This window comes from Bacillus sp. TE8-1 (assembly GCF_008368855.1).
GTDB classification, from domain to species: Bacteria; Bacillota; Bacilli; order Bacillales; family Bacillaceae_G; genus Bacillus_A; species Bacillus_A cereus.
The window spans coordinates 1-230,686 of sequence record NZ_QPET01000012.1 but is presented as its reverse complement, the minus strand read 5'-3'; the positions used below and the strand labels follow the sequence as shown (position 1 = coordinate 230,686).

The window sequence follows — 230,686 nt, the reverse complement described above, 5'->3', positions numbered from 1 at the left end:
CTCGAAAAAACGATTGCTTCTACTTCTATTAATATAGAAATGATCCAAAACATGCTCTTGTCGACGTTTGTATTATTGAAAAACTTATTTACAATCGGCAATTTATTGAATCCTTCCTTTTGGTTATTTTTATTTATCGCCATTTGCATTTCCGCACATATCGCTTTAAGTAAACCAGACATTAAAGGATCAATAGACGGAGTTATCGTCATGTTTATCGTTTTATTTTTATTCAACATCATAGCGGGACTGTTTCAATACGACAGTAACCAGCTAATTGGACAGGTTATGAAATATAATATGTATCTCATTGCGTTTTCTAGTGTAGCACTGCTTTTCTCTTGTATTTCTACACTTGTTAGTTTTTCGTTTTATAAAATAAGAAGAGGACGTTCTTTTTGAACGCCCTCTTCTTATTAATTATTCCTCTTATAATCACAATGTTCAACCGGAACACGAGCATGCCCTTCTTCATCGGTACACCATGACTGTGATTGGAATGCAAGAAAGATACCAATCCATTCTTCTTCCTTTTCAAAGTGAATGAGTATCCCTCCATCTTGCCATATTCCATCATCACCTTGCCATTTTTCTACATTCCCTTGATTCATATGAATATCATGTATACCGTTTCCTGGTTTGAAATGAAAATAGGAATCTGGTGTATTTTCTTCTGGTCCCCATCTTTCGCCAAACGCGTAAATAATTGCTTTTTCTTCTATCGCTCGTTTTATATAACGTTCTATTTTTTCATTTAAATCATTATCTGCTCCTGCTTTTTCGGGAGGTAAAGGAATCATTTGATTTGAGTCAAATAGATTTCCTCTTACATAATCTAAAGCTACTTTCGGTTCATTGTTTTTTATTTCTGTAAAACCGAATGGTAATGTCGGTAAAATATGAATCGCCTCTGACCGAATATTGTCGCTCGCAAAATATAAAACTTCTGATGGATAACTTTGCGACTTTACGTTAATTGCAATGCGATAATCTACTTCTGCTTCATCTTGTAAATGAACTTGATAATGAGGAGTTTTCCCTTTTCCCATCTTTGATTGTATAACTGTACCTTTTAATACACCGTAGTTTTTTAGGGGCATACATTTCATCTCCTATTCATTGAGTAGAAGCTTTTCATATTTAAAACATTATCCATTCATAAAAAAAATCCTCCTATGTTAGGAGGATTTTTAATTTCTCAACATATACCAAACAATAACCTCTACCACTACAAGCAAAACCGCACCAAAGATCATTAACGTCGTCTTCTTTAATAGTTCATTTTCACGGTAAGGGATATTACATAAGTAAGCACCTAGTGTAATCCGTGATGGACAAGCGATTGTCGCTACTGATGATGCGGTGTTTTGAAGTGTTGTGACATATTGCCACGGGAGTGCTACGTTTTGTGCGGTTTGCATTTGTAGTTTTATAAACATTGCATTTGATCCTGCGTTACTACCTGTTAAAAATCCACCAATAGCGCCAATAAACGGCGCAACGAAAACGAAAAATGTTCCAAATGTATCACCAGCTGTCTTTGCGAGTAATGAATGCATGCCTGATGCACCCATTAGTTCTGAAATGGCGATAAACATTGTCGTCGTAATCGCAAAAGGAATCCATTGTTTGATCGTTTGTGAGAGTGATTGTTTAATAATATTAGACGGGATGCGGAAGAAAATAATAGTAAATAAGCAAGTCATACCGAGCCAAAATCCTGGTGAATATAGTAACTCTAGTTTGTAAGAGTATGATTTCAAATCAAGAACCGCATATGATCTGAACAAATCATGTAATGCTGGAACAAGGCGAGAAAGTAAAATACAAACTGTTAGAAATATATAAGGGCTAATAATTTTTATAATGGATACTTCTCTCTCCGTTGCAGCCGCATGCTCTGTTATAAGATTTTGCCCACTTTTTCCTTTTAATTTAATGATAAGAAAGCCAAATGTAATCGTAACGATAGAACTTAATATCCCGGCTAGTTCAACACTTACGTATGCATTAGAAAGATAGATTCCGAGAGAAAATAATAGAAAGAATCCTACTCCTTCTTTCCACTTTTCTATAACCGCTTGCCAGCCGCCAACAACGTGTAAAGAAAGAATAACGAAGTAAGCAAACATCGGAATACTTAGTAGCGCTGTATTTGTGCCAAGTGTTGTAAGAGGCATATTTATTAGCTGCGAACCGATAATCGTACCAGTTGCCATTGCGCCCCATGAACTAGCTAGTAAGCCGATGAATGAGAGTAGTACAGCTTGAAATGGTTTATATCCTAGTGAAAGAAAAATAGGTGCTGCAACCATGAAGCCGATACCGAATCCACTTACTGATTCAATAAGCGGGCAAATGCCAAAACACATAAGCAGCATTTGTAATAAGCGATCTTGCGTCACTGCTTCTAGAAAACGTGCCACTTGATCGATGTACCCCATTTTGTTCATGAGGTGAAATAAAAAAATACCGAAAAATAAAACATACCCGACAATAAAACAAATTAACCATCCTTTAATCGTTGCGTGTACAGTTTCACTTATCCCTAATTGAAACGTTGGCGAGAGTAAAACGATTCCAACACATACAGCATAAGAAATTAACGAAGACCTTAATGACGTTTGTTTAAATAAAAATAAACAAATGAAAATCATCATAATTGGGATAAGTGCCAACAATATGGCCATGTTATCATCTCATTTCGTTTAAAATACAATTTTTAACTATTATATAACAGATGCTATAATTTTCAATTGTTTTTAAAACAGATTCAAAAAAGGAACCAAACGGCTCCTTTTCATTCACTCCCATTTTCTATTATCCTGAAAAACTGTCTGCTTTCCGACTATTTCTTTCAACACAACAAACACAATGTAAGTACATATTGCTTGCAATATAATATTCCAAAATTTCATTAATGTAAATGAATGAATCCGTAGAAATAGTTCGTTTAATAATACAATCGAAACGATACTAAATAATTCTATACTAATCGAAAATAGACATATTTCTAAAATAGACTGTTCTTGAATGCGATTTAAGTTGGAAAAGATGAATACATACCCTAAAAATAGAGCCATTAACTCTATTTTCGTCATGCTAATGAGCCAAGCGTATAACGGTACAGTTAAAAATAGATATAGTAATTTACGTCTTAGCATGCCTTCTCCCCCTCTGAATTATATGTATTTTCTGTATATTTTAACATTTATTACGCAAAACAAAAAGAAGAGACTACGCCTCTTCTTTTTGTTTTGTTGCATATATTAATTCACATATTTCTTCTCGCTTTTCATTTTCTAAAAGCTCAATGACCTTACTTCCAACGACAACTCCGTCGCATATTGTAACCATTTCTTCTACATGTTCTTTTGTTGAGATGCCGAATCCAGCGACTACTGGTAAGTTGACGTGTGATTTTACTTTTTCTAAGTAACTATGAATCTCCTCTTTAAAGTTTTGACGTACTCCCGTTACGCCCGCTACTGTAACAGCATAAACGAACCCTTCTGATTCACTCGTAATTTTTTCAATTCTTTCAATAGGACTCGTTACGGTAACGAGTGGAATAAGCGCAATGTTTACCTCTCGAAGTAACGGCGCAATAATATTTTGTTCTTCATACGGTAAGTCTGGAACGATGATGCCGTCTACACCTGCTTCTATACAGTTCTCAATGAATCTCTCTTTTCCGAATGCAAGTACCGGATTTAAATATGTCATAAGAACAAAAGGTATTTGTACTTCTTTCCTTACCTCTGCTAACGCTTGAAAAATGCCTTTTAATGTTACGCCGCTATCTAGCGCTCGTTTCCCTGCTCTTTGAATCGTTGGGCCATCTGCGACTGGATCCGAAAAAGGAATGCCGATTTCAACGATGCTCGCTCCTGCTTCATCAAGAAAACGAATTCTTTCTTTTAATTTTTCAAAGCCGCCATCTCCGCCCATTACGTACGGAATAAATGCTTTCTTTCCATTTTCAAACGCTGCTTTAATTTTTTCTACTCCCATTTTTTACACCTCTTCCATATAACGTTTTATACTCTCTACATCTTTATCACCGCGGCCAGATAAACAAATGACAAGCCCTTCATCTTTCTTCATTTGCGGCGCTAATTTTAATGCGTATGCGACAGCATGCGAGCTTTCTAACGCCGGGATAATGCCTTCTTTTTTCGTTAATAATTGAAATGCTTCTAATGCTTCTTCGTCTGTTATCGAATGATAAGAAACGCGGCCAATATCTTTTAGCAAGCTATGTTCTGGACCAACACCTGGATAATCAAGTCCTGCTGAAATAGAGTGTGCTTCTTGAATTTGTCCTTCTTCGTTTTGCAGAAGATACATCATTGATCCGTGGAGAACACCAACGCTTCCTTTCGTTAAAGTTGCTGCATGCTTTTCTGTATGAACGCCTTTTCCAGCTGCTTCTACGCCGTAAAGAGCAACTTCTCCATCGTGTACGAACGGATAAAACATCCCCATCGCATTACTGCCACCGCCAATACAAGCAACGACTGCTTCTGGTAACTTTCCTTCTAACGTCTCATATTGTTTTTTCGTTTCATTTCCAATTACACTTTGGAAATCACGGACAATTTGCGGGAATGGATGTGGTCCGAGAACAGATCCCATAATGTAGTGCGTATCATGCACATGTGAAACCCAGTAACGAAGCGCCTCGTTTACCGCATCTTTTAATGTACCGCTACCTGCCGCTACACTTTCTACTTTCGCTCCGAGTAATTCCATTCGGAACACATTTAATTTTTGACGTCTTACATCTTCTTCTCCCATAAAAATGACGCATTCTAATCCGAGAAGAGCACATACAGTAGCTGTTGCAACTCCGTGTTGTCCAGCTCCTGTTTCAGCGACAACTTTTTTCTTGCCCATTCGCACTGCAAGTAGTGCCTGACCGATTGTATTGTTAATTTTATGAGCTCCTGTATGGTTCAAATCTTCACGTTTTAAATAAATTTTTGCCCCACCGCAATACTTCGTCATATTTTCAGCATAATATAGCGGTGTTTCTCTTCCGACGTACGTTTTTAAATAATGATTTAATTCCTTTTGAAATGCTTCATCTTGCATCGCTTCTTTATATGCTTCTTCTAGTTCTAGTACAGATTGCATTAACGTTTCTGGAACGTATCGTCCTCCGTATATACCGTAATGTCCTTTTTCATCTGGATATGCGTAGTTCATTTGGAACACTCCTTTGCTTTTATAATAAATTGTTTTATTTTCTCTACATCTTTCTTTCCTTCTGTCTCTACTCCGCTGCTCACATCGACCATATAAGGCCGAACAGTTCGAATTGCTTCTTCTATATTAAGAGCGTTTAATCCACCAGCTAATATCGTTTTCTTTCGCAATTCTTTTGGCATATGCCCAAGTAGTTCCCATGAAAATGTCTTTCCATTTCCTCCATGAAACTTTTCTTTCGGGCTATCAAATAATATATAATCCGTTTCATACCTTTGAGCGTTTTTCATATCACTCTCTGAAGTTACTCCTAGTGACTTTATAGACGGAATATTCAATCTTCTAATTTGATGATTGTCTTCATCCCCATGTAGTTGTACATGTGTTAACCCACACTCATCTGCAATTTTCCGGATCACTTCTACTGATTCATTTACGAAAACACCAATTTTTAACACGTTGGCTGGAAGCTCCTGAATGATTTCTTTCGCTCTCTTTGGAGTGATTTTCCGTTTACTTTCTGCAAAAACAAATCCGAGTGCATCTGCGCCGTATTCGCACGCACTTTTCGCTGTTTCCACATCAGTGATGCCGCAAATTTTCACTTTCATATATTCACCTTACAATCTTCAAAAAAACTACTAATAGAAGATGATGTCATAAGCGCCTCTCCAACTAATACACCTTTGGCCCCAGCTCTTTTAACACGAATAATATCTTCTTTTGAATGAATGCCACTTTCACTAATCCAAAGTAGTTTCTCCTCATTCAATCTTTTTCCAAGCTTTTCAGTTTGGCTTAAATCTACTTCGAACGTTTTTAAATTACGATTATTAATGCCAATAACGTGCGGATTTAATACAATCGCAGTTTCTAATTCCTGTTCATCATGAACTTCAACAATCGCTTCCAATCCTTTTTCTAACACGTAGCTATACAACTCTTTTAACTTCTCTTTCGTTAACGCTGCTACAATTAGTAAAATAATATCTGCTCCCGCTTCATATGCTCTATCAATTTGAATCTTATCGATTATGAAATCTTTACATAAAAGCGGAATGTTACTTTCTTCTCTTGCTGTTTGTAAATCGTGAAACGACCCTTTAAAAAATTGACCATCTGTTAAAACAGATACTGTTCCTGCACCACATTTCTCATATGTTCCCACTTGTTTTCGTACGTCAACGTGTAAATTGATATCTCCTTTTGATGGTGATGCTCGCTTTACTTCTGCAATGACAGTAAACTGCTGTAACGCTTCTACAAGTGAATGTGTCTTTCTTTTTGTTTTTACTGGTGTATATATTTCATACAACTCCGCAACTTCCTTTTTCTTCTGTTCTACAATTTCATCTAAAATCGTCCCCACTTTAGTTCACCCTTTCTAATTTTTCATTGCTTGCTGCAATTAATAAGTTTAATTTGGTTAATGCTTTTCCAGAGTCAATGCTATGTGCCGCGAGTTTAATTCCTTCTTCAATCGTTTCCGTTTTTCCATTTGCGAAAAGAGCTAGACCTGCATTTAATAAAACTGTATCACGATAAACACTCTTTTCTCCGCTCAATACTTCAAGCGTAATCTTTGCATTTTCTTTTGAATTCCCCCCTCTAATTTCTTCATTTTTCACTCTTGAAAAACCATACTTTTCTGGATCAATACTCATTTCTACTATTTCATTATCTTTTAAAAGGACTACGTGATTTTCCCCTTGTAATGACGCTTCATCTAAAAAACCACTTCCATTTACGACAAGCGCTTGTTTCCGGCCTAACTTTTGTAATACTTCTGCAACTGGTAATAACATATCTCGTTTATAAATACCGACAAATTGTGTTTCTAAATTCACTGGATTTGTTAAAGGACCAATTAAATTAAAGATCGTCGGCACGTTTAACTCTTTTCTTATTTTCATAATGCGCCTTAGTGCTGGATGCATCACTGGTGCAAATAAAAATGCAATGCCCACATGCTCTAGTAAATAATCAATTTCGTTTGGCGTACTACTAATATTTACACCTAGTTCTTCTAATAAGTCTGCACTTCCTGTTTTACTAGAAACAGCACGATTACCATGTTTTGCAACCTTTACACCTGCTCCTGCCAGTACGAATGCTGATGTTGTGCTAATATTAAACGTTTGAGCACCGTCACCACCCGTCCCGCAATTGTCCATTGCTCCTTGTATATGGTTCGAAAACGGCAATGCCTTTTCGCGAAGAGCTCGAACGAGACCGTATATTTCTTCTGCAGTTTCACCTTTCGCTTTCAGTAAGACTAAGAAAGCTGCAATTTCACTTTCTAATATGTTTTCACTTAATAAAAGTAGTCCTGCTTTATACATTTCCTCTTCTGTTAAATGTTGACCCTCCACTAATTTACGAAGATAGTTATTCATACTCTTTCCTCCTCTTTTATTTCTGTTAAAAAGGCACGTATTAACTTTCCGCCTTCTTCTGTTGCGATTGATTCCGGATGAAACTGTAATCCGAAGAGCGGATAATAATTGTGACGGACTGCCATTATCTCTCCGTCGTCCATCGCTGTCGCTAATATGTCAAAACACTCTGGCAAGCTCGTTTGCTCTGCAACAAGGGAATGATAGCGCATTGCCGTTAGCGGCTGTGTAGCGTATGAAAAGATTGACGTTCCGTTATGTTTCACACGCGATGTTTTTCCATGTTTAATACATTCTGCTCTAACAATGTCTCCTCCAAATGCAGCTATGATCGCTTGGTGGCCAAGACAAATCCCTAATATGGGAACGTTCTTATAAAAATGACGGATGACGTCGATACAAATGCCAGCATCCTCTGGTTTTCCTGGTCCTGGTGAAAGTACAATTCCTCTTGGATTCACCTCTTCTAACTGTTCTATCGTTATTTCATCATTTCTTACAACTACAATTTCTTCTTCATGTTCGCCTAACAGTTGATACAAGTTATATGTGAACGAATCGTAATTATCGATAAGTACAATCATTTCATTACCTCCAAAAGCGCTCTCGCTTTATTTAATGTTTCTTCATATTCAGCTACTGGATCTGAATCGTAAACGACTCCTGCTCCTGCCTGAACATATGCTTTTTCATCCTTTACGACCATCGTTCGAATGGCGAGCGCCATATCAAGATTTCCTGAAAAACTAACGTATCCAACTGCACCAGCGTATACATTTCTTTTTTCATTCTCTAGTTCATTTATAATTTCCATCGCTCTAATTTTCGGAGCTCCAGAAACCGTCCCTGCTGGTAAGCAATACGCTAACGCATCAAATCCGCCCATTTGTTTTTGCAATGTTCCGTAAACTTCGGATACAATGTGCATAACGTGAGAATATTTTTCTACTTTCATATATTTATCTATCGTAACCGAGCCGATTTCACTCACTCTACCAATATCGTTTCGCCCAAGATCTACAAGCATCATATGCTCTGCTCGCTCTTTCTCATTGCCTAACAGTTCTTTTGCGATTTCCTCATCTTCCCTCTTCGTTTTCCCCCTCGGCCTTGTACCAGCAATTGGATTCGTCATCACTTTATCCTCCCTTACTGATAGTAAACTTTCCGGCGAGGAACCGAGTACAACATAATCTTGAAAATCGATATAGAACATATATGGTGATGGATTTGCAATTCGAAGTTTTCGATATAACGCGAATGGATCACCAATACATTCACTTTGTAAACGCTGTGACAGTACAACTTGGAATATGTCTCCCGCTCTTATATATTCTTTCGCCATTTCTACCATCTCATAAAACTCTTTTTCCGTTATAGAAGAAGTGAATGATAATGGGGATTGTATTGCATTTACTTCAGCTTCTTCTCCTTGTAGCACTTCCTCTTTGTATACTCGTAGCCTTTCGTATACTTCTTCATAATCTGCTGAATCATCTTGCCTGCATACATATACAAACGACAACTTTTGGCGTAAATGATCGTAAACGATAAACTCACGATATAGTAAAAGGTGTACTTCCGGAATATTTAATGGGTCGTGTAAATCCGCTCCAATGTTTTCATACTGCCGAATGACGTCATATCCAATATAACCAACTGCTCCCCCGCAAAATGGAAATGGACTCTCTACTTGAGCTGACCCGATCACTTCTTCTAATACTTGAAGTACGTTACTTTGCAACTTTTCTGACCGGCCGTAAATCGTTCGTTCCACTTCCGTACCAACGCTTTTCACTTCTCCATAAGGATTACATCCTAAGTAAGAATAACGCCCTTTATCTTGATGAAGCTGTGAACTTTCTAATAAGAATTTCTTCTTCCCTTTCATACGTCTATATAAAGAAATTGGCGTAATGCTATCTCCTTCTTCTTCAGTGATTACTAAAAATGTCTTTCTCTCTCTTTTTTGTTTTATAAATTCTTCTTTCGTCATCATGTCCTTCACCTCGCCCTGAAAAATAAAAAAGTCCTCTACATATCGAAAATATGTAGAGGACGATAAATATACCGCGGTACCACCTCGTGTTGGATGCAAAAGCATCCCGCTTTGTTCAGGTACAAAATTTATACCTTATCCTTGTAACGGCGGAACCCGGGTTGCCTACTGAAAATAATTGTTCAGCATACCTCTCGTAAGCCCATTCCGTATATGGCACCGTACCGGGCTCCCACCTATTCCCGGCTCTCTGTAACGTCTCCAATATACGTACTCTTCTTACTTAAACGATTTCACTTATTTAATTTTTTATACACAAAAAGGGAGTACTCATCCTATAGAAAGGACGGGTACTCCCGTGGTGCCACCTTAATTCGTTACAAATGTAACGCACTTTACCGTATCAAAAACAATACGTGTCTCTTGTATCGATGAGATCATGTCGCCAAAGCCTACTTCTTTCGTTTCGGTTTGGAAGCTCCGAAGCCCATTCCACATCAATTCCATACTGATTCGCACCAACCATCAGCTCTCTGACATGTTCATCATGTGTACTCTTCTTCATCAACGCTTGCATTTTTTTAAGTTGCACTCATTATAGACCTAACTTTTTTCACAAGTCAATACTTTTCCAAAAATTTTATTTTTCTTTCCTTTCAATATTATATTGACAAAACAACCTCTTTTTATGTAAATATAATAAATACTCTATTAAAAATAAGGTTTTTTGTATGAATATTATATATTAAAAAAGTAAAATAACATCAAAAAACGCTTACATTTCTGAAAATTCATATTTCTGTATGGATTTTTCAGAATAATCATGATAGATTATAAATATGCATAACGCATCAAAAGACATGACAAAAGGAAGGGGAACTACATGAGTACGCAGATGTTAACTTTAACTTCTATCTCAATTTACATGCTCGGGATGTTAGTAATTGGCTATTTCGCTTATAAACGAACGTCCAACTTAACAGATTATATGCTTGGCGGGCGTACACTAGGCCCCGCAGTAACAGCATTAAGCGCTGGAGCATCCGATATGAGTGGTTGGCTTTTAATGGGATTACCCGGTGCAATGTTTAGCGTTGGATTAAGTAGTAGTTGGATTGCGATCGGCCTGACACTAGGCGCATACGCAAACTGGCTATATGTCGCTCCTCGCTTACGTACCTACTCAGAAATTGCAAATAACTCTATTACTATCCCAGAATTTTTGGAACACCGTTTCCACGACAAATCTCATATGCTACGTTTAGTATCTGGACTTGTTATTATGATTTTCTTTACTTTCTATGTAGCTTCAGGATTAGTTTCAGGCGCTGTATTATTTGAAAATTCATTTGGCATGAACTATCATGTTGGATTATTCATTGTAGCTGGCGTTGTTGTCGCTTACACATTATTTGGTGGTTTCTTAGCAGTAAGTTGGACAGACTTCGTGCAAGGAATCATTATGGTAGTTGCTCTTATTCTTGTTCCTATCGTAACAATTATGAATTCGAACGGACTTGGACCTGCATTTGATACAATTCGATCTGTAGATCCAACACGTCTAGATATTTTTAAAGGTGCCTCTACTTTAGGAATGATTTCTCTATTCGCATGGGGCCTTGGTTATGTCGGACAACCTCATATTATCGTACGCTTTATGGCAATTTCTTCTGTAAAAGAACTTAAAAGCGCACGAAGAATTGGTATGAGCTGGATGATTTTCTCTGTTGTTGGAGCTATGTTTACTGGTCTTATTGGTATTGCTTACTATTCACAACAAGAGTTAACATTATCTAACCCAGAAACAATTTTCCTTGAACTTGGGAAAATTTTATTCCACCCACTTATTACTGGATTTTTATTAGCCGCAATTTTAGCAGCGATTATGAGTACAATCTCATCTCAGTTACTCGTTACTTCTAGTGCCGTAACGGAAGACTTATATCGTACATTCTTCAAACGTTCTGCATCTGATAAAGAACTTGTATTTGTCGGTCGTATGGCTGTACTTGTTATTGCATTAGTTGGGTGCGCTTTAGCGTTTAAACAAAATGATACGATTTTAGCTCTTGTTGGATACGCTTGGGCTGGTTTTGGTTCTTCATTCGGACCTGCTATTTTATTAAGCTTATATTGGAAACGTATGACGAAATGGGGCGCGCTTGCTGGTATGATTTCTGGTGCCGCTACTGTTATTATCTGGACTCAATTCAAATTCTTAAAAGATTTCTTATATGAAATGATTCCAGGTTTCGCTATTAGTTTACTAGCCATCGTAATTGTTAGTTTACTAACACAACCTTCAAAAGAAGTTGAAGAGCAATTTGAGGATTTCGAAAAACAACATCGTCATAATTTATAAAAAAATCTCTGCTGTTATCGTAACAGCAGAGATTTTTTTACAGTTCGACAATCTTCTTATCAAATTTAACAAATTCTTTATGTTTCGTTAAATTTAACATAACACTACTCCTTTATAGTATGAATATCAGCACTTATACAGAAAGGGGACTCCAACATGTTAGCAGCTTTCCAGCAACAACAAACACGAAAATTTTCACCTATCACAAATACTTCTGCATCTTGTTTAAACATGCAACCTAACCCGCCTAAAATTTCAATTGCTCCTTCTGTTATTTCAGTCATCGGTGTTCATATGGAAAAACATAAATTAAAAATAAAAACGGGACAAAACATTGTGTTAGCAGCTTCCATTTTGCCAATACAAGCAACGAATAAAGAGCTTATTTGGTCAAATATGAATTCTGATATCATCACCATATATCCAAAAGGTGACACCGTGACGATTACTGGAAAAAGTGCAGGTAAAGCAGTCGTAATTGTCACAACTGCTGAAGGCAAATTCCGTGACCTATGTGTCATTCACGTACAACCTTATATGACAAACCCAAAGTAAAAGAGTGGCTTCGTAGCCACTCTTTTACTTTGTTTCAATATTTGAGTTTTTACTTTTTACAAAGTTAATAAATTGTTCTTTATTTCTTGGAGAAATAATTTCTGTTTTTATGTGTATCGTAAACAATTTCAAGTCAGTCAAATGATAATGCATGAGTTGCTATTGGATTTTTCGTATTTGAAATTTGTTTTATATCTCGTATAAATATACGTTTTGTAATGAGACCCGATCTAATCGTAATTGTTTCTTTCCCGGCAATATATTTTGCCAAAAATCAACTCCAACTAAACAACATTGCTAATGGAATTGTAAAAAGCAAAAGAAAATATTCTCTCCCTACAAAAATTGGATATAACCATGTATCTTTTTTTGATGGAAATTCGATTTCCATCCCCCTTCTATGCCCATATTCCTATAAAACAAAAAGAGAAGTATCACAACTTCTCTTTGCTCCCCTAACATTATAATTCCTGTGTATACACCGGCTCGTTTACGACGTTTTTTGCTGTACGTTTTTGTTGCTGCAGTAAGAATACAGATACACCAAACAATACGAGCATGCTACCGATAATTTGCATTGCATTTAATTTTTCTCCAAGTAAGAAGAACGCAAGTATAGATGCTCCAACAGGTTCTCCTAAAATACTCATTGAAATTGTCGTTGCATTTACATAATTTAATAGCCAGTTATTAATTACATGTGACACTGTCGGCACAACCGCAAGTAAAAGAAAAACAGTCCAATCCCACTTCGTATAACCTGTAAAGGGTACTTGTAATATGACATTATAAATCCCCATAAAAAGACCTGCGAACGCAAAGACTGTAAAGCTATAAATCCAGTGCGATACTTTCTTCACTGTCGTTTGCCCGATAAATAAATAACCGACAACCGCTATTACACTTAGAAAGGATAATATGTCACCATAAATTGCTTGCTTACTTAAACCTAAATCTCCCCAACCAATGCACATTACTCCTAAAATAGCGATTCCCATCGTTGCAATGGCTGAATATGTTGTTCTTTCTTTAAATAGAAAAAAACCTCCAACTAAAGATACGATTGGTTGAAGCGCCAAAATAATTGTTGAACTAGCAACTGTTGTATGCTTTAAAGATTCAAACCATAAAAGAAAATGAAGTGCTAAAAAGAAACCAGATCCAATTAAAAAGCCCCAATCTTTCATTTGAATCCTATTAAATTCCTCTCTTTTTTTCCATACGATAGGCAGCATAATAAGTACGATAATCCATAAGCGGTACATACTTAATATTGAAGATGGTGCTGAGGACATCTTTACAAAAACTGCTGCAAAGGAAATGGCAATTATAGAAATAGCCAATGGTAGTGCGATTGATTTTTCTTGTTTCAAATCCTGTCTCCCCTCTCACCTGTCAAAAATCCCACTTCATTATATCCGTTTTCTTTCGTAACTTAAATACTAATTTTTTAGATTCTTCGTACCATTATGGTAAAATAGAAATTAAGGCACCAATTAGTGAATATTTCTTTCCTTTTCACTACAAGCGTCGCTCTTACAATCGTTACAGTAAATTTTTATTTAGGGGGATCTACATGAGTCAAACAATAGGGAGAATTGAAGAAATTTCATTTTATAGCGCATCACTTCAAGAAGATGTTACACTTCTCGTTTATTTACCAGTAAATTACACACCACTGCACAAACATACAGTTGTAATTGCACAAGATGGTAGAGATTATTTTCAGCTCGGTAAAGCGCACCGTGTAATTGAGCGCCTTCGTGAAACCGAAGAAATTGACCGTACAATTATTGTCGGTATTCCATATAAAAATGTACATGATCGTAAAGAAAAATATTTCCCAAATGAAGTGAAAAATGCTGCATATATTCGTTTCCTTGCTCATGAACTTGCACCATATATTGATGAAAATTATCCAACGTATCAAATGGGAAAAGGTCGTGTTTTAATTGGTGATTCTCTTGGCGGAACAGTTTCCTTTATGACTGCAATTATGTATCCGCATACATTCGGTAAAGTCGTTATGCAATCACCATTTGTGGATGAGACAGTGATGAACTTAGCAAAAGAATTCAAAGATCCACAGGCGTTAGAACTGTATCACGTCATCGGTACAGAAGAAACGGCTGTAAAGCGTACTGATGGACAAGTATCTGATTTCGTAGGGCCGAACCGTGAGTTAAATACGCTTCTTACAGATAGAAACTTCATCACGCATTACGAGGAATTTGAAGGCAATCATACTTGGAAATATTGGCAGACTGATTTACCGAAAGCCTTCTCTCATATTCTATCAATGAAATAATAGAGAGCAGTATTCAGAATAATTTGATATAATAGATAAAGAGATTTATTTATCTCAAAATCTAACTAGACTTACAAAGGGAGGAATTGGAACATGAAATTAGGCATTGTAATTTTTCCATCTAAAATGATTCAAGATAAAGCGAACGGATTGCGTAAACGTTATGACCCGCACTACGCATTAGTTCCGCCACATATTACATTGAAAACACCCTTTGAGGCGCAAGATGAACAATTAGAGTCGATTGTAAACGAGTTACATACAATCGCAAGTAAAACGAACCCTTTCACCCTTCATGTTGGGAAAGTTGGTTCTTTCGCACCTGTTAATAACGTCCTTTACTTTAAAGTAGAAAAAACACCTGAACTTACTTTCTTAAATGAAGAAATGCATAGCGGGTTATTCACGCAAGAACGCGAATATGCTTTCGTACCTCATTTAACAATCGGACAAGGCTTATCAGATGCAGAGCATGCTGATGTGTTGGGCCGATTACGTATGAAAGATTTCTATTACGAACAACCAATTGATCGTTTCCATCTTCTATATCAATTAGAAAATGGAACATGGACTGTACACGAAACATTCCGTCTTGGAAAGGGGAACAACTAATTTGCACGCACAGATTGTACAAACGGACGAACAACTAAGAGATGCATTCTCTGTACGTAAACAAGTGTTTGTAAATGAACAACGTGTCTCTGCTGAAGAAGAGTACGATGAGTTTGAAGAAACTTCAACACACGTTGTTATATATGACAATGATGTTCCAGTTGGTGCTGGACGTTTTCGCATCCTTGATGGTATAGGAAAAATGGAACGCATTTGCGTGCTAAATTCCCATCGCAAAAAAGGGATTGGAAAAATTGTTATGGATTCTCTTGAAGCGTATGCAAAAGAAAATTCGCTACCAAAATTGAAACTTCACGCTCAAACACATGCTGAAGATTTCTATAAAAAACTTGGATATGTAACAAGTTCTGATGTATTTATGGAAGCAAATATCCCGCACGTCGTAATGATAAAAAAATTGTAATTTGAAAGCAGGAGGTAACCCCTCCTGTTTTTTTACATTGCTATTTTCTTTTTCTTCCGCTAAAGTTAAATGTTGATGCTATAGTTTTGAAGGTGAACATATGACACAAGAAAAATTTTCACAAAAATCGTTAACACACGCTGATATTCCACGTGCGACATATCATATTCCGAAAACATCTACCCATTTAATTATGGAAGAAGATGTAGATGCGGCTTATTTCCGCGCTCTTGAACAACAAAATGTTTTTTTAAACGAAAAACAATTAGAAGCCGTGCGCACAACAGAAGGTCCTGTTCTTACACTAGCTGGTGCTGGAAGCGGGAAAACATCTGTTTTAACAACTCGCGTTGGTTATTTAGTAAATGTAAAACAAGTTCATCCACGAAATATTTTATTACTTACATTTACACAAAAAGCAGCTGAAGAAATCCGAAGTCGTGTTGCGAAGTTACCAGGTATGAATCATGCAGCAAGTAGCTACGTTGTTGCTGGTACATTCCACTCTGTTTTCTTAAAATTGCTTCGTAGTCAAGGGTATAATCAGCAAATTTTAGCAAATGAAAAACATAAACAAATTATGATAAAGAAAATCTTAAAAGAATTGCGTTTAAAAGACGATTACGATGCTGAAACGATGCTCGCGATGATTTCACTTGAAAAAAACAAATTAAATCGTCCGAAAGATGTAAAAGCGAAAACACCAGTGGAACAAGAATTTAAAGAAGTATATGAACGTTTTGAAGAGGTAAAACAACGCTACAATTATATTGATTTCGATGACATCTTATTGGAAACATATTATATGTTAGAAAATAATGCTCCTTTACTAACTCAATTACAACAACGTTTTCACTACATTGAAGTAGATGAGTTTCAAGATACATCCTATGCACAATATGAAATTGTAAAATTGTTAGCCACGCCAAGAAATAATTTGTTCATCGCAGGTGATGATGATCAAGCAATTTATGGCTGGCGAGGGGCAAGTCACCAAATTATTTTATCTTTTCCAAAAGAATTTGATAACACAACAATCATTGCACTAAATACGAATTATCGATCCAATCCCTTTATCGTCGGGCTTGGAAATGAAGTTATAAAATTAAATCAAGAACGTTTTGATAAAGAGCTATACTCCGTTCGTGAAGAAGGTGTACAACCTTTTTATGCAAGACCTGCTACGACTCTTGACGAAGCAAATCAAATTTTGCAGCTTATTCAAGAAAAAGTAGAGAGTGGTGAACGTAACTTTAAAGATTTTTGTTTACTGTATCGCACACATTCTGTAAGTCGTTCGTTACTTGATCAGCTTACCATTCATAAAGTCCCGTTTATTAAACACGGGGCGAGCCAATCATTTTATGAACATTCTTTAATCAAGCCTGTATTAGATCATTTAAGACTCGTGATTGAGCCGTTTCGACTAGAATCACTTTCAAACATATTGCCGACGATGTATATCGGACGTGATGATTGTATTTCATTTATTGAACGTGAACAATGGAAATATGGTGAGGGGCGCTTCCCTTCTCTTCTTCATTTCTTACTATTAAATCCAAGCTTAAAACCTTTTCAAGTGAAAAAGGTAAATGAGCGCATCGATTTTATTAAATTTATTAAAGAATTAGAACCGAAAAAAGCATTAAAAGAAATCATTCATGGTAAAGGAAAATATTTAGAATACTTACAAAGTAACGATCGTTCTTCCTTTACGATGCATAAAGACATACAAGAAGAAATGTTGGAAGAATTAATGGAGTCTGCAACTCGTTTCACCGATATTCCAGCTTATTTACAATTTATCGACGAGGCGATTCAAGGTCAAAAAGAAATGGAAGCATTAAAAACAATGCCGCAAAAAGATGCCGTTTCACTTATGTCAATTCATAACGCAAAAGGCCTTGAATTTCCATGTGTCTTTTTACTTGGAGCAAGTGATGGAATCCTGCCTCATACTTCTTCTTTAAAAGATGCAAATGATCGTGTTACGGAAACTTCTGAAGCGTTAGAAGAAGAACGCCGATTACTGTATGTCGCCATTACACGTGCGAAAGAAGAACTTTATATTTCTTCTCCGCAATTTTTCAGAGGAAAGAAATTAGATATATCTCGTTTTTTATATACTGTGCGAAAAGATTTACCTGAAAAGACATCCACTAAATAAGGATGTCTTTTTTTATATCACGTTATGTACATCCCTCCTATATAAATTCCTTGTTTTTATCGTGAGAATTAACGTAATATCAGCCATATTCCACTCATATTGTAATAGTGTATGTCAGAACTCACGAGAAGGAGTGAACATAATGAGCTGCAATTGTAATGAAGATCATCAACATGAGTGTGATTTCAACTGTGTATCGAATGTTGTTCGTTTTATACATGAACTACAAGAATGTGCAACGACAACATGTGGATCTGGTTGCGAAGTTCCATTTTTAGGTGCACATAACAATGCATCAGTAGCGAATACACGTCCTTTTATTTTATACACAAAAACTGGAGAACCTTTTGAAGCATTTGCACCATCTTCAAGCCTTACTAGCTGCAGATCTCCCATTTTCCGCGTAGAAAGTATAGATGATGATGACTGTGCTGTATTGCGTGTATTAACTGTAGTTTTAGGTGATGGTACCGCTGTACCACCTGGTGACGACCCAATCTGTACGTTTTTAGCTGTACCAAATGCAAGACTAATATCAACCTCCACTTGCATTACTGTTGATTTAAGTTGCTTCTGCGCTATTCAATGCTTACGCGATGTTTCTATTTAAAACTAAATAATGAGTTAAGCATGGATTGGGTGGCAGATAATTCTGCCACCCAATCCATGCTTAACGAGTATTCTTATGTAAATTTCTTAAAATTGGGAACTTGTCTAGAACATAGAACCTGTCCTTTTCATTAACTGAAAGTAGAAACAGATAAAGGAGTGAAAAACATGTTCTCTTCTGATTGCGAATTTACTAAAATCGATTGCGAGGCGAAGCCAGCTAGTACACTACCTGCCTTTGGTTTTGCTTTCAACGCGTCTGCACCTCAGTTTGCTTCACTATTTACACCACTATTATTACCTAGCGTAAGTCCAAACCCAAATATTACTGTTCCTGTAATAAATGATACAGTAAGTGTCGGAGATGGCATTCGAATTCTACGAGCTGGTATTTATCAAATCAGTTATACATTAACAATTAGTCTTGATAACTCACCTGTTGCACCAGAAGCTGGTCGTTTCTTCTTATCATTAAATACACCAGCTAATATTATTCCTGGATCAGGTACAGCAGTTCGTTCTAACGTTATTGGTACTGGTGAAGTAGACGTATCCAGCGGTGTTATTCTTATTAACTTAAATCCTGGTGACTTAATTCAAATTGTGCCAGTTCAGTTAATTGGAACTGTAGACATTCGTGCTGCAGCATTAACAGTTGCACAAATTAGCTAGTAAAAAGCGGTATTTCTAATACAGAAATACCGCTTTTTATATATAATAAAAAACACTCACAGTAGCATGAGTGTTTCATTCTTCATATTGTTTTATTGTGTTCTTCTTTTTCCCACAATTGCATCCCTTTTTCTTCACAAATCCTTGTTGTTGTAATTGTTCTTGATATGCCTGTTGTTGTGCTTGGTGTTGTTGCTGTATATGATACCACTGCTGCAGGTCATATGAATTTTGCCTTGGATTATTGCTCACAGCAAACATCTCCTCTACTGTCAATTCTGTCTATTTACTATATGAACAACTCTTTATTTCCGTTCCCTCATTCTTTTAAACTCCGCTTTTTCTCTTATTATGAAAATATATTATTCTCCCATAAAATATCCTGTAATCGTTTCAATGATTGCTGCTGCTCCTGCAATGGCTAATAATGCAAGTAACGGTTCTGCAACGATAGGAATCCAATTATATAAGACTAATAAAAAAGCACTAACCCATACACCTGTACACCAATAACAGCTTAACAATTCGCCAATCCACTTTCTTAATCCTTTACCTTTCACTTTTGTAAACGTTGATACACTTCCATCCGGCTCCGTAATCTCTAATTCATCAATAAATGGTCTTCGCAAAAAGGCTGTAATTTTATCATAAACAATTAAACGAGTGAGCCTAAAAGCAGCTAACGCAAAAATAAAAAATAAAAGCCAGCTTGTAAACAGCATGATTCCACCTTCCCTTATCCTCTTTCGCCTATTTAAAAAAAAAGGTCTTGAGATTGTGACCAAATCTCCTCGACTCCAATATCTTATTAATGTAAATACAAACAAGAAGATAAGGAGTGACATTAATGAGTTGTAACGAAAATAAACACCATGGCTCTTCTCATTGTGTAGTTGACGTTGTAAAATTCATCAATGAATTACAAGATTGTTCTACAACAACATGTGGATCTGGTTGTGAAATCCCATTCTTAGGTGCACACAATACTGCATCAGTAGCTAATACACGCCCTTTTATTTTATACACAAAAACTGGAGAACCTTTTGAAGCATTTGCACCATCATCAAGCCTTACTAGCTGCCGTTCTCCAATTTTCCGTGTGGAAAGTGTAGATGACGATAGCTGTGCTGTACTACGTGTATTAACTGTAGTTTTAGGTGACAGTTCTCCGGTACCACCTGGTGACGATCCAATTTGTACGTTTTTAGCTGTACCAAATGCAAGATTAATATCTACAACTACTTGCATTACTGTTGATTTAAGCTGTTTCTGTGCGATTCAATGCTTACGCGACGTTTCTATCGTAAAGTAAACTAAAAAACTATTGGGGTGGTAGAAGCTTTCTACCACCTTTACATATTTAAAAACCGGCCATACTAATCGATTGGATATCATCTATAGACAGCCTAATATCTCTCATACTATTTTGCGGCATAATAGATACAATGCCATTTCGATACGATATGATCGATCCAACATATGAGACTGTAGCTGTTTTTATTCTGCACCTTACTTTCGGAATGTAATGAGGGCGGTTTAGTAAAAAATGAATTTTTTCATCATTATTCATATCCTTAAATGATTTATTATACGGGACAGTTCTTACTGGTTCTGGTTCTTGCTCTTCTTGCTCTTCTTGTTCTGCGTGTTCTTCTTTTTCTTCTATTTTTTCTTCCACTTGCTGCTCTTCTTGTTGTTCTTGTTCTATTACCTCTTCCACAGCACTACTTACAATATTTTCTTGTCTATTACTTTTCTCTTTTTGATCTTCATTTTCAAAGTTTGTCAGGATAATCCTTTTTATTTTCGGTGCAGCAAGTTCTAAACTTACTTGCGTGATATATAACAACGGTTTTCCAACTGTTGAACTTTTATTTTTATTCTTCACACTCGTCCCTCCCACTTCCATACGTAGCTAAATAAATCGTGTACTATTATAGTTATATTCATCACCTGATAAGAACTTTCGTTAAAAATCGTTCTTTCTCAGAACAAATAAAAAGGACAATCTCATCATTTAGAGATTGTCCTTTAAAATTTAATATTATATTTATCCTAGGATATGATACCCTGAATCAACGTGAATGTTTTCTCCTGTTACACCTCGAGCTAAATCACTGAATAGGAATACTGCTGTATCGCCAACTTCTTCTTGCGTTGTTGTGCGACGAAGTGGTGCGCGCTCCTCAATTTCTCTTAAGATTGAGTTGAAATCGCCTACACCTTTTGCAGATAACGTACGAATTGGTCCTGCAGAAATAGCGTTAACACGAATACCGTGTTGACCTAAATCGTTCGCTAAATATTTCACGCTCGCTTCTAATGAAGCTTTCGCAACACCCATAACGTTATAATTTTTCACAACGCGCTCGCCGCCAAGGTATGTTAACGTTAAAATATTTCCGCCTTCTGTCATTACTTTTTTTGCTTCTCTTGCTACAGCTGTTAAAGAGAATGCACTAATATTTTGTGCAAGTAAAAATCCATCGCGAGAAGTATCTACAAATTCACCTTTTAAGTCATCGCGATTTGCAAAAGCAATACAATGTGCTACACCATGAATAGTACCTACTTCTTGTTTAATTGTTTCAAAGCAAGCTGTAAGTTCCTCATCATTCGTTACATCACAAGGTAATACAAGTGATTCTTGTCCTTCTAATGTGTCCGCTAATTCACGAACGTTTCTTTCTAAACGTTCTCCTGCATATGTGAATATTAATTTTGCACCTGCATTATGCAAAGAGCGAGCTATTCCCCATGCAATACTTCTTTGGTTCGCAACGCCCATAACAACAAATGTTTTCCCTTGTAATAGTTCCATGATATATCCTCCCAGAAATACTTATACTTGTTATTAGTACCTGATACTATAATTATAGTACCATAAAACCGCTTAAAGGCAAACAAAAAAGTCATTAACAGAAATTTGTTAATGACTTTTGGTTTCTATAAAAAACCGCTCTAATCCTTCTTCCCAAGACGGCATTTGTGAAAAACCATTTAATCTTAGCATGTTATGTTGAAAAATAGAATATTTGGGCCTCGCAGCCGCAGCCCCGAATTCTTCCGTTGAAACAGGTAATACATGCACTTTCATATTGGCGTACGAAAATATCTTTTGTGCAAATTCAAACCAAGAGCATGAGCCTCTGTTTGATACGTGGTATGTACCGTATAAAGAAGTATGAATGAGCTTATTAATAACCATATTCAAATCCGCCACATACGTAGGAGAGCCAACTTGATCCGCTACAACAGATATTTCATCTCTTTCTTTTCCTAATCGCATCATCGTTTTCACAAAATTATTCCCATATTTACCATATAGCCACGATGTGCGAACGATAAAATATTTATTATGTAACTCTTTGACGAACTGCTCCCCCGCATACTTAGAGGCCCCATATATATTTATCGGTGCTGGACTATGAAATTCGTCGTATCCATCTGGTCTGGCGCCTTGAAATACATAATCAGTACTAATATAAACTAGCTTCGCCCCTACTAATTGTGAAGCAACCGCTACATTTCGAGCTCCGATTGCATTTATTCTATATGCAAGATCCTGTTCTTTCTCCGCATGATCTACTTTCGTATAGGCAGCACAATGAATAATTATATGTGGTTTTATTTCTTGTACCACTTGTTGTATTCGGGATATATTTGTCACATCTAATAACTTTTTATCAAATGGATATATATCATATTCTTCAGAGTCTAACTCTTCAAATAGTTGCTTTCCTAATTGACCGTTTGCTCCTGTTATGATAACCCTCTCTTTCATTTAACATGCCCCTTACTGGTCTTTTAGTGGTTTCCACCATTCCTTATTCTTTTCATACCATTTCACCGTCTCTTGTAATCCTTGTTCAAACGTATATTTCGGTTCCCAATCAAATTCATTCTTCATTTTCTCTGCATCAATCGCATAACGACGATCGTGCCCTAAACGATCTGTAACATATTCAATGTCTTTTTTTGTTTTTCCTAAAAGAGTAATAATTTGTTCCACAACTTCTACATTTGTTTTTTCATTATTTCCACCTATATTATATACTTCTCCGACACGTCCCTTATGCAAAACAACGTCAATCGCACTGCAATGATCCGTTACATGTAACCAATCTCTTACATTTAAACCATCACCATATAACGGTAGTTTTTTTCCTTCTAGTGCATTCGTAACCATTAATGGAATTAATTTTTCAGGATACTGGTACGGTCCATAATTGTTAGAACAACGCGTTACTATAACCGGTAATTGATATGTTTTATAGTAAGATAGAGCTATCATGTCCGCGCTCGCCTTACTTGAAGAATATGGACTATTTGGAGCTAACGGCGTTTTCTCTGTGAACTTCCCTGTTTTTCCTAAAGAGCCATACACTTCATCCGTTGATACTTGCACAAGTTTTATATGCGAATATTTTTTAACTAGTTCTAATAAAGTGACCGTCCCAATTACATTTGTATCATAAAAAGGAATCGGATTTTCAATACTACGGTCCACATGTGATTCAGCTGCAAAATTTACAATCACTTGTACGTCCCGCTCTTTTATAACGTGTTCTAATAGCTCTCCATTTTGAATTTCTCCCTTTACAAAAAAGTAATTCGGGTGATCCTGAAGAGATTTTACGTTATTTAAATTCCCGCTATATGTTAATGCATCGTAATTAATAATTTTATATGTTTCATAACTTTGTAGCATGTAATGAACGAAATTACTTCCAATAAATCCAGCCCCACCTGTTACTAATATATTCATAAACAACGCTCCTACTTAAAAACTATCTTCATATTCCTCTAATAATGGTAATATCTGATCCTTATCGGACAATATAGGATCGGTTACTGGCCAAGGAATTGCTAAATCTTTATCTTCCCAAAGTAATCCTGAGTCATGCTCTGCGCTATAATATTCATCTACTTTATACATAACGATAGTATGCGGAACAAGCGTGCAAAATCCATGCGCAAACCCTTTTGGCACTAGTAATTGCCGATGGTTATCTCCACTTAAAATATATCCTTTCCATTGTTTAAATGTTGGTGATTTTTTTCGTAAATCAACGATAACATCATAAATTGCCCCTTGCATAACTTGAATGAGTTTCGTTTGTGCTTTCGGTTTTTTTTGAAAGTGTAGTCCCCGAATCGTTCCTGCCTTAGCCGAATAAGATACGTTATCCTGTACAAATGAATACGTTATCCCTAATGTTTCTAGCACCTGCTTATTATAACTCTCTGAAAAAAAGCCACGCTCGTCTCCAAACAACCTCGGTTCTAACAATTTTGCATCGGTAAAATTTGTTTCTACAACTTTCATATTCTCACCTATTCTCCGTTAAACTGTTTCCCAAAATTAATATCACGCGCTAACGTATTCGCCTTTTGAAGCGAAGCATGAGTTCCCGCATCAGTCCACCAGCCGTTCATTTCATTATAAGTAAGTACCCCTCGTTTTAAATACCAATTATTTATATCTGTAATTTCAAGTTCTCCCCGTGCAGAAGGTTTTAATTCTTTAATATAAGAAAAGACTTTCGAATCATACAAATAAATTCCCGTAACCGCATAAGAACTTTTCGGCTCTTTCGGCTTTTCTTCAATTTCAACTATTTTTCGGTTTTGAATATGTGCTACGCCAAATCTTTCGGGATCTTCTACAGATTGCAATAGCACTTTCGCACCTTCTTTTTGATTTGCAAACTCTTCAACATACGGAAGAATATCATCTGAAAAAATATTATCACCTAATATAACTACCATACGATCATTCCCGACGAAATCTTCACAAAGCCCTAACGCCTGTGCGATCCCGCCCGCTTTATCTTGCACACGATACGTAAAGGACACTCCAAATTCATGACCACTCCCTAAAAAGCTAACAACATCCCCCATATGCTCTTTACCTGTAATAATCATAATATCTGTAATATCGCATTGTTTTAGCTTATATACCGCATGATAAATCATTGGATACCGACCAACAGGAAGTAAATGTTTATTCGTTACTTTCGTTATTGGATATAATCTCGATCCAGTACCACCTGCTAAAATAATTCCTTTCACTTTGCATCTCTCCTTTATGATGGAGATAATATATCTTTGTAATGTTCTACAAACACTTTCCGGTACTTCTCATATGTATCCGCATCAAACTCATCCCCGTTGTAATGAATACACCATAAATTTGCTTGATTTGGGATACCAATTAAATAACCAGCCCTTTGAAACTCTAAAGACTGTGACACATCATAAAAGTGAAACCCTTGAAACAAATCTTCTCGCCACGGAATATCATACTGCGTTGCCATGAATAAGCCATCAATTGCCTGAACTGACAAAAATGGTTGATTACCATAAAAAACCTGATCTAAACTTAATAATTGATAATTCTGTCTTCTATACTCAATCACTTTCCCTACTAAATTTTTTCCTTCCCACCATATCCCGTTATTCGGTAAAAACTGAGCCCCAGCGACTCCTATTAAACCAAGCTTTTCATTTTCTTTAAAAAGAGATATAAGTGTAGAAAACATGTCTCGATTAATAAGATATGTATCTTGATGTATATACACTTTGTATTTCGCTGGATATGAAAGGGCTCGGTTGTATGCACTTGCCATACTTTGTGCATCTCGTATCGGAAAAATTTGCACGACATAACCTGGGGGAACAAAAATGTTTCTTATTTGGCTCTCACATTGTTTGAAAAGCTCCTCATTATTTACACAGACAACGACTAATATTGTATGATCTTTCATTTTTGTCCCCCCTTTTATTCTTCCTTATTTACATCTGACATATATTGTTCCACAAATATTTTCCGATACTTTTCATAGTTCGTCATATTCACATCAAAATGATAATGGATACACCAAGCATCACGCTGTACAGGTACACCAACTGTATATCCTGCTTTTCTAAATTCAAATGATTGAGATACATCATAAAAATCAAATCCGTCAAATAAGTCTTCTCGCCACGGAACATCATATTGTGTGGCCATTAATAAACCATCAATACATTCTACAGGAATAAATGTTTTTGATTCATGATACGGTTGTTCTAAACTTGCCATATAAAACAAATCATTCATATAACCAATGACCTTTCCTACAATTCCACGCCCTTCGTTCCATACACCAGTCGGAGGAACATATTGCGCTCCAACCATCCCAATCATACCAAGGTGTTCATGTTCCTCAAATAATTGAAGTAATCCGTATAAAAAAGCCCTATTTATAATAAAAACATCTTGATGTAAATACACTTTATACTTCGCTGGATGCGAAATGGCTTGATTGTATCCACTCGTCATACTTTTCGCATTTCGAATCGGCATAAATTGTACAATATACCCTGGCGGTACTAACAATTGCAATATATGTCGAACGCAGTTTGCATACAATTTTCGATCATTTATACATGTAACAAATAATATTGTTTTGTCTGCAGTACTCATAATTGTGATTTTTCAGCTTCAATAATATACTGAAATACAACTGTCTCAGCCATGAAGCCACTTCCAAGACGATATTTTTTACAAATTCCATATAACTCCTCAATAAGCGGCTCATACATTTTATGATCAACATATACACGATCTACTTTACCAATAACATATCCTGCTTTTAAAAACATTCTTAGCATTTCATTAAATGTAAAGAAACGAATATGTGTTTTATCTAATAAACCATATTCTGTATACGTCCAATTTCCGGCAAGTAAGGGAGCTAATACTGAAATATGAGCAACGTTTGGTATACTTGCTAAAATCACACCATTTTTCTTTATATATGGCTTTACTTTTTCTATCACAGCCCACGGATCAAATAAATGCTCTAATACATCTCCAAATAGGATGCAATCAAATTGTCCCTCCTCATAAGGAAGATCTATTTTTTCTATATCCCCTAAAATAACATGATCTAGTCTTTCTTTCGCTTTTTCTGCCGCCTCTGGAAATGCCTCAATTCCTGATACACGTGTACCATTTTCTTTAATAGCCGCTCCCAATGCACCGCTCGAGCAACCAATATCAAGAACTTCTTTCCATTCCTTTTTTATATGCTTTAATAAATTCGGATTCGCTGCATTATAATAATGCTCGGATTTCTCTTCATATAAAGAACTTTTTTCGCGATTCATTTCACACACTCCTTATGCAAATTGAATTAGAAATATAAATCTCATATGAATTCTATAAAGTGCAGATTTTGTTCATCCTCCACTGATTATTAGCCCACAAATAGCAGTATAAAATCTTTTATCTATATTGGTTACGTTACCGATACTCTAATATATAACCAATCTATTAGAGTTAGAATAAAGATACATCATTTCTAAAAAACGAAACCCATTACACTTTATATGGTTTATCAAAAACCCCCCGAAAATATTTACGGTTATATTCAATTGCAGCATTATTCGGAACATAAGAAGCTGCTAATTCATTGTAATAATACGCTTTATCCTGCTCTCCTAACCTGCTATAACAAATACACATTTGTAAATAGGGTAGCCATGTGTAGCTAGCTGGACTATGGAAAGGACTTTCCGTTGCCATTGGTACTTCCGTTGCAAGTTTAAACCAAAATATCGCTTCATTATATTTTTCTTGTTCCATATATATATATCCTATTCTTGTACAATTCTCTCCTCTAGGGACGTCATACCGAAACGACTTCACACAAGATTCGATTGCCTTCTCCCACATTCCGAGCTTCGCATAGCAATCTCCTAGCTTACCACATGCATAAATTTTTTCTTCATACCATCCTTCGTCTTGATTAAGAAATGTTTCATATAGAAGAACTGCATCATCATATTTTTGGTTATCCGTAGATTCATTTGCGTAATAAAATAAATCTCTCGGACTCAATTCTTCACCTGCAGCTACAGTATTTTGAAAAATTTTTAAATTACGATCTGTTACTTTTTTTTCTTTTTTATGTGTAATAGCAACATTACTACTAAAAACCTCACCAGAAATAGCTAAATACTCATGAACCTTTCCAAACCATTGAAATTGTTTTTCACGCTTTACAAGTCGATTTCTTTTTGTACAATATAAAGGTTTCCCGTTAGAATCCATTGCAAGGTGATAAGGCATCGAAACAGCATCAATTTTAGGATCTAATTCTCTTTTTAAAAGTTTCAATGCTTCTTGAGCATCTTCTAATAATACGTCATCTGCATCTAGCCACAATATATACTCTTGCGTCGCTTTTGAAAAAGAAAAATTTCTTGCTGCTGCAAAATCATCAATCCACTGGAAATCATATATGTTAGAAGTGTATTTCTCTACGATTTCTTTCGTTCGATCGACGGAACCTGTATCAACCACTATAATTTCATCCACAATTTTTTCAACTGTGTCTAAACAACGGGCTATTGTCTCCTCCTCATCTCGAACAATCATACATAAACTAATTGTAATTCCTTGCTTGTTCAACATAATCACCCTCTTCCAAATCAATCATATGTTATACATATACTAAACTTTCCATTTTTTTAAATTGTTCAAGTAGTTTAAGATTTCTTTTCAATAATTCAAATGTCCGTGTCATTTTCTTTCGGTTTTGCATCTACTATATAATGAACGCTTTATGGAGGTGAATTTATGTCAAATAATAATTATTCAAATGGATTAAATCCCGATGAATCTTTATCAGCTAGTGCATTTGACCCTAATCTTGTAGGACCTACATTACCACCGATACCACCGTTTACCCTTCCGACTGGGCCGACCGGGCCGACTGGGCCGACTGGACCTACGGGGCCGACTGTACCTACCGGGCCAACTGGACCTACGGGGCCGACTGGGCCGACTGGACCTACGGGGCCAACTGGACCTACGGGACCGACTGGTGACACTGGGCCAACTGGACCTACGGGACCTACTGGTGACACTGGGACTACTGGACCTACTGGACCTACTGGTGACACTGGGGCTACTGGACCTACGGGGCCGACTGGTGACACTGGGACTACTGGACCTACGGGGCCGACTGGTGACACTGGGGCTACTGGACCTACGGGGCCGACTGGTGACACTGGAGCTACTGGAGCTACTGGACCGACTGGGGCTACTGGACCGACTGGACCTACGGGACCATCAGGACTAGGACTTCCAGCAGGACTATACGCATTTAACTCCGGTGGGATTTCTTTAGATCTAGGAATTAATGATCCAGTACCATTTAATACTGTTGGATCTCAGTTTGGTACAGCAATTTCTCAATTAGATGCTGATACTTTCGTAATTAGTGAAACTGGATTCTATAAAATCACTGTTATCGCTAACACTGCAACAGCAAGTCTATTAGGAGGTCTTACAATCCAAGTGAATGGAGTACCTGTACCAGGTACTGGATCGAGTTTAATCTCACTCGGAGCACCTATCGTTATTCAAGCAATTACGCAAATTACGACAACTCCATCATTAGTTGAAGTAATTGTTACAGGGCTTGGGCTATCATTAGCTCTTGGCACGAGTGCATCCATTATTATTGAAAAAGTTGCTTAATTTTTACTTAGCAGTAAAACTGATATCAGTTTTACTGCTTTTTTCAATTTCAAATTCAATCATGAAACATTCGGTACCTACATAATCATATTGTTGTATGACATTTTGCAGGAGGCACAAATATGGAAAGTAAATCTGCTGTTCAGCTTTATCTCGAATTGCTAAAGAAGACAATTTTATTTGAAATATGGTTAGAATATGAGGCATACTTACCCGCATCTCTACATATTTCGAAAGAACTAGAATTCGAACCAGTTACAGTCCCTCTCCCTTTATTCATTAAGCAATATGCCGAAAACCATAACTTAAAAATTGTAAAACCAAATGTCTCAAAAAGTGAACGTCATGATGGAATGGATTGGCCAAGAGCAGCACATAGCATGATTGGTCGAGAACGTATGAACCAATTACAAGAGGCAATGGAAACCGTTGTTCGTGAAAATATAGAAGGTGATTTTATTGAAACAGGCGTATGGCGCGGAGGATCATGCATTTTTATGAATGGTTTTTTACAAGCAAACAACATTACGGACCGTAATGTGTGGGTTGCAGATTCATTTGAAGGTTTGCCAGCACCGAATCTAGAACAATATCCAAAAGATTACGGTGATTATTTACACACATTCGATTACTTACGCGTCTCTTTAGAACAAGTACAAGAGAATTTCAAAAAATATGATTTACTAAATGATCAAGTGAAATTTTTAAAAGGTTGGTTTAAAGATACTTTACCAACAGCACCAATTGAAAAAATAGCAATTGCACGGCTTGATGGTGATATGTATGAATCCACCATGGATGGTCTCGTGAACTTATATGATAAAGTTTCTAAAGGTGGCTATATAATTATCGATGACTACGGGCTACCACCATGCGCTGAGGCTGTGACAGACTTTAGAAATCAACGGAATTTAAAAGCCCCTATTACTAAAATTGATGTATTTGGCGTTTATTGGAGAAAAGAATAAAAAAGATTTAATCTATAGGAGATTCCATTTTCACTCATTCTTCTCTTACTTCTGATCCAATTAAGTATTCTTTTTCGGAATCTCCCTACATATAACAATTGTTTTCCTGTGTTCTCTCACTACAAATTGAAAATTTCATTAATAGAGTTACTGCATATTCTCACATAAGAAAGGGGTATACTCATGAGCGAATTTAACAAAGAAATGACTTTACTCCCCCCTCCTGAACTCGTCCAATATGTAGGTGGCGACTTCAAAAAGGTTGGAAAAGAGTTCCTAAAGCATTTTATTCAAATTGGTGCTTTAAAATCAAATGAAAAAGTATTAGATGTAGGCTGCGGCGTCGGCCGAATGGCTGTACCATTAATGAATTACTTAAATGATGATGGAGCGTATTATGGATTTGATTTGTTTAAAGATGGAATTACTTGGTGTCAAAATAACATTTCAACTATGCGTAATAATTTTCACTTTGAACATGTTGACATATACAATCAATTCTATAATCCGGAAGGAAAAGAAGATGCCTCTCAATATCGTTTTCCCTATGAAGACGGAACATTCGATTTTATCTTTTTAACTTCTGTATTTACGCATCTTCTCCCAAAAGAATTAGAACATTACGTATCTGAAATTGTACGTGTATTAAAAAAAGACGGGAGATGTTTCATTACATTCTTTCTTATAAACCCTGAATCGTCCTATTATTTAAATGCAGGACAAAGTACATTAGGTTTTTATCATCGAATCGAAAATTGCTACGTTGTAAATAAAGATATTCCGAATTTCGCAGTTGCTTATCCTGAGACAGATATTTGCAATCTATTGAATAAGTACGGCCTAGAAATAATCAATAAGCCGCATTACGGTTTATGGTGCGGCAGACATGAATATACAAGTTACCAAGATATTGTTCTTACAAAAAAAAGCTTCTGAAAGGAAGTTATGTATGATGAATGAAAAAAATCCACCTCTCGTTTCCATCCTTATTCCTACTTATAATCGGCCTCATTATTTCAAAATTGCTCTAGAAAGTGCATTGGCACAAACTTATTCAAATATTGAAATCATCATCGGAGATGATAGTACAAATGATGAAACAGCAACTTTAATACGCGAACAATACTTACCAAATTATAAAAATATAACATACATTCGAAATACCCCTACTCTAGGACAATTTCACAATGACCTTATGCTCATAGAAAAATCAAATGGTGAGTATATAAATTTTTTAATGGACGATGACGTGTTTTATAAGCATAAAATACAAAAAATGATGACCTATTTTGAGCAAGATCCCAATAAAAATCTTGCTCTTGTTACTTCTTATCGAGTACGCATTGATGATCATGGAAATCTAATAGGTGATTCCCATCCAACACAAAGGTTATATAGTGAAGACACCCCATTAAATGGGATATTTTTAGGTAATTGGATGTTAAAGGGCGGACACAACATTATCGGTGAGCCTACAACTACTTTGTTCCGAAAGGAATTGCTCACTGAACCTTTTGGCACCCTTAAAGAGCGACAATATTCTTGTAGTGTTGATATGGCCTCATGGATTTCTTTACTTTCTAAAGGAAATGCAATATACATTTCTGAGCCTTTAAGTCAATTTCGCTACCATGCTGGACAACAAATACACAATAAGCTCCTTCAAGGTTGTGAAGATTTCACACACCTTGTTATAACAGCAAAAGAATATGGCTTTTTACAAAATACTACGGACTATAGAGCAGCTCTACTTAGTTCTTACCAATGGTGTAAAAGTTCCTTAAAATACTATCTTCATCAACTAGATATTTTTCCTGACGCACATGTACGTCTCTCTCATTGTTTGGATATAATTATTAAAGAGCTAAACAATTAAACTACTCTGCAAAATTAAAAGTGTATGGACTATATGTGAATCATTCGTATAGTTCATACATTCTTTCTCATACTATAAAGTGAAACTTTAATCAGCTCTCACCAATCGGGCTTTTACGGGCAGTTGATCCCCCACCTAACTTCTTCGCTTTCGCTGAATTTTGAGGTGGGGGTCTTACTGCCCATTAATGCGGGATAAAATCCATTACTATAAAGAGCAGTAGAAAGGAATACCTACATTGAAAGATCCAAATTCTCAATATCAAATAGACTACGTATTACTATTTATTTTATTTGCCATTGGGATTGTTAGTTGTTGTGCTATTGCAAGTGCGCAAGCCTCTTTACCGCCATTTTTACAAAACGTCAATTTTGTACTAAAGCAAATCCAATGGTATTTCATTGGATTTATAGCCATTGGTGTTATTATGATTATCGACTTCGATCGTTATCAAAAAATTGCTTGGTATTTGTACAGCTTTGCAATGGTACTACTTATTGGACTAGAACTTCAAGTACCAGGTGCCGTTACAATTAAAGGCGCTACCGCTTGGTACAGGCTCCCAGGCATCGGAAATTTTCAGCCTTCTGAAATTATGAAATTGTTTTTAATTATCGTCATTGGAAGAATTATAGCAAATCATAATGAGAAATATTTTTCCCAAACGATACATGACGATTTTTTACTACTTGGAAAAATATTTGCGACAAGCTTGCCACCACTACTACTTATTGCAAAAGAACCAGATTTAGGAAACACAATGGTCATTTCAGCGATGCTTGCAGCAATGATACTAGTTTCTGGCATCCGATGGCGTTTTATTTTTGGATTAGTTTCCGGTACTTTCGTTGCTGGATCTACATTAATATATATTTTTTTTACTCACACAGATTTCTTTAAAGCACACATTTTAAAAGAATATCAATTAAATCGCTTCTACGGATGGTTAGCACCTTACAAATATGATGCACAAGGCTATCAATTAAGACAAGCATTCTTAGCGACTGGATCCGGAGAAATGCAAGGAAAAGGGTGGGAAAATGGACAAGTATATTTTCCAGAACCACATACAGATTTTATTTTCACTAATGTCGCTGAACAATTTGGATTTCTAGGCGCAAGTGTCATTATTTCTCTTTTTTTCTTACTCATTTTTCGAATGATTCATATTGCTTTAGAAAGTAATGACCCTTTCGGTAGTTACATTTGCGCTGGTACAATCGGAATGTTTACTTTCCAAGTATTCCAAAATATCGGGATGACAATCGGATTACTTCCCATTACAGGGATAACATTACCTCTTATGAGTTACGGAGGAAGTTCACTGCTTACATACATGATTGCGATTGGATTCATTTTAAATGTTCGCTCAAGAACGAAAATCTTTATGTTTAAATGAACAACACAAAAACGCTATATTTTTATCTCTATCCTTTTTTAGATATACTAATGAAAAATACGATGGAGGTTTAAATATGAAATATGACATTATAGGAGATATTCATGGATGCTTCCAAGAGTTTCAAAATTTAACAGAGAAGCTAGGATATAACTGGAGTAGCGGTCTACCGGTTCACCCTGACCAACGTAAACTTGCATTCGTTGGCGATATTACAGACCGTGGTCCTCATTCATTACGTATGATTGAAATTGTATGGGAACTTGTCATACATAAAAAAGAAGCTTATTACGCTCCTGGAAATCACTGTAATAAACTATATCGATTTTTCCTTGGGCGTAATGTAACAGTCGCTCACGGACTTGAAACAACTGTTGCTGAATATGAGGCACTTCCTTCTCATAAGCAAAACGTTATAAAAGAAAAGTTTATCACTCTTTATGAACAATCACCGCTCTACCACATACTAGATGAAAAAAGAGTAATCGTATGTCACGCTGGGATTCGGCAAGATTACATAGGAAGACGAGATAAAAAAGTACAAACCTTTGTATTATATGGCGATATTACAGGAGAGAAGCATGCCGATGGCTCACCTGTCCGTCGCGATTGGGCGCAAGAGTACAAGGGGCAAGCTTGGATTGTATATGGACATACACCAGTAGCAGAACCTCGATTCGTCAATCAGACAGTCAATATTGATACTGGTGCTGTATTTGGTGGCAAATTAACCGGATTACGTTATCCTGAAATGGAGACTATCTCTGTTCCTTCTTCTTTACCTTTTGTCGCTGAGAAATTCCGTCCAATTTCATAACTACCTTACTTAGCGAAAGATTACCGTATTATTTAGGCAGATCTCATATAAAACTAGGTAAAGTAATTAAAAAAAGATGCAATAAAGTGCATCTTTTTTTAATTACACTACATATAATGTCGCAGGAGGTGACAGAATGAAGAAAAAATCTTCTAAACAAAAAAGAAAATTTCCCCCTTTATATCTGCCCATGTACGGAATTAACAACTGGTGTAGTATTCGGGCTGCAGCGATAGAAGAACTGGAAGAACAAGAGTCATCAAAAAAAAGCAAAGTAAAACCAACATATGTCTCTTTAGAAAATGCTGTGATGAGCCGCATAATCGATCGCAGAAAAATAAAGATGCAACAAAAAAATAAACAGCTCTCAAATCAAGATGAACAGGTAATACATTCTAATCAAACAGAAGAAAAGACGGAAGAAAATATTTCTGTAGCAATAAATAAAAAAGTGGAACCAGAAATTCCAGCTGCTATTATAAACAAAGTAAAAAAAATAAAAGAGGCATTGGCTTCATCGAATGATATACAAACTGAAAAACCACTCATAATTGAGACACCTACACCTGAAAATACAAAAGTTAAAAGGGGCGGCCGATATGCATATGCGGAAGGGCTTCACTCTCATGCGGAGGGCATGGCAGCACATGCGGAAGGCTTATTAACACATGCAAAAGGTTCTTTCTCTCATGCAGAAGGATCAAACTCAAAAGCAACCGGACATAGTTCCCATAGTGAGGGAAGTGAAACGACAGCAGGCGGAGCTTATTCTCATGCAGAGGGTAAACAGACGATTGCTTTAGGCGAAGCAGCACACGCAGAAGGAACCGCAACTATCGCTAACGGATCCTCTTCTCATGCGGAAGGTCATCATACATCAACAGCTCATTTTGCAGGTAGCCATATTATGGGGCGCTTCGGCACTGCAGAAGAAGCTTATTCTTGGTTTATTGCAAATGGTGTAAGCGACACCGACCATAATATCGGGGCTAAATGGCTTGCCCATAATGGAGAAATGTACATTGAGGGTGCGTCTTACAATGCAAGTGGAACGGATTTTGCACAAATGTTTGAAACCGAAGATCATAAACCTATTGATGTCGGTTATTTCGTTACATTTAGTAGCGAAGAAAAAATTCGGATAGCTACTTCACACGACTCGTTCATTTTAGGAATATCTAGTGCAACCCCTGCCCTTATAGGAAATAGCGGGGCTTTAAGTTGGGAAAAACGTTATAAAACAGATAACTTTGGAAAACGCCAATATGTATGGACGGAAACCGAAGAAATACAACCTCTTTTAAATACAGAATGGGATCCAACTCGCAAATATGTAGCAAGAAAAGATCGCGCCGAGTGGCTTCCTGTCGGATTAATTGGACAAATGTTAGTACGTGATGACGGCACTTGCGAAGCACATGGATTTTGTCTTCCAAATGACAATGGCATTGCTACAAAAGCCGAAAGTGGATTTTTCGTTATAAAGCGTACGGGTGAAAACCAAATTTTAATATTATTCCGCTAAGAAAAAGGGAACAAAATTCTTTATAATATAAGAATTTTGTTCCCTTTTTAAGTATGCCGCAACACTTCTTGCATATCGCTTGGAAGCTTTATAGTGAAAGACATCTCTTTCTCTAAAATAGGATGATAAAACGTCAAAGATTTACTATGAAGTGCTTGCCGTTTCATTTCATCCCTTCTCCCTCCATATAAGCTATCACCAAGTAATGGATGTCCTATATGAGCCATATGCACACGAATTTGATGCGTTCTTCCTGTCTCAAGCTCAAGCGCTACATGTGTCTTATGATATGTACTATCAATTACTTTAAAATGAGTAACTGCCCTTTGTCCATCCTCACAAACCGTTCGCTCAATAATGCTATCAGATTTTCGACCAATTGGTGCATCAATCATTCCTTCTCGTTCTACAATCTTTCCGTGAACAATTGCTTCATACGTTCGTTTCACAGCTTTTTGTTGATGCTGCTTCGATAAAAGATGATGCACGAAACGATTTTTTGCAATAAGCATAAGCCCCGAAGTATCACGATCTAAACGTGTTACGATGTGCACTGTACTTGCAAGATGCTGCTTATCATAATGAGATAACAGCGCATTGGCAACACTTCCTGCCGGATGTTCTCTAGACGGAATCGTTGACATATTCGCCTCTTTATTAATGATAAGAACCGCGTCATCTTCATATATAATGCATAAAGGAATATCTTCTGCCATCATCCCTTCACTTCTTTCCTCCACTGGAAAAAAGACACGTAATTCTTCACCAGCACGCAACTGATGACGAACACTCGCATGTTGACCATTTACTTCAATTGCTCCGCCATGAAACTTTATATCCGTTAAAGCGGCTTTAGAAATACCTCTCGTTTTCAAAAATTCCCTAACTAAAGTTCCCTCTTCAGCCGGCCCTATATCCCATTTCAATGTAAATCTGTTCAAATATATAACCCTTTCTATTTATCTGCAACAAACGAGTCACGAACTCGTTTCCAGAACGGGAATGGGCGGAAACGAACAAATCGTACTTTCTCGTTTGCGACGCGATACTGGATTGATTTCACATCTTGATGAACCATCGTTAAGTGATCCACTGTAATTTGTAAGTTCATCCCTGCAGCTGGCTTTAACACACATGTATGATGCTTCGGCAATACGAGTGGTGATCCTACAGTACGAAATACACGATTGTTAATGGACGCCATTTCTGCAATTTGAATCGCTTCAATAGATGGGTGAATAATTGCTCCGCCAAGCGCTTTATTATATGCGGTACTTCCTGAAGGAGTAGAGATACAAAGGCCATCTCCGCGGAATGTTTCAAAATATTCTCCGCGTATTTCTACTTCTGTTACTAATGTACCTTCTGCACTTTTTACAGTCGCCTCATTCATCGCTAAATACTGTGACTCTTTACTTCCATTCACATAGCGAATAATAACTTCTAAAAGCGGATATTCCACCACTTGGAATGGTGTTTTCGCAATCGCAATTACTAATTTCTCTACTTCTGTCGGTAACCAATCTGCATAGAAACCTAGATGTCCTGTATGTACACCAACAAATGCTGTTTCATCCAATCGATTATAATAACGATGAAACGCATATAAAAGCGTTCCATCTCCCCCAACAGAAATTACAATATCGGGTTCCTTTTCATCCATTATAAATCCAAAATCTAGCAAGTACTCTTTCATCGTGCTTGCCAGTGTATCTGATGATTGATCTCCCTTTGACATAATTGTAAATTTCATCGCCCAACACCCTTTAGTTTATGATTCGGAATCTTTCGTTTCTTGCTTTCTTGAAAAAGCCTTTTGCGCTTCTTGAATTTCAAGACGAATAGAAGACATTTCTTCATCTAATAAAAACGCCGCTTCAGCTGCACGTTGCAATCGTATTTTAATATCTTCAGGAAAACGTCCACTATATTTATAATTTAAAGAATGCTCAATTGTTGCCCAAAAGTTCATTGCTAGCGTGCGTATTTGGATTTCTACCAATACTTTTTGTTCACCTTGAATCGTTTGAACAGGATAACTAATGACAACATGATAAGAACGATAACCGCTATCTTTCTTTTGCGTGACATAATCACGTTCTTCCACGATTTCAAAGTCATTTCGTTTTCGAAGATATTCTACAACAGGCTTAATCTCATCAACAAATTGACACATCATTCTAAGCCCAGCAATATCCTGCATATCTTCTCTCAATCGGTCTAGCGGTACATTTCTCTTCTCCGCTTTATCAATAATACTTGCAACCGACTTTACCCTTCCTGTTACAAACTCAATTGGAGAATGCTCTGTTAACATTGCAAATTGAGTACGCATTCCTTTTAGTTTCACTTTTAGCTCTGCCACCGCTTGGTGGTAAGGTGCTAAAAATTCTTCCCAATTTCGATTCATTTCAACCACCACCAAAATCAATCCATTTGCTTATAGAAATACTTTTTCTACAGCAGTTACTAACTCTTCTCCGTAATTTGCATTACCTTCAATATTTTTAACTAAATATTCTACTTCTTCTTTTAATCCTTCTAATTCCATTTCAATGTCATTCACGCGAACGAACATAACCACATCGTTATTCATCGCTTCATGCATTGCTTCCCAGCATGTGTGCGGAATACTTACATAAATGAAAGATGATTCATTTTCTAAGATATATAAAAATGATAAATTGTCTGAGTCTACAAGTACGTGATTACGCGCACTTAACTCCTTTACCTCTATTTCACTATTTTCCGCACAAAAAATAAGAGCATTCTCTCTCTTTTCTACGCTCTTAACTTGGATTTTATTTTGCATGCTCTAACTCCTCCATCTCAACTTCCTGTCTTACTTAACAGTATTATTGTATCATAACATGGACGCAAACAAATAAAACATTGAACCAAATTTATGAAAAAGCGATAATGTGTAAAGAATTATTTTTCAAAAGGAGATTATACAATGACACAAGAAATTGAAATTGAATTCAAAAATATCGTTACAAAAGAAGAATTCGATACATTATGTAAATCGTTTTCTATTGAAGCATTTACAAAACAAGTGAATCACTACTTTGAAACACCTGACTTCTCGTTAAAAGAAGCTGGCTCTGCACTTCGTATTCGTCATAAAGGAGAAACTTATACGTTAACGTTGAAACAACCTGCAGAAATCGGTTTATTAGAAACGCATCAAGTCGTAACAGAAGACGAAGCAAAAATGATGATGGAAACAAACACAATCATTCAAGGAGCAGTAGTAGATCAATTACACAAATTACAAATTCCTGTTTCTGCTTTAACATATATGGGTAGTTTAACAACAGAAAGAGCAGAAACATTATTTAAAGGCGGAACGCTTGTCTTTGATCATAGTTTCTATTACAATCACGATGATTATGAAATTGAATTTGAAGTACAAGATGAAGAAACAGGAAAAGCTGCATTTATTCATTTATTAACGCAACATAACATACCTGTTCGCCATACAAATAACAAAGTAAAACGCTTTTTCCTTGCCAAACAAAAAAAAGCACGCTAAAGTGAAAATTCCACTAGTGAATATGTTTCACTAGTGGATACATCTCACTAAAAAAGTTTACACCCGTAGAATAAGCAAAGAATCTTTGAGAAAGCTGTTTATTTGCCCTCTCGAACATTCCATTGCTACAATAGATATACATTTCATGGAAAAAGGAGTTTATAAAGGATGAGCAAGCAACCGATGACACCATTTGAAGCAATTGGCGGTGAACAATGCATTGCAATATTAGTAGATACATTTTATTCCTATGTCAGTAAACACCCTGACTTATCTCCCATCTTCCCGGAAGATTTAACAGAAACCGCTAGGAAGCAGAAGCAATTTTTAACACAATATTTAGGTGGTCCTAATTTGTACACTGAAGAACATGGTCATCCTATGTTAAGGGCACGCCATCTTCCGTTTGAGATTACTCCAAAACGAGCAGAGGCTTGGCTATCATGTATGGAGCAAGCAATGGATGATACTGGAGTTCATGGTCATATAAGAGAGTTTGTTTTTGAACGTTTAGCATTAACCGCTCAGCATATGGTTAATACTCCAAACGAAACAGGTGAAGTGTAATGGATAAGCAGGAAGCAAAGCATATAAATATGCCATCTCCTTCCGCATGCGAGCATAAGTCTGTAGAAGCATATTTATTTATTGATCCACTTTGTAAAGATTGCTGGGAAATTGAGCCTTTTATTATTAAACTATGGCTTGAATACGGGAAATACTTCTCTATTCGTCATATCGTAACAGGAAAAGTGGATGGAACGAACGCTTCCTCACACAAATGGAATAAACCTGCTAATATTCGATTTGTGTGGGAAAAGACAACCAGTTTACAAGGTTTTTCATGTGATGGAAAGGTACATATGCAAGAAGCATCGTCAACACCATATTTAGTTTCGATGGCAATTAAGGCAGCGGAGTTGCAAGGCCGAAAAGCAGGTTCGAAGTTTTTGCGAAAACTCCAAGAATACATTTTCCTTGAAAATGTATCAAACCCTGACTGCGAACTATTACTTGCATGTGCGAAAGATAGCAATATTGATGTAGAAGAATTTAAAAAAGATCTACATTCTGCTAGTGCAAAAAAAGCTTTCCAATGTGACTTGAAATTCACGAATGAAATGCATATTACAGAAATACCTTCCCTCGTCTTTTTTCATGCGAACTCAGATGAAGAAGGCATTAAAATCTCTGGAAATTATTCCTACGATGTATACGTACAATTATTGAAAGAACTTGTAAAATGTGAAATTGAGCCAGAACCATTACCACCTTTAGAAGTGTTACTAGAAGCAACACAATTTATATCTTCAAAAGAAGTAGCATTTATTTATGATTGTCCGCAACAAGAAATTGAACGCGAACTAAAAAAATTACAACTGAAACGAAAAGTACAAATGATAGAAGTAAAATGCGAACGTTATTGGAAATGGATAGCAAAAGAAGAAGACCTGGTGTAAACACCAGGTCTTCTTCTTTACGGCTTATAAAAATATTAAAGGGGATGGGAGAAATTTTCACGTTCAAACAAAGGGGTATATGTTTGTATGTGAATTCGTTCACGCTTATTATATTACAAGATTCGACGTCAGATGACAACCCCTTTTGTCGAATTTCACACTTTTGTCACATTCTAAACGTTTTCATTTTTGAATAAGCTATAAAAAAGGTCATTTAGGGGGTTTATTTATGAAAAAATCTTATATTGCTCTTCTCTTTCTAGCTGTCATCGTTTCTTTTTTCTTGTACATCCTCTCTCTACTACAAGCTTTTCCTAAAATTATTGCCTTACCTCTTTTATTCGGAATCATCGTTATCACTCTCTCTTATTTCAATTATAAAAAACGATTCAAAGGGTTTTAATTTTAAAAATCAGTCGTAAAACTATCCTTTCAGTTAGAAAAACAAAGAAATTCACCTTTCTCTCCGACAAATATCGACATTGAATCTATTCAACAAAAAGACGAGGATACAATCCCTCGTCTTTTTTCATTACTTTTCTTCAAATAATAATGCTTCTAATTCATTTAATTTCTCTTCAAATACTTGTAGTGCCTCTTTTACTGGTTCAGGAGATGCCATATCTACTCCTGCTTTTTTCAGCACTTCAATTGGATAATCAGAGCTTCCTGCTTTTAAGAACTCGTTAATATAACGTTCTACTGCTGGTTGTCCTTCTTCTAAAATCTGTTTAGATAGAGCTGTCGCTGCACTAAATCCTGTTGCGTATTGATATACGTAATAGTTGTAGTAGAAGTGTGGAATACGAGACCATTCTAAACCAATCTCTTCGTCGATTACTAAAGCGTCACCGAAATATTTCTTATTTAAATCATAGTAAATTTCCGTTAACATGTCTGGCGTAACAGCATGTCCTTCTTGTACTTTCTTATGAATAATATGTTCAAACTCTGCAAACATCGTTTGACGGAATACAGTACCACGGAACCCTTCTAAATAATGATTTAATAAATATAGACGCTCTTTCTTATCTTCTGTCGTTTTTAATAAATAATCATTTAGAAGTGCTTCATTACAAGTAGATGCCACTTCTGCTACGAAGATGGAATAATCACCATATACGTGCGGTTGTGTTTTTCTTGTATAGTAACTATGCACCGAATGACCAAACTCATGAGCAAGTGTAAATAAATTATTTACATTATCATGCCAGTTCATTAAAATATACGGATTTGTTCCATATGCACCAGATGAATATGCCCCGCTTCGTTTTCCTTTATTCTCATACACATCTACCCAGCGATTTTCATATGCCTCTTTCAAAATATCAACATATTCATCACCAAGTACGTTTAAAGATTTTAATAAAAGGTCTTGCGCTTCTTCGTATTTCACATTCATTTTCACTTCTGGTACAAGTGGTGTATATAAATCATACATATGAAGCTCATCAAGTCCTAGTGCACGCTTACGAATATCGATGTAACGGTGTAATAAATGTAAGTTGTCATTTACTGTTTCAACGAGTTGATCGTATACTGCTTCCGGAATATTATTATTGCTCAGTGCAGCTTGGCGAGCAGAATCATATTTACGAACACGCGCATTGAAATTATTACGTTTTACTGCTCCGCTTAACGTACTTGCGAATGTATTTTTAAATTTTCCGTACGTTTCATATACAGCTTTAAATGCATCTTTGCGAACACGAGGATCATCACTTTCTAAAAACTGAATGTAACGGCCATGTGTAATTTCTATTTCTTCTCCGTCTTCCCCTTTAATAGATGGGAATTTTAAATCCGCGTTATTCAACATACCAAATGTATTGCTTGATGAACTCATTACTTCAGATGCTTCCGCTAATAAAGCTTCCTCAGCTTCTGATAATACGTGCGGGCGTTGACGTGTAATTTCTTCTAATGCATGTTCATATACACTTAAATCTCTATTTTCCTTCAAGAATGTTTGCAATGTATCTTCTGAAATCGATAAAATTTCAGGCACAATATACGCTGTGCTACTAGATACTTGTGAATATAAATTTGTTGCACGATCATTTAATGCTTGATATACAGAGTTTGTTGTATCTTGATCGTAACGCATATGAGCATATGTATATAACTTACCTAATCGCATTGATATTTCATCTTCATATTGCAATGCCTCAAGTAAATTGTCCGCAGAGTCACCAAGTTTCCCTTTAAATTCAGTTAACTTCGGTAATAGCTCTTTAATAGCTTGGAATTCTTTTTCCCATTCTGCATCCGTTTGGAAAATATCTTCTAATCGCCACGTACTTGCTTCTTCAATCTCGTTGCGATCTGGTAATGCTTTCGCTTTGTTTTGTTCAGACATTCTTTAAGCCCTCCTTTAAATATCTCTACTTAAGTACAATTCGTTTTTTTCTTATGTAATTCCTTCACAATCATTCTTTATTATATCCGCTTTTCCTCCTCTCATGTTAAAATTTGCCTCAAATAAAGATAGCGCATGTATTAAGCAAATCTCATCATGTTTCATAATTTCCTCCTCTGTTTTTAACATCACGGCATCCCTTATTTTTCGGTACGTATAAGTTCCCACTTTACGTAAAACACCTATATAGCATAAAAATGTCATATATTCAGTAACTGCCATTTTCCATATGTGCTGCGAAAAGTACGGAAGTATCCGCCTTTTCGTATACCTTTTTACATAACTACACACGTATTGAAGAGAAATACACTCTCCCACTGCAAACTCCCCTATACACTTCATATATAGAAAAGCTTGCCATATAAATGGGTTTGTTTGAAAAGCAAATGCAGAAGGGAGTGGAACACCAATTTCAGAAGGAAAGCTCGCTGGGGTACATTTAAATTGATATAAGAGGCGTAATAATGACTTATAATTATAATTCCAAATCGGTAAGGCATTTTGGCGAAAGTTTTTCTTTCTCTTCTTCCACTCTTCACCCAATCTTTCTTTCCCGAAAGGAACAGGAGAAAAAAGCATTTCAAAAGTAGTCGCATCAGTTGGTAAATATATAGTATGTGAGAAAAAAACATTTGTAGAAAAGGGAGTGACAAATGCACATTTCATAAATGATTTTTGTTTCGGACAGAAGAAAATAAGAAGTGGCTGAGGATAAGATTGTAAGGAGAAAGCCATAAGTGAGGAAAATTTCATCCAATATGCAGATTGCTTTTTCAATTGATTTCCACCAACGATCCAAATGACCTGTATACCAGCTTGCCAATACGAATATGTTCTTTTGTACAGCTGCTCTATAGCGAGGTTTGCACATTGGTATTCAATTGCAATTTTTCTACCCGCCCTCTCTACAAAAACATCTGGTCGTTGCTTAATTTCTGGGAGGTAGTACTCTATATCCACCTGAAAGTTTTGACGTTTGAACCATCTATATAACAATTCTTTACCATGCATATGATACTTTGATTCCGCTTCATAAAAGGCAAGACATGAATCCACTTTTTTATGAGCAAAATGCCAACTTTTTTGTTTCCCTAATTTCATTTGCACTTCCTTTCCGCAAGCTACACAAAAGAATCGTTCTTGTTGACGCATACGGCGCAAAAGCTCTTCATTACAATTATAGAGTAAATGAATTTTTTCACCGTTTTCTCTTTTAGCGATAAATATCGTAATCACACCCTTTCAGCTCCTTATATTCTACAATTTGTTACAAATTCCTTTTAAAAAAGAGATGTCCCAATTTCGGACATCTCTTTTTATAATAAAGGTGATAATAATCGGTACGTTGATTCAACAATTCGTCTATGAAGACGTCTTTTATGAAAATGATCACCATGAATTTCACTTGATTCTTCTAAATCATCTTTAAAGTCTTGAACAAGTTTTCGAATGCTATCTGTATCATATAAAAAGGCATTTACTTCAAAATTCAAATGAAAACTTCTCATATCCATATTAGCTGTCCCAATTGAAGCTAAATCAGAATCAACGATGACAATTTTACTATGAAGAAAACCTTTTTCGTATTCATATATCTTTACTCCTGCATCTAAAAGCTCTGGGAAGTACGATCTCGATGCGTAAAAGACAGTACGCTTATCCGGTTTACTCGGCATTAATAAACGAACATCAATACCAGCAAGTGCAGCAACCTTTAATGCGGATAAAATATCATCATCCGGAATAAAATACGGCGTTGCAATCCAAATTGATTTCCGAGCAGAAGCGATCATTGCGAAATATAAATGCTTAATCGTTTCCCACTTATTATCGGGGCCACCTGCAACTAGCTGCACTCCTCCCCAATGATCACCCTCAACTGCTTTTGCTTGTAAATATTCAGGGGCTAGCACAGCCTCTCCAGTCATATAAAACCAGTCTTGAAGGAAAATAAGTTGTAAACTTTGAACCGCTTCACCACGTAAATACAAATGCGTATCTCGCCAAAAGCCAAAATATTTATTTTTCCCTAAATACTCATCACCGATATTTAATCCGCCTACAAACCCTTCGTTCCCATCAATCACAACAATTTTCCTATGATTTCGATAATTAATCTTATCGTTTAAAATCGGAAAGCGCACAGGAAAGAATGGAATCATTTCTACACCTGCATCGTTTAATTCTTCAATATACGATTTCGATAACTTAAAACTTCCAACCGCATCATATAAAAAGCGAACAACAACGCCTTCTTTCGATTTTTGTATTAAAATATCTTTAATTTCTGTTCCTAATTTATCATCACGCACAATGTAATATTCCATATGAATGTGATGTTTCGCTCGTTTTAACCCATTTAAAATAGCCCGAAACGTTTCATCTCCATTTGTTAATGTCCTCGTTTCAGTTTGAAATGAAATATTTAAAGCTCCTAATCGATCCGCTAAACGAAATAACAGTTCTTGATGCTTATGATTGCGTAAAATTCGTTCTTCGTAATCTTCATGCCCTTTATATTGTAAAAACGCCTGTTCATCAAGTAACGCCTTCTTTTGGAACATTCTTTTTCTTCGAAAATTTTGTCCAAATAATAAATAAGCAAAGAAACCAAATACCGGAAAAATCCCTAAAACAATTAACCATGTAAGTGTTTTAGATGGATGTCGATTTTCTAAGAAAATAACGCAACCAATTAAAAACGCAGATACTGTAAATAAAATACTAATAATACCTAAAATCGAAACATCTTTTATCCCAATCACATCTGAATAAAATGCTACATCAATAAACATACGTAACGAAACAAATAATGCGAACAATAGCAGTATAAAGAAAATCAGCTTTAACGTATTTTTCATCTCTTACCTCCTAACTAAGAAAGCTTTCCTATTCTTCATATAAAAAGCCGATTTCATACTACAGAAATCGGCCTACGTTTTAGCAGGAAAATTATTGCGAATCGTTTCAAGCGCATGCTCTTTCACAATTTGTTTTCCATACTCACTTACACGATGAATTGTTAAAGTTGATTCTTCTCCATATTCTAAAATAATACTTAAAATACGATCGATTTCTTCTTCATCATGTAGCACTTCATCGAATTCCACATATACATAATAGCGGTCCTCAAATGAATACAGCTCATCTTTTATATCTTCAAAGATAAGACGATGACTTAATGAAATGACATCTTCAAAATCATTAAATTTAATTAAAAAGCCAAACGTACCATCTTCATTAAAGTTTGTTCCTGTTTGTTCTTCTACCTCTTCGACTAATTCTTGTTGGAATAATGATTCGATGCCTTCATCTAGAGGAATATCTATAATTTTGTCTACCCCTATCGGTAGTTCCAGCTTTTGTCCGTCCTTTGAAAGCTCTGCTTTCGTGACAAGTACTTCAATCCCTTTATCGACTGCTTGCACTTGAATCCATAACGGTCCATCAATAAAGAAATCGTCATGATCACGAGCTTCGTCCATCATCTCCCAAAAGAGCTCTTCACTTCGTTCGCGATCATACCAAATTTCTTCACGATTAAATCCTCTATCCTCTATATCAATGTACGTAATAAAAAATTTCATCGTATGATCATTAATTCTTTCAATATCCAAAATACAACTCTCCCTTCCTGCTTAGAATTGTTATGAAGGGATTCCCCACTCATATGACAAATCAATAGATCCTTGTACTCTCATTTTATGATAAGATTCTCCAGAATGGAAATAAAATCGATTTATTTTACAAAAATAGTTATATGCCTATCTTTCCTCGATAAACTACATAAATATATTATTATAGCGATTTCTTACTTACAAAAAATTTGGACATACATTTCCACATTCCCCCGTACACTGTAATAAAGTGAAACTTCTATTAGAAGAGATTATTTAACAACAACTTTCTTCATCACATACATATAGTTCGCTTATTAAAACATCATAAATGGAGGCAGACGAATGGACTTAGAGTTTTTAACATCCGTACTAATGATTGTCGGTATCGATGTTGTATTAGGTGGTGACAATGCAATCGTCATCGCACTAGCTAGCCGAAATTTACCTGAATCGAAACGAAATAAGGCTATTTTGATCGGTACTCTTTTAGCGATTGTACTAAGAATCATCCTTACTATACTAGCTGTCTATTTACTCGACATTCCATTTCTACAATTGATTGGCGGGGTTTTACTTACATTAATTGCAGTCAATTTATTAACCGATAATAGCAACGATCTTTCTTCTATTCAAGGAAAAACAACTTTATTTCAAGCTGTGCGGACAATTGTTTTCGCGGATCTCGTTATGGGGTTTGATAATGTTATTGCCATTGCAGGTGCAGCTCACGGAAGATTTTTACTCGTCATAATCGGCTTACTCATTTCTATCCCGATTATTATTTGGGGCAGCAAACTTATTTTAATACTTATGGAACGATTTCCATTCCTCATTTATTGCGGGGCAGCGATTCTTGCCTATACTGCAGGAAAAATGGTTACACATGAAGACAGACTTGCAACCTTTTTTCATAACAATCCAAGTTTCACTACAAGCATTCCTTATTTGTTCATTTTCACTATTTTATGCATCGGCTTTATCGTACAACAAGTTCGATTACGCAATGTGAAACATTAAAAAAAACCTTCTACTATATAATAGGTAGAAGGTTTTCATATTATTATAATTAATTTACAAGACGTTGTGCTTCACGTAATTGGAACGTTCTTACTGTACGTGGTAAGAAACGACGAATTTCGTCTTCGTTGTAACCAACTTGAAGGCGTTTCTCGTCAATCATAATTGGACGACGTAAAATCCCTGGATAGTCACGAATCATCTTATATAAATCTTGAAGTGGTAAAGACTCTAAGTTTACATTCAATTCTTGGAAAACTTTCGAACGAGTAGAAATAATCTCATCCGTTCCGCTTTCTGTCATACGTAAAATCTCTTTAATTTCCTCAATCGTTAATGGATCTGAGAAAATATTACGTTCTGTATAGGGAATATGATTTTCCTCTAGCCATAATTTCGCCTTTCTACAAGACGTACAGCTTGGAGAACTATATAATGTTACCATACAAAGCTCACTCTCCTTAAAGAGTACAAATTCTGTACTAAATACAGTTTTAATTTCTAACTTCAGCAATTTTTCGCGATAACTTGTCTTATTGAAAAGTACAAAAATCGCATTTCATGTAAGCAACAACTTATAATAAACAACAATTACTTTTAATAAGTAACTTCTATAATCATTATACAATAGATTTTGCAAGAAATATACAGTAAATTTCCTGCTAGTTGAGAAAACTCTTCCGTGCATTTCACTGCTATGTAACATGATTACGCTCACTTCAGCTGTACTTTAACAATAACTTTCAATCCTTTTACTACTCACTTCTCATAGATTTTTCATATAATATATAGTTATTTATCTATAATCTTCCCTATGAAAAAGAGAACGTTTTCTTACTTTTTCTTGATAAATCAATTAAGAAATGTAAGACTATACAAATGAGAATAAAAAGGAACATTTGTTCTTATTTTAACAAATATCCTCCCTCCTGTCTACACGATTTCTAAAGTAAATTAAATATTTTTCTGACATTTCTTTCTTTTTCATTTTTTATCTCATACAATAAACATACAGACAGGCAAAGGGGGAGTTTTCAAATGATTGCTTTTTTTATTGATTTTATTACGGTTGCTGCCCTCATCATCGGAATAACAGCATTGATTGGTGTCATTACAAATAGCATCGGCGAAAAGCTCTTTGGTGGAAAAGAAAAAATGAAGTTTGTTAACAAAAGTTTGGGTGTACAATCTGGCTGGAACCAAGTTGGCGGAAAAGGCATTTATAAGAAACGAACGTATTAAAAAAAAGCAGGCGATCGCCTGCTTTTTTTCTTATTTCTCTACTGACGCCCATTTAAAGCTTAAATCGCCGCCATATTTATGGTTATACATATTTTTAATTGAATCTCTTTGTAAATATGCTCTACCACGTTGATATACTGGAACGATCGCAGCATCATCAAGTAACATTTTTTCTGCTTCTAATAAGTTCTTCCAACGAGCATTTACATCGCTTCCATCTTTTTTCGCCTTCATAATGATTTCATCGTATTTTGGATTAGAGTACTTCATCTTATTTTGTGACCCATCTGTTACAAACATATCAAGATATGTAATTGGATCTGGGAAGTCCGCACTCCATCCAGAGAATGACATGACATAATCGCCCGCATCTTCTAATTTTAGTTTTTGTGCGAATGGTTGTTGTTTAATTTTTACTGTTAAACCTGGTAAATTCTTTTCTAATTCACCTTTTAAATATTCACCAGTTTTCTTTGATAACTCTACATCTTCATTTAATAATTCTAATTCGATTTCATTTTTACCAAGTTCTTTTTTACCAGCTTCCCAATATTTCTTCGCTTCTTTCACGTTTGGTTTTACAATATCCCCGTTTACAGCACGGAAATCTTTTTTATCTGGTCCTTTAATGAAGTTATCAGGAATTAATCCTGTTGCTGGCTTAGAACCGTTATTTAATAATGTATCCACGAATGGCTTACGGTCAAAAGCAAGTGAAATTGCTTTACGAATATTTTTATTTGCTAAAGCTGGATCTTTTTGATTTAAACGAAGGAAGAATACAGATGTATCTTCTACTGTTTGGAAATCTGGTTTTCCTTTATATTTATCAATAAACTCCGCTAATAACGACGCTCGATCAATTGCATTTGTTTCATATAAGTTAATTGGCGTAGATGTATCTTTTACAATATTAAAGTTTACTTCTTCAATCTTCACTTCTTTATTGTCCCAATATGACGCGCTCTTTGTCATTTTAAAGCTACGTTCATGTTGCCAATCACTTAATGTAAATGGCCCGTTATAAAGCGTTGTATTCGCTTCCAAACCAAACTTCGTACCTTGCTCTTTCACAAACTTTTCATTCACAGGATAGAAGATTGGATATACCATTAAATCTACAAGGTATGGAATTGAATTATCTAATTCCACTTCTAATGTATAATCATCAATCGCCTTTACCCCTAATTGATCCGGACTCATCTCTTTTTTATTAATTTTCTCTGCATTTTTTATATCATACATAATGTACGCTGATTTCGCAGCTGTATCTGGGTTAATCGCTCTTTGCCATGCGTATACGAAATCTTTTGCCGTCACAGGATCACCATTTGACCATTTTGCGTCTTCACGTAATTTAAATGTATATTTTTTACCATCTTCTGATTTTTGGAATTCCTTCGCTACACCAGGAACTAGCTTATCATCTTTTCCTAAACTGTATAAGCCTTCCATCGTATTACCCATTACTCTTGAAGAAACTGCATCAGCTGATAACGCTGGATCCATCGTTGGAATTTCTTGCGTTTCAATTAAGTTAATAACTTGCTTCGCACCGCTTTTCCCGCTATCCCCTTTTGCGTTCGCTTGCGGTTCATCTTTTTGGTAGCTACATGCCCCTAACATCATGCTCATTGCTACTGTTGATACTACAAAAACTGGCATCTTTTTTTTCATACTTCCACCCTCCATAAAAATGTTAGCCCTTTCATTTTCAAACAGAAAGAAATATATATATGTTCTAATAATTCATATTATACACACAAATATATTTTTTGTATATTTATATTTCTATTTCATTAAAATTTCCTGTTAAAAAATAAATCTTTGTAAACGTTTCATATTGCTGATTATTCTTACTAAAGTGTTAAAAACAATATTTTTTATACTTTTCTAAATTATCAGAGAAAAATGAATTTTATATCTCATAATACTTTATGTATAATTATCCTTTTGTTTTTATCATAAAATAGCACTCTCTTCATAATAAAAATATGTAGGCTAAAATGAGTGCAAAGGTTAAGAAAGTATGTTACGATACATTTTGCTAAAAATAGATATCGGTAAAGAGGGGACGGACATGGCAGCAATTCAGGCAAAAAACGGGCCTACTGAGAAATTAAGTTTATTCTTATTAACATGGCCTATTTTTCTAGAAGTTTTTCTTTTTATGTTAATGGGGATCGCTGATACTTTCATGTTAAGTGCATTATCAGACGATGCTGTATCTGGGGTTGGTGCAGCGAATCAATACCTCCATATCGCTATTTTGGTACTAGAAGTCATCGGGAACGGCGCAGCTATCGTCGTATCTCAATACCTCGGTTCCAAACGCTTTATGGAAGCATCTAAAATATCAGCATTAGCCGTCACATTAAATTTAATAGTTGGGCTCGTTATAAGCGCTGGTTTTCTTTTATTTTCGAAACATATGATGCTCGCAATGAACTTACAAGGCGATGTACTAACGTATGCGCAAAACTACTTATCTATCGTCGGAGGAGCCATCTTCCTACAAGCTATTATTAACTCATTAGCCGCAATTATCCGTGTACACGGTTTCACAAAGCAAGCGATGTTTATTTCACTCGGAATGAATATGATTCATATCGCTGGAAACTATGTACTCATTTTCGGGAAATTTGGTTTCCCTGAGCTCGGTGTACAAGGGGCTGCCATTTCTTCTGCTGTCAGCCGACTTATAGCGCTTATTGTTTTCTTCTGGTTACTATACCGCGTTATGGAATATCGTGTAAAATTACAATATTATTTCACCTTATCAAAAGAATATATCGGGAAAATTTTAAAAATCGGGATTCCATCTGCTTTTGAGCAAGTTATGTATCAAGCTTGTCAAATTGTCTTCTTATACTATGCAACATATTTAGGAACGGAATCGTTAGCGGCTAGACAATACGCTACGAACATTTCTATGTTCACTTATTTATTCGCTATTGCAATTGGTATGGGAACAGCCATTATTATTGGCCGCCTCGTTGGTGGTGGCGAAAAAGATGAAGCATACGAACGCTTGTGGAAAAGTGTAAAATGGGCGATTGGTGTAACTTTATGTATGGTCGCTCTCGTTATTACATTCCGTACACAATTAATGGGACTGTTTACAGATAATCCGTACATTATCGGGTTAGGCGCAAGTGTTCTTTTACTAAGTGTACTACTTGAAACGGGACGTACGATGAATATCGTCATCATTAATTCGCTTCGTGCAGCTGGTGATGCAAAATATCCTGTTTTAATCGGTGCCTTCTCTATGGTGTTAATGAGTTTACCACTAGGTTACTTTTTCGCCTTTCATTTAGATATGGGGCTCGTTGGTATTTGGCTAGCAATCGCCATCGACGAATGGACACGTGCCATTATTATGTTCTTCCGCTGGAAAAGTAGAGCATGGGAGCGTTATGCACTTGTTAAACCTGAAGAACAAGAGGAGAATGTTTCTGTTCAAGTTCAGTAATTTTGCATATGGATATCACTAATGATACATGAGATTTATATCGGCGATTCTTTAAATATATCGACTGACCGACAAATGTATACAATTCTTTTATATAGTAGAAAAAGAGCCATCCTTCCATAACAGAAGAATGGCTCTTTTTCTTATCGATAAATCTCTTTATATTTCTTGTACTCCGCTTCCGAACATAGTACGAAATGTCCTGGGCGAATTTCACGCATTGTTGGTGCTTCACTACCATAATTATGCTGTGATGGATCATATACGATACGTTTACGATTGCGCTCATAATCTGGATCTGGAAGTGGAATCGCTGATAATAGTGATTTCGTATATGGATGAATTGGATTCGCATATAATTCATCACTTGTTGTTAACTCAACGATTTGGCCACGGTACATTACACCAATACGATCACTAATGTATTTTACCATTGATAAATCATGGGCGATGAATAAGTATGTTAAACCTTTTTCTTTTTGTAACTTTTTCAGTAAGTTTACAACTTGCGCCTGAATCGATACGTCAAGTGCTGAGATCGGCTCATCGGCAATGATAAATTCTGGGTCTACAGCAAGCGCTCGAGCGATACCGATACGCTGACGTTGTCCACCTGAGAATTCGTGTGGGAAACGGTTTGCGTGCTCTTTATTTAAACCAACTGTGTTTAATAGTTCATGAACACGGTCCATGCGCTCTTTTTTACTTTTCGCTAATCCGTGAATATCAATACCTTCTGCGATAATATCCCCTACTGTCATACGAGGATTTAATGATGCGTATGGATCTTGGAAAATCATTTGCATTTTACGGTTGAATTTCTTCAGTTCTGCGCGTGATTTCTTACCATGTACGTTTTCACCATCGAACAATACTTCACCAGCAGTTGCATCATATAAACGAATAATCGTTCTTCCAGTTGTCGATTTACCACAACCTGATTCTCCTACAAGACCAAATGTTTCTCCGCGGTAAATATCAAATGAAATATCATTAACCGCTTTGACAACACCACCACTCACGTCGAAGTGCTGCTTTACATTTTTTACTTCAATTAATTTCTCACGTTGTTTAGTCATGTTGTTCACCTGCTTTCATTTGAAGAATGCGTTTTTCAACGACTGCTGGCGGTTTTACTTCTGGAGCTTGCTCGTGAAGTAACCAAGTTGCCGCATAGTGCGTATCACTTACTTTAAATAAAGGTGGGTCCATTTCAAAATCAATTTTCAGTGCCTGCGGGTTACGTGGTGCAAAAGCATCTCCCTTTGGCGGCTTCAATAAATCTGGAGGCGTTCCAGGGATTGCATATAACTCTTCTTCTGAACCATCTAAACTTGGCATAGATGCGATTAAACCCCAAGTATATGGATGTTTCGGATTGTAGAAAATTTCATCTACAGTTCCAATTTCAACAACTTTACCAGCGTACATAACTGCCACTCGGTCCGCAACGTTTGCTACTACACCTAAGTCATGCGTAATGAAAATGATTGCTGCTTCTGTTTTTTGCTGAATGTCTTTCATAAGTTCTAAAATTTGCGCCTGAATCGTAACGTCTAGCGCTGTTGTCGGCTCATCGGCAATTAATAATTTCGGGTTACAAGCTAACGCCATCGCAATAACTACACGCTGTCTCATACCACCTGAGAATTGGTGGGGATATTGTTTTAAACGAGCTTCTGGATTTGGAATACCTACAAGGTCAATTAATTCTAAAGCAACTTTACGTGCATCTGCTTTACTCATCCCTTGGTGTTTAATTAGACCTTCCATAATTTGATTTCCAATTGTCATCGTTGGGTTTAATGATGTCATTGGATCTTGGAAAATCATCGCGATATCTTTACCGCGTACTTGCTGCATTTCTTTTTCTGTTAATTTCGTTAAGTCACGACCTTCAAATACGATTTCACCATTTTTAATGCGTCCAGGAGGATTCGGAATTAATCCCATTAACGCTTTAGAAGTAACTGATTTCCCTGAACCAGATTCTCCTACAATCGCCAATGTTTCTCCTTTTTTCAAATCAAAAGTAACGCCGCGTACAGCTTGTACTTCACCTGCATGTGTATCAAAGGAGACTTGTAAATCTTTTACCTCTAACAATGTTTTCATCTTTGCCTCTCCCCTCTTTTACTTACGCATTTTTGGATCTAACGCGTCGCGTAATCCGTCTGCCATTAAGTTAAACGCTAAAATTAATATACTGATGACAACCGCAGGGATGAACATCATATGCGGATACGTTTGAATAGATTTATAACCATCATTTACAAGAGAACCTAGTGACGCAAATGGCGGCTGAATTCCTAAACCGATGAAACTTAAGAACGCTTCACCAAACACCGCTGATGGAATTGTAAACATTGTCATTACGATAATAGGTCCCATTACGTTTGGAATTAAATGTTTCACAATTAATTGTGTATTTGTTGCACCTAATGTACGAGATGCTAATACATATTCTTGGTTTTTTAACTTTAAGATTTGTCCACGAACAATACGCGACATCCCTATCCAACCTGTAATCGCCATCGCGAGTGTAATTGACCAAATACCAGATCCCATAATGATTACCATTAAAATAACGATGATTAAGTATGGAATACCGTTAATAATCTCCATAATACGTTGCATAATGTTATCTACTCTACCGCCGTAGAATGCTGAAATACCTCCGTATGCAACCCCAATTACTAAGTCAATTGCTGCTGCTAAAAGAGCGATATATAATGATACGCGTGTACCTTCCCATGTTCTTGTCCATAAGTCACGGCCAAGATCATCTGTACCAAACCAGAAGTACTCTTTAATATCACGTTTTTCATATTGGTCAACACCATATTGATCTGTACCGTCAAATGGTAACCAATGAACATTTTCAATAACTGGAATTTTTGGTGGTAATTTCGCTCGACCTAAATCTTGCTCTTTATACGAGTGTTTACTTACCATCGGTCCAAAAATCGCTAATAGTGCAATGATAACTAATAATACAAGGCCAAGCATCGCACCTTTATGTTGGAATAAACGTCTTCTTACATCTTGCCAAAACGTTAGGCTTGGACGGGCAATGACTTCATTATCAACATTATTTTGATTGGCTTGTTGAAATAAATCTGGAGATAATTTTTGTACATCTTTCATCATTTTTTCCCTCCCGCTAAACGAATACGAGGATCAATAATTCCGTATAAAATATCGACAATGAAAATAACTAAAATGAAGATTGCACTATAGAAAATCGTAGTTCCCATAATAACTGTATAGTCATTTAAAGTAATCGATTTAACGAATTGTTCCCCAAGTCCTGGTACAGCATAAATTTGCTCGATAACAAGTGTTCCTGTAATTAATGCCGCAACCATTGGTCCTAAAATTGTTACAACTGGAATTAACGCGTTACGAAGTGCATGTTTGACAATGATAACGCCTTGGCTAATTCCTTTCGCTTTCGCTGTTAAAATGTAATCGGCTTGCATAACTTCAATTAATTCTGCACGAGAGAAACGTGCGATTGTTGCAATAACTCCCATCGATAATGCAATTGTAGGCATTACAGTAAACTCTGGTCCTTTCCAGAATGCTACTGGGAACCAGCCAAGTTTTACCCCTACGAAATATTGCAGTAATGCGGCGAATACGAATGATGGTACCGACATTCCGAGTACCGAAATAACTGTTGCACTATAATCTACCCACGTATTATTACGAAGTGCGGCAACAATACCTAAAATTAAACCGATAAATGTTCCTAATATAATCGCTTGTAAACCTAATTGGGCTGATGGTCCAATACGATCCACAATCATGTCTGTTACTGGGCGGTTATCATATTGGAATGATACCCCTAAATCACCTTTTGCTAGGTTACCTAAGTAACGTGCGTATTGAACTGGTACCGGATCATTCAATCCGTATTTTTCAAGAATGATTTCTTTTTGTGCCGGTGATAGCTTCTCCTGGTTTTTAAGCGGAGAACCCGGAAGTAATTTCATCAAAAAGAAAGTCATTGTAGTAATTAAAAATAATGTCAAAGCCATGTACACGAAACGTTTTAATACATAACGTCCCATATCAAGCACCTCCCCGTTTTTCTCAAAAGCAATAAGATAGTTTAAAATATTCTTACTTTTATTTTTTTAAAATAAGAGCATATGCCCATCATAGGCATATACCCTTGTAAACGATGGAAAAAAAGATTATTTTTGTTCAACAGATGCCCATTTGTAAGTTAATTTACCACCATAGTTAATTGGGATAATATCTTTTACGGCACCTTTTACTACATACGCTGAACCTTTTTGGAAGATTGGAGTGATAACTGCATCCTCTTTAATTAACATCTTCTCTACTTCTAGAAGGTTGTCCCAGCGAGCTTGTAAATCTTTTGTATCTGTTTTAGCTTTTAGGATTAACTCATCATATTTCTGATTAGAATACCCTGTTTTATTTTGAGAACCATTCGTAACAAACATATCTAAATATGAGATTGGATCTGGGAAATCTGGTCCCCAAATACCAAACGCAATATCATATTGCTGAGAATCTTCTAATTTATTTTTTTGTGCGAATGGTTGCTGTTTAATTTTAATTGATAAACCTGGTAAGTTCTTTTCCATCTCACCTTTTAAGAATTCCCCAACCTTTTTAGCATCTTCATTATCAAAGTTTAAGAATTCTAGTTCGATTTTATCAGTTCCAAGCTCTTTCTTCGCTGTTTCCCAAAGCTTTTTCGCTTCTTTTGGATTTGTTTCAACTAGCTTTCCATTTTCAGCTCGGAAATCTTTTTTATTCGGACCTTCAGCGAAATCTTTTCCAACAAATCCGTAAGCTCCAATTGCACCGTTATTTAAAATAACTTTTGCAATGTTATCACGGTCAAAGGACATTGAAATTGCTTTTCTTAAGTTTTTATTACTTAAGTACTGATTACTTTGATTAAATCTTAAGTAAGCAACCCCTGCTTCTTTTCTTGTTTGGAACTCTGGACTTTTTCTAAACTTATCAACAAATTCAGACGTTAAAGCCGCTCGGTCAATCGCGTTTGTCTCATATAAATTTACATCAGTTGCTGTATTTTTTACAATATTAAAGTTGATTTCTTCGATTTTAACCGTTTTATTATCCCAATATGAAGGATTCTTCTTGAATTGGAAACTTTGTTCATGTTTCCAATCACTCATAACGAATGGACCGTTATATAATGTTGTATTTGCCTCTAAACCAAATTTATCACCTTGTGCTTTTACAAAGTTTTCATTTAGTGGGTAAAATACTGGATAAACTGTTAAATCGATAAAGTAAGGAACGGGATTGTCTAATTCTACTTCTAATGTATAATCATCAATCGCTTTTACACCTAATTGGTCAGCAGGTAATTCTTTTTTATGAATTTTCTCTGCATTTTTAATATCGAACATAATGTACGAATACGTTGCTTTTGTATCTGGATTTACTGCTCTTTTCCATGAATACACAAAATCTTTAGCTGTTACAGGTTCCCCATTCGACCATTTCGCATCTTTTCTTAATTTAAATATGTATTTCTTCCCATCATCTAGCTTTTCGACATCTTCTGCAACTCCAGGCATTCTCTTTTGATCTTTGCCAATACGATATAAACCTTCCATCGTATTATTTAATGCTGTAGAAGATGAAGAATCAGATGCTAATGATGCATCCATTGACGGAATTTCAGATAACTCTGTTAAATTAAGAATCTGTTTTCCGTTACTACTACTCGTAGCGTTCTCTTTCCCTTTTGCTTTTGCGTCATCTTTTTGGTAGCTACACGCGCTAAGCAACATACTTGCAGTTAAAGTTGATGCAAGTAATAACGGTATCTTTTTCTTCATGTTGTGTTGCCTCCCCTAATTGCACTTCCTGTACCCTCACTTGTTAAAAAGTAGAATTGAAAGAATAATCTCCAAGTTTCTACAATTTTCATTATACATATAATATAACAATTGTGAATATAGTTTTTTGTTTTTTTGTTAAAATTTTTAATAAAATATTTATATTTTTAATTTTTCGTAAAGGGATACATTAACATTGCTACCATCATCTTAAAATCAGACCTTTAATTGCGTATAATTTTCAAAAAATTAATCCTAGTACTTATTATAGCTTTTATAGTATAATAATTCTAGTAATATTTTGACGGAGGGGAATATTTTGAATAAAGTTTTTTTTCATACTTGTATACTAATTTTTATAGCGATGATTGCTTCTAGTATTGGTGCATTCCTCATTTCATCTCAATTTTTGTTGAACTTTGTCAACATTTTGTTTTATATTGCACTGTTTTTTATTCTTATCGGCGGTTTTTTATACATATTTCAAAATGGTTTTTTCAATGTAACCATTTACGCATTCCAAAGAGTATTTGGTACGAACAAAAAGATTGACTCTTTAATTGAAGAAGTCGAGGAACCTACAGATAAGAAAGAACGTATTTATAAAACATATTCATTCAAATGGACATATCCAATTTGTATTACAGGTATCTTCCTTGGGTTGTTCTCGACCCTCATTAGCTTTACTATTTTGATGTAGTTTGCAAACACTATCCCATATGATATAATAATCAGCAAAACATTTTGTTATAAAACTTTAGTTCTTTCATATTAAAAGAGCTCAAGTAACAATAAATAAATTTATATGTATGCGATGATAAAGAAGAGTACATATTGAGGCAATTTCAGAGAGCTTGTGGTTGGTGTGAACAAGTAATTGTACAGTATGGAATGGGCTTTTGAGCACCAAACCGAACCGAAAGTAGTAGGCTTTGGCGTTATATCCAAACGTTATTATGGATTAGAGAGATTTCACAGTAGTGAAATAATTAGGGTGGTACCACGGTCCATTCGTCCCTATAGTTTTTTGGGATGAATGGGCTTTTTTGTTTGCCTTCTCTTCCCCACATCACGCATTCTATTTTAGGAGGAATTACTTATGTCAGTTATCTTTTCTGGTATTCAACCAAGTGGAACGATTACACTTGGAAACTATTTAGGAGCAATGAAGCAGTTTACAGAGCTTCAAAATGAACACGACTGTTATTTCTGTATTGTAAACCAACATGCGATTACAGTACCTCAAGATCCCGTCGGGCTTCGTAAAAACATCCGCAGTCTTGCTGCACTTTATGTAGCATGCGGCATCGATCCTGAAAAAGCTACTTTATTTGTACAATCAGAAGTACCAGCACACGCTCAACTAGGATGGATCATGCAATCTGTTGCTTACGTTGGAGAATTAGAACGTATGACGCAATATAAAGATAAAGCTTCTGGTAGAGATTCAGTTCCAGCTGGATTACTTACGTATCCACCATTAATGGCTGCTGATATTTTACTTTACAACACTAAAATCGTGCCGGTTGGTGATGACCAAAAGCAACATATCGAATTAACACGTGACTTAGCAGAGCGTTTCAACAAACGTTACCGCGAAATCTTCACAATGCCTGAAATTCGCATTCCAAAAGTAGGAGCTCGCGTTATGTCATTAACAGAGCCTACGAAAAAAATGAGTAAATCTGATCCGAATCCAAAATCAATGATTAGTATGCTTGATGAGCCAAAAACAATTGAAAAGAAAATTAAGAGTGCTGTAACTGACTCTGAAGGTATTGTGAAATTTGATAAGGAAAACAAACCTGGTATCTCTAATTTATTAACAATCTACTCTTCATTCTCTGGAAAAACAGTTGAAGAAATCGAAGCAATGTACGAAGGAAAAGGATACGGCGACTTCAAAGGCGACCTAGCGCAAGTAGTCGTAGAAGCTATTCGTCCAATTCAAGACAAATATAACGAACTAATCAACTCACCAGAACTAGACGAAATCCTAGACAAAGGTGCAGAAAAAGCAAACCGCGTCGCATTCAAACAACTACGCAAAGTAGAAAACGCAATGGGACTAAGCAGAAAACGTAGGTAACATATAAAGCGGAGGCAGCTCGTTCAGCTCTGACTGGCTAAGGTTCTTTCGCATAGAAGACGCTTTTTGTCTTCTTATGCGAAAGGTTCTTAGACACGAAGAGCTTGCTGCCGGAGCTGGATTTCTACAAAAAGCGGAGGCGGCTCGTTTAGAATGTGAGGGGGATGGAGCTCCTGACGTAGAGGCGCTTTTTGCCTCGCAGGAAGGCGCGAAGCCACCGAACATTCTTGCTGCCAGAGCTAGATTACTACAAAATTAAAAAACCGCCAATTGGCGGTTTTTTAATTTACCTTTTGCTCATTTTCCATTTCCCATAACTTTTCAAAAAATGGCTGTCCTTTTACGAGACGCTCGCATAATTGTTCGTGCTTATCAGACCAGCCTGTTTTCGCTTCATCATACAGCTTAGCCCAAATATCTTCAAATTCCATATGTTGAACCATTCCATATGCTGATGGATCCCACTCTGTGAACCAATAGCGAATTTCTGCTGTGTTTTTCGTTGTATGTAATTGATCTAACGCCATAAATAATAATTGTTTTAGCTGTCTTTCTTTACGAGTCAAGCCATTCATAATGAAAGGCGATGGTGATAAAATATGATGTTCTTTTTCTGTTTCTTCTACTTGGAACTCATACTTTTCTGCTTGTACGTTTTCTACCATCTCATATACCATCTGCTCTTGGCGTGGTATAAGTCTACTTTTGCGAATTGGTACATTGTAACCAATTGTGTCAATCGCAATAATTCCTTTTCCATCTGTAACAACAAAGCAATACTCTTGCTGCAAACGTTCATGATTTTTACGAATATAAGCCTTATGATGTACGTCTTCCAGCATTTTTTGCGGAAGCTCTAACAATTCGTTCTCGATGTAATGATATAATGTGGCATCTACTTTTAATAATGGCACTTGATCTAATAGCTCAATCGTATCATCTTTCCGCCATTCGTAAAAATGACAAACGTTATACCCATTCTCTTCACCTTCAAACCAATTTACCCATACATCATGTAGATATAACATTCACTACCCCTCACTTCACTACTGTTTGTACCAATCATTATGTTCATTTTTGCTTAACTTTATTCCACTTGAGGAAATATATTCTAATTATTATTTTTTCTTCTATTAATACTAAAAAAACAGGAAATAGAACTCCTGTTTTTTATATATGAAATGTCCTTGCTTTATTCAATATTTCTTTTGCATCTATAGATAATAAAGAAAGTGTATCTTCTCCTTCCAAAGTTACACAATCTTTGACAATATGAAATCCAAGCGCATAGCCAAGCATCTTCGGATAAGAGTGAAAGCCATTTAATAAGATGTCATGTTCCCTTGTTCCTCGTTTTATACTTATTCTTTCATGTACAACATTTTTCCAATAATAAACAGCCTCTTCTTTTGAAAGATACGCCGTCCACGGTGCATTGTTTTTTTCTGTATACCTTTCTGTTACTGCTTGTTCCGCTAGCCCTTCCATAATCATCGTATCAAGTAATGTATATTCTGTTTCTTTCGTCTCAATTTGATGTAACCTGCATATGTGATGATATTCATGCGCCAATAACACTTTTAATTCTTCTACCGAATTCCGCCCACATACGAATAAGAAAATAACATGACGCATAGATAATCCAGCCCTACCGTTATACTCTTCTTGTACAGTTCGATTATAGGAATCTGATAATAAAATAAAGACAGGGACATCTGGACCTTTTAACCAATTTTTCAGTTTATCATACTCCAGGCTCAATTCTTTCCAAATTTCCTTTTCCTCTAATTCTTTAATTTCCTTTTCTCCGCGCATGATCGGGCGATACATCCCTTTTGAAATTAAAAAGCGATACAACCTTTCTTTTGGCAACGGAATATACTTCGTAAATTTCTCACAAAGTTTTTCTGGCCGTCCATAATATAAATGTAGCCATTCAGCTGTTTCAACAATCCCCATCTTTATCCCTCCTTTTTCTTATGTATATGCTACAGGAGAAAAAGGCGTAAAAATAAATAAGGAGTTTTTTCGCAATCTATTGCGAAAAAACTCCTTATTTCATCGATTATTTCTATTGCGAAAAAACTCCTTATTTCATCGATTATTTATACGATTTAAATACTAACACTGCGTTATGACCACCGAATCCTAATGAGTTACTTAATACTGCATTTACTTCTTGGTGTCTCGCTTGATTTGGTACGTAATCTAAGTCACATTCTGGATCTGGTGTCTCATAGTTAATTGTTGGAGGAATTACTCCGTCTGTAATTGATTTAATAGAGAAAATCGCTTCAACAGCACCAGCTGCTCCTAATAAGTGACCTGTCATTGATTTCGTTGAGCTAATTGCTACTTTATACGCGTGCTCGCCGAAAGTTTCTTTAATTGCCATCGTTTCATATTTTTCATTCGCATCCGTACTTGTACCGTGCGCATTAATGTAATCAATATCTTCTGGCTGTAGGCCTGCATCAGCTAAAGCTTGACGCATTGCACGCACTCCGCCTTCCCCACCAGGAGCAGGCATTGTAATATGGAATGCATCTCCAGTTGCACCATAACCAGCAATTTCCGCGTAAATGTGAGCACCGCGTGCTAATGCATGCTCTAATTCTTCAAGAATTAGAATACCTGAACCTTCACCCATTACGAAACCGCTACGGTTTTTATCAAATGGACGGCAAGCCGTTGCTGGGTCTTCATTAAATGTTAATGCTTTTGCTGAGCTAAATCCTGCGAATGCCATACTTGTTAGCGGCGCTTCTGCTCCGCCTGTAATCATTGCATCAGCATCACCACGCTGAATTGCTTTAAATGCATCACCAATTGAGTTTGCACCAGATGCACAAGCCGTTACAGAACAAGTGTTAATTCCTTTTGCTCCTGTTGCGATTGATACTTGACCTGCTGCCATATCTGGAATCATCATCGGCACGAAGAATGGGCTCACGCGGCGTGGGCCTTTCTCAGTAAAAATCTTAAATTGTTCTTCGTATGTTTCCATACCGCCAATACCAGATCCAATCCATACACCAATTCGAGGTCCGTTTTCTTCTGTAATTTCAAGCTTTGCATCTGCAACTGCCATTTTCGCTGCTGCTACTGCATATTGTGTAAAGCGATCCATACGGCGCGCTTCTTTTTTATCAATATATTTCTCGACTTCAAAGTCGTTAATTTCCGCTGCTACTTTTGCTGGAAATAGTTCTGGATCAATTCTTGTAAGTCGCCCGATTCCAGATACACCCTTTTTAATGTTTTCCCACGCTGTTTCAACATCTGTACCGACCGGTGTAACAGCTCCTAGTCCTGTAATTACGACCCTCTTTTTTTCCATACAAAATACACTCCTTTTTTCTCTCAGTCCTTATTTACCCCAACGAAGAGCAACTGCTCCCCATGTTAATCCGCCGCCAAAACCAACAAGTATAATTAAATCACCGTCTTGAATACGTCCGTTTTGCAATTCCTCTACCATTGCAATCGGAATGGAAGAAGCTGATGTATTACCGAACTTCTCAATCGTCATACTCATTTTTTCTTGTGGTAAATTTAACCTCTCTCTTGCAGATTCCATAATACGAATGTTTGCTTGATGCGGTACTAAGAAATCCACATCTTCCTTCGTAAGACCAGCTTTATCTAAAACGCGAAGACAAGAATCACCAAGTTGACGAACGGCAAATTTAAACACTTCTCTGCCATTCATCATAACATACTCGTCTTGATAAAGGTGCTTGCCGCCACTTCCGTCTGCTCCTAATTCAAAAGATAGAACGCCTTTACCTTCTGAAACAGCTCCCATTACGACAGCACCGGCTCCGTCTCCAAATAGTACTGCTGTATTTCGATCGTTCCAGTCTACAATTTTAGATAGTTTATCACTACCAACTACTAATACATTTTTATACGTTCCTGTTTGAATAAATTGCTGCGCTGTAATCATTCCGTACATAAAACCGGCACATGCTGCACTTAAATCCATTGCAGCTGCATGTTTCGCTCCTATTGCTTCTTGAATTACACAAGCAACTGCTGGAAAAGCACGATCTGGTGTTACTGTCGCTACTAAAATAAGATCGATATCCTCTCCGCTAATTCCTGCATCTTCAAGTGCTTTTTTAGAAGCCTCTACGGCCATATATGAAGTATCTATTGTATCATCGGCAATGCGTCTTTCTGCAATTCCCGTTCTCGTACGAATCCATTCATCGGATGTTTCCATTATTTTCTCTAAATCGTGATTTGTGACTACTTTTTCTGGCACATATCTTCCGATCCCTAAAATGCCCACGTTCACATCGCAGCCCTCCGTTTTATATCAAATATTATGACTTGGTACTAATTTTAAAACATAAATGTATTTTTGTCTAGAATATATTTCGCATAAAACAGAAAGCTAACGCATTATTCACGTTATTTTTCATTAAAAGAAACAGAAACAGAAACATACCTCTAAAATATAAAAAGACTCAAACCGCTTCTATCCACGGTTCGGGCCTCTCTTCCATCTTAAAAAGATGCTTTTTATTCTTTATCTGCTTTCCTTCTAAACTAGAGAGTTCTCCTCACTACTTTTCCTTTATCCTCTTCATATCTCTGGTTTTCCCCCCCAGGCGAGAATAAAAAAGGCCCTGACCGCTTCTATCCACGGTTCGGGCCTCTCTTCCATCTTAAGAAGATGCTTTTTATTCTTTTTATTCTTTTTATTCTTTATCTGCTTTCCCAAGCTCATAAGCTTCGTTCATAACTTTCATTAACAACTCTAACACCGGCTGTGCCTTCTCCATATCAAGTGCAATTCCATTATCATCTAAAATTGCCTTTGCTTCCGGTAAATGCTTCATTGCGATTTGTAAAAACTGCATGCTTTTTTCGTTCATATTATGCTCTTCCTCTCCATTAAAACTTTCACATACAATAGTGTAACACGCGTACTACTCTTCGTATAACTCTTTATATTTTTTCATGTGTGCCAGTTGCTTATTTAAACCATATTCTAACGGAGTATTTCTTTTTATTGAAATTACCTCGATAGCCTCATCTCTTACTTCGTTATTATTTTTATTTACTTTATCATCCGCGTGTAAAAGATTCATACCTTTTTCCCATAATGACTGTTTACCACTAAGTAAATTGTATATACCAAGATGCGCCCCGCTCGTTCCATTTTCCCATAAGTATTCACATACATCTTCAATGTAAAGTAAATCATCCCCATTTTCCTCAATCGTATAACGACACTCTTTTTCACCTAATTCTGATAAAATAAGCTGATGAAACATCATAAAGGACGGTTGCCACGGTCCATATAATGTTGGAACTCGAAATACACTATATTGTAAATTCCCTTTTTTCAATCCTTCTTCTACTTTCAAAAATAGGCGCTTATTTTCGGATTCATCTGTACTGCCTACCTCAATAGAAGAAATTAAATTTAACTTCACTTTTTGTTCTTCACACATTCTTATAATTCGCTTTAAATATTGTAATATGACCCTTTCATTCCGAAATCCACTTTGCTGATTTGGCTCATATAAGCAAAAGTAAACAGTATCGAATCTCTCTTCCTCAACCGATCTCCATCCATCTTCATCTCTTATCGAATAATACGTAAATAATGCATTTCGCCCAATTAATAATAACTTCTCTTCATTAATTTTAGTCATACTATCGAATTCATCAAAATCAAGACCATACACTTCCACTTCTTCTTCAATCATTTTATTTACAAGGTGATAACCTACAAACGTAAGTGCACCTATTATCAGCACGCGTTCCATACCACCAACCCTTTCCCTCTGAAACAAATAGCTCCTCATTTATGTATATGGGAGCTTCATAATTCTTCTTCATATTTTTTAAAGAAATCGGTCGTTTGCCTAACCATTTTATATTTTACATCTTGCAGATGGAACAAGACAGAAGTATCACATTGATTTAGTTGCCTCATTTTCTCATATTTACGCAATTGCTGTTTTCTTCCTCTCTTTTCTTGCGTTGATACGAAAACTTTGACCGGGACACAAGATGGAAGAAGCGTAAATGATTTCTTATTTATTTTTGATTCTAATTCTTCTTCTTTGGCATCATACGCCAAACTTAATTCCTTCACGAGTCTCTTGTAAAAAAACTTATGCTCTTTCTCAAATTCCACATATTCTGGTAAATCTAAACACGGATTTAACATAATGACAGAGCGTATACACTCAGGGTATTTGTTCATCATTTCGAGTGCTACAAGTGCTCCCATACCATCTGCCATAATGTGCATTTTCGCATTCAATGTCTCTTTTCTCAACACAACGTCATATAAACGTTTCGCTAGACGAACAGATTGGTCGTTTCCCCAATGTCTTCCGTATAAATTAGAAGAAAAGACTGTGTAGCCTTGCTCAATAAGGCCATGTAAAAAATAAGATCTACCCGCATGCTGTGTCCATAAACTTGTACCATTCTCAATAAAGTAGTTATAATCACCGAGGAGCATAACAGAAAATCCATTTGGCTTCTCCGGTAAATAAATGACACATGGTTCTTTTTCTAAGTAAAAAAAACGTTCCGTAATACTCATTTTTCCCCCGCCTTATTTTCTAAACATATAAAACCACTCTTTTATAATGTATGAACGGAATGCAAATTTGCGTTGAAAAATCTACAAATATTTTTCTATATTCTTTTTTCAATTGTGTTACAATAAGGACAGATTGAACGAATAGAGGTGTAAAATATGCGTTTCATTTGGGCATTAATTTGGTCGTTCTTACTTGTACATATGATGAGCTATGTAATCGGCTCTATGACTGGCGGTACATACGACTTTAACCAAGCGTCTATTTTCTCAGTTGTTCTTGCTGTGTTAGTACTAGCAATTTCAGCTGCAATTCCAAACGAGCCAGTAGAACAACACTAAAAAAGAGTCCGGATTTTATCCGAACTCTTTTTTATTTTTATTTCACATGAACGACTAATTCGTTATTTTCTACATCAACAACTACGTGACTATTATCAGTAATTGTTCCTGCAATTAATTCTCGTGCTAATTTCGTTTCCACTTGACGCTGTACGTATCGCTTTAATGGACGAGCTCCGTACATTGGGTCAAAACCGGCTTCCACAACAAATTCTTTTGCTGCATCTGTTAATTCTACTGTAATGTGACGGTCAGCTAGACGACCTTGTAGTTCTTTTACAATTTTATCAACAATGCCTTTAATTTCATTCGTTGTAAGAGGTTTGAATAAAATAATTTCATCCACACGGTTTAAAAATTCAGGGCGGAAATGTCCTCTTAATTGCCCCATTACAAGGTCTCTTGATTCCTCTTTAATCGAACCATCTTCTTCTAATCCATCTAGTAAATGAGCAGATCCAATATTTGAAGTCATAATAATAACTGTATTTTTAAAGTCCACTGTACGGCCCTGTGAATCTGTAATGCGTCCATCATCTAACATTTGTAATAAAATGTTGAATACTTCTGGATGTGCTTTTTCAATTTCATCTAATAAAACAACGGAATATGGTTTACGTCTTACCGCTTCTGTTAATTGACCGCCTTCTTCATATCCTACATATCCAGGAGGTGCACCAATTAAGCGTGACACTGCGTGTTTCTCCATATACTCAGACATGTCAATGCGAATCATTTGCTCTTCACTATCGAATAAAGACTGGGCTAACGTTTTTGCAAGTTCTGTTTTACCAACACCTGTTGGTCCTAAGAAGATGAAAGAACCAATCGGGCGGTTCGGATCTTTAATACCAGCGCGAGCACGAAGAACTGCGTCTGACACTAAGCTTACTGCTTCCTCTTGTCCGATGACACGCTCTGATAAGATTTGCTCTAAGCGTAATAATTTCTCGCGTTCACCTTCCACGAGTTTCGCAACAGGAATACCAGTCCAGCGTGAAACAATATCTGCAATTTCTTCTTCACTTACTTCCTCACGTAATAAACGATTTTCTTGTTTATTATGCGCGCCCATTTCTTCCGCTTCTTTTAACTCTTTTTCAATTGCGGGAATTTTCCCGTGACGAAGTTCGGCTGCTTTATTTAAATCGTAATTGCCTTCTGCTTCTTCTAATTCACGACGCAAACGTTCTAAATGTTCACGTAAGTCACGAACTTTGTGAATGTCTTCTTTTTCTTTCTCCCATTTCGCTCTCATGCCACTTGCAACTTCTTTTAAATCCGATAATTCACGTTGCAATGTTTTTAGACGCTCTTGGCTACCACGATCCGTTTCTTTCCCAAGAGCCGCTTCTTCAATTTCCAGCTGCATAATGCGGCGCGTTACTTCATCTAATTCTGTTGGCATAGAATCAATTTCTGTACGAATTGTTGCACACGCTTCATCAACAAGGTCAATTGCTTTATCAGGTAAGAAGCGATCTGAAATATATCGATCTGATAAAACTGACGCTGCTACAATCGCACGGTCATGAATATTTACACCGTGATAAATTTCAAAGCGTTCTTTTAATCCACGTAAAATGGAAATTGTATCTTCAACAGTTGGTTCTTCTGCTAATACTTGTTGGAAACGTCTTTCTAGCGCTGGATCTTTCTCAATATATTTGCGATATTCATCGAGCGTCGTCGCCCCGATACAATGCAGTTCACCGCGCGCAAGCATCGGTTTTAACATATTTCCTGCATCCATGGCTCCCTCTGTTTTACCAGCTCCAACTATTGTATGAAGTTCATCAATGAATAATAAAATGCGTCCTTCACTCTTTTTAATTTCATTTAATACAGCTTGCAGACGCTCTTCGAACTCACCACGGAATTTCGCACCAGCTACGAGTGCACTCATATCTAACGCAAAAATCGTTCTATCTTTCAATCCTTCAGGTACATCCTTTTTCACGATACGCTGTGCTAGCCCTTCAACGATTGCTGTTTTACCAACACCTGGCTCCCCAATTAAAACCGGATTGTTTTTCGTTTTACGTGAAAGAATACGGATTACACGTCGTATTTCACTATCACGGCCGATTACAGGATCAATTTTCCCTGCTCTCACTTCCGCCACTAAATCACGACCATATTTTTCTAACGCTTCATAAGTTGCTTCTGGATTTTGACTCGTCACTCTTTGATTCCCCCGAACTGTCATTAAAGACTGTAATAAGTTATCTTTCGTAATATGCAATCTTGTAAATAATTGATTTATATCGCCTTTTTCTTCAGAAAAAGCAAGCAATACATGTTCTACTGAAATGTAATCATCCTGCAGTTTTTCTGCTTCTTTTCCTGCTCTTACAAGAAGTTGTTGCAGAGCGCTCGTTACATACAATTTTCCAACTTCTGCACCGCTCCCCGTTACAGAAGGTTTCTTTTTAATTAAACTTTCAGCACCTTGCTTTAATGCTTCTATATCAACATTCATTTTTTGAAATATACGTACTGCTAATCCATCTTGCTCTTCTAATAATGCAAGTAATAGATGAACAGTATCCACCTCTTGGTGATGATGAGATACCGCTAAAGATTGGGCACTCATAATCGCCTCTTGTGTTTTTGTTGTCATTTGATTTAAGTCCATCTTTACAGCCCTCCAAAAGTTTGACTTTCTTTGACCTTTGATTTGATTATACGCCAACTGACTTTTTTATACAATAATTTTGCCTATGTATTTTCAAACTTATTATTTGAAAAAGAAAAAGAGAGCATTCATTATACTGATAAAAAATACGGTAAATGAAATTACAATGTGTAACGACAAAAAAGCCGCAATAATGATTGCGGCTTCTGTTACGGTTTTCTTTTATATGTCCACTGGCGGTTATGATTCGTGTTATCCGGAAACTTTTCACCGGCAGTTAATTTCACCATTTGCGGATCTTTCACCATACTTCCCGTTTCACCAATTTCTACGTAAATGCCATCATTCGGCGCTTTTTGTCCAGAACGAAACCTGCGATTTTGTCCCATCTTCATTCTCCTTCCATGACGTCTTGCCTCATTAGTATATCCATTTTAAAAGAAAGCTTTTCTGTCATGTTTAGGAAACAGTACTACATCTCATTCTTGTACATATATATGAATGACACAAGCGTAAGCAGGGATTTCTTTCCTACTTGTAGAAAAAAAAGAAACCAACCTACTCTAGGCTAGTTTCAAAGGAGAGTCAAACATATACGAGAAGATTACATGTTCATTATATGCCTCATCACACGAGCAATGTAACCCTTTTCACAATTTATACATAATGAAAGAAACATTGTTTGAACTTTCTAAAAAGATGTTGACTTTTCTTAATTTCCAACGATAAATAGTAGACACCACAGCACTTTGAGACGTAAGATGGATATATAGTGAAATTTCCATCTATGGTGATTTCACCGAGTCTAACCTCTTATTTCTGCATATTAAAAACGGAAATACAGATAGATACAAAAAAATTATTATAAGAGGTGAAATTATGAACAAACAACATTTAATCGCATTAGACTTAGACGGCACTTTATTAACAGACAACAAAATAATTTCCACTCGAACGAAACATACAATTGCAAAAGCAAAGGAACAGGGACATATTGTCGTTATTTCAACAGGACGTCCATTCCGTGCTAGTTATGATTACTATAAAGAACTTGATCTTAACACACCGATCGTAAACTTTAACGGCGCTTACGTACATCATCCTCTTGATTCAAACTGGGGAACACATCACTCTCCTCTTGAGCTAGCAACAGCGCAAGAAATTGTCCGAGCTTGCTTTGATTTTGGCGTAAAAAATATATACGCGGAAGTAATGGACGATGTGTATGTTCGTGAAATTGATGAAGATAAAAAACATATTTTCGAATTCGGCTCTCCTAAGATTTTTACGGGAGACTTATTAAATATTTTAAACGATCATCCAACTTGCTTATTAATTGACGCACATGACGAGCATTCTACTGCAATTCGTCAACATTTAACGGATATGCATGCGGAAGTAATCGACCATAGAAAATGGGGCGCACCTTGGCCGATTATTGAAATTGTGAAAAGCGGGTTAAATAAAGCAGTTGGATTACAAAAAATTTCTAGTCATTACAACATTCCACAAGAGCGCATTATCGCTTTCGGTGATGAAGATAATGATTTTGAAATGATTGAATTTGCTGGTCACGGTATCGCAATGGGAAATGCCATCCCTGAATTAAAATCACTTGCAAACCATACGACGTTAACGAACGAAGAAGATGGTATTGCTTTATATTTAGAAGAGGTTCTTGGGTTGTAATCTAAAAATTCCCTACTTATAGTTTCCTGCCAAATGTCCATACTATAAGTAGACGCATGAGACATCGCGTCGATTGTTTTCAGCTAAATAAAGGGGGTTTTTCGAATGGGTAAAAAGAACAAATCAAAACGTTTTATCCAACAAGGAGCCGATGCTGTTATGAAGCATGATGCAAGATTCCCGTACAGAGGTACATTAGCTGAGGCAGAAAAAGCAAGAAGTAACTCTTCTTTTGGAGGGGTTTAAATGGGGAACTTACTATTCCAACAAGCTAGAGATGCTGTTGAAAATGCCGTATCTTGTTCAAGCGGTACTGAGCAACAAGATCTCGTGTATAGAGCAAAAAATGCTTTGCAATCCGCTTACGCAAACTCTTCAACTGCTGAAAAAGTTCAGCTCCGTGAAATGCAAGAGCAATTGCAAAACATTACGAATTTACATTAAAAAAGAGGACCAACTTCGGTCCTCTTTAATCTTTCCGAAACAATCCGAACACACCAACTGTTTGCAGTATATTTGTAAATGCACCTGGGTCCACTTGTTTAATAATCCTCTCTAATTCGTATAACTCATAACGAGTAATAACCATCATTAACATTTCTTTATTTTCATTCGTATAAGCACCTGTTGCTGGTATCGTTGTAATCCCTCTTACTAATCGTGAGTGAATCGCCTTTCTTACATCTGTCCCATTCTTCGTAACAATTAATGCTGTAATCTTTACATGACGAGTATGAATTGCATCAATAATTCTCGTTGATACATATAAAGTAACTAACGTATATAACGCTTTTTCCCATCCATATACATAGCCAGCAGCGATAATGATAATTGCATTAAAAAAGAAAAAGTATGTACCGACAGGCTTATCTTTTATTTTTGATAAAATCATGGCGATAATATCTAATCCACCTGTAGAAGCACCCCACTTTAAAGCAATCCCTACTCCAATTGCCGAAATAATCCCGCCAAAAATCGCATTTAATATGATATCATTCGAAACCGCTCTAACAGGGATGATTTCTAAAAACAAAGTCATAAATATAACACAAAGAAAACTAAAAAAGGTGAAGGCCTTTCCAACCTTTTTCCACGCTAAAATAACGACAGGAATATTAAATAAGCTAAACAATACTCCCGTAGATATGTGAATCGATAAAAAATCACCTAATATTTGTGATAATAATTGAGACAATCCAGCAAAGCCGCTCGCATACACTTTTGCTGGCGTTAAAAATAAATTCATCCCAATCGCGTTTAATAAACCTGCGATGATTACAACGATTAACTTCTTTATAAGTTCAGTATAATTCAACTTCAAATCCATTTTGAATCCACCTTTACCCTTCATAAATGCACCGCTATACATAGTCTTTACGAAAAAGGAAATGATAAACGTACAACGTTTAGAAATGGAGTTGATACATATGCCACATACGAGTGATAACGACAAAAAAGCACGCGATAATAACGCAAAACGCACACAAAAAAATGAGCAAGAGCAAAAAAATATTCAGCAAGGTAAACGTGCATACTCTAAAAAGACCGATCACCTTTGATTCCATCGTACATCAACAATTATGTTGATGTACTTTTTTACATTTTAAAGGAAAAAAACATTAAAAATTCACTTCATGTTCACTTCTATATTCTACAATAGCGATAACATATTCGGATGAGGTGTTGGCATGAGAGGGAAACATATTTTCATTATTACTGCACTAATAAGTATATTGATGCTATCTGCTTGCGGACAAAAGAATGGCTCAGCTACAGTCGCTACAGCAACAGACTCCACCATTACAAAGGATAACTTCGAAAAACAATTGAAAGATCGTTACGGAAAAGACATGCTATACGAAATGATGGCACAAGACGTCATCACAAAAAAATATAAAGTACCTGATGAAGAGGTAAATAAAGAAGTAGAAAAAGTAAAAAAACAATATGGAGATCAATTCAAAAAAGTATTAGAAAATAATGGTTTAAAAGATGAAGAGGATTTCAAAAATCAAATTAAGTTCAAACTTGCTATGAATGAAGCGATTAAGAAAAGTATTACAGAAAAAGACGTAAAAGACCACTATAAGCCAGAAATTAAAGCGAGTCACATATTAGTAAGTGACGAAAATGAAGCGAAAGAAATAAAGAGTAAACTAGATGCTGGTGCTTCATTTGAAGAATTAGCAAAACAAGAATCACAAGATCTGCTATCAAAAGATAAAGGCGGAGACCTTGGATACTTCAATTCAGGTACAATGGCTCCTGAATTCGAAATGGCTGCCTACAAACTAAATGTTGGACAAATTAGCAATCCCGTAAAATCATCAAACGGTTATCACGTTATTAAATTAACTGATAAAAAAGATTTAAAACCTTACGATGAGGTAAAAAACTCTATTCGCAAAAACTTAGAGGAAGAACGTACTGCTGATCGTGTATTCAGCAAAAAATTGTTACAAGAGGAATTAAAAAAGGCAAATATTAAAATAAACGATAGTGAGTTGAAAGATACGTTTACTCTTGTTTCTCCGCAAGGAAATTAAAAAAAGCACATCCTTATCTTTTTAGATAAGGGTGTGCTTTTTAATCTTTCATCTTATTTCTTAAAGTAAGTCCAACCTTCTTCTTGGTAAACCTTTTCTTCTTTCATCAACTTACCAAGTGCGCGCTTAAATGCAGCTTTACTCATGTTAAAGCGTTCTTTAATATCTTCTGGATGGCTCTTATCCCAAAACGGCATTGCTCCGCCTCGTTCTTCCATATATGCATAAATTACTGCAGCATCGTCTTCCATTCCTTCTTCTTTACGAGGAAGAAGTGAAATGTTAATTGTACCGTCATCTTTTACGTCAATAATACGGCCTGTTACACGCTGACCGATGCGAACTTGTTCTTTTCTTTCTGTATGGTGCAAGAAAGCACGGAAATGCTCATCAGTTAGTACGAATGAACCGACTTGAAGCGAACGATATACACGTCCATTTACGTTTTTATTACGCATAGATGGCGTTGCATCTACGATAATTTCTTGCATATCACTGTCTCTTGCCGGAAGAGCAATTAAACGATCACGATTCGTTAATTTTAACGTACAATATAATTCGTCGCCTACTTCTGGCCATACCGGCATATAAATCGGGAACTCATCAGCTGGAATTAGTATATCTTTTGACACACCAATATCAACAAACACACCTAAACTAGGAATAACTTCTACAACCTTTACCCAGTTCCAATCATAAGTTGTAATAATTGGTTCCTTCATTGTTGCTGAAATACGATTTTGGTGATCAAGGTATAAAAATACATCAATCGTATCGCCTTCTTCAATTTCTCCAGCTACTTCGTTTTTATGTAGGAAAATTTCTTCTTCTTCATTCCCAACCATATATCCGATTTCCGTTTCGCGTAAAACAGTTACCTGTTCAATCGATCCTATTTGCAAATACATATTTTTTAATTCCCTTCTATATATATAAAATTATCTTTTTTATCATTCCAAACAAAAGTTAATTATAACATGATTTTTCCTGTATTTGTCCAACTGCCCAAAATTCACTATAATAAAATGAGGTTACATGAATATAAGTACGAAAACACTTAAGTCTAGACTCGTTTTCAGCTATACTTTAGTATGTACAGTACATAACAAGATTAGAAATTTATTTGGAGGTGCTAACTATGGCAAAAGATAGTTCTTTTGACATCGTTTCGAAAGTAGAATTACCTGAAGTAACAAACGCAATTAACATCGCATTAAAAGAAATCCAAAACCGATATGACTTTAAAGGAAGTAAAAGTGATATTAAATTAGAAAAAGAAGTACTTGTTTTAACTTCTGATGACGAGTTTAAATTAGAGCAAGTAAAAGACGTTCTTATCTCTAAACTTGTAAAACGTAACGTTCCAATTAAGAACTTAGATTACGGAAAAGTTGAAGCTGCAACTGGCAACACTGTTCGCCAACGCGCAACACTTCAACAAGGTATCGATAAAGATAACGCGAAAAAAATTAACAACATCATTAAAGAAATGAAATTAAAAGTAAAAACACAAGTACAAGATGATCAAGTACGTGTTACAGCGAAAAGCCGTGATGACTTACAAGCAGTAATCGCAGCTGTTCGTAGCGCTGATTTACCAATCGACGTACAGTTCATTAACTACCGCTAAAAAGAAAACTCCTCTTAATTAGAGGAGTTTTCTTTTTGTCTTGTAGAGACAATATTACAAGAACAAACCATAGAAAAAAGGGTATGTGCGGTAAAAATCGCTAAGTAAATTGAAAATAAGGAAAAGGCACCTTAAGACGTTTTCCCTTCGATTTGAATTACTTTTCTTAGCAATTACATCCTAGGCCAAAGTCATCTTAAAAATTGCTATAACTCATAATTCCTCTCCTCGCCGAAACGTAACAATTTATGAGTATAAGAATATTTTCCAACCTTTAATGTAATGTAAAATTAATAAGTATTTTAAAAAATGTTAATTAAAAAAGAGTTAGAAGTGGTTATTTGAAGAAATTAATATTATGGTTTTTATTGGCCACATTCTCCCTAAATACTGTAGGATGTTCTAATAATACGAATACACTAACGGATAAGTCTAACTGTATCAACAAAGCTTGGTACAAAAAAAATATGTCATGTAATCATTTAAAAAAACATTAAATAGTTAATGATAAAGGTCATAAAAAAAAGACACCTCAAAGTGCCTTCCTCCGACTTGAATCATCTCAATCTTAACAATATTTGGATGTGATTAAAAAGAAGCATAAATTGTTAATAAAGATGCAGACTTCAAAATAAAAAGTACACTAAGTAAACTCTTATTCAAAAATTTATATTAAACACTAATATTTTAGAAGCAAGTTTATAAGTATAAAACCTACAGAGATTTTCCCTGTAGGTTTTATTATATTTCAAGTGATTTCCAAATGAATTATAAGTGACTTTTTTCAGTTTGGTTTTCTAAATATTTTTCTTTAACCATTTTTATCAGATTTTCTTTTTCTGTTAGTTCAAATATAAATAATGCTTTTTTCATGTTATTTGCAATATCTTCTTCATTCTGTTGTTTAAATCTTAATAAATTCCATCCCTTTAAATAGTAAAGTTCACCTAATAAGTATAAAGTATTTAGATTAATAGCTAATTTGATTCCTTTATCAATGTATTTTACCGCCTCTTCATATTGATAGGTCATACCTAAACATTTCGCTAAATTAAAAATGATTTTTAATTTAATCGCTTTATCTCTCGGGAAATCTAACTTATTAAAATTAGTTAAACACCTTCTTAATATAGTAATACTTTTATCATATTCTTTATTTTCCGCATAAAATATAGACATTGTCTGCATAATATCTATTTCTCTTTCTGATAAAAAATCAACATTGGTTAAAGTTAGTTTTAATGCATTATTTAAAAGCTTTAAAGCAGTTTTTATGGATCTGTTCACCTCAAATATAGCAATCGCTTCATGCCATAGGAGAAATTGTTTATCTTCTTTTGCCTGGAAATTCTTTTCATCTTTCTCTTTTTTCACGATTTCATAAAGTTCACTATATTGTTTTTGCTTTAAGCAATCTTTTATTACGCATTTTACATTTTCTACATATTTTAATTTTTTGTTTTGAGTTAATGCAAATATATTATTTGGGTCAATACCAAGTCTTTCTGATAATTGATATAATAATATGCTAGATGGATAAATCACACCTTTTTCTATTTTGCTAATTTGACTTTGTGAACATATTCCATGACATAATTCGGATTGTGATATATTTTTTTTAATTCTAAGCTCTTTAATGGTAATACCCAAATCGTAAAACTCCATTTTCCCACCTACTATTTAGCACTATATTAGTATAAGAGTATTCTCTAACTTTTAATGTAATGTAAAATTAATATAGTTGCAATTATTGTTTCAAAGGTCTTTCTCTATCCGTATGGACACAAAAACAGGCTAGGAAGAAGGCTTTCTCCCTAACCTGGCCCCACCGAACAAACTTACAAATCCAATAAGAAGACATGAACATAGAGTGAGTAACTTCTCATCTCATCTACGTTTCCTTTTAACTGCAATTAGAAACGCAATAAATAATACATTCACACCAACGATTAAGGAGATAAATAACCAATTCACACCTGTTTCTCCGTTAACTTTATACACGTTTGATTCTTCACGCTTTAAAACGAGATAAAATTTTCCATTTTCCTCTCTTATAATTTCATCCTGTAACAATCCTCTTAACTCTTGTTTTTCACCAATTTCACTTGCAGGTAAGGAGACTTTTTGTGTTTCTTTCGTATTATTAATTGCTACTAAAGTTACTTCATCTTTATATTTTCGTTTTAGTATACTCATCCCGCTCTTATCATACAGAAGCTCAAACGTACCGCGTCGTAAAGACGGTCTCGCCTGCCTAAGTTCACCTAGTTTTGTTATGTGTTGCATAAACTTTTCGTCTGACTTAAAATCCATTAATCGTCTATTATCGGGTACACTTCCTCCATCTAATGCAATTTCAGTTCCGTAATAAAAATTCGGAATCCCAGGTGATGTTAACAAATAAGTAAGCGCCAACTTTAAACGTGATGGCGGATAATACATATTTTCTTTTGCAATACGCGCATATCTTTTTGTTTCTTGATCATCTAAAAACGTAACAAAGTCCCCTTCTTTTTTACTCACATCGTATAACGATTTCACCGATACATCCGCTTCGGAAAACGATTCTACTATTTTTTCGTTGTATTCGCTATCCTCCTTTGTCATAATACGAAAATCTTTCTTTATCACTTGCATATCTTTTTGCGCGTTATCCCAAAAGGAACGCGGCTTTTTTTCACTATGTATAACATAACTTCCGTCTAAATCAACTTCTTTTATCCACCATTTCATTGCGTCAATTACCTGTCGTTCGTTTTCTCCAAGCGGAAATTGAAATACAACTTTCATTCCTTTTGCATGAGCTTCTTTTACAAGTTCTTTCACATCATTGTCTGTCCCGAAATGTTCATTTACCTTTTTAAAATTTCGCACGTCTAATCCATCGTACTTTCCACTTTCAAAAAGCGGCGAAAGCATAACGGTAGTAAAACCCATTTCTTTTATGTAATCCAACCTTTTTATAATTCCTCTTATATCCCCGCCTTGATACCCTTCTAAATTACCAACTTCTAATTGTTTGTCATTTTTCGGTTCTCCATTATTGAAGCGATCAATCATAATGGAGTATATAACTTCATCTTTCCACTCTCTTTTTTCGTCTGCAAAAGTATGTATTGGTACAAACAAAACAAAAGCTAAGCAAAAACAAATGAATAGTTTCCTAGTCCGTATTTTTCCCACACGCATCCCCCAAGTTTTTAATTGTAAGAATATTATACCAATTATCCGAGAGAAACGCATATGTCGATTTCAATCCTCACAAAATAATATATGTTACATTTTCTAACATCATGTATATATTTTTCTGAATTTTTAGTTGATTTTCAGTTCCTTTTCGAATATGATATGAAACATAACAAAATGATGTTATTTTTTCTAACATTATAGGAGGAGAGCTCATGAATATGGGAGATACAGTTTTTATGTTTGTGACGACAGTAATGGTCATGTTGATGACACCAGGATTGGCACTTTTTTATGGAGGTATGGTTCGCAGCAAAAATGTACTCAGTACAACGATGCATAGTTATAGTGCAATGGCTATCGTTTCGATTCAATGGATTGTTATCGGCTATTCTTTATCATTCGGACCAGATTGGCACGGGCTTATCGGTACACTTGATTGGTTCGGTCTAAACGGAGTTACCTACGCACCAAATCCAGACTACTCATCTACTATTCCTCACAATTTATTCATGATGTTTCAACTCATGTTCGCCATTTTAACTCCAGCTTTAATTTCAGGTGCATTTGCTGAAAGAATGCGATTTTCTGCCTTTCTTATTTTTATCCTTCTATGGACAACGATTGTTTACAATCCTGTCGCTCATTGGGTATGGGGCGTCGGCGGGTGGCTAAGGGAACTTGGTGCACTAGACTTCGCTGGCGGAAACGTCGTTCACATCACTTCCGGAGTTGCTGGTCTTGTATTAGCTATTTTCCTCGGAAAACGAAAAAACATAAATGGTTCTTCTCCTCACCATTTGCCATTTACAATGTTAGGCGCAGGCTTATTATGGTTTGGCTGGTTCGGTTTTAACGTCGGAAGCGCATTATCTTTAAATGATGTAGCTTTAACTGCATTTATTAATACAAATATAGCTGCCGCTGCCTCAGCATTAACTTGGATGCTTTCAGAGTGGTTCTTCCAATCAAAACCGACTGCGATGGGAGCTGCTTGTGGCGCCGTTTCCGGTCTAGTCGCTATTACACCAGCTTGCGGGTTCGTTACACCTTTCTCAGCTCTTCTTATCGGAGCAATTGGCGGCGTATTATGCTTCGGAGCGGTCTTTTTCTTAAAAACAAAATTCGGATACGACGATACACTCGATGCATTCGGATGTCACGGCATCGGTGGAACTTGGGGCGGTATTGCGACAGGATTATTTGCAACTACTGCCGTAAACGGTGATGGCGCTAACGGATTATTTTACGGAAACGCCTCGCTGCTGTTGAAACAACTTGTAGCGATCGGCGCAACATATGCGTTCACAATTATAATGACGTATGCCATTATTAAAGCAATCAACTTCTTCCTCCCTGTCCGGGTAGATGAGCACGAGGAACATATGGGACTTGATATTTCGATGCATGGGGAGAAAGCTTATGAGTATACTGAGCGAGTGAACTAAAAAAGAGATGCAATCTATCGATGATAGATTGCATCTCTTTTTTGCGTACCGGGCAACATACCCCACCTAGTATAACTGGAAATATATTAACGGTTTTTTGGATATATCAACGATTTTTCAAATATATCGATTGTTTCTTTCAATATATCAACGGTTCGACACAACATATCGATTTACCAACAAATTCCGACATGTTTTACATGCGAAATACCCCACATAACTTTATACAAAAAAGACGACCGAAGCCCGGTCGTCTTTTCCTATTTATTTCGGAGCATTTCCTACATATTGCGTAATATCAACATTTAATGCCTGCGCTAAACGCATACCGTATTCTTGATCTGCACGGAAGAAGTTACAAACAGCTAATAATTTTGTGCGTTCATTTACGTCTTTCAAGTCATTTGTTAAGTTTGCAATTAAGTTATCTTGCTCTTCTTTAGAGAATGAACGGTAACGCTCACCTGCTTGTTTAAAGTCATTTGGTTTCTCAATTTTTTCACGAGATACATAGCCTTCTACTTTCATAGTTGAATCGCGGTAAGCTGGGTCTTCAACTGGATTTTCAGCATGACGGCTCGGTTCGTAGTTGGTTGTAGATGGGTTTTGATTGATTTGCATCGCACCATCACGTTGTTGATTATGAACAGCTGCGTATGGGCAGTTTACAGGAATTTGTAAGTAATTTGCCCCAAGACGATAACGTTGTGTATCTGGGTAAGAGAATAAACGACCTTGTAATAATTTATCTTCCGATGGCTCAATACCATTTACAGTTGCACTTGGAGAGAACGCTACTTGTTCTACTTCTGCAAAGAAGTTTTTCGGATTACGATTTAACGTCATTGTCCCTACTTCCATTAATGGGAAGCGATCTTCTGGCCACACTTTCGTTGGATCTAGTGGATCAAAGTCTAAAGAGTCCATTTCATCTAATTGCATAACTTGTACGTGTAAATCCCATTTTGGGTGATTTCCTTTTTCGATTGCATCGAACAAGTCACGAGTTGCATGATTGAAGTCTTTCCCTTGTACTTCTTGCACTTCTTTCGCATTTAGGTTACGTACACCTTGCTGTGGTTTCCAGTGGTATTTTATATAAACAATTTTACCTTCTTCATTAATCCATTTAAATGAATGGACGCCAAAACCCTCCATTTCACGATAGCTTGCTGGTGTACCGTAATCAGAAAATACCCATGTCATCATATGTGTAGATTCTGGACTTAACGTCATGAAATCCCAATAACGATCTGGCGTTTGAATATTCGTATCAGGTGCTGGTTTTAAGGAATGTACCATATCTGGGAATTTAATTGCATCACGAATGAAGAAAACTGGTAAATGATTACCTACGATATCGTAGTTTCCTTCTTCTGTATAAAATTTAACAGCGAACCCACGTGGGTCACGTGCTGTTTCAGGAGAACCTTGACCATGAATAACCGTTGAAAAACGAACAAATACAGGCGTTTCAGTTCCTTCATTTTGTAAAAATGCCGCTTTCGTATATTGCTTCATACTATTTTTCGTTACGAATACACCGTGAGCACCTGCACCACGTGCATGCACAACGCGCTCTGGAATACGTTCACGATCAAAGTGTGCAAGTTTTTCTACTAAATGATAGTCTTCTAATAATACTGGTCCACGACGACCAGCTGTACGAGAATTTTGGTTGTCTCCAACTGGAGCACCTTGGTTTGTTGTTAAGCGATTATTTGGATTCATCTAGGGGGATCCTCCTCTTTATTTCGTAGTAATTATTATTTATTTAAAATTATTATAAATTAATTATTATTCAAAACTAAATCTTTGTCAACTATTTCCTTCACTTTTTTGGAAACAATTTCAGCCAAACAGTCGATAAATGCTGATTGTGCATTCGGCATATTTGGTCTAAAATATTTGGCATTTAATTCATCAGTTACAACTTTACATTCATAATCGTTGTCATATAAAACTTCTAAATGCTCCGCTACAAAACCAACTGGGCAATATATGAAAGATTCGTACCCATGCTCTTCATATAAATCTTTCGTTAAATCTTGCACATCTGGACCAATCCACGGATCTGGAGTATTCCCAGCACTTTGCCAACCGATTGTATAGTTTTGAATATTTGCAGCTTCTGCAATTAAATCTGCCGTATGCTTTAGTTGTTCTACATAAGGGTCTCCTGCTGCAATAATTTTTTCTGGCAAACTATGCGCTGAAAAAATTACGACTGCTTTCTCTTTATTTATAATATTAGTAAACGTCTCTTTTATTTGGTCTGCCCAATACGAAATAAACTTCGGTTCATCGTACCATTGTTCAATTGGTTCAATAACAGGACCACCGATTTCTTTTGAAAGACGAATAGCACGGTCATTATACGCTTTAATGCTAAATGTAGAGTAATGTGGCGCTAATACGATACTAATCGCTTGCTCGATCCCATCACGCTTCATTTCTTCTACCGCATCTTCTATAAATGGTGCAATATGTTTTAAACCTAAGTAACAAGTAAATTGATACTCTGTAAATATGTTATTCATTGAATCTGTTAATTTATGCGCCTGTTCTTTCGTAATTTTTGCAAGCGGCGAAATTCCACCAATCGCTTTATAGCGGCCAATTAAATCTTCAAGCGCTTCTTCTGATGGCGTACGCCCGTGACGGATATGTGTATAATATGCCTCTACATCGTCTAATGATTCTGGTGTTCCATACGCCATTACGAGTAAACCTATTTTTTTCTTTGTCATATATATAACACCTCAATTTTATAAATGAGAATACTTTTCAGAACATTCGTTTCCAATTATAACAAGTAATAATAAATACGTCAAAATAATAATTCTAATTAAATATTATTTATAAGGTGATTTTGAATTTTATATGAAAATTTCTTTAATAAAAAGCGACTTACATAATTGTAAGCCGCTTTTCCCTTATTCCTTAATATTTACCCCATATTCTTTAAACCAAACGTGAATTTGTGCTAAATGAGCTAAAAGCTGTGGCCCAGTCATCAATTGACCAAACCATGGTGTTTGAAATGCACTGCCGCCAGACTGAATTAATCCGCTCAACTGCTCTTTATCAAACAGTTCGTGTAAAATTGAACCTTTATCCGTTAATAGATTTTGAAGCCATACTGTTACTGCTTTTGTATAGTGCGGATTGTGCGTTTTCGGATAAGGACTCTTCTTTCTATATAAGATGTCATGTGGAAGTACACCTTCTAACGCTTTACGTAATAGACCTTTTTCGCGGTTTTTATACATTTTCATTTCCCAAGGAATATTCCACGCATATTCGACAAGACGATGATCTGCAAATGGAACACGTACTTCTAAGCTCGCTCCCATACTCATGCGGTCTTTTCTGTCTAATAATGTTGTCATAAACCATACCATATTTAAATAAAATAATTGGCGTCTTCTTGCTTCTAGCGGACTTTCCCCCTCTAAAATAGGAACTTCTTGAATCGACTCTTCATAGCGCCTTTGTACATATTGTTGTAAATTTAATTTATTTCTCCATTCTTTTTTTAGAAGTTGTTCACGTGCCTCTGTAGAACGCATCCACGGAAATGCACTCGATTGTAAATCATCTTCTCTATAAAACCACGGATATCCACCAAATATTTCATCTGCACATTCTCCAGATAAGCCAACGACAAAATCTTGTTTAATTTCTCGGCAAAACCATAATAATGACGAATCGATATCTGCCATACCAGGCAAATCACGAACGAGTACTGCTTCAGTTAAATACTCTGCTAATTTTTCATTCGAAATGACGCAGCGATGATGGGTTGTTTGAAATGTCTCAGTCATTAAATTAATAAACGGAGCATCTGAATTTGGCTGGAATGCATTCGCTTTAAAGTATTTGTCATTATCTTCGTAATCAATAGAATACGTGTGTAATTGCCCTTTTCCCAATCTCTCATATTCTTTCGCTGCAATAGCTGTAATAGCGCTCGAATCTACACCACCCGATAAAAAAGTACATAGTGGTACATCAGAAACAAGCTGTCTTGTAATAGCATCTTGTAATAAAAAGCGCGTTTTCTCTACTGTTTCTTCAAAAGAGTCTTCATGTTTTTTACTTTCTACATTCCAATATCTCCATATACATAAACCGTTCTTTGAAAATGTCATCGCATGACCTGGACGCAATTCTTTTATACCAGCATAAATACCGTGGCCAGGCGTTCTTGACGGTCCGAGCCCGAATATTTCTGATAATCCTTCTAACGTTACTTCCGCCTTCACATCTGGATGCGACAATATCGCTTTTAACTCCGAACCAAATAGTAAGCGTCCGCTATCATATTTATAAAAAAGTGGCTTTACACCTAATCGATCTCTCGCAATAAATACTTGTTCTTTCTGTTCGTCCCATACTGCAAACGCATATATACCGTTTAAATGATCGACACATTCTTCTTTCCATTCAATATAAGAAGCTAATAATACTTCTGTATCAGAATGACCTTTGAACGTATATCCTCTTCTTAATAATTCCTTTCGAATGTCTTCTGTGTTATAAAGTTCACCGTTATAGCAAATGGCGTAATTCGTTTCATCTTTTAAACAAGTCATCGGCTGTTTACCGCCCTCAGGATCCACAACGATTAACCGCTTATGCCCAAATGCGACATTTCCTTTAATCCAAACTTTATTATCATCCGGCCCCCGTTTCGCTAACGTCTCAGCCATCTTCGTAACGACATCTCTTTCTCCTTCTAATGAGCGTTTATAATCCACCCATCCTGTAATCCCGCACATATAAATCATCCTTCCATCTTATTTCTTTTCTTGAACGTGCAGTAATCCCCACCCTAAGAGTGCGGATCAAAAAATGAAAAACTTGACGATAACCTACTATCCACATATGGAATAGCATTCTCACTCAGTAAAACGTGTTTTATTGTATGCCCACCTATGTCTAGATGTGTCTAGTTATAAAGAACGCACGAACTGTCTATAACAGGAATAACTACTTTTCATAAAGGAGAAATCGTGTATGATACAACGTAAACATATTTTATATAATCAGCCCCGTGCTCATACAGTCGGTAATGTAGAATATATAAACAATGAGTGGGTATTCTTTGATGATGAAAATGATGAAGCGTTTTTATTAGAAGATATTGCCGAAGATGGGTTTGAAATTTTGTATAATAACAATTGGCTACCAGCCCGTTTCTATGAACAAGATGTATTACAAATCGCCAACGAGCAACGCCATTTGCAAAATGGTGAAATGATACGTATTCGAAAAAAGTTACTTCTTAGCTATAATGAATGGCTGGAGGAATTACCTGACTCTGTCTTCACATTATTAACCGAATCATTGCAATCACTTCACTACTCTTTATATGATTGCATGTATTGTCATAATTATTTATCTTTCTTACCGCAAGAGGAGTCACGCGAAGGAGTAAATATTCTTTTGTTTGATAACGAAGAAATGATCTGTACACTGCAGCACCATTTCGTCCGTCACACTACGTCAAATAAAAATATGTTCCGTTTTACGAAAGTAAATGGAGAAGAGTTGCATATCGATGCGACATAAAGTGAAACTTTAATCAGTGGGGTAGCCCACTGATTATTAGCCTTCACCAATCTGATGTTTACGGGATAAAGTAAAAAACCACCTTATAATCTCCCAAGTCTTTGAGATTATAAGGTGGCTTTATTTTTTATTAGAATACTTTCCAGCCAATCGGTAATTTCAGCCCAAGGTAAAATACTGCTACTAGCGCAACAATAAATAAGCCCCAAACCGCCCCTGTTGGTTTTTTTTTGCTCATTTTCACAAGAACCATTTCCATTCCACCGATAACTAAAATACCAGCTAACATTTTTAAGCCATACCACATGTGCATGCTACCTGTTGCTGTCTTCACAATACTCATGTACAACATGAAGCCTGTCACAATAATAATGATATACATTAGGCGAAGCCCCATATGTACACCTTTCCCTTTTCTTCCTGCTGAATAAAGTGAATACGCAACGAAGAATAAAATTAAACCTAACGCCCATGCTGTAATATGCATATGTACCATCGTATCCCTTACCTCCTCTTTTCACACTTTTTCACTCTATATGATAACATGTTCATTTATTTTCAGGAAATGTTTCGCTTTTTTACATTTAAATGCTATAATATTTAGAGTATTTACAAACTTCTTGTAATAACAAAAGGGGGAACAATCATGATTCAAACTAAGGATATTATCGAACTTACAGACACATACGGAGCAAATAACTATCACCCACTTCCAATCGTTATTTCTAAAGCAGAAGGTGTTTGGGTAGAAGATCCTGAAGGAAACCGCTATATGGACTTATTAAGTGCATATTCTGCAGTAAACCAAGGTCATCGTCACCCGAAAATTATTAACGCTTTAATTGACCAAGCTAATCGTGTTACGTTAACTTCTCGTGCTTTCCATAGCGATCAATTAGGTCCTTGGTACGAAAAAGTTGCGAAACTAACTAATAAAGAAATGGTACTTCCAATGAATACAGGTGCTGAAGCTGTTGAAACTGCAATTAAAACAGTTCGTCGCTGGGCTTATGATGTGAAGAAAGTAGAAGCAAACCGTGCTGAAATCATCGTTTGTGAAGATAACTTCCACGGACGTACAATGGGTTCTGTTTCTATGTCTTCAAATGAAGAGTACAAGCGTGGATTCGGTCCAATGCTTCCTGGCATCGTTGTAATTCCTTACGGTGATTTAGAAGCATTAAAAGCCGCAATTACACCAAACACAGCAGCATTCATTTTAGAGCCAATTCAAGGTGAAGCAGGAATTAATATCCCACCAGCTGGTTACTTAAAAGAAGCTTTTGAAGTATGTAAAAAAGAAAACGTTTTATTTGTAGCAGATGAAATCCAAACTGGCTTAGGCCGTACTGGTAAAGTATTTGCTTGTGACTGGGACAATGTAACTCCTGACATGTACATACTTGGTAAAGCACTTGGCGGCGGTGTGTTCCCGATCTCTTGCGTAGCAGCAAACCGCGACATTTTAGGTGTATTTGAGCCAGGTTCTCACGGTTCTACATTCGGTGGTAATCCACTTGCATGTGCTGTTTCTATCGCGGCTCTTGAAGTGTTAGAAGAAGAAAAATTAACAGAGCGTTCTCTTCAATTAGGTGAAAAATTAGTTGGGCAATTAAAAGAGATTGATAACCCAATGATCACTGAAGTTCGTGGTAAAGGTTTATTCATCGGTATCGAATTAAACGAGCCAGCTCGTCCTTACTGTGAACAACTAAAAGCAGCTGGTCTACTATGTAAAGAAACACACGAAAATGTAATTCGTATCGCACCACCTCTAGTAATCTCTGAAGAAGATTTAGAGTGGGCATTCCAAAAAATTAAAGCTGTATTATCGTAATGATAGAGAGGTTGTCCGACATGTTGGGACAACCTCTTTCTTTTTATATTCATTTATATTAAGATGAAATTGTAATTTTCTGTATTTTAAAATCGTAAAGGAGGTGCGACATGCTATTAAGATATGGTAAACATATTAACTATTTAGCTACAGCTTTTATTTTAGTTACATTCTTTGGTTTCCTACTTTCCACAACATGGCTTACTCACTACTCAACTCCTACTACATTCACACTACTGAAAGCATCATTTTGGACTGCTGTTATTCTTACTATCATTGGTTTTGGACGAGAAAAAAGCGCACTTACGGTTATACTATTTGGCATTTGTACACTTGCATTCATTGGTCTTTACACTTTTTCCGTTATTGATTACCTCTATAACCCAAGGCCATAAAAAAGAGCTATCTTTTAACAAGATAGCTCTTTTCTTCACTTCACTACATTTCGCAAAGTACCAATTCCTTCTACTGTAATAACCACTTCATCACCAGCATGTAAAAACTTCGGTGGTGTGAAACCTTTTCCGACACCAGCCGGGGTTCCTGTTGCGATAATATCGCCTGGTTCTAAAGTCATTCCTTTACTTATCGTTGAAATAATTTCTTCTATTGAAAAAATCATTTTATTTGTGTTGGAAGTTTGCCTTACTTCTCCATTTACTACCGTTTCAATGTGTAATGCATTCGGCGCATTAACCACCGATTTATGAATTAAATACGGTCCCATCGGACAAAATGTATCGAAGCTTTTCCCAAGGAAAAACTGTTTATGTTTTCTTTGAATGTCTCGAGCTGTTACATCATTGATAATCGTATAACCAAAAACATGCTCAAGCGCTTTTTCTTTTTTTATTTGTTTCCCTCGCTTACCAATAATGATAGCTAATTCTCCTTCGTAATCTAGTTCGTCCGTTGCATGAGGGTGACCATTAATTTGCTCATTTATGCCAATAACTGTTGTTGGTGCTTTCGTAAAGATCATTATATTTTCTGGAATAGACTCTACTCCGCCCATTTCTACCGCATGCTCACGATAGTTTTTTCCAACACACAAAATATTCTTTCTTGGCCTTGGAATCGGCGCTAATATTTTCACCTCTGTTAACGGATAATACGCCGCTTCCCCGTTCTCTTTTGCCCAATTTACAATTTCACATACTTTCTCAAAGCATTCAGTCCCTCTTTCAATACACTCTAACATTGTAATAGGGATTGTAACCTTTTCCCCTTTTTGTCTTTGCGCTTCTCTTAAGTGTAATACCTTTTCTTCTTCTTCATCTACAATACCTACAAATACCTTTTCTTCTTTCTTCGCCGTTACAAAACGCAATATTTCCACTCTCCATCCTAAAACTCATACCCTTTAATTGTATTCGCATCCGCAAGAAAAAAACCTTCTCATGCACGCTAATTTTTACAATATTCTTCTCATCCCCTATTCGTTACCCCTTTATCATTTGGCATAAAATGTAGAAATTTTACTTTTTTTAGCGAATGCATTTCTTTTTTATGAAGTTTTTGTATAATATGTACTACATATATACTAAAAATTTCATTTAGAGATGGAGCCGATTTCAATGTTTGAGCAAGCGATTGAAAAAAAACGTGAAAAAATGATTTATTTTGCTGAACGCTATGGAATGACTTCTCAAAAAACAGTGGATTGTAGCCAAGAACTGGACAGGCTCTTAAATGTAATTTGTCATGTACATACGGATTTACACCCTAATCAAACGTTCAAAACACACACGCAATAATGCGTGTGTTTCTTTTATTTCAAAAAAATACACATTTTATTGGAAACGCCCATACAATAGTAGAAAAGAAAATTTTAAAAGCGAAGGGTGTTTTGTATGCCAGCTATGGTCGGACATATTCGTATCGTCAATATTGGATCAAGTGGTATTTTTCATATTGGAGATGTATTTGCGATTAGGCCTATTAGTTACTCACGTGCTTTCGCCGGGGCCGGCTCTTTCAACGTTGGAGATAATGTTTCTGTCTACAATTATCAAAGTGCAACGACTGTCAACGATTCAGATGTAATCGATCAAGCGATAATTGGCTCAACTTAAAGGAGGCAATTGCATTGAATTTTTATGTAAACCAAAGTATCATCATCAACAGTATTAAAATTGATAGCATTACAACCTCTTCTGTGTTCCAAATTGGTACTGCCGGAAGTATTAAAGCCCTATCTAAATTTTCAAATACGGGCGGATTTACGGAACCGCTTCGCCCATTACAGGCAAAAGGACAAATTATTTCTATCAAACCATCAACTAGTTCTTCTTAAGACATCCTTGTCATAAATATATAGCAGGAATATTTTTACCCTCCCTATTGAAAAGGAGGTTTCACAAATGAATCAAGATATATATACTTACTTACACCAACTTCAACAAGCTCTTCAAACACAACAAGCAGCCATCCTGAATTTAGAAGATCAAGTGCGCCAACTCCAAGAAGAGCTTAACGAATTAAAAAATCGCCCCTCCTCTTCTGTAGGAAAAGTGGAATACAAATTCGATCAATTAAAAGTCGAAAATTTAAATGGTACTTTAAATATTGGTTTAAACCCATTTTCAGCAAAAGGACAACAAATTGAAGATTTTCAAGTGGATACAGAAACATTGAAGGTAAACCCTGAAACCGAAACAAACCCAGACTTTTATCAAGGTATCCTCCAAGAAATGCATCGATACTTAGATGAAGAAGCATATAATCGTATTCTCCATTTTGAACAAGAAGAGAGAACACCGCTTGATGAAATGTATCGACAAATGATGGTGGATGACATAAAAAAACAGATGGAGCATCGACTCCCTTATTATTTATCACAAGCGCAATCATATGAAGGTATTTCAACAGATCCAGATTATTTACGAGATATCATTATTCAGGCAATGAAACAAGATATTGACAAAGCCTTTCTCTCCTTTATTCAGCACATACCGGGAAATTTCCGAAAGGAGTAAGTAGGTATGAACCTTAACGTTGTAAACCGTGAGTTAAAAGTCGGACAGATTAAAATGAACGGTGTATCGTCGTCCGCACTCTTTTTAATTGGAGATGCAAATCTCCTCATTCTATCTTCTATTCTCGATACACCATTTGAAACAGTTACAGAGGGTCCATTTGTACCATTAGTAACAGATGTCCCTCCTACTCCAGGTTAAGGAGACTGAGAAATTATGTTGCATCATGTGTCTATTGTCCAAAATGTTTCTATTGTTTCGTTAGGGATTGCTGCCGTATTTCAAGTTGGAGATGCAAACCAAATGGAATTAAAAAGTAGAGCTATTGCCGTCCACCGTGAAATTCCTTGTTATATACGGGGAGAAGGTCGCTTTGATGCTTTTGAAATCTTTACAGATGAACACATTACAATTCCAAAACGAACGACAGATGTAAAATTAAATATTGTAAATGAATGCCCTTTTATTGAAGTGAATAACGTTGAATTGCGCACACTTTTAAACTCTGGTGGATTTCAAATTGGAAATGTTGATTATGTTTTTAATAACTCTCGTATTATGCAAATCCGCCAATATATTACAGATGAACCTTCCGCACAATAATTCATATAGTAATTACAAAGTTTAGTAAAGTAGGTGGATGGATATGCCTTCTGTTGTTGGAAATCTCGTCGTTCAAAACAGTAACGGTTCTTTCAATTTAGGAGATTTTTATAACGTTTCTCCGAAAGAAAACACGAAAGCTTATAACGGATCCGGAGCTTCCAATGTTGGATTTGTCGTGAATACGTTTAACGGTGTTAGTGCAACGAATACATTTGATTCTGATGTGGCAGATCAAGATCAGATTGGAACAGCGTAAAAAAAGTAGGAGATATTCTCCTACTTTTTTCTTTTATCTAATTCAAAATTATTAAAATGAAATTTTAATAAGCAAGAGCTTTACAGTCCACAAATAGTGGTATAAACAAGTAAGTAGTGAAGAGGCACTATTTCATTTTATTTAAATGATAACCCACTCTCCTCCAAAGCCTTCCTAAGCTTCGGCAAAGACGCAGGTCCCATACCATGCAGTTTTAAAATTTCTTTTTCACTATATTTTGAGAGTTCTTCTACAGTTTGAATTCCACGGTGCTCTAATGCCCTTCTTGCTGGCGCTGAAAGAAGAGAGAGAAAACCTTCTTTTGGTTTTCTCTCTTTCTCACAGACTGGGCAAGTTGGACAATCGCTACTTTTATAGTACTCGTGTCCCTGTTCACAAGTTCTTAACGTTTTTTCCGTTACCATTTTCAAGCCCCTCTATTCTTCAATATTTACAACGTGATTCCCATCAAAGAAGTATAAACATTTCTCTTTTACAGGATGTTGTAAGCTTTTCTCCAGTGCTTTTGCATATAACGAAAGCTGCACTTTATATCGATCTTCTAAAATTGGTTTCGCTTGTTCGAATCCGCCTGGGAATTTCCCTTCAATCGTATCTGTTTTGAAGTCGATTAACGTAATGCCATCTTCCTCTTCAATCATGCAGTCGATAACCCCTTGGACAAGAATCATTTCCCCGCTCTTCCCTTGCCAATCTTGATATGTTTCTTCTGCTGCAAGCATCATCGTAAATGGTACTTCACGCTCAACACTTTTCGCCGCTAATACCCTTTTACCTAAGTCACTGTCAAAGAATGAAATTACTTTTTCAATCGCTATTTCTTCCGCCTGCTCGAATGTTAATAATTCCTTATTTACCATTCCAGCAATTTGCTCTTGAAGAACTTCAACCGTAATCGGCTTCTTCAAATCAACATGCTGCATAACGGCATGGACTGCTGTTCCGCGCTCTGCGTACGTTAACCCTTTTTTCTCCATAAAGCGCGGGCGTGTTTTAATTGGTGCACGTAGTTTTTTAATAAAGGCGTTATCGCTACCTTCTTCAGATTGATAATTTCTCTTTATTTCTGTAACAGATTGCTTCGCACGATGAGATGTCGCATCCTCATATCCGTACTTCCACATTAATCTGTCGTACACTTCTTCTTTCCGTTCACTTTGCAGGGGAACAGCCTTTTTCTCACGAAGCGCTTCTAACAATTCTTGTTTCTCTTCTTGAACTGGCTCTGGTGCAAGTAGTGTGTTACCGTCCACAACTTCTACTTTCCAGCTAGTGTCATATCCGTAAATTTCATCTGGAATACTTCCTTGTCCTAATTCAAGAAGCATTTCACTATCACGGTGTCTATATAATGAAGGTGCAATCCAGTCTAAATAACAAGACGCTCCGGCACGTATGTGATCTGGTAATAACCATTCACTATGTTCCCTCGCATCAAGCCATTTTTCCATTTCCTTATTTGCATCCTTAACTGTTCCGATTAAAATTAACTTCTCTTTCGCACGCGTCAATGCTACGTATAGTACGCGCATTTCTTCCGCAATTAATTCCATTTTCATTTTACGCTTAATCGCAAGCTGTGATAATGTTGTATATTTAATTCGTTTACGCGGATCGATAAATTGCGAACCGAAACCGAAATCTTTATGCAATAAGAAACGTTTCATTAAGTCTTGTGTATTAAAACGACGACCGAGTCCAGCTACAAATACGACCGGGAACTCTAGCCCTTTACTTTTATGAATCGTCATAATGCGAACAACGTCTTCTTGTTCACCTAGGGCTCTCGCCGTACCCATATCATCACCGCGTTCTAAAATACGTTCAATAAAACGTAAGAAGCGGAATAACCCTCTAAATGATGTTGCTTCATATTGTCTTGCACGGTCATATAGTACGCGTAAGTTTGCTTGTCTTTGCTTTCCAGCTGGTAAACCGCCAACGAAGTCGTAATAACCTGTCTCACCGTACACTTTCCAAATTAAATCAGAAAGTGATTGTTGACGTGCAAATTCACGCCATCCTTGCAGTAAGTTATAAAACCACTCTAATTTATCATGAAGTTCTTGCTCCTCTTCAAGCGGTGCCCCTTTTAAGAATGAGCTCATTACTTCATAAAACGAGCCTTTCTTTCCATGAGCACGAAGCGTTGCAAGTTCTTCATCGCTCAATCCAACGATTGGGGAACGAAGTACAGCAGCAAGCGGAATATCTTGCATCGGATTATCAATAACGCGGAATACGTTCATCATAATATTTACTTCCGTCGCTTCAAAATAACCAGTCGCGAGGTCAGCGTATACTGGAATTCCTTGTAATTTTAACTCTTCCATAATTTGCGGGGCCCACGGCATGGAGCGAAGTAAAATAACGAAGTCGCGGTATTGTACTGGGCGCATACTATCATTTTTACGGTCATACACTTCATAACCTGAATCAACCATCGCTTTAATGCGCTGCGCCATAAGACGAGCTTCAAGCTGTGCTTTTTCGACTTCTGCACCTTCTTCACCGTCTATTACTTCTTCTTCCGTTTGCTGAATACATAATAATTCTGCTGCTACATCTTCATCTTCTGGATAGGTAGCACCTAGCTTTAGTTCGGCGTCAGCATCGTAGTCAATTTCCCCAACTTCTTCGCCCATAATTTGTTTAAAAATAAAGTTCGTACCTGCTAGTACTTCATGACGACTACGGAAGTTTTTCGCTAAGTCAATCTTCATTCCGCCGCCTAATCCTTCTTGTGTGAAGCGTTTATACTTTCCTAGGAATAATCCTGGTTCTGCTAGTCGGAAACGATAGATCGACTGCTTCACGTCACCAACCATGAACAAGTTTCCTTCACTCTCAGAATCTTTCGTTACGAATTTAATAATCGATTCTTGTACGAAATTCGTATCTTGATATTCATCGACTAATACTTCAGCAAATTTATTACGATATTGGAGCGCCACTGCTGACGGATTCATTTCACCATTTTCACTTTGTTCACTTAAAATTTGTAAACAGAAATGCTCTAAATCTGTGAAATCGACCATTCCTTTATCTCTCTTCATCGCTTGGAAACGCTCTGTAAATACTTTTACAAGTTGAACAAGCTTTTCTAATACTGGGTGCATATCTTGAAAATCTCGTAAGAAACTTTCAGGTTTGCGGCTAAATAACTCTTCTTGTAATTTCTTCACTTCATCTTTCGCTTTATTACGAAGAGAATCTACTTGTTTTACAACATCTTCATTGTAATCACTTTTCTTAATACGCTTTAACGTTTGCCACGATACGTTTTGCATCGCTTCATACACACTTGTCCACGATTCACGAGCAGCTGATGATAGCGTTCCAAGTAATGCTACATCTGCTTGCAGGGTTTCAATGCGAGGCGCTGGACCGTCAGGAAGCATTGCGAGTTCAGTTGCCTTACGAATATGCTGTTCCGCTGTTTCAAGCTGGAATTTCACATCTTCTAATAAATAAGAAGCATACACTAAATCTTCAATTGTCTTTCCTTCTACGTCATATGCTTCTACTAATTTATCAAGCCATTTTTCCGGATTTGGATGCGCTCTTGACTCTGTATGAAGCGCTAAAATCATACGTTGCAAGTCATCATCACTACGGTCACTCGTATAACGATCAACAAGTTCAAAGAAGATTGTATTATCTTCGATTCCGTACTCTTCTTCTAATATGTCATCTAGCACTTCTTCTTTTAACAATTCATTTTCTGTTTGATTCGCAATACGGAAACGAGGATCAACATCAAGCATGTAGTAATATCCTCTAATTACTTGTAAACAAAATGAGTGAATTGTTGAAATGGAAGCTTTATTTAATAGGCTCAGCTGCTTTCTTACGTGTTGAGAACCTGGTTCATCAATTAATACCTTTTCTAACGCTTCCCCGATTCGTTTTTTCATCTCTTGCGCTGCTGCATTCGTAAATGTTACAACGAGCAGGCGGTCGACATCGACTGGATTCTCTTCATTAATAATCTTTTTAATAATACGTTCAACTAATACTGCTGTTTTACCTGATCCAGCTGCAGCCGCAACTAAAATATCACGCCCGTTCGCTACAACAGCTTTCCACTGGTCATCTGTCCATTGACTACCTTCTGGTTTTTTAGGACAATTTTCTATCATTCTCCGCCAACCTCCTCTCTTATTTTCTCCATCGCTTCGCTATCTTTCATATCTTTTAACGATCGGAACTGATTATCTTCCAGTGACTCATCAAATTGACAAACAGACTTGAAGTTACAGAACGTACATGCTGCTTTATTTCCCATTTTATAAGGAGCAATATCGATAACACCTTCTGTAATATCTTTTCCGATATTTTCAAACGTATGGTGTACATATTTTTGCAGTACGTTAAACTCTTGCTCACTTGCAATACTTGAACGCGCACTAAAGCTACCGTCTTTTTTCAGGCCAGCAGAAATAATATCTGAGCTTCCTGTTGAAAGTTTGTTATCCATTAAACGAACAACGTCAGCATCTCCTAATACGAGTCCTTTCATTTTAAATTTCTTTAAAATTTCTTTTTCAATTTCAGCTTCAGATGCGTCACCTTTCATCTCAACGATTGGGTTATGAATATGGAAATACAATACACCAGCTGGTGATGCTGCGTGGCCTTTTTTCATCCACGTCTGTGCATTCGAAGTAACGACATCTAAATACGTTAACATTTGAAGTGCTAATCCGTAATACACTTCCGTTAAATCTAACGCTTTTGAACTTGATTTATAATCAATAATACGTAAGAACGTCCCGTTTTCATCTTCTGCCTTATCAACACGGTCAATACGACCGACTACTTCCATCTTCACACCATTTGGTAATGAGAATTCCATCGGCGGAAGTGATCCTGTACCACCCATACCGAACGGCACTTCTAAATCAACTGGTACGAATCCGCTTGACTTCGCATGTTCACGAAGAATGATTGAAGTACGGAAAATGATTTGTTGTAGTTTTTGTTTTAAATAGAAATGACGGTTTGAACTTAATAAAATTTGTCGTTGTAATAACGGTGCGATTTCTTCTATTACTAAAACAGAAAGATGCTCACACTCTTTTATGGATAAATCCGCCCAAGTACGGTTTTCACGCAATAACTTGTCCGCAATTTTCTTTAATGCCGCATGGAATAATTCGCCGATGTCTGGCGCATCAAGCTTGAAAATATCACGCTCTCTAAGCGATAAACCGTGCTGCGCAAAATGAGCGTATGCACAACGGTTAAATAGTTCCATACGAGAGACACTTCCTTTAATTATATCTCCGTATAAATCTCTACTTACTGCTGTACTTAATTTCTTCGCACGATTTCGATAGAATAAACTTGATAAGACGCGGCTGCTTTTTTGTTTCCATTCATCTGAAGTTACGTAGAAATTATATACGTCCCACCAAAAGTCTAAATTCCCTTCAAATCCGTATCGCTTCCACGTTTGTAGTTGCTGCATAACGTAAGATAACGTTACTTCTGGCGTTGCTACGTATGAAATTTGTTCTGAACGTGATAAATCGTTTACATCATTCGTAATAAATGAATCTTTCACATTAGGGAACATTCTTTTTATTTTCTTAATAAAGCTAGACGCAAGTAACGTCTTTCCTTCTTCATCTGCAAGCGGGCATGAAATGTATAGCTTCTCAGATGCTCTCGTTACCATTTGATACATAACGAACTGTTCTTCTAACAAAGTTTGTCTCGTCGTTGGCCCTAATTCAATCCCTGCTGCACCAAGAACTTCTCTTTCTTCATCAGAAAGCATACCTTCGTCCATAGGTGCTGCTGGAATAACACCCTCATTTACACCTATAATAAACGTTGCTTTCACGTCAGATAATCTGGAGTGATCAATATTAGCAATTAACACTTGGTCTAATGACGGCGGAATGTTAGCAAATTGAAGCGCCTCAAGACCAGTCGACATAACGTCCGTAAACATAGAAAGAGACATTTTCTCCTCACCAAGCATCTCTACAAACGTATCAAGAAGGCTCATTACTTCTTCCCATACTTGTTCATGATCTGTCGCAAATAAGAAATCTCCACTTTCTTCTGCACGTATACGTAATTCTTCTAGTTTTTTCGGAACATCCAGTTCTTCTAAAAATAAGTAAACTGCTTCACACATTTGCATAACTGTTCCTGCACGCTTTAACCTTTTTTGCATGCGAATAACAGGTGTTCTTACAACGTCACGTAACCTATTTATTTTCTCTTCCATTTCACGTTCACTGTCTGTGATCATCCCGTTCGTATCATCAAGAGAACGATAACGGCGATACATCCATGGATCCTCTGAAGTCCATCTCTTTCCTTGTACACCGTACGCTAAACAGTAATTTTCAAATTCATCCATTTCTTCACGCATCGTTTCTTTTCTTACGTCTAATGGATATAAAAGCTCTGTTTTCACGCAACGGAACACCGCATCATAACGCCAATTCCCACTAATAATCTCGAGTGCAGAACGAATACATTCTACTAATGGGTGGTGTGACATCGGGCGCTTTTCATCGATGAAGTGCGGGATATTATAATCTGTAAATAACGTTCGCATCACATCGTAATAACTTTCCCCATTACGAAGAAGCACTGCAATATCCCGGTAACGATATTTTTCATTCGCAACAAGTTTACGAATTTCACGCGCAACACCTTCTACCTCCGCTCGTAAATTCGCAGCTGTACTAATCGTTACACTCGCTTCACCGTTAAATTTTTCATTCGGACGCGCTTCATAATGAGCTTCTAAATGCGCTAATGCCGGAGAATGAAAACGCGGCTGTTCCATAAGTGGAATTGTTTTTTCAATTTCTATTTTCACTTCACGCGCTACTTGTTTTATTTTTTCATACGTTAACGTCGTTTCATAAAATAAATCGAGTTCATTTACTGGCTGCGCTAACGTTTTTTCATCTATCGTTAACGTGATTGTAACTCTCGCTCCGCAAATCATAAGCTGTCTTACAATCTCTAACTCTTGCGGGGAGAATGAATGAAATCCATCTATATAAATTTCCGCACCATTTACATATTCAGACTGCGGAAGCTTTTCCACTAGCAATTGCAGGTAGTCTTCTGAATCTAAGTATTTTCCAATTAAAGCACGTTCAAAATCATCGTATAATAGCTGTAAATCATACACTTTATTCGCTAGTAACTTTTGTTCGGCACTGCTACTATGCGCATCTAATTGTTGCCACATTTCATATACGTTAGATGGCGTTACATTGTAACGTTTAAACTCTGCAATCATACTGCCAAGATGTTCAAAGAAACCGTTTTGCTCCGCTGCTTTTTGGAACACCGATAATCCATCTTTACGAGACTCTACAATTTTACGGAGTAACATATGTACACCAGCTTCATCAATATGAAGACGACTCGCTCCGCCAACTTCTTGCAGTACCTTCCACGCTAATCGTGAAAAACTAAAAACTTGTGCCCGAATAGAACCTCTTACATCCTCACTTCCAATTAACGCCTGCTGCGTCTGGAATGTCATCTGTTCTGGCACAAGATATAATATTGTTTTCCCTCTCGGGCATTGTTTTAACTCTTCTTGCACTTCGCGTAAACAAAGTGTACTTTTTCCACTTCCCGCTCTACCAATCACAAATCGAAGTGACATGTAACCCCACCTTTCACTTACATAACGAACGTTAGTTTGCTACTATAATTGTATTATAGGACACGAAAAAAGACAAACTGAGTTGTTTGCCTTTTTCTATACTTTTATCTATTATATCAACCTTTTGAAAAATTCGTTTGCACCTCTTGAATTGGCCAATATCGCAAATCAACTTTACCGACGACTGTATCAGCTTTTACAAAGCCAAAGTGTCTACTATCCCAGCTCCCGAGCCGGTTATCACCTACTACAAAAATAAACCCAGGTGGCACCAGTTTTTCTTTCGTTAACTCTTCTAATGTAAAGTCACCTGTTAGTTGCCTTCCATTTATCTCTTTCTTATACTTCTCTAAATACGGCTCATCAATAAATTGACCGTTTATATATAACTTATCCTGCTTATATTCAATATGATCTCCAGGTAAACCGATAATCCGCTTTACATAGTCCTCTTTTTTATTCGCATGAAATACCACAACGTCAAATCTGTTCAAGTCCCCAACTTGATAACTCACCTTATTTACAACTAGCATATTGCCATCTTGCAATGTCGGCATCATTGACTTCCCCTCTACAACATACGTTGAAAAGAAAAACGTTCGAAAAAATACAGCTAATAATACACCAATTAAAATTGTTCGTATCCACTCCATGCCTTCTTTTTTCAAAGTTTTCTTCATCTGCTTCTCCCCTTATCCTTTAATACTGAAGCTTTCCTTTACAAAGAAGACTATTCTTAATGTAGTTCTAACTTTACTTCGATTTTCTTACCGACATACCATAAAATAAAAATACCAATCGCTACAATAACTGATTTCACCGGATTATGAATAAATGACATTAAATCATGACCGATATACGTTAAAATAAAAATCATCACAAGTTTTCCGAATGCTAACGCTAGACCAAACTGTTTTACACTAATTCGGGATAAACCAGCGACAACATTTATGAGCGCTGACGGTGTAAACGGAAAACAAAATATAACAAAAATCGGTGCGAATCCTTTCCTTTCAATCCACCCCATTGCTTTTCGTACTCTCTCATGCTTATTTACAAACGAAAAGAAACGACTGCGACCAAAATGGCGGATGATGAAAAAGACAAGTAATGCACCCATTACTGATCCAAGCCATGAATAAAGAAAACCGAGCCAAAAGCCAAATGCAACAGCATTCGCCAGTACAAATACGATAAGCGGTAATGCTGGAATCAACGCCTCTATCATCGGTAAACCAATACCAAGAAGTGGTCCGAACGCTTTATAACTCTCAACAATATGATCCATATTTTCTGGTGAAAAATACTCTTTGATTGTCTGAAAATCCATTCTACACTTTACCCCTTTACTCTAAATACTATCCCTACTGTATCATTGCTTATATGAAAGAGGAAATGGTAGATACGACATATGGAGATGTATTTATTAAAGTTTCCATATCTTTCATAAGAATTCCTTCATTATTTAGCTATGATAATCTATCAATATTCGACAGGACGTGTCGTTCGTTTTGTTATTTAGATTGTTTTTTTGATTTTTTCGGTAAATGAAATTACAATGGGGATTTTGTTGATACCCCGCTTAACTTCTTTGCTTTCGCTGAATTTTGAGGCGGGGTCTTACTGCCCACAAATAACAGGATAAACAAAAAAAGAATGGGGATTCCCCCATCCTTTCACACTTCGCCTTCCTTTACAAAATACACACTCTCATAAGCGGGTCTTAATGTTGATTCCTCTTTTTTATCAACCTCTTTAAAACAAGGATTCCCTTGTTTTTTCCTACGATCTTCATATTCAGTACGTAATTTTGCTGTACGATTTTGTTGATTTTCAAAACTAGTTTTTGATATCTCTAATTTCACAGCAAAGCCATTTATAAATCTAATAATAAGATTTCCATCTTTTAATTCTTTATTACTTTCAATATAAAAATGAGACAACCAAGCACACTCTTTTCTAGAGTAAGAATAGGTAGGGAAAAAATAAAGTTGATCTGCTGGACTAATCGCAATCGGTGCTTTATGTGTAATATGAGTTAACTCTTTCGTTCCTTCTTTTCTGCCTAAGAAACTAGAGCCATGCTTGCGGCAACTTCTTTCTATAATATCTAGAGGTTTTTGAAATACGAAAAAAGAATCATTCATTTCAACGACTCGCGTAACAATTTTCTTTTCACTTAGAATAACAGGAAGTAAGGCCATCGTATTTTTCGTTACAACATAATTTTCGACATAGCGTTCCACTTTACTTTCCATACTCCATTATCTCCTTTTTTCCATTTATATTAGCAGCTGCATATATAATTTTAGCATCTATGAAAAGGAAATAGCTTACAAGTTCCGCTTTTTTACAATTTTTTATCATTTATCAAACATTTGTTAAATAAAAAAATCACCATATAGTAATGATTTAATTTTAAAGTTATAAAAACAGCATTTATACTACCTATAAATATTTATTATCCCTTCCTATTTTCACATCATGAAAACAATTAACTTTGCTATAATTAAAATGTAAATCCAATATATGGAGGGCCACTATGGAAGAAAAAGAGATCCAACCATCGATTCAAATGAAAAATAGTAGCGTCATTATCGTGAAAAACTCAGCTAGTATTATATTCGGTTTATTTTTCATTCTGCTATTCTTTGCCAAACCGTTTCGTAAATCAAAATGTCCAGAATGTAAAAAACGTGAGAAGAAAAAATCAGGACAAGAACAATAAAAGGCCTTCCTTTATGGAATGCCTTTTTACATTCGTAGTATCATTTTATTTATTCTTCTTCCCCCTAAAAAACGACTATATTTTCTTCCAAGGTTCTCTACATCTTTTTTGATTTGTAATATGATCCTTATATAAAACATGAGAAAGAGTATTACTTGTTACCCGCTTTTAATTTTTATTAAACACTTCAAATTTGTACATCTTTATCCATCACTAACAATTCGTTAATTAGTTAACTTTGTAATATAAGTTTTGTATATAATGTCATTCAAAAACACAATATATATAAGTAGCTATTTATAATTACATTGCTTTTTATCGAATTCTAAAAAGGAGTTGTATACTATGGATAAAGAAAATCCATTAAATCAGCAGGTTAATAGCATTCCCTCAGATGCTCTGAATACCCCTAGTAAGGAACAAGAACAACTGTTAGAAACATCATCTCAAAACGTACAAAATTCCAACAACAATGCTAACAAAAAAGATGTTACTCAAGGTCTATCTGGAAAAGATTCCCCTATTTCAATAGAGAATACAAATTTATAGTTATTTACTATCATACGCAGCAAATGCTCTTGCTGAACTAATTCTTCTACAGAAACTAATACGCATTCCAGATAATTTTTCACCCGTTGTAACATAGAAAAAGAGATTTAGATATAAAAACAGGCTCTGAAAAAACTTTCCCCACAACAAAAAAAGGATGGCATTAGCCATCCTTTTTTCCATCATCAACTATAAAATTATAGTTTGATTACGTTTTTAGCTTGAGGTCCACGGTTACCGTCTTCGATTTCGAAGCTAACTTTTTGACCTTCTTCTAAAGATTTGAAACCGTCAGTTTCGATTGCTGAGAAGTGTACGAATACGTCGTTTTCGCCTGGAACTTCGATGAAACCGAAACCTTTTTCGTTGTTAAACCATTTTACTTGTCCTGTTACTGCCATAATTATTTCCTCCTAAGAAAATACAAATTTTAAATTTTTTAGTCTTCCTGTCTAAAAAAAGAATCCACACATTATCAAATACGAAACATAAACTAGTTCTCACATACTTTTTCTCGTTCGTTTTCAGCACTTGATAACATATGGATTGCTTAATTTAACTATTCAACTGACATCATCATAGCACATTAAAATAAAATGTACAATCTTTTTCGAAAATAGAATTTCTAATTTTTAGTATTTCTTATAAAATATACTTATCTCTATTCTAAATAAGGAGGAGTTTATGACCAATAAAATTCCTAGAAAAACATTAAAAAGAATTGAAGAGGATATTGAAAATAATAATCTTGGAAAAGCAAGAGATAGATTGCATGGCCTCATCTTTACATACCCAAATGAATTACATCTTCGAAAACAACTCGGAGATATTTATTATACATTACAATATCCAGAAATGGCTGGACGTTACTGGTATCTAGAAGAGCATAAAACAGATATTATGCATGAATCATGTTTATTATTTGAAAAATCAATGGGAAATAGTCCTCATCATATTGCACGTGCTTTAAAGTTTAAAGGCGATTCTAACCATATAAAAGGTTTGTATAAAGATCAACCTTTATCTTTAGTGCAGAAGAAAGTAGCAGAGGAGTTAATTTATGAGTATAAAGAAACATGGAAAGATAAGCTAGTTCCTTTTGGCTGTCTAGCATTGCTTGCTTCCCTTCTCTTTTCTGCCGTTGTTGGTCTATTCACTATTTGGAATTGGATTTTTTAATCACAGGGGGAATTTTCACATGTCAAACTACGCTAAAGAAGAAAGGCTAACAGGGGGAAACGTCTCAAGCGTATATCGTTCTGAAAATACTGTTCGGCGAGAGTTAAAGCCAGGCAGTGAAAAGATTCATAAGCTATTGCAACATTTAGAAAACAAAGGATTTCATTATGCTCCAAAGTTTTTAGGTGTAGATGAAAAGGATAGAGAGATTTTATCCTTTATTGAAGGAGAAGCTGGCAATTATCCTTTAAAAGAATATATGCGATCTAATGATGTATTAAAAGAAATAGCAAAGATGCTCCGCCTTTACCATGATGCTGTAAGTGATTTTCCGTTATTAGATGATTGGAAACCGATGGATCACACGCCAAATAACATTGAGGTTTTATGTCACAATGATTTTGCCATATATAACATTATTTTTAATAATGAGAAGCCAGTAGGGATTATTGATTTCGATGTTGCTGCTCCTGGTCCAAGACTATGGGATATCGCTTATACACTCTATACTTGTGTGCCTTTAAGTAGAGTGTATTATACTGAATCCGGTGAAGCCGTTCATTATGACTCATCGCAACATGCAGATCGTATTAAAGAGAGAGTGAATTTGTTCGTTCAGTCCTATGATAAAAATATGGATGAAGATTACTTAGGAATGGTGTTGCTTCGATTAGAAGGGTTATGTACATATATGAAACGAAAAGCTCAAGAAGGCGACTTGAATTTCCAAAGAATGATCGATGAAGGACATCTAGAGCATTATGAGAAAGATATGAAGTTTATTCGTGATCATAGGGCTGAGTGGAGTTGATTTAGTAATAAAGAAAAGTTAGTATCGTTTTTTGCCGACAACTCCATCTCTCTTTTCGAATCGTTTAGAAAATAACAAGGGGCACCTTTCAAAAAGGTGCCCCTTCCTTTTATTTCGTAAACTGTGCTTCTTCCGTAGATCCTTTTAACGCTGTCGTTGATGAAGTTCCACCTGTAATCACTTGTGCCACTTCATCAAAGTAACCTGTTCCTACTTCGCGTTGATGACGTGTTGCAGAGTAGCCATGTTTTTCAGCTGCGAATTCTGCTTGTTGTAGTTCAGAGTATGCTGCCATGCCGCGCTCTTTATAGCCACGTGCTAGTTCAAACATACCGTAATTTAATGAATGGAATCCAGCAAGTGTTACGAATTGGAACTTGTAACCGTAAGATGCGATTTCCTTTTGGAAGCTTGCAATTGTTTTTTCATCTAGTTTTTGTTTCCAGTTGAATGAAGGTGAGCAGTTATATGCAAGTAGCTTCCCTGGATGCTCCTTATGAATTGCGTCCGCAAATCGTTTTGCATCTTCTAAATTTGGTTCTGACGTTTCACACCAAACGAGGTCTGCGTACGGTGCATACGCTAAACCGCGCGCAATTGCTTGATCAAGACCTGCATTCGTACGGTAAAACCCTTCTGGTGTTCTTTCTCCTGTAATAAATGCTTTATCAACAGGATCGATATCGCTCGTAATTAAATCAGCTGCATCCGCATCTGTTCTTGCAACGATAATTGTCGGCACTCCCATTACATCTGCTGCAAGGCGTGCAGAAATTAAATTGCGTACTGCTGTTTGCGTTGGTAGTAGTACTTTTCCACCTAAATGGCCACATTTTTTCTCTGAAGATAATTGATCTTCAAAATGCACACCTGATGCACCTGCTTCAATCATACCTTTCATCAGTTCGAATACATTTAATTGCCCACCAAATCCAGCTTCTGCATCTGCTACAATCGGTACGAAATAGTCTGTATCATCGCTTCCTTCCATATGCTGAATTTGGTCCGCACGTTGAAGCGTTTGATTAATTCGTTTTACTACAGCAGGTACGCTGTTCGCTGGATATAAACTTTGGTCTGGATACATATGTCCAGAAAGGTTTGCATCAGCTGCTACTTGCCAACCACTTAAGTAAATCGCTTTTAACCCAGCTTTTACTTGTTGCATCGCTTGGTTTCCTGTTAATGCGCCAAGTGCGTTAATATAGTCTTCTGTATGAAGCGATGTCCAAAGCTTCTCAGCACCGCGACGCGCTAACGTATGTTCAATGTCAATTGACCCGCGCAGGCGAATTACATCTTCTGCCGAATATGGACGTGTGATCCCTTTCCAACGCTCATCTAATTCCCAGCTTTCTTGCAACTTCTCGATTCTTTCGTTTTTCATTTGTTCCATCCCCTTTTCGTTTTTTATAAAATTTCATAACCCGGTAATGTTAAAAATGGTACGAATTCATCATTTCGAACGAGATTTGTAAACAACGTTGTCGCCTCTTGGAATCTCCCTTTCTTAAAGGCTTCCTTACCAATCTCTCTTTCTATTTTTGCTAATTCTTCTTCTTTTAGCTCTTCCATTAATTCAAGCGTAATATTACGACCATCATTTAGTTTTCCACCTTCATGACGAATCCATTGCCATACTTGTGCTCTTGAAATTTCAGCTGTTGCCGCATCTTCCATTAAGTTATAAATGGGTGCTGCTCCCCGTCCGCTTAACCAAGATGCAATATATTGAATACCTACGCTAATATTCATGCGAAGGCCCTCTTCTGTAATCGTTCCCACCGGTACCTCTAGTAAATCGTTTTCTGTTACACATATTTCTTCACGTTTTCTAAAAATTTGATTTGGTGTTTTCATAATGTGATTAAACACTTCCATTGCAACCGGTACAAGTCCAGGGTGGGCGACCCAAGTCCCGTCATGACCGTCTAAAGCTTCGCGTTCCTTATCAGCACGCACTTTTTCAAAAGCTGCTTCATTTGCTTCTGGATTATTTTTAATCGGAATTTGTGCCGCCATTCCTCCAATTGCTGGTGCATTACGGCGGTGACATGTTTGAATTACTTTCAAAGAATACGAACGCATAAATGGCGCCGTCATCGTGACTTGTGCTCTATCTGGTAGTAAGAATTTATTATGATTACGGAAACTCTTTAAAAAGCTAAAAATATAATCCCATCTTCCGCAATTTAAGCCAGCAGAATGATCTTTTAGCTCATATAAAATTTCATCCATTTCAAACGAAGCGTGAATCGTTTCTAGTAACACAGTTGCTTTAATCGTTCCGTTTGGAATGCCGATATATTTTTGAGCAAATATGAATACATCATTCCATAATCTCGCTTCTAAATAACTTTCCATTTTCGGTAAGTAAAAGTATGGGCCGCTCCCTTTTGCTAAAAGAGCTTTCGCATTATGGAAAAAATACAAGCCGAAATCTACTAAACTACCCGACATATTTTTCCCATCAACTTGCATATGCTTTTCCTCTAAATGCCATCCTCTTGGACGTACAATGAGTACAGCTGTTTTCTCATTTAATCTATATTCTTTCCCTTTATCATTTTCATGTGAAATCGTTCCCTTTACTGCATCTCGTAAATTGATTTGACCTTCAACTGCGTTTTCCCAAGTTGGTGAATTCGAATCTTCAAAATCCGCCATAAAAAGATGCGCTCCTGAATTTAAAGCGTTAATGACCATCTTTCTATCTACCGGTCCAGTAATCTCTACGCGGCGATCCTCTAAGTCTTTTGGCAGCTTGGCAATTGTCCAATCCGCTTCACGTATGTGTTTTGTTTCTTCTAGAAACTTCGGAAACTCCCCTGCATCAATTCTCTTTTGTTTTTCTACACGTTTTTGTAAAAGTTCTATGCGGCGCTCATTAAAATTCTCATGTAGTTCCTTCAAAAAACTAAGCACCTCAGGTGTCAATATTTCGTTGTACGCTGGTAACATTTCTCCGGGCAGTGTAACCCGTGAAGTTTGCGTCGACATATTAGCATCCCCTTCTTAAACTGTTTTATAACAGATTTGATTTCATGTTTTATATTATATAACAAATCTTCAGAAAAGGAAGTTTTTTTTGAAAATTCATTTCATTTTTTTCAAAACGCCATTCTTTCGCGCTTTATTTCATACAAAAAAAGGCCGCTGTTATACAACAACGACCTTTTTGTATTATTTTTAAATTTCACTTTGACTAGTTAAACTTTATTACTGCCCTTGTTCCATATCATGCAATATTGCTCTATGTAAAAACTGTGCGTATTGTTCTCTCGTTACCTTCATAGACGGACCGAATTTACCTTCTCCGATTCCCATTGTAATACCATTTGTTTGTACTGCACTAATTGCATTCGTTGCCCATGAATTTGCTGAAACATCATTAAAGTTATGAGATCCCTTTGCCTGTAAGTCAAAAGCATTCGTAAGAACTTGTGCCATTTCTGCACGCGTTAACGTCGCCTTCGGTCTAAAGTTTCCATTCTCGTCTCCCTGGAAAATTCCCATTTCCGTTAAAGCCAATATCTCCTCGATAAAGCTTGTTGAATTTTCATCAATATCTCCATATGGGTTTTCATATTCATCTTGTTCTTCCATATCAAACACACGGTAAATTAAAGCTGCAACTTGCTCACGTGTTACATTATCCCCAAAACCGAATATTCCATCGCCATATCCCAAAATAATTTCTTGTTCCGCTAATTCATGAATTGCCTCATATGCCCAATGCCCTTTTGGTACATCTTTAAATACAATTGTATTTGTTTTTTGCAACGGTGCACTTTCCGCTTTTACACTGTTACTCTCTGCTGAGAATAACACCCCACCCATAATTGTTAATGCTGTAGCTGTTTTTAATAATTTTTTGCTCATCAAATTATCTCCCCAATATGTATATGTTTTTTTAAAAATATACAGAATAAATGGTATAGTGACAATATATTTTTCGACACATTTCGTGACGGTTTTGTGAATCATATTACACATCATGTCTTTTTCATCGGGTTGATTATAAAGCTTGTGTATAACCATAAAAATACATAAATTCGAATAATAATTCTTTTTTAAACAAACAAAAAAGCACAAATATTTCTATTTGTGCTTTCATATTTCACTCTACTTCCAATCCTCTTTCAAATGATAATTAATAATCGCATTATTAATAAACTGAGCATATTGTTCTCTAGGTACAGGGCGATTTAATTCATACATGTCATTCCCAGTTCCTCTCACAACATTATTAGATTGTAATGCACTAATTGCATCTTCTGCCCAGTGGCCTTTTGGAATATCTTTAAATGTATGTTTTTGTTTCGTTTCAAAATTAAATGCTCGTTTTAAAATGACAGCCATTTCCGCTCTAGAGATTGGTGCTTTCGGCCTAAAATTCCCTTGGCCATCCCCTGAAAAAACACCACGTTTTGTTAACGCCAAAATTTCCTTTTTAAAAGTTGTTGTACTATCAGAAACATCTTTATATGGATTCGCTACTGGCCCTTCTTCTTTTATCTCAAGTGTTCTGTAAATAGTCCCAGCTACTTGTTCACGTGTTATAAGATCACCAACACCATACTTCCCGTTTCCATACCCTAATATAATTTTATGATATGCTAAGTCCATAATAGCATCATATGCCCAAAATCCGTATGGAACATCTTCAAACACAATCATTTGTGGATACTCTTCCGCTTTTACAGGCGTCACATTCGTCCCTGCAAATATACCTCCTGCCATTGTCGCAATCATCATTACACCCAATATTTTTTTCTTCATTGTCCTCTCTCCCTATTTCATTCAAATAAAATGAACTTCATTGTTTCAGGAGTATTATTTTTTGGTGAATGTAAGATAAAATGTAAATCTTCTAGAAGAAATATTTCCACTACCTTTCTGCTTTATACTCCCTTCTTTCTTTTTCAAAAAGGAAGTTGTCACATCTAAGGTGTTATATACTAAAACATTCTACAATCTCTTTATAAACTCCTTTTCACTTTATAACTTCCCTTTATTGGCACCTAAAGGAGATACCTAGTGGAGGCTACTATATTCATGGTTTATATTTCAGAGGTAGCATTCCCCTTCACTGATAACTCGCTTTCGCTGAATTTTGAGGTGGAGGTCTTACTGCCCAGCAAATAGCGGGATAAAAAAATCATCCTTTTTTCTTAAAAGAGGATGATTTTTTATATTTATTAACACTCAAATATGCTACTACTTTTGAAGAGTAAATTGGGCAACTATTTGTTTTAGTTTTCCTGCTGCGTTATGCATATGTTCAATTGAAACCGAAATCTCTTGAACAGATTTTTCTTGCTGTTGAATAGACTCTTTTACCCTATCAGTTCGGTCAGATGATCTTTGGGAAATTTGAGCCATGTCTTCTGCAGAAGCCGAGATTTCCTCACTACTCGCTGCAATTTCATCTGTTGACATAGATACCGTTTGAATTTGCTCAGATACTTGTTGTACTTTTTCTGTAATTGTTCCAAATACTTTTTCTGTATGCATTACTACTTGTGTACCTGCCTGTACCTCATTATCTACCTTCCCCATCATATGTACCGTATGGTTCGTTGTTCCCATAACTTGAGTAATAAGATTCTCAATTTGTTTTGCAGAATCACTAGATTGTTCTGCTAATTTCCGCACTTCATCTGCCACAATTGCAAATCCTCTACCACTTTCACCAGCACGTGCAGCCTCAATTGCGGCGTTTAATGCTAATAAGTTAATCTGAGAGGTAATACCTTGCATTACATCAATGATTTTAACAATTTCTTCTGATTGTTCTTTCATAGTCTCTACTTGTTTCACACCGCTATGTACCGAATTTTGGATTGTATCCATCTGTTGAATCATTTGTTTCATTAATTTGTTACCACTCTCTGCATCTAATGCTGATTGAGCAGATAATTCATTTACAGAGGACGATGTATTGACTATACTCTGCATTCCTTGTGTCAACTCTTCCATCGCACCCGCAGTTTGTTCCATTGCTTGCATTTGACTCTCTGCACCATTTGCAACTTCTTCAATATCCATAGTGATTTTCTTTGCTGCACTACTAGATACTTCTGATGCAGATACTACTCCGTCTGCATATTGGAATAGAAGCTGAATATTATTCTCTACTTCTTGCATATTTGTTCTTAGCCCTGCAATCATCTCGTTAAAATTACTTACTAATACACCTAATTCATCTTTAGCATTATAATCACCATGTACGGTTAAATCTCCTTCTCTCGCTCTTTCCATCATACGACTAACCGTTTGTAAAGGAGCAACTATAAGCTTGCTAATAATATAACTTACTATACATATAACGATTGTAGTAACTACTACAAGAATGATAAAGGTAATAACGGAACGATCAATCATTTTTTGAGAATCTTTAAATACTTGGTCAGCTAAATTTGAAACATACGATTCTAGATCCACTGCATAACCAGCTAACTCTATTCCCTTCGGTTTTAATTCCTTCTGAAATTCATTTACCATTTGTGGCTCATTTGTTGCCTTCGCCTTTTCAAATAATTTTTTATATGTATCTTTATAACTTGGCAAAGATTTCTTCATCTTCTGAAATAGTTCATCCTCTTGCTTACTTAAATTAAAACCATCATCATATTCTTTTAATAAAGAATCATATTTTTTAAGATCCTTTTCAATATTATCAATTATCCCCTCTTTATTTGCCACTTCATTTTGTGATACCGTAATTAATTCTAGTAGGTTATATTCTAGTGAATTTTGTGTGCGAAGCATTCCTTCTAATAAAATTGCAGAATATTGATAATCATCTACTACAACCTCTGTATCATGCTTAATCTTATTAATAGAACTAATTGCTACACTGCTTATAATTACCATACCTAAAACTGCTAATGAAATAAGCGCTAATAATTTATATTTCACTTTTAAATTTTGTAAAAAATACATTTTTTCACCTTTATTCCTTTATATATAGATTTTTAGAATTTTATAGCTTATTATTTACAAAATCGCAATAAAAAGCAATGATAAATATTCCCAATATGAAACTTATATCTCTATAAAAAAAGAAGTAGCTATCATGCTACTCCTTTTTGCTTTGTTTCTCATATTGTTCAAACGTATGAATTCTTTCAAAAATTGGTGGGTGCGTGTATAAGAAAAATTTCACTAACGCAGGCGGATTTACTTGGCTTAAACTCGTTTTTGATAAATATTGAAAAGTTTTCACACCAGATTTCCCATCCTTCGTCATATTTAAAGCATATTGATCTGCCGCTCGTTCTTCTATACGTGAAACATAGTTTGTTGCTGGTTGTACTGCAAATGAGAGTATAGAAGAAATTAAGAAAAATAAAGGTAAAATGGAGAAACATGCTGCTTTTGAAATTTGCAATGTATCTCCCCATTTGCGAATACACATATTTATAATACGACTAATTAAAAACATACCTATAAACGATAGCAATACATAACTTGCAACGCCAAAATATATATGTTTCATAACATAATGCCCCATTTCATGGGCCATTATAAATAAAATCTCTTTATCTTTTAACTGCTTAAGTGTTGTATCCCACATTACAATACGGGCGTTAGGGCCAATTCCTGTTACGTAAGCATTTAATGCATTCGTTTTTTCTGACATATTTACTTCATATACGTGTTTAGCAGGAATATCCGCTTTGTCTGCTATCGCTAAAATTTTCGTTTCTAATTCTTTATTTTTCAGCGTCGAAAAGTCGTTATACAGTGGGTCAATAACGACAGGCTGTATGAATGTTAAAAAGATTGTAAATGGAACAGAGAGCGCCCACCCTGCTAGCCACCATCTCTTCGGAAATTTACGGATAAGCCATAATAGAACGGTCACTACAATTAACATAGTCGCATAACTTTCCCAAAAACCGATAACATGATCTTTTATCCAGCTTTGTGTACTTTGCGTTGAAATGCCGTAATCAACGGACACTTTCCGGCCAATCCATTGCATCGGTAAGGCAAGCACTGTTGTCAGTAATGATAAATAAAAGAAATAAATCGCAACTTGCAAAACACTTATTTTAGTCGTTTCCTTCGACCATTTCTCAAACTTTCTTGAAATACCTAGCACAAGTACAAATAATAAAATAATCCATTCAAGAGGCGTCGCTAAAAAGTATAGTAAATTTTTCACGCGCGAATAATCTTGGCTTAGCGTAAGCTCTCTCGTACTCATAAACGTTTCTGGATCTGCACTCGTTCCCTTATACATGTCCGGAATAAGTTCATGATTCCATCCAAATAAATACCAATATATAAGTAACGCAAATCCAACGTACAAAAAAAGCGACCAACCGATAACCTTCCTCACGCTATTCCCTCCTCTATGCTGCCTGTCTATTATTATTGTAAGTTCGTACACGCTAAATTAGAACAAGCTTATTATGTGAATTGCTCTGGATCTTTTTATTTACATAAAAAAAACTCTTCTACATAAGAAGAGTTTTACCTACCTTTAAACACTTTCTTCGGTTCATAATCCGGAATAAGAATCGCACTTACAAACCAGCACGTACCCTACTTGCTTTTTAGATAACATAAAAAGCCTCTTTAAGGAAGTACATCTATTAATAAACTAAAATCTTGTAAAGAGAAAGAACTATATTTCATAATACCCTGTACAGCTAAAAGTAAAACAAGACCGATCACACACATATAGTTAACGCTTTCTTCATTCTTTTTTTCAGTAACGACTCCACCACTTATACATAAAATCCCCAACAAATGGAGCGCTAAATACATGAAAAAATAAGCTTCCTCCCAGCGCAAAATAACATTTACTGTCGTTATTAACACTAGACTAAGTAAAATCAAATAAAAAAACTTATTTGACGATATCGTTTCATTCATATAATTTTATACATCCCTTTCAAATTTCGAATTAATGATGTTTCAAAGCTATAAAGTAAATGATTGTTTTTATACCATAAAACAAAAGGAAAGCCACCATTACTTTCTCGAATACTTTATGAATCCACATATACTTCTCTTCATTCTTTCTGAAGATGCGCTTCATCATTTCTTCTACAATTAGACCAAATATTAGTAAAACCCCGAACACAATAAGAAGAGAAATAATATTTTCTTTTAAATGAGTACTAGAAAATAAGTAATACTCTGGAAACACAATCGTATCTACTACAGGTTGAATCCAATGACAAACGCTTTTATCACACATATCTGTAATAGACGTAGCATCTATAATGTCTTTTAATATTTTTTCAACCGTCTTCTTCATCTCATTTACTCCCGACTACATCTGAAAAGCTCTTTTCCTGCTCTGCATATATAACTGGCACTTCTTTACTCCAATATTTACGATTAACAAATAAAAAGATAAGTACTAAGTTTAATCCTGTTATAAAAATAATAAGTCCAGGAAAGAATGTCGTATAATTTGAGAAATCGGCAAAACTCATAATTTTTTCTCTACTTATTAGAAAAGACGCACCTATTACAAATGCATTGTTTAACATATGTATTGCAATTGGCATGAGTAAACTTTTCGTACGAATATATACGATTGATAATACGATGCTGAATATGGCTGCACCGAGGAAATCAACATGTAACAACGCAAACAATATTGCTACAACGATGATTGCTATGCTCGTTCCCCATTTTATTGCAAAGCGTTGAAGTAAAAATCCACGAAAAACAAACTCCCCGATAATTGGTGCGATGAATACAACCATAATGACTTGATATACATATCCCCCAGTACTATCTACAATCGGTTCATGCAGGGCATTCATAATAAAGTCCGGTGTAATCCATGCAAAACTATACATATACAAAATAAGATACCCGTAACTAAACATGCATAACATAATCGTAATGTATAAAACTTGCACCAAGTTAAATGTTTCATTTTTATTAACAAACAATGAAAATGAAATGTGATGCTTTCTATACTCATAAAAAATCCATACGATCGGAAGGATATAGAATATAAGGATATTTATAAAAGAAGAATTTTGTATATGAAATGTACTTGTTAGTAACTCGCCACTACTTCTCGCTATTAAAATTAATAGTGCAAATACAATCAAAAAATATCTAGCTCGCATCACTTGAAACGGATTCACACTCATCTCCTCCCCTATGTTACTTTTATCATATCATTTGATTCTTAATTTTTTGCGAAAGAAAACCTTAAAATTTCCTTAAAAATTCCATAAGTTACAAAATGATGATATGATATTCGAGAAAATTAGGAGGGATTTTTATGTACCAAGCAAATATTTTACTTGTTGATGATGAAACAGCAATTTTACAATTACTAACTACCATTCTTGAAAAAGAAGGTTTTTCTCATATTACAACTGCAACATCAGCTGAAATAGCTTTATCTCTAACTAAGCAAAACAATTACGATTTAATTATTTTAGATGTAATGCTTCCTGGACAATCCGGTTTTGATATTTGTCCAATCATTCGTCAACAAACAGATTGTCCAATTTTCTTCCTATCAGCAAAAGCATCTGATTTAGATAAAATATCCGGATTTTCATACGGTGCAGATGATTATATTACGAAACCATTTAATCCATTAGAAGTAGTAGCACGTATGAAAGCACAGCTTCGGAGACATATGAAACAAACCGTACCACACGAACAAAAACCACACTCAATTTCATTTGGAAGATTTGAAATTGATCAGCACTCTGCAGAACTAACAGTAGATGGGCACATTGTCGAATGTTCTGCTCAACTCTTTCAACTACTACTCTTCTTTTGCGAGAATCCGAACTACGTATTTTCGAAAGAGGAAATATATGAAAAAGTTTGGGGAGCACCTGCCTATAATGGCGATGACAACACTGTTATGGTCCACATTCGAAAACTACGTGAAAAAATTGAACATGATCCAAGTAAACCAGAATATATAAAAACCGTTCGCGGGCTTGGTTATAAGTTCGTTACAAAGTAGGATGACGATATGAATTTTAATAAACGACTTATTATTCAATTTATCATGCAACACGTTTTTGTTTTAGTTACATTACTTATCGCTGTAGTTGCTGCTTTTACTTATTTAATTTTTCTTCTTACTAGTACTTTATACGAACCTAACATTCCAGATTCTGATAGTTTTACAATTTCAAGATACATCTCTTCAGAAGATGGGCATATTTCGTTACAATCTGAAGTGCAAGATTTAATAAAGGAGAAAAATGATTGGCTCCAAGTTGTAGATGAAAACGGAAAAATCCTCTACCACTTTAATACACCAAATGATGTTCCGAATGCTTATACGAAGACATCTTTAGTCGCATATATACAACATCATATCGAAAGTAATTATAAATTTACATATTGGGAAATTGAATTAGAAGAAAAGAAAGTACTTGTTATTTATGGTGGTATGTTAAAAAGCAATGCGTTACTGACAGCAATTCAAAAGGAGCATTCCTCTTTAACGATGGATTCGTTCGCATTAACAGATCAAGAAAAACAGTTACTGTCTAAAGAAAAAGCAACACTTCAAATATTTAATCAAAATGGCGAAGAGGTTTTTTCCTATCCAACTGGAAAGAAAAAAACATTTTCAGCAATACAAATTGCCCTTAATGAAAAAGAACCGTGGAATCATAAAGAAAACACGTCTAGCTTTTACGATGCAAATAGTGGCAACCTTCTCGTTGTAACTGCAAAAAATGAGCACTACTATCCAGATGACGAAATTGAAGATGTATTTACTAAGAAGTTTCTCATCGGATGCGGATTAATCCTTCTTATCGTATTTGTTTATTTAGTCATTCTTTCTATTTGGTACGGTAATAAATTCGGGAAACCGTTATTACATGCGATGCGCTGGCTTAAAAATATCGCTGGTGGAAAGTATGAAGAACCTATTAGTAAAAAAGGAAAACCCGTCAGGTTCCGGCGATCTGGTAAAGAAAAATGGTCATTCCGTTTGTTTAGAGATGTAACAAGTTCACTAGAACACCTTTCTATTACACTCAAAAAAAATGATGCGATGAGGCAAGTCCTCCAGCAAACACGAGAAGAATGGATTACCGGTCTAACACACGACTTAAAAACACCACTTAGCTCTATATATGGCTACGCATTATTACTCGAATCGAATCAATATAACTGGACTGATCGTGATATTCAGCAATTTGGTAGTGTTATGAAAGAGAAATCTCAATATATGACGACATTAATTGATGATTTAAGCTTAACGTATCAATTAAAAAATAACAGCCTTCCTGCCCAACACGTAAACGTTGAAATCAATCAGTTCGTCCAAAAAGTATTATTGCAATTTATTAATAATCCAACACTTCAAAATCAAAATATTGAATTCGTACCGAGCTCAAATAAAATTCAATATTTCATTGAAGAAAAATGGTTCCAGCGTATTATCGAAAACTTACTAGTAAATGCTGTAAAACATAATAACGAAACAACTACTGTCATCGTAAAATTATCACAAAACGCTAATTCCTTTACACTCTCCATTTCAGATGACGGAAAAGGAATGGATGAAAAAACGAAAGAACTTCTATTTGAACGATATTACCGCGGAACAAACACAGAAGAAAGCAACATCGGAACTGGACTTGGCCTAGCCATTACAAAACAGCTCGTTCATGCTCATAACGGGACAATTTCCGTTGATAGTGCACTCGGAAAAGGAACGACGATTATTCTTCTGTTTCCGTTTCGTTCGTAAGAAAGACGCTATGTGGCGTCTTTTTTTCTTTTATGGGAGAATTTCGCGGTAATTGAAATTATGTGAATCGTTTTTTGAGGTGTTTTAACGGTATATGAAATTATACCGGCGATTTTTTGAATATATCAGCGCAACTCGAATTATATCAGCGATTTTCTAGATATATCGACTTACCGACAAAAAACGACAATACTAACCTGCTTCCCTACTATACAAGGTAAAGGTAAAGGTAAAAGTAAAAATAAAACTATTAACAAATACATTTCTAAACTGTTATACTATAAATAGAAGTATAAACTAACTAAGTTTTGCATAAAATGAAGTAGACGAGGTGCTTCCAACACCCCGTCACTGCAACTAATTACCGCAAGGTGGAAGGTTGCAACTAAAGCTTATTTGCGCTTAGAAGACTTCCCACGCTTCGCAGGCAGACGGGTGGTCTTCTTTTTGCGCTTTTTTGCCGTTAATTTCTTAAATCCAAAAACTATACCTTCTCTAGCTATAGTTTTTGTAATTTCCAACAAAATTTGCAAAAGAAATTCCATACGACTACACCTCCTTTCTTCACAAAATGAAGAAAGGGCATAACCTTCCACCCGCAATATTTAATTGCTACTTTATTTTACCATTTTCATATGTATTACAGATAAAACAATACAAATTTAACAATCCACTTATAAAAAAAGCGAACCATCTCCCAATGATTCGCTCTTACCCTATTATTTTTTCTTCACCGGTATCCAAAGCTCTACTTGTGCAAACTCACTCTTATCTTCGTGGCAACGCTCATCGTATAATTCAAACTCTGTAACGCCGCAATGTTCATAGCCTGAATGCGGAAACCATTCTGAGAATACTGCATTCCAAGTTTGGTGGATAGACGATACCATTTCTTCATGAGGAACTTTCGGCGTTGTAAATACTGCATATGTTGCTGCCGGGAAAGTACGCTTTGCAATTTCATTTGGTACATTTTCAAAGTCTGTAACTTCCATTCCGATAATATAAGTGAAGTCTCCTGTTTCTAAATTAAAATCAGTACATAATCCAAGCTCTACCCATTGGCTCGTATCTTTACGATTCGGAATCGTCGTTCCAAGATCTTTTTGTAAATATTCTTGCCAAAATGCTGGAATGTCTTGATGGTTTTTCCCTTCTTTACTTGTCGTCTTCAGTTCATAACCCGCCACTAAAAATTCTGGTTTATTTACAATACGATATTCCATTTGTATGCCTCCTAAATACGGATTTAATTTTCTTTGCTTTACATTTACTCTGTAATACATCGGTGTTTCGATTTCTTGTTTTCGATATTCACTCGGTGTCATTTGAAATAATTTTTTAAAGGCTCTCGTGAACGTTTCGTGAGATTGAAAGCCATGTTCAAACGCGATATCAATAACTTTTTCATCCGTATGAGAAAGTTGATAAGCTGCCCGGGCTAACCTCCTCTTTCGAACATACTCCATTACCGTATCACCTACTAACGCCTGAAATACACGATGAAAATGAGACTCAGAAAAACCTGCAACCCGCGCTAAATTACGCAGCGTTTGTTTTTCCATTACATCTTCCTCAATATAATCAATTGACCTTTGAATTTGTGTTTCATAGCTTTCCATCTCTGTTCACCCGCCTTATATGTATTATGATAAAAGAGAACGCAATCCAATTCTTGACGTTTTTTACTATAATTCCATAAAAAATTGTAACTTTTTTATATGTATTTCGTTGTTATATATGAAGGGAGGGAAATGTAGTGAAACACAAACAATCATTAGAAGAAATTTACTCAGAGCATATGCAAGATTTATTTCGCTATCTTCTCTCCCTAACCGGAGATTCCCACTATGCGGAAGATCTCATGCAAGAAACATTTTACCGAATGCTCGTCCATATTGACTATTATAAAGGAGAAGAAATTAGAGAGGTTCCTTCGCTTGCACTTGAAGCAACTATCCCAAATAGCCGTGTTATGGGAGGCGGAACAAGTGTAGAAGCTTTTTTCCGTACGAATAGCCAATTTGATTTAGTACGAACCGTCGGTAAAAAAGAAATGCCCCTCGGTACAATAGAAACAAAAAGCTTCTTATCATCTGTAGATGTTACGAAGCGAACTTGGATGAATCCGTTCTATCAACCAAAACTCTTCTTTGTTCATCCAAAAACAGAGCAGGGTGATTATTTAAAGGATTCATCAAAAAAAGTATGGGATACACTTGCAAAAGTACATGATGGAACCGTTGCAGAAGTAGCAATCTCTTTTGATAAAGCTTACACTTTAAAAGAATTAGAACCGCTTTTATATAGCATATTCGAGGCACAAGAACTCCCTCCAACTCCTTTATGGTACGCTTTAGATACAGGACAAGAAAGAAAAAATGTAGATGACTATATCCTACATGGCGGAGAAGCTATAGCGTTTCCAGAACATGTAAGATTCCTCGCTAATGAAAATGACGGGCAGAAAACGCAAGAAGACAAAGTAACCGAAATGATGCGCGTCCTTTCTATCCATAAAAAAACGGTAAGCAAAATAGCAGCGCTTTCTGAGAAAGAATTAAACTTAGATAAACGTTATGAATATGTAAAAGAGAATGGCGTAAAAGTATACGGCATTGTCATTACTGGCCCGTCGAAAGAGTTATTAAAATTACAAAACTCCCCGCACGTACGTTATGCGACTCTTGGAGATATTGAGATTTGGAATTGGTTTGATCATTAATAAAAAAGAAGTAGCGCTCTAAAAACGATGCGCTACTTCTTTTTTAATTCGAAATCACTTTCACATACATCCCTCTCACCGCTTTTTCATAAGCAATATCACTCATCTGTCTTATGTTTTCTGACACAACAGATGCTGGAATAACTTCACCTTCACGAAGTAACGGAGGATCAATAAGACGGACTTTATTTTTCTGATACAAATCGTAATCGTCTCTATCTTCTTTTACTTTTACATTGGGATGAACTTTTCTTAATAAAGCATGGACTTCTGAATCATTACATTGCTGCAATTTCGAAATAAGCTCAGCATCTTCAAGAAGGAAATCATCTGCATGAATAACCTTTTTATGAAGAGCTAACTTTAACGTTTTCACTAACATATCATTTCCGTAAATATTCATTGGTTTCATAAAGAAATCGATTACTTCTTTGTAATACGTTTCTGTAAACCACTCTGCCATTTCGATACTTTGAAGGACCATTTTCCCCTCTACTGCGATAATATCCTCTAAAAATCTATGAACCTCTTCTAAAGAAATATATCCGTATGTATACATATCTCGTAGCGTATAATCCACTCGATCTGCACATAATTCGGGCGCTGACCTTTCCAGTAATGTCCACTTCGAATCATCTAATAAAATATCTTCATAGTTATAACCATGCTTCGCAAGGATCGCTGGAATTTCTGAGTTTTTCACAACAGAACTAAATATCTCTTCATGATAACTCTCATCTTCATTATCAAAAACGTAATCAATCACGTGGGAAAAAGCAGTATGTGATACGTCATGCAGTAAACTAGCGATCTGTTCTTCTACTGAACCACCTAGTTTTTTAACTAATAACATAACACCAACTGAATGATCAAAGCGCGTTACATTCCATTTCTCGTTCACTAAGTAACTTGCACCATTTTGATGAATTCCCTTTAGTCTTTGCATAGACTTACTTGAAATTAATTCTTCTACTACTTGATCCACTTCAAATTCTCCGTATAGTACATCTGATATGATCACTTACAATCCCCCTTTATTTTAATCGAGTCTTATAATCGTATCTCTTTTATGAAATTAGCACCAACATAAATATTTATTTTTATTTATTTTTATTTGTTTTTATTAAAAAAAATAGAGAGCCATCAACTCTCTATTTCATAACCCCTATTCAAACGTAACTTCTACCTGCACAATCTCCGACCTACTACCAAGTCTAAGCGGGGGTCCCCAAAATCCAAATCCAGAAGAAACAATTGCGTGGAACGCACCTTTTTGTGCGTATCCCCAGTCTAGGTCGTACATTCTTCTCGTTACAATATGATTGGGCGCCATTTGTCCGCGGTGCGTATGACCGGATAATAATAAATCTACACCTGCCGCTGCTGCTTGTTTCAATTCAAATGGCTGGTGATCCATTGCGATAACAGGCATCGATTTATCTACCGTACTCATTAATTGTTCAAAGCTTTGGCGATCTCGCTCTGTTTTATCTCTTCTTCCAATGAGATAAAAGTCATCTTCAATTGTAATCACTTCATCTAAAAGAATACGAATATCAATCTTATCCATCTCTTGTAAAAACTCTGGAACCGCTCTGCCGTAATATTCATGGTTTCCTAAAACGCCATATACGCCTAATGGAGCTTTCATTTGTTTCATGATTGGTCCCATATTCTTTTGAATGAACACACCTGGATGATCATCGATAATATCACCTGGCAGTAAAATAATATCAGGTTCCATCTCATTTACATGACGAACAAGTCTTTTTAAATGCGAAACGCCAGACAGTTTACCGAAATGCATATCAGAAGCCATCGCAATGCGTAAACTTTTACGCCCCTCTACCTTTTTCGGTATGTGCACCTCGTACTTTCTTACTACCGGACTATACGCATTAAATACTCCATACGCAAAGATAAAGATAAATGCAACTATCACAGCCGCCCCTGTCCAAATAATTGCTGCTTCTTTCTCTACTGAAAACTGTAAAAGAAAGACCATAATATCAGCTAATGGCAACAACATAAGCGCATATTGTATGACCGCAAACCAAATCGAACCTATCGTTCGCAGAAATGGCAAAAACTTAAACACTTGCACGAGAATGTACGCATATGAAATAAATGCGACTATGAAAGCATAATATCCCCAAGATTCCCAGCCAAATACCGCATGAAGCCAAACCCATCCGTTCCAGCCGATGTAAAACATAAGTAGTGTGTATATAATTAATATGGTAAATATATTGAGATAACGAAGATTCTTCACAGCCAGCCTCCTTATTGATTTCTTTTATTATAACTTGTTATGCACTTATAACGTAAATATTAAGCGCTTCAATCTTCAGAATAAGAACATTGATAAACATATTGTCTTAAAATTTTTAAGAACGGCTGTAATGGACATTTTCGAGTCTTAAGTGTTGGATGAAATTCTATTATCTTTATCCTTCAAAACTCATCTATGCAATTATGCATAACCATCCATTACGTTTTATTTTCATGTTACGATATAAATGTAATACGACATATATCGACAAAGATAAAAGGAAGTGATTGTATGAAACGTTCTAAAACCTACTTAAAATGTTTAGCATTATCCGCTGTTTTTGCTAGTAGTGCTGTAACTCTTTCAACACCTGCTACTTACGCTCAAACGACGTCACAAGTTGTAACAGATATCGGGCAAAATGCAAAAACACATACGAGCTATAATACATTTAATAATGATCAAGCTGATAATATGACAATGTCTTTAAAGGTAACTTTTATCGATGATCCAAGCGCTGATAAACAGATTGCCGTTATTAATACAACTGGTAGTTTTCTAAAAGCAAATCCTACTATAAGTGATGCACCTATTGATAACTACCCAATCCCTGGCGCTAGTGCAACATTACGTTATCCTTCACAATATGATGTTGCATTTAACCTTCAAGATAACAGCGCTCGTTTCTTTAACGTAGCACCTACAAATGCTGTAGAAGAAACGACTGTAACATCTAGCGTATCTTATCAACTTGGTGGCTCTGTTAAAGCTTCTGTAACGCCTAATGGCCCTAGCGGTGAAGCTGGTGCAACTGGTCAAGTCACTTGGTCTGACTCTGTAAGCTATAAACAAACTAGTTATAAAACAAATTTAATTGACCAAACAAACAAAAACGTAAAGTGGAACGTATTCTTTAACGGATATAACAATCAAAACTGGGGTATTTATACACGTGACTCCTATCATTCTTTATATGGAAACCAACTTTTCATGTACTCTCGCACATACCTATATGAATCTGATGCAAAAGGTAATTTAATACCGATGGATCAACTTCCAGCATTAACAAATAGCGGTTTCTCTCCTGGTATGATTGCTGTTGTTATCTCTGAAAAAAATACAGATCAATCTAACTTACAAGTCGCTTATACAAAACACGCCGACGACTACCAACTTCGTCCAGGCTACACATTCGGAACTGCAAACTGGGTTGGAAACAACGTAAAAGACGTTGATCAAAAAACATTTAATAAATCATTTACACTAGATTGGAAGAATAAAAAGTTAGTAGAGAAAAAATAAGTAAAAAAACGAAGGGACTATTTAGACTCTTCGTTTTTTTACTTATTCATAATAAGATCCCGCGAGTAATACCGTCGCTATGAAATTCCATGATATATTTTTAGGCATCTCTTTACCTTTATTTTGAAAAGCATCCATTAAAATATCAATGCTTTCATCACTTATAATCAATTTATCCCCTTTTATTTCCTCTTTATAAAAAGACATATTTTCTCTCCTTTACTCTCTTATACATATCCCTTGAAGACTCTCTTTTTCGTTCTATCACACTAAACCACGTATCACTTCTTCTAATAATAAATCCAATCATTCATCCAATTTGTTTCAAAACACTCTAATACATTCAGCCTTCTTTCCATAGTACTATCTCGACATTATACTCATTCTTTAGAAAAGAAAAAGCACTTCTCATTGCTTCATCTACTACAATAAGGCTAGAATAAATTAATCCTCTTTGAGCATCGTCATATCCAATGAAATGTAATACTTCTTTTGTATATAACATGAAATCTTCTAATTCTAATTGCACACCAAAGTCCCAATTTTCATGTGCATACCATACAATAATCTTCTTAGACAATAAACTAGTTAATTCACGTTCAAATTCTTTTATTTCATTGATAACTTGTTCAGCATTTAATTCACTCATAACTTTGATAGGATTCGGTGTTTCATCAATTAAAAAGTTTACTAATGAAGCAATTTTCTTCCCGCTAATAATCTCAAATTCTTTTATAGACGGACATAACATTAAAAACTTTTCTCTAGTAGCCTTTTCCTCTACCTTTTCTCTTAACATTGCAATTTTCTTTAGACGTTCATTCACATTTATCACCTCATACATTCAGTAAATTAACATAATAAAGCGTATCATCCGTTTGAAAATACATAACCGATCCGCGGCTATAATAATTAACAAATTGAATCGGCTCTCCAAAATGTTCATAGTATTTTTTCTGAATGTCACTTAATTTATTTTTTCGAAAAAAATTCATTTATGCTCTACAACCCTCCTTCTACTATACAACCTTGTTATTAAAGATAGATTTCTTCTTTCCAACTACTGGATTTAGATTGAACTACTATTAGATTTTCACTTTCCCATTTTAATGTACCCAAAAATCTTGCATACACCATTTCATTCCCTACCTCTTCCACCAATAATTGATCTCGAATCTTTAATCCCTTTTCATCATACACTTCACATCGTAGCTGGAAACCTTTAACACGATGAATTCCTTTTAATATGGCTATCTTCTTACGGCTTGGGCTTTTCTTAGGTGTCTTCCCAACTAAAAATATCCCTTCATAGTTTTGCTTCACAATCTCTTCTAAAGTCTCCTCTATATACCCTTTAACAATAGATGATGAAAGAGTAGAGTTTTCTTCAAGTCCAGGGACAACATATTGGCGTACTAATTTGCAAAACTCTTTGTATTTCTCTTCAACTGATTCCAGTGTTAAGAAATTCATAAAATCATAAGGAACCAGTATACTAATTTCACCCGATGCCCTATTCACTTTATATGAAACATCAGTGTGCTCCTTAGCTAAACAATAAACAGTAACTTTCTCAATTTCTTTTAATCCCATCTCAAACTCGCTAACTTTCTTTGCGAAAATCAACTCAAAAATCCTAATTTCATGTACAAGCAAATAATGTTTTTTAGGACGTTTTTTTTTCCAATCGTAAAACTTTACTTCAAGCAATATAATTCACTCCTTTAAATTTATCACCATGGCATCAGGGACCTATGATACCTTTTATTAATTTATTAAACTGTACTCCTTTTTCATTCTACCTTATCTATATTTTTAATATGCTTACTCACAACGCACGCGGTGACATAACAGCCATAAATACATCACTTCTCTCACCTGGTGCCATATACATTCCTTCTGCATCTAAATATTCAATGGAAAAGGCTGCTAGCTCATACGCCATTTCTTGATCGCATTCAAAAAGTGGATTTATAAAAACCTCACTTCCTGTAATCTTTTGTAAATCTTTCAAACAGTTAGACTTACTTCTTGCATAATCAGCCACATTCTCATTAGCCCAAGACCACATCCAACTGTTACTCTTTTCAGACCAAGACCCTATAAAAACAACACTAAATTCAAGTAACACTTGACCATTTTTTTTAAACTGTAATATACATCGATCTTGATCATAACAATACTCATCAAAGTTATAGATATTATAATCCGAAATGAATTTTTGCTGTTTACTTTCTAATTTGTCATAACACATAACAAGATAATTCTCGAATTGTTCATCCGTCATTGCCAATTATCACACGCTCCCTTCATTCAAGATCTCACTACAAACAATATATCTTACTCTCTCAAAACCTATATAAAGTGAAACTTTAATTAGTCCTTACCAATCGGGCTTTTACCGGTAGCCCCCCGCCCACATATCATATACCTTTCTACCACTAAGATATCTTAATATATACAAAGAAAGAAGAACTTATATAAGCCCTTCTTTCCATAAATAGTTTCTTTACTCCATCTAATTTATTTTATCACGATAATTAAATTCACTATTACACAAATGCACCCCAACCATCTGTATATCCACCAAACTCTTCACCCAGTTTATTCAATTCCTTTTGCATCTCTACGATATCCTCATAAATTAAGAACATTTCTTTAGAACAAGTACATGTCCAATCTTCAAATTCTTCATTATAATCTAATTCACAATTTAAGCCCAGCTCTTGTAGTCTGCCAATTATTTTTTCTCCATTACCTTGATCAGGAATTGCAATAAAGAAATCTACTATATGTTTTTCATTAAAATCTATACCTTGTTTATATAACATATTTAATACTTGTCCATCTTCATCTTTTGGGAATTTCATTATAATACCCTCCTGTATACCATTAAAACTCTTATTTTCATGCGAATAATGCCTCTTATCCATAAAGCTACCAAATTCTATCCCTTTACAGACACTAAAATCATCATCTACAACATTACTTTCTGCAAAAGAGAACTACTTTAATCTACACAATGTTTCTATAAAACTTATTGTAATTACATCCCCACAACTAAAAATATTTAGGACCTCTAAATATTACATAGCAGAAAAATCTTCAATTAGACCTTGCAGTAGCTTTAATTTTAATTCTTTTTTGTTCATATAATTCCTTCCGCTCTCTATTTTGATTTGTCCCACGAGGATTAGATACATGTCCTATCCTATATATAAAGAAAAAAGAGCCTATATTCGCTCTTCCTTCATATACACATTTAACAAATGCATCTTTCTAACCACTAACTTTTCTGGTGATATATTAATAGCCTCTAAAAGCAAACTGAATATACATGTATGTACCAACACCATAAATAACAAAAGCAACTATAGTAATTAGCCAATTTTCACGAGTTTTTTGTACATACTTCGAACATGCCCAAAAAAGAAGTAAAATAATTAATTGAATTGCAGTCACTTTTGAGACAGCAATTATAGTAGTTTCTGTAACATATAATATCCACACTCCTAGAGACATACGTATGATTGGAATAATAAACAAAAACCTATTCTTACTAATACTTTCTTTAATATCAAACAGATAATTTTCTTGAAAAAAAACGACCAATGTTAATATAAGACTTAAACTCAAAACTATAATAAACTCTAAAAATTCTAGAAACGCTATCCACATCAACAATTCCCTCTTTCTTTTCCTATAGCATAAGGTTCATTGTAAATTTTTAATGCAGCTATTCTATTTTTACTAGAAAGATTCAACAATCGTTTTGCATTCACATCATACTAATATGTAACATTACCATGCATCTTAAACTACCATTAATTTGTTATCAAGATTATATCGAATTGTTTATAAAATACATATAGAAAAAAGTAGAGCCAACACTAGCTCTTCTGCATCAATACGAAGTATCCCCGCTCATGGAGATACTAATTACTTATATACGTCTCTCCAAAACTCGATGGATTTCCTTTCAAATTTCTCTATGCTATAGTCATCATCACTGGCAAACATTAAAATTGATGTATCAAAAAAACCAAACTCCATTAATGATTCTGGCAACGTTAAATTGTACTCATCTTTCCAATACTCTCTGTTTTCTGTAATAATTGGAGTGTCTGGAATACTTTCAAGGAGTTTTTCATTTCCTTTCTCCACAGCAATCACCACTCCAAATATAAGTAAAACTTTATACTCTTTCAAAAAGCTATAAAGATTTTCACCTGAAATATAAAATTTTTCTTGCTCAAATATGGTATCCATCACTTCCGCTCCGCCTTTAAATACGTGCGGCACCATATCTGCAAATATCCAATCATACTTGCTCATATCCTCAAACATAAATGAGAGCATTTCGTTTATATATTCTGAATCATCTGCTACATACAATCTCATAGTATCACCATTTCTTTCCTAGAGAGTACCATACAGTATGTTCTTCTTTTCCTTTTTCCAGTTAAAATAATGTTTTATGAGGAACTACAGGGTGTTCCTTAGTATTTTCGTACTACATAATATTCACCTGTAAAATGTCCCACTATATCAATTCTTTGATATTAAAAACTTGTAAAATATCTTGCTCTAACTTTATTGCATTAAAGTCCGACGTAGCCTTTTCCCCTAACAGTCTAATAGATTGAACAATATTTCCAATTATCAATATTTTCCTCGTAGCATAATCTGCAGATAAAAATGCTTCATAGTCAATCCTTAATCTAAAATCTGCTTCTTTACTCTTCCTTTTAAAGAGCTTTCTTTCTTTATGAAAACCCGCATCTTCATATTCCGGAGTTATGTTAACTACTATAGGAATTATAGCTATTTCTTCTACTTCGCTACCATAATTATTACTATTTAATTTTTCAAGGTCACTACCAATTTCTGAAATTATATTTATAAATCCCTCAGCAATTTCCCCTTCTAATTCACCACTCAAAAAAAACCTCATAATCACTCATCCTTTTCAATTATTACTTTTATTTAGCGGGGAACGCTTTCCATCTGTTTCATATAATGGATTGATGGTGCCACTCTTTCTCCTACCTTATATATCTTTTTATAGGGATCTGCTTTTAAATTTTACGTAGAATATATCTTTCAGGTGGGCCGCTCCCCCGCTCAGCTTGAAAATATAATAATTTATTCGATATGCATGAAATTAAACAAGGTAAACCACACCAAATAACTTTTTCTATTGCACATTTTAATTCCATAAAACTCCCATCAATTTCACTAATAAGGGGCATTACGTAACAAAAATCCTTTGCTCCATATTTTTTTAATTGCGTTGATATTCCTTCAGCATACACCATATTTTTGGGGATAGATTCAAAATACATAGAATTTAAGATAGTATCATGGTTATGCGCCAAACGCCCTAATGCCTTCACTCTTTTTTTAGGTGAAGTTAGTTCAAAAATAATTCTATCCTGGATTTTTTTTTGAAAAAAACTCCTAACTATGAGTTCTTCATATTCTTTATCCATGTATCTTTTATCCTCCTATATTCTTAAAGTCACCTTTTCTGAAAAATATAAGTGGTGTGACATATATATATTAATTAACTTTGGACATCTCCAGTATCTCCTTGCGCTAAAAAAATCATTTAATTACATCTTATTATTTTCATGTTGCACAAATATCAAAATTATTACTAGCAATTGTTAAAAGCGCACCATCATATTGGATAAATGCACACGCCGATGATGGAACTAATTCGATTTGTGGTACAACACATTCTCCCATTAAACACTTCATCAATTTACTTTGATTTATTTCCTCTAGTTTAATACCAACGCTATTTCCTAAACTGATAATAGCAAAAGTATTTTCTATACTTACACCATAAAAATACTTGATTATATATGATACTTCTGTCCTTGGGATAGAATCAAAAACAAAGAAAATGTTCCTTCTTCCCGAATCAAAAACTGTGTAGGAAATGTTTTTAGACTCTATTTCTTCTTTCACATTTTTTTCCTCAGATTTATCTACATGTACAATAAACTGATTAATCCTCTCTTGAACAAGTAAACTTAAATTATCAACATTACGATTATAATCATCAAATAAATCTGTTTCATAAATATCAGTTACATTACTAATACGGTATATATTTGCATCTTCAATACGTTGAACCTTTTCGAATGTAAACTCCATAATACACCTTCTTTTCTCTCAAAGTCATATTTATCCCTATTCCATCCTACTATTCTCATTTAATAATATTAAGTTTATCTATTCCTATTTGTTTTTATAAATCAATAATAATTTAATTCTCCTCACAGAGAATCCGCTTTTCACCTTATAATACGCTACTTGTAGAGTATGCATACCGTTCCCTTTTTCATATCTCTTTCGTATAACGGATTAATGTTGTCTCCATTAAAATCAAAATTTCGAATTATAGGCATTTAAATCCCTAGCTTCTTTAAAGTAATTTCTAAATTTATCATCAATATTTATATCGTTACTTAATAACAACATCAAACTGGAATCCCAACAAACAATTTCAAGTTTTGCTTGAGGGTGCTGAATATTTGGACTTGGTACCCAGAGCCCTTCGTTTCCATTTGCATAGGGCTCTACAAGCAAATTATGAATATCAATGTTTATAGACTTATCAAACGCAGATAGTACGCCCCAAATAAATTGAGGATTATATTTTTTTACGAGATTTGAAAGATCTTCACCTGCTATCCAAACTATTGGATACGACATTTTAGGATAATCTCGGATAAGTTTCTCTTCCTGATGTGCGACAATCTCCATGTCTGTTATAAGCCAATTAAACTCTTTTTCCCTACCTTGAAATGAGTCAAAAACGGAAGCTAAAACTGTATGTTTAGATCCATGTAAAATGAAGTTCATCCAATCCCTCCAATTAGTAACAATCGATAAGTTAGCCTTCTTGAACTTATTATGTGTAGATAATTAAACAAATACCAATGAATACTGTTACTATACACAATATAATAGTTGTTGCAGTATCTAGCAAAATGCTTACGGCTAGGAAAATTATTGATTTAAGGGCAAAAGAAGGTCCTTTTTCTTTCCATTGCCGATAGATTTGTATCATTGCATAAATTAATGGAATCATACCACCTATAATCAGAATAATCCCTATTATTTTCTCCATGTTTCCTCTCCTTTTAAAGATTCGAATCAATAAATATACTATATAATCATACGCCCTCAGAATATATCCTTATATTTTTGGAGTTATTCTACACATGCAAAACTCTCTAATCATAGCTACGCTCGTATTAAGCGCATTGTTAAAAATTATATAATCTTTCATTCTGTAATTAACGGAACTTTCCATCTGCTAAAAACGTTGCCATACAGCTTAACATTTTCTAAGGTATTAAATTTCCTAAGATATCAATTAGCTCTTCTAATGCTCTTCCCAAATCGTTTATATTGTCTCGTTTATCAAAACTTTTTTCCATTAATTCATCTACTATAATATCTCTCAATTTATTTATTTTTTCAGTTTCTATCATACTTAAGTCTTCATAAACATTTAACCATAGTAAATGTTTATTTTGTGATTCTAATGTCTGTTTCAATAAAATGTGCATCTCTTTATTTAATTTAAACAACCTTATCTTCTCCTTTCCCAGTTTATTTTGAACCCTTAGCAAAAGTTGTAATTACTTTACCTTTTTTATTTAAAACTACTACAGCCTGTTTACTAGTAGATTTAGTTCTACCGCCACTTTGTATAACTTTTTCGCCAGTTTTAACAGCATTTAAAATCACCTTAGATGATACTCCTACACCATCACGACTAATTGCCTATACCATTTCTTTTCTTTCATAAACTCACCTCGCTGAAATATTTTTCAACACAATAATGTTACATATCCAAATCTAAATAAAAAAAGAGTAAAGTAAATACAGTTTAAAAATAAATACATCTATCATAAAAAAGAAAAAACGATTTCTTATCTCATTAATGCTTGTAGTATCCCAATCCATTTAACGATTGATAAAATAAGACAAGGGCTTTTTTGGAATCATCGGTTAAACTTGCAATTTAGTTGAAGAAGGAACAAACTGATGATGCGGAAAAACGCAGTATATAGAAGACTATGTAAGGAGTTTGTCATATGATTGATAACAGAATTTCGAAAGATTATGATCATGAAATAGATGATTCTTTAAAAGAAATTACAGATACAACCATCTTACTTAATTTTCAAAAAGCGATTGTAAGTTTATATCCTCATCTAATACCAATTCATGCTTTTGCCTATGACGCATGGGATGATATTGTAATGCCATTGTTTTATGAGATGGTATATAAAACTTTTGCTTTTAAATACGGGATAGATATTAACTTTAAAGAAACTCATACCTATATGTTTTCGCTTAATAGTTATAAAGGAATACATCACATCGAGTGTGTTCCAAAGTGCACGACATTTAAGATTTATATTAACGAAGAATGGATTGAAATGGATAATAAAAGTTTGAAAGAAAATGTATTTGTATTTAAGTCATTTGGGGATGGATTGCATTTTCTAACTGGTGGAATTGAAATTGAAGATGCTTATCGTGTAGGATTTGACCTTGTTGAGGTTGATATTGTTTCTACCATAACAGGTCTTCCATCTAAAACAAGTATTTTTATTGATAAAGAGCATGTAGACTTTGTGTTTGTTGCAGAAACATATGATACAAATATCCAAAATTAAAAATTTTATGTAAGAACGTAGGAAGAATATCTTCATTACTACTCGTATCAAATAGTTGTTTGAACACGCTCCGCTATTATATATACAAACTTCCTACTACATTTCATATGAGAAAAAGTTATTACGATAAACAAAGAAAAGGTCTCCTAAAATATCTTTTAGGAGACCTTTTCTTATTAATAGATTTTGTAATTTAAGAGTGAACACTCTTAAATTACAAAATCCTCCGGAATAAACACTTTCACTTCTTTCGGCTGTACGTATACGCAATCACCCGCTTGAATGTTCAGCTGCTTGAACTGTTCTTTCGTAATTTCTGCTTCTAAATATTCATCTGTTCCGTCTCGTTTTAATTCTACATATACGACATTTCCGACCGCGTGAGAATAAGATACTTTTGCCGGGATTGCATCTATGCTTTGTTTCGTACGAGAGATTGATAAGTCATGCGGCCTTACGTAGGCTATTCCGTCTACGTTGGAAACGTGCTTATGCTCTGGTGCTTCTAGTTCGACCGATCCTACATTTAGCTTTCCTTTATGAACGCGGCCGTGAAATAAATTTACATTTCCTAAAAAGTCATATACAAACGGACTTGCTGGGTTTTCATATACTTCTTCCGGTGTTCCCATTTGTTCAATGCAGCCTTCATTCATTACAACGATGCGGTCTGCAACGTCTAACGCCTCTTCTTGATCATGTGTTACGAATACGCTCGTAATTTGAAATTCGTCATGTAATTTCCGGAGCCATCTTCGTAATTCTTTTCTCACCTTTGCATCGAGTGCACCGAACGGTTCATCAAGTAATAAAATTTTCGGTTCGACTGCAAGTGCCCGGGCTAGTGCAATACGTTGACGTTGTCCACCAGATAATTGCGCTGGATAACGTTTAGCAAAGCCATCCATTTTTACGAGCTTTAATAATTCTGTTACCTTTTCTTCTATCGCTTCTGCTGACGGTCTTAAGCTTTTCTTTCTTACTTTTAAACCGAAAGCGACATTCTCAAATACATTCATATGTTTAAAGAGCGCATAGTGCTGAAAGACGAAACCGACTTGCCTGTTTTTCACGTGAATGTCTGTTAAATCTTCTCCATCAAATGAAATAGAGCCTCCATCCGCTTCTTCTAATCCTGCAATAATGCGTAATAACGTCGTTTTCCCAGAACCTGACGGGCCTAATAAGGCAACAAGTTCGCCTTTTGGAATATCCAAATGAATGTCTGTTAGTGCTTGAAATGTACCATATTGCTTTGATACACCTTGAATTTGAATACTCACCGTAATCCCCCTCTTATTGTCGTTTTTCCATTCGCCATTCAATCCAGTTTTTTATAACGAGTGTAAACACTGCAATTAATGACATTAACGTCGCTACTGCAAATGCTGCTGAAAATTGATATTCATTGTACAAAATTTCAATATGGAGCGGCATCGTGTTCGTAATGCCACGCACGTGACCTGATACGACAGAAACGGCTCCAAACTCACCGATAGCACGGGCATTACATAGAATCATGCCGTATAAAAGACCCCATTTTATATTTGGAAGCGTAACGCGCCAAAACATTTTCCAGCCACTTGCGCCAAGTGATAAAGCTGCCTCTTCTTCACTTTTCCCTTGCGCCTGCATAATCGGAATTAATTCACGTGCAACGAACGGGAAGGTTACAAAGATTGTTGCGATAATAATGCCTGGTACAGAGAAAATGAGTTTCACTCCATGTTCAAGTAACCATTCGCCAAGAGCACCCCTCGGTGTGAAAAGTAAAACGAATACTAATCCTGCGATAACTGGTGACACAGCAAACGGCAGTTCAATAAGAGAGAGTAATACTTGTTTTCCTTTAAACTGAAACTTTGTAATAAGCCACGCGGCCGCTACCCCAAATATCGTATTAAGAGGCACAACGATTAACGTAACGAGAAGCGTTAATCTAATTGCTGAAAATGCTTCTTGATCTGTAATAGCGGCAATGTATACATCCATCCCTCTTTCAAAGGCTTTTAGAAAAATAGTTATGAGTGGCAGTAATAGAAAGAGAGATAAAAATAAAACTGTAATCGTAATTAATACGCCTGGTACAAGCTTAGATTCTTTTTTAGCTGATACGCTTTTTACTATTTTCTTTTCTAATAATGTTGGTTCCATTTCCTCTCCCCCTATTCACTTTTTAGTTCATGCCTTCTACTCCAGCTTTGAATCATATTAATAAGGAGAAGGAAAAGGAGAGAAATAATAAGCATCACGGTCGCTACAGCTGTTGCCCCCGCATAATCATATTGTTCTAGTTTCGTCATAATCATCAGTGGTGCAATTTCTGTTTTCATCGGCATATTACCTGCGATGAAAACGACAGATCCGTATTCTCCTAATGCTCTTGCAAATGCGAGTGAAAAACCGGCAAGAAGAGCGGGAAAGATTTCTGGTAAAATGATTTTCACAAATATTTGCAAGCGGGATGCACCTAAACTCGAAGCTGCCTCTTCTACTTCTTTATCAATATTTTGCAGTACTGGTTGCACCATTCGAACAACAAATGGTAAACCGATAAAAGTAAGCGCAACGATAATTCCGAGTGGTGTAAAAGCTACTTTTATATGAAACAGACTAAATATTTTCCCAATCCATCCATTTTCCGCATAAAGCGTTGTAAGTGTAATACCAGCTACAGCTGTCGGAAGTGCAAACGGTAAATCAATGAGTCCATCTAATAGTCGTTTCCCTGGAAATTTGTAGCGTACGAGCACCCAAGCTATTAATAAACCGAAAATGGCATTTACAATAGCAGCTGCAAATGAAGTTGTAAAACTAACTTGATAGGAATGCAACACACGCTCGTTCGTTATAACCCCAGCGAACTTCTTCCAACCTAACTGTGAAGTTTGAATAAATATGATAGAAAGTGGTATAAGTACGAATAAACTCATGTACAACATTGTAAATCCAAGCGATAATCCAAACCCTGGTAAAACACGTTTCTTCCTCATCCTCTTTCACCTCATCCCCCTTTAGCAGTACGCATTATTTTTGATAAATTTTATCGAATACGCCGCCGTCATTAAAGTGTTTCTCCTGTGCTTTTTTCCAACCACCAAATAGTTCATCTACAGTAAATAATTGAACTTTCGGAAATTGGGATGCATATTTTTCTGCTACTTTTTCATTACGCGGACGATAAAAGTTTTTTGCCGCAATTTCCTGTCCTTTTTCTGAGTACAAATATTCGAGATACCCTTCTGCTACTTTTTTCGTTCCTTTTTTATCAACGACTTTATCTACAACCGCTACTGGTGGTTCTGCAAGTACACTAATAGAAGGGGTTACAATTTCAAATTTATCTTTTCCAAGCTCTTTTTGGGATAATAACGCTTCATTTTCCCATGCGATTAATACGTCACCAATTCCTTTTTCAACAAATGTTGTCGTTGCTCCGCGCGCTCCTGAATCTAATACTTCTACGTTTTTATAAATTTGGCTAACAAACTCTTTCGCCTTATCTTCACTATTATTATATTTTTTCAATGCGTATCCCCACGCCGCTAAATAGTTCCAACGTGCTCCGCCTGATGTTTTTGGGTTTGGTGTAATGACAGACACACCTTTTTTCGTTAAATCATCCCAGTCTTTAATACCTTTCGGGTTTCCTTTTCGAACAAGAAATACAATCGTTGACGTGTATGGAGTGGAATTATTCGCAAGTCGCTTCTGCCAATCTTCTGCTAGTTGTTTTTTCTTGCTAATGGCATCAATATCATAAGCAAGTGCTAGTGTAACAACGTCTGCTTCTAAGCCATCAATAACAGAGCGTGCTTGACTTCCAGATCCCCCATGTGATTGTTTTACATTTACTGTTTGCCCATGCTTCTCTTTCCAATACTTCGCAAAATCTTTATTAAAATCTTGATATAACTCCCTAGTTGGATCATAAGAAACATTTAAAAGCTCAACTGTTTTTTTATCTCCACTTCCTTCAGAATTACTAGTGGATGTTGCCGAACCACACCCTGATAAAAGTACAACTGCTGATAATAAAACACCTGTACTTTTCATAAACGCTGTCTTACCCCACTTTTTCATCGTTAAGCCCCCTTAGTTTATACAATAGAAAAAGGCACACAATATATTCACAAATGTGAACATTGTGCGCCTTCAGTTTATCTGATTAGCTTCTAATGTATTGTATTCGATTTCTTTTCATTTTAATTCTGTAATTCATATGTGTCAACTTGGAATTTGAATTTTCTTGCTAAACTAAAATATTGGCATACTTCGAGCCCAATGATTTTTCAAATCAGCAAATTCTTTTGGTAACTTACTATTTTCATTCCATTCTAATTTATATGTATTTACTAACAACGTAGCCATTGATTCACGGTTCATTACTCCATTTTGATTAAAATTACCGTTCTTATCATTTTCAGAGTTCATCCATAATTTCACAAATAAGATATTGCACTCGCCGTAAGCGTTAATCCCTTCTGTTCTATGTATATCTCCTCCTTGTTGGTCATATGAAGCTTTAAATATATGGCACCACAGCTTAATCAATGCACAAAAAAATGAGGCAACCACCTTCAAAGATGGTTGCCTCATTTTTACACTTGCATCGCTTTCTCTCTCAATGCTCTTCTTAACAACTTACCCGTCGTATTCTTCGGTAATTCTATTAAAAACTCAATGCTTTTCGGCACTTTATATTTCGCTAAATGTAACGTACAGTAATGCATTAGTTCTTCTTCTGTTACGTTCGTTTGTTTCAGAACGACGTAAGCTCGCACTGCTTCTCCTAAGTTTTCATCAGGAACACCGATTACAACAACTTCCGCTACTGATTCGTGCGTATATAATACTTCTTCTACTTCACGAGGGTATACGTTATAACCGCCAACTAAGACGATATCTTTTTTACGATCAACGATATAGAAGTAACCTTCTTCATCCATTTTCGCCAAGTCACCTGTATATAGCCAGCCGTCTTTCAATGTCGCAGCTGTATCTTCTGGTGCATTATAGTATCCTTTCATAACGTTAGGTCCGCGAACGATTAATTCGCCGACTGCGCCGACAGGTACTTCTTCCCCAAGTTCATTTACAATTTTATTTTCTACATGCCAAATATTTGTGCCAATCGACCCTGGTTTACGAGGACGATCTAGCGGATTGAAACAAGTAACTGGTGATGCTTCTGATAAACCGTATCCTTCTGAAACAATAACGTTAAAACGTTTTTCAAAGTTTTGTAGAAGAGCAACAGGCATCGATGCACCACCGGAAATACAAAGACGAAGCGTCTTCACATCTTCTGCGCTTGCTTCTTCAAATAAATATAAATAATTGTACATCGTCGGTACGCCAGCAAAGATCGTTGGTTCGTACGTACGACAAATACGGAATACTTCTTTCGGACTAAATTTCGGTAACATTAAAATCGTTGCCCCGTTCACAATCGGTGCATTTACCGCAACTGTTAAACAGAATACATGGAACATAGGCAGTGCCGCAACAACACGGTCATCAGCCGTATATTGTAAATACGAAGCCACATCGCTCGCATTACTATATAAATTTTTATGTGTAAGCATAGCGCCTTTCGGTTTTCCAGTTGTGCCCGAAGTGTATAGGATAACCGCTACATCTTCTTCATCTAGTTCAGGACCTTCGTAAGTTGTATCTCCATTCCCCACAAAACTAGTAAACGTTTTCATTTTTTCGGTTTCTGTATGGTTAAAATCTGATGAGGTTTCGCATATGATGATGTTTTCTAATGAAGGAAGTCTTGTTGTAAGAGATTGTATAACAGGTAGAAGGACGTCGAGTACGATGATTGTTTTTACATCTCCATTTTGTAAAATATAATGCATTTCGTCTGCTGTATAAATTGGATTAACTGGAATAACAGTTGCTCCGGCTTTCATTGTTCCGTATAAACCGACCAAAAAATGTGGTGAGTTCCCAACAACTAATGCGACATTGTCCCCTTTTCCAATGCCCATTTCTGCTAAATTGCCAGAAAACCTTGTGACCATTTTGTTTAATTGGTCATATGAGACCGACTGATCCATAAATATATAAGCCGGTTTATCCCCCTTCTTTTTTGCCGTTTCAGCCAAAGATTGAACGAGATTCACAAAAACCCCACCTTTATAAAATTTAGAATATTTAAAAATTCTAAATTAATTATATTAAAAGAAAATTAAAGTGGCAAGTGATATTCTATTAACTGCATATAGACAGACCACCTTCTCTTAGTTTACTTTGGAAAAATAAGGGGATTTTATTTGTAAGTAATTTATGAAACTAGACCAGAAATCATTTTAGGATAATATGCATTCATCTTTTCTCTAAGTTTATTAAGTTCCTCTTTATTTAACGTCGTATGCTCGCCGTGCAAGTTAAGAGCGTCCGCTCCATCTTCATGAAAATACACCGTAACATATAACGTCGGTAACCCTTTGTTGTTTTCATCTATTGATAAGACGACATCTGGTGTTTTATTAACAGTGCTGAATGTTTCATTTCTTTTCCACTTCTTATTTTGAAACATGTCTTGTATATCATGTATCTTTCGTTTGTTATCTGTATGCGTAAAATATATAACATTATCCTCAGCCGGTTTTCCGATAGACAAAATTGTACGACTTGAGGGCAATCCACTGTTACACGCTGTCATTCCGATGACGAAGCTGAGTAATAATAAAACGTACATCACCCTTTTCATATCAATCCGCCTCCTTTTGAATATATATATTCCTTTATAAGAGGCAGATGTCCTGTGATTTTATGTTTTGTGGTAAATGAAATTATATGAGCGATTTTTCAGTTATATCAGCGCAGCTCGATTTATATCGGCGATTTTTCAAATATATCAGCGCAACTCAATTTATATCGGCGATTTTCCAAATATATCAGCGCAACTCGGTTTATATCGGCGATTTTTCAAATATATCGACTTACCGACAAAACCTGACAATCTACGCAAAAAGAAAGAGGCTGCCCGTTATGGAAGCCTCCCTCATTTTTAGAAGAATAAATGTAAGAAATCTTCTGTTGTAATGTTACCGAAGTAGCGTGCAATATCTACGCCTTCTAAAGCTGTAGTGAATGCATCTTTATCGAACTGAACGCCTGTTAGACGCTCTTCGATATCATGAACATCTAATGAACCGAAGAAGTCGCCGTAAATTTTACATTCTGTTACTGTTCCTTTTTTCACTTCAAGACGAACATCAACTTGTCCAACTGGGAAGCGGTGTGAATGTTGTAAGTTGAACTTCGGTGATTTTCCGTAGTTCCAATCCCAATTTTGGTAACGTTCTTCAGAAAGTTTGTGGATCTCTTTCCAATCATTTTCTGTTAATTCATACGTTGGGATTTCTGTTTCTCCTTCGAAAATTGTTTCTAGAAGAAGTTGTCTAAACTCCTCTGTCGTCATTTCTTCGTTTAGGAACTCTGTAATGTTCGCAACGCGGCTACGGATTGACTTAATTCCTTTTGATTGAATCTTATCCATTTTTACTTTTAACGCTGATACGACGTGATCGATTTCAGAATCAAATAGTAACGTACCGTGACTGAACATACGACCTTTCGTTGAGAACTGCGCGTTACCTGAAATTTTTCTACCTTCAGCTAAAATGTCGTTACGACCACTTAGTTCTGCATTTACACCTAATTTACTAAGCGCTTTCGTTACAGGCTCTGTGAATTTTTTGAAGTTGCTGAAACTGTCTCCATCATCTTTCGTAATAAAACTGAAGTTTAAGTTTCCTAAATCATGATATACTGCGCCTCCGCCTGATAGACGACGAACGACATGAATACCTTTTTCTTTTACATAATCCGCATTAATTTCTTCTACTGTGTTTTGGTTTTTACCAATGATAATCGAAGGCTCATTAATGTAAAACAGTAAATATGTTTCGTTAATATCTAAATTTTTCACACAATATTCTTCAATCGCTAAGTTTATTCTAGGATCTGTAATTCCTTTATTGTCAATAAATAACATCGTATCACCTCATGAGTTCCATACGTAGCCACTATGCGCTAGCGTAATGTGACCACTGAAAATTTGTTTTGCTTCTGTTACTAAATCAGATGGGTTGCCTGTATGCGGTAAGTGCGTTAATAAAAGTTCTTTTACATTCGCATCTTTTGCAATACTTGCTACTTCTGTACTATTCATATGCCCTGCTTTTGCAGCCTCTTGATGTGCATACATATTACACTCACAAATGAAAAGATCAGCATCTTTTGTGAATGGAATGAATTCAGGAATATAACTTGAATCAGCGCTGTATACTACAGCATCATCTCCAGCTGTAATACGCATCGCAAAGCATGTAACAGGATGAACAGTTTTTAAGAATGAAATCGAGAACGGTCCAATTTGAAGTGTTTCTTCTGGATTGTACGGGATTCCTTTCGTATGCGGTTCATGCGTTAAAGAATGGAATCCATTCTCATCAAATTTATGACCGTATATTGGTAGTTCTGATAGTTGCCTTGTTGTCGCACTCGTAATTAGTCTCGCATACTGCAATACCCCAATGTCTGCAACATGATCGTGATGATAGTGCGACAGTACAACTGCATCTATATCAGACGGTGTTATATATTTTTGAAGCTGTGCTAGTACACCACTACCACAGTCTACAAGTAAACGAAAACCATCGTGTTCAAACAAATACCCCGACGTTGCTTCTCCCGCTTCTGGAAAGCCGCCCCAAAAGCCGACAACAGTCATTTTCATATGTATCCATCCTTTCTAAAACCGAGTAGAAATGCATGTTTTGCTTACATCCTACATTGTTAACTATAATCCATTTCCTAAACTTTTTCATTAATTTTCAATTTTGTTATAAAACAGTTGTTGACTTTTATTTTTTGTACTAATACAATGATAGTAAGAAATGGAAATGGAGGGATTGACATGATCGATCAACCAATGGAGTTTTTTAGAAATTTACCGACGAAAACTTGTGCGCACTGCGGGAAAGAAATTGATGAGCAGCACGAAGCATACCATAACAAATGTGATGATTGCGTTCACGAAGAATAGTAGTTTGTGAACAGAAAAAAACCTAGCAGACATAGTCTACTAGGCTAATAACATCTTATCCTTCATCGTTGAACCTTTCACCAAGAGCTCCAGTTCAAACTCATACAATTCTTTTTTTCGATAATTTTTCGTATGAATTTTATCCATCATTAGATCGACAACTTTTCGGGCCATTTCATCAATTGGCTGTTCAATTGTCGTAATACCTGGTTCTGTAATCTGCGATAATATTTGATTATCAAAACCGATAACAGCGAGATCATCTGGAATGCTCCAGTTATGGCGTTTCGCCTCTGAGATAATTCCAGCTGCTACCTCATCGCCTCCTGCCAAAATCGCGGTAGGATTTTTTTTGTCCTTTAATACTTCATGGAATATTCGTTTTCCATCTTCCCAAGAGAAAGCGTTTTCAAGAAAGTCAATCGCTTCTACTTGGCGGCTCTTCTCAGTTATTGCACGTAAAAAGCCCATTTTTCGCTGCTGGCTAACGACTTTGGTTTCGTTACCACGGCAAAAAATAAGATTACGATATCCTTGATCTAACACATGCTTCGCAGCTATGTATGCTCCTTGCGCATGATCAAATTTCACTGTTGGAATATTTGCTTCCTCAATATATTCATTACACAACACGATTGGACCGTGCTGTAAGTATGGCTCTACATCTTCCCACGGATTTTCTAGTGAACATAGAATAATCCCATCTACTTGTTTCGTAGATAATAATTGTAAATACTCCATCTCTTTTTCCGGTAAATACCTTGTTTGACAAATAATCAGTTTATATTTATGTTCAGAAGCAGCAATCTCGATTGCTTCGATAAATCTACTGAAGAAAGGATTTGTAATCCTTGGAACGAGCACCGCAATTGTTTCCGTTTTTTGTTTACGAAGCCTTCTCGCCGCAGAATTAGGAACGAAGCCTAAATGCTTCATTGCTAATTGAACCCTTTTTTTCTTCTCATCTGAAACATATGGATGATTATTAATCACCCTAGAAACCGTTGTCCTTGATAACCCCGCTAATTTCGCCACGTCCTCTATAGTCGACACGAAATTCTCCCCCTTTGCATGAAAACGTTTTCTTAAATTGATTATATAGTATATTATTGGAAACTGCAATATCGGTTGTTATGATTTTACTATATTAATATTATACATAGGGAAAAGTCTGTTAATGCAGGGGCAATATACTGCTTTTAGAAATTTACGTTATGTACATTCCTTTTCTTAATACCATATATCCTTTATTCAATATAAAACCCCATCAATACGTCATCTCCATATGATCCATCTTCATATTTAATTTGCTTTCGTTGTCTGCCTTCTTCTACAAAGCCCATACGTTTGTACACTTTAATTGCCCGATCATTAACAGAAACTACACCTAAACAAATTTTCTCTAAACCTTTCTGCCCTTTCGCCCATCTAATAAGAAATTCAATTAATTTTGTGCCTATGCCTTGATTACAATACGCCTCTTTAATCCCCATTCCCATTCTGCCTGCGTGTTGTAACCGTTCTAGTTCATATCGGTTGAAAATTAAAAAGCCAACTACCTTCCCATCTACTTCATACACGATATAAAGATTACCTTTCTCATTACTTTTCCGTATCTTTTCTCTTTCTGCATTCATATCATTCGGTAACTTCTTTGGGGATACTATGAAAAATTTTGTAGTAGTTTCCGATAATATAATTTCTTTTCTAATATTCATAATTGCTTCTGCATCAGTCTCTTTTACTAACCGTATCATTGAATCACCTCGTACTTTTTCTTTTTAAAAATAATATTACAACTATAAAACGGCCAATATGCAATATTACATATTGAGAATCTTTTTACTCTTGATACAATATTCATATATCAAAATAAAAGGAATGTATACAATGAATCCAATCTTAACAGCTGCAAAACAACTATTACATAAAGAAGAAAATATTTTATCTACTTTAAAATGTTCACTTACTGGCTATATGATTACGCATAAAGTCCCGTATCCTGGCATGTTACTTGCTACTAATCAAAGACTTCTCTTTTTTAGCCAATATAAAAACACATTCATTGCCGAATTTGATTATGAAAAAATTCTATCCATAGAAACGAAGAGAAGAATCTTTGACAAAAAAATAATATTTTACTATGAAGATGAATATATAACGCTTGGGTACATTACAAGTTCGAATGTTGAAGCGTTCATAGACTTACTACAAAGAAACAGCAAGACTAGCACAGGCTTATAATCAGCGGGGATCCCCTCGCTGATTCATTATTTTAACTCCTCCCACTTCGTCCAAACTTCTCTCCCGTTTATACGGTACATATTATCCTCTCTATCCATAAACCTGTGTACAATAAATTCACGTCTAATTGTACAAAAATCATCATGATATTGTTTTATAAATGTATTAATTTCTTTTTCTGTATATTGATTTCCAGCATCTAACTTGCTAATTAAATGCTCTAACAATACTAGTTTCTTCTTCTTTTGACCTGGAATCGATTTTAAACGATCCTCTTTATCGAAAAAGTTACGAATGGTCGTATCACGGAATTTCATTTCACTTTCAGTCATTTTGTTGTCCTCCATCGATTTTTATGTACTAAAACTCTTTATTTGTCTTTACCGTTTTTCTTCATTCTTTTACTAATAACATCCATAAAGTAATACCCACTAATTAGCACATAGTAAACTACAAGTATTCCTAGTGCATCTTTCATATTTATATATTTTTCTTTATGAAACAAGATAGGTGAAAGGGCGTAAACAAGAAAGATGATTAGCGGATTTAAGACAAAATAATAAGTAAGATTTCCTTTCATCATACCAGCCCCTCTACTCTATGTTTCTCTGTAAATTGTTGTAATTCCTGTCCTTTTATTTAGCTATACATGAAATATGATGAAATTAAGGAGAAAAAGGGATACAAAACAACCATTACATTATGAAGAAAATATTTTATCCACTTTAAGTACAGTTGTACAACTTTCTTACAACTGTATTTCTTTTTCATTTTTACTCCTCTCATCTACACTTCTCTTAATGTATTTATTACTTTTACGTCTGTAACTTTTTATTCAAATTAATAAATTCATTATGGTAAATTATGTTATAATTTAATTATACATACTTTGGAGGGGAAATAGTGAAAAAAGCTATTATCGTATTCAGCATCCTATATCTTATTTTAACCGTACATACAGGAGCTGTTCTTTTAGGAAAAGAGGATTATAAAGGGACTATCAATACATTAAAGAAAACAAAGGAAACCACTTCCTTTCAATCTGCAAAAGACGGTGTGATTTTATTAAAAGGAACATTAACTACCGCGCAACCTATTACAGAGGAAAAACTTCAAAATAAAGAATTCGCACTCCTTGAAATTAATACATATAAACGACGAAAAGCAAATTGGATAAACATTAATACTGAGCAGCATATTGCAAAGCAACTCTTACTAAACAATGAGACTCTTCCTGCATTAAAAGAAATCCGCTTCTCAATGGAACCAATTACACTGTCAGGCAAAGATATTTCTGCCGAAGACTATTCACTAAAAAAGGATGATACCCAATTAACAATTAAAGGTAAAGGATACCGATACACCGGAATAGAAAACAAATCAGACGTTCTTATTTTTGGCATAAAAAAAGGAGATACACTTGAAGGTTATAGTGGCTCTGAAATTCTAATAGGAAAAACAAAAGAGGACATTTCCAGTAACATGAAACTATATACTTTTGCTGAAAAATATGGTCCATTTGTTTGGATTGTAGCTACAATTATCCTTATAAGTATTGCTATATACTTCTTCCGTAAAAATAGAAAAACAAATGAAATTTCTCAGCCTATAAAGTGAAACTTTAATCAGTAGGTGTTTTGTTCAGCCTCACTGATTATTAGCCCACACTAATCAGGCGTTTATTGGCAGTCTATCTCCCACCTAACTTCTTTTCTCTAGCCAAATTTTGAGGTGGGAGCCTTACTGCCCACAAATAGCGTGATAAAAAAAGACCAATAAAAAAGGCACCATTTCGGTACCTTTTTTATGTTCCTTATTTACGCTTCAACCGATTGATTTTCAGCAATATTTCTAAATTGTCGTTTATGCATCCAAGTTAATGAAGCGATTGTTCCAAGTGATAATACAACAATGAAGATCATGAGCATTCCAATGTTTTGCCACATGAAGTTAAAGTCTCCGCTTGATACGACTGCCTTCAATCCAGATACAGAGTATGTCATCGGTAACCAAGCATTGAATGGTTGTAAAAACTTCGGAATCAATTCTAGTGGGAATGTTCCGGCACTCGTTGTAAGCTGAATAATTAATGTGATGATGGCGATGAAACGGCCTGCATCACCGAATGCTGTTACTAAACATTGAATTAATGCGATAAACGCTAAACTTGTAATGATACTAAAGAGTATGAAGTATGGAATGCTTTGTACTTCTACACCCAATCCGAACAGTAATATAACATCTGCTACTATCGCTTGAATAATACCAACTGATAGTAGTACGCCGAACTTACTAATAAACCAACTAAACCCTGATTTCGGAACGCCGACTGTATCACGTAATGGATATACGATTGATAATAGTAATGCCCCAACGAATAAACCGAGTGATAAGAAGTACGGCGTAAATCCAGTTCCGTAGTTTGGAACTTCCGCCATTTTCTCCGTCTTCACTTTTACAGGACTTGCAAACATATCATACGTTTTATCCGTCCCTTTTACTTCACCAGTTTTTTCTGCTCCTTCGCCAAGTTTCTCTGCAAGTTCACCTGAACCATCGTTTACTTTTACGAGACCATCCGTTACTTTTCCTGATCCGTCTGCTAGTTTATTTACTCCGTCGATTAGCTGGGTTGAGCCATTTGATAATGTGCCTAAGCCTGTTGTTACTTGACCGGAACCGTTTGCTAACTTGTTTACTCCATCAACTAATTGACCTGTTCCTCCTGATAATGTGCCTAAGCCTGTTGTTACTTGACCGGAACCGTTTGCTAACTTGTTTACTCCATCAACTAGTTGACCTGTTCCCCCTGATAATGTGCCTAAGCCTGTTGTTACTTGGCCGGAGCCTTCTGTGACTTGACTAGCTCCCCCTGCTAACTGATTTATCCCCACTGCCATTTGATTGGCGCCGATAGATAATTCACCTAAACCACCATTTAGTTTTTCTAAACCATTTGTCACTTTTCCAGAGCCATCCGCTAATTGATTTACACCTGTAATTAATTGATTGGATCCTGTAGATAATTCACCTAAGCCACCAATTAGCTTACCTGCACCATTTTTCAATTCATTAACTCCACTTACAAGCTTCGGCCCATTTTCAGCCAATTTGCTAACACCAAAATTTAATTCTTTACTTCCCTCTGTTACATTATTTGCTCCAAGTTTTGCTACCCCTAATCCTTGACCAAATCCTTGGAAATTAGCAAGAAATTTATTTTGCTCTTTTGCTAATTTTTCGATACCAGCTACTAAACCATTTAGATTTTCTGGACTTGATACCTTTATTTGTGCTCCCTCTCTCTCCTCACTCATTACACTTTTTAACTCTAATACATTTTTATTTGCTGTATTTGTTGTCCCTACAAGTTCTGTTGATTTCTTTTGAACTGCCTCTGTGCTTTTCTTAACATTTGCTATAAATGGTTCTAACTTATCTTGATATTCTTGTGGGAGACTTGCGATTTGTTCTTTCAAAGCTGCAACATCTTTTGTCATTTGATTTGCATTCTCTACATTAGATAGCGAATCTTCTTTTAGTTGCCCAACGCTTTCCACTGTTTTATTTATCTCTGCATTTACTTGCTGTACTGTATTGGATGATTTCTGTTCATTTGATTGATTCGTTACAACACTGTGTACTTGATTATTTAAATCTTGCAAACCTTGCTGAATTTTTTGTGCGCCTTCTTCTAATTGATTTTTTGTACCATCTAGTTTCTCTAAACCACTTGAAAGTTCGCCTGTACCTTTTTCTAATTTGTTAGAGCCTGCAGACACACTTTTCAAGCCATTATTTAATTCAATAGATTTATCCTCTAATTCTTTTAAACCACCATACAATTGCCCTGATCCATCAGAAAGATTTCCTATCCCTTTTTGTAACTCACCCGATTTATTAACAAGTAAATTTAAACCACTATTAACTTGACTAGAACCACCGTAAAGCTGCCCTGCTCCATTTACTAGTTCAGTAATTCCACTCTTCATTTCTCCTGTTTTACCGTTTAATACATTTAAACCATTGGTTACTTTACTTGAGCCATCTGTTACCTGACCTGAGCCATCTAACAATTTATTAATACCTGTTTCCATCTCCCCTGATTTCCCTTGCAACGTATACAAACCAGATGTTACCTGACCTGAGCCATCTAACAGTTTATTAATACCAACTGTCATTTCCCCTGATTTTCCTTGCAACGTATAAAGGCCATCTGTCACTTTTCCAGAGCCATCTATTAACCTACCAACTCCATCCTTCATCTCCCCAGACTTCCCTTGAAGTGTATGAAGGCCATCCGTCACTTTACTTGAACCATCATGCAACTCACTTGATCCGTCGTGTAGTTTACTTGCCCCTTCCGCTCCATCTGCTAATCCTTTTGAGACGTCTTTAATAGAATCGAACATTTTCTCTGCATATGTTTTCGTTAACGTGCTTGATACTTCAGTTTTAATCTTTTCAATGGCTGTTCCTCCAATTTGTGAAGATAAGAAGTTTAAACTTTCGTTTGGAATGTACTCTAAGTTTAATGGCTTTGGATTGTCTTTTAGTAACGTTGTAGCGTTACTTGAGAAGTCATCTGGAATGCGCACTAACATGTAATACTTTCTACCTTCCATTCCTTTCTTCGCTTCTTTTTCACTTACGAACTCCCATTTAAAACTTTTATTATCTTTTAAATTATCAACGAGCCCTTTTCCGACCTCAATTGGTTTCCCATCAAATACTGCGCCTTTATCTAAATTGACTACTGCAACTGGTAAGTCATCTAACTGTTTATACGGATCCCAAAAGGCCCACAAAAACATCCCTGCATATAAAATCGGTACGAATAAGACCGCAATAATTGGAATTAATATTTTTTTACTTTTTATAATTTCCGTGAACTCTTTCCGAAGTAACTGATTCCCTTTCATAATTTCTCCCCCTTTTTATAAAATGACCAAAATGTTCATATAGTCATTTTTACCCAAACAAAAAGGCTATACTTGTTCATACATATGCCTTATCCCTGAATTTATTACTATGCAACTTTTTCTTATTATGATTATAATTTTTCTATATCCCCCCTTAACTTAAATATATGACCGCATTGTTCATTTGGTCATTTTTTATAAAATTAAAAGGATTATCTTAGTTTGACAATCCTTTTAATAAATAAAGTTCAAATAACTCTGCAATTTTTTCTTTTTCTAGCGGTTCGTGATTTTTTTCCCAATCAAAAATAAGCGATACATATAGACGAAGCATAATAAATGCTGTAATTTCTGGATCACATTTGCTAATTTCACCTTTTTCAATCGCAATCTTTAAATACGATTGAATAACAGAAACGATTTCCACATCAACTTGTTGCATAACTTCTTGTACTTCTTTCGTTCCCATATCGCGCTCTTCTTGAATTAATTTAATCATGAGCTGATGTTCTTTTCTAAATTCCAAGATGCTATATAATGCTCTATGTACATTTTCAAAAAATGAAACATCTGAACGAATTGCACTTTCTGCAACTTGCTTCATTTCTGTAATTAAATTAGAAATAATTTCACCAAATAGCTCTTCTTTATTTTTGAAAAAAGTATAAATCGTTCCTTTTCCTACATTCGCTAACTTCGCTACTTGATCCATCGTTGTTGCTTTATAACCGAACGCTGAAAAAGACTTTGTTGCAGCTTCAATAATAGAACGTTTTCGATCTATCGCCACATTGTCACCTCCAAAAATGACCAATTGGATAATATAGTCAATCAGTACATCTTTGATATTACCACACGCTTACATTCTATACAAGTTCTCTTTTTATTATTTCCAGTATAAAAAAATTTCAGTCAAGTTATATCATACTTTCCATAGTTTATCAGAAGAAAAGAGAAAAGGAAAAGATGTTCTAGAGATATACATCTTAAGAACACCTTTTTGCTATTTCAACATAGAAAGCATAATTTTCTCTAATTCTTCTTTATTTACATTCTTATCGAATACTGCTTCTCCTTGGTTCTCTAAACTATGATTAATAATAACGATTTGGTATGCACTATTTTTCCCTTTTGCTGGAACAATCATCTTCATACCTTGTAAATTACTATCCGAGTGATGAGTAGCGTAGAATATTTGATTCCCTTCTAGTTCGTACTTTTCTATATTTTCAGGCACTATAAACTGGTGGCTAAATGGGTCTTTGCTTTCCCCAAAAACTTGCGATTGAGAAATTGTATAATTTCCTTTTCCGTTCGTATATTCTAATTCAATAGTGAATTCCGGTTTTATCTTAAGATAATAATTCACTCTTTCGTCTTTTTGGGTATATCCTTTAATTGTATAAGTTGGCCTCTTGATTTGGAAATCAACATGTTGCTGCACTTCTTCAACTGTATATGTTAAATATTTCCCTACCTTATCCTCATAAGGAGTTGTTTTATTATGAATTTCTTTTAATTTTTCACGATTTTCTGTACTTAAGCGCTCTTCTTTCACCTCTTTTATATCCCCTTGGAAATTTTCGGGTAAGTTTAATCTAACTAATCCTTTTTTCTCGATCTGCAATACCTCTTTATATAACTGCACATAATTCTCAAACTCTTCCTTTGTTAAAGCTTTTTCAGCATGATATAAAAAGGCTGTTCGGTTTTCATATTGCCATTTTGACATCCCCCACTCTTTTCTCGCCTTTTCCTCTGTACCAAATAATGTATCTACAGCATTTTGGAAAGCATCCTTTGACTGCTCTACTTTATCCTCTTGCTTTTCTTTTCCTTCCGTTGTACGTGCGTTGAATAAAGAAAGGGATGCAATAGCAACTATAGCAATAACTCCAAGTAAAGAAAGACGATACGATTTCTTTTGGAATTTTTTAATCATAATGATTCTCCTTTTTAGTGTTCGTTTATTTCTACTTAAATTTGCTAGGCTTGGTACTTGATAGGAATAGTGTTGTAGAAGGGTAATAATTGTATGACCGTATGCAATTTGTTCCTCTTTATCTATAAAAGTAAGTGCATATGCATCACAGGCTAATTCTTGATCTTCTCGCATACAAAAATAGGCGTACCAAAGAATCGGATTGAACCAATTTAATAGGATTAAACTGTACATAATCCAATTTACAGCTACATCGTTTCTCTTAATATGAGCTAACTCATGGTAAAAGACATATTGTAATTGTTGTTTATTTAATACTTTCATATGTTTTTTTGATAGTAATACTTTCGGACGAAAGAAACTAAACACAGTTGGGCTCGCAATCTTTCCCGCTAGACGTAACGAAACTGCCTTCTTCATTTTCATAGATTGCTTACAGCGATTAAACACTGTAGCGACCTGTTCATCCGTAATATCCGGTTGTTTCTTTATGTACGAATATAAACGTCTATTTGTAAGAAACGTTATGACTGCTAATACGATTACCCCAGCTAGCCAAACATACAAAGCAAGTTTGTATAAAGAAAATGTAGTCTGTTTTTCCGAACTGACTTTTACTTCCGGTTCGCTAGTTTTTGTCACCATTTTAGAATTTGATTCCAATTCCACTTTACGGTCGCTTTCTATGTTTACTATATTCTCAGTAGCCGGCATATTTTTTGGAATAACTTCCGATACGCTAGAACTATAAGAAAGTAATGAGTAAATGCTATAAGAGCTATCTGGCGACCACGGTAAAAGGAGTCTTATCATTAATACGATCCACAGCATATATTGCCACCGGGGGGTTAATTTATTTCTAAATAGAACTTTTATACATAAAATAAATCCGACTAATATGCTAGCCATAAGTGACGTTTCTATAAGCCAATCAAAAAAATGAGGAAGGTATACATTTATAAGCGTGTTTATCATTTTTATCGATCCTTCCTCTTATTCTCCTCTGTCTTCTCATCTAAAATGCGTTTTAATTCATTAATATCTTCTGAAGATAATTTCTCCTCTTTTAAGAAATTAACAAGTAATGGCTTAAACGCTGCACCGCAAAAACGTTTTAGTAAAGATTTCGTTTCCACTTGCAAATAATTATCTTGTGATACTAACGGATAATAAGCATACATTCGCCCTTTATCTTGATGGTAAGAAACGGCTTCCTTTTGTACTAATCGATTAATTAATGTGCGGATTGTTTTCGGTTTCCAGTCCATTGCATCTTCCAGTTCTTCTATAATTTCATTCGCTGTTTGCGGAGAACTCGACCAAAGTACTTTCATAATTTCTAATTCCGCTTCAGATATTTTAGGTAATTGATTTGTCATCGTATGTTTCACTCCTAAGTATTACATTTGTAATCTATAATTAAGATTACAAATGTAATACTTAATTGTCAACCATATTTTAGAAAAATTAATTTCAGCTAAACCTTACTTCACAACAACAAAATTCCTCTTTTTCAAATAATCAAATAAAAAAACAAGAAAATCTTTACAATTAATAGTAATATAGAAAATAGACAAGTTTATCAAAATAGTGGAGGCTTTTTCAGTCATGATGCGTGCGCTTCGTTTAAATATAAAGCAAGCTTTTTGTAATCGTGTTTCTTTAATTATTATGTTTAGTGGATTTGTTCTTATTTGTATTTATCATTATTATTATGTAATTCGTTATTTAGGAGACGCTGCGAATGGACCTATATCGACGGATATTAAATGGATTGGATTTCGTGGAAATGAAATGGATGTTTATTTATTATTAATGCCAGTTATTGCAAGTCTTCCCTTTAGTACAAGTTATAACTCGGATAAGTCCGATGGTTTTAAACCGTTTGTCAGTAAAGAAATTTCTTTATTTTCTTATTCAGTAACGAAATATATCGTTACATTTTTTTGCGGCGGACTTCTTTATACATTTCCATTCATCTTATCGTTATTATTTTGCAAATTAACCATTCCAGACGGAGTACCAACGGCTGGTTCAGGCATTATAAATGATAACGGGATGTTCGCAAACTTATATGAAACTTCTCCCATCACTTACATTGCTGTATATATCGGAATTAATTTTTTATTTGCAGGTCTGATGGCTCTTTTAGGACTTGCTGCATCTGCATGGTCCCAAAAGGACTATATGGCGCTTCTATTTCCATTTGCAACTACCTCTATTCCTTACGTCCTGCTAAATACGGTACTCCCTACAATAGGTGGAGCGCCTATTCATTTATATGATCCAAGGCAGCCGCTGCATGGCATGTCACCATATATTTTGACAATACAATGTGCCTTCTTCCTCCTCGTTAGCTTAATCATGTATATACAAGGAGTAAAACGTGATAGAAAAAAATATAGAAGAAGGTTGCAAAAAAGAGAGCGGTGTAGAAAGGCGTTTCAAGTATAATAAAACCCTAATTTCCTTACTATATTGGAAATTAGGGTTTTATTTACTATTCACTTACGGTGTACCTGCCAATCCCCATAAAATAACAACCGCTACAAAATAAATCGCTTTAATCGCTACTACTAAACATAATGAAACAATTGCATATTTACTTAATTCTCTTCTTGCACCTATTAAAGTGAAAATAACCGCCAAACTAAATGTTATATAAGAAGCTGCTGTATGTATTAAGTTATACGTAATATCTAGATTGCTTATAAGTCCTGTTATATCAGCTACAAACTGAAGCATGACGATCGTACTAAAAAAAATTGCAAACTGATTCATTACCTTTCCATTTATTTGTAACTGCATTGTTGTCCCCCTTTTTAAAAACTAAATATTCAATCAATTTTATCATTAGATTACAAAAAAAGGAATCATCTCTTTATACTATTCTATAACGATGCAAAAAAAGAACGCTTAGTCACCTAAGCGTTCCTTTCTTTAAGAAGCTTTCTTCAAATCAATTTGAGCAAGTACTGGGTCATGGTCGCTTACACGTCCGTGCTCTTTCATTATATTTGAGTTTAAGTGCACTGGATCTACAATTGTGTGTGGTGCGATATTATTTGTTACTAAAATATGATCTAACACTTGTGCATTTCCTTCGTGAATGTACGTGTAACGATTCTCTTTTGGCACTTTGTTTAACATATCTTTTAAGATTGTTCCCTCTAGTGTTTTTAGTGGTTTAGAGAATTCGAAATCGTTCATATCACCTAACACGACAACTGGTGCATTCGTATTCTTTTTCTGAATTCCTTGCACGAAATGATTTACTTCTTGTGCTAACTGAATTCGTTTGTCTTCACTTTTTAATACGAGCGGCTGCACTTTTCCAAATGGCGTTGCATCTCCTAGTTTTGAGTTTAAGTGATTTGCAACGACAACAATGTTTTGTCCTTGGAACGTAAATTCTGCCGCTAACGGTTTACGTGTACTTTCAAATAATGGATTTTCGTCTCCAATACGAACAACATTTTTATCAAGTAACTTCGGTACCGTCGCTAATTTCACGCGTGATGGATTATAGAAGAAGCCGACGCGAATATTCGCTCCTGGTGCTCCTCCGTCTTGATTATTGTTTGGAGCGATTTCTACATACTCATACTTCGGTCCACGAATTTCTAGCACTGCATCAATGATACGTTTTGCGCTTAACGACGCATCTGTTGTACCGTCATTAATTGATCCGTTATTATCTTGCATTTCCTCTACACCGATAATATCTGGCATTTTTAAGTTGTATTTAATAGAATACGCTAACGCTTTTACCTTTTCATCTGTTGTTTCTTTTTTATTCGCTGAGAAGTTTTCAATGTTATATGTAGCAACCGTTAACTTATCAAGACGTGGCTGAATATTTGCGCCTACTTGCTTAAATCCACCATCCACTACAGCTGGCAGTTCTGTTATTGGCGAAATACGGAAAGAACCGTAATCATATCCTACTACCCCTGTTATATCTCCAGTAAAAATATCTCCTACTTTTGCTACATAATCGCGAGGTACTTTTACAGAAAGACGCTCTGGGTTTAATTGGTTTTCATCTAATAGAGGTGTGCCATATTGTGTTACTATTTTATCTCCACCATTTTTTACTGTTACATATAAATTTCCATTTTTCTGAGGTGCAATAATTTTTGGTGTTGGCATCGTAACACGCATGCCTTCTATACTTTCATAAAAGTCGATTGCATCTTCATTTGGATCAAATAAACCGAATGCATCATTATCGATAATTTGATCAGGAATTTTCACACCATTTTCTCCAAGTACAATCGGTGCTGGTAAAACTTGATCTTTTGCGATTACAGCAACGCGACTCGCCTTAATTTCTGTCGTCGTTAAGTCTGTTTCAAATCGCTCTGCATATCCTGGTCCAACATATTCTTCTACTACTCCATCAACTTGAATAAGATCTCCTACTGCTACATTCGCATCTTTTTTATATACGTACATACCTTCTGAAGTAGCTGGATCATTATCTGGCTGATTATCTTCTATATAAAAGCCGTTTTTATCAAGCGCTGTGACAACGCCTTCCACATTGTTTACTTTCTTCCCGTTGTAAGGAGACATATGTGATTTTCCTTGAATGTCATGAATACGAACTGGTTCATTATTTACGATAATAAATGAAAATGTCGAAATTGCTGAAGAAGTAAGTCCTTCTTTTTCTGCGATTGCTTTCACTACACTATTTTCATTCACTATAATCTGTCCATTATAACGAACACTTTTATTAGTAGGATTAGAGCCATCTAACGTATAGTAAATTGTTGCACCTTCTGTATTCGTCGTTAATGTTACCGCTGTTCCTTTAGCAACTTCTCCGCCGTTCGGTGAAGCTACTACATCGCTAACACGGTTTTGTCCTTCACCTTGAAACTTATAAGCTGTTACTGATTTTAGACCTGGGTTACTAAAATATAATTCAAGAGTCCCAGTCAAACTAACTTTCTTCCCGATATTTTCAGGGTGATCTTTTACATTCACTGCCGTTCTCACATCACCTTTTGGCAACTGAACGGGCATGATTTTGTCTGGATTCGTTTCGTTTGGCGAATCTGCAATTGCTACGTTTGTATCATCAAACTTAGCTGGATCCTTCGTATATTTAGAAGAACTTTGCGTATATCCGACAATATATCCTTCCACAATCCCCTTCGTTTTCCCTTGCTGCTTAAATACTTGAATTGCTTTTTCTACTGACATAGAAGCAGTTTCTTCTGCTTGCGCTAAAGTTCCAGTAAATGAAAGCAATAGCAAGAATGATAAAAAGACGCTTAACAATTTCTTCACAGCCATTTTCCTCTCCCTATTTCATATTTTCTCAGCATTTCTATCATAACAAATGATTCGTTATATAGAACTATTTTTCGACAAATTTTACAAAAGATTTATTTAATTTACAAGCTTTCAAACTATAATACAAAATAATAATTTTACACCTTCTACAAATGCACTCTATAATGTTAGAGAGAGAAAACAGAAAATATCGATATTTGATTGGCATGTAAAATGGATTCATTTGAATAGGAGTGATTGGATGGAAGTGCAAACAGAAACATACCGCGCAGCTATGAATGGAACATTAGAACGTCATTTTTCAGATATGATTGCTGTTATACCAACTAGAATTACAATTGAGCAGTTAAAACAACGGCTAGAAAATATCGCTACTAAAGTTGATGAGTTAAAAATTGTTTATAGTGATGAGACAAGCCTTATTGTTGAGTTACATATGGATGAAACAATCATACCGTATGAACTGCATATTGATGAGGCGAATGACCCAGAAGAATATAAAATGTACAATAGACAAGATTCTACAATTGTAGATCGTAATTTTGAAGATGCGGCTTTCGGTACTGAAATTTTCACTCGTACGCTATTTGTAGGCGATGTACTCGACTGCTTTTTCCAGCAAATACAATTTTTATGGAACCTCGCCCCAGATTTGTTATTTGTAATCGATTCAAGTGCAGCAATGAAAGTGATATCTAGAAACTATATTGAATATCACGTTGAAAATGAATTATTACCTGACATTCCTGACTTATACGTTATTCATTCCGTTTATGAAGACGATAAAGAAGGCGAGCCTACGCAATATTGGTTTCATACACACGGCCTTTTAAGAGCGGGCGTAACTGAAATAGAGTTAATTATTCCAAATCGCATTTCTTCCTACTACGGCATTGGCGATCTCTTTCAAACATTTGCTAATAATGCCGTTGAGAATGGACAAGTCCCTATGAATGAGCCTATCGTTATCGCGCATAGTCAGCAAGGTTCTATACATACAGTCGCTGTTCCGTGGGAAAAAGGATTATCTTATATAGGGCATAAAACGAGTATGGACCAATTATCTTCAATCGAGGATGAAGAAGTGAAATTACAACCAATAGATGCACAAAATACATTCTTAGGCGGAATGGATGCCCGAGATGAATACCATCAATCTCCATCCGTTCTCTTATTCAAATTTAATACTTCAGAAGAATATATTGAAAGTTTTTTCAAAGAACACGAGGAAGCTACAGGGCTCATGTTCTATAAAACAAATAGTGAAACCGATCGTATGGCTTACAATGCGAAAAATACTTTCGGGTATTTCAGCAACATTTTTCAAATTGAAAAATCCAATGAAGAGTTTCGTTTTCTCGCTAAGTTTGGTGTTTCCTATGAAGAGGGTAAAAGCGAACATATGTGGTTTGAAATGCAAAACATTACGGAAGATTTCATTCAAGGAATACTCATTAATGAACCATATTTTATAGAAGATATGAGTGAAGGAAATTCTTATCATTTAGATTTTGATAACTTAACAGAGTGGGTTATTTATGCAGGAGATGCTGTTATAAAGCCAAATAACTTATATATGTTTATTGGCGAATAAGTATTTTATATAATAAACGAAACGCCTTCAATATGATTGAAGGCGTTTCTTATAATTTATTGTGCGATTAATTCAGCATCTATTACTTTCTCCAAATGAGATAATACACGCTTTGCAGCTTCCTCACCTTGATTCATACAGTCTGGAAGTCCAGCGCCAGCATAGGAGCTACCTGCCAAGTATATACCTGGCAACTCTTTCTCCATAAATGTTGTGAGCTTTTTCATTCGCTCGTTATGGCCCACTGTATATTGAGGCATCGCTTCTTTCCAGCGACTTACGATTGTAAACTCTGGATTCTCTGTAATATCCATCGTCTTCCTTAAATCTTCTAGTACGAGCTGAACGAGTTCTTCTTCAGTTTGTTCTACAACCGCTTCATCACCAGCACGTCCAACGTAACAGCGAAGGAGTGTTTTTCCTTCTGGCGTTGTATGTGGCCATTTTTTATGCGTCCACGTACATGCTGTAATGGTGTAATCGCTATTTCGTGATACGACAAATCCTGTACCATTAATATCGCGCTGGATTGCAGACTTTTGGAAAGCAAGTGCCACATTCGCAACGGATGTGGATGGAATATTACGGAAGAAACGAAACTGCTTGTACTGAGCAAACATGGACGGCAATACTTTATGCGAAGTTGCCACTACGATGGCGTCCGCTTCTATTTCTTTTCCGTTACTAAGAGTAATCGTATAACCATCACCCTGTTTCGCAACTTTTTCAATGCGAGTTCCCTTTATTATCGTACCTTCATGCATCTTTGCTTCGAGAGATTTTACGATAGATTCTAAACCTGTTTTCACTGTTTGGAAGATTCCTTTTTTCGGTTCAGCTTTCTCTTCTTTCGGAGCGAGCGTACGCATACCGAGTGAAATACTGCGATGTTTCTGCTCAATTTGATACATTTGCGGGAATGTTGACATTAAGCTCATTTCATCAATATCCCCTGCATAAATACCCGATAGTAACGGCTCTATTAAGTTTTCAACCACTTCGTTCCCAAGACGATGCCTGAAAAATTGTCCGAGTGATTGGTCAGATACTGGCTTTGACCTCGGCATTAATAGATCAAAGCCAGCTCTTAGTTTACCAATTGGGGAGAACAGCCCGGAAAATAGAAACGGCGTAATTTGCGTTGGAATTCCCATCATTGATCCATTCGGCATTTTATGTAACCGATTGTTTACAAGGATAAATGATTGACCGGCTTGATTATTTACAAGTTCATCGCCAAGACCTAATTCTTTCACTAATCTAGCTGCACTTTCTTTTCGTGCTAAGAAAGAATCTGGTCCGCGCTCAATTGTAAATCCATCTTTTCGAACGGTTTGAATTTTTCCGCCAAGTTTACCCGATGCTTCTATAAGTAATGTATCAATCGGCAAGTTTTTTTCATGAATATTTTTTTGTAAGTTATACATTGCTGTTAATCCAGTGATGCCTCCGCCGACGATCACAACTTTTTTCCTCAAGCAGGCTCCTCCTTTCTTCTTACAGTACAGATTCTTTTTTCTTTAATACAACATCTGTTAAACAATCAATAAATGCGTCCGATGCATTTGGCATTTCTGGACGATAATATTTTGCACCAATTTCATCCGTTACAACTTTACACTCAAAGTCGTTGTCATATAAAACTTCTAAATGTTCCGCAACAAATCCAACTGGTGCATATACGAATGAAGTATAACCGTGCTTTTCATTTAGTTCTCTCGTTAAATCTTGTACATCTGGACCAATCCAAGGATCTGGTGTGTTTCCTGCACTTTGCCAGCCTACTGCATAGTTTGCTACTTCAGCTCCGCGCGCGATATAATCCGCTGTTTCATTTAATTGATCTGGATATGGATCGCCCATTGCAATAATTTTCTCTGGTAAGCTATGTGCAGATACGATTAATACTGCTTTTTCACGCTCTGCATCTGACATACCGTTATATATACCTTTCACTGCATCAACCCAGTACTGGATGAATTTCGGCTCTTTATACCAGCTATCAATGCCGTGAATTGTTAAGTTTCCAAGTTTCTCAGCTTCTTCTTGTGCTCGTCCAACGTACGATTTCACGCTAAACGTAGAATAGTGAGGTGCAAGAACAAGTGCGATTGCATCTTGTATTCCGTCGTTATGCATATCTTTCACCGCATCTTCAATAAACGGTTCAATATGTTTTAAGCCAAGATACATATGGTACTCTACTTCATCTTGTACTTCATTTAAACGCTTCTCTAACTTCTTAGCTTGCTCTAATGTAATAGTAGCTAAAGGAGAAATACCACCAATTGCACGGTAACGCTCTGTTAAATCTTCCAGCATTTCAGGACTTGGCTTTCTTCCTCTGCGAATATGTGTATAGTAACGTTCAATATCTTCTTCTTTATATGGCGTTCCGTATGCCATTACAAGCAAACCAATTTTCTTTTTCATACAGCAATGCTCCTTTACTTCGCTAACTGCCCTTTAGAGTATTCATGAATAAATGTAGTTAAACGTTTTAATGTATCTGGATTTACTTCTGGGAATACACCGTGACCTAGGTTAAAGATATAACCCGGCTGTTTCATCCCTTGATCTAAAATACCTTTTACATGTTCTTCAATAACAGACCATGGTGCAAGTAAGAATGAAGGGTCCATATTACCTTGTACCGCCTTATGAACGCCCCTTGCACGTGCTTCTTCAATCGGTAAGCGCCAGTCTAAGCCGACTACATCAAGCGGTAAGTCGTGCCACTCATTCACTAAGTGTGCAGCTCCTACGCCGTGCATAATCATTGGAACACCCATCTTACGAACTTCTGCAAAAATACGCTCCATTGCTGGTTTAATAAATACGCGATAATCTGCTACATTTACTGTTCCAACCCAAGAATCGAAAATTTGAACTGCTTTTGCTCCTGCGTTAATTTGCGCTTTTAAATATGTAATAACCATATCTGCTAGTTTATCCATTAAAGCAAACCAAGCTTTTGGCTCTGCATACATGAACGCTTTCGTATTATGGTAGTTACGAGATGGACCGCCTTCAATCATATAGCTCGCTAATGTAAATGGAGCTCCTGAAAAACCGATTAACGGTACGTCTAACATTTCTGTCGTTAATAAACGAATTGTATCTAGTATGTACGGTACGTCATCTTCTGGATTGATTTCCCCTAGTTTTTCTACATCTTGTAAAGAACGGATTGGGTTATCGATAACTGGGCCAATACCTGATTTAATTTCTACATCCACACCAATTGCAGGTAGTGGTGACATAATATCTTTATAAAGAATTGCTGCGTCTACGTTATATTGATCAACCGGCAACTTTGTCACGTAAGCACACAACTCTGGATTGTGTGTAATTTCAAATAAAGAATACTTTTCTTTTATCTTTCTATATTCCGGCTGCGAACGACCTGCCTGACGCATATACCATGCTGGTACATAATCAGTACGTTCCCCCCTACATGCTTTTAAAAATGTCTCATTTATAGTTCTTACCAAGACCCTTGCTCCCTTCCTTACCAATGCTTCGAATACGTTCGATATTTATCTTTTTTTACTATACAGCTTGTAAAAACAAAATGCATAATATTATGTACGTTGTTCATTAAATTGACACAAACATTCGTAAAAACGCTTACTATTTTCACAACATTCTTATTATAACACAGAGAAAAACTATGGTTTAGCTACTTTTGACTTTTCTCCTTCACGATTCGTTTGTGTATTATATGGTACAACGTAAAAGCTCGGTTTTGAAAATATGTTAATGAACTTTTCCTCATATTCTCCAGCACCATTTACAGTGCTAACATGCGTATGAATTCCATTCTCCACTCTATAGATTCGGTACATAATTCTGTTATCTGGAAGTGGCGTCCAGCTTAATTTTGCTTTAAATAAACCGAAAGGGCTAAATGATAATTTCATTTTTACATCTTCAATTTTGCGCAGCCGAATCGGAGCGCCGATTGTTTCCACACCTTCAGGCTTCATAAACTTCTCTTTATGTTCTACATTAGCCTTCGTTAAAATTTTCTTAAACAATTTTGTCGCAGATGCACTTTCTCCTTGCAACTGATGCTCCTTATCCGTACGGTCATAACCAATCCAAACAGCGCCTACTAAGTTCGGTGTATAACCAACGAACCACATATCTCTTGCTCCCTTATCGTCATTTGGCAATGAAGTTGTACCCGTTTTTCCAGCTAACGCACCGTTATATACACCAACTCTTGCTGTTCCTTCCTTCACAACTCCTTCTAACATTTTCGTCATATACCATGCTGTCTGCTTCGAGAAGATTTTTGTCTCTACTTTTGGAGATTCCCCAATGACTGCACCGTGTCTATTTAATACTTTATCAATAACGTGCGGCTCGATAATATTTCCATTTGCTAAAAATGAACGATACATTTTTACAAGATCAAATGTTGAAACGCCATTTTTCAATCCGCCAAGCGCTGTACTTAAACCAGCATCTGCAATATGAACATTTCCTTTTTCTAAATATTGCTTTCCTTCTTCTACCCCTAACTCATTTAATAAAGAAACTGCCGGTACATTTGCCGACTCTAAAATCGCATCATACATCGTCATTTCTTTTGAATACTCATGATTATAATTTCGAGGTTCATACCCTTCAAAAGAATTTCTTTCATTCGTTAATAAAGAATACGGATTATACTTTTTCGTTTCTAGTGCTGGTGCATAAACGATAAGTGGTTTTAAAACAGATCCAGGCTGCCTTTTGGCAAAAACACGATTAAATCCTCTCGGGACGTACTTTCTTCCCCCAATCGCCGCTTTAATCCCTCCCGTACGATTATCCATTAATAAGAAAGCACCTTGCGCCCCCTCTTCTTTCCCAGGGAAATTCCTTGCATCTTGAAACTGGTTATATGCTACCTTTTGAATCTTTTCATCCATAGGTACGACAAACGTATATCCTCCGCGAAGTACTTCTTGATGAGACAATCCGTATAAACGAGCAGCTTCATCTATGACCATATCAATATACGGCATATATGCAAGCTCATTCTCATCTAAATTTTTATATAGAGCAATTGTCTTCCCTTGATAACGAACGCTTTCTTCTGCAGTCAAATAGCCTTGTTTATGCATAAGTGACAACACTAGATCACGGCGTTCCTTACTCTTCTCTGCAGAATAGTACGGTGAATATCCGTTTGGTGACTTCGGAAGGCCTGCAAGCATTGCCCCTTCCTCTACTGTTAAATCCTCAACATTTTTATTAAAATACAACTTTGCTGCCGCTTGAATGCCGTAAGCCCCATGACCAAAATAAATATGATTCATATACATTTCAAGAATTTGTTGCTTCGTATATTTTTGCTCTAATTGAAGAGAAATTGCGACTTCCTTCAATTTGCGCGTAAATGTTTTTTCACGAGTTAAAAAGACGTTTTTAGCGAGTTGCTGCGTAATGGTACTACCGCCCTCTACCTTCTCTCTAGCTAACGTATCTTTATAAAGAGCACGGAATATAGACGGATAATCAATCCCTTGATGCTCATAAAAACGAGAATCTTCCACCGCAACAAACGCCTGCTGCACATACTTCGGAATTTGCTCGATTGGTACGAGCTCTCTATTTTCTACGTATAATTTCGTAATTTCTTTCCCTTTCTGGTCAACGATACGTGATGAAGAGTGGAAAACGAGCTGCTTTTCATCCATCATATAGCCACCAGCTAACACGATAAGTTTATAGATTACAATCGCTACTACGAACGTTGCGACGCCGCCTAATAAAGTCCACTTTACTTTCTTCATACATCGTCCTTCTTTCCAAATGATGGTACATTTATTATTTGAAAAAGAAGTATCTTTATGTATATAATCTTCGAAGTTTTTTAAGAGAGTTGATATAATAGAAACAAACTATTAAGGGGGCATTAAAATGAAGGCTATTATTTCATACGAAACACCTCTAGAACAAGCACATTTCACTGCAAAAAATGATGAAAAAAATATGTTTTATAAAGAAAATACAGAAGAATCTGTAGAAGGCTCACTTAAGTATGACGTACTAGATGCTGTCGGTGAATTTAAAGGACAACCTGGCTATATCGTTTGTAACAACATTTCTGTCACAGACGAAGGTCGCCCAGTATTCGAAAACCGCTTTAAAAACCGCGCAGGCCTTATTGAAAACGAACCAGGATTCCAAGCGATCCGTGTTCTACGCCCATTAAGTAACGATACATACGTCATCTTAACGATGTGGGAAACAGAGCAAAACTTTAAAGACTGGACAGAATCACGTTCATTCGAAAACGCTCATAAAAAACGTCCCACGCAAGCAGAAGGACAAGCTCCAGCGCATCCACATGCGGAACAGCAAAAGAGTATTTTCTCTCGTCCATCTTTTGTGACTACTTTTGATGTGTTAGTTTAATTAAAAATTAATACAACACTAGCAGTACGTGAAATTATATTAACGATTTTCCGAATATATCTATCATATCTTGAAATATATCAACGATTCGACTAAAGATATCAATTTAATGACAAAAAGGAAACACCATTACACACCGGTGTTTCCTTTTTCTTTGTACCAATTATATATACGAAGTGAATCTTTTTTTCTCATATGCTTTACTTCATAACCCCGCCCGGCTACCGCTACAAGAGTTGTACATAATTCATCTTTTCTTTGAAAATACGATTGATTATAACCTACTGCTTGAACATGTCTTCTTCGCATTATTCCTGTATATTTCGAAAAATTACGATATACAACCGTTAGTTGATTTTCTCTTAATTCATAACCGCCACTTTTATATCTAGCATACGCAAGTAACGAAAACACGATAAATAACGGTAAAATAACAAACAACGCAATATATTGTTTAAAATATATACTCACGCTGGCAATTAGAACTGTGAGTATGATACTTATTAACCAGCCCACAATGAAATAACGACGCAACGCTGTTTTTGGTAAGTGAACGATCTCCGCTTCGATTTCATATGGTAACTCTAAATATGTGATCAGGTGCTGTACATCTTTTTTCTTCATAAATGGATGCAACATTACTCCGTTACTTGCTGCTCCAATACTTTGAATTGCTTCCACTTCAACAGCACAATAGCCAAACGGCTGGCGAAGCATACCTTCTTTTACAGTAATCGCTTGAATGCGGTGCAATTTTAAGACAAACTCTTTCTTTTCAAATAATCCTTGAACGATACGAATCTCTTCCCCTTTTCGCTCAATTTTAAAGTTTGCATATTTCAACACATATCCAGCCGTGGAAATAATCCACGAAATTGCCATTAAAATTAATGCTATTACAATTAGTTTATAAACACCGTTTCCCATCACATACGCTTCTACTTTACTTGTGAATCCTTCAGGAAGAACAAAATCAAACTTTGTGTAAAGAAGTACTAGTCCAGAGAACACTAGTCCGAACCGACCAGATGTAATCGCTGCGGCTAAAACCTCTTTCGCTGTTAACTGATAAACCGTCTTGCTTTCTTCCTCTTCTATTTCTTCTTTTACAGTAGTTTCTTTCTTATGTAATAAAGAAATTAAATGTTTTGCCTCGTCTTCTTTAATACCAGCCAACATCACTTCTGGTTCATTACCACCACCGGCTACTTCTATATTTAACTTCATAAGTCCGAGCATTTGATAAATGATGTTAGAAGACGTACTAATATTTTGTACACGCTCTTTATTTAAATAGCTTTCCTTCTTTACAAAAACACCGTGCTTTATATGTAAAATATTATTCTCAATCCAGTACACTTTAAAATACCATTTAATTGCTGAAAAAATAGCCATGATGAATAAAACAACCAGAAGAAAAAGATAAAATAAATACCAAGGTTCCACTTGTTCATCAGGTTTAAATAAAACAAGAATAATAAGTGGCAACAAACTCGCAATCCTAATACCTAACAATATCGTAATCGGATGTTGCCTCTTATACATCCTTATCACTCACTTTCGCAAGTTCTCCAATTTGTCTTTTCAGCTGTTCTGCTTCTTCTTTCGTTAAACCTGGAATACTATGAGAAGTTGCGGCTGTTGAAATATGTAATTCTGCTAAATTATACTTTCTCATGATCGGCCCTTGCTCAATCGTTACGTGCTGCACACGGATCATCGGAATAAGTACGCGTTTTACAACGAACATTCCCTTTTGAATCTCAATCTCTTCTTCATTTAATCTGTAACTATAATAGCGCTGACGTAAATTTGGAAACACAAAATAATCAAGTGGAATAAATGTAATAGCTCCTGTTACTAATAGTCCAAACAACCAGCCCCACCAGTTAAAGTTAATCATAAAAAAGAAATACGCAATTACGACTGTTAGTATAACTGCCGTCCCAATTAAAGCGTGAATTCGCCACACTTTCAGCATATTAGAATGAATCTCCCTTTCTAACGGCTGCATCTCATCACTCCAATTCTATGAATTTATTACTTATATATTATCAAAAAATAAGATTTCATATACATTTTTGTAAATTTATAGTCAAATAAAAATAGTTGAATCAAAAGCATATTAAAGAAACAAACACCTCAGTTTTGAAAATTATGTATTATAAATATGAATTATATTGAACTAAAATAAACCTTACATGATTCATGTAAGGTTTATCGTTTTATACACAATATATTTCATTATTGTTGAGATATACTAGCATCGCTTTCAATTCGCTTTTCTTTTTGGCTCAGTTTTTTATCTTTAGATTTTTTTAATGTTAAAGTCATGCCAATAAAAATAAAAAGAATTCCTGTTATTTGCATTAAAGTTGGACGGAATCCAGTAAGTACAGTATCTAATAATATTGCCACTGCCGGATCTAAAAAAACTAATATTGAGATTGTTTTTGTAGATAAATAGCGTAAACTATCAAAAAACAGATAATATACTATCCCTGTGTGAATAAAACCAGTAGCTATAATATATGTCCAATTACTTTGAGTGAGGCCACTAAAAGCATCTAAATCTATAAATGGTATTAAAAGAAATATCCCCAAGAATGTTTGTAAAAATGTCATTGCATACGCACTCATTTTGTTAATCCCTTTACCAAATAAAGTTGTAAATGCATAAAAGAGAGCTGCAAGAAATCCCCATATCATACCTGAAGACATTAATGAACCGAAAGAGAAGCTTCCATCGATACCAGCAATTAATAAAGCTCCTGCAAAACACACAATTATTGAAATGATAGATATGAATGTTAATTTTTCTTTAAAGACGATACTTCCAATTAACAGTACAATTACTGGTGCAAGATGATAAACTGAGATAGCAATGGTGACTGACATATTTTCAAAGGCTTTAAATAAGAAAACCCAATTAAATACTAAGAAAAAACCACATATTAAAACTTGAATAACTTCTTTTCGTTCCCATTTATCTTGTTTATATTGCCCTGTAAGCAACCAGCATACACTTAAAAATATTGTCGCAAAAATACACCTTACAAACACTAATTCAAACGAAGGTAAGTTTGTTTGAACCGAAAAAAAGCCAACTGATCCAAAGATAACCATTGATGCTATCATCTTTAAGGCCGGTACCGTTTTCTCTTGCTTAAAACTCTTTTGAAGCAAATTAATCCCCCTCCAATAAAAACTCGGTTTATAGTGAGAAAAACACCAGCCTAAAAAAGGACAGGTGCTTTTCCTCAAAAACACTCAATTATAAATTTTTCCCAGCAGTCCAACCACCATCAATTACAAAATTAGAACCAGTAATAAAGCGGGCCTGATCAGAAATCAAGTACTCAATACATGAAACAATATCCTGCGGCAACCCCCAAGTATCTAAAGATTGATTACTTTTTATCATAGACATCAAGGCTTTATTACTAAAGTATTCTTCTGTAAGTTCGGTTCTAATAACACCGGGAGAAATGCTATTTACCCTTATATTTTGCTTCCCAAATTCCATAGCCATCTGTTTAGTCAATCCGATTAAAGCATGCTTTGATGCAACATAAGCAGCTCGCTCTGGTTCAGCCATTAATCCAGAAACCGATGCTATATTCACAATACAACCTTTTATTTTCGATTCACACCATCGCTTAGCTACTTCCCTAGAAAGGATAAATGGGGCTACTAAATTTACATCAATTACTTTTTTAAACATATCATCGGATAAATGTAAAACAGGTGTTATCTCTCGAATACCAGCTGCATTTATTAATATATCAGGAGAAAGCTTTTCTAAATCTAATTGAGTAAAAAGATTATGAATCGCTTCGCTATTACTTAAATCAATTTGCACTACTTTCAAAGGCATATCTGTTTTCATATAATCTATTAAATTATTATTATGAATATCAAGCGCTATTACATGAAATGATTTTTCTAAAAAGTATTTTATACAAGCATGACCTATACCGCTATTGGCTCCAGAAATCATAATTATTTTATTCTCTCTCATTTTGTCTCCTTATAAGAAAATGTTACTAATAAAATATCACGAAAAGCCTCCGTACTACATTCTGTTCCAAGTGGCGTTACGGCATGGAAGACCTTTTGTCCAAATACTAAAGTTTCTAAAGGCTCCTTCAAACTTATAAACTGATTAATTTCCCGAGGAGAATTAGCTATTAAATTATCTCCACCAATAGCTGTATTACTTAAATTCATAAGGTGTAAAAATACTACTGGTTCATCATCTTTATGCAACCAAATAGGTGAACTAAAAGATGGTCTTTCTTTAGTAGCTTTATATCTTACTTGATGTAAACCTATAATTAAGTCTTTACTTGTATCTATTATATTTGTTTTAAATGCAAATTCAGTATCAAAACGCACGATATTTTGAATTAAAGGATTACATAAAAAGCTATCATTTATGCTATTGAACTGTCTAACTTTCCCGCCATCGTCATAGTTATATTCTTTAGATTGGAAGTAATCATTACTATTATCTAAAATATAATCTGGTGAATCAACATACTTTATATACCTTGAATAAGATCTAGCACGGCATTCACCGTACGCATCATCTTCCAAATTATAATAATCTAACTGTGCTTGTGTTAATAAACGATGATTCTCTTCCTCTTGTAAAAAGATTTCATTTGAGATTTCAAGGAATCCTTTAGATTCAAATTCATGTACCTTTTCTTCTATGCTAAACCCATTCATTTTACTAAGAACAAACGTCATTATAAAAACCTCCACACTATTGTATTTTTCTATCTCACCCTATGTTAGAAATGCAATAAGTAACCGAGATTCTTGCTTAATAAAATTTTAAATTATGATATTCAATTAATACACCAAATGAAATATATGTAATTCATTAAAATTATTTATTAAGCAATATTATATATCCTTTTGGTTATTTTTTCTAATTATCTGAAGATTTATCAACATTAGTCTTAATATTCGAAATTAAAGAAATGGATTTTTCAGAAAGATAAAACTGCGCGTATTGCAATTATTTATGTATATAACTTTTTTAAAAATTATATTTTAAATATAGCTAGTTTTTTATAAATTTTTTGATATAATTACATACGGGAAAAGGGAAGAATTTTGTCTTCCCTTGTGTTTTTATTTGCATCTAGTACTTTTGCTAGATGCTTTTTTTTATGCTAAAAAAGGTATCCTCAAATACTTTGAGGATACCTTTTCACCTTTATTATCTCTGCTGTTTTCTACCTAATACGAGTAACCCAAAACTCATCATTACAAGAAGTGCTCCCATATATGGTTCCACAGGCATTTTCTGCCCTGTCTTCGGTAATTCTTTTTCAGGTTTCTCTGGATTCGGTGTCCCTGGCTTTTCTGGATCTGGTGTTCCAGGTTTTTCTGGATTCGGTGTTCCAGGTTTTTCTGGATTCGGTGTTCCAGGTTTTTCTGGATTCGGTGTTCCAGGTTTTTTTGGGTTTGGGTTTTCCGGGTTTTTCTGGATTCGGTGTTCCAGGTTTTTCTGTGTTCCAGGTTTTTCTGGATCTGGTGTTCCAGGCTTCTCCGGATCCGGTGTTCCAGGTTTTTCTGGATTTGGTGTTCCAGGTTTTTCTGGATTCGGTGTTCCAGGTTTTTCTGGATCTGGTGTTCCAGGCTTCTCCGGATCCGGTGTTTCTGGACCTGGTGGTGCTAAATGATTCAATTTGTTTAATACTTCTAATTGAACTGCATTTATCATTCCATTTGTAATTTCAAATGGAATTGGATTAGTTAATTTTTCATATCCTTTTGGTGCTTCTACTTCTACTAGTGTGTAGTTACCTACAGATAGATCTGTGATTTTTGCCTTTCCATCTTTATCTGTTGTTACTTTCACTACTACTTTTCCCTTTTCATCATGAACTTCAAACACAGCTCCTGATAAGACTTCCTTGCTTTCAGCGGCCATTTTTGTAATCTCCACTGAACCTTTGTCTAACTGTTCGTTCTCTACTTTCAATGATAAGACTTTTGTCATACCTTTTGTAATTTCGAATGATACTGGTTCCGTTAACTTTTTGTAACCTGGTAAGCTCTTCGTCTCTACTAATTTGTATTTTCCTACTGATAGATCTGAAACGTTTGCTTTTCCTTCTTTATCCGTCGTTACTTTCGCAACTACTTTGCCTTTTGAGTCACGTACTTCAAATACAACATTTTCTAATGGTGCTTTACTGTCTTTATCTATTTTTGTGATTTCTACATTCCCCGTATCTACCATTTCATTTTCTACAGTGAACGCTAAAGATTTTGTCATACCTTTTGTAATTTCAAATGGTACAGGCTTTTCTAATTTTTTGTAGCCTGGTAAACTCTCTACTTCTACTAGCTTGTACTTTCCTACTGATAAATCTGAAACTGTTGCTTTTCCAGCTTTATCTGTCGTTACTTTCGTTACTACCTTGCCTTTGTCGTCTTGTACTTCAAAGACTACACCTGCTAACGGTGCCTTATTATCTTTATCTATTTTTGTAATTTCTACATTTCCCGTATCTACCATTTCATTTTCTATTTTTAATGATAGAACTTCTGTCATACCTTTTGTAATTTCAAACGATACTGGTTCTGTTAATTGTTTGTAACCTGGTAAACTTTCTTTCTCTACTAATTTGTACTTTCCTACTGATAGATCTGAGATTTTTGCTTTACCATTTTTATCTGTTTTTACTTCTGTTACTACTTTTCCTTTGTCGTCTTGTACTTCGAAGACTACGCCTTCTAATACTTTTTGACTATCTTTATCTACTTTTGTGATTTCTACTGAACCTTTGTCTAACTGTTCATTCTCTACTTTTAATGATAAGACTTCTGTCATACCCTTTTTAATTTCGAATGATACTGGCTCTGCTAGCTTTTTGTAGCCTGGTAAGCTTTCTACTTCTACTAGTTTGTAATTTCCTACAGATAGATCTGAAATTTTCGCTTTTCCTTCTTTATCTGTTGTTACTTTTGTTACTACTTTGCCTGCTGCATCTTGGATTTCAAAGACTACGCCTTCTAATGCTTTTTGACTATCTTTATCTACTTTTGTAATTTCTACTGAACCTTTATCTACTAGCTCATTCTCTACTTTTAGTGATAAAACTTCTGTCATACCTTTTTTGATTTCGAATGATACTGGTTTCGCTAGTTTTTTATATCCTGGTAAGCTTTCTACCTCTACTAGCTTATATTTTCCTACTGGTAAATCTGAAATTGTTGCTTGTCCTTCTTTATCTGTCGTTACTTTTGTTACTACTTTGCCTTTTTCATCTTGCACTTCGAATGTTACGCCCGCTAATACTGCGCCACTTTCTTTGTCCACTTTTGTAATTTCTACTGAACCTTTATCTAACTGTTCGTTCTCTACTTTCAATGATAAGACTTTTGTCATACCTTTTTTAATTTCGAATGATACTGGTTCCGTTAACTTTTTGTAACCTGGTAAGCTCTTCGTCTCTACTAATTTGTACTTTCCTACAGATAAGTCTGAGATTTTTGCTTTACCATTTTTATCTGTTTTTACTTCTGTTACTACTTTGCCTTTGTCGTCTTGTACTTCGAAGACTACGCCTTCTAATACTTTTTGACTATCTTTATCTACTTTTGTAATTTCTACTGAACCTTTGTCTAACTGTTCATTCTCTACTTTTAATGATAAGACTTCTGTCATACCCTTTTTAATTTCGAATGATACTGGCTCTGTTAGCTTTTTGTAGCCTGGTAAGCTTTCTTTCTCTACTAATTTGTACTTTCCTACAGATAAGTCTGAGATTTTTGCTTTACCATTTTTATCTGTTTTTACTTCTGTTACTACTTTTCCCGCTTCATCTTGGATTTCAAAGACTACGCCTTCTAATGCTTTTTGACCATCTTTATCTACTTTTGTAATTTCTACTGAACCTTTATCTACTAGCTCATTCTCTACTTTTAGTGATAAAACTTCTGTCATACCTTTTTTGATTTCGAATGATACTGGTTTCGCTAGTTTTTTATATCCTGGTAAGCTTTCTACCTCTACTAGCTTATATTTTCCTACTGGTAAATCTGAAATTGTTGCTTTTCCTTCTTTATCTGTCGTTACTTTTGTTACTACTTTGCCTTTTTCATCTTGCACTTCGAATGTTACGCCCGCTAATACTGCGCCACTTTCTTTGTCTACTTTTGTAATTTCTACTGAACCTTTATCTAACAGTTCGTTCTCTACTTTCAATGATAAAACTTTCGTCATACCTTTTTTGATTTCGAATGATACTGGTTCCGTTAATTTTTTGTAACCTGGTAAACTCTTCGTCTCTACTAATTTGTATTTTCCTACTGATAGATCTGAAACGTTTGCTTTTCCATCTTTATCTGTCGTTACTTCTGTTACTACTTTGCCTTGCTCATCTTGAACTTCGAAGACTACGCCTTCTAATACTTTTTGACTATCTTTATCTACTTTTGTTACTTCCACATTTCCCTTGTCTAACATTTCGTTTTCTACTGTTAAAGCAAGAGATTTTGTCATACCTTTTTCAATTTGGAAAGTAATCGGATCTACTAATTGTTTATATCCTTTTGGTGCTTTTACTTCTACTACCTTGTATGTGCCGACTGATAAATTAGTAACTTGTGCTTGTCCTTTTTTATCTGTCGTTATTTTAGCGACTACTTGTCCTGCTTCATCTTGAATTTCAAAGACTGCATCAGCTAAAGCATCTTTATTTTCTTTATCTACTTTTGTAATTTCTACATTTCCTGTATCCACTAATTCATTTTCTACAGTCAATTGTAATGCTGTTACTCTACCCTTTTCAATTTCGAATGAAATTGGCTTTTCTAGTGGTTTGTATCCTGCCGGTGTTTCTACTTCTACCAACTCATACTTTCCAATAGATAAATCTGAAACGTTTGCTTTTCCTTCTTTATCCGTTTTTACTTTCGCAACTACTTTTCCTTTTGAATCACGTACTTCAAATACAACATTTTCTAATGGAGCTTTACTATCTTTATCTATTTTTGTTATCTCTATATTCCCTGTATCCACCATTTCATTTTCTACTTTCAATGATAGGACCTCGGTCATGCCTTTTTTAATTTCAAATGATACTGGTTTTTCTAACTTTTTATAACCAGGTAAACTTTCTACCTCTACTAATTCATACTTTCCTACAGGTAAATCTGAAACATTTGCTTTTCCTTCTTTATCTGTCGTTACTTTCTTAACTTCCTTACCCTTTTCATCTTGTACGATGAATGTTACTCCCGCTAACGGTGCTTTATTATCTTTATCTATCTTTGTTATCTCTATATTTCCCGTATCTACCATTTCATTTTCTATTTTTAATGATAAGATCTCGGTCATACCTTTTGTAATTTCAAACGATACTGGCTCTGTTAATTTCTTATAACCTGGTAAACTTTCTTTCTCTACTAATTTGTACTTTCCTACTGATAGATCTGAGATTTTTGCTTTACCATCTTTATCTGTTTTTACTTCCTTTACTACTGTTCCAGCTTCATCTTGCACTTCAAAGACTACGCCTTTTAATGCTTTTTTGCTGTCTTTATCTATTTTTGTAATTTCTACTGAACCTTTATCTAACTGTTCATTTTCTACTTTCAACGATAGGACTGTTGTCATACCTTTTGTAATTTCGAATGATACTGAATCTGTTAGCTTTTTGTAGCCTGGTAAACTTTTCGTCTCTACTAATTTGTACTTCCCTACTGATAAATCAGAGATTTTTGCTTTACCATCTTTATCTGTTTTTACTTCTGTTACTACTTTGCCTTGCTCATCTTGCACTTCGAAGACTACGCCTTCTAGTACTTTTTGGCTATCTTTATCTATTTTTATAATTTCTACTGAGCCTTTGTCTAACTGCTCATTTTCTACTTTTATTGCTAAAGCTTTTGTCATACCTTTTTTTATTTCAAATGGTACTGGTTCTGTTAGCTTTTTATAACCTGGTAAGCTTTTCGTCTCTACTAATTTGTACTTTCCTACTGATAGATCTGAAACGTTTGCTTTTCCATCTTTATCTGTTACTACTTTTCTTACTACTTCATCTTTCTCATCTTGGACTTCAAATTCGACACCCGCTAATACTGCTCCGTTTTCTTTGTCCACTTTTGTAATTTCTATATTACCTTTGTCTACCATTGCATTTTCCACTTGTATTGGGAATATGCCGTCCCCTGTTACATTTACTTCGAACTCTGCTTCTTTTAATTGGTAGCCTTCAGGCGCTTTCGTTTCTTTTAAAATATATTTCCCTGGTGCTAACGGTTTAGAGATTGCCTTACCATCTTTATCTGTAACAATATGTTCGACTACTACACCGTCTTTTACTATATCAAACTCTGCATTTGCTAATGGTTTTTCACCATTTTCCGAATCAATTTTCTTTACTTCAATTTGACCCTTTTGCATAGTATTTTTAATTTCAATTGTTTTTGTTTCTCCAGCTTGAAGTGTAACCTCTACTGGGCTTGTTAATTTTTGATATCCTTCTGGTGCTACTGTTTCATAAACTTTATACGTCCCAGGAGCTAAAGGTTGAGGTACTGAAAAACCTTTTTCGTCCGTTTTCAGTTTTGCAACAACTTCATTTGCACTATTTCGAACTTCAAATTCGGCACCTTTTAACCCTTTGTTCAGATTCTCAGAATCTATTTTATGAATCGATACTGTACCGTCTTTTGGAGCTTCAGGCGGCGTAATAGTTACTTCTTTTGATGTTAATGTTTTATCATCAAAATGTAATTCCGCTTTATTAGGAATCTTCTTATCTACGTAAGAAGATAAGTCTGCATTATTTTTAATTTTCGCCTTGATACTAAGATTAATTATCTGGTCTTCATATGACTTATAGTCAAAATTCTCACCAAACGTAAATGTTACTTCACTTCTTTGCTTATCTATCTTTAACGTCCCTTTAGAAGTAATATCTTGGCCATTTTGATCATATACTTTTGCCTCTAATACTTCTAAAACATCTTCTAAATCATCACGAATTACCATTGATGTGTATTTAGGAGGATCGTTTGGTATATGTGTACCAACTTGGTATTGAATCACTTGATCCATTTGTGTTAGCTGCTCATTCTCTACAAGCTTGCCATTCTCATCAACTATATTTTTTTCAATACTAGGTGGATTATCGTCACCTGAACCGGTTCCCCCTCCACCACTTACGAATACTTGTCCTACTTTTTCTTCAGTTTTAATATTTTTACCTTCTAATTTCACAGTATTTTTATGAGGCTTTGCAGAAGGATTAGTAATCTTTGTTTTATATCTTAAAATATAACCTTTTGAACTGTCTGGAAACTCAATTGTAAATCCAGCCTTTGTTGCATTAATTTTAATGTTAGATAAATCTGCTGGCTTAATATTTGTTGGTGCATAACCATCTTCAAATACAGCCTCTTCTAATACTACGCTGTCTGTAATTAACTCATGCCCAGGTCCTAATGTATCTGTTAATTTAAGATCTTGCATTTCTGTTCCAGTTGCATTTACATATACAAGCCAATCAGCAATCGAAGGATCTTCTTGATTATAAGAACCCCATTTCAATAGATTATCTGTATTGGGCTGTGGCTTCGGTCTCTCTGTCGTATTACTTACATTTACTTCTTTATTGACGATTTGACCATCAACGTTAAATTCTAATGGAATTTCTTTAACACCATCATATGCTTCTAGACCAAAGTAGAATTCTACGAATAAAGAACCTTTAATGTTATTCTTTCCTTCTACGTAATCCCCCATAGTACACGTTAATAGACCCTTTTTCATCTCACATGTACCAACTATTTTTCCTTCAGTATCTTTTAAAGGAAAACTCATATTCATAAGGTCTTTTCGAAACTCTTTTGGCATATCAATTGTGAATTGATCTCCACTTTTTATTTTTTCTTTAGCTGACCACTTCACTTCTACTTTCATACCATCTGAGGCTTGATACGGTTCAGATGTCGTGCCATCAGTACGGGAAATATTAATTTCGTCCACTGGACTTTTCATCACAGCAGCTTGAATAACTGGAGCCCACACATTCAGCACTGAAAATAATACTAGAAAAACTAATGAAACCATTGAAATATGTCTTTTAGTACTTTTCATTTGCATAGTTCCCTCCTATTTTTTATATTTATATAACAAAAAAGACCGTCCGGTTGCATCAAAAATGTGCAACCAGACGATCTTAGTAACCAATATGTATTACCGTAGACTCTAAGCTTTGCGGCCTATCCTTTCGAATAGTGTGCTAAAAATATCTTTTATTCTTTTTTTGTTTCATTTTCCTCTTAAACCAAATATTACTATACCGTCTGGACGGTTATAATTCAATACTCTATAAAATTGTTCTATTTTTCTAATAAAAAAAATAATTCACCACTACATTAAAGAAGCAACGGTGAATTATTTTTACATTATATAGTTCGTATATTCTATTTATATGAATTCCTAATAAGAGCTTGAATCACTTTTTCTCTTAACTCAGGGCTTAGTCTTCCAACCCCTAAATATTCCGAATACCATAATCCATCTGCTGCTAATCTAATAATTGTTGCACAAACTGCATCTATCTCATCGTTTTCTATATTCTTTTGCAGTTGCTGAAATGATTGTTGTAATGGCTCAAGTAATTCAGGTTTTAACATGAATGCTGCCATCATACTACTAGATAACTCTTCTGTTCTTCTCTCATTATTTAATCTTTCCTCTACAAAAGAGCGAACCCATCTCCCTTTCTTCTCTGCGTCTTCCGCTACTTTATTGTAAATGGCTCCCTCATAATCCTCTACCCCTCTGACTATCATACCTTCTATTAAAGCTTCTTTATTTGAAAAGTGATACAATAATCCACCTTTACTTACACCCGCCTCTTTTGCCACTGCTTCTAAGGTTAATTTAGCAACCCCTTTACATTGCACAATTTGAGAAGCGGCCGCCAAAATCTTTTGCCGCGTTATGCTTATACTCATTCCTTTTTAAAACCCCATTTCTACTAAATTTATATAAATACGAATCTTATTTTTAATATTGTTGATTACTACTAAGTATTTTCTTTATACAACAAAAGCTTCATTACCTTTGAATTTTTAGTTACTTATTCTATTAAAAATTTCCATATCATTCAATATGATAACATCAAATACACAACATTGACTATACATCTATACTTTCATATTCATTCCTAATATATCCATTAATAAAATTTACCGATTTAGTCCTTCCTATTACTTTAAGATGGCAGTAATTCTTTCAGCACTAAATAAAAAATGTTATTACTCCCATTGAATTGAGTAATAACATTTTACTTAACAAATTCGCTGCCAACTAGCATCCTTCACATCTTCACTAGTCGGTTTTCTAACTAATCCAATAAAACATTCTTCGCAAGCACCAAATGCAATAAAATTTTTCTGTGCTTGTCTTAACGAGACTTCATTTGCACCGCCTTCAAAGTCAGGATCGTTAAACTGTACCTCATCATCTTCCCAGTAACATATATTACAAATTTCATATGTACCTGGTGGTTCTTCTTCTATTGTTCTATACCCGCAGCACGGACATGTATATTTCATTCTGTTACTCCATTATTCATTTCTTTTTTCTCCCATATATTCCGGCCCATAAAGAATGTAACAGCGCAAATCATAGTTATTACCATGAAAGTAGTATTAGAATCCTCATATGTAGTTGGAATTCCAACCGTTACAGAAACAATACTAAAAGCTAAAAGTAGATATAATAATAAAGATATAATATAGCTGAGTTTAAATCGTAAAATGATACCTCTAAACAATAGCTCACCAAGTAGACAGCCACCTAAAATAATAGGTACTCCGAAATACAATGTAAGGACTCCCATTTGCGCAGTAGATTGAATTATCTTTCCAATTATGTTCGGCGAAACCAGCTCACTATTGTTTCCCATCCTATCATATAAATCAAGTGCTGTTGCTGAAATAAAGAAACTTAATATAGAAAATGAATACGGTATTAAAAATTTGCTCACTCTCATTCACCTCGCTTGTTTCTTTACATATATTATTCATTATTTTCGCATAAAAAAATAGCCCGTCTTCCGCGAAAGGCGAGCCGTTCCACTTAATTCTCACTTAACTTCTTCTTATACCAATCCTGCATTCTCTCCGCATCTTCTACTCTCGTATGCTCTATTTTGTAACTAGATGATGCACTCGAAAACTTATACGTACATAAATCCGCACGGCGCTGGAAATATGATTGTGTCTTCTCCATTGATTGGACGTGTCTTCTTCTAATAAGTCCTGTATATTTTCCGACGCTACGATAGACAAGTGTAATTTGTTCTCCGTTAACACTGTAACCATTTGTTTTAAATGTTGCGTATCCAAGTGTAAAGATAAAGATTGCGAGCGGTAGTAATGCCCACATGATGTAATACTTTTCAAAGTATATGCCTATTCCAGTAAGCGGGATTGCGAGCATAGCGAAAAAGATGAAACTATCAATGAGATAGCGGCGCAATGCTGCTTTTGGTAACGAAGTAATATTTGCATTCAGTTCGTATGGTAATTGTAAATGCGCGAGTAACTGTTGCACTCGATCTTTTCGAATGATAGGATGCAGTGTAACTTTTTCTTTTTCGTCACCCGCTCCCTTACTTTGAATGACTTCTACTTGCACAGCACAATAACCGAACGGTTGGCGTAAAATACCTTCTTTTATCGTAATCCCTTGAATACGGTGCAATTTTAGTACGAGTTCTTTTTTCTCCAGTAATCCTTGCGAAATACGGACTTCGTCATTTCTTCGATTCACTGTGAAATCTCCATGTTTTAGCGCATAACCAATTGTCGATATAATCCACGAAAGGACGAGCAAAATAGCTATCATCAAAATCCAGCCATATATATCATGTTCCATTACATACGACTTTATGCTATTCTCTATCCATTTCGGAATGTACTCATCTACTTGGTGATACACAAAAAAGATTAATGAGAATAATAATCCAAATTGACCAGATGTAACAGAGGCTATTAAAATCTCTTTCCACGTTAATTTGTATTCTCTCGCTTGTTTTTCCTCTGTAATAATTTCTTTTACTTCTACTTCTTCTAATGTTTTTTCTACTTTCAATTCTGAAGCCGACTCATTTAACATTGCGATAAGCTCTGTCGCTTCTTCTACCGTAATTCCAGCTAAGCTAACTTCTGCTTCATCGCCTCCGCCAGCTGTTTCAATCTGAATTTTTTTCAAACCGAGCATTTGATATAGTACGTTAGAACTTGTATTAATCGTTTGAACACGTTCTTTATTTAAGTAGCTCTCCTTTTTCACAAAGAGACCTTGTTTCACATGTAATACGTTATTTTCAACCCAGTATGTTGTGTAATACCATTTTTCAAACGCTGAAAAGACGGTGAGTAAACCGAATGCAGCGGGAATTAAATACCAAAACGGGAACTTTCCGTTTAAGCTAAACATGAAAATAATGAGTGGTATAAAGTCTGTTATTTTTAACTCTAATAACATCGTGATTGGATGCTGCCTTTTATACATCCTCATCACTCACTTTCGCTAATTCTGCGATTTTCGTTTTCAACATTTCAGCTTCATACATCGTTAAACCTGGGATGCTATGAGAAGTTGCTGCTGTTGAAATGTGTAATTCTGCTAATCCGTATTTTCTCATAATTGGCCCTTGTTCAATCGTTACGTGCTGTACACGAATCATCGGCACTAATACGCGCTTAACAACGAAAAGGCCATGCTGAATTTCAAGTTCTTCTTCATTTAGTTGGTAGCTGTAATAACGTTGACGTAGTTTCGGAAACGTAAAGTAATCAAACGGTGTATATACGATTGTTAATCCGATGAGCACATAGAAAATCCAAGCCCACCAATTAAACTTAATCATAAAGAAAAGATATGCAAAAATGACTATAATACTGATTCCTAGCTCAATTAAAGAACGCGCTTTCCACACCTTGACCATGTCAGGGTGAATTTCATTTTTCAATGGATCCATGTAACCACTCCAAATCTAGTAATCTAATATATGAATACTCTCAATCTATATTTTACGTAACTTTACAGAAAATTGGAATTTAATCTTCTTTCTTCTCAGGAATAAAATATCCGAACCAAAGTAGCCAAATGAAACCGATTAACTTCATCCAATTTCCATCCGCTTGAAAAGCTTCAATCATACCTGGTATTTTATAAACCCCAATAAATCCAAGAAAACCGAGCCACCAGTTTTTTTGCATTTTCATTTTTACTCCTCCTTCATTACGTTTTTCACATTTCGAATCCAAATTTCTTTATACTTTAACTGGAATCCCATGAGCATATAGTTGCTCATATTATCGATCACGAGCGCTAGCGTATGAGCATTTTCTTCCGTTTCATGTTGTGACACAACGCCCAGTCTCGCGCCTTTCTTCAATAAATCATGGAAACCATGCAAAAAATCCTCTTGTATTTCAAATAAACGTTTCTGATACTTTTCATTTCGCGATGCAGTTACGATAAATTCATTGATAACGCGTAGTATTCCTTCTTGCCCTTCATACTCAGAGAGCATATGTAAACCATCTGCGATTAGCTTTTCTGCAAAGTTTTCTTTCGTATACCGCTCTTCATTAAAGTATTTTGTAAAATGATAATCAGAAAAAATCTCTTCAAATAAAAAATCAACTAACGCTTCTTTAGAAGAAAAATGATAGTAAATAGCCGGTTTTGAAATACCTACCTCTTTCGCAATCATGGAAAGACTCATCTTCTCAATGCCGTGTTCTGCCATAAGTTTAAATGATGCCTCTACAATGTTCTGCGATGTTTGTAAATTCTTCGTCATACTGTACCTCACTTATTTTTACTTACCGTTCGGTAAGTAAATTATAAAACAAAACGAAATGATTTTCAATTTAGTTAGCACTACAGAAGGTATTTATTGGAAAATACAGAAAGTTATAAAGTAAAAGCAACATATAAGAATAAGGAGGATATCATATGGGACTTGGTGGTAATGGCGGTAGTGGTGGTAATGGCGGCGGTGAAGCGGGACAAGCTGGTAAGAGCGGATTTTCATTAATCATTGTACTTTTTATCGTATTGATTATAGCTGGAATTAGCTATATCGGACTTAGCTTCTAAGAAAAGGCGTCCTACATTACATATGTAGGACGCCTTGTTTTTAATCTCTATTCAGCAATCGCATACGATAACAATTCATCGCCACTTCTCCAAGCCTTTGCAGTAATTGATAGTTCGCATATGCGCCGACTGGGGCACCGATTACTGGTACGAGCTGAAGCATTTTCGCTAAATCAATATAGTCTCGGTACTCTGTTTGGAACTTTTCCCAGTCCATATGATTTTCTTTTTCTGTATCCCACGTTTCGATTGCTTTCCATATTTCTTTTCGGTGATCGTCACTTGAAAAGGCAAGTTGGAAAACGTGAAGGATAAAAAGACGCTCTTCTTGTTTACTCGTATCAAATCCGTACAATGTCGCTGCATCGAATAAAAATTTAATTTTAATTGTAAGTAAAAGCGGAAAGTCAGCAAGACCGAGGAGAATACCACCAGCTCCAGTCCCTGCTCCTTCTGCCGCTGCTATTTTTTTGTACTCATCCATTTTTTTACGAACTTCATCGTCACGTCTTTGCAGTGACCATGTCGTCTCTTTTAGTTTCGGCTTTATAAAGTTTGACCCGGCGCTAATCGTTTGCACCATCATACGAATCGTCTCTGTTAGTACCTTTTGTACTTTCGCCGGAATGAGCTGTTGCACCTTCGTCTGCACTTTTTTGGAGAACCGTGTCATCATAGAAGAATCTTTCATGAATGTAGCTTTCCACTGCTCTAATTCTTTTATAACCTTCTCTTCGTATGTAATCATAGGTTCATTCCTTTCAATTTAAACGCTCAATGCGCTTCGCCCCGTATTGGTAAACGAAACCGATACTAAATAATATGCTTACGATAAGTAAAATTCCTGTCATCATGAAATCTTTCGTTGCTAGTGCAAATATAACTGTAAAGATTACGCTCCCGATGATTAGAATCGCGTTTAATAAAGTAAGAAAATCTTTCTTCTTCTCTTCTCCCCCTACCGGATACAAATCAAGCCAAATCTTCATGCGGTGATGTTTCCATAAAGTTAAGAGCTGATAACCGATTAAGTATAGGAAAATAAGGCTTACGATAAATCGTCCATATAAAAACGGAATGAAGTACAAAATAACTCCTCCAAGAGCGAGCAAACGCACATATAATCCAAAATAGTTACCTGATCTTAAAAACGTTCTCGTATATAAGTATAAATATGTACGCTTTTCACCAATCATCGAAAGAATGAAATCGAGCCATTTTCTGCGTGCTACTCTTTCTTTTAATGCTGGTACATCAACGAACATGTTCGCGATGCGGTACAGCAGCATCATCTTCTTACCTTCTTCAGAAATTAAATACTCCCAGTTTAGTGGCTTTCCCTTTACCATTTGATGCATGATAGCAAGGTATAACACCATGAGAAGGACGATTCCACCAATGAAAAGAACTGAAGTACGTTCTACAAGGAAATATACAAATAAACCGTTTAGGATAAAACGAATGAACCAATCAGCCCTTTGTATATTTTGATCTGTTAAAAATGACTTTTCCCACGCTACAAATAAATTCCACGCTTTTACAATGACAAATGCGAGTACGATCCATATGTAGCCAGCTCCTGTTTGCTTCATTTGTTGGAAGTATAACGGAGCAAGCGCTGCCGCTACAATTGCGATTATGTACAACTGAATCATAAACGTAAAAAGAAACGCCTTTGTAAAGTATGGTTTTAATTTTTGTTCAACTGGCAGCAAGTAAACGAGATCCGCTTCTTTTAATAACGTTTGAATGGATCCAGCCGTTAACACGAGTCCAATTAATACTGCCATTACGAGCGCAGTTGGAAACGAAGTTGTTAACGTTTGTAACCATTGCTGGTAATAATACGCTCCCGCACCGATGATGAACACGAAAATAAATTTCAAATGATCATTAAATACGTATTTACTATATGTACGAACTTCTTTTAGAAAGTGACGAAATCGTTCTTTCCATAACGCTGTGCTATTCATAATCTTCTTCCTTTGTTAGCGCGATGTAAATATCATCTAACGTTGCACCTGGCATATTAAACTGTGATTGCAGTTCAGATAGCGTTCCCTTCGCTCTTACTTCACCTTGATGCAAAATAATGAACGAATCACAATAACGCTCTGCCGTCGCTAAAATATGTGTGCTCATTAAAATACCGGCACCACTCTTTTTCATTTGGTCCATCATTTGAAGAAGGGATTGAATCGCTAACGGATCTAATCCAACGAAAGGTTCATCTACTATATAAAGAGATGGCTCCACTAAAAATGCGCTCATAATCATTACTTTTTGTTTCATCCCTTTTGAGAAATGAGATGGAAACCATTTTAAACGATTTTTCATACGAAACTCTTGTAGTAGTTGTCCTACACGTTCTTCATATTGTTTTTCATCCACGCCGTACGCCATAGCTGTTAATTTCAAATGCTCTTCTAACGTTAATTCATCATATAATACCGGCGTTTCCGGAATAAATGAAAAGCTAGAACGGTACGCTGTCATATCATCACGAATTGTTTTCCCATTAATTGTGACAGTTCCTTTTTTCGGTTCCATTAAACCGATAATATGTTTAATCGTCGTACTTTTACCAGCTCCATTTAAACCGATTAAGCCGACAAGTTCGCCTTTATTAACAGAGAACGAAACGTCTTTTAATACAGGTCGTTTCGTATATCCTCCTGTAACATTTTCTACACGCAATAACTCGCTCATACGACACCACTTTCTTCATTAGTATTCATTCTATATTCATCTTACCAAAAATTATGCTGTACTACATAGTATCCATGTACTCAAAAAAAATTTTTAAATTTATTAGCATATAATTTCCCGAAAGCGGACATCATAATTATTGAAGAAGGAACACATTGAAAAAGCAACCACCAATTGATGAGTACAACAACATAGTGAAGTCATCATGAAATGGGGTGTCCAAGTTGGACAATGAAATTTACACATAACCAGATCATTTGTTTCATTTTCGAAACGGGGTGTCTCTGAAAGAGCATATACTGTTTTAAAAAATAAACAATTTCATTTTAAAAAAGATTGCAATTCATTTCACTTGAAAATGGGGTGTCTGCGGCAGAAACTTTAGCCGATTTACCGTGCATTTCTTAAATAAATGAGGTGTCTGCGAAACGTAAATTACGATAATGCTTTTTCAATCCCTCTTCAGAAAACAGGAAGCTGAGTCAGCTTCCTGTTTTTCGTGTTTGTTCTCTTATGTAATTATGGTAAAATACGGCTAAGGATATTTGAAAGGATGAGATCAATGAATCATACAGCAGACAATTGTATTTTTTGTAAAATCATTGACGGGCAAATCCCTTGCTCAAAAGTATACGAAGATGAACATGTGCTTGCATTTTTAGATATTAGTCAAGTAACAAAAGGACATACTCTTGTTATTCCGAAAGTTCACAAACAAGACATTTTTGCGTTAACGCCAGAAATCGCATCACACATTTTTTCTGTCGTTCCAAAAATCGCAAATGCGATTAAAGCAGAGTTTAATCCAGTTGGCTTTAACCTACTTAACAATAACGGTGAAAAAGCTGGACAAACTGTGTTCCACTTCCACCTTCATTTAATTCCACGCTACGGTGAAAAAGATGGTTTCGGTGCTGTTTGGAAATCACACCAAAATGAATACACTATGGAAAATTTACAAAACATCGCAAGTACAATTGCAAATAGTGTGAAATAATGACACTATAAGAAGGCGTAATACATAACAAGCCACTTCCCTGAAGTCATCAAATTCCGCATGGCTTGTTTCTTTACTTAAAATGCTCAGGGATGATTGTTTGTGCATAGCACATATAAGAAAGATATGCATATTTTCCCATCATGAATACGAACAAAAAATAAGGAGGTCTCCTTTTATGTCAAAAGCTAAATCCTTTATTACAGGTGTTATTTGCGGCGGAGCAGTTGCTGGACTAGCTGTTCTTTTCTCAACTCCTTCTTCTGGTAAAGACATGCGCGGCAAGTTAAAAGAAAAAGGAAATGATATTAAAAAGACTTTAGCTGATATTACAGCTGATACGAAATTATTAAAACGTCAAATCGTTGAAACTGCTTCAGAAGGTAAAGAAGTGTTCCAAGAATTAAAAGACGATATGCACGATACACTTTCTAACTGGAAGCAAGATATTTCTCAAAACAAGCGCCATATTGAGAAAGAAATTTTGGACATCCAAAAGTCAATTGAGAAACTACAAGAAGCTGTTCCAGAAAAAGCGTAAACAAATTCCTGCTTAGTTTTTTGCATATAACAAATATTTTTTATATAAATTGACCTTGACACGGCATGTCATATAGATATGCCGTGTTTTTATGCATTTACAATATATGTTATCACTTAACATGTAAGGACAACGTATGTATTCACGACTCATAAAACGCTTCCATAGTTATGCATGATTTGTATAGAATGTCATTTTTCCGAAAAATTTTCACAATTCTCACAAAAAGACTTTATTAATTTTTATTTTACTGGCATAATAGATAGTAATGAAAAAAGAATGTTAAAGTGGGTGAGTAAATGAAAAGTGGAGAAAAAGATTACTCGGTAAAAGAAGCGATGATTTTCAGCCAACGCATTGCTCAATTATCGAAAGCGTTATGGAAATGTGTAGAGAAAGATTGGCAGCAGTGGATTAAACCTTACGATTTAAATATTAATGAACATCATATTTTAACAATCGCTTATCATTTAAAAGGGGCTTCTATTTCTGAGATTGCTAAGTTTGGAGTTATGCACGTATCAACGGCGTTTAACTTCTCTAAAAAGCTAGAAGAACGTGGCTATCTTGTATTCTCAAAAAAGGAAGATGATAAACGAAATACGTACATTGAAATTACAGACAAAGGGGAAGAATTACTACTTCGCTTAATGGAGGAGTATGATCCTGAAAATAATTCAGTGTTTAATGGGGCTCTTGCACTTCGTAATTTTTATGGGAAGTTCCCAGAAAATATCGAACTGATTGCAATCCTGCGTAATATTTACGGACAAGACTTTATCGATATTTTTGAGAAATCATTAGAAGATATTGAAGAGAACTTTACAGAATCCGATCAAAAGTTAGTTAAGAAATAATCTATTTATTTTTTCGCAATCATGCTTAAGAATTCATTCATAAGCGGCTTAAATAAACCTTGTTTTGCTAGCGCTTCCGCAGTTTCGTGTACTTCGAGCTGATGTGGAAGCGCTTTTTCAAATTGATCTAACAGCGCATCGAACAAAAGAAGCCCTTCTGCTTTCTCCACTACATATTGCTCGTTCAGTTTTTCACAAAGATTTAGTATACGTTCAATATCTTTTTTACGAGCTTTTTTCTTTATGATCAAAGAATAAAATGGACACTTCTCTTCATCAATCATTTTAAATAGTAGGTCTACATAGTATTCAGCTTGTTCTAATCTTCTAACAACGTCCATTTTCTCCCTCACTTTCTAACACAAAGTCTTCTATTTCTGAATTTTGTAACACGAACAAAATATCGTGTGATACAATATATGTATATGTATTTTAGCCAAAAGGAGGTCTCGCCTCATGACACTTATAACAGTTGTTTTTGTCGCATTCGCACTTCTTGTTATATTTTACACGAATTTCATGACACATACACTGTGTGAACGAAAACAAATAGCTGCGAGCCGCCAGCCCGGTGTCTTTCGGGTTATTAATGTATGTATAACAATTTTATTAATTTCTAGTTATATAGAAATTATATTTCATGGAAAGTGAGGAAGGAAAGCCCCTTCCTCACTTTTTTCCTCTATAAGCAAATTATACCTACAATAACCAATAAAATAAACAGTACAAGTAATAAAATAAGTTGAGAATTCATCCCCATCCCCTCCTCTATTCTGTATATGCGGCATACGCCCAATATGGCACACTTTCAAAATCTGACACGTGCTGGTTAATTTTTCTTTATCAATATGAAAACGGTTCGAAATATGATATATTAAATTTTGTACATATTGCTTATACTATAGAACAAAACATTCATCAAAACTTTATCCTCAGCCTCGGTAAGCCCTGTTAAGCGCGCTTTACCAATATAAAAAAGCAAAAGTATCAGTGAGACTTAATCGGGCTCTTATGAATCAAAATTCATTGGTGTAGGATAAATTAAAAATACATAATAGTAGGAGTGTTTATCGAATGAAGAAAGCTATGCTTGCCTTAGCCGCAACAAGTGTAATCGCATTATCAGCATGTGGAACATCATCATCAGACAAAATTGTTACATCTAAAGCTGGTGACATTACAAAAGAAGAATTCTACGATCAAATGAAGACACAAGCTGGTAAACAAGTACTAAACAACATGGTTATGGAAAAAGTACTTATTAAAAACTACAAAGTTGAAGACAAAGATGTAGACAAAAAGTTCGATGAAATGAAAAAACAATACGGTGATCAATTCGATACACTATTAAAACAACAAGGTATTAAAGAAGAAACTATAAAAACTGGTGTGCGTGCTCAATTAGCTCAAGAAAAAGCTATCGAGAAAACAATCACTGATAAAGAACTAAAAGAAAACTACAAGCCTGAAATTAAAGCAAGCCACATTCTTGTAAAAGATGAAGCTACTGCGAAAAAGGTAAAAGAAGAACTTGGACAAGGTAAATCTTTCGAAGAGTTAGCGAAACAATACTCTGAAGATACTGGTTCAAAAGAAAAAGGCGGAGACCTTGGCTACTTTACTGCTGGTAAAATGGTTAAAGAATTCGAAGATGCTGCTTACAAGCTGAAAAAAGATGAAGTAAGCGAACCTGTGAAATCACAATTCGGTTACCACATCATTAAAGTAACAGACATTAAAGAACAAAAACCATTTGATGAAGTAAAAGGCGACATCAAAAAAGATCTAGTTCAGAAGAAAGCACAAGATGCTGCATTCATGAACGATCTTATGATGAAAGAAATCAAAAAAGCTGACGTAAAAGTTGACGATAAAGATTTAAAAGATCTTTTCGAAGAGAAAAAAGCTGACGATAAAAAAGAAGAAAAGAAATAATGAAGTAAAAAAAGCTTGGGCTTCGGCCCGAGCTTTTTATGTATCCTCTTCGTTAATGAAAGTTTATTTTTTCATTCGTTTAACTAAAACCATCTTTTATGCATTTCACTTAAAAACATTTCTGTAATTTTAAATCCAGAATTTTCTCCTATAATAGAGTCAATCCCGCAATGCGGACAAACTGCTGTGTTATCATCATCCCACCACTCTGTAATTTTTTCTGGATGGAAAATTTCTAAACAATAGAAACAACCACATATAACATCCTTTTCTAAGTACTTTCTATTACGAGAACAAAAACGATGTGCTTCCTCAAAATATTTTTGCATCAGTATCCCCCTATTCCTGATTTTCTTCTTTGCTTTACTTACATTCTCCTCAATAAAATTGCGATTCTTCCTTAAAGAAAAACACAAAAAAACCTTGATCCACGCCACGCAGAACCAAGGTTTATCTTATTATCATTGATTAAATTCAAAAACTATGTTAAATTAGTACAGAAACACGTTTTCTAAAATGAAAGGAACGTATTTATCCGTATTTTAATTGTACACCAAAACACATCTTCAGTCAACCTCTATTTTTCACTTTTAAAGGAGTGCTTACCGTATGAACAAAAAACTTGATTTAGAGCAAAAAAGATTGGATACCGTAATCGAGACAATTACGGAGCAAATTGATAAACTGGAAAACGAAACTGGCAGACGCCGGGCAGAAGTAATCAATATTCGTAAACACTTTTGGGATGATGTGAAAGTGAACACGGATACTTTTGATGATTATCTTGAAACAGTTATCAACTTAAGACAACAAGCTCAGTCACTAGCTGTCACACAAATTACCCATAAGCATACCTTTAATCGACTTGCCGCATTAAGACGCATGCATAAAGCACCTTATTTTGGACGAATTGATTTCAAAGAAGAAGGAGAATCTGCTGCGGATCAAATTTATATCGGTGTTGCTACACTTACGGATGCTAGCGGAGAAAACTTTCTTATATATGACTGGCGCGCACCTATTTCGAGTGTATACTACGATTATCCACCAGGACCAGCTGAGTACAGTACACCAGGAGGCGTAATCCACGGTAATGTGGAGAAAAAATTACAATACATTATTCAAAATGGCGAGATTGATTCTATGTTCGATACGAGCCTTACAATTGGCGATGAAATCTTGCAACAAGCGCTCGGAAAAGGTACGAACAAACATATGCAAAGTATCGTCGCTACAATTCAGCGTGAACAAAATGAAATTATTCGTCACGATGAAGGCCGACTCCTTATCGTGCAAGGAGCTGCTGGTAGTGGTAAAACGTCAGCTGCCCTGCAGCGAATCGCCTACTTACTATATAAATATCGCGAATGGCTAAAAGCGGATCAAATTATTCTCTTCTCCCCTAACTCTATGTTCAATAGCTACGTTTCTAACGTACTACCTGAACTCGGTGAAGAAAATATGCAGCAAGTGACATTCCAAGAATATTTAAATCATAGACTGAGCAAGTCATTTGACGTTGAAGACCCTTATGAGCAATTAGAATATATGCTAACTGAAACAAATAGCCCTACCTATAAAACGAGAAATGCTAGCATCCGATTTAAAGCATCTACTCAATTTTTCGAGATGATTAGAGCTTACAGGCAATCTCTTGAATCTTCAGGCATGCTATTTAGAGGAATGAAATTTAGAGGGAAACTAATTGCCTCAGCTAAAGAAATCACAGAGCAATTTTATAATACTGACTCCTCTCTCCGCTTCCATAGCCGAATTGAGAAGTTAACGGATTGGCTAAATAAGCAAATAGATGCACTTGAAAAAGCAGAACTGAAAAAGCCTTGGGTAGAAGAAGAAATCGAACTACTTAGTAAAGATGAATATCAAAAGGCTTATAAATATTTACAGAAAAAAGGCGAGTTTGACGACAACTCCTTTAACGATTTTGAGAAAGAGGCGAAAGTACTTGGACGTATGATTGTCCGTAAAAAATTGAAGCCTCTTCGTAAAGGCGTTCAAACATTGCGCTTTATCAATTTTACAGGTATATATAAACAGCTTTTCACAGATGCATCATGGGTTACTGGAGAAAAACCGAAAGAGTGGGATGATATTTGCTCATTAACAGTAAATATGCTTGATAAAGGAAAGCTATATTACGAGGATGCGACTCCATTTTTACTTTTAAAAGAATTAATTGAAGGCTTCCAAACGAACAGATCGATTAAACACGTACTCGTAGACGAAGCACAGGATTACTCGCCGTTTCAGTTCGAGTTTTTAAAACGTCTCTTCCCTGCTGCAAGAATGACGGTACTCGGGGACTTTAACCAAGCGATATTTGCCCATGCGAGTGAAACAGTGAATTTCAATACACTTACTAGCTTATACGGACCAGATGAAACGAACGGTATTAACTTAACTCGTAGCTACCGCTCAACAAAACCGATCATTGAATTTACACGTGCTCTCGTACCAGAAGGCAACAACATTCATGCATTTGAACGTGACGGCGCGAAACCTACAGTGACGAAAGTAGCTAATCACAACGAACTGCACGAACATATTACTGCAAAAGTTGCTGAACTACAAACAGAGCAGCACAATACGATCGCAATCATCTGTAAATCCGCAGCTGAAAGCGCCGCTGCCTACGAAGCACTTAATCATATCGAGAATATTAAACTTGTGAAAAGTAACTCAGCCGAGTATGAGCAAGGCATTGTCGTGATCCCCGCTTACTTAGCGAAAGGTATCGAATTTGATGCTGTTATTATTTACGATGCTTCTAAAGATGTGTACAGCGATGAGAGCGTTCGTAGATTGTTCTACACTGCTTGTACGCGCGCAATGCACGAATTACAACTTTATAGCGTTGGCGAAGTTAGTCCTTTTATACTTGAGGCTGATTCGGAGAGTTTTGAGCTTATTACAACACCTTGATAACAATCAAGGTGTTTTCTTTTTTATGCAGGACTTACACCTTTAAAGTAGAATATATGAGTTTAGAAAAAAGTTAAGGAGTGAAAAGATGAACCATTATTTTATTGCTATTTATGACGGTGAATTTCCTACCGAAAAATTACATACCATTTTACAATCTAATCAAACTTTTACTAACCTAAACGTCCGTACCATTTCAATCTCCTCACCAAGACCTTTCACATTATTAGTTGGCGAAGAACACGATGTACTTACAACTGGACTTACAGACAAATACCACTTATTAACGAAAGAGTTGCAAACACTTGAGCAGCAAGAAAAGTACTACTATGTATACGATTATAAAATTAGAAAGAACATCGAGAATCCAATCCAAAAATGCTTTCCATTCGCACAAATCCATATAAGTGTTACGAAATTCCATCAAATGATTCAAAAAGTAAAAGACTTAAAACGACCTGTATTTGCAGGTTATAACATCGTCTCTCATGATACAGACATACTTACGATTGATGTACTTCTTTCTTCACCTTTATTGGATCCTAACACTTCCGAAAAAGACGCGGAAGAATACGCCTATTTACACCAGCTAGCTGAATCAATTTCTTGTTCTGAATTATGTATTTCTATTAAAGAGAGTGCACTTATTTAAACACGAAAAGAGGAGTATTTATCATACCCCTCTTCTACTATCTATTTACGTTTTTACTTGATCATAATAATGAATTCTTTTATATACAACTTATAATAAGTATCAAGGTGTTTTTCTCATTCTAAACGACATATCTTTACGTCGATATACACTTAGTACGATTCCCATTATAAATGCATGAAACAGAGTTGGTATCAATCCGTAGCTAATAAAAGGTAATGATATAGAAACACGTGGTAATATCCCGAGGGTCATGCCAACGTTACAAATAAAATGGATTACAAAAAGAGTCACTCCGCCAACGAGAAGCAATTTACCATAACCATCATTTATTTTATAAGCTATGTTCATTATTCTTACTGCAAAAAGAGAAAGAATCACGACAAGAACTAGCGCAAGTACATATCCATAATAGTAAGTCAAACTTGCAAATACAAAATCAGTATGGGCAGCACGGATAGACTTTATATTTTCATATGTACCAAACCAACCTGCTGAAGACATCGCCTCTTTTAAACGTAAATACCATAGATCATGCTCTGGGTTTAACATTCCTAAAACTCTGGCCATACGGTATTCTTTTACAGCAGACCAGGAAAGTAGATCCCTAATAATCAATGGTACAATAGGTAAAATCGTAATGAGCCATGCCGTTTTCTTTCCTAACTTACTCCACCAAAGCATAACAAATACCATCGTAATGTAGATGAAAATGGGTAAAAGAATTGATATAGTTGAAAATAAATATAAAGAAAATACGTACAACATGAGAAGATGTATAAACTTTAACCTACTATTATTGAAAAACGAAGCCCAAGCTAAAAAGAAGAATGGTATCGTCATTAAACAGTCAATTTTGATGGGGCCAATTTTTATTATCGCTTCCCCAATCACGTAACCAGTCGGAAAACATTTTATAGCTAACAAGATAAGTATTCCAATTGTATAAAACAGCCACCCGAGTCTTTCTAGCTTCCGGTAATCAAGCAGCATCATCCCAACAGCTGTTGCAATGCCGAGAATTACAAAAATTACTTTGTTCATTAGTAAATCGTTCGTATGCCCAAGAGCGATTATTGGTAAAAACCCTAACCCCATAGCAGCTACTAATAAAATAAGTAAGAACCAATCCACCTTTGGCTTATGAAGTTTGTTAAGTTCCCGGCCAAGTTTAATCGGACTCCCCATTTGTTCAACAGCCTTATCTTCAGCAACTTCCTCACTTAATCCTTTATCCATCCACATATTCTTCGCCTGTTTCAAGTGAAAATTTAGTTCAGCTGCTACTAAGTCCTTCGCTTCTTTTGATTTAATATGGTTCGTAACTTCTTTTAAAAAACGCTCCCCTTTTTTGTTCAATTTTTTCTCACTCCTGTACTAAGCCTTTTAATATAAATCGTGCCTTCGTAGCATTCTTCTCTGCCTTTCGCAGCATCTTGTTTCCTTTATCATTTAATTGATAATATTTAGCTCCTGCGTGATCCCAGCTAGATTGGATAAAGCGATTCCGTTCTAAGCGATGTAATAAAGTGTATAGAGACCCTTCATCACCTTCGAATTTTTGAATCCCTCTCCCTCTTAGCAACTGCATCAATTCATAACCTGTTTTTTCATTCATAAGAAGTTGTAACACTGCTAAAAGGATATCTTCTTCCTTTTCGGACGATTGCTTAATTTTTTCGCGCACTTGCTTCTGGTGTTGATCAGAAAAACTCAAATGTTTAAACGTTGTGTTCTCCATTGATTTTCGCAAGCCTTTTAATCGATCTTCCATTTGATTATTCCTCCAATCCTTCCTTCAAAAGTTCCTTCGCTTTTTTTAGTCTTGTCTTTATCGTGTTTTCTTTCACATCTATTACTGTAGCAATCTCTTTAATTGATAATTCTTCATAATAAAATAGATAAATAACTTCTCGATATTTTATCGGTAAATTCATTACTGCAGAAGCCAGTTCACGATCCTCCGCATTTTGAATGACAGTTTGTTCGACACTATCATTTTGAATCCCCATATACGCAAATTCATCCTCTGTAACGATAACTTTTTTGTTATACCAACTTTTTAAATAGTCCTTACAATGATTGATTGCAATTCTCCATAACCATGTTTTTAAGTTCGAATTCCCTTTATATGTATGAAGATATTTATAGCATTTCACAAATATATCTTGCGTTACATCCTCCGCAACCTCTTTATTATTCACATACGAATACACAAGCTGTAGGACTTCTTGTCCATACTTGTTCATTATTTCGTCGATAAGGTCCTCCTTATCTTCTATTTCAAACGCTTCTATCGTTAATTCATCCACATCATTTCCTCCTTCCCATATATTAGACGACGCACTGTATGGAAAAGTTTTATAAATACATAAAAAAATACGGATGGTAATGTCCATACCGTTTTTTTATGAATATTTATTTACTTCTTGTCCCCTGACACTAATGCTCTGCTTAAAAACAGGAATTTTCATCCATATATCTTGTTCCCTATTTTAAAACATAATACAATTAAAATGTAACTTAATAAGCTATAACTAGTAGGTGTGGCAATCATCTCTTCCATTTTGAAAAAGGGGGGAGGTGATAATATGATCGCGATGTTTGTAATTAAATTAGTGTATGGTATCCTAACCGGAGCTGGCGTTGTCATCGGTAGAAGATACGTCGGTCCGTGGCTAATTTCTGTATACAAAAAAGCGAGAACCACCCTGCTTCGTGGAAAAGGTAAGGGCGGTTCTCGGCTAAAACGTTAATGTAATTGTCTTATAACCGCACCTACTACCACCACAATAGCAAGTTAGGTTACACAAGGCAGAAGTTTCTCAGGCTTCTGTCTTTTTTATTTTATGCAAAATTCACACTACATACTCTATCATCATTGTAACACATTTTATTTATTTTTAGTCAAGAGAAAAAACCACCTAAAGGCTCCCCCTTCAGGTGGTTCTCTATTTTACGCTAACGCAGCTGCCTGTTCTTGTTGTTCTAGACTTTTTCTAGTTCAGCTGTGCCGCTCTCATCATTTATAGCACCAATAAAGACGGATTATGTACCCGCTTCATAACAGGATGAATAAACAAGGAACAACACCTATTACGAATATAAAAAATCCCCTCACTACATAGCACCTATGTTTTCAGCAATACTCTATTACCATCAAACTAAATTTGTATAATTTAAACTACAGAATAGCAAGTTAATTTTCAAATATGTTCTTGCGCATTATCCTAAATTTATTATCTATTTGTATCATGCTTATAAATAAAAGATATCCTACCGACGCACCGAGCATATTTATAGCAATCCGCCACACATCAAAAACATCAGACAAAGTTAGTAAATGTAATATCTCCCAAACAAGAAAGGTCATAACATACCACTTACGAGCTTTCTTATAGTTAGTCACTTTATTAATCAGCACTGGAACGAAAAATCCGAATGGAACTACTAATATTATATGTTGTAAAACGCTTAACCAATAAGTTGAGTTTCCCCAAGGACCTGGATGTGCAATAAAATCTTTAACTTGCCAAAGTGTTATTCCAAAAAGTTGTAATAACGTTTCTAAATCAGATATATGTAAAAATTGCTGCCAAAATTCAATGGGATGATAGACAGTCCCACCTGTCAAACTGCGAACAGAGTCAAATGTAGAAGTTGAAATAAATGTTCCTAAAAAGACAATAAAACAAATGATTATATAAGGAATACATAAAATTTTTGATAATACCTTTAATGGCCTAGGAACTTCGTATACCGATTTATTAATCTCTACGCCAATAACTTTTGATTCTCCAAAACTTTGAATCGCTTTATAAATCGCTTCTTTTTCATTCATACCTTGTTCCATATATTCTTCTTTCAAACTGTTCAAGTGATCATACATTTCTAGAAATAACTCATCCTGTTCAATATCACTAAGTTCTGAATAGGCTAAAATAGACTTAATATACTCGTCAAATTCACTCATAAATAACTCCTTTCTGACAAGCTTGAATTAATGCTGTTACACTCTCCCAAGAGTTCACTTTCTTCTGCAATTCTTTTTTCCCTTTATCTGTAATAGTATAGAATTTCCTTTTCATCCCATTCTCAGATTCATTCCAATAAGATTCAAGAAACTCCTTTTTCTCCAATCTCTTTAAAGCAGGGTACAAAGTTCCCTGCCCCATACTATACAAATCTTCACTTGCATCCTTTAAACTTTGAGCTATTTCGTAGCCGTATGTATCACGTTTTGCAATGATAGAAAGTAATAAAATATCTATACTTCCCTTTAAGATTTCTTTTTCCAACAATACCACCACCTTATATACATCGTATAACAACATATGTCGTTATGCAATATAGTTAGAAGAATATTCCATAAAAAAACCACCTAAAGGCTCCCCTTCAGGTGGTTTTCTATTTTACGCTAAAGCAGCCGCCTGTTCTTGTTGATCGACAGGAATTACAGCGTCTGTTAGTGCTTTTTCTAGTTCAGCTGTGTATTTCATTTGTTCTTCTTTGCTCCAGCCTAGTTTCGCAGCCATGTAGTTGATTACTGCTTCTTTCCACTCGTATACCCAGTGGATGTTGAAGAATACAGCGCCTCTGCGGCGTACGAAGAAGTCGACTGGTTTTGCTGTCATTTCGTAATCCATTGCGTATACAAGCGGGATTAGAACGTCTAGCGGCATGTTATATTCTTTCGCTTCGTCTTTATGTTTTTTCGCTAAGTTGAATAGTACATCAACGTTAGAGCCGTAGAATTTTGCGAATTCTTCTGCTTGTGCTGTCGTTAAACCATATTTCATACCTTCGCCAGCTTTTTTCGCAACGAATGCTGGGAATCCGTGTGACCCATCTACATGTCCACCAGAGATTGGCATATGTTTCGTTGTACTCTTCGGATATGCACTATGGCCTTCTTTTTGTAGTAAGTTCGTTACGTAGTCTACTACCATTTCAGCCATTTTGCGGTATCCAGTTAATTTACCACCTGCGATTGTAATTAAACCAGATTCAGAAGTCCAAATTTCATCTTTACGAGAAATTTCAGATGCACTCTTACCTTCTTCATAAATTAACGGACGAACACCAGCCCAGCTTGATTCGATGTCTTTTTCCGTAATTTTTACGCTTGGGAACATATAGTTAATCGCATTAATGATGTATGTGCGATCTTCTGTTGTCATTTGTGGTACAGCTGCGTCTTTATCATAGAACGTATCTGTTGTACCTACGTATGTTTTTCCGCCGCGAGGAATCGCGAACACCATACGTTTATCTGGTGTATCGAAGTAAATCGCTTGACCTAACGGGAAACGTTTTTGATCAATTACTAAGTGAACACCTTTTGATAACTGAAGTACTTTTCCTTTTTTCGAGTTATCTTTTTCACGAAGTGTATCTACCCAAGGACCAGCTGCGTTTACAATTTTCTTACCATAAACTTCGTATACTTCACCGTCTAGTAAATCGATTACACGTACACCGCATACTTTTCCATCTTTATATAAGAAACTGTCTACTTTTGCGTAGTTAACAGCTTTTGCGCCGTGCTCAATTGCTTCTTTCATTACTTCAATTGTAAGACGCGCATCGTCTGTACGATATTCTACGTAGTAACCGCCGCCTTTTAATCCTTCTTTTTTTACAAGAGGCTCTTTGTTTAGCGTTTCTTCACGGTTAAACATCTTTCTGCGCTCGCTTCGTTTTACACCTGCTAAGAAGTCGTATACACGAAGACCAATTGATGTACTAAATGATCCGAACGTACCGCCTGTATGGAACGGAAGTAACATCCACTCTGGTGTTGTTACATGGGGACCGTTCTCATATACGATCGCACGCTCTTTACCCACCTCTGCTACCATTTTCACTTCAAGTTGTTTTAAATAACGTAGACCACCGTGTACAAGCTTCGTTGAACGACTTGATGTACCTGCTGCAAAGTCCTGCATTTCAAACACAATTGTTGATAACCCGCGTGTTGCTCCATCTAATGCAATACCAGAACCAGTAATACCTCCACCAATTACGATCACATCTAACTCTTGTTTATTTACTCCGTTTAATACGTCTTTACGTTGTTTACTTGAAAATTTCATGGTAATTCCTCCCTTTGATAACGAAAAAAGAGACCACAAACTCCGCTATAGATTTCGCCTCTATAGCGCGTTGTGGTCTCTCCAAATCTCCTACCGAATTATTAACTTGTCACCATTATAACACTGTTTATGATTATTTGAAAGCTTTTGTTGCTTCAATTGCTTTTTTCCATCCAGCATATAGCTCTTCGCTTGTTTTCGCTTCCATCGTTGGTTCAAAGCGTTTGTCCATATGCCACTGTTCTTTAATTTCATCTTGGTTTTTCCAATATCCAACCGCAAGACCAGCTAAGTATGCTGCACCTAGAGCCGTTGTTTCGTTGATTACTGGACGCTCTACAGGAACATCTAAAATATCACTTTGGAACTTCATTAAGAAGTTATTTTTAACTGCTCCGCCATCAACGCGTAATGTTTTCAGCTCAATACCTGAATCTGCTTCCATTGCGCATAATACATCTTTCGTTTGGTAAGCTAAAGATTCTAGCGTTGCACGAATGAAATGCTCTTTCGTCGTACCGCGCGTTACACCAAACATAGCGCCGCGTACTTCACTATCCCAATAAGGTGTTCCTAGTCCAACGAATGCTGGTACAACGTATACACCGTCAGTTGATTCAACGCGACTCGCATACACTTCACTCTCACTTGCATCTTTAAACATGCGCATTCCGTCACGTAACCATTGAATTGCAGAACCCGCTACGAAAATACTTCCTTCTAATGCGTAGTTTACTTTACCATCTATTCCCCATGCAATTGTTGTTAATAGACCGTGCTCAGAAGCTACTGCTTTTTCACCTGTGTTCATTAACATGAAGCAACCAGTTCCGTAAGTATTTTTCGCCATACCTTCACCGAAACAAGCTTGTCCAAATAATGCTGCTTGTTGGTCACCAGCTACACCTGCAATCGGTACATTTTGGCCGAAGAAGTGGTAATCAATTGTTTCTCCATATATTTCAGATGATGGACGCACTTCTGGAAGCATGCTCTTTGGTACTGTTAACATTTCTAGAAGCTCATCATCCCACTGTAAGTCGTGAATGTTAAACATTAACGTACGTGATGCGTTTGAGTAATCTGTTACGTGTGCTTTACCACCAGATAGTTTCCATACAAGCCACGAATCAATTGTTCCGAATAATAGATCGCCGTTTTCTGCTTTTTCTCTTGCACCTTCAACGTTATCTAAAATCCATTTTACTTTCGTACCAGAGAAGTATGCATCAATTAAAAGACCTGTTTTTTCGCGAACCATTTCGCTATAACCTTTTTCTTTTAACTCATCACAAATTTCAGCTGTTTGGCGAGATTGCCATACGATTGCGTTGTAAATTGGTTTACTAGTTGTTTTATCCCATACAACCGTTGTTTCACGTTGGTTCGTAATACCGATACCTGCGATTTGTTCTGGTTTTACATCTGCTTCGCTTAAGCAAGTTGCGATAACTGCTAAAATAGATCCCCAAATTTCTTGTGCATTATGCTCTACCCAGCCTGGCTTTGGAAAATGTTGTGTAAACTCTTTTTGAGCTGAATGAACAATTTCACCTTTTTTATTGAACAGAATTGCGCGTGAGCTTGTTGTTCCTTGGTCTAATGAAAGAATATATTTTTTCATATCGGTTTCCCCCTTATGCTACTTTTCTACTATTTGTATTGCTTCCGCTTTTTTTACTTGTCATATAAGAGATTGCTAGTACAATCACAGTTGCGATAATCACATAAATAAGTGCTGAATTTTGTTTTCCTTCAAATACAACTTGATGGAATAAACCTGCAAGTGATCCACCTAAAATTGGACCAACTACTGGAATCCATGCATACTTCCAGTTTGAACCGCCTTTTCCTGCAATCGGAAGGAAGAAGTGTGCAATACGCGGACCTAAATCACGCGCTGGGTTAATTGCGTATCCTGTTGTCCCACCTAATGATAAACCAATACTTACAATTAAGAAACCTACGATAAATGGATTTAATCCATCTGCAAATTTATTTGCACCAATTGCTAATATACCAAATACTAAAACGAATGTTCCAATCATTTCACTTAAAAGGTTTGCAAATGTGTTCGGAATTGCTGGACCTGTTGCAAATACACCTAACTTTGTTCCTGGATCTTCTGTTTCTTTCCAGTGTGGTAAGTAATGTAAATATACGATAACTGCCCCGATAATTGCCCCAATCATTTGTGCTACGATATAACCTGGTACGTCACTCCATGGGAACGCTCCCTTAAATGCTAATCCTATCGTTAAAGCTGGATTCAAATGTGCCCCACTAATTGATCCAACCGCATACGCTGCAACCGCTACTGCTAAGCCCCAGCCCATTGTAATAACAATCCAACCTGAATCTTTCGCAAACGATTTCTTTAAACTTACACCAGCACAAACGCCGCCACCAAGTACGATTAACAACGCAGTCCCTATTAACTCTCCTAAAAATGCTGACATAGTATCCCTCCACAATCAATTTAAACGCTTTCAAATGTGATAGAGGTAAAATGAATGGCCATTCGTTTTTGTCAAAAGAAAAAGACCCACAGCTTGCACGCTTCTATATAAATTTATATAGAAACAATGAAATGTGGATCTCTACTTTTCTCCGTCACGTTTATTAACTTGTCTATAATGTTAACCGTAAATGAAAGCGGTGTCAACGAAAAAATTCACATTTTCGTCACTTTTTTTGGTAATGTTTCCATAATTCGCGTTTTGATGTCGTAATTGCTGTCGCACCAGCGTTTAAAGCTCTTTCCACATCTTCTACAGTACGAATAAAACCACCTGCTAAAATCGGTACACCAGTACGCTCTTTCACTTCAGCGATAACATCCGTTAATGCTCCAGGAAGTACCTCAATATAATCCGGTTTCGTCTTATCTAAAAGATTGCAGCTCTTCTCCATCGCACTCGAATCGATTAAAAAGATGCGTTGTATTGCCACAACACCTTTTTGCTTCGCCTTCATAATAACGCTCGCCTTTGTTGAAAGTAACCCGTACGGTCTAAACTCCTGACATAAATATTCCGTCGCATGCCCATCACTCTGCAAACCATGAATTAAATCCACATGTAAAAACACCTTTTTACAATATTGCTTCGCAAGTGATATAACACTCTTCAATTGGCCGACATGAATATCTAAAATAACGATATATTCATACGAACTATGTAATAGCTTTTCCAAATCTTTAATTTGCCTCACTGCCGGCAAAATCTTCTGTTCATGAAATTCCATTCTATATGTCCCCTTCTTTATATCATCCTATCCTTTATAGTACACAATTTAAGTGAAAAGAACAGCTAGTGTTGGGGATTTCTTTCAAATCTTTCTCTTATCTATATATTTTCTTCAACTTATCGGAACCTATACCACCTATAATCATGAATGCAAGGGGCAAAAGATTCATTACATATGGTGCATCTGCTACAATTGTAATACTTGCTCCAGCAAACTTATTTAGCATCCATACAACGATTTTTGTAATAAATAAAAATACGCCCATCATAAATAAACTATCAAAAAACACCTTCCATTTTGGATACGCCAATTGCTTACTATCTTCAATTACTTTCTGCGTCAATTCTTCATCACTCCTTAGCAGTTCATCCATCGTAATACCGAACAGGTCACTTAAATGAATAATAATTTCAATGCTCGGATAGTTCTTTTCCGTCTCCATTTCGAAACAGATTGCCTGTTCACATGAAGTTTTTCAGCCAAATCATTTTGCGACCAATTTCTTTTTTCCCTTTCTTCTTTTAAACGCTCACTAAAAATCATACTGTGTTTATCACCTCTCTATGCCCCTTATGTTCAAATAAATGATGAAGAGTAAAGCGAGTTATCGTTGCATTTCCTGCGCAACTTATGCGTTACAGCTTATAATGGCGCTATTTTATATGTATCTTCCCTATACTATGCTCCAATAATAATTTCCCGAACAATAATACAAAGAATGGATACTAATAAAGTGAAACTTTAATCAGCCCTCACCAATCGGGCTTTTACGGACAGCCCCCCCCACCTAACTTCTTTACTTCAGCTGAATTTTGAGGTAGGGGGCTTACTACCCGGCAAATAGCGGGATAAAGACTAGATTAGGCATAAAAAATACGCCATCCCTTCTTATCAGTCTCCAGAAAGAATAACGCAAATTTTCATTTTTACTCATCACTTTTCGGACTATATGAAAACCCCGGATATTTCACAATAGGCCACTTCTCCTTACGCAGAGAATCCATTACTTGCGGGCCAACATGTATATTACTCTCCACTATTTCTTTAGGAGTCAGTGCCATCCATTGATTTAACGATACATCTTCAAAACGATTGCTTCTGAACATCTCTAAAAACCATAATGTTTCGGTACCTGTATTTTGAATATAATGCCCCGTCGCAAACGGTACATATCCGACATCGCCAGCTCTATAATCAAATGTACGAGCGGTACCATTTCCAAGAAACACAGTCATTCTCGCTTCCCCTGTCAAATAATATTGCCATTCATCATTATTCGGGTGCCAATGAAGTTCTCTCATTCCACCAGGCTCAACCTCAACGAGCGCTGCTGCGATTGTTTTGGAAATAGGGAAATTTGTGGAATCTACAATTCGAACGCTACCACCAGGCGTCTTAATCGGCTTTTGTTTTAACAATTCATGTTTAAATGTTAAAGGAACTTCTCCTTTCGGTGATTGAACTTCCTGACTTTCAAGGGAACCTGGCACCTCTCCTTGATAAATATAAACTTGATCTGAAGGGATAGAACGAAAAGCACTCTCAGGTACTCCAAAATTAGCCGACAACACCTCTTTTGGCGTATGCGCAAACCAATCAGAAATAGCTAAAGTAGATAAATCAGAAAAATGTCCATCATCGAAAACGAGTAGAAATTCACAATGTTCCAATCCTTGAATGGAATGCGGAATACCAGGCGGAAAATACCAAAGATCACCTGGTCCAACATCAGCAATAAAATTCCGTCCATTTTGATCAACAGCCGTTATGCGTGCCCGTCCTAAAAGCATATACGCCCATTCCGCTTCTTTATGCCAATGTAGTTCTCGTACTCCACCGGCCGTTAAACTCATATTTACTCCTGCAATCGTCGTCGAAACCGGTAGTTCTCGAACAGTAATCTCCCGAGACCACCCCCCTTGTTTCAAAATCATAGAAGTGTCCGAGAATGAAAACTTCAAGTTAGGAACTAACCCTGCATCCGTTATAGGCGGAACAAGCATATTCGGATTTTGAATATCCCGCATAACATTACGAGGTCCAGAATCAATCGCACCTGCTCCGTCGCTGCGGATTGGTTGTGGCACATTCCCTCCTGCTTCATTAACAGTACGTTTCTTCATGATTACACTCCTTTTTCATCCGGTTATGAAGTAAAAATCCTCCATCATAGTGTATGAATTGGGCTTTAGATGGTTACAGTTACTATGGAGTTACATCATCTGCCTATCATTATCGTTTTGTTCATTTCTCAACTTATACTAGTATGCTTAGCGCTTAGGAAGACAAAAAAATAAACTAGAACTAACAAAAAACCCTGTAAAATTTATTACAGAGTTTTTCACCAATTATTTATTGTTTTACATATCGAATACGAACATTATCGTCCATTTGATAAATTTGTAATGTGTTTCCATAACTAATTCCTAACTCTTCACTTGCACCAACTGCACTTACAAATACCCCTTTAAATACTTTATTCTTAGTTGGTTTTACTACCGATACTCTTCGCTGCTTCTTCAAACAGTTTTGAACCTTCTTGTGCTTTACTTAATGATTGATGCATTTTACTCTCGTCTTCTTGGTCTAATGCATCAAAGAGAAGTTGGAAACAATCCGCATACAGTTCCATCGATTGCTTTATCTTCACTTGTTCTCCCTGTAATTCAGGCGGTGCTTGTAGATTCTTCAGTTTCGTTGCAGTTGCCTTTGCTCCACCTAAACTCAGTTGTACTTCACTTTTCTTTTGTTTGTATGATTTTACGTCTGAATCTGCTATTCCTTCAATTAATTTCATTGTATTTTCAATTTGAGTAGCACTATTTATGATTTCTGCCTTGTACCTTTCAACATCTGAACCAGTTACCTTGCCAGTTGAAGAACTAGAAGAAGTTGAATTATTTGAAGAGGAACTTTGTTGACTACTTGATGAACTACTATTTGTACCTTCACCTTTCGCTACAGATAAGCTATCCTCTTTCTTGCTATCAGTTGACTTACTCTCTTTTTCAGTAGCCTTACTCTCTTTCTCTACCTTTTGCGTTTCTTCTTTCTTTGGTTCAGCTTTCTTACCATCAGTTTCAATTGTAATACAACCACTCAATAACATAACTGGTAACGCCAAACTTACTAATTTCTTTGCTTTCATGATTACTAATACCCCTTTATTTGTAAAATGTAGTGCAAACAAGTTAATATACTTAACTAATAAATTTCCCCCGAGTAATTTATTAAAATCTACTATCCATATATTTCCTGTATATTCATAATCTTTCCATATATATCATTTTACAAAGAATTACATATTTGGTCAAAGGGATTTATGTAGTTCTTAAAAGGAAATTTTAATCGCAAAGAAAAGAAGCTAACAATAAATTGTTAACTTCTCAGCTTAAGGAAAAAATAGTATCTTTCCTTATCTTCTAATATCTAGGTTGTGATTGAATATTTGTAAGATGAACATCGTACATATCAATGATTTCAAGAAATCTATCAGCTTCACGGAAAACATGGTCTGCCAATAATGGATGAATGATGCTCTTTATTTTACATTGCTCAATTAAATCACGTGCTGTTTTCTTAAAATCCCGAAGAGATGCAACTGACACGCGATTTTGATCTAAAAATTGATCTAAAAGAGGAGCTGTTTGGGATTGTGGTTTCATAGATTCTAAGTCAATTGCTTGATACATCAATTCATCAAAATCATTGCTAAAATTCCGTGCTGTATCTACAAGCTTTCTTTCTGATGGATCAAGAAGATGGCCAATAAATTTAGCATGGTCTGCCATAATCCTTAAAAAGAAAATATTTTCTTTAATAATAGCATCAGGAAGAGCATCTAATTTACCTTCATTTAATTGTATTAAACGTTTTCTAAAATAATCAGCTTCCCTACTTGTATGGTCAACTAAAAGTGGAAAGTTATTTTGTCCTGGCAATTTACATGTGAGAATTAATCCTAAAATTTTTCGTTTAAATCCCCAAATATTAGTTGCGGCTTGTTGTACTTCTGCATTAAACCTTTTGATTTGCTCAGGATCTGTTTCATTTGTATAGGAATGCGCTATTTGTTCAATATGTTCAAACAACCGATAAAATTGATTCGCCTCTTCAATTAATTGAGTATCCTCACATCTAAATCCCAATCGAAGAAAAAAAGAATGCTCCTTCATGATTCTAGACCAAAAACGAATTTCATTTAATGAACGCTCAACAAACATTACAGACGTAACGCCTGTATCAGGATGTAATGAAGTTTCATCCCTATGCATTGTTAATCCCCCCCCAGTAAAATCCCCGCTAGTTCCATTCTTATGAGGAAAAATATATATAAATGCCATCAATAAAAGTTTATGATGACTCTCTTATACATGTAAAATTAAACTAATATAACCTTAGCTTGATGAACATATACTGCTCCCCCAGAAGAAAAAAGCTACCACCTAGATGTAAAATCCTACTAGGTGGTAGCCTTTCAAAATTTCTATTAAAGCAATACCGAATCTTTATCACTATCCTGATTACGTTTCTCGCGCTCTTCTTCTAAGCGCTTCATATACACTTCGCCTTCTTTTTCGATAAACTCATTATCCATATCTTGCTCTTTTTTCGAAGTATATAAAACCATGTAGCCACTTAGTACAATCCCGACAATTACAAGATAAACCCACCATGGTAAAGTTTCCAAATCACTTCATTCCTTTCCTTAGACAAGCCTTATTAGTTTCACTTTATGAGGAAAGAAGTGGATTTATGCTTAAAATTTTTATTGTGGATGCTTCGCGAAAAATGCTTGTACATATTCCATAAACTCAATTGGTTCCTGACGAAACGGTGCGTGGTATCCTTTTTCAATAATATGAAACGTACTATTTGCAAATAGCCCATGATACAGTTCACCATTTTTCCAAGAAACACTTTTATCATGTCGTCCCCATATAATTAAAGTCGGTACCTTAATTTTATCAGCTTCCATCGCAATGCGGCGCTCTCTCATTTTCGTAAGCTGATCATAATGCTCTTTATCATCACGACTATTTTTTACTTCATTTTTATTATACTTCGTAATCTCAGTTACAGTTTGTAAGTCCGTCGATAGCGGTGGTACTTCATAACTTTCTTTTTGTTGGAAAGACTCTATCCCTGTAGCATCCGCCAAGATGAGATGCGTGACTGCATCCGGATATAAATACGCTAAATTAAGGGACATCTCTCCGCCCATCGAATGGCCGAGCACCGCAAACTGATCGTATCCGAGCTTCTTCATTAACTTATAATATAAATTCACTTGCGCAGGAAACGAATACTGAAAATCAACCGGCTTAGAAGAACGCCCAAACCCTAAAATATCAACCGCAATAATCGTATGATCTCGCACTAGTTCCGGATAAATATCACTAAACCCATCAGAAGAACCACCAAACCCATGCAACATAAGTAAAGGAGGTTTTCCCTCACCAATTTGTTTAAAATAAATCGTCTGTCCATCAATTTGCGCCATACTCTCTTTCGTATTCAGCTTCATCATAACAGTATCTTTCACTTCTCCAACCTTCGCAATCGGCTTCTCAACGAAGTTACAAACAATTAACAAAACGAGCACAATACCGCTAATCATATAAAACTTAAACCTTTTCAAAGTTCCCGTCTCCTTTCTCTTGTTGCTATTTAAAGTTTTTACATTTTTTGGTTATTTTATGTTCTCTTTTTAATTGTAACTAAAACAGTTACAATTATACTAAAAAAATATAACTCATTTCTGTTACTAATGGTTATTCTGTAACCATTATAGTTACATATTTAAAGTAAGTCAATTCTTTTCTCTACATGACCTGAAAATAGAAAAAGGGACTTCATGTTGAAGTCCCTTTCTTTGTTATTATAGTTGGCTTACTCCGCCGTCGCCTTTATTATCTGCTGGTGCTCCGCCTGTGTCACCAATGTTAACGTAGTCTGGTCTTGCTGGTGCTCCTCCTGTGTCTCCTATATTTACAGCTTGATTTGTAAAAGAACTATTGAACCCAATTGATAATACCCCTACTAATGCAGTCCCAACAATAGCCAAACGAAATTTCTTCATTATTTTAACGCTCCCTTTTCCAATATATTTTTTTGAGCCTTATTATTCATATAAAAATATTTACTTGCCTTAACATGATCATCAAATTCATAAAATTTCAGTGCTAAAATTTCAGTGTATTCTTGAATACAATCCCATAATCTTTCTCTCTCAAAATAAGAAAGTCCTTCTAAAATTACATCTTCAATAATTGATACTGAAGATTTTCCATTGAGTTCTTTCAAAATTTTAAACCGATGTTGAAATTCTTTTTCTCCTAAATCAACACAAATATTTAAACCTTTTTCAACAATTGGATTCGCTAAATTATATTGTCCTAATTTGTAATGTTCATGTGCTTCTACAAACAAGGCTTTAAAGTGTTCTGGGTAATTTTTGGTCACCTCAGATATATGACGAATCGCTAATTCTGAAAGATTTTGACTAGCATAAAGCCAAGCTAAATTATGCCGAACCATTAGCATATATTTTTTTTGATCTGCTTTTTGCAATACTTCCATAGCAGAATTAAAGTTTTCTTCCGCTAATTCATAGTGATCTATGTCTACACAACATAGTCCAAAAGCATTTTCACATAATCCTACTTTTATTTCATAGCCTGGATATTGTAAAAATGCTGCTTTTGCCCTATTCAAGTAATCTATTGCATGAACTTGGTCATATTTTTGATAATAGAAATTCCCCATCCGATAATTAAACTCCGCATGTTCTATCGGATCGGCAATATATTTCAATAACTTCTCAGCTTGCTCATACTGTTCTTTCGCTTCATTATAATTTGAAATTAATGTGCAATGAAACCCTTTAAAGAAGTGATAATAATAAGCTAAAAAGCCCTCTATTGGAATTTCGAAAGATTCCACTTTATCAAAACTATCTTCTCTAACTGAAATCCAATCAACCAATGCATCATATCTAAAATTCAACAACGCATGATAAAGCAATACATCCTGATCCACGTCCAACCCACTAATCTTACTTTCAATCTCCTCTTTCATTTCCGTAGCTTTCTCTATATTTTGCTGTAACATTACACGATACCAATCATCTAAAGAATGTTTCATTTGCTCCCGCGTTACTACATCTGCTCCCATACACTCGCATCTCCTTTTCTCAAACTTACAAAATTAGTATTTTTATACAATTATCAAAATTGTATATTACCACTCCTTTTCTATGCATTGAAAAATAATTATCAGAAAATTTAATATTTTGATTAATTATACCAAAGTTTTCCTTTTAAATAACTTGAGAAACAATTGTCAGAAAACTTACTAGGATAAATAAAAAAGCAAGCAATTCCAGCACTCCGCTAAAACTACTTGCTCTCCTACTTACTATCTCTATTTTTACTCTTTAATAAATTCCTTCGTACTTCTCACTGTATCAATCGGACGAACTAATTTTTCGATTTCTTCACGTTTTGGCTCTAGGAATGGAGGTAAAGATAATTTTTCGCCAAGTGTTTCGTATGGCTCATCTCCCATAAATCCTGGGCCATCTGTTGCAAATTCAAATAAGATTTGTGGTGCAACTCTTGCGTATAATGACTCGAAGAAGTGACGATCTACATAACCAGATGAAGGAAGCCCTACGCTACTGATTCTCTCAATCCATTCTTCTAATACAGCGCGATCTTCTACGCGGAATGCCGCATGGTGCACTGTACCAAAACCTTGTTGTGCTTCAGGAAGAACTGTATTATGTTCTACGATGACAGATGCACCGTTTCCACCTTTATTCACTTCAAATAAATAGAATTCTCCTTCTTGCGCAACCTCTTTAAATAATAAAACTTTTTCTAACACTTCTTTGAAGAAACTAAAGTTTGCAATACGGATGAATACAGGCCCTAAACCAGTAATTGCATATTCTAATGGAACTGGTCCGTTTTGCCAAGGTGTACCTGATTCGATCCCTTTATCAAGTTCATCCGATATTAATTGATAGTATTGGTCATCAAAGTCAACGAAAGAAAGAGTTTTCTTACCAAATTGCTCTTTAATTCCTGTATGTTCCACTTCCAGACGGTCAAAACGTTTTACCCAATATGCTAACGCTGCATCAGTTGGAACACGGAATGAAGTTTTTGAAATTTCATTTGTACCGTGTACTCCTTTTGGAATACCTGGGAAGTCAAAGAATGTCATATCTGTTCCGGCACTACCTTTATCATCTGCAAAGAATAAATGATACGTTTGAATGTCATCTTGGTTTACTGTTTTCTTAACTAAACGCATTCCTAAAACGTGAGTGAAAAACTCATAGTTCTTTTCTGCACTACTTGTAATCGCTGTAACGTGGTGAATTCCTTTTAATTGGTTCATTTTATATTCCTCCAATGGGTTCCATTTATATGTTAAAGTTGTGTATTTTCTTCTATTACTTCTCTTCAAGCGGTGCTAAATTCGCTTCAATTTCTGCTCGCTGACCTTCTAAGAATGGTGGTAAATCAAGTTTTTCTCCTAAATGTTCCACATCTCCATCAACTGTAAATCCTGGGCCATCTGTCGCAATTTCAAATAGGATTCCGTTGGATTCGCGGAAATATAAGCTTTTAAAATAGAAACGGTCGATGATTCCTGAAGAATGGAAGCCTCTTTGTTTCACCTGTTCTTCCCAATAAGCAAGCTCTGCATCGTTTTTCACGCGAATTGCTAAATGGTGAATGCTGCCTCGGCCCGGTTTTTCAGTAGGACCATCTAAATATTTCACAACGATTTCTCCAAAAGCCTCTCCTTTAATGGACTGGAAAATTGCTTCCTCTTCGCTGCGGCTAACCTCTGTATAACCAAACATTTCTGTAAGTGTACTCGCCATTTTATCAAGTCTACGAACGGTCATTTCTACAGAACCCATTCCTTGAATTTGATGCTCTGCAGGAACTTCTGATTTCTCCCAAGTTTCCCAGTGCTCTACTTTTTCTCCGTTTGAAACGAGTAGTACTAAGCGAAGACCTTCAGCATCCTCAAATTGTAAAGCAGGACGATTTGCATATGTTGTCATTTCACTATGTTTCACATCAAATTTCTCAAATCGTTCTTTCCAGTAATGTAAGCTTTCCTCTGAAGGAACGAGTAATCCAATTCGAGTAATCGCATTCGTACCGCGATATGTTCTTCCTACTAATGGAATTTCAAAAAATGATAATTCCGTACCTGGACTTCCTGTTTTATCTCCATAAAATAAGTGGTACATTGACGGATCATCTTGGTTTACTGTCATTTTCACACGACGTAAGCCAAGCACGTTTTTATAAAAGTGATTATTTTCATTTGCATTTTTCGTAACCATTGAAATGTGATGATGCCCTTTAATTTCATACATTGGTTATTCCTCCGTTTCGTTTTACTAGTCAAGTGATAACTAAAAAAATAACATTTCCCACAACTAATATGGTTTTTAGCTTTTCAATTTATTCTTAATTATATTTTTGTAAATTCATCTTAGTTTTTACTGTATAAGTTACTTTGTTTTAATCAAAAACAACTGAGTGTATGTTTTCATATGACTCAATCGCTTTCGTTACTATCACTTTACACCTCAAGTGATTAAAAAGCAAGAGATTTATCTCAAATTCGAGATATTTTTCGTATCATATTATTTACTTCCTATAAAAATAGCCTCACTAAGCTTTTAAAACTTAATGAGGCCACTTTATTCACACTATTAATTATGGAACGACGGTTTATAGAACGAACGATTATCAAGAGCGAAGACACGCTCTGTGTATTCGCCTGGTTTTGTGCGTCCTAATGCGCGGTCCATCATGTTCATTTTTGCATCTAAGTTATCGATGTAGTGCAGAATTTCTGCTTCTTTTACTAATGGTGGTTTTGGGCTACCCCATTCTGCTTTTCCGTGGTGAGAAAGCACGATGTGTTGAAGAATTAATACTTCTTCTGCATCGATTTGCAATTCATCTGCTGCTTTACCAATTTCGTTTACCATAATAGAAATATGGCCTAGTAAGTTTCCTTCTAACGTATACGTTGTAGAAATTGGGCCAGATAATTCAATTACTTTACCAAGGTCATGTAAAATAACGCCTGCATATAGTAAGTCTTTATCTAATGATGGGTATAGATTTGAGATAGCTTTCGCTAAATCAAGCATTGATACGACGTGATAAGCTAGTCCAGATACGAACTCGTGATGGTTCTTTGTCGCTGCTGGATAGTCTAAAAATTCGTTTTGATGCTTATTTAATAAATGTCTTGTTAGACGTTGAATGTTCGGGTTTCTCATTTCAAATATGTATTGCGTAATTTTCTCAACCATATCTTCTTTTTTCACTGGTGCTTTTTCTACAAAGTCTGAGATGTCTGTTACTTCATTTTCATTCGCAACACGGATTTGTTTCACACGTAATTGAATACGTCCTTTGTAGTTTAAAATATCTCCAGCTACTTTCACGATTGTTTCCGCTACATATTGTTTCTCAACTTCTGGTGATACGTCCCATAACTTCGCTTCAATATCTCCACTTGGATCTTGTAGGATTACTGTTAAAAATGGCTTTCCATTGCTTGCGATACCTTTTGTCGCTGTTTTAATTAACAAGAAAATATCGACTTGTTCACCAACTTCATACTCTGCAATTTTCTTTTTCATTCGAATTCCTCCACCAAATCAGTTACTTTTAGTATAGCACACTACCACTCATTTTCTTTACGCATATGTGTTAATTTTATAATCTGTTTTTCTATAAAATACGCGAGTAAATGCGCATGACATGTAAAGAATATGACTTGTCTATCCTTTGCAATTTCCTTTATAAGTTCAATCGTTCGATTCGTCCTTACCGCGTCAAAGTGCACGAAACTATCATCAATAATAAATGGATAATCATGCTCAAATGTTTTTGCTAGTGCAAATCTCAGCGATAAATACAACTGCTCCGCTGTCGCTTGGCTTAGTTCATGACTGTAAAAACGCATACCATCGTTACGCTCTACAATAAACGGCTCTGACTCTGACGGTGAAAAGATTTTACTATATCGTCCGCCTGTTAAATAGACGAAATACTCTTCTGACTTTTGTAAAATACGAGGAAGATGTACTTCATGATAATATTGCTTCGTTTTCGTTAACACCGTTTTTGCGGCCGCATAAGCAGCCCACTTCTTCACTTGTTCACGCACTTGCGCTTTTTTCATTTCCCATTCATGCATTAAATCACCGTACGTACTACCTTCTTCTAAATTCGCAATTTCCATACGATGTTTCGCAATACGCTCTGTCAGTTCTTTCTCTTGCGCCAGACAGTTTTGCACGACTGTCAGTTCTTGCTTTAATTTTCCGTCATAACCGTCAGCTTCGTAATGTTCAGCTAATGATAAACTCGTTAAACGCTGTTCTAACAGATCAATTTGCGGTAATAAACGCCCCACTTGTTTCTCTGCATCTTCACGTTTTTCCGCTAGTTTACCCGCTTCTAAAAACATCTCTTCATCTGTAGACGCTGCAATATGCCATAAACCATCTCGTTCTATTAGTAATTGCTTTAATTGTTCTTGCATAAACTCATATTCTTCTTGCCATTCCGCCAGTTTTTCTTTTAACTGCTTACAAGTTTGGCGCTTCTCTTTCTCATTTTGCATACGGCTTTGTGCCTCGTGTAGCTTACTATACTCCGCACTACCGATAACAGTTTCTAGTTTATGTTCAAATTGTGAAATCATTTCATATAATGAAGATTTTCGCGTGCCTTGTTTCTCTAATTCACGATATAATTGCTGCATTTTTTCAATACGCTCAAACGCCGGCAATATGTGTGCATACGTATAAAATTCAGGAAACATATAGCGCGTTTTATATGCATCGACTTGTTCTCCCGCCTGGAACGTTTCTCTCTCCCATTCCTCATACGATGAAACGACTTTATCATACGCTCGCTCCAACTGCTGTAACTTATAAGACTCACGCTCAAATAATTTACGTATCTCTTCATCTTTTTCTAACTGATAGCGTACAGACATCGCTTCTTCACTTTGTCTCCCGCCGGCACTTTGCTGAAGTGTAAGGAGCTCTTCTTGTAATCCATTTGATGGATCTTTATATAAAACAAGAGCGAGAACAATTCCTACAAAAACAATGACACTAATAAATAAGAGCGCTCGGTTATCTATAAATAAGCTTGTGAATAAAACGCCTGTGTTAATAAGAAGTAACAGAAGACAAACTCTTTGCCACTGCTTTTTCTTTTGCTTAGCTGCTCCTGCTTTCTCTTCATACTTGCGCTTCATTCTCTCTGCGCCCATACCGATAAACGCCGCATCTTGGAACGATTTCTCTTTCTCAACTAACACATTTCTCTCTTCATCCACTAACATTTGTTTCTTAATCTGTCTTATATTTTCTTCTTGTTCTTCTAATTGCTCTTGCGCTACTTTAAAACGATCATCGAGCTGTGCTTTTTGCGTTTCTAATTCGCGCGCCTTTTGCACTGTTTGCGTAATTAACTCTTTCGTTGCCAAACTCATATCAAATGAAAGAACTGTTTCCTTTTCAAAAGTAGCACCAATTTGTTGTTCTAGTTCTGCCAGTTCTTCTTTTATATTCGTAATATTCCCGCTCATATCACGCATTTCTTGGCGTGCATTTTCGTAAGACATATGCTGCATACGAAGTTCTTCTACATAACTTTCTTTTTGTAAAAACTCTTCATCTATTTGAATCGAGGCAATTTCCGATTGCACTGTCTGGATTTTCTTGTGGAGCGAATCAACTTGTAACTGAAGCGGCTCCATTTTCGCCTTCATTGCTTCATAACGCGCCATTCCGTTTACAGGAAACTGCCCGCTCTCGTTCTCTAACACTTTCTCATGCGCACGTTTTTCAATAACGAGTGGCTCAAGCGCTGCTAATATTTCATAATCTTGCTTTCGTTTTTCTGCACTCTCTTTTTCCCCGCGAACAGAAGCAAGCTTCTCTTCACTTTCTTTTAACTGCTCTACTTGTTTTTCATACGTGCCAATTTTTCCTTGCCACTCTTTCATCTTCTCTTCAAGTTTCTTCATCTCTTGCAATGACACGTTAATTTCTGGTTTACGCCCGCTCGGCTTGAAGCGCTGGTCCATTTCTTTTTCTAGCTTTTTATCTAACTGCAATAGCGCATCACTTCCGACTGCACTTGCCGAAAATAAATAATTGCCAATATCCGCTTCGCCAAGCTGATGAATGTTTTGAAGGCCATGCATATCAAATGAAAAGACAGATTCAAATAAACTTTCATTCATCCCGCTTAATATATCGTTTAAAATTTCTTCTCCGCCCGTTTTCCCGTCTTCAAAATAAACGGTCACCTCGCCAGCTGCCGTCTTTGGCAATCGCTCAATTTTCAAACGACCGTACTGCTCTGTTTGCACAGTCATCGCACCGCCATACTTCCCACCTTCTTTCGGCTCATAACGGCGCTGTCCTCTCGTCGGAAAACCGAATAAAATGCTTTTCATAAATGAGCGAATTGTCGATTTCCCCGCTTCATTTTCACCATATAACACCGTCAGCAAGGAAAGATCCATTTCCACATTTTCTAATTTTCCGTACCCATAAATATGGAGTTTTTCAATTCTCATTTTTTATCCCTCTCTTGCTGGAATAATTGCTCTAAAATAATATTTTCTGCTTCCTTTTGAATCTCTTTCTTCTCTTCTTCTGTAAAAGATTCAATACTATTACGCGCTACAGGAGATGTCCAAATGGTGCGCAATACTCCGTCCATATTGCTGAAAGCTTCTAACTCCTTTAGCACACTACCTACGAAATGATTTTCCGCTTTCAAACGTTCGATTTCCGCAAAAGAAACCGTCTCATTTTTCCACTTCATCGCATATACAAAATCTTTTCGCTCTTCGCCAGATGCTAAAATGTGAAAAATCTCTTCCACGCGCTTTTCGTCACGCAAATAAGGGGAAAGTGGGCCTTGTCCTGTGAATACGACAGTTAATAACGTACCTTCCTCTTCTCTTCGGCATTCATTCAGCGCAGTAGATAGGCTCGTCATAAGTTCATCAACAGTTTCAAGTCTATCAATACAAACTTCGATTTCATCCCATACAACATCTGCCGTATGGAAAAATGAACACTGCGTTCCTTGTTTCGTAAGTTCAATAAGGTACGCACCCTTCTCGCCTGTTTCCTTACGATGACGACCTTGTATGTTCCCTGGATAAATAATGTATGGTTCTTCTGATAAAATTTCACGTTTATGTATATGGCCAAGAGCCCAATAATCAAACTGTTTTTCTTTCAACTCACGAATTTGAAACGGTGCATAGCGATTATGCTCTGCATCTCCTTCCACACTTCCGTGAAGCATGCCAATATGAAAAGGCGCATCACTCATTTTCGTATACTGCGCTGTCATATTATCCGTTACCGCTTGCTGCAAATAACTAAAACCATAAATAGAAGCTAATAGCTCACCATTTTTATAAAATGATTTCTCTTCTACATAAGGCTCAGTAAATACATGAACATTTTCCGGAAACTCAATTGCTGCCCAGCTTCCTCCTAAATGATCATGGTTACCGTGAATAATAAAAACAGGGATATCGTACTGCGAAAGTCTCTTCATTTGCTCACGCACAAACACTTGCGCCCTCAAACTTCTCGTCTCCGCATCATACAAATCCCCAGCTAGTAATACGAAATCAACGCGCTCTTGAATTGCTTTATCAACAATACGCTCAAATGATTCAAACGTACTTTGCTTCATTCTCTCCCAAACAGACTGCGCAACATTCATCTCCATCCCTTTAAACGGACTATCCAAATGCAAATCAGCCGCATGTATAAACTTTACTTGTTTCACAAATAACGATCCTTCCTATCTTTCAAAAGTTTCATTTTATCAAAATTAAAATCGCTGAAAACTAATAATCATCGAGAATAAAAATATTCTCGATGATTAAAGTTTCATTCTATTTTACCACGCAATGTCATATATTTCTTTGCATATTGTAGCATTTTATGTCAAAATAATTATAAGATTCTGATTTTAATTATTGGAGGGAATTTTCATGGGAGTATACGTTCTAACAGTCTTTGAAAAAGATGGTTCAAAAGCATTAGACGAATCATTCGAGGCGGCAACTGAAAAAGAAGCAAAAGCAAAAGGTGAATCTATCTTACAAGAAAAAGGATTGTATGAAAAAACACATCGCTGTACATCTACTGCAGGTAAGCTCGTTTTATTCCAGCGCTAAAAAAAAGAAGCGTCATCCGCTTCTTTTTCACTCTACTATATCTTCGTCACACCACGTAAACACCACATCTAGAATGCGATTACCGATACGTACGCGTTTATTCCATTTACCTGTTTGGATCTGATGTTGCAATTCAGCTTTCATCTTTTCCGTCCAGTCGTGAATCGTTTCACTACCGTCGTACGGATATACGCTCGGAAACTCTTTCTGCAGTAGATGCAAGCTCTCTGCATCAAAATGAAAATGGAAGAAGTAGTTTGCTGTAAGCGATGGTTCTTGCAATCGTAAAAAATGATCATCAATTTGCTTTCTATTTCGATAGAAAGTAAAGATATTTACTTTACCGCTAGTAATTTGGTCAATTTGAATTTCGTGCTTCTCTATAATCACGTCTTGTCCACCTCGTTGTATACTATCTTTAGTATATATGTCTTTTGCAACAAAGTTAACCATTTTCGCGCGAAATTCATTTCCTTCATTATAATTCCTGTACCTCCATATGCAATCAGGATAAATAAAAACAAAGTTGAAGGGGAGCGATCACATGTATTTCGGAAGCAAAGGTTGGTATGTAAAAGAACTTAAAAAATTAGGTATCCGTACTTATGAAGGTAAAAAACTAGAATCTTATCGTACGCATGTGTTGTCTAGTTTACTTGAGAGAATGAAGAGAGCTTCGGCTTAATAGAAAAGTAAAAAATGAAGTGAACACGAATAGTGGTATATGATAAAAAACACCTCCTAAATTCGCATACTAAGTATGCAAATTCAATGGAGGTGTTTTTATCAGTTTTCATAAAAGATTTTTTGCTTCCGCTGGAACGGATACGTTTTAATCTCAGCTGTATCTAAATCTTCATTGAATAAATGAATGGCTATAATTTGTCTACAATCGTAAGTATGGTAATAATATGTTCCAGACTCCATACACATTGCACTTGTATAGATCGTATTATCTAATATACCGTCTTCTGTTATTACTGCCCCCTTAGGAACCTCACAGTTTGATAAAATATGAAAAATAGCCGATATCCCCTCTTCTTCGTTCTCTATACTTTGAATGTTTTGTTTGCCATATGCTGCCCGTACAAATCTTGATGGCGGGGTGAAATCTCCAGGAAGCCCCATCGTTCCTGAACCTTGGCCAAAAGCACTTAATGGTACATCTCCCCACTCCGTTGGCGCAAATGGCTGCGATTTAAGACCAATATATTGTCTTAAATTTTGTAAATGCCAATTAAACTCGGGACTATTAGTCATCACTCCTATTGGATTGTCATACACTTTTATTCCATCAGCTGTCGGCTCAAGTACAATACACGCTCCCGATTTATCTGCTAAAATCCAATGTAGCGGTGGCGTAATTCCTAAAACTGGTAATGACACATCTATAAAGGCAATGTTATCAATAGATTTTCTTACCTCTTCAACAGAATTGAACTGCGTGAGGCTCCAAGTCACAAAATCAAATGGCGCTACATTCGTTTTATTGCTATCTATATGATTACTATAAGTAGCGAATCCTGGGAAATAGAGAGTTGCACATGTCATACCAGTTTCATTTACTCCGTCCGCCATCATGACCCTTCCTCCAAAATTAATTCCCATTCCGACAACAGCCTTTTTCGCTCGGATCGTTTCACCAGTTATATTGTTCCACTGATAACGCCGAGGGATGATTATTACTTCCTGATTCATATCTAATGTGAAATCCATTGTTCTTGCAAAAAGATGTTGGAAATTTTTAGTTTGTAACGTCAAACTAGTACACATGAAGAAATCCCCCCATTTTATAGTTATATACACATTTTATAAAATTCTGATAAATACGTAAATTAAAAACCCTATTTATCACTAACAAAATAACCACCCAAACTAAAAATGCTATAATAAACCCAATGAAACTAAGGGGGCAAATTACTTTGCTTGGAACATGCATTCAATTTCATAAGTTTGGCAATCCAAAAGACGTATTACAAGTTGAATATAAAAATATAGAACCACTGAAAGATAATGAAGTTTTCGTTCGTATGCTAGTTAGACCGATTAATCCATCTGACTTAATTCCAATAACCGGAGCGTACGCACATAGAATCCCTTTACCTAACATACCTGGTTATGAAGGTGTTGGTATTGTAGAAGATGTAGGAGCTTTTGTTTCTAGAGACCTTATCGGTAAACGTGTGTTACCGTTACGCGGGGAAGGTACTTGGCAAGAATATGTGAAGACATCAGCTGATTTTGTAGTCCCTATTCCCGATTCTATTGATGATTTTACCGCGGCACAAATGTATATTAATCCCCTTACGGCTTGGGTTACATGTACGGAAACGCTAAACTTACAACGGAATGATGTTTTGTTAGTGAATGCTTGTGGATCCGCTATCGGGCATCTTTTTGCGCAGTTATCGCAAATTTTAAATTTCCAACTCATTGCCGTGACAAGAAATAGTAAACATACAGACGAATTACTTCAGCTTGGCGCTCATCATGTAATTGATACTTCGACTGCCCCGCTTTATGAAACCGTTATGACATTAACGAACGGGCTCGGCGCGGATGCTGCAATTGATTCTATCGGGGGACCGGATGGAAATGAATTAGCTTTCTCCTTACGTCCCAATGGGCACTTTTTAACTATAGGACTTCTGTCAGGAATACAAGTAAACTGGGCAGAGATTGTCACGAAAGCAAAAGTGCACGCGAACATATTTCATTTACGACATTGGAATAAAGAAGTGTCACCTTATAAATGGCAAGACACGTTTCGTCATTTAATTCGCTTAGTAGAAAATGAGCAATTACGTTTTATGAAAGTCCATTCTACGTATGAATTAGCGGATGTGAAAGCGGCAGTTGATGTTGTACAGTCCGCTGAGAAAACGAAAGGGAAAGTTTTTTTAACGAATTATTAAATTGAGTACATTCAACTATCAATCCATTTAGTAGCATAGAATTTTAAGTAGCTTATGTAATTTAATTAAAAAAGCGAAAGGAGACTCTAACATGTGGTTACTTACGGCAATTGCGCCTGTTTTAATAGTCGGGGGAATTGTAGTCTATGTAATTGGAAGGCTTAAACATAAATATGACAACGGTACATTAGGTAAGAAAAAATCAAAAAAAGCTCAAGTTTTATTGGATAGTTTCATACCTGTAGGAATGCTCATTGGCTGTATAATCGGTTTGATTTTCGGCATATTTTTCCCGGATTATTCACTTCTTACAATGAGTTTAGGATCCGGAATCGGCTATTTATTGGGGTTTCTCGCCTATGAAATTTATAGCAAGCCAGGAAACAACTTCTCATAATCCAAAAAGAATAAACGGGACAGTACATAGTAGTCATCAAAATATGTACTGCCCTTTATTTTTGCATCAACGTTATCACCTTACCTTTCGCCTACTATACACCTTTTTGATTGATTTTCCTCTCCTCCCTCTTTTGTATATTCGCTTTTTTGTTTTCATGGGATCTATATCCAAAGTAAAGTAGCGCACATGTAATAATAGAACCTACAATGTATCCTAAAAAACATCCTAACCAAAACATAGTGTAACCGCCTCCGTTCATAATAAATTTTATGTAATATAACTCTTTACATGCTCCATCGTTTATTTCTATTAACTATACACTTTCTAAAATTATTCATACCACTCATTCTCTTCGTACCTCAAATAGCAATTTTATTATTTGTCATAAAGTTAACACCTTCTTTAAATACAAAAAATCCCATTTATTTGCTTTTTCTCAAGAAATAATATACTACATTTGAAATAAGCGAGCGAGTACGTCGGCCCTTCTCTATTTTAACTTTAGTCATGAACAAAAGAAAAATAAAAAACCCCCTCAAAGCATAAACTTCAAGGGGTGAGCCTGTTTTTTATTTACTTATATACGTACAGCTGTACCACTTACAGCAACCATTAACATTCCATCACGAACTACTTCGTAATCTACGTCAACACCAACGATAGCGTTCGCACCTTTTTGTTTTGCAAGTTCTTTCATTTCGTCCATTGCGATATCACGAGCTTCTTTTAGCTTACTTTCATAAGAACCAGCACGACCACCGACAACATCACGAACAGAAGCGAATAAATCGCGGACAATATTTGCACCCATAATAGCTTCACCATTTACAATATCGATATACTCAATAATTTCTTTACCTTGAATTCCAGACGTTGTTGTTACAATCATGACTGACACTCTCCTAATAAGTTGTAGTTTTAATTAGCTTTCTTATGTCTTTATTATGACACGGAACAAACAACTAATCTATTGAATTACCTTACAGGAATGTGACAGTTTTGTAAGAATGAAACGCGCATTATGTTTCATTTTAATAAAGCGCTTTAACATTAGGATACATAAACGACTCTTTATTTTCTTTCCAGTCCTTTTCTACTTCTTTGAAAGTTGGTCGTCCTAATTTTTCATTGTTCTCATGTTTACGAAACCATTTCTTTACATACTTATCCCCATTTTTATTTTGAATCGTGCAAAGGAAACTATCGCTACTATCCTTTAATATTTTTACAATCACGAAAAGACACCTCTTTCCTTTTAAATAACATAATAAAACTTGATCTTTTACTATAAGCCCTTCCTCTCTTATAGTCATACGACTCCTCGGCCGCGCCAAAGTTGTAAGATCAAAAACGATATTTACTTTGTTTACATTTTATTTAAAGAAATCAGAGTTATAAGCATGATGCTTATCAAATATTTTATAGATTTCTAACTTATCATCTAATTTTGCATCTACTAAAATTAATATATTTCCATCGTAAATATATTCTTCATACTTTTTAGCATGTTCTTCTGGAATTCCTAACCCTATAAATGCTCCTATTAAACTTCCAGCTCCTCCGCCAATACCGGCTCCTCCAATAGCTGCTGCGATTGGTCCTGCTGCTACAATTGGACCCATTCCAGAAACGGCAAGTATACCAAGACCTGTTAATAAACCACCGAGTCCGCCTGCTACTCCTCCAGCTACAAGCCCTGTCGCTGAAAAGATATCTGCTTTATGTGCAGTTTCGCTATTCACTTTTTCACCCGATTTTTCTTCCAGATGTTCAATTTCCTTTTGATCTTTCGCAATAGCTGAAATGTTATCTGCTGAGTATCCTTTTTCATTTAATTCATTAATAACGAGTGCCGCATCATCAATTGTTCTAAAAACACCTACTATTTTTCTATCTACATTCATAACTATTAACCTCCTAAAGTTTTATATAATGTCTCTTTATTTTTCTTCATTTCTGTATACACTAATCTTTTTATTAACATAACCATTTACGAAAAAAGCGAATAGTAAAAGCACTACAAGTGAACTACTTAACAAGTAAATTAAATCAAATGTAATATTAATCATCATTTCATTCATGTATACCAGGCTCCTTTTTATTTAAAGTAAAAGTATATTTTGATAGACTAATCTACTAAACATAGACATCTTACAATTCATCTTCAGTTAATCTCTTTGTAGTATATGTATACCCTTCCTAACCTTTTCTAAACGTAAAAAACTATAATTATATTTTTTCTTATTTATATGTTTAACATTTTTTTAAACGGGTATGTTTATATTGTTATGCTTACTATATGGAAAGGAATATTACGATGAACGCCATTCACTCTACTACTATTTCTTATAATGAAACACCTACAATAACTCAGATTCATCATTTTTATGCTTTAATGAAAACATTTCAAGCTAATTTGTTTATAAGTAAACATGGAACAATGACATCAATTAAAAATTTAAGCACTCTAGTATCCTTTTTCCTTACTGTAAAAAAGAGAGATCTTGTATTATTTATTTTTGAAGGAATAGATGCAAAAAGAGCTTTAAGAACACTCTTCCCTTCTTAGAATGTTTGTTATCCTCTATTCCCTCGTCTACTACCTTTCATATATGTTTTTATATTTCAAAATGATTTCCTCTATTAAAAAAGAACCCCCTAATACAATAGGGGGATTTCTAGTTTGACCTTATGAAAACTGATATAATATATATTACGTTTTTCATTCTTTAAAATAGAAAAGTTTTAATAACCTTGAAGGTAGGAATTTTTAATGAACTCGAAAGCAAAATTTAGTATTCGCTACAAAATTATGGCTGGTTATTTAGTTATCATTTTGTTCTTGCTTGTTTCTTTCATTATGTTAAACAATGAGATTTCCAGCTTACAAAAATCTCGTAATTTTATTATTGATCACGATTTTAAAGTTCTCAATTTAACGAATCAAGTGGAGAAAGAGTTACTAACAATTGAAAATAAAGCGAAAGGGTTTATCATTTCTAATAACCCTACTTACGTGCAATCCCTTAACTCTGCGGAAAAGGATTACGAAAAACATTATCAAGATCTTTTTGCTTTATTAGAGGATAATCCCTCTCAGCAAGAAAAATTAAAACAGATTAACGAAAACATTACTAGTTGGATTAATAAAGAGATTCACCCACTCATTACAAATAATAATAGTAATAATGTACAAACAATGGACACGACTCAAATTCAGTCATTACAATCACAGCTAACTAACTTCCGTAGCACTGAGGAGCAACTAACAAAAAAAAGAGCTGCACAATTAGATATTGAAAATAATAAATTAGAGATTTGGTTATACAGTTTATTGTTCTTACTTTCTTGTTTTGCCATTATCGTTTCACTTTATATTTCCAATTCCATTACAAAAACGATTAAAAATGTAATTCAAGCTATTAAATCCATTTCTTCTAAAGAAAAAATTACGGAAAGAATTCATGTAAACAGCCATGATGAAATAAAAGATCTTGCTCATACAACAAATCACCTACTAGACGAAATATCGAAAAGAGAATGGTTACAAACTGAGCTTGCAGAATTAATTTTAATGTATCAAGGTGTATCTTCTATTGAGATGTTAGGTAACAAAATTTTGAGTGGAATTATACAGAAAACGCAAACTTCTTGCGGTGCATTTTATGTACGTGAAGAATATGAAGAAACTGTCTACTATGTGAAAAAAGCTTCTTTCGCCGATCAAGGTGCTGATATTGGGAAACAATCCATTCAAATGGGTGAAGGTTTCATTGGACAGTCTGCCTTAGAAAAGAAAAGTTTTATTCTCAGGGATATACCCGAAGAGTTTCGTTATGTCACTAGCGGAGTATTAGAAATACGTCCTAAAAATCTATTAATCATCCCTATCTTATTTGAGGATGAAGTAATCGCAGTAATGGAGTTAGTAAGTGTAACTGAGATTTCAGATTTACATCAAGATTTAATTCAACAAACCGTTGATAATCTAGGTTTAACAATCCATAGCATTATGGGACGTATGCGAATTCAAACTCTTTTACATGAATCACAAGCAATGACAGAAGAGTTACAAGTTCAATCAGAAGAATTGCAAACGCAAGCGGAAGAACTACAAATGCAAGCAGAAGAATTACGAACAACGAATGAACAATTAGAGTCTAGAACTGAAGAGGCTGAGCAGAAGACAGCTGACTTACAAATTACTAAATTAGAATTAGAAGAAAAAGCAAGCGAGTTGTTACGCAGCTCAAAATACAAATCAGAATTCCTAGCAAATATGTCACATGAATTACGCACACCATTAAATAGTATTTTACTATTATCTGAAATGTTAAGAGAAAATCATGATAACAATTTATCCGACGATGAGATTGAATTAGCAACTGTCATTCATTCATCAGGGAAAGACTTACTTACTTTAATTAATGACATACTAGATTTATCTAAAGTAGAAGCAGGCAAACTAGACATCATTTTTGAGGCAACGAACATAAGTGACATGGCAGCCAATATGCATCAAAACTTTTTACATATAGCTGCACAAAAAAATGTCGAATTTACTATTGAAGACAGTGATACGATTCCTGATCTGTTTTATACAGATGCAAAACGGATTGAGCAAATTATTAAAAACTTATTATCCAATGCATTTAAATTTACAGAAAAAGGATCCATTTCTTTACATTTCGATTCGATAGAAACAAGTAATTTAAGTCATGATATGCAGTCTATAAGTAAAGATTGGATTACAATTTCAGTAAAAGATACTGGTATTGGTATCGCTAAAGAACAGCATCAACTTATTTTCGAAGCCTTTCAACAGGCAGATGGCGCAACGATTCGGAAGTATGGTGGTACAGGATTAGGTTTATCTATTTGTAAAGAGTTTGCTAGATTGTTAGGTGGTTGGATTACGTTAGAGAGTAATGTAGGAGAAGGTAGTACTTTCACGGTATATATTCCTAACCTTCCAAATGGATTACATGATATACAGTTATCTAATTTAGAAGTCGCAGCAACAGTAGATGAAGTTATTACTGCTGAAGTTGTTGAGGAAACCATCGTTCTTCCAGAAACAAATAATGTCTTCCAAGAGAAAACCATATTAATTGTCGATGATGATCATCGAAATATATTTGCATTACAAAATGCATTAAAAAAACACCATGCCAATATCATTACTGCACAAAACGGCCTAGAGTGTTTAGACATACTAAAAAACAATACAAATATCGACCTTATTTTAATGGATATTATGATGCCAAATATGGACGGTTATGAAACGATGGAACATATCCGAATGAATTTAGGGTTACATGAAATACCTATTATTGCATTAACTGCTAAAGCAATGCCAAATGATAAAGAGAAATGTTTATCTGCTGGTGCTTCAGATTATATAAGTAAACCATTAAATTTACATCAACTCTATTCGGTAATGAGTGTATGGTTAATAAAATAAGTGAGGTTTCGTTTCAGTGGAAAATAAGTATTATAATTTTGATCCATCAGTAGATACAGATGAGCGCACGAACTTAGAAATTGAATTACTATTGGAAGCGGTATTTAAACTATCAGGATTTGATTTTCGCCAATATGCTCGCACATCTATTTATAGAAGGATTTGTAATCGAATGCAGCTCTCTAATATCCCAACCATTTCAAAATTAATTGAAAAAGTAATTCACGAGGAAGGGGTTTTAGAACAGTTATTAAATGATTTCTCGATTAATGTAACTGAGATGTTCCGTAATCCTGCCTTTTTTAAAGCGCTTAGAGAGCATGTAATTCCTGAATTGAAAAAGCATCCTGAAATTAGAATTTGGCATGCTGGCTGCGCAACTGGTGAAGAAGTATTATCAATGTCCATCTTACTTCACGAAGAAGGATTAAGTGAAAAGTCGGTTATTTACGCAACAGATATGAATACAAATGTGTTAGAAAAAGCAAAACAAGGCATCCTCCCGTTAAATAAAATGCAAACTTATACGAAAAACTATTTACAAGCTGGCGGTACACAAGCATTTTCTAACTATTATTCAACAGATAATCGTTTTGCTTATTTTAATCCATCACTTTTACAAAACATTATTTTTGCACAGCATAATTTAGTAACCGATCAATCTTTTAACGAATTTCATATTATACTTTGTCGTAACGTTTTAATTTACTTTACAAGTAAACTTCAAAATCAAGTGCAGCAACTATTTTATGAAAGCTTAGGTCACAATGGTTTTCTATGTTTAGGGAATAAAGAAACTCTTCGTTTTTCAAATATAATGCCGCATTATACTCAATTTAATCCTAGCGAACAAATTTATCAAAAAATACAATAAAAAGCGTATGAAATCCTCTGTTTGGATTTCATACGCTTTTTATTTCGCATTCGTTTGTATCATAATGAGACACATATCATCTGATTGCGCTTTCTTTTGTTCTTCCTTGTAAAACCCTTCTATCTCGCCTTCTAAATCTCCCCATTTTCTTTCTGTAAAAGTACGTAATTTCTCTTCAGCCTCAAATTCATCATTTGCAATTGCTTCAAGAACACCATCTGTAAATAATACGATTTGAGCATTTTTCTCAAAAGGTATAACTGTCTTTTCAACTTTTATTTCATCAAAAAATCCTACCGCACAACTCCCGCGATCTAGTTCAACTACATTTGTTTCATCAACTAAAACATATCCAGAAGGATGCCCTGCATTTACATATTCAATCGTTCTATCTTCTGTATTAACAACTAAGTATATGGCCGTAAAATAATAGGGAATATTATCATTTTCATTATGTAAAAGGGTCATATATTTATTTAATTCTTTAATAACGAGTTCTGGATCAATTAAACATTTAATTGTTTCACGTAATACAGACGAAATAAACATACAAACTAATGAAGCAGATATACCATGTCCCATCACGTCTAATAATATAATACCGTAGCGGTTTTCATCGATTTTATACCAATAATACATATCTCCAGCTAATTTAAATGAAGGTAAGTAACTTGCTTCAATTTTTATATGCTCTTCTCTTAATGGGCTACTTAATAAGTTTCTTTGTACTTGTGTAGCTAAATCTAGTTCATTCCGAAGGTTTTCTTCCTGTTCTTTATGCCAATTTAATTCTGATTTCAAGCGTAATGCCACACGCATACGCGCTAACAATTCAACTTTATTTATAGGTTTCGTAATATAATCCATTGCCCCCATATCAAGAGCTTCAGCTAATTTATTTGCATCTTCTAAAGCTGTAACAAAAATAATAGGAATATCTTTAAACTTCTCCTCTTTTTGTAATCGCCTACAAACTTCAAGTCCATCAATTTCAGGCATCATAATATCTAATAGTATTAAATCAATTTCATTATGCCTGGAAGAATCTTTTCCAAAATGGATGTATTCGAAAAGCTCTTGTGCAGAATTAAGTGATACAAGATCCTGATATCCGGCTTGTTTTAAAATCTTCTTAATTACAAAGATGTTAACCGGATTATCATCTACAATTAAAATGGACACAAGTGATTTCCCCTTTTCTTATATAAAATGTAAATCGATTATCATTTTCTATTTTTCTAGTATTACATACTCAGTTACAAAATGAAAATTTCCTACTCAAACATATTTTTTATATAGCAAAAGAACAAACCCCCAGAAATGAGAGTTTGTTCTTTCACTCTATAAGTTTCCACTTTTAATTTAACACCATTGCTTTATCACTTAAAAGACGATCCAACTCTTCCATATGATTTGTTTCATCTGCGATCATATCTTCTAACTTTACAACTAACTCTGTCATATTTAATTTCGCTGCTTGTTCTTTTCGCTTTTCATAACGCTTAATTGTTTCATATTCTGATTGTCTAGCGTATTCTAACATTTCTCTAACATCTTCTGCTTGTTTCACTCGTAAAGGGATTGTAGTAGGTGTACCACCTAGCGTCTTAATTTTCTCCGCTAAATATAGGGCATGTCCTTGTTCATCACTAATTTCAGATTCAAAGAAAGGTTTTAACACTTGTCTATATATACCAGCAACTGTAGCTGCATTATGGTTATACATAATAATTGCTGAGTATTCTCCTGCTAAATCTTCATTCAAACCTTCGATTAGTTCTTTCACATCGTGTGACATTTCATATCTCCTCCTATACTTAATAAGTACCCCTTTTCTCATGTTTTAAACATCATTATTTTAAATTTTTTATGTATCTAAAAATGCGGCTTGTTTCAACTTACTTATCGCTTGTCTTTTAATACGAGAAACGTGCATTTGTGAAATACCTAACCGTTCCCCTGTATCTTTTTGATTTAAATTTTCTCCAAATATATAATGAATAACACTCTTTTCCGTATCATTTAATACGTTAAAAATATCCTTTAAAACGAGACGCCTTTCTATCTCTTCATATCCTTGCTCTACTTCACCTACAGATTCAATTCTCGCTACCGAACTGCCATCAGATGCATTTTCAACTACATCATCTAAGGAAGATACTCGATAATTATTTTTCGCATCCATAATTTCTAGCACTTCCTCTTCGGATAGTCCTAAATGATCCGCAATCTCTATAATCTTCGGTGAACGCTGCAAATGATCTGTTAGTTCCTCTATCGCAAGTTTAATTTTCCCGCCCAAATCTTTAATTCGCCTTGGAACGTGAATACCCCAAGTTTTATCACGTAAATACTTCTTTATTTCCCCTACTATCGTAGGTATTGCAAAAGGCTCAAAAGCATTCCCTATCGAATAATCATACCTTCTTATTGCGCCTAAGAGCCCTAACATGCCTACTTGTATAATATCCTCATGCATCGGCCCGCCTTTTGAATAGCGATATGCAATGGAATAGACAAGATTTTTATAATGCTCAACTAACCTTTCCTGCGCTTCATCACATTGGTTTTGTTGGAAGTCTGCAATTAGTTTAATAACGTCTTCTTTAGTAAGATTCGTAGGTTGAGATTGGATTTCCATCATTCTCCACCTGCTCTCTTTGTATATATTTTGTCATTAAAACTGTCATGCCCTCATCATGCATGATTTGTATATCATCCATTAACGTATTAATTAAATATAAACCTAAACCATTTTCCGGCAAATGTTCTACTGGTTTACTAATATCATACGGACCAACTTTCCTTTTTAAGTTATTAAAATCAAAGCTAACCCCATTATCCGCAACCATAATTTCTAATCGATTTTCATATAGTCCAAAGACAATTGCAATTTCTCCAACGTCTTCTTTATATGCATGTTGTACAATATTTGTACATGCTTCACTAATAGCAATTTTCATATCTTCTATATCGTCATAAGCAAAGCCTATTCGATTCGCAACACCAGCCATTGTTAAACGAATAATAGCCACATATTCTGCCTTTGCAGGAATTTTCATTTCTATCTTTTCAAATCTCTCCATCATCCCTAGTCACCTTCTTTCTACTTTTTCAAAATCAGAATTCAAATTTAATATTTCCGTTAATCCTGTAATATCGAATAATCTTTTTAATCTTTTAGATACACCGATAAACTCTAGTTTTCCATCATTTTTCTTAACCGCTTTTAATAGAGCTATAAAAACACCTAAACCAGTACTATCCATATAATCTACGTTATGAAAATCTACTACAATCTGAACCTCTTTTTCGCTTGTAATAGGCATTACCTTATTTTTCAAATCTGATGCCGTATACGCATCAATTTCACCATTAAGTTGTACCGTATAACCTACATCATTTTGCAAAATATTTATTTCCAAATTCATCATTTCCGCCCCCTTATCTCGAACTTTTACTATTTAATTACCCATAAAAATTAGTTTTAAACATATTTTTTTATTTTCATTATAAATAAATTTTCTACACCTTTCTCGGCTTAACACGTAAAAAACACTACCAAATGTTTAAACCTTATAAATTTGTGTATATATAATGTATAAACATTATTTTTAGGGGGATCTATCTATGGAAGAGCACAACTTTAAAAAGGGAGATTTTGTTCAATTTTCTTATCGACACGATCATGCTACAAAATTAGTTGGTTCCATTATTAACATACTAACGAATACAATTGTAGTTGATATAAGTAATAGCGAGGACTTATCTCATATAGAACCAAGGCAGGTCGTAAGAATAAATAATTGTGAAAAAGTAACGATGGTTTAATACATAATGAACACTCCCCCACTTAGCAAAGCTTGAAGTGGGGGTTTCTAACGTTTCGACCTAACGGACGATTAACGTCAGGGGAGTTAACACATTAGCGAGCTGTTTCACGCTTAACCCCTCTATCCCATTTGT

At 35.6% G+C, this 230,686-nt stretch carries 241 protein-coding genes, 6 pseudogenes, 1 riboswitch and 3 other annotated features (1 of these 251 cut by a window edge); of the genes and pseudogenes, 79 read left to right on the top strand and 168 right to left on the bottom strand.

The window, feature by feature from the left end; all coding sequences use genetic code 11:
• Positions 1-402: the final stretch of a hypothetical protein gene (locus tag DN404_RS10615; RefSeq protein WP_000424524.1), read on the top strand. 432 nt of this gene lie to the left of the window's left edge; 402 of the gene's 834 nt are visible here — the last part of the coding sequence; its start codon lies beyond the left edge, outside the window; it ends in the stop codon at positions 400-402.
• Positions 403-416: 14 nt separating this feature from the next.
• Here the strand turns inward: DN404_RS10615 and DN404_RS10610 are convergent, their stop codons facing one another.
• The 10 genes from DN404_RS10610 to trpE all read right to left on the bottom strand — a co-directional run bounded on the left by DN404_RS10610 (position 417) and on the right by trpE (position 9,606).
• On the bottom strand, positions 417-1,100 hold the full coding sequence (locus DN404_RS10610) for a DUF2278 family protein (protein ID WP_149215048.1): 684 nt from the start codon (positions 1,098-1,100) through the stop codon (positions 417-419).
• A gap of 90 nt (positions 1,101-1,190) precedes the next feature.
• Positions 1,191-2,690: an L-lactate permease gene (locus tag DN404_RS10605; RefSeq protein ID WP_078186217.1), complete on the bottom strand. Its 1,500-nt coding sequence runs from the start codon at positions 2,688-2,690 to the stop codon at positions 1,191-1,193.
• Positions 2,691-2,804: 114 nt separating this feature from the next.
• On the bottom strand, positions 2,805-3,164 hold the full coding sequence (locus DN404_RS10600; RefSeq protein ID WP_000946131.1) for a DUF4029 domain-containing protein: 360 nt from the start codon (positions 3,162-3,164) through the stop codon (positions 2,805-2,807).
• 73 nt (positions 3,165-3,237) lie between these two features.
• Positions 3,238-4,014, bottom strand: a complete 777-nt coding sequence (gene trpA / locus DN404_RS10595; protein ID WP_149215047.1) for a tryptophan synthase subunit alpha — start codon at positions 4,012-4,014, stop codon at positions 3,238-3,240.
• Between the two features lie 3 nt (positions 4,015-4,017).
• Positions 4,018-5,211, bottom strand: coding sequence for a tryptophan synthase subunit beta (gene trpB, locus DN404_RS10590; protein WP_001105040.1), 1,194 nt, complete (start codon positions 5,209-5,211; stop codon positions 4,018-4,020).
• On the bottom strand, positions 5,208-5,822 hold the full coding sequence (locus tag DN404_RS10585; RefSeq protein WP_000865147.1) for a phosphoribosylanthranilate isomerase: 615 nt from the start codon (positions 5,820-5,822) through the stop codon (positions 5,208-5,210). The genes trpB and DN404_RS10585 overlap by 4 nt, the downstream gene beginning before the upstream one ends.
• Positions 5,819-6,580: an indole-3-glycerol phosphate synthase TrpC gene (gene trpC / locus DN404_RS10580; RefSeq protein ID WP_000536676.1), complete on the bottom strand. Its 762-nt coding sequence runs from the start codon at positions 6,578-6,580 to the stop codon at positions 5,819-5,821. The genes DN404_RS10585 and trpC overlap by 4 nt, the downstream gene beginning before the upstream one ends.
• A gap of 1 nt (position 6,581) precedes the next feature.
• A complete protein-coding gene (trpD, locus tag DN404_RS10575; RefSeq protein WP_001067365.1) occupies positions 6,582-7,607 on the bottom strand; it encodes an anthranilate phosphoribosyltransferase in 1,026 nt (341 codons plus the stop codon).
• Positions 7,604-8,191: an aminodeoxychorismate/anthranilate synthase component II gene (locus DN404_RS10570; RefSeq protein WP_000636322.1), complete on the bottom strand. Its 588-nt coding sequence runs from the start codon at positions 8,189-8,191 to the stop codon at positions 7,604-7,606. Before DN404_RS10570 ends, trpD begins: the two co-directional genes overlap by 4 nt.
• The gene (gene trpE / locus DN404_RS10565; protein WP_016122110.1) at positions 8,188-9,606 is read right to left on the bottom strand and encodes an anthranilate synthase component I; all 1,419 of its coding nucleotides are present in this window, start codon (positions 9,604-9,606) and stop codon (positions 8,188-8,190) included. The genes DN404_RS10570 and trpE overlap by 4 nt, the downstream gene beginning before the upstream one ends.
• A gap of 52 nt (positions 9,607-9,658) precedes the next feature.
• Positions 9,659-9,903 (bottom strand) — a binding site (T-box leader).
• 42 nt (positions 9,904-9,945) lie between these two features.
• Positions 9,946-10,183, bottom strand: a binding site (T-box leader).
• A 306-nt stretch (positions 10,184-10,489) separates the two neighbouring features.
• On the opposite strand from trpE, the gene putP reads away from it, so the two are divergent.
• Both putP and DN404_RS10555 read left to right on the top strand, forming a co-directional pair.
• Positions 10,490-11,968 carry a sodium/proline symporter PutP gene (gene putP, locus DN404_RS10560; RefSeq protein ID WP_000107210.1) on the top strand — a complete coding sequence of 493 codons (1,479 nt, stop codon included), beginning with the start codon at positions 10,490-10,492 and terminating at the stop codon, positions 11,966-11,968.
• Between the two features lie 156 nt (positions 11,969-12,124).
• Entirely contained in the window at positions 12,125-12,523 is a 399-nt protein-coding gene (locus tag DN404_RS10555) for an Ig-like domain-containing protein (RefSeq protein ID WP_000878730.1), read from the top strand.
• Positions 12,524-12,547: 24 nt separating this feature from the next.
• Here DN404_RS10555 and DN404_RS30940 read toward each other — a convergent pair.
• Positions 12,548-12,908 (bottom strand): annotated as a pseudogene (locus tag DN404_RS30940) (PH domain-containing protein).
• A gap of 76 nt (positions 12,909-12,984) precedes the next feature.
• The gene (locus DN404_RS10545) at positions 12,985-13,896 is read right to left on the bottom strand and encodes a DMT family transporter (protein WP_000806939.1); all 912 of its coding nucleotides are present in this window, start codon (positions 13,894-13,896) and stop codon (positions 12,985-12,987) included.
• Between the two features lie 203 nt (positions 13,897-14,099).
• On the opposite strand from DN404_RS10545, the gene DN404_RS10540 reads away from it, so the two are divergent.
• The 6 genes from DN404_RS10540 to exsF all read left to right on the top strand — a co-directional run bounded on the left by DN404_RS10540 (position 14,100) and on the right by exsF (position 19,315).
• Positions 14,100-14,831 (top strand): alpha/beta hydrolase, encoded by a 732-nt coding sequence (locus DN404_RS10540; protein WP_149215046.1) that lies wholly within the window; start codon positions 14,100-14,102, stop codon positions 14,829-14,831.
• Between the two features lie 93 nt (positions 14,832-14,924).
• On the top strand, positions 14,925-15,443 hold the full coding sequence (locus DN404_RS10535) for a YjcG family protein (protein WP_000765863.1): 519 nt from the start codon (positions 14,925-14,927) through the stop codon (positions 15,441-15,443).
• A 1-nt stretch (position 15,444) separates the two neighbouring features.
• On the top strand, positions 15,445-15,867 hold the full coding sequence (locus DN404_RS10530; protein WP_000543296.1) for a GNAT family N-acetyltransferase: 423 nt from the start codon (positions 15,445-15,447) through the stop codon (positions 15,865-15,867).
• A 100-nt stretch (positions 15,868-15,967) separates the two neighbouring features.
• Positions 15,968-18,034 carry an ATP-dependent helicase gene (locus DN404_RS10525; RefSeq protein ID WP_149215045.1) on the top strand — a complete coding sequence of 689 codons (2,067 nt, stop codon included), beginning with the start codon at positions 15,968-15,970 and terminating at the stop codon, positions 18,032-18,034.
• A gap of 142 nt (positions 18,035-18,176) precedes the next feature.
• Entirely contained in the window at positions 18,177-18,644 is a 468-nt protein-coding gene (gene cotY, locus DN404_RS10520; protein WP_001277719.1) for a spore coat protein CotY, read from the top strand.
• Between the two features lie 167 nt (positions 18,645-18,811).
• On the top strand, positions 18,812-19,315 hold the full coding sequence (exsF, locus tag DN404_RS10515; RefSeq protein ID WP_000492939.1) for an exosporium protein ExsF: 504 nt from the start codon (positions 18,812-18,814) through the stop codon (positions 19,313-19,315).
• 75 nt (positions 19,316-19,390) lie between these two features.
• Here exsF and DN404_RS10510 read toward each other — a convergent pair whose 3' ends face one another.
• Together DN404_RS10510 and DN404_RS10505 are read right to left on the bottom strand one after the other, a co-directional pair.
• Positions 19,391-19,576 carry a hypothetical protein gene (locus tag DN404_RS10510; protein ID WP_029948404.1) on the bottom strand — a complete coding sequence of 62 codons (186 nt, stop codon included), beginning with the start codon at positions 19,574-19,576 and terminating at the stop codon, positions 19,391-19,393.
• A gap of 101 nt (positions 19,577-19,677) precedes the next feature.
• Positions 19,678-20,037 carry a DUF1360 domain-containing protein gene (locus DN404_RS10505; RefSeq protein WP_000899662.1) on the bottom strand — a complete coding sequence of 120 codons (360 nt, stop codon included), beginning with the start codon at positions 20,035-20,037 and terminating at the stop codon, positions 19,678-19,680.
• Between the two features lie 125 nt (positions 20,038-20,162).
• Between DN404_RS10505 and exsY the strand changes: the two genes are divergently transcribed.
• Entirely contained in the window at positions 20,163-20,627 is a 465-nt protein-coding gene (exsY, locus tag DN404_RS10500; protein WP_001277744.1) for an exosporium assembly protein ExsY, read from the top strand.
• 48 nt (positions 20,628-20,675) lie between these two features.
• Here exsY and DN404_RS10495 read toward each other — a convergent pair whose 3' ends face one another.
• The 10 genes from DN404_RS10495 to DN404_RS10450 all read right to left on the bottom strand — a co-directional run bounded on the left by DN404_RS10495 (position 20,676) and on the right by DN404_RS10450 (position 28,781).
• A complete protein-coding gene (locus DN404_RS10495) occupies positions 20,676-21,224 on the bottom strand; it encodes a spore coat CotO family protein (protein WP_002023550.1) in 549 nt (182 codons plus the stop codon).
• 141 nt (positions 21,225-21,365) lie between these two features.
• Positions 21,366-22,136, bottom strand: a complete 771-nt coding sequence (gene fabI / locus DN404_RS10490; protein WP_000421886.1) for an enoyl-ACP reductase FabI — start codon at positions 22,134-22,136, stop codon at positions 21,366-21,368.
• A 108-nt stretch (positions 22,137-22,244) separates the two neighbouring features.
• Positions 22,245-23,099, bottom strand: a complete 855-nt coding sequence (gene rfbD / locus DN404_RS10485) for a dTDP-4-dehydrorhamnose reductase (RefSeq protein ID WP_000664652.1) — start codon at positions 23,097-23,099, stop codon at positions 22,245-22,247.
• 12 nt (positions 23,100-23,111) lie between these two features.
• Positions 23,112-24,083, bottom strand: coding sequence for a dTDP-glucose 4,6-dehydratase (gene rfbB, locus DN404_RS10480; RefSeq protein WP_001024166.1), 972 nt, complete (start codon positions 24,081-24,083; stop codon positions 23,112-23,114).
• A 15-nt stretch (positions 24,084-24,098) separates the two neighbouring features.
• A complete protein-coding gene (gene rfbC / locus DN404_RS10475; protein ID WP_000869418.1) occupies positions 24,099-24,644 on the bottom strand; it encodes a dTDP-4-dehydrorhamnose 3,5-epimerase in 546 nt (181 codons plus the stop codon).
• 8 nt (positions 24,645-24,652) lie between these two features.
• The gene (locus tag DN404_RS10470) at positions 24,653-25,390 is read right to left on the bottom strand and encodes a sugar phosphate nucleotidyltransferase (protein WP_000676157.1); all 738 of its coding nucleotides are present in this window, start codon (positions 25,388-25,390) and stop codon (positions 24,653-24,655) included.
• 14 nt (positions 25,391-25,404) lie between these two features.
• On the bottom strand, positions 25,405-26,085 hold the full coding sequence (locus DN404_RS10465; RefSeq protein WP_149215044.1) for a glycosyltransferase family protein: 681 nt from the start codon (positions 26,083-26,085) through the stop codon (positions 25,405-25,407).
• A gap of 14 nt (positions 26,086-26,099) precedes the next feature.
• Positions 26,100-26,786, bottom strand: a complete 687-nt coding sequence (locus DN404_RS10460) for a glycosyltransferase family protein (protein WP_025709871.1) — start codon at positions 26,784-26,786, stop codon at positions 26,100-26,102.
• Positions 26,783-27,472 (bottom strand): class I SAM-dependent methyltransferase, encoded by a 690-nt coding sequence (locus tag DN404_RS10455; RefSeq protein WP_149215043.1) that lies wholly within the window; start codon positions 27,470-27,472, stop codon positions 26,783-26,785. The genes DN404_RS10460 and DN404_RS10455 overlap by 4 nt, the downstream gene beginning before the upstream one ends.
• A gap of 211 nt (positions 27,473-27,683) precedes the next feature.
• Positions 27,684-28,781 (bottom strand): glycosyltransferase, encoded by a 1,098-nt coding sequence (locus DN404_RS10450; RefSeq protein ID WP_050228929.1) that lies wholly within the window; start codon positions 28,779-28,781, stop codon positions 27,684-27,686.
• Between the two features lie 165 nt (positions 28,782-28,946).
• Here DN404_RS10450 and DN404_RS10445 point away from each other — a divergent pair, with 165 nt between their 5' ends.
• The 7 genes from DN404_RS10445 to DN404_RS10415 all read left to right on the top strand — a co-directional run bounded on the left by DN404_RS10445 (position 28,947) and on the right by DN404_RS10415 (position 36,437).
• On the top strand, positions 28,947-29,852 hold the full coding sequence (locus DN404_RS10445; RefSeq protein ID WP_149215042.1) for a collagen-like protein: 906 nt from the start codon (positions 28,947-28,949) through the stop codon (positions 29,850-29,852).
• Between the two features lie 122 nt (positions 29,853-29,974).
• A complete protein-coding gene (locus DN404_RS10440) occupies positions 29,975-30,820 on the top strand; it encodes a TylF/MycF family methyltransferase (protein ID WP_000444381.1) in 846 nt (281 codons plus the stop codon).
• A 183-nt stretch (positions 30,821-31,003) separates the two neighbouring features.
• Positions 31,004-31,756: a class I SAM-dependent methyltransferase gene (locus DN404_RS10435; protein WP_001288765.1), complete on the top strand. Its 753-nt coding sequence runs from the start codon at positions 31,004-31,006 to the stop codon at positions 31,754-31,756.
• Positions 31,757-31,769: 13 nt separating this feature from the next.
• Entirely contained in the window at positions 31,770-32,696 is a 927-nt protein-coding gene (locus DN404_RS10430; RefSeq protein ID WP_149215041.1) for a glycosyltransferase family 2 protein, read from the top strand.
• Positions 32,697-32,934: 238 nt separating this feature from the next.
• Complete coding sequence (locus DN404_RS10425; protein ID WP_000654702.1) at positions 32,935-34,095, top strand: FtsW/RodA/SpoVE family cell cycle protein; 1,161 nt, start codon at positions 32,935-32,937, stop codon at positions 34,093-34,095.
• A 76-nt stretch (positions 34,096-34,171) separates the two neighbouring features.
• Positions 34,172-34,912, top strand: coding sequence for a bis(5'-nucleosyl)-tetraphosphatase PrpE (prpE, locus tag DN404_RS10420; protein WP_000872700.1), 741 nt, complete (start codon positions 34,172-34,174; stop codon positions 34,910-34,912).
• A 136-nt stretch (positions 34,913-35,048) separates the two neighbouring features.
• Positions 35,049-36,437, top strand: a complete 1,389-nt coding sequence (locus DN404_RS10415) for a peptidase G2 autoproteolytic cleavage domain-containing protein (protein WP_000730518.1) — start codon at positions 35,049-35,051, stop codon at positions 36,435-36,437.
• 47 nt (positions 36,438-36,484) lie between these two features.
• Here the strand turns inward: DN404_RS10415 and DN404_RS10410 are convergent, their stop codons facing one another.
• From DN404_RS10410 to DN404_RS10395, 4 genes are read right to left on the bottom strand one after another with little or no spacing between them, the layout of a single operon-like run.
• The gene (locus tag DN404_RS10410; RefSeq protein ID WP_149215040.1) at positions 36,485-37,378 is read right to left on the bottom strand and encodes an RluA family pseudouridine synthase; all 894 of its coding nucleotides are present in this window, start codon (positions 37,376-37,378) and stop codon (positions 36,485-36,487) included.
• A 14-nt stretch (positions 37,379-37,392) separates the two neighbouring features.
• Positions 37,393-38,190, bottom strand: a complete 798-nt coding sequence (locus DN404_RS10405) for an NAD kinase (RefSeq protein WP_000673190.1) — start codon at positions 38,188-38,190, stop codon at positions 37,393-37,395.
• An 18-nt stretch (positions 38,191-38,208) separates the two neighbouring features.
• Positions 38,209-38,847, bottom strand: coding sequence for a GTP diphosphokinase (gene yjbM, locus DN404_RS10400; RefSeq protein ID WP_001081482.1), 639 nt, complete (start codon positions 38,845-38,847; stop codon positions 38,209-38,211).
• Between the two features lie 30 nt (positions 38,848-38,877).
• On the bottom strand, positions 38,878-39,249 hold the full coding sequence (locus DN404_RS10395) for a UPF0738 family protein (protein WP_131250275.1): 372 nt from the start codon (positions 39,247-39,249) through the stop codon (positions 38,878-38,880).
• Positions 39,250-39,393: 144 nt separating this feature from the next.
• Between DN404_RS10395 and DN404_RS10390 the strand changes: the two genes are divergently transcribed.
• The 4 genes from DN404_RS10390 to DN404_RS30525 all read left to right on the top strand — a co-directional run bounded on the left by DN404_RS10390 (position 39,394) and on the right by DN404_RS30525 (position 41,835).
• The gene (locus DN404_RS10390) at positions 39,394-39,972 is read left to right on the top strand and encodes a CYTH domain-containing protein (protein WP_000191121.1); all 579 of its coding nucleotides are present in this window, start codon (positions 39,394-39,396) and stop codon (positions 39,970-39,972) included.
• A 168-nt stretch (positions 39,973-40,140) separates the two neighbouring features.
• A complete protein-coding gene (locus DN404_RS10385) occupies positions 40,141-40,539 on the top strand; it encodes a globin domain-containing protein (protein ID WP_000043386.1) in 399 nt (132 codons plus the stop codon).
• Positions 40,539-41,432 carry a ClpXP adapter SpxH family protein gene (locus DN404_RS10380; protein ID WP_149215039.1) on the top strand — a complete coding sequence of 298 codons (894 nt, stop codon included), beginning with the start codon at positions 40,539-40,541 and terminating at the stop codon, positions 41,430-41,432. The genes DN404_RS10385 and DN404_RS10380 overlap by 1 nt, the downstream gene beginning before the upstream one ends.
• A gap of 229 nt (positions 41,433-41,661) precedes the next feature.
• On the top strand, positions 41,662-41,835 hold the full coding sequence (locus DN404_RS30525) for a hypothetical protein (RefSeq protein WP_000750355.1): 174 nt from the start codon (positions 41,662-41,664) through the stop codon (positions 41,833-41,835).
• A gap of 129 nt (positions 41,836-41,964) precedes the next feature.
• Here DN404_RS30525 and pepF read toward each other — a convergent pair whose 3' ends face one another.
• The 4 genes from pepF to mecA all read right to left on the bottom strand — a co-directional run bounded on the left by pepF (position 41,965) and on the right by mecA (position 47,468).
• On the bottom strand, positions 41,965-43,791 hold the full coding sequence (gene pepF / locus DN404_RS10375) for an oligoendopeptidase F (protein ID WP_000003348.1): 1,827 nt from the start codon (positions 43,789-43,791) through the stop codon (positions 41,965-41,967).
• 51 nt (positions 43,792-43,842) lie between these two features.
• Positions 43,843-45,087, bottom strand: coding sequence for a competence protein CoiA (locus DN404_RS10370; RefSeq protein ID WP_149215038.1), 1,245 nt, complete (start codon positions 45,085-45,087; stop codon positions 43,843-43,845).
• An 80-nt stretch (positions 45,088-45,167) separates the two neighbouring features.
• Positions 45,168-46,712, bottom strand: a complete 1,545-nt coding sequence (locus DN404_RS10365; protein WP_000799194.1) for a cardiolipin synthase — start codon at positions 46,710-46,712, stop codon at positions 45,168-45,170.
• 72 nt (positions 46,713-46,784) lie between these two features.
• A complete protein-coding gene (mecA, locus tag DN404_RS10360) occupies positions 46,785-47,468 on the bottom strand; it encodes an adaptor protein MecA (RefSeq protein ID WP_000350713.1) in 684 nt (227 codons plus the stop codon).
• Positions 47,469-47,813: 345 nt separating this feature from the next.
• On the opposite strand from mecA, the gene DN404_RS10355 reads away from it, so the two are divergent.
• Positions 47,814-48,488, top strand: a complete 675-nt coding sequence (locus DN404_RS10355) for a TerC family protein (RefSeq protein ID WP_000362607.1) — start codon at positions 47,814-47,816, stop codon at positions 48,486-48,488.
• A gap of 49 nt (positions 48,489-48,537) precedes the next feature.
• On the opposite strand, the gene spx is transcribed toward DN404_RS10355, so the two are convergent.
• A complete protein-coding gene (gene spx, locus DN404_RS10350) occupies positions 48,538-48,933 on the bottom strand; it encodes a transcriptional regulator Spx (protein ID WP_000258267.1) in 396 nt (131 codons plus the stop codon).
• Between the two features lie 593 nt (positions 48,934-49,526).
• Between spx and DN404_RS10345 the strand changes: the two genes are divergently transcribed.
• Positions 49,527-49,730 carry a hypothetical protein gene (locus DN404_RS10345; protein ID WP_000559972.1) on the top strand — a complete coding sequence of 68 codons (204 nt, stop codon included), beginning with the start codon at positions 49,527-49,529 and terminating at the stop codon, positions 49,728-49,730.
• A gap of 30 nt (positions 49,731-49,760) precedes the next feature.
• Here DN404_RS10345 and DN404_RS10340 read toward each other — a convergent pair whose 3' ends face one another.
• Positions 49,761-51,407, bottom strand: a complete 1,647-nt coding sequence (locus DN404_RS10340; protein ID WP_000728609.1) for a peptide ABC transporter substrate-binding protein — start codon at positions 51,405-51,407, stop codon at positions 49,761-49,763.
• A 352-nt stretch (positions 51,408-51,759) separates the two neighbouring features.
• On the opposite strand from DN404_RS10340, the gene DN404_RS10335 reads away from it, so the two are divergent.
• Entirely contained in the window at positions 51,760-53,205 is a 1,446-nt protein-coding gene (locus DN404_RS10335) for an MATE family efflux transporter (RefSeq protein ID WP_002164600.1), read from the top strand.
• 143 nt (positions 53,206-53,348) lie between these two features.
• On the opposite strand, the gene DN404_RS10330 is transcribed toward DN404_RS10335, so the two are convergent.
• From DN404_RS10330 to DN404_RS10310, 5 genes are all read right to left on the bottom strand, one after another.
• Positions 53,349-54,284, bottom strand: coding sequence for an ABC transporter ATP-binding protein (locus DN404_RS10330; RefSeq protein WP_149215037.1), 936 nt, complete (start codon positions 54,282-54,284; stop codon positions 53,349-53,351).
• Positions 54,277-55,320, bottom strand: coding sequence for an ABC transporter ATP-binding protein (locus DN404_RS10325; RefSeq protein ID WP_000854346.1), 1,044 nt, complete (start codon positions 55,318-55,320; stop codon positions 54,277-54,279). The genes DN404_RS10330 and DN404_RS10325 overlap by 8 nt, the downstream gene beginning before the upstream one ends.
• An 18-nt stretch (positions 55,321-55,338) precedes the next feature.
• Entirely contained in the window at positions 55,339-56,355 is a 1,017-nt protein-coding gene (gene opp3C, locus DN404_RS10320) for an oligopeptide ABC transporter permease (protein ID WP_000974106.1), read from the bottom strand.
• A complete protein-coding gene (gene opp3b, locus DN404_RS10315; protein WP_000534172.1) occupies positions 56,352-57,281 on the bottom strand; it encodes an oligopeptide ABC transporter permease in 930 nt (309 codons plus the stop codon). The genes opp3C and opp3b overlap by 4 nt, the downstream gene beginning before the upstream one ends.
• 126 nt (positions 57,282-57,407) lie before the next feature.
• Positions 57,408-59,063 (bottom strand): peptide ABC transporter substrate-binding protein, encoded by a 1,656-nt coding sequence (locus DN404_RS10310; RefSeq protein ID WP_000727217.1) that lies wholly within the window; start codon positions 59,061-59,063, stop codon positions 57,408-57,410.
• 319 nt (positions 59,064-59,382) lie between these two features.
• On the opposite strand from DN404_RS10310, the gene DN404_RS10300 reads away from it, so the two are divergent.
• From DN404_RS10300 to DN404_RS10290, 3 genes are all read left to right on the top strand, one after another.
• Positions 59,383-59,763, top strand: a complete 381-nt coding sequence (locus DN404_RS10300; RefSeq protein WP_001044997.1) for a DUF3899 domain-containing protein — start codon at positions 59,383-59,385, stop codon at positions 59,761-59,763.
• 105 nt (positions 59,764-59,868) lie between these two features.
• Positions 59,869-60,085: a binding site (T-box leader), on the top strand.
• A 77-nt stretch (positions 60,086-60,162) separates the two neighbouring features.
• The gene (gene trpS / locus DN404_RS10295) at positions 60,163-61,152 is read left to right on the top strand and encodes a tryptophan--tRNA ligase (protein WP_149215036.1); all 990 of its coding nucleotides are present in this window, start codon (positions 60,163-60,165) and stop codon (positions 61,150-61,152) included.
• A 76-nt stretch (positions 61,153-61,228) separates the two neighbouring features.
• Positions 61,229-61,411 (top strand): hypothetical protein, encoded by a 183-nt coding sequence (locus tag DN404_RS10290; RefSeq protein WP_149215035.1) that lies wholly within the window; start codon positions 61,229-61,231, stop codon positions 61,409-61,411.
• Positions 61,412-61,433: 22 nt separating this feature from the next.
• Here the strand turns inward: DN404_RS10290 and DN404_RS10285 are convergent, their stop codons facing one another.
• From DN404_RS10285 to DN404_RS10255, 7 genes are all read right to left on the bottom strand, one after another.
• Positions 61,434-62,180, bottom strand: coding sequence for a YjbA family protein (locus DN404_RS10285; RefSeq protein WP_000966127.1), 747 nt, complete (start codon positions 62,178-62,180; stop codon positions 61,434-61,436).
• A 142-nt stretch (positions 62,181-62,322) separates the two neighbouring features.
• Positions 62,323-63,111, bottom strand: a complete 789-nt coding sequence (locus DN404_RS10280; protein WP_049108559.1) for a DUF2268 domain-containing putative Zn-dependent protease — start codon at positions 63,109-63,111, stop codon at positions 62,323-62,325.
• 142 nt (positions 63,112-63,253) lie between these two features.
• The gene (fabF, locus tag DN404_RS10275; protein WP_000412656.1) at positions 63,254-64,492 is read right to left on the bottom strand and encodes a beta-ketoacyl-ACP synthase II; all 1,239 of its coding nucleotides are present in this window, start codon (positions 64,490-64,492) and stop codon (positions 63,254-63,256) included.
• Positions 64,493-64,522: 30 nt separating this feature from the next.
• Positions 64,523-65,455, bottom strand: a complete 933-nt coding sequence (fabH, locus tag DN404_RS10270; RefSeq protein WP_001100547.1) for a beta-ketoacyl-ACP synthase III — start codon at positions 65,453-65,455, stop codon at positions 64,523-64,525.
• A gap of 406 nt (positions 65,456-65,861) precedes the next feature.
• Complete coding sequence (locus tag DN404_RS10265; RefSeq protein ID WP_001986215.1) at positions 65,862-66,038, bottom strand: ComZ family protein; 177 nt, start codon at positions 66,036-66,038, stop codon at positions 65,862-65,864.
• A gap of 54 nt (positions 66,039-66,092) precedes the next feature.
• On the bottom strand, positions 66,093-66,965 hold the full coding sequence (locus DN404_RS10260) for an NAD-dependent epimerase/dehydratase family protein (RefSeq protein WP_139849499.1): 873 nt from the start codon (positions 66,963-66,965) through the stop codon (positions 66,093-66,095).
• Positions 66,966-66,994: 29 nt separating this feature from the next.
• The gene (locus DN404_RS10255) at positions 66,995-67,729 is read right to left on the bottom strand and encodes a lipase family protein (RefSeq protein ID WP_139849500.1); all 735 of its coding nucleotides are present in this window, start codon (positions 67,727-67,729) and stop codon (positions 66,995-66,997) included.
• A 156-nt stretch (positions 67,730-67,885) separates the two neighbouring features.
• Here DN404_RS10255 and DN404_RS10250 point away from each other — a divergent pair, with 156 nt between their 5' ends.
• Positions 67,886-68,068, top strand: coding sequence for a YjzD family protein (locus DN404_RS10250; protein WP_001211116.1), 183 nt, complete (start codon positions 67,886-67,888; stop codon positions 68,066-68,068).
• 37 nt (positions 68,069-68,105) lie between these two features.
• Here the strand turns inward: DN404_RS10250 and clpB are convergent, their stop codons facing one another.
• Together clpB and DN404_RS10240 are read right to left on the bottom strand one after the other, a co-directional pair.
• Positions 68,106-70,706, bottom strand: coding sequence for an ATP-dependent chaperone ClpB (gene clpB / locus DN404_RS10245; protein ID WP_000365401.1), 2,601 nt, complete (start codon positions 70,704-70,706; stop codon positions 68,106-68,108).
• Positions 70,707-70,915: 209 nt separating this feature from the next.
• On the bottom strand, positions 70,916-71,095 hold the full coding sequence (locus tag DN404_RS10240) for a YjzC family protein (protein ID WP_000531421.1): 180 nt from the start codon (positions 71,093-71,095) through the stop codon (positions 70,916-70,918).
• 490 nt (positions 71,096-71,585) lie between these two features.
• Between DN404_RS10240 and DN404_RS10235 the strand changes: the two genes are divergently transcribed.
• The 3 genes from DN404_RS10235 to DN404_RS10225 all read left to right on the top strand — a co-directional run bounded on the left by DN404_RS10235 (position 71,586) and on the right by DN404_RS10225 (position 72,839).
• Positions 71,586-72,395 (top strand): Cof-type HAD-IIB family hydrolase, encoded by an 810-nt coding sequence (locus DN404_RS10235; protein ID WP_001041232.1) that lies wholly within the window; start codon positions 71,586-71,588, stop codon positions 72,393-72,395.
• 105 nt (positions 72,396-72,500) lie between these two features.
• The gene (locus DN404_RS10230) at positions 72,501-72,641 is read left to right on the top strand and encodes a hypothetical protein (RefSeq protein WP_000516816.1); all 141 of its coding nucleotides are present in this window, start codon (positions 72,501-72,503) and stop codon (positions 72,639-72,641) included.
• Positions 72,642-72,839, top strand: a complete 198-nt coding sequence (locus DN404_RS10225; protein ID WP_000527407.1) for a DUF3813 domain-containing protein — start codon at positions 72,642-72,644, stop codon at positions 72,837-72,839.
• 25 nt (positions 72,840-72,864) lie between these two features.
• Here the strand turns inward: DN404_RS10225 and DN404_RS10220 are convergent, their stop codons facing one another.
• Positions 72,865-73,722 carry a YitT family protein gene (locus DN404_RS10220; protein ID WP_000364437.1) on the bottom strand — a complete coding sequence of 286 codons (858 nt, stop codon included), beginning with the start codon at positions 73,720-73,722 and terminating at the stop codon, positions 72,865-72,867.
• 100 nt (positions 73,723-73,822) lie between these two features.
• Between DN404_RS10220 and DN404_RS10215 the strand changes: the two genes are divergently transcribed.
• Together DN404_RS10215 and prsA (DN404_RS10210) are read left to right on the top strand one after the other, a co-directional pair.
• On the top strand, positions 73,823-73,954 hold the full coding sequence (locus DN404_RS10215; protein WP_001120851.1) for a DUF3941 domain-containing protein: 132 nt from the start codon (positions 73,823-73,825) through the stop codon (positions 73,952-73,954).
• 129 nt (positions 73,955-74,083) lie between these two features.
• Positions 74,084-74,941, top strand: a complete 858-nt coding sequence (prsA, locus tag DN404_RS10210) for a peptidylprolyl isomerase PrsA (protein ID WP_149215034.1) — start codon at positions 74,084-74,086, stop codon at positions 74,939-74,941.
• Between the two features lie 53 nt (positions 74,942-74,994).
• Here prsA (DN404_RS10210) and DN404_RS10205 read toward each other — a convergent pair whose 3' ends face one another.
• On the bottom strand, positions 74,995-75,849 hold the full coding sequence (locus DN404_RS10205; protein WP_000281262.1) for a CvfB family protein: 855 nt from the start codon (positions 75,847-75,849) through the stop codon (positions 74,995-74,997).
• Between the two features lie 230 nt (positions 75,850-76,079).
• Here DN404_RS10205 and DN404_RS10200 point away from each other — a divergent pair, with 230 nt between their 5' ends.
• Complete coding sequence (locus tag DN404_RS10200) at positions 76,080-76,571, top strand: YajQ family cyclic di-GMP-binding protein (RefSeq protein ID WP_001040149.1); 492 nt, start codon at positions 76,080-76,082, stop codon at positions 76,569-76,571.
• A gap of 768 nt (positions 76,572-77,339) precedes the next feature.
• On the opposite strand, the gene DN404_RS10190 is transcribed toward DN404_RS10200, so the two are convergent.
• Together DN404_RS10190 and DN404_RS10185 are read right to left on the bottom strand one after the other, a co-directional pair.
• A complete protein-coding gene (locus DN404_RS10190) occupies positions 77,340-78,236 on the bottom strand; it encodes a helix-turn-helix domain-containing protein (RefSeq protein ID WP_016122099.1) in 897 nt (298 codons plus the stop codon).
• Positions 78,237-78,458: 222 nt separating this feature from the next.
• Complete coding sequence (locus DN404_RS10185; RefSeq protein WP_140159371.1) at positions 78,459-79,814, bottom strand: alpha-amylase family glycosyl hydrolase; 1,356 nt, start codon at positions 79,812-79,814, stop codon at positions 78,459-78,461.
• 158 nt (positions 79,815-79,972) lie between these two features.
• Between DN404_RS10185 and DN404_RS10180 the strand changes: the two genes are divergently transcribed.
• Positions 79,973-81,205 carry an ammonium transporter gene (locus tag DN404_RS10180; RefSeq protein WP_001055855.1) on the top strand — a complete coding sequence of 411 codons (1,233 nt, stop codon included), beginning with the start codon at positions 79,973-79,975 and terminating at the stop codon, positions 81,203-81,205.
• Between the two features lie 264 nt (positions 81,206-81,469).
• Here DN404_RS10180 and katB read toward each other — a convergent pair whose 3' ends face one another.
• From katB to asnB, 3 genes are all read right to left on the bottom strand, one after another.
• Complete coding sequence (gene katB / locus DN404_RS10175; protein ID WP_149215033.1) at positions 81,470-82,936, bottom strand: catalase KatB; 1,467 nt, start codon at positions 82,934-82,936, stop codon at positions 81,470-81,472.
• Positions 82,937-82,995: 59 nt separating this feature from the next.
• The gene (gene hemH, locus DN404_RS10170) at positions 82,996-83,955 is read right to left on the bottom strand and encodes a ferrochelatase (RefSeq protein WP_000162629.1); all 960 of its coding nucleotides are present in this window, start codon (positions 83,953-83,955) and stop codon (positions 82,996-82,998) included.
• Positions 83,956-84,141: 186 nt separating this feature from the next.
• Positions 84,142-85,989 carry an asparagine synthase (glutamine-hydrolyzing) gene (gene asnB / locus DN404_RS10165; protein ID WP_149215032.1) on the bottom strand — a complete coding sequence of 616 codons (1,848 nt, stop codon included), beginning with the start codon at positions 85,987-85,989 and terminating at the stop codon, positions 84,142-84,144.
• A gap of 238 nt (positions 85,990-86,227) precedes the next feature.
• On the opposite strand from asnB, the gene DN404_RS10160 reads away from it, so the two are divergent.
• Positions 86,228-86,782 (top strand): DUF2777 domain-containing protein, encoded by a 555-nt coding sequence (locus tag DN404_RS10160; protein WP_149215031.1) that lies wholly within the window; start codon positions 86,228-86,230, stop codon positions 86,780-86,782.
• Between the two features lie 130 nt (positions 86,783-86,912).
• On the opposite strand, the gene DN404_RS10155 is transcribed toward DN404_RS10160, so the two are convergent.
• Positions 86,913-87,278 carry a YisL family protein gene (locus DN404_RS10155; protein WP_149215030.1) on the bottom strand — a complete coding sequence of 122 codons (366 nt, stop codon included), beginning with the start codon at positions 87,276-87,278 and terminating at the stop codon, positions 86,913-86,915.
• A gap of 150 nt (positions 87,279-87,428) precedes the next feature.
• Here DN404_RS10155 and rocD point away from each other — a divergent pair, with 150 nt between their 5' ends.
• Positions 87,429-88,619 (top strand): ornithine aminotransferase, encoded by a 1,191-nt coding sequence (gene rocD, locus DN404_RS10150; RefSeq protein WP_000616658.1) that lies wholly within the window; start codon positions 87,429-87,431, stop codon positions 88,617-88,619.
• 110 nt (positions 88,620-88,729) lie between these two features.
• Entirely contained in the window at positions 88,730-89,014 is a 285-nt protein-coding gene (locus tag DN404_RS10145) for a hypothetical protein (RefSeq protein WP_149215029.1), read from the top strand.
• A gap of 35 nt (positions 89,015-89,049) precedes the next feature.
• Here the strand turns inward: DN404_RS10145 and DN404_RS10140 are convergent, their stop codons facing one another.
• Complete coding sequence (locus DN404_RS10140; RefSeq protein ID WP_001213071.1) at positions 89,050-89,949, bottom strand: fumarylacetoacetate hydrolase family protein; 900 nt, start codon at positions 89,947-89,949, stop codon at positions 89,050-89,052.
• Positions 89,950-90,196: 247 nt separating this feature from the next.
• On the opposite strand from DN404_RS10140, the gene DN404_RS10135 reads away from it, so the two are divergent.
• The 7 genes from DN404_RS10135 (at position 90,197) to gerPF (ending at position 92,459) form a co-directional block, all read left to right on the top strand.
• Positions 90,197-90,376 (top strand): aspartyl-phosphate phosphatase Spo0E family protein, encoded by a 180-nt coding sequence (locus tag DN404_RS10135; RefSeq protein WP_000462841.1) that lies wholly within the window; start codon positions 90,197-90,199, stop codon positions 90,374-90,376.
• Positions 90,377-90,472: 96 nt separating this feature from the next.
• Positions 90,473-90,694 carry a spore germination protein GerPA gene (gene gerPA / locus DN404_RS10130; RefSeq protein ID WP_001111187.1) on the top strand — a complete coding sequence of 74 codons (222 nt, stop codon included), beginning with the start codon at positions 90,473-90,475 and terminating at the stop codon, positions 90,692-90,694.
• A 14-nt stretch (positions 90,695-90,708) separates the two neighbouring features.
• Complete coding sequence (gene gerPB / locus DN404_RS10125; RefSeq protein WP_001012508.1) at positions 90,709-90,915, top strand: spore germination protein GerPB; 207 nt, start codon at positions 90,709-90,711, stop codon at positions 90,913-90,915.
• Positions 90,916-90,982: 67 nt separating this feature from the next.
• Entirely contained in the window at positions 90,983-91,597 is a 615-nt protein-coding gene (gerPC, locus tag DN404_RS10120) for a spore germination protein GerPC (RefSeq protein ID WP_001070760.1), read from the top strand.
• A 6-nt stretch (positions 91,598-91,603) separates the two neighbouring features.
• Complete coding sequence (gene gerPD, locus DN404_RS10115; protein ID WP_001052807.1) at positions 91,604-91,798, top strand: spore germination protein GerPD; 195 nt, start codon at positions 91,604-91,606, stop codon at positions 91,796-91,798.
• A gap of 15 nt (positions 91,799-91,813) precedes the next feature.
• Positions 91,814-92,200 carry a spore germination protein GerPE gene (locus tag DN404_RS10110; RefSeq protein ID WP_139849506.1) on the top strand — a complete coding sequence of 129 codons (387 nt, stop codon included), beginning with the start codon at positions 91,814-91,816 and terminating at the stop codon, positions 92,198-92,200.
• Positions 92,201-92,243: 43 nt separating this feature from the next.
• Positions 92,244-92,459, top strand: a complete 216-nt coding sequence (gene gerPF / locus DN404_RS10105) for a spore germination protein GerPF (RefSeq protein ID WP_001141566.1) — start codon at positions 92,244-92,246, stop codon at positions 92,457-92,459.
• 137 nt (positions 92,460-92,596) lie between these two features.
• Here gerPF and DN404_RS10100 read toward each other — a convergent pair whose 3' ends face one another.
• The 6 genes from DN404_RS10100 to DN404_RS10070 all read right to left on the bottom strand — a co-directional run bounded on the left by DN404_RS10100 (position 92,597) and on the right by DN404_RS10070 (position 102,392).
• Positions 92,597-92,884: an RNA polymerase alpha subunit C-terminal domain-containing protein gene (locus DN404_RS10100; RefSeq protein WP_000255728.1), complete on the bottom strand. Its 288-nt coding sequence runs from the start codon at positions 92,882-92,884 to the stop codon at positions 92,597-92,599.
• A gap of 12 nt (positions 92,885-92,896) precedes the next feature.
• Positions 92,897-96,622 carry a helicase-exonuclease AddAB subunit AddA gene (addA, locus tag DN404_RS10095; RefSeq protein WP_149215028.1) on the bottom strand — a complete coding sequence of 1,242 codons (3,726 nt, stop codon included), beginning with the start codon at positions 96,620-96,622 and terminating at the stop codon, positions 92,897-92,899.
• The gene (gene addB, locus DN404_RS10090) at positions 96,619-100,134 is read right to left on the bottom strand and encodes a helicase-exonuclease AddAB subunit AddB (protein WP_102956175.1); all 3,516 of its coding nucleotides are present in this window, start codon (positions 100,132-100,134) and stop codon (positions 96,619-96,621) included. The genes addA and addB overlap by 4 nt, the downstream gene beginning before the upstream one ends.
• Before the next feature lie 116 nt (positions 100,135-100,250).
• Positions 100,251-100,814, bottom strand: coding sequence for a signal peptidase I (gene lepB, locus DN404_RS10085; protein WP_000751919.1), 564 nt, complete (start codon positions 100,812-100,814; stop codon positions 100,251-100,253).
• Positions 100,815-100,870: 56 nt separating this feature from the next.
• Positions 100,871-101,464, bottom strand: coding sequence for a TVP38/TMEM64 family protein (locus DN404_RS10080; protein ID WP_000347517.1), 594 nt, complete (start codon positions 101,462-101,464; stop codon positions 100,871-100,873).
• Between the two features lie 346 nt (positions 101,465-101,810).
• Positions 101,811-102,392, bottom strand: coding sequence for a competence protein ComK (locus DN404_RS10070; protein ID WP_000444443.1), 582 nt, complete (start codon positions 102,390-102,392; stop codon positions 101,811-101,813).
• 284 nt (positions 102,393-102,676) lie between these two features.
• Between DN404_RS10070 and DN404_RS10065 the strand changes: the two genes are divergently transcribed.
• Together DN404_RS10065 and DN404_RS10060 are read left to right on the top strand one after the other, a co-directional pair.
• Entirely contained in the window at positions 102,677-102,862 is a 186-nt protein-coding gene (locus tag DN404_RS10065) for a hypothetical protein (RefSeq protein ID WP_000391373.1), read from the top strand.
• Between the two features lie 345 nt (positions 102,863-103,207).
• Entirely contained in the window at positions 103,208-103,411 is a 204-nt protein-coding gene (locus DN404_RS10060; RefSeq protein ID WP_000356924.1) for a hypothetical protein, read from the top strand.
• A 197-nt stretch (positions 103,412-103,608) separates the two neighbouring features.
• Here the strand turns inward: DN404_RS10060 and cspA are convergent, their stop codons facing one another.
• Positions 103,609-103,812: an RNA chaperone/antiterminator CspA gene (gene cspA, locus DN404_RS10055; protein ID WP_000301518.1), complete on the bottom strand. Its 204-nt coding sequence runs from the start codon at positions 103,810-103,812 to the stop codon at positions 103,609-103,611.
• Positions 103,813-104,095: 283 nt separating this feature from the next.
• Here cspA and DN404_RS10050 point away from each other — a divergent pair, with 283 nt between their 5' ends.
• The gene (locus DN404_RS10050; protein WP_149215026.1) at positions 104,096-104,590 is read left to right on the top strand and encodes a DUF6584 family protein; all 495 of its coding nucleotides are present in this window, start codon (positions 104,096-104,098) and stop codon (positions 104,588-104,590) included.
• Positions 104,591-104,609: 19 nt separating this feature from the next.
• A complete protein-coding gene (locus DN404_RS10045; RefSeq protein WP_000073794.1) occupies positions 104,610-105,401 on the top strand; it encodes a phosphotransferase in 792 nt (263 codons plus the stop codon).
• A gap of 109 nt (positions 105,402-105,510) precedes the next feature.
• Here the strand turns inward: DN404_RS10045 and aceA are convergent, their stop codons facing one another.
• The 10 genes and pseudogenes from aceA to DN404_RS10000 form a co-directional block, all read right to left on the bottom strand.
• Positions 105,511-106,788, bottom strand: coding sequence for an isocitrate lyase (aceA, locus tag DN404_RS10040; protein WP_000787346.1), 1,278 nt, complete (start codon positions 106,786-106,788; stop codon positions 105,511-105,513).
• Between the two features lie 23 nt (positions 106,789-106,811).
• Positions 106,812-108,401: a malate synthase A gene (aceB, locus tag DN404_RS10035; protein WP_113304419.1), complete on the bottom strand. Its 1,590-nt coding sequence runs from the start codon at positions 108,399-108,401 to the stop codon at positions 106,812-106,814.
• 219 nt (positions 108,402-108,620) lie between these two features.
• Complete coding sequence (locus DN404_RS10030) at positions 108,621-109,388, bottom strand: S-layer homology domain-containing protein (RefSeq protein ID WP_113304420.1); 768 nt, start codon at positions 109,386-109,388, stop codon at positions 108,621-108,623.
• A gap of 138 nt (positions 109,389-109,526) precedes the next feature.
• Positions 109,527-110,183 carry an S-layer homology domain-containing protein gene (locus DN404_RS10025; RefSeq protein WP_048656609.1) on the bottom strand — a complete coding sequence of 219 codons (657 nt, stop codon included), beginning with the start codon at positions 110,181-110,183 and terminating at the stop codon, positions 109,527-109,529.
• A 438-nt stretch (positions 110,184-110,621) separates the two neighbouring features.
• On the bottom strand, positions 110,622-111,413 hold the full coding sequence (locus DN404_RS31425; protein ID WP_404978265.1) for a methyl-accepting chemotaxis protein: 792 nt from the start codon (positions 111,411-111,413) through the stop codon (positions 110,622-110,624).
• A gap of 156 nt (positions 111,414-111,569) precedes the next feature.
• Positions 111,570-112,349, bottom strand: a pseudogene (locus DN404_RS31420) (MCP four helix bundle domain-containing protein); the annotation flags it as partial.
• Positions 112,350-112,485: 136 nt separating this feature from the next.
• The gene (locus DN404_RS10015) at positions 112,486-113,754 is read right to left on the bottom strand and encodes a M48 family metallopeptidase (RefSeq protein WP_139849512.1); all 1,269 of its coding nucleotides are present in this window, start codon (positions 113,752-113,754) and stop codon (positions 112,486-112,488) included.
• Between the two features lie 239 nt (positions 113,755-113,993).
• Positions 113,994-114,293 (bottom strand): DUF2101 family protein, encoded by a 300-nt coding sequence (locus DN404_RS10010; protein ID WP_001006050.1) that lies wholly within the window; start codon positions 114,291-114,293, stop codon positions 113,994-113,996.
• A 31-nt stretch (positions 114,294-114,324) separates the two neighbouring features.
• Positions 114,325-114,681, bottom strand: coding sequence for a hypothetical protein (locus DN404_RS10005; RefSeq protein ID WP_025687441.1), 357 nt, complete (start codon positions 114,679-114,681; stop codon positions 114,325-114,327).
• 1 nt (position 114,682) lies between these two features.
• Entirely contained in the window at positions 114,683-115,531 is an 849-nt protein-coding gene (locus DN404_RS10000; protein ID WP_140421505.1) for a CPBP family intramembrane glutamic endopeptidase, read from the bottom strand.
• A gap of 140 nt (positions 115,532-115,671) precedes the next feature.
• Here DN404_RS10000 and DN404_RS09995 point away from each other — a divergent pair, with 140 nt between their 5' ends.
• Both DN404_RS09995 and DN404_RS09990 read left to right on the top strand, forming a co-directional pair.
• A complete protein-coding gene (locus tag DN404_RS09995; RefSeq protein WP_000283864.1) occupies positions 115,672-116,376 on the top strand; it encodes a response regulator transcription factor in 705 nt (234 codons plus the stop codon).
• 9 nt (positions 116,377-116,385) lie between these two features.
• Complete coding sequence (locus DN404_RS09990) at positions 116,386-118,128, top strand: sensor histidine kinase (RefSeq protein WP_149215024.1); 1,743 nt, start codon at positions 116,386-116,388, stop codon at positions 118,126-118,128.
• Between the two features lie 392 nt (positions 118,129-118,520).
• Here DN404_RS09990 and DN404_RS30520 read toward each other — a convergent pair whose 3' ends face one another.
• The gene (locus DN404_RS30520) at positions 118,521-118,673 is read right to left on the bottom strand and encodes a hypothetical protein (RefSeq protein ID WP_000394943.1); all 153 of its coding nucleotides are present in this window, start codon (positions 118,671-118,673) and stop codon (positions 118,521-118,523) included.
• 174 nt (positions 118,674-118,847) lie between these two features.
• On the bottom strand, positions 118,848-119,750 hold the full coding sequence (locus DN404_RS09985; protein WP_000446855.1) for an AraC family transcriptional regulator: 903 nt from the start codon (positions 119,748-119,750) through the stop codon (positions 118,848-118,850).
• 137 nt (positions 119,751-119,887) lie between these two features.
• Between DN404_RS09985 and DN404_RS30515 the strand changes: the two are divergent.
• Positions 119,888-120,055 (top strand): annotated as a pseudogene (locus tag DN404_RS30515) (sigma factor); the annotation flags it as partial.
• Positions 120,044-120,853: pseudogene (locus DN404_RS09980) on the top strand (anti-sigma factor); the annotation flags it as partial. The pseudogenes DN404_RS30515 and DN404_RS09980, both read left to right, overlap by 12 nt.
• 43 nt (positions 120,854-120,896) lie before the next feature.
• On the opposite strand, the gene DN404_RS09975 reads toward DN404_RS09980, so the two are convergent.
• Positions 120,897-121,874 carry an HD domain-containing protein gene (locus DN404_RS09975; RefSeq protein WP_000587075.1) on the bottom strand — a complete coding sequence of 326 codons (978 nt, stop codon included), beginning with the start codon at positions 121,872-121,874 and terminating at the stop codon, positions 120,897-120,899.
• A 144-nt stretch (positions 121,875-122,018) separates the two neighbouring features.
• Positions 122,019-123,125, bottom strand: a complete 1,107-nt coding sequence (locus DN404_RS09970; RefSeq protein WP_149215022.1) for a metallophosphoesterase — start codon at positions 123,123-123,125, stop codon at positions 122,019-122,021.
• 34 nt (positions 123,126-123,159) lie between these two features.
• Between DN404_RS09970 and DN404_RS31315 the strand changes: the two are divergent.
• Positions 123,160-123,273, top strand: a pseudogene (locus DN404_RS31315) (TetR family transcriptional regulator); the annotation flags it as partial.
• A gap of 143 nt (positions 123,274-123,416) precedes the next feature.
• Positions 123,417-124,427: a beta-channel forming cytolysin CytK2 gene (gene cytK2 / locus DN404_RS09960; RefSeq protein WP_149215021.1), complete on the top strand. Its 1,011-nt coding sequence runs from the start codon at positions 123,417-123,419 to the stop codon at positions 124,425-124,427.
• A 42-nt stretch (positions 124,428-124,469) separates the two neighbouring features.
• On the opposite strand, the gene DN404_RS30510 is transcribed toward cytK2, so the two are convergent.
• The 15 genes from DN404_RS30510 to DN404_RS30500 all read right to left on the bottom strand — a co-directional run bounded on the left by DN404_RS30510 (position 124,470) and on the right by DN404_RS30500 (position 132,197).
• Positions 124,470-124,634, bottom strand: a complete 165-nt coding sequence (locus DN404_RS30510; protein ID WP_176342306.1) for a hypothetical protein — start codon at positions 124,632-124,634, stop codon at positions 124,470-124,472.
• Between the two features lie 136 nt (positions 124,635-124,770).
• Positions 124,771-125,253, bottom strand: coding sequence for a hypothetical protein (locus DN404_RS09955; RefSeq protein ID WP_001005735.1), 483 nt, complete (start codon positions 125,251-125,253; stop codon positions 124,771-124,773).
• Positions 125,254-125,263: 10 nt separating this feature from the next.
• A complete protein-coding gene (locus tag DN404_RS30505) occupies positions 125,264-125,422 on the bottom strand; it encodes a hypothetical protein (protein WP_162871155.1) in 159 nt (52 codons plus the stop codon).
• Positions 125,423-125,462: 40 nt separating this feature from the next.
• Positions 125,463-126,137, bottom strand: coding sequence for a hypothetical protein (locus DN404_RS09950; RefSeq protein ID WP_000895165.1), 675 nt, complete (start codon positions 126,135-126,137; stop codon positions 125,463-125,465).
• Positions 126,138-126,255: 118 nt separating this feature from the next.
• Positions 126,256-126,720, bottom strand: a complete 465-nt coding sequence (locus tag DN404_RS09945) for a DUF6882 domain-containing protein (protein ID WP_049108537.1) — start codon at positions 126,718-126,720, stop codon at positions 126,256-126,258.
• Positions 126,721-126,979: 259 nt separating this feature from the next.
• Positions 126,980-127,297 (bottom strand): ribonuclease E inhibitor RraB, encoded by a 318-nt coding sequence (locus DN404_RS09940; protein ID WP_141402226.1) that lies wholly within the window; start codon positions 127,295-127,297, stop codon positions 126,980-126,982.
• Between the two features lie 436 nt (positions 127,298-127,733).
• Entirely contained in the window at positions 127,734-128,105 is a 372-nt protein-coding gene (locus tag DN404_RS09935) for a hypothetical protein (RefSeq protein ID WP_000264706.1), read from the bottom strand.
• Positions 128,106-128,366: 261 nt separating this feature from the next.
• On the bottom strand, positions 128,367-128,828 hold the full coding sequence (locus DN404_RS09930) for a hypothetical protein (RefSeq protein ID WP_149215020.1): 462 nt from the start codon (positions 128,826-128,828) through the stop codon (positions 128,367-128,369).
• A gap of 142 nt (positions 128,829-128,970) precedes the next feature.
• On the bottom strand, positions 128,971-129,381 hold the full coding sequence (locus DN404_RS09925) for an Imm44 family immunity protein (RefSeq protein ID WP_149215019.1): 411 nt from the start codon (positions 129,379-129,381) through the stop codon (positions 128,971-128,973).
• A 124-nt stretch (positions 129,382-129,505) separates the two neighbouring features.
• Positions 129,506-129,919 carry a hypothetical protein gene (locus DN404_RS30930; RefSeq protein WP_255445069.1) on the bottom strand — a complete coding sequence of 138 codons (414 nt, stop codon included), beginning with the start codon at positions 129,917-129,919 and terminating at the stop codon, positions 129,506-129,508.
• Between the two features lie 139 nt (positions 129,920-130,058).
• Positions 130,059-130,592: a hypothetical protein gene (locus tag DN404_RS09915; RefSeq protein WP_044306665.1), complete on the bottom strand. Its 534-nt coding sequence runs from the start codon at positions 130,590-130,592 to the stop codon at positions 130,059-130,061.
• Between the two features lie 231 nt (positions 130,593-130,823).
• Positions 130,824-131,303: a hypothetical protein gene (locus tag DN404_RS09910; RefSeq protein WP_098397827.1), complete on the bottom strand. Its 480-nt coding sequence runs from the start codon at positions 131,301-131,303 to the stop codon at positions 130,824-130,826.
• 49 nt (positions 131,304-131,352) lie between these two features.
• Positions 131,353-131,571 carry a hypothetical protein gene (locus DN404_RS09905; RefSeq protein ID WP_000411162.1) on the bottom strand — a complete coding sequence of 73 codons (219 nt, stop codon included), beginning with the start codon at positions 131,569-131,571 and terminating at the stop codon, positions 131,353-131,355.
• A gap of 220 nt (positions 131,572-131,791) precedes the next feature.
• Positions 131,792-132,037: a hypothetical protein gene (locus tag DN404_RS09900; RefSeq protein WP_149215018.1), complete on the bottom strand. Its 246-nt coding sequence runs from the start codon at positions 132,035-132,037 to the stop codon at positions 131,792-131,794.
• A gap of 22 nt (positions 132,038-132,059) precedes the next feature.
• The gene (locus DN404_RS30500) at positions 132,060-132,197 is read right to left on the bottom strand and encodes a hypothetical protein (protein WP_000602520.1); all 138 of its coding nucleotides are present in this window, start codon (positions 132,195-132,197) and stop codon (positions 132,060-132,062) included.
• Positions 132,198-132,547: 350 nt separating this feature from the next.
• Here DN404_RS30500 and DN404_RS09895 point away from each other — a divergent pair, with 350 nt between their 5' ends.
• Positions 132,548-133,135, top strand: coding sequence for a hypothetical protein (locus DN404_RS09895; protein WP_000566764.1), 588 nt, complete (start codon positions 132,548-132,550; stop codon positions 133,133-133,135).
• Positions 133,136-133,344: 209 nt separating this feature from the next.
• On the opposite strand, the gene DN404_RS09885 is transcribed toward DN404_RS09895, so the two are convergent.
• From DN404_RS09885 to DN404_RS09845, 9 genes are all read right to left on the bottom strand, one after another.
• On the bottom strand, positions 133,345-134,418 hold the full coding sequence (locus DN404_RS09885; RefSeq protein WP_000027094.1) for a sulfate/molybdate ABC transporter ATP-binding protein: 1,074 nt from the start codon (positions 134,416-134,418) through the stop codon (positions 133,345-133,347).
• A gap of 13 nt (positions 134,419-134,431) precedes the next feature.
• A complete protein-coding gene (gene cysW / locus DN404_RS09880) occupies positions 134,432-135,289 on the bottom strand; it encodes a sulfate ABC transporter permease subunit CysW (RefSeq protein WP_149215017.1) in 858 nt (285 codons plus the stop codon).
• An 11-nt stretch (positions 135,290-135,300) separates the two neighbouring features.
• On the bottom strand, positions 135,301-136,128 hold the full coding sequence (cysT, locus tag DN404_RS09875; protein ID WP_149215016.1) for a sulfate ABC transporter permease subunit CysT: 828 nt from the start codon (positions 136,126-136,128) through the stop codon (positions 135,301-135,303).
• 34 nt (positions 136,129-136,162) lie between these two features.
• Entirely contained in the window at positions 136,163-137,218 is a 1,056-nt protein-coding gene (locus tag DN404_RS09870) for a sulfate ABC transporter substrate-binding protein (RefSeq protein WP_000758702.1), read from the bottom strand.
• A gap of 174 nt (positions 137,219-137,392) precedes the next feature.
• Complete coding sequence (locus DN404_RS31310) at positions 137,393-137,569, bottom strand: hypothetical protein (RefSeq protein ID WP_044796109.1); 177 nt, start codon at positions 137,567-137,569, stop codon at positions 137,393-137,395.
• Positions 137,570-137,736: 167 nt separating this feature from the next.
• On the bottom strand, positions 137,737-139,269 hold the full coding sequence (locus DN404_RS09860; RefSeq protein WP_149215015.1) for a fatty acid--CoA ligase family protein: 1,533 nt from the start codon (positions 139,267-139,269) through the stop codon (positions 137,737-137,739).
• A gap of 161 nt (positions 139,270-139,430) precedes the next feature.
• Positions 139,431-139,859, bottom strand: a complete 429-nt coding sequence (locus DN404_RS09855; protein WP_086412775.1) for a hypothetical protein — start codon at positions 139,857-139,859, stop codon at positions 139,431-139,433.
• Positions 139,860-140,159: 300 nt separating this feature from the next.
• Positions 140,160-141,149, bottom strand: a complete 990-nt coding sequence (locus DN404_RS09850) for a lipoate--protein ligase (RefSeq protein ID WP_149215014.1) — start codon at positions 141,147-141,149, stop codon at positions 140,160-140,162.
• 9 nt (positions 141,150-141,158) lie between these two features.
• Positions 141,159-141,893: an MBL fold metallo-hydrolase gene (locus tag DN404_RS09845; RefSeq protein WP_149215013.1), complete on the bottom strand. Its 735-nt coding sequence runs from the start codon at positions 141,891-141,893 to the stop codon at positions 141,159-141,161.
• Positions 141,894-142,073: 180 nt separating this feature from the next.
• Between DN404_RS09845 and yhfH the strand changes: the two genes are divergently transcribed.
• Positions 142,074-142,202 carry a protein YhfH gene (yhfH, locus tag DN404_RS09840; RefSeq protein ID WP_000567010.1) on the top strand — a complete coding sequence of 43 codons (129 nt, stop codon included), beginning with the start codon at positions 142,074-142,076 and terminating at the stop codon, positions 142,200-142,202.
• 39 nt (positions 142,203-142,241) lie between these two features.
• On the opposite strand, the gene DN404_RS09835 is transcribed toward yhfH, so the two are convergent.
• Together DN404_RS09835 and DN404_RS09830 are read right to left on the bottom strand one after the other, a co-directional pair.
• Complete coding sequence (locus DN404_RS09835) at positions 142,242-143,255, bottom strand: LacI family DNA-binding transcriptional regulator (protein WP_000103715.1); 1,014 nt, start codon at positions 143,253-143,255, stop codon at positions 142,242-142,244.
• A 194-nt stretch (positions 143,256-143,449) separates the two neighbouring features.
• Positions 143,450-143,959, bottom strand: coding sequence for a GNAT family N-acetyltransferase (locus tag DN404_RS09830; RefSeq protein WP_149215012.1), 510 nt, complete (start codon positions 143,957-143,959; stop codon positions 143,450-143,452).
• 133 nt (positions 143,960-144,092) lie between these two features.
• On the opposite strand from DN404_RS09830, the gene DN404_RS09825 reads away from it, so the two are divergent.
• On the top strand, positions 144,093-144,446 hold the full coding sequence (locus DN404_RS09825) for a PH domain-containing protein (protein WP_149215011.1): 354 nt from the start codon (positions 144,093-144,095) through the stop codon (positions 144,444-144,446).
• Between the two features lie 26 nt (positions 144,447-144,472).
• Here the strand turns inward: DN404_RS09825 and DN404_RS09820 are convergent, their stop codons facing one another.
• Both DN404_RS09820 and DN404_RS09815 read right to left on the bottom strand, forming a co-directional pair.
• On the bottom strand, positions 144,473-144,778 hold the full coding sequence (locus DN404_RS09820) for a DUF2087 domain-containing protein (RefSeq protein ID WP_000140286.1): 306 nt from the start codon (positions 144,776-144,778) through the stop codon (positions 144,473-144,475).
• A 38-nt stretch (positions 144,779-144,816) separates the two neighbouring features.
• Positions 144,817-145,029 (bottom strand): hypothetical protein, encoded by a 213-nt coding sequence (locus DN404_RS09815; protein WP_002182535.1) that lies wholly within the window; start codon positions 145,027-145,029, stop codon positions 144,817-144,819.
• A gap of 320 nt (positions 145,030-145,349) precedes the next feature.
• Between DN404_RS09815 and DN404_RS09805 the strand changes: the two genes are divergently transcribed.
• Entirely contained in the window at positions 145,350-146,063 is a 714-nt protein-coding gene (locus DN404_RS09805; RefSeq protein WP_000709140.1) for a hypothetical protein, read from the top strand.
• A gap of 200 nt (positions 146,064-146,263) precedes the next feature.
• Here DN404_RS09805 and DN404_RS09800 read toward each other — a convergent pair whose 3' ends face one another.
• The 4 genes from DN404_RS09800 to DN404_RS09785 all read right to left on the bottom strand — a co-directional run bounded on the left by DN404_RS09800 (position 146,264) and on the right by DN404_RS09785 (position 152,689).
• Entirely contained in the window at positions 146,264-149,368 is a 3,105-nt protein-coding gene (locus DN404_RS09800; protein WP_149215010.1) for a YhgE/Pip family protein, read from the bottom strand.
• 217 nt (positions 149,369-149,585) lie between these two features.
• Entirely contained in the window at positions 149,586-150,158 is a 573-nt protein-coding gene (locus DN404_RS09795; RefSeq protein WP_000963381.1) for a TetR/AcrR family transcriptional regulator, read from the bottom strand.
• Between the two features lie 213 nt (positions 150,159-150,371).
• Positions 150,372-152,285, bottom strand: a complete 1,914-nt coding sequence (locus DN404_RS09790) for a M56 family metallopeptidase (RefSeq protein WP_149215009.1) — start codon at positions 152,283-152,285, stop codon at positions 150,372-150,374.
• 2 nt (positions 152,286-152,287) lie between these two features.
• The gene (locus DN404_RS09785) at positions 152,288-152,689 is read right to left on the bottom strand and encodes a BlaI/MecI/CopY family transcriptional regulator (RefSeq protein WP_000184509.1); all 402 of its coding nucleotides are present in this window, start codon (positions 152,687-152,689) and stop codon (positions 152,288-152,290) included.
• A 229-nt stretch (positions 152,690-152,918) separates the two neighbouring features.
• On the opposite strand from DN404_RS09785, the gene DN404_RS09780 reads away from it, so the two are divergent.
• Entirely contained in the window at positions 152,919-153,764 is an 846-nt protein-coding gene (locus DN404_RS09780; RefSeq protein ID WP_000984146.1) for a membrane protein, read from the top strand.
• Positions 153,765-153,818: 54 nt separating this feature from the next.
• Here DN404_RS09780 and DN404_RS09775 read toward each other — a convergent pair whose 3' ends face one another.
• Positions 153,819-154,118, bottom strand: a complete 300-nt coding sequence (locus tag DN404_RS09775) for a hypothetical protein (RefSeq protein WP_001176847.1) — start codon at positions 154,116-154,118, stop codon at positions 153,819-153,821.
• Between the two features lie 132 nt (positions 154,119-154,250).
• Entirely contained in the window at positions 154,251-156,617 is a 2,367-nt protein-coding gene (locus tag DN404_RS09770; RefSeq protein WP_149215008.1) for a DUF6359 domain-containing protein, read from the bottom strand.
• 241 nt (positions 156,618-156,858) lie between these two features.
• Between DN404_RS09770 and DN404_RS09765 the strand changes: the two genes are divergently transcribed.
• Positions 156,859-158,211: a DUF4026 domain-containing protein gene (locus tag DN404_RS09765; protein WP_088361829.1), complete on the top strand. Its 1,353-nt coding sequence runs from the start codon at positions 156,859-156,861 to the stop codon at positions 158,209-158,211.
• 56 nt (positions 158,212-158,267) lie between these two features.
• On the opposite strand, the gene hemY is transcribed toward DN404_RS09765, so the two are convergent.
• The 4 genes from hemY to DN404_RS09745 all read right to left on the bottom strand — a co-directional run bounded on the left by hemY (position 158,268) and on the right by DN404_RS09745 (position 164,000).
• Positions 158,268-159,689 (bottom strand): protoporphyrinogen oxidase, encoded by a 1,422-nt coding sequence (gene hemY, locus DN404_RS09760; protein ID WP_149215007.1) that lies wholly within the window; start codon positions 159,687-159,689, stop codon positions 158,268-158,270.
• 19 nt (positions 159,690-159,708) lie between these two features.
• A complete protein-coding gene (gene hemH, locus DN404_RS09755) occupies positions 159,709-160,644 on the bottom strand; it encodes a ferrochelatase (protein ID WP_000726775.1) in 936 nt (311 codons plus the stop codon).
• A 14-nt stretch (positions 160,645-160,658) separates the two neighbouring features.
• Positions 160,659-161,705: a uroporphyrinogen decarboxylase gene (gene hemE, locus DN404_RS09750; protein WP_000252605.1), complete on the bottom strand. Its 1,047-nt coding sequence runs from the start codon at positions 161,703-161,705 to the stop codon at positions 160,659-160,661.
• Between the two features lie 177 nt (positions 161,706-161,882).
• Complete coding sequence (locus tag DN404_RS09745; RefSeq protein WP_000756287.1) at positions 161,883-164,000, bottom strand: transglycosylase domain-containing protein; 2,118 nt, start codon at positions 163,998-164,000, stop codon at positions 161,883-161,885.
• A 127-nt stretch (positions 164,001-164,127) separates the two neighbouring features.
• Between DN404_RS09745 and hmoB the strand changes: the two genes are divergently transcribed.
• Positions 164,128-164,625, top strand: coding sequence for a heme-degrading monooxygenase HmoB (gene hmoB, locus DN404_RS09740; protein WP_025710381.1), 498 nt, complete (start codon positions 164,128-164,130; stop codon positions 164,623-164,625).
• A gap of 129 nt (positions 164,626-164,754) precedes the next feature.
• Here hmoB and DN404_RS09735 read toward each other — a convergent pair whose 3' ends face one another.
• The 13 genes from DN404_RS09735 to DN404_RS09680 all read right to left on the bottom strand — a co-directional run bounded on the left by DN404_RS09735 (position 164,755) and on the right by DN404_RS09680 (position 181,496).
• Positions 164,755-166,170, bottom strand: a complete 1,416-nt coding sequence (locus tag DN404_RS09735) for a PH domain-containing protein (protein WP_086412767.1) — start codon at positions 166,168-166,170, stop codon at positions 164,755-164,757.
• The gene (locus DN404_RS09730; RefSeq protein WP_001182725.1) at positions 166,163-166,639 is read right to left on the bottom strand and encodes a PH domain-containing protein; all 477 of its coding nucleotides are present in this window, start codon (positions 166,637-166,639) and stop codon (positions 166,163-166,165) included. The genes DN404_RS09735 and DN404_RS09730 overlap by 8 nt, the downstream gene beginning before the upstream one ends.
• Before the next feature lie 230 nt (positions 166,640-166,869).
• Positions 166,870-167,811 (bottom strand): DMT family transporter, encoded by a 942-nt coding sequence (locus DN404_RS09725; protein WP_000939621.1) that lies wholly within the window; start codon positions 167,809-167,811, stop codon positions 166,870-166,872.
• A gap of 88 nt (positions 167,812-167,899) precedes the next feature.
• The gene (locus DN404_RS09720; protein WP_001208938.1) at positions 167,900-168,646 is read right to left on the bottom strand and encodes an SDR family NAD(P)-dependent oxidoreductase; all 747 of its coding nucleotides are present in this window, start codon (positions 168,644-168,646) and stop codon (positions 167,900-167,902) included.
• Positions 168,643-169,380 carry a 2OG-Fe dioxygenase family protein gene (locus DN404_RS09715; RefSeq protein WP_000144813.1) on the bottom strand — a complete coding sequence of 246 codons (738 nt, stop codon included), beginning with the start codon at positions 169,378-169,380 and terminating at the stop codon, positions 168,643-168,645. The genes DN404_RS09720 and DN404_RS09715 overlap by 4 nt, the downstream gene beginning before the upstream one ends.
• A gap of 478 nt (positions 169,381-169,858) precedes the next feature.
• Positions 169,859-176,767, bottom strand: a complete 6,909-nt coding sequence (locus tag DN404_RS09710; RefSeq protein ID WP_149215006.1) for a SpaA isopeptide-forming pilin-related protein — start codon at positions 176,765-176,767, stop codon at positions 169,859-169,861.
• A 58-nt stretch (positions 176,768-176,825) separates the two neighbouring features.
• Positions 176,826-176,918, bottom strand: a riboswitch (cyclic di-GMP riboswitch).
• Between the two features lie 172 nt (positions 176,919-177,090).
• Positions 177,091-177,627 (bottom strand): TetR/AcrR family transcriptional regulator, encoded by a 537-nt coding sequence (locus DN404_RS09705; RefSeq protein WP_000028016.1) that lies wholly within the window; start codon positions 177,625-177,627, stop codon positions 177,091-177,093.
• A 336-nt stretch (positions 177,628-177,963) separates the two neighbouring features.
• Complete coding sequence (locus DN404_RS09700) at positions 177,964-178,230, bottom strand: CPCC family cysteine-rich protein (protein ID WP_000877835.1); 267 nt, start codon at positions 178,228-178,230, stop codon at positions 177,964-177,966.
• Positions 178,227-178,670 carry a hypothetical protein gene (locus tag DN404_RS09695; protein ID WP_080350299.1) on the bottom strand — a complete coding sequence of 148 codons (444 nt, stop codon included), beginning with the start codon at positions 178,668-178,670 and terminating at the stop codon, positions 178,227-178,229. The genes DN404_RS09700 and DN404_RS09695 overlap by 4 nt, the downstream gene beginning before the upstream one ends.
• Positions 178,671-178,756: 86 nt before the next feature.
• Positions 178,757-180,196 (bottom strand): PH domain-containing protein, encoded by a 1,440-nt coding sequence (locus DN404_RS09690; RefSeq protein WP_149215005.1) that lies wholly within the window; start codon positions 180,194-180,196, stop codon positions 178,757-178,759.
• Complete coding sequence (locus tag DN404_RS09685) at positions 180,189-180,665, bottom strand: PH domain-containing protein (RefSeq protein ID WP_000371345.1); 477 nt, start codon at positions 180,663-180,665, stop codon at positions 180,189-180,191. Before DN404_RS09685 ends, DN404_RS09690 begins: the two co-directional genes overlap by 8 nt.
• Positions 180,666-180,744: 79 nt before the next feature.
• Entirely contained in the window at positions 180,745-180,912 is a 168-nt protein-coding gene (locus DN404_RS30495) for a hypothetical protein (RefSeq protein WP_000783813.1), read from the bottom strand.
• Between the two features lie 2 nt (positions 180,913-180,914).
• Positions 180,915-181,496, bottom strand: coding sequence for a TetR/AcrR family transcriptional regulator (locus DN404_RS09680; protein WP_000164838.1), 582 nt, complete (start codon positions 181,494-181,496; stop codon positions 180,915-180,917).
• Between the two features lie 155 nt (positions 181,497-181,651).
• Between DN404_RS09680 and DN404_RS09675 the strand changes: the two genes are divergently transcribed.
• On the top strand, positions 181,652-181,795 hold the full coding sequence (locus DN404_RS09675) for a YjcZ family sporulation protein (RefSeq protein ID WP_000522758.1): 144 nt from the start codon (positions 181,652-181,654) through the stop codon (positions 181,793-181,795).
• 40 nt (positions 181,796-181,835) lie between these two features.
• Here the strand turns inward: DN404_RS09675 and ecsC are convergent, their stop codons facing one another.
• From ecsC to ecsA, 3 genes are read right to left on the bottom strand one after another with little or no spacing between them, the layout of a single operon-like run.
• Complete coding sequence (ecsC, locus tag DN404_RS09670) at positions 181,836-182,543, bottom strand: ecs operon protein EcsC (RefSeq protein WP_149215004.1); 708 nt, start codon at positions 182,541-182,543, stop codon at positions 181,836-181,838.
• 13 nt (positions 182,544-182,556) lie between these two features.
• On the bottom strand, positions 182,557-183,768 hold the full coding sequence (ecsB, locus tag DN404_RS09665; protein ID WP_149215003.1) for an ABC transporter permease EcsB: 1,212 nt from the start codon (positions 183,766-183,768) through the stop codon (positions 182,557-182,559).
• On the bottom strand, positions 183,761-184,504 hold the full coding sequence (gene ecsA / locus DN404_RS09660; RefSeq protein WP_001292603.1) for an ABC transporter ATP-binding protein EcsA: 744 nt from the start codon (positions 184,502-184,504) through the stop codon (positions 183,761-183,763). The genes ecsB and ecsA overlap by 8 nt, the downstream gene beginning before the upstream one ends.
• Before the next feature lie 562 nt (positions 184,505-185,066).
• Here ecsA and DN404_RS09655 point away from each other — a divergent pair.
• The 3 genes from DN404_RS09655 (at position 185,067) to DN404_RS09645 (ending at position 186,899) form a co-directional block, all read left to right on the top strand.
• Positions 185,067-185,501: an HIT family protein gene (locus tag DN404_RS09655; RefSeq protein ID WP_001016835.1), complete on the top strand. Its 435-nt coding sequence runs from the start codon at positions 185,067-185,069 to the stop codon at positions 185,499-185,501.
• 178 nt (positions 185,502-185,679) lie between these two features.
• Positions 185,680-186,042 (top strand): YtxH domain-containing protein, encoded by a 363-nt coding sequence (locus DN404_RS09650; protein WP_000030300.1) that lies wholly within the window; start codon positions 185,680-185,682, stop codon positions 186,040-186,042.
• A gap of 299 nt (positions 186,043-186,341) precedes the next feature.
• The gene (locus DN404_RS09645) at positions 186,342-186,899 is read left to right on the top strand and encodes an HTH-type transcriptional regulator Hpr (protein WP_000834924.1); all 558 of its coding nucleotides are present in this window, start codon (positions 186,342-186,344) and stop codon (positions 186,897-186,899) included.
• Positions 186,900-186,904: 5 nt separating this feature from the next.
• Here the strand turns inward: DN404_RS09645 and DN404_RS09640 are convergent, their stop codons facing one another.
• Positions 186,905-187,240: a DUF1878 family protein gene (locus DN404_RS09640; RefSeq protein ID WP_000383655.1), complete on the bottom strand. Its 336-nt coding sequence runs from the start codon at positions 187,238-187,240 to the stop codon at positions 186,905-186,907.
• A 115-nt stretch (positions 187,241-187,355) separates the two neighbouring features.
• Here DN404_RS09640 and DN404_RS09635 point away from each other — a divergent pair, with 115 nt between their 5' ends.
• Entirely contained in the window at positions 187,356-187,550 is a 195-nt protein-coding gene (locus DN404_RS09635) for a hypothetical protein (protein ID WP_000172690.1), read from the top strand.
• A 423-nt stretch (positions 187,551-187,973) separates the two neighbouring features.
• On the top strand, positions 187,974-188,834 hold the full coding sequence (gene prsA, locus DN404_RS09625; RefSeq protein ID WP_000710058.1) for a peptidylprolyl isomerase PrsA: 861 nt from the start codon (positions 187,974-187,976) through the stop codon (positions 188,832-188,834).
• An 83-nt stretch (positions 188,835-188,917) separates the two neighbouring features.
• Here the strand turns inward: prsA (DN404_RS09625) and DN404_RS09620 are convergent, their stop codons facing one another.
• Positions 188,918-189,163 carry a hypothetical protein gene (locus tag DN404_RS09620; RefSeq protein ID WP_001174909.1) on the bottom strand — a complete coding sequence of 82 codons (246 nt, stop codon included), beginning with the start codon at positions 189,161-189,163 and terminating at the stop codon, positions 188,918-188,920.
• A 280-nt stretch (positions 189,164-189,443) separates the two neighbouring features.
• On the opposite strand from DN404_RS09620, the gene helD reads away from it, so the two are divergent.
• Together helD and DN404_RS09610 are read left to right on the top strand one after the other, a co-directional pair.
• Complete coding sequence (gene helD, locus DN404_RS09615; protein WP_149215002.1) at positions 189,444-191,777, top strand: RNA polymerase recycling motor HelD; 2,334 nt, start codon at positions 189,444-189,446, stop codon at positions 191,775-191,777.
• A gap of 88 nt (positions 191,778-191,865) precedes the next feature.
• On the top strand, positions 191,866-192,429 hold the full coding sequence (locus DN404_RS09610; protein ID WP_001017110.1) for a hypothetical protein: 564 nt from the start codon (positions 191,866-191,868) through the stop codon (positions 192,427-192,429).
• A 102-nt stretch (positions 192,430-192,531) separates the two neighbouring features.
• Here DN404_RS09610 and DN404_RS09605 read toward each other — a convergent pair whose 3' ends face one another.
• Genes DN404_RS09605 through DN404_RS09595 form a run of 3 tightly spaced genes read right to left on the bottom strand, consistent with a single transcriptional unit; the run spans position 192,532 to position 194,741 of the window.
• Positions 192,532-193,788, bottom strand: coding sequence for an FtsW/RodA/SpoVE family cell cycle protein (locus DN404_RS09605; RefSeq protein ID WP_149215001.1), 1,257 nt, complete (start codon positions 193,786-193,788; stop codon positions 192,532-192,534).
• A 7-nt stretch (positions 193,789-193,795) separates the two neighbouring features.
• Positions 193,796-194,203, bottom strand: coding sequence for a PadR family transcriptional regulator (locus DN404_RS09600; protein ID WP_000390150.1), 408 nt, complete (start codon positions 194,201-194,203; stop codon positions 193,796-193,798).
• A 4-nt stretch (positions 194,204-194,207) separates the two neighbouring features.
• A complete protein-coding gene (locus DN404_RS09595; RefSeq protein ID WP_149215000.1) occupies positions 194,208-194,741 on the bottom strand; it encodes a sigma-70 family RNA polymerase sigma factor in 534 nt (177 codons plus the stop codon).
• Positions 194,742-195,020: 279 nt separating this feature from the next.
• Between DN404_RS09595 and DN404_RS30490 the strand changes: the two genes are divergently transcribed.
• Positions 195,021-195,185, top strand: coding sequence for a hypothetical protein (locus tag DN404_RS30490; RefSeq protein WP_000561154.1), 165 nt, complete (start codon positions 195,021-195,023; stop codon positions 195,183-195,185).
• A 443-nt stretch (positions 195,186-195,628) separates the two neighbouring features.
• On the opposite strand, the gene DN404_RS09590 is transcribed toward DN404_RS30490, so the two are convergent.
• From DN404_RS09590 to DN404_RS09500, 20 genes and pseudogenes are all read right to left on the bottom strand, one after another.
• On the bottom strand, positions 195,629-196,402 hold the full coding sequence (locus DN404_RS09590) for a VanZ family protein (protein ID WP_025687727.1): 774 nt from the start codon (positions 196,400-196,402) through the stop codon (positions 195,629-195,631).
• Positions 196,395-196,727 carry a PadR family transcriptional regulator gene (locus tag DN404_RS09585; RefSeq protein WP_149214999.1) on the bottom strand — a complete coding sequence of 111 codons (333 nt, stop codon included), beginning with the start codon at positions 196,725-196,727 and terminating at the stop codon, positions 196,395-196,397. The genes DN404_RS09590 and DN404_RS09585 overlap by 8 nt, the downstream gene beginning before the upstream one ends.
• Before the next feature lie 114 nt (positions 196,728-196,841).
• Positions 196,842-198,524, bottom strand: a complete 1,683-nt coding sequence (gene glpD, locus DN404_RS09580; RefSeq protein ID WP_149214998.1) for an aerobic glycerol-3-phosphate dehydrogenase — start codon at positions 198,522-198,524, stop codon at positions 196,842-196,844.
• Positions 198,525-198,657: 133 nt separating this feature from the next.
• Positions 198,658-200,148 (bottom strand): glycerol kinase GlpK, encoded by a 1,491-nt coding sequence (gene glpK / locus DN404_RS09575; RefSeq protein WP_000760011.1) that lies wholly within the window; start codon positions 200,146-200,148, stop codon positions 198,658-198,660.
• 13 nt (positions 200,149-200,161) lie between these two features.
• Positions 200,162-200,983 carry a glycerol uptake facilitator protein GlpF gene (glpF, locus tag DN404_RS09570; protein WP_001272200.1) on the bottom strand — a complete coding sequence of 274 codons (822 nt, stop codon included), beginning with the start codon at positions 200,981-200,983 and terminating at the stop codon, positions 200,162-200,164.
• A gap of 226 nt (positions 200,984-201,209) precedes the next feature.
• Positions 201,210-201,770 (bottom strand): glycerol uptake operon antiterminator GlpP, encoded by a 561-nt coding sequence (gene glpP, locus DN404_RS09565; protein WP_000394285.1) that lies wholly within the window; start codon positions 201,768-201,770, stop codon positions 201,210-201,212.
• A gap of 97 nt (positions 201,771-201,867) precedes the next feature.
• Positions 201,868-202,316, bottom strand: a pseudogene (locus tag DN404_RS09560) (helix-turn-helix domain-containing protein).
• Positions 202,317-202,699: 383 nt separating this feature from the next.
• Positions 202,700-203,896, bottom strand: a complete 1,197-nt coding sequence (locus DN404_RS09555; RefSeq protein ID WP_149214997.1) for an oxalate decarboxylase family bicupin — start codon at positions 203,894-203,896, stop codon at positions 202,700-202,702.
• A gap of 229 nt (positions 203,897-204,125) precedes the next feature.
• Positions 204,126-204,296: a hypothetical protein gene (locus DN404_RS30485; RefSeq protein WP_000744795.1), complete on the bottom strand. Its 171-nt coding sequence runs from the start codon at positions 204,294-204,296 to the stop codon at positions 204,126-204,128.
• Complete coding sequence (locus DN404_RS09550; RefSeq protein ID WP_046392426.1) at positions 204,256-204,921, bottom strand: DUF7018 domain-containing (lipo)protein; 666 nt, start codon at positions 204,919-204,921, stop codon at positions 204,256-204,258. The genes DN404_RS30485 and DN404_RS09550 overlap by 41 nt, the downstream gene beginning before the upstream one ends.
• A 274-nt stretch (positions 204,922-205,195) precedes the next feature.
• A complete protein-coding gene (locus DN404_RS09545; RefSeq protein ID WP_149214996.1) occupies positions 205,196-206,047 on the bottom strand; it encodes a DUF2935 domain-containing protein in 852 nt (283 codons plus the stop codon).
• A gap of 215 nt (positions 206,048-206,262) precedes the next feature.
• On the bottom strand, positions 206,263-206,463 hold the full coding sequence (locus DN404_RS09540) for a sporulation YhaL family protein (RefSeq protein WP_000449223.1): 201 nt from the start codon (positions 206,461-206,463) through the stop codon (positions 206,263-206,265).
• A 78-nt stretch (positions 206,464-206,541) separates the two neighbouring features.
• Positions 206,542-207,414: an alpha/beta fold hydrolase gene (locus DN404_RS09535; protein WP_000819487.1), complete on the bottom strand. Its 873-nt coding sequence runs from the start codon at positions 207,412-207,414 to the stop codon at positions 206,542-206,544.
• A 240-nt stretch (positions 207,415-207,654) separates the two neighbouring features.
• Positions 207,655-207,855, bottom strand: a complete 201-nt coding sequence (locus DN404_RS09530) for a Phr family secreted Rap phosphatase inhibitor (protein ID WP_000714513.1) — start codon at positions 207,853-207,855, stop codon at positions 207,655-207,657.
• Positions 207,855-208,949, bottom strand: a complete 1,095-nt coding sequence (locus DN404_RS09525) for a response regulator aspartate phosphatase (protein WP_149214995.1) — start codon at positions 208,947-208,949, stop codon at positions 207,855-207,857. Before DN404_RS09525 ends, DN404_RS09530 begins: the two co-directional genes overlap by 1 nt.
• A 255-nt stretch (positions 208,950-209,204) precedes the next feature.
• A complete protein-coding gene (locus DN404_RS09520; RefSeq protein WP_113303206.1) occupies positions 209,205-210,182 on the bottom strand; it encodes a ring-cleaving dioxygenase in 978 nt (325 codons plus the stop codon).
• Positions 210,183-210,237: 55 nt separating this feature from the next.
• A complete protein-coding gene (locus tag DN404_RS09515) occupies positions 210,238-211,182 on the bottom strand; it encodes a ring-cleaving dioxygenase (RefSeq protein WP_113303205.1) in 945 nt (314 codons plus the stop codon).
• A 342-nt stretch (positions 211,183-211,524) separates the two neighbouring features.
• Positions 211,525-212,469 (bottom strand): 3'-5' exoribonuclease YhaM, encoded by a 945-nt coding sequence (yhaM, locus tag DN404_RS09510; protein ID WP_000726638.1) that lies wholly within the window; start codon positions 212,467-212,469, stop codon positions 211,525-211,527.
• 41 nt (positions 212,470-212,510) lie between these two features.
• Positions 212,511-215,435 (bottom strand): ATP-binding protein, encoded by a 2,925-nt coding sequence (locus tag DN404_RS09505; protein WP_149214994.1) that lies wholly within the window; start codon positions 215,433-215,435, stop codon positions 212,511-212,513.
• Positions 215,432-216,673 (bottom strand): metallophosphoesterase family protein, encoded by a 1,242-nt coding sequence (locus DN404_RS09500; protein WP_025688422.1) that lies wholly within the window; start codon positions 216,671-216,673, stop codon positions 215,432-215,434. Before DN404_RS09500 ends, DN404_RS09505 begins: the two co-directional genes overlap by 4 nt.
• Positions 216,674-216,881: 208 nt before the next feature.
• Between DN404_RS09500 and DN404_RS09495 the strand changes: the two genes are divergently transcribed.
• Complete coding sequence (locus DN404_RS09495) at positions 216,882-217,067, top strand: YhzD family protein (protein WP_000539552.1); 186 nt, start codon at positions 216,882-216,884, stop codon at positions 217,065-217,067.
• Positions 217,068-217,094: 27 nt separating this feature from the next.
• Here DN404_RS09495 and DN404_RS09490 read toward each other — a convergent pair whose 3' ends face one another.
• On the bottom strand, positions 217,095-217,457 hold the full coding sequence (locus tag DN404_RS09490) for a hypothetical protein (RefSeq protein WP_000582785.1): 363 nt from the start codon (positions 217,455-217,457) through the stop codon (positions 217,095-217,097).
• A gap of 154 nt (positions 217,458-217,611) precedes the next feature.
• Between DN404_RS09490 and DN404_RS09485 the strand changes: the two genes are divergently transcribed.
• Complete coding sequence (locus DN404_RS09485; RefSeq protein ID WP_000273537.1) at positions 217,612-217,752, top strand: YflJ family protein; 141 nt, start codon at positions 217,612-217,614, stop codon at positions 217,750-217,752.
• A gap of 101 nt (positions 217,753-217,853) precedes the next feature.
• Here DN404_RS09485 and bsh read toward each other — a convergent pair whose 3' ends face one another.
• A complete protein-coding gene (bsh, locus tag DN404_RS09480; RefSeq protein ID WP_149214993.1) occupies positions 217,854-218,840 on the bottom strand; it encodes a choloylglycine hydrolase in 987 nt (328 codons plus the stop codon).
• Between the two features lie 149 nt (positions 218,841-218,989).
• Between bsh and DN404_RS09475 the strand changes: the two genes are divergently transcribed.
• Both DN404_RS09475 and DN404_RS09470 read left to right on the top strand, forming a co-directional pair.
• Positions 218,990-219,982, top strand: a complete 993-nt coding sequence (locus DN404_RS09475; protein ID WP_006924740.1) for a zinc-dependent alcohol dehydrogenase family protein — start codon at positions 218,990-218,992, stop codon at positions 219,980-219,982.
• Between the two features lie 91 nt (positions 219,983-220,073).
• Positions 220,074-220,379: a hypothetical protein gene (locus DN404_RS09470; RefSeq protein WP_098771771.1), complete on the top strand. Its 306-nt coding sequence runs from the start codon at positions 220,074-220,076 to the stop codon at positions 220,377-220,379.
• A 580-nt stretch (positions 220,380-220,959) separates the two neighbouring features.
• Here DN404_RS09470 and DN404_RS09465 read toward each other — a convergent pair.
• From DN404_RS09465 to DN404_RS30480, 4 genes are all read right to left on the bottom strand, one after another.
• Positions 220,960-221,271, bottom strand: a complete 312-nt coding sequence (locus DN404_RS09465) for a YbjQ family protein (protein WP_000637511.1) — start codon at positions 221,269-221,271, stop codon at positions 220,960-220,962.
• Positions 221,272-221,413: 142 nt separating this feature from the next.
• Complete coding sequence (locus DN404_RS09460; protein ID WP_142343417.1) at positions 221,414-221,617, bottom strand: DUF4028 family protein; 204 nt, start codon at positions 221,615-221,617, stop codon at positions 221,414-221,416.
• A gap of 138 nt (positions 221,618-221,755) precedes the next feature.
• Positions 221,756-222,286: a general stress protein gene (locus tag DN404_RS09455; protein ID WP_001100101.1), complete on the bottom strand. Its 531-nt coding sequence runs from the start codon at positions 222,284-222,286 to the stop codon at positions 221,756-221,758.
• Between the two features lie 36 nt (positions 222,287-222,322).
• A complete protein-coding gene (locus tag DN404_RS30480; protein ID WP_001004571.1) occupies positions 222,323-222,463 on the bottom strand; it encodes a hypothetical protein in 141 nt (46 codons plus the stop codon).
• Positions 222,464-222,699: 236 nt separating this feature from the next.
• Here DN404_RS30480 and DN404_RS09450 point away from each other — a divergent pair, with 236 nt between their 5' ends.
• From DN404_RS09450 to DN404_RS09440, 3 genes are all read left to right on the top strand, one after another.
• Positions 222,700-222,951: a hypothetical protein gene (locus DN404_RS09450; protein WP_149214992.1), complete on the top strand. Its 252-nt coding sequence runs from the start codon at positions 222,700-222,702 to the stop codon at positions 222,949-222,951.
• A gap of 204 nt (positions 222,952-223,155) precedes the next feature.
• On the top strand, positions 223,156-225,846 hold the full coding sequence (locus DN404_RS09445; RefSeq protein WP_149214991.1) for an ATP-binding protein: 2,691 nt from the start codon (positions 223,156-223,158) through the stop codon (positions 225,844-225,846).
• Positions 225,847-225,862: 16 nt separating this feature from the next.
• Entirely contained in the window at positions 225,863-226,720 is an 858-nt protein-coding gene (locus DN404_RS09440) for a CheR family methyltransferase (RefSeq protein WP_000429036.1), read from the top strand.
• Positions 226,721-226,759: 39 nt separating this feature from the next.
• Here DN404_RS09440 and DN404_RS09435 read toward each other — a convergent pair whose 3' ends face one another.
• The 5 genes from DN404_RS09435 to rsbV form a co-directional block, all read right to left on the bottom strand.
• On the bottom strand, positions 226,760-227,902 hold the full coding sequence (locus DN404_RS09435; protein WP_086412377.1) for a fused response regulator/phosphatase: 1,143 nt from the start codon (positions 227,900-227,902) through the stop codon (positions 226,760-226,762).
• A 175-nt stretch (positions 227,903-228,077) separates the two neighbouring features.
• Positions 228,078-228,518 carry a ferritin-like domain-containing protein gene (locus DN404_RS09430; protein ID WP_149214990.1) on the bottom strand — a complete coding sequence of 147 codons (441 nt, stop codon included), beginning with the start codon at positions 228,516-228,518 and terminating at the stop codon, positions 228,078-228,080.
• 69 nt (positions 228,519-228,587) lie between these two features.
• Entirely contained in the window at positions 228,588-229,364 is a 777-nt protein-coding gene (sigB, locus tag DN404_RS09425) for an RNA polymerase sigma factor SigB (RefSeq protein ID WP_149214989.1), read from the bottom strand.
• The gene (gene rsbW, locus DN404_RS09420) at positions 229,327-229,809 is read right to left on the bottom strand and encodes an anti-sigma B factor RsbW (RefSeq protein WP_000970571.1); all 483 of its coding nucleotides are present in this window, start codon (positions 229,807-229,809) and stop codon (positions 229,327-229,329) included. Before rsbW ends, sigB begins: the two co-directional genes overlap by 38 nt.
• Positions 229,810-229,815: 6 nt before the next feature.
• A complete protein-coding gene (rsbV, locus tag DN404_RS09415) occupies positions 229,816-230,154 on the bottom strand; it encodes an anti sigma b factor antagonist RsbV (RefSeq protein ID WP_149214988.1) in 339 nt (112 codons plus the stop codon).
• A 196-nt stretch (positions 230,155-230,350) separates the two neighbouring features.
• Between rsbV and DN404_RS09410 the strand changes: the two genes are divergently transcribed.
• A complete protein-coding gene (locus DN404_RS09410) occupies positions 230,351-230,551 on the top strand; it encodes a hypothetical protein (protein ID WP_030023647.1) in 201 nt (66 codons plus the stop codon).
• Positions 230,552-230,686 lie beyond the last annotated feature (135 nt).

What these genes read in the sequence shown, in the direction of transcription:
- DN404_RS10610 (WP_149215048.1), bottom strand. Translation starts at nt 1,100, where the DNA reads ATGCCCCTAAAAAACTACGGTGTATTAAAAGGTACAGTTATACAATCA.
- DN404_RS10605 (WP_078186217.1), bottom strand. Translation starts at nt 2,690, where the DNA reads ATGGCCATATTGTTGGCACTTATCCCAATTATGATGATTTTCATTTGT.
- DN404_RS10600 (WP_000946131.1), bottom strand. Translation starts at nt 3,164, where the DNA reads ATGCTAAGACGTAAATTACTATATCTATTTTTAACTGTACCGTTATAC.
- trpA (WP_149215047.1), bottom strand. Translation starts at nt 4,014, where the DNA reads ATGGGAGTAGAAAAAATTAAAGCAGCGTTTGAAAATGGAAAGAAAGCA.
- trpB (WP_001105040.1), bottom strand. Translation starts at nt 5,211, where the DNA reads ATGAACTACGCATATCCAGATGAAAAAGGACATTACGGTATATACGGA.
- DN404_RS10585 (WP_000865147.1), bottom strand. Translation starts at nt 5,822, where the DNA reads ATGAAAGTGAAAATTTGCGGCATCACTGATGTGGAAACAGCGAAAAGT.
- trpD (WP_001067365.1), bottom strand. Translation starts at nt 7,607, where the DNA reads ATGAATAACTATCTTCGTAAATTAGTGGAGGGTCAACATTTAACAGAA.
- DN404_RS10570 (WP_000636322.1), bottom strand. Translation starts at nt 8,191, where the DNA reads ATGATTGTACTTATCGATAATTACGATTCGTTCACATATAACTTGTAT.
- trpE (WP_016122110.1), bottom strand. Translation starts at nt 9,606, where the DNA reads ATGATGACGAAAGAAGAATTTATAAAACAAAAAAGAGAGAGAAAGACA.
- putP (WP_000107210.1), top strand. Translation starts at nt 10,490, where the DNA reads ATGAGTACGCAGATGTTAACTTTAACTTCTATCTCAATTTACATGCTC.
- DN404_RS10555 (WP_000878730.1), top strand. Translation starts at nt 12,125, where the DNA reads ATGTTAGCAGCTTTCCAGCAACAACAAACACGAAAATTTTCACCTATC.
- DN404_RS10540 (WP_149215046.1), top strand. Translation starts at nt 14,100, where the DNA reads ATGAGTCAAACAATAGGGAGAATTGAAGAAATTTCATTTTATAGCGCA.
- DN404_RS10535 (WP_000765863.1), top strand. Translation starts at nt 14,925, where the DNA reads ATGAAATTAGGCATTGTAATTTTTCCATCTAAAATGATTCAAGATAAA.
- DN404_RS10525 (WP_149215045.1), top strand. Translation starts at nt 15,968, where the DNA reads ATGACACAAGAAAAATTTTCACAAAAATCGTTAACACACGCTGATATT.
- cotY (WP_001277719.1), top strand. Translation starts at nt 18,177, where the DNA reads ATGAGCTGCAATTGTAATGAAGATCATCAACATGAGTGTGATTTCAAC.
- exsF (WP_000492939.1), top strand. Translation starts at nt 18,812, where the DNA reads ATGTTCTCTTCTGATTGCGAATTTACTAAAATCGATTGCGAGGCGAAG.
- DN404_RS10510 (WP_029948404.1), bottom strand. Translation starts at nt 19,576, where the DNA reads ATGTTTGCTGTGAGCAATAATCCAAGGCAAAATTCATATGACCTGCAG.
- DN404_RS10505 (WP_000899662.1), bottom strand. Translation starts at nt 20,037, where the DNA reads ATGCTGTTTACAAGCTGGCTTTTATTTTTTATTTTTGCGTTAGCTGCT.
- exsY (WP_001277744.1), top strand. Translation starts at nt 20,163, where the DNA reads ATGAGTTGTAACGAAAATAAACACCATGGCTCTTCTCATTGTGTAGTT.
- DN404_RS10495 (WP_002023550.1), bottom strand. Translation starts at nt 21,224, where the DNA reads ATGGAAGTGGGAGGGACGAGTGTGAAGAATAAAAATAAAAGTTCAACA.
- fabI (WP_000421886.1), bottom strand. Translation starts at nt 22,136, where the DNA reads ATGGAACTATTACAAGGGAAAACATTTGTTGTTATGGGCGTTGCGAAC.
- rfbD (WP_000664652.1), bottom strand. Translation starts at nt 23,099, where the DNA reads ATGAAAGAGAGGGTTATCATAACAGGAGCAAACGGTCAATTAGGAAAG.
- rfbB (WP_001024166.1), bottom strand. Translation starts at nt 24,083, where the DNA reads ATGAATATATTAGTAACAGGTGGGGCTGGATTTATTGGAAGTAATTTC.
- rfbC (WP_000869418.1), bottom strand. Translation starts at nt 24,644, where the DNA reads ATGAAAGTTGTAGAAACAAATTTTACCGATGCAAAATTGTTAGAACCG.
- DN404_RS10465 (WP_149215044.1), bottom strand. Translation starts at nt 26,085, where the DNA reads ATGAAAGATCATACAATATTAGTCGTTGTCTGTGTAAATAATGAGGAG.
- DN404_RS10460 (WP_025709871.1), bottom strand. Translation starts at nt 26,786, where the DNA reads ATGAGTACTGCAGACAAAACAATATTATTTGTTACATGTATAAATGAT.
- DN404_RS10455 (WP_149215043.1), bottom strand. Translation starts at nt 27,472, where the DNA reads ATGAATCGCGAAAAAAGTTCTTTATATGAAGAGAAATCCGAGCATTAT.
- DN404_RS10450 (WP_050228929.1), bottom strand. Translation starts at nt 28,781, where the DNA reads ATGTTGAACAAGCAAGGAATTACAATTAGTTTATGTATGATTGTTCGA.
- DN404_RS10445 (WP_149215042.1), top strand. Translation starts at nt 28,947, where the DNA reads ATGTCAAATAATAATTATTCAAATGGATTAAATCCCGATGAATCTTTA.
- DN404_RS10440 (WP_000444381.1), top strand. Translation starts at nt 29,975, where the DNA reads ATGGAAAGTAAATCTGCTGTTCAGCTTTATCTCGAATTGCTAAAGAAG.
- DN404_RS10435 (WP_001288765.1), top strand. Translation starts at nt 31,004, where the DNA reads ATGAGCGAATTTAACAAAGAAATGACTTTACTCCCCCCTCCTGAACTC.
- DN404_RS10430 (WP_149215041.1), top strand. Translation starts at nt 31,770, where the DNA reads ATGATGAATGAAAAAAATCCACCTCTCGTTTCCATCCTTATTCCTACT.
- prpE (WP_000872700.1), top strand. Translation starts at nt 34,172, where the DNA reads ATGAAATATGACATTATAGGAGATATTCATGGATGCTTCCAAGAGTTT.
- DN404_RS10415 (WP_000730518.1), top strand. Translation starts at nt 35,049, where the DNA reads ATGAAGAAAAAATCTTCTAAACAAAAAAGAAAATTTCCCCCTTTATAT.
- DN404_RS10405 (WP_000673190.1), bottom strand. Translation starts at nt 38,190, where the DNA reads ATGAAATTTACAATTATGTCAAAGGGAGATCAATCATCAGATACACTG.
- yjbM (WP_001081482.1), bottom strand. Translation starts at nt 38,847, where the DNA reads ATGAATCGAAATTGGGAAGAATTTTTAGCACCTTACCACCAAGCGGTG.
- DN404_RS10395 (WP_131250275.1), bottom strand. Translation starts at nt 39,249, where the DNA reads ATGCAAAATAAAATCCAAGTTAAGAGCGTAGAAAAGAGAGAGAATGCT.
- DN404_RS10390 (WP_000191121.1), top strand. Translation starts at nt 39,394, where the DNA reads ATGACACAAGAAATTGAAATTGAATTCAAAAATATCGTTACAAAAGAA.
- DN404_RS10385 (WP_000043386.1), top strand. Translation starts at nt 40,141, where the DNA reads ATGAGCAAGCAACCGATGACACCATTTGAAGCAATTGGCGGTGAACAA.
- DN404_RS10380 (WP_149215039.1), top strand. Translation starts at nt 40,539, where the DNA reads ATGGATAAGCAGGAAGCAAAGCATATAAATATGCCATCTCCTTCCGCA.
- DN404_RS30525 (WP_000750355.1), top strand. Translation starts at nt 41,662, where the DNA reads ATGAAAAAATCTTATATTGCTCTTCTCTTTCTAGCTGTCATCGTTTCT.
- pepF (WP_000003348.1), bottom strand. Translation starts at nt 43,791, where the DNA reads ATGTCTGAACAAAACAAAGCGAAAGCATTACCAGATCGCAACGAGATT.
- DN404_RS10365 (WP_000799194.1), bottom strand. Translation starts at nt 46,712, where the DNA reads ATGAAAAATACGTTAAAGCTGATTTTCTTTATACTGCTATTGTTCGCA.
- DN404_RS10355 (WP_000362607.1), top strand. Translation starts at nt 47,814, where the DNA reads ATGGACTTAGAGTTTTTAACATCCGTACTAATGATTGTCGGTATCGAT.
- spx (WP_000258267.1), bottom strand. Translation starts at nt 48,933, where the DNA reads ATGGTAACATTATATAGTTCTCCAAGCTGTACGTCTTGTAGAAAGGCG.
- DN404_RS10345 (WP_000559972.1), top strand. Translation starts at nt 49,527, where the DNA reads ATGATTGCTTTTTTTATTGATTTTATTACGGTTGCTGCCCTCATCATC.
- DN404_RS10340 (WP_000728609.1), bottom strand. Translation starts at nt 51,407, where the DNA reads ATGAAAAAAAAGATGCCAGTTTTTGTAGTATCAACAGTAGCAATGAGC.
- DN404_RS10335 (WP_002164600.1), top strand. Translation starts at nt 51,760, where the DNA reads ATGTTACGATACATTTTGCTAAAAATAGATATCGGTAAAGAGGGGACG.
- DN404_RS10330 (WP_149215037.1), bottom strand. Translation starts at nt 54,284, where the DNA reads ATGACTAAACAACGTGAGAAATTAATTGAAGTAAAAAATGTAAAGCAG.
- DN404_RS10325 (WP_000854346.1), bottom strand. Translation starts at nt 55,320, where the DNA reads ATGAAAACATTGTTAGAGGTAAAAGATTTACAAGTCTCCTTTGATACA.
- opp3C (WP_000974106.1), bottom strand. Translation starts at nt 56,355, where the DNA reads ATGATGAAAGATGTACAAAAATTATCTCCAGATTTATTTCAACAAGCC.
- opp3b (WP_000534172.1), bottom strand. Translation starts at nt 57,281, where the DNA reads ATGGGACGTTATGTATTAAAACGTTTCGTGTACATGGCTTTGACATTA.
- DN404_RS10310 (WP_000727217.1), bottom strand. Translation starts at nt 59,063, where the DNA reads ATGAAGAAAAAGATACCGTTATTACTTGCATCAACTTTAACTGCAAGT.
- trpS (WP_149215036.1), top strand. Translation starts at nt 60,163, where the DNA reads ATGTCAGTTATCTTTTCTGGTATTCAACCAAGTGGAACGATTACACTT.
- DN404_RS10290 (WP_149215035.1), top strand. Translation starts at nt 61,229, where the DNA reads ATGCGAAAGGTTCTTAGACACGAAGAGCTTGCTGCCGGAGCTGGATTT.
- DN404_RS10285 (WP_000966127.1), bottom strand. Translation starts at nt 62,180, where the DNA reads ATGTTATATCTACATGATGTATGGGTAAATTGGTTTGAAGGTGAAGAG.
- DN404_RS10280 (WP_049108559.1), bottom strand. Translation starts at nt 63,111, where the DNA reads ATGGGGATTGTTGAAACAGCTGAATGGCTACATTTATATTATGGACGG.
- fabF (WP_000412656.1), bottom strand. Translation starts at nt 64,492, where the DNA reads ATGGAAAAAAAGAGGGTCGTAATTACAGGACTAGGAGCTGTTACACCG.
- DN404_RS10265 (WP_001986215.1), bottom strand. Translation starts at nt 66,038, where the DNA reads ATGAACGAAAAAAGCATGCAGTTTTTACAAATCGCAATGAAGCATTTA.
- DN404_RS10255 (WP_139849500.1), bottom strand. Translation starts at nt 67,729, where the DNA reads ATGAGTATTACGGAACGTTTTTTTTACTTAGAAAAAGAACCATGTGTC.
- DN404_RS10250 (WP_001211116.1), top strand. Translation starts at nt 67,886, where the DNA reads ATGCGTTTCATTTGGGCATTAATTTGGTCGTTCTTACTTGTACATATG.
- clpB (WP_000365401.1), bottom strand. Translation starts at nt 70,706, where the DNA reads ATGGACTTAAATCAAATGACAACAAAAACACAAGAGGCGATTATGAGT.
- DN404_RS10240 (WP_000531421.1), bottom strand. Translation starts at nt 71,095, where the DNA reads ATGGGACAAAATCGCAGGTTTCGTTCTGGACAAAAAGCGCCGAATGAT.
- DN404_RS10235 (WP_001041232.1), top strand. Translation starts at nt 71,586, where the DNA reads ATGAACAAACAACATTTAATCGCATTAGACTTAGACGGCACTTTATTA.
- DN404_RS10230 (WP_000516816.1), top strand. Translation starts at nt 72,501, where the DNA reads ATGGGTAAAAAGAACAAATCAAAACGTTTTATCCAACAAGGAGCCGAT.
- DN404_RS10225 (WP_000527407.1), top strand. Translation starts at nt 72,642, where the DNA reads ATGGGGAACTTACTATTCCAACAAGCTAGAGATGCTGTTGAAAATGCC.
- DN404_RS10220 (WP_000364437.1), bottom strand. Translation starts at nt 73,722, where the DNA reads ATGGATTTGAAGTTGAATTATACTGAACTTATAAAGAAGTTAATCGTT.
- DN404_RS10215 (WP_001120851.1), top strand. Translation starts at nt 73,823, where the DNA reads ATGCCACATACGAGTGATAACGACAAAAAAGCACGCGATAATAACGCA.
- prsA (WP_149215034.1), top strand. Translation starts at nt 74,084, where the DNA reads ATGAGAGGGAAACATATTTTCATTATTACTGCACTAATAAGTATATTG.
- DN404_RS10205 (WP_000281262.1), bottom strand. Translation starts at nt 75,849, where the DNA reads ATGTATTTGCAAATAGGATCGATTGAACAGGTAACTGTTTTACGCGAA.
- DN404_RS10200 (WP_001040149.1), top strand. Translation starts at nt 76,080, where the DNA reads ATGGCAAAAGATAGTTCTTTTGACATCGTTTCGAAAGTAGAATTACCT.
- DN404_RS10190 (WP_016122099.1), bottom strand. Translation starts at nt 78,236, where the DNA reads ATGGAGTTTTACGATTTGGGTATTACCATTAAAGAGCTTAGAATTAAA.
- DN404_RS10185 (WP_140159371.1), bottom strand. Translation starts at nt 79,814, where the DNA reads ATGCGTTTCTCTCGGATAATTGGTATAATATTCTTACAATTAAAAACT.
- DN404_RS10180 (WP_001055855.1), top strand. Translation starts at nt 79,973, where the DNA reads ATGAATATGGGAGATACAGTTTTTATGTTTGTGACGACAGTAATGGTC.
- katB (WP_149215033.1), bottom strand. Translation starts at nt 82,936, where the DNA reads ATGAATCCAAATAATCGCTTAACAACAAACCAAGGTGCTCCAGTTGGA.
- hemH (WP_000162629.1), bottom strand. Translation starts at nt 83,955, where the DNA reads ATGACAAAGAAAAAAATAGGTTTACTCGTAATGGCGTATGGAACACCA.
- asnB (WP_149215032.1), bottom strand. Translation starts at nt 85,989, where the DNA reads ATGTGCGGGATTACAGGATGGGTGGATTATAAACGCTCATTAGAAGGA.
- DN404_RS10160 (WP_149215031.1), top strand. Translation starts at nt 86,228, where the DNA reads ATGATACAACGTAAACATATTTTATATAATCAGCCCCGTGCTCATACA.
- DN404_RS10155 (WP_149215030.1), bottom strand. Translation starts at nt 87,278, where the DNA reads ATGGTACATATGCATATTACAGCATGGGCGTTAGGTTTAATTTTATTC.
- rocD (WP_000616658.1), top strand. Translation starts at nt 87,429, where the DNA reads ATGATTCAAACTAAGGATATTATCGAACTTACAGACACATACGGAGCA.
- DN404_RS10145 (WP_149215029.1), top strand. Translation starts at nt 88,730, where the DNA reads ATGCTATTAAGATATGGTAAACATATTAACTATTTAGCTACAGCTTTT.
- DN404_RS10135 (WP_000462841.1), top strand. Translation starts at nt 90,197, where the DNA reads ATGTTTGAGCAAGCGATTGAAAAAAAACGTGAAAAAATGATTTATTTT.
- gerPA (WP_001111187.1), top strand. Translation starts at nt 90,473, where the DNA reads ATGCCAGCTATGGTCGGACATATTCGTATCGTCAATATTGGATCAAGT.
- gerPC (WP_001070760.1), top strand. Translation starts at nt 90,983, where the DNA reads ATGAATCAAGATATATATACTTACTTACACCAACTTCAACAAGCTCTT.
- gerPD (WP_001052807.1), top strand. Translation starts at nt 91,604, where the DNA reads ATGAACCTTAACGTTGTAAACCGTGAGTTAAAAGTCGGACAGATTAAA.
- DN404_RS10110 (WP_139849506.1), top strand. Translation starts at nt 91,814, where the DNA reads ATGTTGCATCATGTGTCTATTGTCCAAAATGTTTCTATTGTTTCGTTA.
- gerPF (WP_001141566.1), top strand. Translation starts at nt 92,244, where the DNA reads ATGCCTTCTGTTGTTGGAAATCTCGTCGTTCAAAACAGTAACGGTTCT.
- DN404_RS10100 (WP_000255728.1), bottom strand. Translation starts at nt 92,884, where the DNA reads ATGGTAACGGAAAAAACGTTAAGAACTTGTGAACAGGGACACGAGTAC.
- addA (WP_149215028.1), bottom strand. Translation starts at nt 96,622, where the DNA reads ATGATAGAAAATTGTCCTAAAAAACCAGAAGGTAGTCAATGGACAGAT.
- addB (WP_102956175.1), bottom strand. Translation starts at nt 100,134, where the DNA reads ATGTCACTTCGATTTGTGATTGGTAGAGCGGGAAGTGGAAAAAGTACA.
- lepB (WP_000751919.1), bottom strand. Translation starts at nt 100,814, where the DNA reads ATGAAGAAAACTTTGAAAAAAGAAGGCATGGAGTGGATACGAACAATT.
- DN404_RS10080 (WP_000347517.1), bottom strand. Translation starts at nt 101,464, where the DNA reads ATGGATTTTCAGACAATCAAAGAGTATTTTTCACCAGAAAATATGGAT.
- DN404_RS10070 (WP_000444443.1), bottom strand. Translation starts at nt 102,392, where the DNA reads ATGGAAAGTAAAGTGGAACGCTATGTCGAAAATTATGTTGTAACGAAA.
- DN404_RS10065 (WP_000391373.1), top strand. Translation starts at nt 102,677, where the DNA reads ATGGAAGAAAAAGAGATCCAACCATCGATTCAAATGAAAAATAGTAGC.
- DN404_RS10060 (WP_000356924.1), top strand. Translation starts at nt 103,208, where the DNA reads ATGGATAAAGAAAATCCATTAAATCAGCAGGTTAATAGCATTCCCTCA.
- cspA (WP_000301518.1), bottom strand. Translation starts at nt 103,812, where the DNA reads ATGGCAGTAACAGGACAAGTAAAATGGTTTAACAACGAAAAAGGTTTC.
- DN404_RS10050 (WP_149215026.1), top strand. Translation starts at nt 104,096, where the DNA reads ATGACCAATAAAATTCCTAGAAAAACATTAAAAAGAATTGAAGAGGAT.
- DN404_RS10045 (WP_000073794.1), top strand. Translation starts at nt 104,610, where the DNA reads ATGTCAAACTACGCTAAAGAAGAAAGGCTAACAGGGGGAAACGTCTCA.
- aceA (WP_000787346.1), bottom strand. Translation starts at nt 106,788, where the DNA reads ATGAAAAACGAAAGAATCGAGAAGTTGCAAGAAAGCTGGGAATTAGAT.
- aceB (WP_113304419.1), bottom strand. Translation starts at nt 108,401, where the DNA reads ATGTCGACGCAAACTTCACGGGTTACACTGCCCGGAGAAATGTTACCA.
- DN404_RS10030 (WP_113304420.1), bottom strand. Translation starts at nt 109,388, where the DNA reads ATGATTCACAAAACCGTCACGAAATGTGTCGAAAAATATATTGTCACT.
- DN404_RS10025 (WP_048656609.1), bottom strand. Translation starts at nt 110,183, where the DNA reads ATGAAGAAAAAAATATTGGGTGTAATGATGATTGCGACAATGGCAGGA.
- DN404_RS31425 (WP_404978265.1), bottom strand. Translation starts at nt 111,413, where the DNA reads ATGCAAGCAATGGAACAAACTGCGGGTGCGATGGAAGAGTTGACACAA.
- DN404_RS10010 (WP_001006050.1), bottom strand. Translation starts at nt 114,293, where the DNA reads ATGAATGAAACGATATCGTCAAATAAGTTTTTTTATTTGATTTTACTT.
- DN404_RS10005 (WP_025687441.1), bottom strand. Translation starts at nt 114,681, where the DNA reads ATGAAGAAGACGGTTGAAAAAATATTAAAAGACATTATAGATGCTACG.
- DN404_RS09995 (WP_000283864.1), top strand. Translation starts at nt 115,672, where the DNA reads ATGTACCAAGCAAATATTTTACTTGTTGATGATGAAACAGCAATTTTA.
- DN404_RS09990 (WP_149215024.1), top strand. Translation starts at nt 116,386, where the DNA reads ATGAATTTTAATAAACGACTTATTATTCAATTTATCATGCAACACGTT.
- DN404_RS30520 (WP_000394943.1), bottom strand. Translation starts at nt 118,673, where the DNA reads ATGGAATTTCTTTTGCAAATTTTGTTGGAAATTACAAAAACTATAGCT.
- DN404_RS09985 (WP_000446855.1), bottom strand. Translation starts at nt 119,750, where the DNA reads ATGGAAAGCTATGAAACACAAATTCAAAGGTCAATTGATTATATTGAG.
- cytK2 (WP_149215021.1), top strand. Translation starts at nt 123,417, where the DNA reads ATGAAACGTTCTAAAACCTACTTAAAATGTTTAGCATTATCCGCTGTT.
- DN404_RS30510 (WP_176342306.1), bottom strand. Translation starts at nt 124,634, where the DNA reads ATGTCTTTTTATAAAGAGGAAATAAAAGGGGATAAATTGATTATAAGT.
- DN404_RS30505 (WP_162871155.1), bottom strand. Translation starts at nt 125,422, where the DNA reads ATGAATTTTTTTCGAAAAAATAAATTAAGTGACATTCAGAAAAAATAC.
- DN404_RS09940 (WP_141402226.1), bottom strand. Translation starts at nt 127,297, where the DNA reads ATGAAATTCCCAAAAGATGAAGATGGACAAGTATTAAATATGTTATAT.
- DN404_RS09935 (WP_000264706.1), bottom strand. Translation starts at nt 128,105, where the DNA reads ATGTGGATAGCGTTTCTAGAATTTTTAGAGTTTATTATAGTTTTGAGT.
- DN404_RS09930 (WP_149215020.1), bottom strand. Translation starts at nt 128,828, where the DNA reads ATGAGATTGTATGTAGCAGATGATTCAGAATATATAAACGAAATGCTC.
- DN404_RS09925 (WP_149215019.1), bottom strand. Translation starts at nt 129,381, where the DNA reads ATGAGGTTTTTTTTGAGTGGTGAATTAGAAGGGGAAATTGCTGAGGGA.
- DN404_RS30930 (WP_255445069.1), bottom strand. Translation starts at nt 129,919, where the DNA reads ATGGATAAAGAATATGAAGAACTCATAGTTAGGAGTTTTTTTCAAAAA.
- DN404_RS09915 (WP_044306665.1), bottom strand. Translation starts at nt 130,592, where the DNA reads ATGGAGTTTACATTCGAAAAGGTTCAACGTATTGAAGATGCAAATATA.
- DN404_RS09910 (WP_098397827.1), bottom strand. Translation starts at nt 131,303, where the DNA reads ATGAACTTCATTTTACATGGATCTAAACATACAGTTTTAGCTTCCGTT.
- DN404_RS09905 (WP_000411162.1), bottom strand. Translation starts at nt 131,571, where the DNA reads ATGGAGAAAATAATAGGGATTATTCTGATTATAGGTGGTATGATTCCA.
- DN404_RS09895 (WP_000566764.1), top strand. Translation starts at nt 132,548, where the DNA reads ATGATTGATAACAGAATTTCGAAAGATTATGATCATGAAATAGATGAT.
- cysW (WP_149215017.1), bottom strand. Translation starts at nt 135,289, where the DNA reads ATGGAACCAACATTATTAGAAAAGAAAATAGTAAAAAGCGTATCAGCT.
- cysT (WP_149215016.1), bottom strand. Translation starts at nt 136,128, where the DNA reads ATGAGGAAGAAACGTGTTTTACCAGGGTTTGGATTATCGCTTGGATTT.
- DN404_RS09870 (WP_000758702.1), bottom strand. Translation starts at nt 137,218, where the DNA reads ATGAAAAAGTGGGGTAAGACAGCGTTTATGAAAAGTACAGGTGTTTTA.
- DN404_RS31310 (WP_044796109.1), bottom strand. Translation starts at nt 137,569, where the DNA reads ATGAACTCTGAAAATGATAAGAACGGTAATTTTAATCAAAATGGAGTA.
- DN404_RS09855 (WP_086412775.1), bottom strand. Translation starts at nt 139,859, where the DNA reads ATGAAAAGGGTGATGTACGTTTTATTATTACTCAGCTTCGTCATCGGA.
- DN404_RS09850 (WP_149215014.1), bottom strand. Translation starts at nt 141,149, where the DNA reads ATGTTATTTATTGACAATAAAGGAATTACAGATCCTAGAATAAACTTA.
- DN404_RS09845 (WP_149215013.1), bottom strand. Translation starts at nt 141,893, where the DNA reads ATGAAAATGACTGTTGTCGGCTTTTGGGGCGGCTTTCCAGAAGCGGGA.
- yhfH (WP_000567010.1), top strand. Translation starts at nt 142,074, where the DNA reads ATGATCGATCAACCAATGGAGTTTTTTAGAAATTTACCGACGAAAACT.
- DN404_RS09830 (WP_149215012.1), bottom strand. Translation starts at nt 143,959, where the DNA reads ATGATACGGTTAGTAAAAGAGACTGATGCAGAAGCAATTATGAATATT.
- DN404_RS09825 (WP_149215011.1), top strand. Translation starts at nt 144,093, where the DNA reads ATGAATCCAATCTTAACAGCTGCAAAACAACTATTACATAAAGAAGAA.
- DN404_RS09820 (WP_000140286.1), bottom strand. Translation starts at nt 144,778, where the DNA reads ATGACTGAAAGTGAAATGAAATTCCGTGATACGACCATTCGTAACTTT.
- DN404_RS09815 (WP_002182535.1), bottom strand. Translation starts at nt 145,029, where the DNA reads ATGATGAAAGGAAATCTTACTTATTATTTTGTCTTAAATCCGCTAATC.
- DN404_RS09800 (WP_149215010.1), bottom strand. Translation starts at nt 149,368, where the DNA reads ATGAAAGGGAATCAGTTACTTCGGAAAGAGTTCACGGAAATTATAAAA.
- DN404_RS09790 (WP_149215009.1), bottom strand. Translation starts at nt 152,285, where the DNA reads ATGATAAACACGCTTATAAATGTATACCTTCCTCATTTTTTTGATTGG.
- DN404_RS09785 (WP_000184509.1), bottom strand. Translation starts at nt 152,689, where the DNA reads ATGACAAATCAATTACCTAAAATATCTGAAGCGGAATTAGAAATTATG.
- DN404_RS09780 (WP_000984146.1), top strand. Translation starts at nt 152,919, where the DNA reads ATGATGCGTGCGCTTCGTTTAAATATAAAGCAAGCTTTTTGTAATCGT.
- DN404_RS09775 (WP_001176847.1), bottom strand. Translation starts at nt 154,118, where the DNA reads ATGCAGTTACAAATAAATGGAAAGGTAATGAATCAGTTTGCAATTTTT.
- DN404_RS09770 (WP_149215008.1), bottom strand. Translation starts at nt 156,617, where the DNA reads ATGGCTGTGAAGAAATTGTTAAGCGTCTTTTTATCATTCTTGCTATTG.
- DN404_RS09765 (WP_088361829.1), top strand. Translation starts at nt 156,859, where the DNA reads ATGGAAGTGCAAACAGAAACATACCGCGCAGCTATGAATGGAACATTA.
- hemH (WP_000726775.1), bottom strand. Translation starts at nt 160,644, where the DNA reads ATGAAAAAGAAAATTGGTTTGCTTGTAATGGCATACGGAACGCCATAT.
- DN404_RS09745 (WP_000756287.1), bottom strand. Translation starts at nt 164,000, where the DNA reads ATGAAGAAAGTAAAGTGGACTTTATTAGGCGGCGTCGCAACGTTCGTA.
- hmoB (WP_025710381.1), top strand. Translation starts at nt 164,128, where the DNA reads ATGAAGGCTATTATTTCATACGAAACACCTCTAGAACAAGCACATTTC.
- DN404_RS09735 (WP_086412767.1), bottom strand. Translation starts at nt 166,170, where the DNA reads ATGTATAAGAGGCAACATCCGATTACGATATTGTTAGGTATTAGGATT.
- DN404_RS09730 (WP_001182725.1), bottom strand. Translation starts at nt 166,639, where the DNA reads ATGCAGCCGTTAGAAAGGGAGATTCATTCTAATATGCTGAAAGTGTGG.
- DN404_RS09720 (WP_001208938.1), bottom strand. Translation starts at nt 168,646, where the DNA reads ATGAGAGAGAATAAAATAATTATGATTTCTGGAGCCAATAGCGGTATA.
- DN404_RS09715 (WP_000144813.1), bottom strand. Translation starts at nt 169,380, where the DNA reads ATGACGTTTGTTCTTAGTAAAATGAATGGGTTTAGCATAGAAGAAAAG.
- DN404_RS09710 (WP_149215006.1), bottom strand. Translation starts at nt 176,767, where the DNA reads ATGCAAATGAAAAGTACTAAAAGACATATTTCAATGGTTTCATTAGTT.
- DN404_RS09705 (WP_000028016.1), bottom strand. Translation starts at nt 177,627, where the DNA reads ATGAGTATAAGCATAACGCGGCAAAAGATTTTGGCGGCCGCTTCTCAA.
- DN404_RS09700 (WP_000877835.1), bottom strand. Translation starts at nt 178,230, where the DNA reads ATGAAATATACATGTCCGTGCTGCGGGTATAGAACAATAGAAGAAGAA.
- DN404_RS09695 (WP_080350299.1), bottom strand. Translation starts at nt 178,670, where the DNA reads ATGAGAGTGAGCAAATTTTTAATACCGTATTCATTTTCTATATTAAGT.
- DN404_RS09690 (WP_149215005.1), bottom strand. Translation starts at nt 180,196, where the DNA reads ATGTATAAAAGGCAGCATCCAATCACGATGTTATTAGAGTTAAAAATA.
- DN404_RS09685 (WP_000371345.1), bottom strand. Translation starts at nt 180,665, where the DNA reads ATGGATCCATTGAAAAATGAAATTCACCCTGACATGGTCAAGGTGTGG.
- DN404_RS30495 (WP_000783813.1), bottom strand. Translation starts at nt 180,912, where the DNA reads ATGAAAATGCAAAAAAACTGGTGGCTCGGTTTTCTTGGATTTATTGGG.
- DN404_RS09680 (WP_000164838.1), bottom strand. Translation starts at nt 181,496, where the DNA reads ATGACGAAGAATTTACAAACATCGCAGAACATTGTAGAGGCATCATTT.
- DN404_RS09675 (WP_000522758.1), top strand. Translation starts at nt 181,652, where the DNA reads ATGGGACTTGGTGGTAATGGCGGTAGTGGTGGTAATGGCGGCGGTGAA.
- ecsC (WP_149215004.1), bottom strand. Translation starts at nt 182,543, where the DNA reads ATGATTACATACGAAGAGAAGGTTATAAAAGAATTAGAGCAGTGGAAA.
- ecsB (WP_149215003.1), bottom strand. Translation starts at nt 183,768, where the DNA reads ATGAATAGCACAGCGTTATGGAAAGAACGATTTCGTCACTTTCTAAAA.
- ecsA (WP_001292603.1), bottom strand. Translation starts at nt 184,504, where the DNA reads ATGAGCGAGTTATTGCGTGTAGAAAATGTTACAGGAGGATATACGAAA.
- DN404_RS09655 (WP_001016835.1), top strand. Translation starts at nt 185,067, where the DNA reads ATGAATCATACAGCAGACAATTGTATTTTTTGTAAAATCATTGACGGG.
- DN404_RS09650 (WP_000030300.1), top strand. Translation starts at nt 185,680, where the DNA reads ATGTCAAAAGCTAAATCCTTTATTACAGGTGTTATTTGCGGCGGAGCA.
- DN404_RS09645 (WP_000834924.1), top strand. Translation starts at nt 186,342, where the DNA reads ATGAAAAGTGGAGAAAAAGATTACTCGGTAAAAGAAGCGATGATTTTC.
- DN404_RS09640 (WP_000383655.1), bottom strand. Translation starts at nt 187,240, where the DNA reads ATGGACGTTGTTAGAAGATTAGAACAAGCTGAATACTATGTAGACCTA.
- DN404_RS09635 (WP_000172690.1), top strand. Translation starts at nt 187,356, where the DNA reads ATGACACTTATAACAGTTGTTTTTGTCGCATTCGCACTTCTTGTTATA.
- prsA (WP_000710058.1), top strand. Translation starts at nt 187,974, where the DNA reads ATGAAGAAAGCTATGCTTGCCTTAGCCGCAACAAGTGTAATCGCATTA.
- DN404_RS09620 (WP_001174909.1), bottom strand. Translation starts at nt 189,163, where the DNA reads ATGCAAAAATATTTTGAGGAAGCACATCGTTTTTGTTCTCGTAATAGA.
- helD (WP_149215002.1), top strand. Translation starts at nt 189,444, where the DNA reads ATGAACAAAAAACTTGATTTAGAGCAAAAAAGATTGGATACCGTAATC.
- DN404_RS09610 (WP_001017110.1), top strand. Translation starts at nt 191,866, where the DNA reads ATGAACCATTATTTTATTGCTATTTATGACGGTGAATTTCCTACCGAA.
- DN404_RS09600 (WP_000390150.1), bottom strand. Translation starts at nt 194,203, where the DNA reads ATGGAAGATCGATTAAAAGGCTTGCGAAAATCAATGGAGAACACAACG.
- DN404_RS30490 (WP_000561154.1), top strand. Translation starts at nt 195,021, where the DNA reads ATGATCGCGATGTTTGTAATTAAATTAGTGTATGGTATCCTAACCGGA.
- DN404_RS09590 (WP_025687727.1), bottom strand. Translation starts at nt 196,402, where the DNA reads ATGAGTGAATTTGACGAGTATATTAAGTCTATTTTAGCCTATTCAGAA.
- glpD (WP_149214998.1), bottom strand. Translation starts at nt 198,524, where the DNA reads ATGAAATTTTCAAGTAAACAACGTAAAGACGTATTAAACGGAGTAAAT.
- glpK (WP_000760011.1), bottom strand. Translation starts at nt 200,148, where the DNA reads ATGAAAAAATATATTCTTTCATTAGACCAAGGAACAACAAGCTCACGC.
- glpF (WP_001272200.1), bottom strand. Translation starts at nt 200,983, where the DNA reads ATGTCAGCATTTTTAGGAGAGTTAATAGGGACTGCGTTGTTAATCGTA.
- glpP (WP_000394285.1), bottom strand. Translation starts at nt 201,770, where the DNA reads ATGGAATTTCATGAACAGAAGATTTTGCCGGCAGTGAGGCAAATTAAA.
- DN404_RS09555 (WP_149214997.1), bottom strand. Translation starts at nt 203,896, where the DNA reads ATGAAGAAACGTACTGTTAATGAAGCAGGAGGGAATGTGCCACAACCA.
- DN404_RS09550 (WP_046392426.1), bottom strand. Translation starts at nt 204,921, where the DNA reads ATGAAAGCAAAGAAATTAGTAAGTTTGGCGTTACCAGTTATGTTATTG.
- DN404_RS09545 (WP_149214996.1), bottom strand. Translation starts at nt 206,047, where the DNA reads ATGCATAGGGATGAAACTTCATTACATCCTGATACAGGCGTTACGTCT.
- DN404_RS09530 (WP_000714513.1), bottom strand. Translation starts at nt 207,855, where the DNA reads ATGAAGAAATTTCGTTTGGCTATTGTTGGGACTGCATTAGTAGGGGTA.
- DN404_RS09525 (WP_149214995.1), bottom strand. Translation starts at nt 208,949, where the DNA reads ATGGGAGCAGATGTAGTAACGCGGGAGCAAATGAAACATTCTTTAGAT.
- DN404_RS09520 (WP_113303206.1), bottom strand. Translation starts at nt 210,182, where the DNA reads ATGAACCAATTAAAAGGAATTCACCACGTTACAGCGATTACAAGTAGT.
- DN404_RS09515 (WP_113303205.1), bottom strand. Translation starts at nt 211,182, where the DNA reads ATGTATGAAATTAAAGGGCATCATCACATTTCAATGGTTACGAAAAAT.
- yhaM (WP_000726638.1), bottom strand. Translation starts at nt 212,469, where the DNA reads ATGAAAAAGAAAATTGCAGAGTATGAAGTTGGTGAACAAGTCGATATT.
- DN404_RS09505 (WP_149214994.1), bottom strand. Translation starts at nt 215,435, where the DNA reads ATGAGAATTGAAAAACTCCATATTTATGGGTACGGAAAATTAGAAAAT.
- DN404_RS09495 (WP_000539552.1), top strand. Translation starts at nt 216,882, where the DNA reads ATGGGAGTATACGTTCTAACAGTCTTTGAAAAAGATGGTTCAAAAGCA.
- DN404_RS09485 (WP_000273537.1), top strand. Translation starts at nt 217,612, where the DNA reads ATGTATTTCGGAAGCAAAGGTTGGTATGTAAAAGAACTTAAAAAATTA.
- bsh (WP_149214993.1), bottom strand. Translation starts at nt 218,840, where the DNA reads ATGTGTACTAGTTTGACGTTACAAACTAAAAATTTCCAACATCTTTTT.
- DN404_RS09470 (WP_098771771.1), top strand. Translation starts at nt 220,074, where the DNA reads ATGTGGTTACTTACGGCAATTGCGCCTGTTTTAATAGTCGGGGGAATT.
- DN404_RS09465 (WP_000637511.1), bottom strand. Translation starts at nt 221,271, where the DNA reads ATGATTGTAACAACAACGTCTGGAATTCAAGGTAAAGAAATTATTGAG.
- DN404_RS09455 (WP_001100101.1), bottom strand. Translation starts at nt 222,286, where the DNA reads ATGAATGTAGATAGAAAAATAGTAGGTGTTTTTAGAACAATTGATGAT.
- DN404_RS30480 (WP_001004571.1), bottom strand. Translation starts at nt 222,463, where the DNA reads ATGAATGAAATGATGATTAATATTACATTTGATTTAATTTACTTGTTA.
- DN404_RS09450 (WP_149214992.1), top strand. Translation starts at nt 222,700, where the DNA reads ATGAACGCCATTCACTCTACTACTATTTCTTATAATGAAACACCTACA.
- DN404_RS09445 (WP_149214991.1), top strand. Translation starts at nt 223,156, where the DNA reads ATGAACTCGAAAGCAAAATTTAGTATTCGCTACAAAATTATGGCTGGT.
- DN404_RS09430 (WP_149214990.1), bottom strand. Translation starts at nt 228,518, where the DNA reads ATGTCACACGATGTGAAAGAACTAATCGAAGGTTTGAATGAAGATTTA.
- sigB (WP_149214989.1), bottom strand. Translation starts at nt 229,364, where the DNA reads ATGATGGAAATCCAATCTCAACCTACGAATCTTACTAAAGAAGACGTT.
- rsbW (WP_000970571.1), bottom strand. Translation starts at nt 229,809, where the DNA reads ATGATGGAGAGATTTGAAAAGATAGAAATGAAAATTCCTGCAAAGGCA.
- rsbV (WP_149214988.1), bottom strand. Translation starts at nt 230,154, where the DNA reads ATGATGAATTTGGAAATAAATATTTTGCAAAATGATGTAGGTTATACG.
- DN404_RS09410 (WP_030023647.1), top strand. Translation starts at nt 230,351, where the DNA reads ATGGAAGAGCACAACTTTAAAAAGGGAGATTTTGTTCAATTTTCTTAT.